Origin of the sequence: Marinobacter sp. LQ44 (assembly GCF_001447155.2) — a bacterium.
Classification (GTDB): domain Bacteria; phylum Pseudomonadota; class Gammaproteobacteria; order Pseudomonadales; family Oleiphilaceae; genus Marinobacter.
Map to the genome: position 1 here is coordinate 4,063,030 of NZ_CP014754.1, position 230,686 is coordinate 4,293,715.

Genomic DNA, 230,686 nt, shown 5'->3' on the forward strand with positions numbered 1-230,686 from the left:
GAGTACCCAGTTTTATAAGGATCACCTGCGCACCTATAAAAAGCGCCCCATCTACTGGCTATTCAGCTCCGGTAAACACAAGGCCTTTGAGTGCCTTGTCTACCTGCACCGTTATAACGAAGGCACGTTGGCACGGATGCGCACCGAATACGTCATCCCCCTCAGCGCCAAGCTCAACGCCTACGCTGAAAAGCTGGAACAAGATAAAGAAGCCAGCACCTCAGCCGCTGAAACCAAACGCCTGGAAAAAGAAATCGCTACCCTGCACAAACAACAGGCCGAACTCGCCGAATTCGACGAAAAACTCCGCCACTACGCCGACCAGCGCATCAGCCTGGATCTGGATGATGGGGTGAAGGTGAATTATGGGAAGTTCGGGGATTTGTTAGCTGAGGTGAAAGCTGTCACAGGGGGCAAGCCGTAGTGAGCACTGTCGCAGAAGCCACAAGTCCTCATGTCCTGAGGTTCAGGGAGCGAAGTGTCGGGGTCATGGTGAGAATTTGCAAAGAGATGGTTACTTTTCGGGACACATGGAGACCAGAAGTTGGGTAGCATTATTCCAAATTCAGTAATAGGCGCTGTTTCTTCGGTAATCGCAGCTCATTACTACAGTCATTCCAAGCTGGAAACACTCTTCATGGAAAGCGGTGCTCCCGGTGATGCTCCAGAAGGCAACTGTGAGAAAAAATGCAGTGATTGGTTGAAGCGATGCAATGAAGATCCTGGCATTGATGCTCTTGAGGTCTTGGGAAGAGTTATTCAAAGCTACATGGACCAAGCCCCACCGATTTCGTTTTTTGATGATTCGCCTTCAAGTATTGAGGAGGGCCAGGAGAGGATTAAAGCGGCTCTGGCCCAAAACCAGCTTTCGTACCGACAGAATGGCTATATTACTCAAGCAGGGTCGACGCCAATCTCCAAAACATTAGAGGAATATCTAAAGTCGGGCAATTTTTCATCTATTGAAAAAGAGTTTGAGAGAGCGGTAGAGCATATTCAAACTGACCCACACGCAGCAGTCACTGCTGCCTGCTCGATTATCGAATCGGCACTGAAGTTCTACATAGAGCATTTCAATCTAGTCGCACCAAATAAATTGAACGTCATGCCGCTGTGGGCAGCAGTGCAACCACACCTGCGTTTGAACGCTGATGCCACCTTGGCCGCAGATCAGCACAAAGTGCTAAAAGGTATATCATCAATCATTGATGGCGTTGGGTCATTCAGGTCACACATTGGATCTGCTCATGGTCGTGGTTCTAGCCCGCCGGGTATTGTTGTTGCCGAGGCCCGACTAGTTGTTAATGCGGCACATACCTTGGTGGTCTTTGTTATGGAGATTCTACATGCCAAAAAAGACTAAAAATCGAAGGCATACCGCCGTTCATTCCACTGCGCTTTCAGCTCCACTCCAAGGGCGTGCATGCTGCTGGTGCGAGTGCTAAAGATGATCGATAAACCAATTGCCTTCGAACTTGTTGTCCGCCGCTTCCTTGGCAGGTCGAAGGCTTCTCATATCGCGAACCAGGAGCAGAATGAAAAGATCCGTAAAACCTGGCTCAAAAGGGTTGCAGCAAAGATCACCCGTGAAATCGATGAGGTTGAGACGTTTGAGGAACATCGTGTCCAGTTACATCATTTTGTAGGTGAGTTTGACCAAGCACTTTCAGGTAAAAAGATGGATCCGTGGTATGCGGTCTACTCCTTATTGGGCCTTTCAGCAGCCTTGCTTGGCCGGGTCTCCGCAAGTGGTGCAAGATTATGCTTGCCGAGCTACACCTTGAGTATGGATGAATATTATACAAGGCTGATTCGGCAGGGTGGTGATCCGCTGCAGTCTCACACGGATAGGCACAACATCGTCGAGACCCGTAGGGAAGTAGTCGAGTTTCTAAAAGGAAAGGGCCTCAACGATAACCAGGTTGGCCTTGTATTGAATATCTCGGCCCACCAAATTCGCAAGCTTAAGCTTTGATCTGTAAAAATATTCGAGCGCACCAGACTCTAGAGAGGTATTCAACATGGCAAGATGCACAGCTCCAGTAAATGGCCACCGCACAGCGAGTGCAGAAGCTGCTTGCCCTGCGTGTAGTAGCCGCAGTGGGTACCGCTCGTATTCATCCTATTCGTCTTACCCATACTCGTCATTTGGGGGTAGCAGCGCTAACAGTAGCGGGGGCAGTCGAAGAAGTAGTGGCGGCGGTTCTGGCCGCACCACGAAACCCCGCTGGTCCCGAGCAAGCTCACCCGTCATGTACACACCTTCGGAAGTAAGGACACTTACACCCATACGTGAAAGCGTTGAAGAGCGGGCATCAGTTCCTGACCTACGGGACACTTTTCTTTGCCATGCTTGGGATGATCGCAAAGGAGCTGCAAAAGAGCTTCACGATCTGCTTGTATCGAGCGATGTCTCTGTTTGGTTCAGTGAAAAAGACGTGCTTCTCGGTTCGTCGCTACTGCGCGAAATCGATAAGGGTTTAGCACGGTCGCGGGTCGGGATTGTATTGGTAACCCCCGCGTTCCTGAGACGAGTAAATGCAGAAGGTATCGCTGATAAAGAGCTTTCAGCACTCTTGGCGCGTGATCTGCTCGTTCCCATCGTACACAACACTACATATGAGGCCCTTCGTGAAGTGAGCCCCTTGCTCGGGTCCCGCAGCGGCCTGAGCACTGCAGAGGAACCAATGACTGAAATCGTGGCCAAGTTAGCTGAACTGGTTACTTTGGAAGACTAGGAACGTGCTCGAAAATTGTCAGCAAAATAATGACCATTATGGGAAAATGAGAGGCGTAGATGAATATCCGGAAATTGCAAATTAAAGGTTTCAAAAGCCTCGCAAACTTATCTCTTGAGGATGTGTCCCCATTCCTAGTTTTTGCCGGTGCGAATGGTTCAGGTAAAAGCAATATTGTAGATGCTATGGCATTTCTGGGCACTGTCGTCAAGTTGGGCGCAGTGCAGGCCAGAACTCAGTTTGGGGGGTTCTCTCAGATACATTGTTATAAGTACCGTAAGGAGAAGCGCACAACTATCAGCTTTGCTATGGTTTTGGAGCTGGCTGGCAGCGTTCATTCCTACAGTATCACGATAGGCTCTATGGATAAGTCGCCGGTGATTTCTGAAACTCTTAGAGTAGATGATCGGCTTGTGATTGATCGCCGTGGCAGCGGTAATACCAAGGTTATGTTGAGCGATGAAGCAGGGCTTCAGGCATTGCCTGATTATCCTCCTGACATGACCGCATTGATGCTACTAGGGCAGAACCCACTTTATGAGTTCCTGACTAACATCAAGGTATTTCGGATCGATCCGCTTTCCGCAAAGGAGCCGGATAGCTCCACAACCGATACCAGCGAACTGGATGTTCATGGGAAAAATCTGGCGTCTATGTTGTCAACGCTAGAGAACCGCCCGGAGTTCAGGGATCAGGTTCTGGAGTGGATGGAGCTCATTGTGCCTGGCATGGAAAGCGTGACCACTGAGCGGCAACGGCTGGATGGGTCAACGGTGATCACTTTTAAAGAGGAGGGCACAAAAAACCGGTTTCCTGCAAAACTGATCTCCGACGGTACCATCTTTGTTCTTTGTATCCTCACTGCGGTGTTGAGTCGCGCCAATGAAAGTGGCATCACCATTATTGAAGAACCTGAGCGTGGCATTCATCCGAAAGCCATCGGTGAACTGGTTCAGTTGATGAGGGAGAGTGCGTCTGCCCGGCACCCTGTGTTCCTTACCACACATAGTGAATCTATAGTCCGAAATCTCGAAACCTCAGAGTTGTATTTGGTAGCCAAAGTAGAAGGCAAAACCCAGGTTAAGGCGGCATTACCGGCCGGCGTGGATAAAGCTCAGATTCCGTTGGACACCGCATGGCTGACCAATCTGTTCGACGGAGGTCTGCCATGGTGAAAGTAGGCTTTATTGTGGAGGGCGCTAGCGAGCGTATTGTTGTCGAATCGGAGATGTTTCGGCATTTGTGCCGGCTAGCTGGTTTTGAGCTCGTCACGCCCGTGGTAGATGCCCAAGGAGGCGGTAATTTATTGCCACAGAACATTGATGCGTTTATTTCGCGCCTAGAAAATGCCGATGCTCAGCATATCTTTGTGCTTACCGATCTAGAAGATGAGGCGAGCGTAACGGATGTTCGTGACCGGATTTCCGATGCGCGGATTAACACGACGTTTGTCGCAGTCAAGGCACTTGAAGCTTGGTATCTCGCCGATACTAAGGCTATGAATAACTGGCTGGGAATCAGTAATTTCTATGAAGAGAATCCAGAGGCAACGGCTGATAAGCCATGGAACAGACTGAAAGAAATTGCAGCAGATCTGGGTAAGCGGGGCCCAGGGAATAAAGTGGCTTTCACGAAAAAGCTTGTTAAGCATTGGGAATTTTCACTTGAACGTGCAGCAAGTCATCCAAATTGCCCTAGTGCAAAAGAACTCGTGGAATATTTCAGCCAGGTCGCAGAATCGTAAACAACATGATTACAGGTATGCGGATAAACAGCTTTAACTCCTTAGTTGGTTTCTGAGTGTGCTTGGCCGAATCAGTAGGCTCCCATTCCTCCTCGATTTGGAGAAGGATCGCAACATTGATGTCTCCCGATTGACCTGCGGTCTTTGCGTGAGTTTAGAAAAACCGTTTTCAGAAGCCGTTTTCAGGTATTAAGGCCAGCAGAATGTGTAATGTCTGCTTAGATTGTGATGGCGAAAAGTGCTAAAAGCGACGCTCTCTGTCGCTTTATCATGAGACTGTCAAGGTGAACTGAACCGAAGGAGTCATATTCATGATCACAGTAACCGTTGCAGGAATGGAGCAGCCTCTGGAAGGACTTTCTGAAAGTTGGCTTCATGAGCAAATAAGGCGGCGTCAGAAAGCGGGAGAGTCGGTGTGTGTGCAGGTAGGAGTGCGTACATCGGAAATTAATGTTGGTGTTTCATCAGGGGCATGCCCCATGGGGCCTGGCGGTTCCAGGAGGCCCAACTCAAAAGAGCAACAGGTTTTAGATCTCTGGTCGCATTTTGGTTTGGGGCATGGGGATCTCAACAGCGGTAAACTGGTTGCGTTTCTTCAGCGATTGCGATCGCTGGTTTAGGTTCTGAAAAGTTAAGGATGATGTATGGCGAAGCTGGTTTTCTCTTATTCCCATGTGGATGAGGCTCTGAGGGATGAGCTGGAAAAGCACCTGATGCCCCTTAAAAGGCGAGGGCTCATTTCCACGTGGCATGACAGGCGAATAACAGCTGGTACTGAACTGCATGGGGAGATAGGCCAGCACTTTGAAGATGCCGACATCATCCTTTTGCTGATCAGCCCCGACTTCATCAATTCAGATTATTGCTACGACGTTGAAGTGAAGCACGCCCTCAAGCGGCACAATAAAGGTGAGGCGCGTGTGGTTCCGGTGATTCTGAAAACCTGTGACTGGCATGATCTGCCATTCGGAAAGCTGATGGCCACCCCAGAGGATGGTTATCCGATCTCGAAATTCACTCACGTCGAAGATGGTTTCTACCAAGTCGCTCAGGCCATCAAATCTGTTTTGAAGGAATTGGGTGCCACGGCCCAGAACTCTCCTACTGGGAATACCCGCCCGGCTACATCGCCATCATTCGTACAGCCTGTCGATTCTGGTCCTCGCAGCAGCAATTTGGGCATTCGAAAGGAATTCAGTGACAGGGATAAAGACCTTGCTCGTCGGGAAGGAATTCAGTTCCTGTCTCGTTTCTTTGAAAATTCCTTAAAGGAGATCTGCGTTCGGAATCCCGAGTTGGAGCAAGATTTTCACCAGAAGGATGCTGACAGCTTCGAGGCTTCTCTTTACCAAAATGGGCAAAGAGTTTGTCACTGTGGCATATGGAAAACTGGCGGAGGTATGGCGCTGGGAGATATTTGTTACAGCCAATCCGGGGTCTCGACCAATAGCTGTAATGATGCCGTTACGTTAGAAGACGATGGAACTATGCTTGGGTTCCGCTCGATGATGGGCGGAATGTCCGGGTACGGTCGTGACAGTTTGCTCACGTGCGAGGGCGTCGCCGAGTACTTTTGGGACAGCTTTATTCGACCCCTCAAATGAGCATTGCCTGCGCTCCTCAGGCATTTACTGAAAACCAAAAACGATAATTAGGAAAACACATGGAAGAGCCAACCCCAGCAGTTGACGCTGTCATCGCCATCGTCACCCTTCTTATTTTCTTTACTCCGGTCGTGATCGCGTGGCTTTCCAGGCGAAGCCGAAATGCTATGAAGAAAAAGCTGGCCGAGGCGATGTTGGCTTTGAAGCAGGCTGAAGAGAAGAAAAGGGAAGCGGAAAAATACAGCGCCGACCTGGATGCCAGATACAAGCCCATTACCGATATGGAACAGCACGCCCGGCTGTTACTTGGTAAGGCGGAGATGCAGGCGCAGACGGTTAGGAATGATGCGGAACGTGTATATTCCGAAGCTCAGAAAAGACTGAGCGAGGCCACGGAAGAGGCAGGTCAAATCAGTACGGAAGCAAAGGCAGCGCTCAAAGAGGCGAGGCTGAAGGCCGATCAGATTGAGGCTGACGGTCGGGCAGAGGCCGAGAGGGTACTCGATTTTGCCAAACGACAGGCGGAAGAAGTAGCTGGTGACGCTATCGCGGCCAAGGGGAAGGCTGACCTGTACGAGGCCACTGTGGTTGCCATGCGCAACACCATCCAAGGCTACAAAGATGACTATATCATCCCTAATCATGCGGTTCTGGATGAGTTGGCGGAGGAATACAGCCATAAGGAAGCCGGCGAGCAATTGAAACGAGCAAGAAAGCGCGTTCGGGACATGGTCAAGAATGGCAACGCGGGGGCCTGCGATTATGCGGAGGCGAACCGGCGAGCTTTTGCAATACACTTCGCCGTGGATGCCTTCAACGGTAAAGTCGATTCGGCGTTGGCCAAGGTCAAGCACGACAACTACGGCAAGATTAAACAGGAAGTCCTGGATGCGTTCGCCCTGGTGAATCACAACGGTATGCCATTTCGTAATGCTCGTATTAATCAGGAATACCTGGAGGCTCGCTTGGAGGAGCTGAAGTGGGCGGTTGCCACTCACGAGCTGAGGCAGACCGAACGGGAGGAGCAGCGGGCCATTCGGGAGCAAATGCGTGAGGAAGAAAAAGCTCGCCGCGAAATAGAGAAGGCCATTAAAGAGGTCGAAAAAGAAGAACGCATGCTCCAAAAAGCCATGGAAACTGCTCGTAAGGAGCTGGCTTCTGCTCACGGTGAGCAGCGCGCAGAGTATGAAGCCCAGCTCGCTGAGCTGGAATCCAAGCTGATAGAGGCGGAGAGCCGGGGGCAGCGGGCCATTTCGATGGCGCAGCAGACCAGGCGAGGCCATGTTTATGTCATCAGTAACATTGGCAGCTTTGGTGAGAACGTATTCAAGATAGGTATGACGCGCCGGCTGGAGCCTGCGGACCGGGTGAAAGAGCTGGGTGATGCTTCCGTTCCCTTCGATTTTGATGTCCATGCCATGATCTACAGTGATGATGCGCCAGCGCTGGAAAAGGCTTTGCATCGCCGGTTTGATGAGGCATCAGTGAACAAGGTTAATCCCCGCAAGGAATTCTTTAATCTGAACGTTGCAGAGATTCGCCAGGCGGTAGAGCAGCAGGGCATGAACGAAATACACTGGACCATGAAAGCGGAAGCGGCGGAGTATCGGGAGTCTCTGAGTATTTCCAGAAAGCGGGCTATGGAAGCGCCGGTTACTGCATAAATCGCGGCACTTCGATCCAATATTTCAACGTTTTATGCTGCAGGTGAGATACTCTTCGTCTTGAGATTTGGTCTTTCGAAGGGTGTGGTAGAATTGCTCAAAGCTTGTACGACTAGAGGCAGCCATTATGGAAATACAATCACTCACCGTATCTGAGCGCATCATTCTTGCAGAGGCGCTTTGGGACAGCGTGGTTGCGGAGGGCTCGGAAATTGAGCTTACTGATGCCCAGAAACTGGAACTCGACCAGCGATTGCAGGCATTCGAGCTAGACCAGGATCGAGGCAGTACGTGGGCTGACGTTAAGGCTCGGATATTGTCAAAGTAATGGGATATACGCTCACACTTCGAAAGGACGCGGAGCTGGATGTCGGGGTGCATTTCGATTTCTATGAAGAGAAAAGGGAGGGCCTTGGCCATGATTTTCTCTTGTGTCTCGAAGAGGCTTTGGACAAGGTCCAGAGAAATCCTCTTATTTACCGTAAAATTCATAGGGAGTTGAGGCGAATCCCAATCCGCCGATTCCCTTACCGCATTTTTTATCTGGTGCAAGGCCAGGAAGTTATTGTTACCGCCATTTTCCATGCTCGGAAAGATCCCGCATCCTGGTCCGGTCGGGCATAAGCAACTCAACCTGTAATCCCTGTGGTACATTGCTAAACTATCGAATAAACAGATGGTTGGATAAGGCGCAGTACATGGATTCGAAACAGCTCAGCCAGGGCCTTCATCAGGCTTTTTTCTCCGAAAACCACCGCCTGGTGTTCTGGTACGACCCCGAGCAGAGTTTTGCTGATGAGCTGGCCAGTCTCGACTTGTCAGATGTCCAGGTCCTGGATATGTCGGGTGAGTCATCTCTGGCAGTTAAGGTCAAGCTGGAGCTGGAAGAGCAGAACGGCAAGTACCTGCTGTACTTTCCCCACGCCGAGCCAGAGCCTGAAGACGACTGGCTGCTGGATATGAAGCTGTATTCTCGTGCCTTCCATGCGGATCGTATTTCCATCATCTTCAACGAGCTGGGCTTGCAGCAGCAGAGCCTTCGGGCGCACCTTGCCCGGCGTGAGAAGTTTCTGAGTAAGGCCCGTTTAACCGCTCTCAAGCGCTTTATCCAGCCGGATTTTGATGAAGTTGCGTTGGACCTGGCCATGATTGCCGTGGTTACCCGGGCCGAATCGCCGGATATCGCCAACATTTTGTTCACTCTGGGCGATGAGCTGGTCAAGGCAGATGGCGGCCTGGAGCAGGTGCCGGAGTCCATCACGGAACTGGAAAAATACGGACTGGTTCCCTCATTGGTCAGGGCATTTCAAGAGGAGGTGGGCTACCCGGCCTCGGAGCAGGAGCTTCGCGGCGAGGCTCCGTTCAACTTCGGGCATTTCCTGATCCGGCTTTTGGCGACGGGGTTCTGCGAGAGTATTTCCGAAGTGCCCGGCTGGGCGCGTTCGGTGGCCATTTCCTCGGCTAATGCGCGGGCCACCTCCCGGGCGTTGCTGTCTCGGTGGCGGGACAGTTCTCGTTATTATCCGGCTTATGATGTGATTGCCGACTGGGTTTCTTCAGCCCTTAACATCAAGTCACGCATTGAGGACTATTCGATCGAATCCCTGGCCAATGTGGCTACGTTCCGGGAGGCTGAAAACCGGATGATCGTGGATCTGGTCAATGCCATTCCGGAAGCCCGGCCTGCGGATCTCAATCTATTCTCTCGCGTTATCTCGGATCGGCTCGACGGTTATTGGGCGTCTCGCCACAAAGATGATGATGTTCGCCGGAAATTCCGGACCATTTATTCAGCGCTGTCTGCTGCGATTGATTTGTTTGCGTTACGCCAGGCGCACCCGGACGGCTTTCATTTTACTAGTGCGGAGGCGCTTTATCAGGCCTATGAGACCGACCTTTACCGGTTTGACACCGAATACCGCCACTACTGTGCGGCTTCTCGCAAGGCCCATGTGGAGATTCTGAAGGCGCTGGATGAGGCCGTTGAGCAGTGTTATGCCTATTGGTATCTGGACCAGTTGGCCCGCAACTGGGGCGACCTGGTGGAAGGCGAGAAGCTGCTGGAACACTGGGCGATTCGCGGCGTGCCTAACCAGCACCACTTCTATGACACCCAGGTGAAGCCGAAACTGGACTCAGCCCGCAACAAGCGCCTGGTGGTGATCATCAGCGATGCCTTCCGATATGAGGCGGCGGTGGAGCTGCAAGACCGCATCAATGTAAAACGCTACAGCGAGGCAAAACTTTCCAGCCAGTTAGGGGTGTTGCCCAGTTATACCACGTTGGGTATGGCCTCTCTGTTGCCTCATCAAGCCCTGGAATACCGGAACGGCGTGAGTGATGACGTGTTTGTAGACGGAAAATCCACCAAGGGCAGCGAAAACCGCAATCGGGTTCTGGCCAGTTACAACGGGATGGCGGTGCAGGCAGAAACCGTAAAAGCCTGGAGCCGGGAAGAGGGGCGTGACGCCCTAAGAGATCAGAATCTGGTGTATGTCTACCACAACGTGGTGGATGCCAGGGGCGATAGCGCCTCCACAGAATCTGAAACCTTCAATGCGGTGGAACACGCCATCGAAGAGCTGACGGAACTGACCCGCAAGATCATGATGCACTTCAACACCAGCACGGTGTTGGTGACGGCAGACCATGGTTTCCTGTTCCAGCACAGCAAGCTGGAGGCCGCAGACAGAACCTCGCTTGCAGACAAGCCAAGCAATGCGCTCAAGAGTAAAAAGCGTTACGTTATAGGCCACGACTTGCCGGATGCCAAAGATGCCTGGTGTGGCTCTACCCGCCATACTGCTGGAACTGCGTCTGATACCCGGTTCTGGATTCCCAAAGGGGCCAACCGTTTCCACTTTGTGGGAGGCGCTCGGTTTGTCCACGGTGGCGCTATGCCGCAGGAAATCGTGGTGCCGGTGCTGACGGTGAAGCAGTTGCGCGGTGAGAAGGCTGAAAGCCGTTCCAAGCGTAAGGTGGAGGTCATCTCGCCCAAGCCGACTCTGAAGATGGTCAATAACATCCAGCGGTTTGACCTGATGCAGACGGAAGCCGTGAGCGATCAGGTGCTTCCCGTAACCATAGCGGTCGCGATCTACGAAGGGGCGGAGCAGGTGTCCAGCGAAGAGGTGGTGACCTTTGATAGCGCTTCAGATTCCATGACGGAGCGGGTTAAACAAGTGCGATTGTCGTTGTCCGGTAAGGACTTTGACCGCAAGCGGGATTACTTCCTGATACTCAAAGACAAAGACCTGAACACCGAGATTGAACGTTACCGGGTGGTGATTGACCTGGCGTTTACCGATGATTTTTTTTAAGGCAGGGGCCATGCAGTCAGATAAGGATCTGGATCAGTTACTTAATGAGCACTTTGCGGGCCGGGTGGTGCGTAAGGATCTGACCAAGCAGATCAAAGAGGGCGCGAACGTGCCTGTCTATGTGCTGGAGTACCTGCTGGGTATGTATTGCGCCTCCGATGACCCGGAAGTCATCGAGACGGGCCTGCGTAACGTTAAAACGGTGCTGTCTGAGAACTACGTGCGCCCGGATGAAGCCGAGAAGGTGAAATCGCTGGTTCGGGAGCGGGGCAGTTACAAGGTGATCGACCGGGTGACCGTTCGCCTGAACGAGAAGAAAGACTGCTATGAGGCGGCTTTTTCTAATCTGGGCATCAAGGATGCGGAGATTGGTGCGGGCATCGTTAAAGAAAACGAGAAGCTGCTGGTCGGCGGGATCTGGGTGATCGCGACTCTGAGTTATTACCATGAGGAAGGGCAGAAAGGCTCACCCTTTGGCGTAAGCACCCTTAAGCCGATTCAGATGCCCAACATGAATATGGCCGAGCTATTCGCCGGCCGGGCCGCGCTGACCGTTGACCAGTGGAGGGAAACACTGATTCGCTCGATCGGCATGGAGCCCGCTGCACTGGATGAGACGGTACAGTGGCACCTGCTGGCCCGGATGATTCCGTTTGTGGAGAACAACTACAACGTATGCGAGCTGGGCCCGAGGGGCACCGGTAAGAGCCATATTTACAAGGAGTGCTCACCCAACAGCATTCTGGTGTCCGGTGGCCAGACCACAGTGGCCAACCTGTTCTACAACATGAGCAGTCGCAAGATCGGTCTGGTGGGCATGTGGGACTTGGTGGCGTTTGACGAGGTTGCCGGCATCAACTTCAAGGAAAAGGATGGCGTCCAGATTATGAAGGACTACATGGCCTCCGGCTCCTTCGCCCGTGGCCGTGAGCAGATGGAAGCCAGTGCCTCCATGGTGTTTGTGGGCAATATCAACCAGTCGGTTGAGTCCTTGGTTAAAACCAGTCATCTTCTGGCTCCGTTCCCCCCGCAGATGATCGATTCGGCGTTCTTTGACCGGTTCCACGCCTACATTCCCGGCTGGGAAATTCCGAAGATGCGGCCGGAGTACTTCACCAATCGCTACGGCTTGATTGTGGATTATCTGGCCGAGTTCTATCGGGAAATGCGCAAACGCAGCTTTGCCGATGCATTGGATAAGTATTTCAAGCTGGGAAGTAACCTGAATCAGCGCGACGTGATTGCAGTGCGCAAGACGGTTTCCGGCCTGCTGAAGCTGCTGTACCCCCATGGTGAGTTCGACAAAGAGGCCGTGCGCCAGTGCCTGGAGTATGCCCTGGAAGTGCGCCGCAGGGTGAAGGAGCAGCTGAAGAAAATCGGGGGCATGGAATTCTTCGATGTGCATTTCAGCTACATCGACAACGAAGATCTGGAAGAACACTTTGTCACTGTGAAAGAGCAGGGTGGTGGCAAGTTGATTCCCGAGGGGCAAGGTAAGCCTGGGGTGGTTCACCTTGTTGATGCCGGCAAAAAGGGTGTGCCCAGCCTATACCGCATTGAACTGCAGGTTACTAAGGGCACAGGCAAGCTTGCGACCTCAGGCCTTTGGTCGCTGCCGCCTCTGAGGGAGCAGGTGAAAATGGCTTTCGACTATTTCAAGGCCAACATGAGCCGCATCTCCGGGGGCACCCGGGTGCTGGAGCATGACTTCCACCTGCACTTGGTAGATCTTCAAGGCGCAGGCCCGTTGCAGTCACTGGCCTTGCCCAGCGTGGTCGCCTTCGCCTCCGGCCTCATGGGCCGCCCGGTTCAGCCACAGCTGGTTGTGCTCGGCGAAATGAGCCTCGGCGGCAGTGTGAACCCGGTACAAAGTCTGGCCGACTGCTTACAGGTTGCCCTGGATGGCGGCGGCAAACGCGTCGCGCTGCCGATCACCAGTGCTGCGGATATCCCTACGGTGCCAGGGGAGCTGTTTACCCGGTTCCAGACGAGCTTTTATGCGGATCCGGTGGATGCGGTGTTTAAGGCGTTGGGGGTGGATTGATACTCTGGGTTTTCAGAATTTCACGCCGAGCGTATTCCCGCAGATGCTTAAAGATGTAGGGGTATACGGTCGCGCCTCGGTGCTTCACATGCCACACCTCCAGTGATGCCCAGAACCACTCCGGAACTTTAAGCCCGTTGTCTTCAACACAGTAAATGTGATTGAAGTTTTCCTGATTTCGCTGCGCGGAATCAGGATTCCCCACAGAGTACAGCGCACGAGGCTTATCAATCCAGATGCCAGCTGTGGCTGAAAGCGGGCCTGTATTTTTTGACTGCATTGAAGCTTTGAGCCGGTATCCGCGGTGGCACAGGTAGTCGAAGAAGTGTTTTGCATCATTGCTTTGATACTTCAGGTTGCGGAACGCTTTGGCGGGAAGGGTCTCTCCATGGTCAGCCTGGATAGCGTTCAGGTCATGCACGATCGAACTACTTGGGTATTGCTCACAATACTCTGAGATGAGCTGGCTGGGCACGCCCCAACCTGCAGTGTGGTCGAGCTGTTTGACTATGTTGTAGGTGGTGGGCTCATCCGGGAGGGTAAGAGCCTCTGTGTCTGTGATGGTAAGAGCATCCCCGGTTTCCGGCCAAAATATCAGGTCGGCGCGCTCAGCGCCGGTGAAAACGGCTTTATGCTGCGGTTGCGTAATGTTTTCTTTGATGGCCTCGTCCATGGATTTCGGCAATGGCCCAAGGCAAAGGCGCTCTCCCTCCACTTTGCAGTAGTACATTGGCCAGGGGGCTTTGTTGACGTTCTCTTCATCGATTGGCCTGACTGAGGTGATGAACACAGCATCAGAAGGGAGTGCGGGATAGTCGAGCAGAAGCTTGCGCTGTTGGATTTCGGACTTGATGAACAGTTCTTTGAGCAGCACCTGCACAACGTGAGTGCTGTTTAGCTTCAGGCGATCCGGGTAGCAGGACTGGATGATCGTATCTGGGTGGTGCCTTCTTGCTTCTTTGTAGGGGTCTGGTTGGCCATCCTTGTACTGTTCCTTGTCATTCACCAACAGAATGTTCAGACCGTCTGGTTGAATCGTTGAACTTAGCTCTGATTGGACTTCGTGGGGCAAAAGCAGCGCTTGTAGCCTGGCTGAAGCTTCCGGAATATCGCTATGATTCGTTATCCAGATGGGTTGTTGCTGCATGAGACCGAACAAACTGGCGTAACTTTTTGTGATCGATGCGCTGGACACAGGTATGTGCACGGTTGGTTCGACGTCCTTCAGCGTGATGCTGAAGGCTTCACCGTACGCCCGCTTAAGGTCATCCAGAAAAAGTGAGATCACGCCCAGCCGGGTTCTGTAGTAGGACTCAAGGGTCACCAGGCCATTAAGCCTGAAAGCTGGAACCCGGTTTTTGGTTTTCCGCCACAGAGTTTTTTTTACATAATCCCCCGAGCCGTCACGGATGATGCTTTGGCCAAGCAAGTCGAGACGGTAGCGTGGCTCCTTTGCAATTTTCTGGGGCAGTTCGCCATCGGGTTTTTCGTGGGCTCGCAGTGGCGTAAATGTGACGGTTCTGACGATGAGCCTGGGCGTGTTCGCGGGCTCGCACCAGATCGAGTCGATACTCACGGTGGTTAGTATATTGCCTGTTCCCTTGAGCGGCTTGCGATCAACTACGTAATACAGTCCGTCGGCTTCTAGCCTATCAGGGCATCCTTCTTGGTGGCCGAGTAATCTCGGTGTGGCCCGAACCAGAAGAGATGTGATGACCCATTTCGGAAGCGCATCCATCTCCAGGGGCTTGATGCTCACCGCCGGATCGTCTAGTTGTAGCGACTCACCTTGGGGTAGCAGGACGTAGTATGTCTGCTTGCTTCGCTGCCAGACCAAAGACAATACGGGCCCGGCGCGATAAATACGAGAGGCGAGCGTTGGTATCTGTTTCTCTGCTTCGCTTTTGGAATAGCCGTTGTAAATGACACGGGTGGCTGTGACGCGTTCATGGAGCGCCGCATGGTCGATGTTGGTATTTTCGATGAAGGAAGTTAATACGGTTTTCATTGCTGATTGCCCATCCATTCCAAAAGCGTAGTCAGGTGATCTTGAAGTATTTCACCGGTTTGGGGGTTTAACAGGCCTGGCACTTCGATAACAGGGCTATGCATTCGGTCGCTGGGTGTCAAATCTTGGCTGAGGTGCCTGCAGGCTTGATCTGGAGTTCCGAACAGGTTGATGTAAGCAAACTGTTTGATTCCGAGGGACTCGTCCAGTTTCTCGACTTTGTGCCTGTGATTGTCAACGGTGCCATCAGCGCGCCAGTGCTTCGCATCAACGGCAATTGGGGGGCGGTTGGCATAAGGGCGGACCACGAAATCGCACATTTCATAGGCATCGGAGGTCAATGGCTCGACTGCCAAACCAGCGTGCTCAAGAATGGCGGTGATGCCCTCCTCACCAAGTGCACCTTTATACAGGTTGAAGAAGGCTGCCGGATTCATCTGATAAGGCTGTGCCTGCCACTGGGTTGCGTAGCCATTCCGTTGGAAATAGCTGCGAACAACCGTGCTGTTCATGAGTTGTGGGAGCCCACTGTCGTGTTCGTTGATCCACCGGTTACCGACCGCTTGCTCAAAGAAGCTCAGGTCTTTATCCGACTCCAGTTGGCCGTCTACTTCCAGGCTTCCGGAGAAACGGTAACCGTCAGTACTTGGTGCCTGAAGGTATAAGCGTGGATAGTCTGATGACGGTGACGGTAGAGTGGGTTCTTTTAGTAGTTGGTTGCGTAGGTTTTCCCAACTTTTGATGGCGCTCTCGGGAGCCGCGCCCCGAAACCCGGACATCAGTTCTCGAATCAGGCTTAGGGTATCGGCAGTGCAAAGGGCTGCTTTGTTGTGTAAACGGAGTAACTCACGGTTTTCGTAAGTTGGCTGAATGGATTCCGATGCCGCTTTTCTGAGCGCGATGTATTCATGGGACAGAGTGTCTTCCTGCCGGTGGTCAGACGCCAGGATTGGCCTAAGATCGCTATCAGCGAAGAGCCTGATGACGGGGCGTTTGAAGGCGGTGCGCGCTGTGCGCCCCACCGCTTGTTCTATGACCTTGCGGATGAGCCATTCGTAGTCGGCGGTTTCGTAGTACCGCTTCAGGTGCTGGTTATGATGAGTGCCTTGGAGAGCCTGCTTTACCCAGCTTCTCGCTTCGCTAAGCGAAATCCAGCCAGCTTCTTGCAGCGCCATGATCTGATGGAAAAGAAGAAGCTGATTGACCTGGTAGTTGTCGGGATCGCTGAGGAGTTGATGGGTTGGTTTCTCCAGATACAGCGTGTCGATATCCGTTTTGATCTTTTCTGGTGGGTCGCCATCGCCTACCCAGATAAGTTGCTCAAGGTCTTGAGGGTGGTTTACCTCGTAATCAGGGTTTTTTCCTTCGCCCATTGAGGCATAGGCCGAGAGTACAATTACTTTGTCGTTGGTGGTGCTCAGGTGGTTAATGACGTCATTGAATTCTCCGTTACTCATGGCCTGGGCGTTTATTCCGCAGAATAGTTTGTAAGTCCTTCCGGAACCCGCACATTTTCGATTGAGGTAATCTTCCAGAAACTCGATGAATTTAGGGTATTTAGCCTGGCTGACGGTTCTGTTGAGCAACGCGAGCATATACCGGTTGTTTTCTGCGTCCAAGAACCGGTCGAGTGCATTAAAAAGCTTACCAGCCCAGTTGAGCGCAAACGTGTCGCTGTCCTCTGCATTGAGCAAGTGGCTTATGGCTAATCCCGGCTTCCGGACAGGGGCGTTCAAATAAGCCTCAAGTGCCGTGGGTAAGAGACTGGATTCCGGTGTTATGAATTCTGCTTCAATGTGAACACCGGCTTTGCTGTACTGTCTTCGTGTTCGGTACCAGTTGCCGATGTTAACCTTTTGCGTCTCTGTGAGTTCTATGAACTGGTTGCTCAGGCGTGTTTTCAGGTAGTCCAGATCAAAGTTCTTGATGACGGTTCGTGAGGTCGCGGTTGCACTGATACCGACGATCTTTACTCCGCTTTCCACAAGGCGGGCGATCAAACCAGAGGGCGTGACAGTAAACCCTGAGTAGTAACAGCTTACGGTATCTATTGTCCCCTCGTTGCGGCGAACATCCGTTAATTTGAGCCCATTGTCGTGATAGGTTCGCGATGCTGACCGGTTGTCTGAGGGTGCACGGTGCCCTCTGTGACCGGTAAAACTGGCTTGAGCATCGAACGCGGCAAAGACGGCGTCACTGAGGTCTTGAAGATTGAAGTGTCGCAAAATTGAGTGCACGGCATCTTGGACTGTGGCGGACCTCAGAGATTCATTCTCCCTCTGAGACTTTGCATGGTTATTCAGATAGATCCACACCGATGAATGCATGACCCAGATAAAGCGCCGAAATAACCAGTCTGCTTCGTTAATGAAACGGCTCAATCGGGCATCTGCCGTTTGGTGATGGGCTGCAATCTCCCTGGTTTCACTACGAATGATGTTTTTCCGCAAATCATCGTTGGTGATAAGGTTGAATAAATGGGAGGAGCTGTGGGCATGAGTGACGGTCCGATCCGAAAACAGACGAACCTTCTCGTTTTCGAGACTGGCACCATCGGTATTGAAGGCGAACTGCAGGCTCCATCGCTCGGCAAATTCTGCGAGAGCGGGCCGAAGGGTATCAAACTTCTCTTCAATGCCTTCATAGCGGCTAGACCGCTCGAGCTGGTGCTGCTGGAGGTTGGCATGGAGGGTGCGAGTAAGCTCGATGAGGTCTAGAGATTTCTGGTCTGCCATGTACTGCAGGATGATTTCATTCTGGCGATCAAACTCGTCGATTAGCAACAATGAGTTACCAAGGTCCCGGATGGGGTGAATCCGGGCCTTCAGGGTTTGGTAGCCCGCCAGAAACTTCCGTGTGGTCATGAAGCAAATATGCGCATCCTGACGGTGTAGGCGGTCACCGGGAATGAGTTTATCTGTCAGTTCACGGTCTGGAGGTAATAGCCGAACCGGATTCTCACTGCGCTGGCGGATTTGGATCAAACTGATGAGCAGCCGGTAAGTTTCGGTTGCGTGTTGATCCAGTGTGTCTTGCAGGGCAAGCTTTGAACTCAGGCTCTCGTTCGCAAGGCGTTGGAGCTTGCGAATTTTCTGCCAGCCTTGGATTAGTTTCTTGTCTGACTGGAGGTCAAAAAGCTGGATGATTTGTTCAACGCATGCAGGGGCCACCTCCAGTAACTGATTTCCCTGGTTTGGCAGATACACGATTTCGCGCTTTAGGATCTCCCTTTCGGTGCAGGAGAATCTTGGGCTTCCGTCAATTGTTTGCTCGTCAATGAGTTCAAGCAACTCTTTGTGGGTTTGGCACACGTTGTCGACAGAATTGGTAATGTAGTAAATCGTCTGGGCAGGTCGAGATCCGTTAACGCTGGCAACAAGCTCCTCAATAATGAGTTGTTTGATCGTGTGGGTTTTTCCAATACCCGTTTGTGCTGGGATCAAAGTGAGGCTGCCGAGATCCGCATCTGGTCCGATATGTGGCGAGAGATCCTCTTGCAGCAATCTGTCGAGTGGAGTCCTTGCGCTGGAATCGGCTGGTAGCGACTTCATCTGGTTTTCCTGTCCTGAATCGTTGGTAATAGATTTACCGGAGAGCCTCGCTTTTGGCGATACTGGACAGGTTTACAATATGTCCAGTTTTTGAACGGTTGGGGTGGTGATGGCAAATATGGAAGTTTCGTGGGAAAGGAAAAATCAGTTTCATCTTCTCGAGGTAGTTGCGAAATGGGAAGGTCGAGTTACGGCAGAACACCTTCAGAGAGCCTTCGGTATTGGCAGTCGAACCACCAGCGGTGGTATTTTCAAAGAGTATGGTGATGCGGCCCCGGGCAACCTTGTCTATTCAACGAGCGTTCGGAGTTATGGTGATTTCTGGTGTATGGAAGCAGGTTGAAGGGGTGGCGTATCCTGTTGGTTGATCACCGCCAAGATCACAACCAACAGAGGAATGATACGCCATGTCCGAGTCTAACCTGCATGCTCTTTCACAACCAGAGGTAGCCAGCAACGACCCGTTGCACGAGTTGATCCGGCAGGGTGCCCGGGACCTGATCGCACAGGCCGTTGAGACGGAGCTGGAGAGCCTGTTGAAGCAGTACGCGGACGTCAAGACGCCGGATGGCCGCCGTGCTGTGGTGCGTAATGGGCACCTTCCCAAACGCGCTGTTCAGACAGGCGTCGGCGACGTAGAAGTCCAGGTTCCCAAAGTCCGGGATCGCAGTGGCTCCGGTATTCGCTTCAACAGCCACCTGCTGCCACCGTACCTGAAGCGCGCCCGGAGTCTGGAGGAACTGATTCCCTGGCTCTACCTGCGTGGCGTTTCCTCCGGTGACTTCCAGGAGGCCCTGAGCGCGCTGGTCGGCGAGCAGGCCAATGGCCTGTCGGCGAACACGGTCTCCCGGCTCAAGTCGAAGTGGCTTGATGAGCACAAGGGCTGGCAGCGACGGGACCTGAGTCAGAAACGCTATGTGTACTGGTGGGCTGACGGCGTGTACAGCAACGTCCGTCTGGATGACCGGCTCTGCCTGCTGGTGATCATCGGCGTGACCGAGCATGGTCACAAGGAGCTGGTGGCTGTCGAGGACGGCCACCGGGAGTCCGAAGCCAGCTGGCGAGAGCTACTCACGGATTTGCGGGAACGTGGCTTGGAGCCCTCGCCCAAGCTGGCTGTTGGCGACGGCGCACTGGGCTTCTGGAAGGCTCTGAGCAAGGTGTTTCCGGACACCCGGCATCAGCGGTGCTGGGTGCATAAGACCGCCAACGTGTTGGACAAGCTGCCCAAGTCGGTACAACCGAAGGTGAAGTCAGCCTTGCATGAAATCTACCTGGCGGAGACCCGAGACAGCGCCCACAAGGCGTTCGACAGCACCTTGAGACGATTCCGAGACAAGTACCCGAAGGCCATGGAAAACCTGGAGAAGGACCGGGATGAGCTGCTGGCCTTCTACGATTTTCCGGCGACTCACTGGATTCACTTGCGGACCACCAATCCGATTGAATCCACGTTTGCCACGGTGAGGCTCAGAACCAAGCGGAGCCGCTCCTGTGGCAACCGGGACACCACGTTATCGATGGTGTTCAAACTGCTCCAATCCGCCCAGAAACGCTGGAAGCGGATCAAGGGGTTCGACCAACTGAAGCTGGTCGTGGATAACGTACAGTTTCAGGATGGAATACAGGTGGAAGATCAATCTGACAGGAACGCTGCCTGATGGTCATACACCAGATTTGACAATAACTCGAGCGTTCGCGGGTACGTTCAGAGTGAGACATTTGAGCCATGTTTCAGCCAGGGTAACCTGGATGAGTATCTTTCGTTGATGACGCGCCACGCCACGCTGAATCCATCGTTTGCAGGGTTGAAAGATGTGCCTGCACCTACGGAATCTGTGTCCATCCCGCACCGGGCTGTTCTGCCGGAAGTTTTACGGAAAGTCGTGCAAGCGACGCAAACCCGCAGCCGGTTGGAAGTAGTTTACCGCTCACTTTCAAGCCCTCAGGGCGAGGATCGCATTATCGCACCTCATACGCTGGTGTATTCTGGGCAGCGCTGGCATGTTCGCGCATGGTGTGAAAAACGTCGAACTTTTCGTGATTTTGTTCTAACGAGAATGGCGCCCGGTGCGGAGCTTCTTGGTGATGCTTTAGAGGATGCAGATCCGGCGCTGGACACTAATTGGCAGAATCAGATCCTCGTCCGCCTTGGACCAAATCCGGGGCTATCCCCTGAGCAACAGCGATTGGTGGCTCTTGATTACGGGATGGACGACGATCAGGAACTGAAGGTTCCGGTGCGCCGTGCGTTGACTCACTATCTTTTGCAATCGTTGAATGTTGTTTTGGGGAATAGCCAGCTTTCACCGATTGAGCAGCCTTTGGTTGTGGTGAATTTGGATGATTTGAAGCCTTATGTCTTTAGCGGGTAATTTTTTATCGCCGGAGGTAGTAGTCCTGGTCAAGTGGATTTTTCACAGAATAATCCACTTGGCTGAGGATGGAGGGTGGTGGTCACCATTCGGGGCAAACGCGATCAGAAGTATTCGATCCCGCAAAATAACCTGCACAATGGTAGTGATTGGCCGTTTGCAGTGATTTTTATAAATTTAGGTAGAAGATATAGTTCATTAGCTTAGGCTTGCCTGAAATTTTTGGTTTTACTGTCCCCAGCCATTGTTAATCCCGCCTCCAAACTGATTCTGCTTGCGATCCTGTTTGCGGCGGGGATCTGAGTTCATCTGATCCCGACGCTGAGCATCTCGGTCATATTGATACTGAATGCTGTCACCGGGGCGACTTAAATCGTATTGATAGGTTGCACCGGAGCCTGAGCGGTAATTGTGCTGAGTGCCTTGCTGATCACTGCTTGTACTTGGCGAACCTACATTGGTGCCAAGGCACTGCCCGTTAACGACTGGACCAACGCATCGAGCGTGGGCAGGACCTGCACCATACGAGGGCCAGGGTCGCTATTGTAAGAATTCCATTTTTCATCAAATGCTCCATTGTGTGTGTATCTTGCTAAAGATGCTGATACTAATGAATTAGTGTAGCAAAGTTATGCAGGTTAGTGAGTCCTAGGTCGGAAGGTTGTGTCGGTTTTTTTTACAGGTCTAATGTTGAGAGGCTTTACGGGACTGTTATTTATGGTTTTTGGGGTTGGCCCGGGTGTTGCTTCCGGGCTTGGGGTGTGACGATTGCACACTAAACCGTAACCCCTGGGACGGTCTTCACAGTGAGATCGTATTGATAGCCAAGATAATGGAACTTCTATGCAGACATCGGCCAGATCAACCAAAAATAACCAGCACTCCTCAGGAGTTTTTTCCATTCGCTCCCTTAACTTACTGATTATTTGTTGTCTAATATCGTTAATCTCGGCATGCGGTGGAGGTGGCGGATCAGGGGATTCTGAGGGATCGAATTCTTCGGCGGTAGAAGCGACGTATGAGGTAGTTGTATTTGCTAACCCTTTTGATGCCGGGACGTTGACTGGCGGGGGCACTTACAGGGAGGGAGATGTTGCTGCCATTACCGCGACACCTGCAGCGGGTTATGAGTTTGTAAGCTGGACAGATAGCAACGGCATTTTGGTTTCAGAACAGCCGGATTTCGAGATAATTGTCAGCCAAGGCAACAGGCTGACTGCGAACTACCAGCTCATCCCAACGATAACCGAGGTTGGTATGCCTTCTGATGGCATTGTGATTAGGTTTGAGGCCGTACGCATAGTTTCTGGAAGGATTTATGCCATTACAAAGGAGGCGACTGTTGGTGACGGCCACGCGGGCCTATGGTTGTCAAATGATGATGGTATGAACTGGACGCAGGTTCTGACTGGTGAAGTAGCTTTTGTGAGCATCGCCTCCGGGGATCCGTATCTTGTTATGGCCGGTGGGGAGGATGTTTATCATCTGTCTACCGATGGTGGTGTTAACTGGTCTACCGGTGTTATCAGGGATCCGGTATTCGGCAATCCTATGTCATTCAGTGATGGCGCTGCATTCAATGCCAGTGAGGGTATTTTTCTGGCTACCTCCGGTGTGATGGGGCCCGGGCTTTATAGGTCGATCGACCAAGGTGGCAACTGGGATCGTGTGCTCTCAGAGATCTAGGCTGGGAGCGCTACGGATGCGTTGCTTGGCCATGTTCGGGTTTCACCGGAAGACCCCGCAGTGATCTATGCCTCGGCCCCTTTTGAAAACAATCTCTGGAAGTCTCTGGATCAAGGTTCTTCTTTTTTCTCGGTCAAAACTGGACTGTCTAATTCTGACTTTTTGTTCTCAGCGGGGTTGGCCCTGGATCCGGAGTCAGCTGATCGGCTATTTGTCCGCGATAACATCACCGTTAACGGTGGAGCAAACTGGACCCAGGTAAGCAATCTTATGCCAACCAATAGTTTCTGGCTCGATGGTGATCTTATCCGCTTTAATGATGATGGTTTTGAGGGCTATGCGGAGATTTCAAGAGATTACGGCAGCACTTGGCGTAAGGTGATGATACTTGCCTGAATCAGTGACTCCGCTTGCCAACATACCCGTCAGGTGGCCCCAAGTGCCAACTTGAACGGGAATCTGGTGAAATGCTGGTTTTTGAGGGCCGGGAAGCTGAGGCCGGAAGCGGGCGACGGCCCTGGGTTGGTCAATAAACAACCAGAAGGCAGCATTCAGGCAATAGCGGGCTGCCCCGGCAGAGGATTCCGGGATGATTGTTTTTTTCCAGTGGTTGAGTTGGCCTATCCAGAGGAAGCAAGGCCCCGATAAAGGTCGCGGTAAACCGTAAAGCCTGGACAGTGTCGGCCAAATCTCAGTATCCATTGCCGGCCGCTGTGCACCAGGCGGCAGGCCATGGTCATGATTTCCTGCATCACGGTTCTCAGGCGGCGACGTTTGGCCGGATGGCGCACCGGCGCATCCGGGCCGGTCAGTCTCAGGCCCATCCAGCGCAGCACGTTGTACCCCATCGTTGCGAAGGCCATGATCAGGTTGTTGGTGTCGAATTTCCCGGACGGCAGTCGTTCCAGATTCAGGTCGGTCTTGAACTCGCTGTGGAACTGCTCACTGGTGGCGTGATCGCTGTACAGCGCCATGGTGTGTTGCTCGTCGGCTACTTCGGCCGGCAATGAAGTCACCCAGCCTTCGAGGCTGACTTCCGGTTCGAGATACAGCTGGCCCTCGGCATCGCTGGTACGAACGGTGATCTTCACGATGCGACGCAGACCGGGCTCGTCCAGAATCGTTTCTGACAGAACCGCTTCCATCTTGCCATCGCGTTCCAGTGACCAGGCTTTTCGGGCCTGGGCCTTGTCCGCCCAGACGAGCGGATCCTCTTTACGAGGGTTCCATTTGATCAGGAAGTCGACCTGGTCCTGCTCGCGCAGGAAATCGCGATTGGCACGGGCATCGTGTGCGCTGTCCAGACGCAACAAAATGGGCTTATCCGTCATTGATCGAGCCCGGGGTAACACCCGTTTTAGGGTGTCGAGAAATCCCTTGTTGGCGTGCTGGCTGCCAGGGCGCAGCTCGCAACCCAGGCACCAGCCTTCCTGCCCCAGGTAGGCGGCCAGCGGTGCATAACCGTCGTAGCCCTTGTAGGTGTAGCTGACACCCTCCTTATGGGTCTGGCTGTTGTCCATGGGAAAGACATCCATATCCAGCGCAACGTGGCCCATCGCCAGAGGTGACACCGGGGCCTCGACGGACTGAAGAAACTCGACGCTGGCATCATCCAGCAGGGGCGTCAGGCCTTGAGCATCTTCATCAAATCGCTGGCGCAACCGGGCCGAGGATGGCGATTGCTTGATGCCCAGCGCAGACTTGAAAAATGGGTCTGTTCGCACTGGCTCGGCCGCCTCGAAGTCACTCTTGCCCAGCGTGATCAGGCCCAGGTAGGTCCGGATCAGTTCGATGTTCGGAATGCCGTGCCGCTTGGCGACGGTGCGGGCAGTCTTGGTAAGCGATGTATGCCGGTTCAGACAATGACCGACCAAGGCCAGCCCGCCGTTGGGTGTATAGACTTCGGTTCGGGATTGTTGGAGAGTGAAAGTGCGCATGAGCCGAAAGCACTGACTGGGTGAATGGATGTCAGGTGCTATTATATCGCTCTAAGCCTTATTATTGCAGGCTTTGGGCAGCGCTTGGGCTGAATGAAGTCACGGATTCAGGACTTGTGCAGACCGGAGGGGCAAGGTTCAGTGGGGTGAGCGGTGTATACCCAACTGACGAAGCCGTGTATGTCGAGCAAGGAACCGGATCGTCAGTATCTGATCGCATATTCAAAATTGATTTGGAAACGCTGAAAAAGCGCAGTGCGGAATCGTAATGTGATTCCAGGGCCATCACTCCAAGCAGGCTATTCGAATAAAGCGACACTTTTTGTCGGAAGGCTGATGTAGCGTCTAACTTCACTACTACTGCGAAGCTGACGCTTCTGTACTGTTTGATGAGGATTAGCCATGCCCAATTACGATGGAGATTTTGAACAAACCCGCCTCTCGATGTTGGCGGAGCAGCATCGAGACATCTTTGGCTCAAAAGGTGAAGTAGTCTTTTGTGCAGATGATGAAAACCGGTTGAGCGGCACGTCATGGACCCTGGAGGATGAGACTTTCGATCAGATCTCAGGCTCTGGTTTCAAAATTCAGCTCATGGAGTTGCTCGATGGCTTCCTAGTTTACCGTGCCGAATGTGACCAATGCCCGCGTAATGAGGGCATCGTTCGGCTTGGCAACGGCGGAATGACTATTGAGTGGTTGCCAGATGGATCGACCCACCTCTCCAGCTAACGGGACGCTGAGCATTGAAAGAACTGATTAGTGACTATGAAAGAATACTCGCAGGAGTGAAGTCTGAGCATTTTGATCTGACACAAGACAAATACTCGGGTGTGTTTCTGCCGGTCCCTTTTGAGGAATATTGGGGAAGCCAGCCGAAGGTGATGCTGGTCGGGCGTGAAACGGCAGGCTGGAACACCAAAAACGGTAAAAACACCATTCGACGCGTAATCAAGGCTAATGAGCGTGGGGCTACGAAGGAGATCGTTACTGAGGCCGTGGAGCGATACTTTAATCATCTCGAACTCAGTGCCAGCAGTCGTGTTGTTACCAAGACGAGCAGCCGTTTCAAGCAATATTATTTCCGGTTGGCAAGAGAGCTGGATCTGGATCCCAAAGCTCTGGTGTACGCCAATCTCTTTGCCTGGGATTACGACGGTCGGTCACCGATAGACCGATCGGACGGTGAGCTTTCAGAGGTGGTCAGGCTCTCAAATCAGTTGCTTGCGGCGCAGATCAAACAGCTCAAACCGCACTTCATCATTTTTGCTGCCGGATATGATCAGATTGATCCGATCATTCGAAGCCTATTCAATGATCATTTCGACGGTTATGAAAACGTTGATCCGGTGATACCCAGGAAACTTTGGGAGTTCCACGGCGGCGGCAGTGTTTGTTTTCGCATTGCTCATCCGCGGGCCACGCATGGGCATGGTGAATACAGAGAGGAAGTTATAGCGAGAGTTAAACGCTACCTTGAGAATGCCTTACCAACGCAGGATGCCGCAAGATAATGGATCAATCGCAAAGGTCACCTCTTATCGACTCTGACGCCAGCCTGAGTGATCACTACACTGCCAGCCTCCTGGGCGGCGCCATAGGCGATGCCCTGGTTCTGCTGTGGAATTCATGTCTCACGCCCAAATTCTGGATCGCTTCGGCCCGGGTGGCATTACAGACTATGCCGAAGCCTACGGTGGTAAAGGCAAGATTACCGACGACACGCAAATGACTCTGTTTACCGCAGAGTGTTTGCTGCGAGGGCAAATGCGGGGCGTAAGTAAAGGCATTGCAGGGTTCGACCACACGGTTGCCAATGCTTATCTACGCTGGCTGGCGACGCAGGGTTATGAGTGCCGAACGGTAACTGTAGAGAAAGGTGGCTGGTTGTTTTAGCAGCCAGAGCTACACAGCCAGCGTGCCCCCGGCATGACGTGCCTGAGTGCACTGCGGGATTACCCAGGATTTCCGGAAATTGCCGGCAATGACAGCAAAGGTTGTGGCGGTGTGATGCGGGTGGCTCCGGTGGGGCTATTCTGGCGCTCTTTCAACGGCAGCTTTGGGTTAGAGAGGGTATTCGAAGATGGCTGCATGTGCGCGGGCCTGACCCACGGCCATCCGAGCGGTTATCTGACCGGTGGTGTGCTGGCAATTGTGATCTTTGAGCTATTGAACGAAAAAACTCTGCTGGATGCACTGGCTACCGCCAAGACATTCCTGGTGGCAGAGCGCGGTCATGAGGAGACATTGGCGGCCCTGGACAAGGCTGTCGAGCTCAGCCATTCCGACAAGCCACATCACACAGCTATCTGTGAACTGGGCGAAGGCTGGGTCGCAGAGGAAGCGCTGGCGATTTCTGTTTATTGCGCCCTGGTGGCGAAGAACTTCGAGCAGGGCATTGTGCTGGCGGTGAATCACGATGGGGGTTCAGACTCTACCGGCGCCATTACCGGAAACATTCTTGGGGCCGTGTACGGCACCGGTGTGATTCCTCAGCGGTGGCTGGAGCCGCTGGAGCTTCGGGAAGTTATAAAGGCTGTCGCTTCAGATGTGTGGACGCACCAGCAGTGGCATTCTTATATGGAGGACGATGGGCTTTCCTGGATGCTAAAGCGCTGAGTCCCCCGTCAGCCCCTGAAGCCTTTAAACCTCCGTGTTGCCCAAGCTTCCAGAGCATCAGCCTTCCAATACCCAACAACACCAATGGCCAGTAACGACAAGACAAAGCTTCCATAACCGATGAGCGCTGCTGTCATGTTCATGGTGCCTCCGTGTTATCTAGTGCTGGGTGTTCATCATACCTGCCCGGAGATATCTCTGGCGAGTATCTCAACTTCTGAAGGGTCATGGCCTGAGGCGAGCCAGTCCCTTGGGCTTAGGCAGCGGTTGCCGAGCAGCAGATCACCGTTTTCGGTCGTCATAAATCGGTTCAGGGTAAGCAGATTCACACCTGGGCCAAGGTTCTGCAAAATGATCTGAAGGTGGGGGAGAGTGGCTTCCTCTATAAACTGCCAACGAGGAAATAACAACACTCCGCTGGGAGACTTAAACGTGTAAAGCCCCGGGGGTGTCCTCGCAAGAAGGCCGCGAACCGCTTCTTTTGACTCGGAAAGACGTTGGGTTACCTCGTCCAGCGTAAGCGCTTGCTGAATGATGTCTCGCACCTCATTCTGGAGCAGCTGGATCTGGCGGCGGGTTATTTCTTGGCTGGTAAGGCCGTCAGTGTCTGTGAACCTCGCTCCTCCGGCTTTGAGAATGTCCCTTTCTTTTGGCGATAGGGGCTGGCTCTTCTGACGAGTTTCGTTATTGGGCTGTGAGTTCGAAATGCTGTTCTGGATGTTTCGAGACAGCATGTAGGCCAGATGGTCTTGACTCAACTCGGTAGCAAGCTGATCACGAATTTCGTTGTCTGATTGCACGTCCTAAGCCCTCCATTCGGATCAGCAGCACAAAGCTGGCGCTGCATTTGTGAACAGGGCTGGCACCGAGTGTTGTCCCATATTGCTGCAAGTTATCTTCTATAATTGTTTTTCGGCAATTGGTTATCCTGAATCTTACAACAGTTAACGCTTTTAAACCTTATTGCACTAGCGATGGCAGAGGGGGATGGACACGAAGGGATGGTGGCAGATTGGTTCAGGAAACCGATCCATTTATGGAGTCTCAACGGCGCCTCGTTTCTGGACCACTTGTTGAGCGATCCCCGAAACGAGTCATTTGCTGCCCTTTGCCGACAACATCGATCGGCGACGGCTTAATGCAGGCCCGTCGAATTCGTGGTCAAATTTGACTGCCCATTTGATTCTTCGCTGGCAGGCAACATGGAGCATTTCCCGAGATGAAAACAAAGCGACCAACGGAAAAGGAACTACTGGAAGGCCTCAATCCCCACACCGCCCATGCCGATGAGTTGGCAGAGCCGTTGCCTCAGGAGCTTACACCTCTGGAACGCCTCAAAGGTTCGGTTAAGCGCTATGATCGGCCGACCGACCCGGTTTGGGACGAGTATTTCGACTCTGAAGGCGTCAGTGAAGACTTTATGGAAGATCGAGAGCAGCCCAAGAACGGACGAACATAATGACCCTCGATGACGAAAAAGCCATAGGGCATGTGGCTCTCAAAGGATTCTTTGGTATCTGCCGTGAGTGGGGCGAGTTATTGTCAAATCTGGTGTATGACCATCAAGCGGCGTCTCTGCCGGATTGATCATCCACTCGCTCTCCATCCCGAAACTGAACGTTGTTCACGACCAGCTTCAGTTGGTTAAACCCCTTGATCCGCTTCCAGCGTTTCTGGGCGGATTGGAGCAATTTGAACACCATCGATAACGTGGTGTCGCGGTTGCCACAGGACCGGCTTCGCTTGGTCCTTAGCCTGACTGTGGCGAAGGTGGACTCAATGGGATTCGTGGTCCTCAAGTGAATCCAGTGCGCTGCCGGGAAGTCGTAAAAGGCCAGCAGTTCATCCCGGTCCTTCTCAAGGTTTTCCATGGCCTTCGGGTACTTGTCCCGAAATCGCCTTAACGTGCTGTCAAAGGCTTTGTGAGCGCTATCACGGGTCTCCGCCAGATAGATCTCATGCAGGTCTGACTTCACCTTCTGCTGTACGGACTTGGGCAGCTTGTCCAGCACGTTGGCAGTCTTGTGAACCCAGCACCGCTGGTGGCGGGTATCCGGAAACACCTTGCTCAGCGCTTTCCAGAAGCCCAAAGCCCCGTCGCCTACGGCCAGCTTGGGGGCATCGTCCAGGCCACGTTCCCGCAAGCCGGTGAGCAGCTCTCTCCAACTGGCTTCGGACTCGCGATGGCCGTCTTCCACCGCGACCAGCTCCTTGTGGCCATGCTCTGTGACTCCGATGATCACCAGCAGGCAAAGTCGATCATCCAGACGAACATTGCTGTAGACACCGTCCGCCCACCAGTAGACGTAGCGCTTCTGGCCCAGGTCACGGCGACGCCAATCCTCGTGTTCCTTCAGCCACTGCGCCTTGAGCCGTGACACCGTGTTGGCGGACAGGCCCTTAGCCTGCTTGCCGACCAGGGCACTCAGGGCCTCCTGGAAATCACCAGAGGAGACACCGCGCAGGTAGAGCCAGGGGATGAGTTCATCCAGACTCCGGGCCCGCTTCAAATACGGTGGCAAGAGCTGGCTGTTAAAGCGAATGCCGGAGCCGCTGCGGTCCCGGACCTTGGGCACTTGGACGTCAACATCCCCAACGCCTGTCTGGATCGTGCGCTTGGGCAGGTGTCCGTTGCGGACCACCGCCTTGCGACCATCGGGTGTCAATACATCGGCATACTGATCCAGTAGCCCCTGAAGTTCAGACTCGACAGCCCGCGCAATCAGGTCACGGGCACCCTGTCGGATCAGATCGTGCAAGGGATCGTTCGTGGTCGCCTCTGGTTGTGAAAGAGCATGCAGGTTAGACTTGGACGTGGCGTATCCATCCTTTGTTGGTTGTGATCTTGGCGGTGATCAACCAACAGGATACGCCATCCCTTCAGCCTGCTTCCATACACCAGAAATCACCATAACTCGATCATAACCGTTTTCGGTTGCGCCCCGGTTGAACTTCTCATGTTCTTTGGCGTGCATTGCCTCTTGACCGATAAAAGCGCTAATGTCTTTCTGCAGTTGCGGATCGTTGACGGCTTCGCGCACTGCCCGGACGCTAGCGACAAAAAAACGTTCACCGTCTGGAAACAGCGCAGACATTCCATTGAACACGTGAGTCATGAATGGTAAGCGCCCATAAATTAGCACCTACATTCGGTTATCAAGATTGCCCACACTGATTTCCTCGTCAACATCAGGAGGAATCAGCATGACACACGCCGAACGCAAGCGTCTCTGGCAGCAACATATCGAAGACTGGCAGGCGTCCGGTTTGTCCGGCATGGCCTACTGCCAGCAGCAGTCACTGACCTATTGTCGCTTTGTTTACTGGCGCAAAAAGCTGGCTGAGCCGGAGACCGTGATTGCGGAGCGCCCGGCTGGGCTCTCTGGCTTTGCCAAGGTGGCGGCGTTGCCTGGCCCGAAATCGTCGGAAGGCTTAACCGTGTCGTTGCCCGGTGGTGTCTCGATCACCGGGCTGCACGCCGGTAATGTGGAGTTACTCGGTGCCGTGCTGAGGCAACTGTAATGCGCCATCGGTACCTTCGCCCCTCCTGGGATCTGCCAGAGATTTACTTGTATCGTCAGCCGATTGATTTCCGCAAGCAGGCCAACGGATTGGCACTGATTGTCGAGCAGGAGTTAGGCCATAATCCGTTCTCCGGCGCGCTTTTCGCCTTCACCAACCGGCAGCGCAACAAGATCAAGTGCCTGATGTGGGAAGACAACGGCTTCGTGCTCTACTACAAGTCTTTGGCTGAAGAAAAATTCAAATGGCCGGGCCCAGAGGATGAGCTGATGTCGCTGAACGGCGAGCAGATCAATTGGTTGCTGGACGGCTACGACATCACCCTGCTTAAGGGCCATAAAACTCTGTATTATGAGAGTGTTGGATAGCACTTTTTAAGTGTGTCAGGGCGTTGTTTTTGCTATAATTTCAGCATGAAAACAACGCCTGATAACACCTCCAAAACACCCGATTTCAGCGGTCTCTCCACCGCTGAAATGCTGGCTGTTATCAGCGATATGCAAGAACAACTGGCCGCAAAAGAAGCCGAGCTTCAGCAGCGCGACCAAGCGGCCAAAGCACGTGAAAGCTACATCGCCATTCTCGAAGAGTTGCTGCGCTACAAAAAGATCCAGCAATTCGCAGCCAGCAGCGAAAAGCAGCCCAGCCAGATCACTCTATTCGACGAAGCCGAACTGGAAGTCGGGATTGACGAGCTACGCGATGAGTTGCCTGAGGATGTTGAAGAGGCCGAGGCACCGCCGCGTTCCCGCAAACGCCGTCAACGTGGCTTCTCCGACACGCTCTTGCGTGAGCGTATTGAGCTGACCCTTAGTGACGAAGAGAAAGCCGGAGCCAGCAAGACCTTCTTCACCAAGGTGAAAGAAGAGCTGGAGTACATTCCCGCACAGTTGAAGGTGCTGGAATACTGGCAGGAAAAAGCCGTCTTCGAGCAGGGTGGCCAGGAGCATATTGTGGCTGCACCGCGCTCAGCCCACCCACTGGGCAAATGCATTGCGACCCCGTCACTGCTGGCTTACCTGATTACCTCCAAATACGCCGACGGCCTGCCCTTGTACCGCCAGGAGCAAATGCTCAAGCGCCTGGGACACGAAGTCAGCCGAACCAGCATGGCGCACTGGATCATCCGCCTGAACGACGTGTTCAAACCGCTGATGACCCTGATGCGGGAAACCCAGAATGGCAGTGATTACCTGCAAGCTGATGAAACCCGGATTCAGGTGCTCAAAGAAGACGGCAAGAAAGCCCAATCGGATAAATGGATGTGGGTGACCCGGGGCGGCCCGCCCGGAAAGCCCTCGGTTCTGTTCGAGTACGATCCCTCTCGCGGTGGCCAGGTACCGGTGCGCCTGCTGGATGACTTCCAGGGCATCCTGCAAGCCGATGGCTACTCCGGCTATGGACAGGTATGCCGCGAGAACAAGCTGACCCGCATCGGTTGTTGGGATCATGCCCGGCGCAAGTTCGTGGACGCGTCCCGGGCAGCGCCAGCCATGGGCAAAAAAGGCCCGCCCTCAAAAGCCGACGTGGCCCTGAGCCACATCCGGAAACTGTACGCCGTCGAGAAAGCCGCGAACGAACTGAGTGACGCCGAGCGCTATCGGGTGCGTCAGGAAAAAAGCCTGCCGCTGCTGAACACCTTCAAGGCTTGGCTGGAGAAAAACGCCAGCAAGGTGCTGAAAGGCTCGCTCACCCGCAAGGCGATGGACTATACCCTGAGTCAGTGGGGTACCCTGACGGGGTATTGTGAACGCGGCGATTTACAGATCAGCAACGTGCTGGCCGAAAACGCCATCCGGCCCTTCGCCGTCGGTCGTAAGGCCTGGCTGTTCGCCGATACCACCCAAGGCGCGAATGCCAGTGCCACCTGTTACTCGCTGATCGAAACGGCCAAGGCGAACAACCTGGAGCCCTCCGCTTACATCCACCATGTGCTGAAGCACATTGCCGAAGCGGATACCCTCGAAAAACTGGAAACATTGTTGCCCTGGAATGCTGAGTTGCCAGCTTCAAAAAAAGTGGCTCAGTACGATTAGGGCAAGTGGGTCGGTTTATTGGCGCTTACTCATGAATGCGTCCCCATTCACCCAATATCTGGGTACTTGCTCGAACTCAAAATCTTGCCTACGAACTGGGAATGCGGAAGTGAGTTTCGTTGTGGCCACAGTCGGCTCCTCTATAAACCAATTGTTGAGTTTTTATATAGAGATTTGATGGTGATCGGGATTTGCCACTTTGGGACAAGTAGTTATCCGATTCATTGCTAAAGCCTAGTCAGCGCCTGGTTCTGCGCCAGTATCTGGGGCAAGAGTGAGGCCGGCTGACATTTATGTTACGAAAACTAGTATGCCGATTGGCATATAGTAAATTATGCCGATCGGCAGGCGACCCGTACTTTGGGTTTGCCTAAGATGTTTGGCGTATGAGGGCTTTTGACAAGCATTCTTGGATCAATAATTGAGGTAATTCCAGATGAACAAGTTAGCTACTCAACATAAGATTTCCAGTCTCGTTGCTCTTGCTGTGGCCGCGGCTTTCTCTGCAAACGCCCACGCAGAAATTTCTGAGGCAGATGTACTTGCTGCCCAAAAGACGTGGGGGGATGCGGTTGTCATGCTTTCAGAACACTATGCGGAAGGCGGCATTGAAAAAGCTCGAAATACGGCAAGAGCGGTTATCGATTCGGCCTATGGCTACACGATGGGGCCGGTTTTGTTTAAACCGACACTGGCCGCTATTCCTCAGAACATTCGTCTGACTGCTGAAGGCGCATTAGCGTATTTCGTTGGTCACGACAAAGCTTTTCCAAATGACGAAGGTTTTGGCATCAAGGGTTGGGCTGCGGTTGAGTTTGAAAACGCAGCCATCCATCTCTCGGGCCCCGTAGCTATGTCCATGGGCAACGTCCATTTCACCCATAATGATGGCTCTGTTACAACTGTAGACAAGTCATTTGGTTACCAGCTGGATGACGCGGGCAATCTGCGCATCGTTCTTCATCACTCGTCACTGCCTTACGGCAATTGAGCCAGGCGCTTGTTACGTCCCGGAAATGAATTCCGGGACGTAACAACGGATATGTTGCTCTGCTCTGGCGCCTCAGGACTGCCATGGCCCATGGGGCGACATATTCGGTGACTCGCCCAGGGACTTTAGTTGAAGGTAAAGGCGTCTCATTTCCAGCAGGTTCCACACGCGTAACACGACTTCCATATGGTCGAAGGGTTTGGTTAGGAAATCCGAGGCACCTAGCGACAACGCTTTGTAACGAGCTTCCTTGGTAATGTCCGCAGTGAGAACAACAACTGGAATCCAGTGCCCCTGCTCGCGCAAGTCATCTAGCAAACTTAATACTTCAAAACCATCAATATCAGGCATTCGCAAATCGAGTAAAATGATGTCAGGGCGAAATCCCTGGATAAGTGAAGAGACTCGGACAGCATCAACGGATGAAAGCACTTGTTCAAAGCCTTCTTTTGCAAACAGCTCTTCGAGCAACTCAAGATTTGCTGGTTCATCATCGATGATCAGCAGCTTGGATTGGCGAATATCGTTGAGAATCGCTGACATTAATGCATCTCCTTTAATAAAAGCCGAATTCGCATAGGCGTTGCGGGAGGAGCGAGCCATCGGATGTCGTTGTTTTGATCGCTCGGAGGAGGCTCTGGCGTGATGTGCAACTGTTTTCCTGACCGCAGGCTGGGTGGCAGGTCCAGTCGAGCTGCTGGTATGTCTGTGATGAGAACAACATGAGTGTCTGGGAGTAACTCCGGCCAACATGGATCGGACACATGAATAACCTTGGCGTGAAACCGAGCTGCTAGCGTCTCAAACAGTATAGGGAGGTCCGGGCTTTCAATGGCGAGTACCCACGTCGTTTCAGGATAACTTTCCTCTTTGAGCAGTTTAGACTCCCTATCAGGCGGGCCATAACTGTCTGAACCTCTGCCTCGTGAAGAACCATCAGCCGCCGGCAATCTGAGCACAAATTCACAGCCACCTTTGGTGGCCCGATGTTCTATGTGGCCGCTCATATTTGTTGCCAGAGAACGGCTGATGGCCAGCCCTAAACCGATGCCGTCAGTTTTGCTATCGAGGCGATTGAAGGGACAGAACAAGTCTTTCTCAAAGCCGGGCGTTATGCCTGGCCCGCAATCATGAACGACGATTTCATAATTCTCTCTACCAGAACTGCCTAACGGTCGCCAATTGACGGTGACCGTCGTCTTTTTCGGCGTGAATTTAATCGCGTTGTCCAAAAGATTGATGAGAATTTGTAGCAAGCATTTCGGATCAGCCAACACATAGCTTTTGTCGTCGTCCGAGATATTCAGTTTAACGGCTTTAGCTCTTGCTGCCTGGGAAACAAAATCTACTGCTGTGGTGACAATTTCTTTCAATGACACGGGTGTGATCTCTGTTGAGATGTTCCCGTTCTCCAATTGAGAAAGGGTCAGGAGGTCGTTAACCAACTCGAGGAGATGGCTGGCACTGCGCCGAATGACACCCACATGCTGTAATTGGTCGCGTGTCAGTTTGTTGTTGCCTAATAAATCACTGAATCCGATTATGGCATTGAGAGGAGTTCTCAGTTCATGACTGGTGCGGGACAGGAAGTCAGTTTTCGCCTGGTTTGCATTTTCCGCAAGTGACTTAGCATATCTGAGCTCTTCAAGTCTCTTATCCTGCATAAAACCTGTCTGTACCACTAGCTTGTCGAGTTCAGCCAGTTCGTCTTGATATTCACTCTGCCGCTCCTTCAAAGGGATGCCTCGACCAATGTTGGTTGCGTTATCTCGAATGCGGCGTATCCGTATTATCAGGTCTCGGGCGAAACCCTGAGAAAACAATACGGCAAGTGCTACAGCCACAACCAGAGTACTGAAAATGATCCACTGGCTGCTTCTTCGTGCCCGTTGCAGGTTTTGCTGCAAAGCAAGAATGATTTGATTTTCACGGATCTCCATCTCTTTGATATGTTGGCGTAAACGATCAAGTAGCGCTTTGTTTTCCAGCGAGTAGGAGCGAATTGAGCCACCGTTGACTGCTAGGTCCGGGTTTTTGAGTTGGGCGAGGTTAGCGAGCTTTACTGCAATGAGCGTTGATATATCGGCCAGATTCTGGCGCTGCACTGAATCTTTCACATCTACTTCCAGCTGTCGCAGCGATTGCTTCAAAAGCTCTTCAGCCCGCTGGTAGGGTGCCAGGAATGCTTCATCCTGCGTCAGCAAATACCCTCGTACACCGCTGGCAGCCTCGGCTAATGCGGCGTGTGCAGCGTGAATCTGCCCGAGAACTCTCAGACCGCGCTGAAGTTCATCCTCTGCGTGCCGGTTGAAAGCAAGGACTTTGGCCATAACAAGGAGAACGATGGTCGCAACCAACAGTGGGATAATCAGCGAAGCCAGGCTGCGACGTCTTAGGCTCCACCCATGCCAATGTTTTCTGATAGTAGCTATCATTTTTAACAACCAGAGTTGCCCAACTTGGATTCCACCGCAAAAGCAGCGGCTTGCGCTCGGTCTTCAAGCTGAAGCTTCTTGAGAATACGTTCTACATGAGTTTTTACCGTCCCCGGCGCGATATCCAGAGTGGCGGCGATACGAGCGTTGCTCATGCCTCGTGGTAACAAACTCATCACTTCTTTTTCGCGCGGTGATAGCAGCGATAATTCTGAGTGTTTATGTCGAATTTTCTGGTTCATTGGCGTGCTGGTGAAAATTAATTGGCCCGTCAATAGGCTTGCAAGAATCGACATGAGCTGTTGATCACGTTCTCCTGGAGCGGGTTGCGACTCAAAGCCGGCCAGCGCGAGTAAACCAATGACCGACCCTTGGAGTGCAATGGGAACGAGCCATTCGAATCCCGGGTTTGTGCAATAGAAGATCCAGGCATTTTCTGGCAGGTTTCTAAGGTAGGGCTTACACGGCCATTTCAGAAAGGGTGCGAGGTTGGCTTTTACGGCTTGTCTCGATGCGTTTATTGCTGCGCCACCGGTAGACGCCAGTGTACGCAACCTCCCGGATTGATAGGCAAACAGAGCAGCATGAGGAACGCCATAATGAGTGACGACGGTTTCTAATAGCTTTGTGCAACTTTGTTCGTCCGGCGATTGAAGCAGCCCGGCGCATATTTTCAAACATGAAAGTTGACGCTCAGATAGTCCAGCTGCCCTGTAGCCAGCCCTTAAGTCTGAGGCAGTCGAATTTGATTCAGACATTCGACGTCCTTCTGGAATCCATAGTCTGTCAGCCTATGTAACACGGTTTTATTTGAGACTGTAAAATTTTGCTGTGTAAATTTATGTTGAGCCTTCAGCACCCGAGCGTCATGGGAGGTTGGCTCGCCAATGCTTCACTCTCACCTGGTCCTTAATCGCCTCGAGTATTTCCAGAATCAGGTTGATCAACGCCTCTTGTTCCTGGTTTGCTCCTTTCTCTTCTCCCGGCTCCGGCAGCATCACGTTCACAATGTCTTCGATAAAAGCGTGATTGCTGGAAGACGCCAGATCTTCCAGGATCTGGTGGATCACGTTTGCAACAATATCGCCAACGGCATTTTCCAGCGTGTCCTGTATGGTTGGGCCAACCACCGGCAGGTATTTCAGTCTCGACAGTTCAAGATTCTGCTTCAGGGCATTGTCAACACGGTCTTCCAGATAGACTCGCAGGGCACCTCTATTTGGGATGTAGCCTTGCTGCGCAGCCAGGGCGACGCGTTCCGATAACCAATCCGACAACATGGACCGTCTCGGGAACAGGATGTCAGTCTGGATCCGTTCAAACAGGGGCGAACCACGCTTTACCTCATCCTGAACGCCGCTCAGAACCTTCAGAACAATCCGGTCTGATAACTCTTCCATGAAGGCTTCATAGTAAAACGACACAAACTGGTACAAGCGAGTGCTGGTGAAGTCGATGATCTTGTATTGGTGCAGGCGGTAGATGATCGAAATGATCCGCAACGCCCGCAGGAAGCGGAAGCCGCCAACGGGGATGCAGCCCACCAGATCGTACCAGTGTATGAACGGGTAGAAATACCAGCGGTCGTAGACCTTGGCTTTGACGGAGTAGCCCCAGCGGACAAAAAACTCGGTCAGGAAGATGGAGACGAAGATCAGATCATAGAAAATAAACCGTTCATGGATCGGCTGGTAGATCGCATTGACGGCGGGGAGGCTTTCTTCCAGCAGGTTCTGAACCGCAACGAAACTGTATATCGAATCCCAGATGATAAAGGCCAGGTTGATGATCAGCAGGCTCAGCATCAGGAAATCGATAAGGAACCAGATCAACTGATGGCTGGACCGAAGGTTGTCGCGGTTAATCCTGAGCATCCGGGCTACCTGTCATTGGTCAGGGGCATAATATAAGTCCCTGACAGGTTAGCTTATTTCAGCTCGGAGGACGACTTTCCGAGTAATCGTCGGGCGATGATCAGCAGCTGGACCTGCTGGGTGCCTTCGAAAATATCGAGTATTTTGGAGTCCGTGGCCCATTTTTCGAGCCTGGTACCCCAGTGAAGCACACAGCTCCACGCAGCGGAGCGTAATCTGGTTACCCACCCGGCCGGCCCGGGCCAGGCAGCATTCCCTGATGGCATTGTGGTCAATTGTGATTTTGGCGCGCCAGGCGTAGAAGCGCGCATCCGCTATCGGTAAACTCACCCCCTGACTCAGGGATTCGTCAATCATCCAGGTGGGAAACCCAAACACTGCATGCTGTTAGCCCGATACCACATACAAAGAATCCTGAAGCTGACCGGGCTTGCGGTGCTGTTGAGCGCGTCTGCCAGCCATGCCAGTCAGGTCAGGGTTGAGGTTGAGGGCGATCACAGTGACTTGAGAGACAATGCCCGGATTTTTGTGGGTGAGGTAGAAGGCCGCTCAGCCGATGGCCTGCGCCGTTACGCCTCCACGGCGATAGCCCAGGTTGAACAGGCCATTCGGGCCCTGGGGTACTACAATCCGGTGATCACATTCGAAGTCACCGAAAATGCGGATGGGCTGGCCGAGCTGGTGTTGACGGTGGTACCGGGGGAGCCCGTACGCATTCGTTCCCGGTCAGTGCTGATCGAGGGGCCAGGCAGCGAAGATCCGGTACTGGTTGATCAGATTCCGAAAGAGCCAGCGGAAGGAGATGTGCTTCATCATGGCCGTTACAACACGCTGCGGCAGGCCATACAGAATCGGGCGCGACGTCTGGGTTACTTTGACGGTGAGTTTGTGACCCGCCGACTGGAAGTAGACCCGTCCGAGAATTACGCAGATATTACCTTGCACTACCGTACCGGCGAGCGGTATCGCCTGGGAGCAGTTACCTTCCTGGAAGGCCATGGTTTTGATGACGGTTTACTGAACCAGTTTGTGACCTTTGAGCCTGGCATTCCTTTCCATGCCGATGAAGTGGCGAAGCTCAACAGCGATCTCTCAAGCAGTGGTTACTTTTCCGGTGTGGATATTGATGCTTCACCGAATCGGGCAGAGGATGGTGTGATACCGGTGGATATTGGTCTTACCCCCAGACCGCCCCGGTCGGTAGGCGCCGGTGTTGGCTTCTCAACAGACGTCGGCCCCCGGTTCCGAGGTAACTGGCGAGAGCATTACACCAACCCCACGGGTCATCGACGCGGGGCAGACACGGAGCTTTCGGAGCTGCGGCAGAACGTCAGTGGATGGTATGAGCTCCCGCTGGACCCACCGATGACGGATTCTATTCGGTTGGGCACCGGTTATCAGCGAGAAAATATTGAGGATGTGGAGTCAGAGCGACTGACTCTGGGGCAGCAATGGCGGCATCAGTTGGATACCGGTTGGATGCAGGTGCTTTCAATACGTTGGGAAGGCGAGCGCTTCAAAATTGGGGAAGATGAGCGAGGCAATTCCAGTCTGTTGCTGCCAGGGCTCAGTTACTCCAAGCTCCAGGCCAACTCGCCCCTGGACCCATCGAGAGGTTATCGGCTGCAATTTGACGTGACCGGCGCCCATCGCGCGATTATTTCCGATGCAGATATCCTGCATGTGAATGTGCTCGCAAGGGGGCTGTATACCCTGGCTGATAATCACCGGTTCCTGACCCGTTTCAACTTTGGTGGGGTGGCGACCAACAGTTTTTCCGATGTGCCTCCCTCATTGCGCTTCTTTGCCGGTGGTGATCAGAGTGTCCGGGGCTATGGTTATGAAACCTTGTCGCCCCGTGATGACAACGGTGTAGCCGTTGGTGGCCGTTTTCAGCTGGTCGGTGGTGTCGAATATCAGTACGAGTTTGTCCGGAACTGGCGGGTGGCGGCGTTCGTCGACAAGGGCAACGCGGTGAATGATGTGTTTGACCGGCTGGCGACAGGTGCCGGCCTGGGGATTCGCTGGGTGAGCCCGGTAGGGCCGTTGCGCCTCGACGTGGCCAAGGGGTTGGACGAGGAATTTGGCGGCGGCTGGCGTATTCACTTTTCCATGGGGCCAGAGCTGTGACCGATCATCCACCGGTGCCACCAGAGCAGGCTGAACGTCAGCCGAAGAAACACAAAAAGCCGCTGCGCCGGCGCTGGTGGTTCTGGCTGTTGCTGGTTGTCGCATTGTTGCTGTTTTTGCCTCTGGTGGTCGTTGGGCTGATTTTGCTGGCCCTGCATACCGAAAAAGGAACGGCCTGGACCATTGATCAGATTCCCGGGTTGCAAACCGAGGCAGATCGCGGCTCCCTGCTCGGCCAGTGGCAGGCTGAGCGCCTTGAATGGCACGGCTATGGCGTGGGCGTGGTGGTGGAGGCTCCGGAAGTTGATTGGTCCCCAACCTGCCTGTTCGAAAAAACTATCTGCCTGGACACGCTCAAGGCCGATCGGATTGCAGTGACCCTGCAGCCCTCTGAATCTGATGATGAACGTTCCGGTGATATCAGCCTTCCCAGGATTAACCTGCCGCTGGCGGTGGTGATCGGGGATGTTGCCCTGGGGCCGCTGACGGTCAATGACGGAGCCATCTGGGACCGGTTTGAGCTGCAATCCCGGGCCTCCGGTGCCAGCCTGGAGCTTGAACACGTGCTGTATCAGCTGGAAGAGATGCGGGTATCGGCGAGTGGTCGCGCTGACATGCGGCGGGATTGGCCCCTGGATATCGATGTTGACGTATCCTTGCCGCCGCCATCGGGAGATGACTGGCAGGTCACCGTTAACCTGGGTGGCAGCGTCAGGGACTTGCGGTTGCGAGGTGCCAGCAGTGGTTATCTCAATGCGAATATACAGGGGCAGGTTCAGCCGCTGGAAAGCCGTCTGCCAGCGTCCATCAGACTCGAATCCGAGCGTTTTCTTGCCCATCATGATCTTCCGGAAACACTGACGCTGAAGAACTGGCGATTAACCCTTGACGGTTCCCTGGCCAACGGCTTCAGGACCCGTACCCAGGCGCTACTGCCGGGTACCGAGGGTGATATCCAGACGTCTATCCAGGGATTGGTCACCACAGAGAAGGTGACAGATCTGGTACTGTCCATGGCCGGCCCGGAAAGAGGGGGTGGTGAGCCACCCGGAACCCTGGAGGTGCAGGGCGAGGCCTCCTGGGCTGATGGTCTGGCCGCTGATGTGGGGCTGGCCCTGAACCGCTTCCCCTGGTACACCCTGGTGCCGGGGCTGGGCGAGCCTCCGGTTTCGCTCAACCGTCTGGAAGGTCGGGCAAGTTACCAGGAAGACCGCTACCAGGCGGATCTTGACGCGCAGGTTGCCGGTCCCCTTGGGGATGCCGAGCTGAAGGCCCGCCTTGATGGCGATACTCAGGCTGTCCGTATCACCCAGCTCGACATGACGACCGGAGCGGGTTCCCTGTCTGGCGAAGCCGAGCTCGATTTTTCTTCCCAGCTGGCTTGGCAAGCTGCCCTGGTTCTGGATCAGTTCAATCCGGGCTATTGGGTGCCTGTGCTGGAGTCCCGGTTGGATGGCAACGTAACCAGCGAAGGCCAGCTTCAGGACGACGCATTGCCCCGAATGTCGGCGGACTGGAATCTGCAGGGACGATGGCAGGGGAACAATGCTCGCGCCCGGGGCCAGTTGGCCAGTGACGGTCGCGAATGGCAAGTGGATGATCTTGTACTTGTTGTGGGTGAGAACCGTATAGAAGGGCAGGGTCGTTACGGCAGCCAACTGGCAGGTGACTTGTCCATCCTGTTGCCTGAACCGGCGATGTTTGCCGAAGGTTTGGCTGGTGAACTGGAGGCCAGCCTGCAGTTTGCGGGCACCGTGGATGATCCCACCGCCGAGCTTGTCGTGGCTGGCCGCGGATTGAGCTGGCAGGATCTGTTGCAGATTGAGGCCGTGGATCTTGATGCCAGTCTGGCCAAAGGCGGTGTGCTGGATGCAGCGCTGGAGATCAATGAGATTCGTGCTGCCGACCAACAGCTGGAGAGCGTATCCCTTCGCCTTGAAGGTACCCGGGATGAGCATCAGCTAACAGTCAATGCCAGCCACAGTGAGGCGACCCTGCTTGCCGTATTTGCCGGCGCCCTGGGTGAAAGCCTTGATGCCTGGCAGGGTGCCCTGAACCGTGGTGAAATCGACATACCCGGCCCGGGCCAGACGTGGCAACTGGAATCTCCCGCTGACCTTGCCTACACCGAAGCAGGCAAACTGAGCCTAGGCGCTCACTGCTGGCGCTGGCAGGACAGTTCTGTGTGCGCTGACGATCAGCAGCTATTGCCGGATGCCCACATCGCCTTCCAGATTCGCCAGTTTCCGACCACGGCCCTTGAACCACTGTTGCCTGATACCTTCCGATGGAGTGCGCACCTGGATGCCGACGTGGATCTGTCACTGACCGACGCAGGGCCGGATGGCAGAATCACACTGGATGCCGGTGAGGGAACCTTCGAATTCCTGGTGCTGGATGACTGGGAAACCCTGAGTCATGAGGGTTTGACCGTTGATGCTCGTCTTCAGCCCAGCATAGCTGAGCTTTCAGTTGCCCTGCGAGGCCCGGAGCTGGGCGATTTTAATGCCGAGCTGGCGGTTGACCCGATGGCTGAAGAACGACCGGTACAGGGCCGTTTCAGCCTGAACTCACTGGATCTGGCTTTTGCATCCGCCTTCGCCGGGGTGGAAGAGATTGGAGGTCAGGTTAACGGCCAAGGCGAAATTACCGGCCCATTGTTACGTCCCATGATTCATGGCGAGCTGGCTCTTACGAATGGTCGTTTTTACGATCCGGGCCTGCCACTACCACTGAACGATGTGGTTCTGGTGCTCGAGTTTCTCGGGGATTCCGCTGATATCAGCGGGCGCTGGAACAGTAACGACCGCAGTAGCGGGCAACTTTCGGGGATGATCAATTGGCAGCAGGAGCCCGAGATTGAGCTGTCGATTGTTGGCGATAGGCTGCCAGTGAATGTCGAACCCTATGCCCGGGTTGAAGTCGGGCCAGACCTCACCATTGCTTTCCGCAGTGGTGAACTCTCTGTGTCTGGACGGGTGGAAGTACCCCGTGGTGAGATCGAGATCAAGGGGCTTCCGGAGTCAGCGGTTTCTATCTCCGAAGATGAGGTGATTGTCGGAGTTGAAACCGAGGAGCCGACCATCCGGCGTATGGTGATGGACGTGACTGTGGTGGTCGGCGAAGACCGGGTAGCGTTTGATGCTTTCGGTGTGACCGGGAATCTCGAGGGGACTCTGCGGATTGGCAACGACATGGATACCCGGGGTGCGCTTCAACTGGTGAATGGTCAATACCAGGCATTTGGGCAGGATCTGGAACTACGGCGAGCGAGAATCCTGTTTGTGGGTGCCCTGACGGAACCCTACCTGGACATAGAGGCAGTGCGCAGAGTAGACACTGTTGTTGCCGGTATCCGGCTTAGCGGCCCCGTGAACGCCCCTGAAACCGAGGTGTTCTCTGAACCTTCCATGCCCCAAAGCGATGCGTTGTCCTACATCATTCTGGGCCGTCCGCCCCAAGGCCGCGGTGATGACGGCCAGATGGCGCAGGCTGCGTTGTCGTTGGGGCTGACCCAGGCCAGCAGATTGACCCAGGGCATTGGAGACGAGCTGGGCATTCGCAATCTCACCCTGGAAACGGAAGGCTCCGGAGACGAGGCCGCGGTGGTGGCCAGCGGATACATTACCGATGAATTGAGCCTGAGGTATGGCGTCGGGATATTCGAACCGATCACCACGGTCGCACTGCGATATGATCTGGGCCGGTATTTCTATCTGGAGGCGGCCAGTGGCCTGGCCGCCTCGCTGGATATCTTCTACACCCGGGATTTCTGATCGATGGTTGTTAATCCAGGTTGAAGGTGGCGTTGACGCTGGCCTGGATTTCCCGGGGGGCGATACTGGAAACGGTGTCGCTGGCGGCTCTTGCTTCCGCCATCATCATGGGCATCGGGCGGTGGCCGCAATTGATGTTGATGGTTTTCACCTCACCACAGGTTTTGCCCAACTGTTCCGCCACAAAGGCACACCGGCTGCGGGCATCCTCGATGGCCCTGGCCAGTGCCTGACGTTGCAGGCGCTCTTCGTCGGAATGGAAGAACTGGTGTTCGCTCAGATGGTATTGCAGACCAGCCTTGTGGGCCTGTTCCAGCAGAGGGTTCAGCAGTTCAAGATTGTCGATGGAAAAGCTGACTGTCTGGCTTGCCACCGCCATTCGCTCCGGTTGTTGCCCACGCTCCTGAACCGGTAGTGACCGGGTATACAGGTTAACGTTGGCGTCTGAATAGTCCACCAGTTGGTCGCGCATGCCCTGTATCGCCTTGCGCCATTGCTCCATGGTCTCGGAAAGGCGATCAGAAGCCCGCTCTGGGAGGTTGTGCTCGGCACTGGCGGTAAATTGCAAACGGGCGCTGTCCGGAGTGTAGCGAACGCTGCCCTCCCCACTCAGGCTCACTTCGCCAGCGGAAACGGCCAGTGGTGCCAATGAAGCCACGAACACCGTTGCGGCCAGTGCTTTGGTGTATTTTTTCATCATCAGTCTCCTTGCTGGCCAAAGGCCATATCTTGGCTTTGCAGCCGCTCCAGTTTCCGAGCCCGGGCGGCATGCACAAAGTGGCTGAAAATCCGCCGGTGGCCGGTGTGATACAGCAGGTATTCCGGATGCCACTGAACCCCCATCAACCATTGTTGCCCGGTGTTTTCGATGGCCTGCACGAACAGGTCGTTGTCCAGTGCCGTTACCCTGAGATTCCGCCCCAGGTGTTTAATCGCCTGGCTGTGAATACGGTTCGCGCCAATCAGGGTGCTGTGCATCAGCCGGCCTATCCGGCTGTCCTGGACCAGCTGGACCGTTTGAAGGGGTAGCAGCAAAGGGCGGTGGCGGGTTTTCATTCGCAGCGGGGTCACGTTCTGGCACAACGACCCGCCATGAAAGACATTGATGAACTGGGCCCCACGGCATATACCCAGTACCGGAATGTCTATTTCCTCGGCTTGCTCAAGCAGCGTGAAGTCGGTTTCGTCCCGTTTCAGGTCGTATCTCGCGGTCACTTGTGGCTGTTGGCCATAGCGGTTGGGGTGTACGTGGGTGCCGCCAGAGAGCACCAGGCCATCGAGCAGGGAGACGTCCGTGCTGGATCCGGGACGAATGTAGTGCGTGTGGGCGCCATGCAGCCGCAGGCCCAGATTGATCAGTCTGTGGGCGGTGCTGCGCCGGGCGGGGCCGCTGATGCCAATGGTGATCCCCGGCGATTCTGGTGCTTCTGAGATCTCAGACATAACCGCGCTGTTTAAGCCATTGTTCCGTGGTGTCACGCCATGAGCGGGTGAGATTGCGAAAACTGAATGTCTGGGCTTCGCGGAACAGTTCCCTGAGTTCTTTCAGGTGCTCTGGATGGTTTGCGATCTGCTCCAGTACCACCCAGTCGTTCCAGACCGTGGAAAAATGCCATCGGGGGTTGTCGATATCGCAATCGGGTAACCGGTAGTGAAGCGTCGGCCGGCTCTTGATTCTCGGGTCGTCCACATAGTCGTGCAACAGCTCTGAATCCAGATGTGCAAACAGTGGCAGAAGGTCCAGGGCCTTGTTCCGCGTCGGGTTGAAGTTCAGGTAGTCTTTCATCAGCGAGGCCTGGTCGGGAGCATAATCTTCCGCCATCAGCATGTCCGTGTAACGGCTGCTCCAGGGCTCGATGTAAGTGGTAAATTTTCGGCTTATGTCAATCTGATGCCGGGATTTGAGCCAGTCATAAAGTGCCGCGAAGGCCTGCAGGTAGGTGACAATGGTTGCGGGTTCCAGGTCCGGCAGTTCGGGATTGAGTTGCAGGCCGAAAGCAAAATAAATCGCTTCCCGGCTGCCTTCCGCGCCAAGTTCGCGCAGCTCGTCTACCAGTTCTTCGATCAGGCCCAGTCTGGAAAAGGGCAGAGGTGGCCCGACAATCTCAAGAGGCACAATGCGTTCTGCGGCAAAATCGATGACATCCATGGCGTGGGTGCCCAGCTCGCGGATTGACTCGGGCAGGCGTTCGTCCGCCAGGTCAAGATCCTTCACAGGGTCAGAGTCCAGCTCAATGGTGAAGGTTCCGGCGTCAGTCTCCAGACGGCTGACATAACGCGACTCCAGCTCCGGGCTGCCCTTGAGCAGGCGGGCGACATGTTCAACCAATTCATCGTAGCCCAGTCCGGAGAGTTCGATCTCCACGCCAACTCTACGCTCTTCTCCTTGATGATTACGAAGCCGCTCCGGCATCGCACAACGCTCTGTCGAATTCATTGGCACCTTGCATCCATATAATTCACGGACTTAAACCATAACACACCGATATGCAGCGGCCCGATTACATGACAGAAAATTTCAATCGGGCTTTACACTGGATAAAACACTGTATATAGTCAAATCACTGTATATAAAACCAGGATGAAAACCCGGAGTACATGCATGAAGCTGACCGCGCGACAGTCCCAGGTGCTGGATATCATCCGGCGGTACGTAGACGAAACCGGTTACCCGCCAACGCGGGCAGAAATCGCTGCCGAACTGGGGTTTCGCTCCGCCAATGCGGCAGAGGAGCATTTGCGGGCCCTGGCCAGGAAAGGCGCCATCGAAATGGTGCCTGGTGCCAGCCGGGGGATTCGACTGCCGGAAGTGGAGCAGGACCCAGGGTTACCGGTTGTCGGCCAGGTTGCGGCGGGTAGCCCGATTCTCGCCCAGGAACACATTGAAGAGCACTGTACTTTGCAACCGGAATTTTTCTCGCCATCCGCCGATTACCTGCTCCGCGTGCGCGGCATGAGCATGAAAGACATTGGCATTCTCGACGGTGATTTGCTCGCAGTGCATCGCACTCAGGATGTTCATAACGGGCAGGTGGTTGTGGCCAGGGTTGGTGAAGAAGTGACGGTAAAACGGTTTCGCAGGGACGGCTCGAAGGTCTGGTTGATTGCGGAGAACGAAGAGTTCGCCCCGATTGAAATTGATCTGGCCGAACAGGAGTTGTTTATCGAAGGTCTGGGTGTGGGCGTGATCCGCCGATCAGATTTGCATTGATAACCAGCAATAAGAAACGATTAGCGCAGGTAGGTGAGCAATGGAACAGTTAAGCTTCACTCAGAACATGGCGTTCCAGCCGGCGGCCATCATGCCCGCCCGCACGGTGTCTACAGGAAAAGCACGGGCCACAGCCCTTCACTCATCGTCAGACGTCGGTCGGGGAACCAGGGATTTTGGCGGTAACGTGACGGAAATTATTCTTCCTGAAGGCCAGGTAGAGAATGTCCAGTTGCTGCTCCCTATGCTCACCCAGCTGAACCAGGAGAAGCGCTGGCTGGCCCTGATTGACCCGCCACAGTCCCTGGTTGGCAAGTGGCAGAAAATGCACGGTATTGTGGCCAGTGAGTTGCTGGTATTGCGCTCAACCAACGATTACTCCGCACAGCAGCTGGCTGAGCGGGCTTTGAGTGCTGGTACCTGTCATGCGGTGGTGCTCTGGACTAACAAGCTCGGGCGTTCAGCCTTTGAGTCCCTTCAAAAGGCTTCGGCGCAAGGTAGCAGCCACGGCGTGGTGCTGCGTCATCGGTAAAGGAGTTCAGTGGAGGGTGTATTGGGGCTGGGATTCGGCCAGATCATTGTCGTCATCGTCCCAGTCAATATCGTGTGCGATATTGCCAGCGGCCTCAATCCCTGCCGCAATCATCGCCTTGGCAACGCTCATGTCGCGGTCTTCCATCATTTCCCTGGCCTCCTGCGAGAAGGAAATGCGCACCAACGGCGCTGCGTCGTCATCAATGCGGCGCAAGGCGTAGTCGCCATTGGCAAGTTGTACGATTTCAAAAAACGATGGTGACATTCGTTCAACCTTTGTCTTGGTGTATTCGATTCGGTGCGGGAATTTAGCCAACAGGGTGGGGCTACCACTCGCTGTGTTGTTCCTCAAGCCGTTTGGCCAGTTCAGTCATGGCCGCCAGAGTCTTCCTGAGTGTTGCGGCGGAACGGTCCGGGCCCTGTTCGACGGAAACCGCAATGATATTCTCTTCCGTAACATTCTTGCGTGTGGTCGGAGGCTGGCTCAAAGCCGATTCAACCTGATCAAGATGGTTCCACCAGCTTCCCGATGTCTCTGCCAGTTCTCTTAAAAGCCGGGTCTCGTGTACCTCGTAAGGAAACAGCGCTTCCAGTTCTGCTAATGTCTGCGGTTTTTCGGCTTTGTGCTGATGGTATCGGGCAATCATGACCAGCAGCGTTTGCCTTGCCCGCAGCAGGAGCTCGGCGGAGCCCTGAGACAGCGCTTCCGTTTCCGCAGCGGAGCGCTTGGTGTCCGACTCAAGCCTGGCGAGTAAGGTGTTGGCCAGAAAAAGCTTTTGGGCTACCAGTGAGTACCATTGTGATGCCATCTACCACCCGCACTACGTGAGCGTTCAAGAGTCCAATCAGAACAACCGTCAGAGTCTATCATTTTTGCGCGCTAATTTCTCCTCCCCTGGGCTCCCCGGAATAGCTGCATCTCACAAGAAACTACAAACAATCACTTGAAACGGTCGTTTGAAACTGGCAAAAAGGCACACAGATTGAACAAGCTTTGATCGTCTTGTGGTCCATTATTGGAGGTAATAAGGATGCGAAACCGGATAATTGCTGCTATTGCGGCGGTGGTATTGGGGTGTTCAGGTCCTGTCTTGGCAAAGGTGTCGCCGGCCGAGGCCGAGCGTTTGAAGAATGATCTCACACCAGTGGGTGCAGAACGGGCGGGTAACGAGTCTGGCACTATTCCGGCGTGGACTGGCGGGTTGGCTTCACCCCCGGCCAATTGGCGCGAAGGTACCGTAGAGATTAATCCGTTCCCGGAAGACGAAGCGCTGTACGTTATTACCCGTGACAATCTGGACCAGTACCGGGACATACTGTCGGACGGCCACATTCAGATGCTGGAGCAGTACGGCCCGGAATTTTTCATGCCGGTGTACCAGACCCGCCGAACAGCAGCTTTCCCCGAGCATGTCTACGAGAAGTTTTACCAGAACGCTCTGACAGCTGAACTCCTGGATAACGGTAACGGTGTTCGAGACACCATCATGACCAGTCCGTTCCCCATTCCACAGAACGGTCTGGAAGCGATCTGGAACCATATTCTGCGATACCGGGGTGAGGAACTGTCGTTCCGCAGTGCATCGGCTACGCCGCAGCGGGACGGCTCATTCAACCCTGTCGTCAACCAGTACGATTATTTCTTTGCATACAGTCGCCCCGGCGCTGAGCTGGAAGACATCGATAACAAGATTTTCTACCTGAAAACCGAAACCGTCGCGCCGTCCAGCCTGGCTGGCACCATTACCCTGGTGCATGAAACCCTTGACCAGGTTCGCTCACCGCGGCTGGCATGGCGTTACGATTCCGGTTCCCGCCGTTTGCGCCGGTCCCCAAATCTGGCCTATGAGACGGACCTGCCGAACTCTTCGTCTCTGCGTTCAGTCGATCAGAAGGACATGTACAACGGTGCCCCCAACCAGTACGACTGGGAACTTAAGGGCAAGCGTGAACTGATCGTTCCCTACAACGCCTACAAACTGCACGATGAAAGTGTTCGGCCAAATGACGTGATCCGGCCGAACCACATCAATCAGGACCTGACCCGATACGAGCTTCACCGGGTGTGGGTGGTCGAGGCCAAGCGACGCACCGGCATCAGCCACATCTATGATCGCCGTGTTTACTACATTGATGAGGACAGCTGGCAGATTCTGGCCACGGAAGAATATAACGAGGCTGGTGAACTCTGGCGCGTATCCGAAGCACACAACATTGTCTATTACAGTGTGCCGGTCTTCTGGACCACCATGGAAATGACGTATGATCTGAAAGCACAGCGTTATTACATCGATGGCCTGGATAACGGCTACCCGGCCTACAATTTCGAGCCTGGGTATCGGGGCAACGAATTTACCGCTGCCGCCGCCCGCAGGGCCGCGCGCCGGTAAACCTCCCCGGGTGCTGCCTGCTTATGGGCGGCACCCGTCTCAACCAACTGCCAGGCTCCAACATCCCGTCAAAACGTGGAGTACATCGCATGGCAGACCCCCAGGCTCTTCTTGAAAGTCTTGATCAACTCCGGTCCGAGCTGGACCAGGCCCTCGCTGCCCAGGACTGGGAGCAACTTTCGGAACTGAATGCCCGTGTTAAACCCGCAATTGAACCGTTAATGGTGGCGCTGGAACAGGGGCGCATTGATGCGGCCCTGATCAGGGACCGCCTGGACGCTTTGAATCAGTTCGTGGAAGCGGCAAACCAGGCCGCAATCAAGGCCCGGGATGAAGCCCGGGAATCGCTCAAGGGCGTCAATGAAAACCGTACGGCGGCCCGTGCTTATCAGAACGTTTCAACAAACCGCCAAAGATAGCGTCATAAAATTGACTCCTGAGCTTATACAGTCTTAAATACCGCACAAATTCCCAAAGAGATTCTCGTGAATGTCCAAAAATAACAAAGTGCTGGTGCTGAGTGAGGATGACTCCAGGCGCAGGGACCTGATCACCATTCTGGAATTTGTCGGCGAAGAGCAGGTGCTGGCCGGTGACGAAGCATTGGCGCTTTTGGAGAGCGACGACGAGCAGACCAAAGGAAGTATCGGCGTAGCCGTCATCAACGGCGAAGACGCCGCCAGCACTGCGCATGTGCAGAGGGTGTGCAAACTGGCCCAGGGGCTGCCGATTCTTCTGGTGGGTGATCCGGACCTCAAGGGCGTGTCGGAAGACGATGCAAACCGTATTATCGCCAGGATGGAGTGGCCCCTGAACTACACCAAGTTTGTGGATTCACTCTACCGGGCCCAGATCTACCACGACCAGTTCAGTCGCAGCAAGGAGCGGGGGCAGCAGCGGGGTGTTCAGTTGTTCCGCAGTCTGGTGGGCACCAGTCGCAAGGTTCAGCAGGTGCGCCAGTTGATGGAGCAGGTGGCTGATAAAGACGTCAGCGTTCTGATCACCGGTGAATCCGGTACCGGCAAGGAAGTGGTCGCCCGTAACCTGCATTATCATTCCTCTCGCCGGGATAAACCGTTTGTGCCGGTCAACTGCGGCGCCATTCCCGCAGAGTTGCTGGAGAGCGAGCTGTTCGGGCATGAGAAAGGAGCCTTTACCGGCGCCATTACCGCCCGGGTAGGGCGTTTTGAGTTGGCCGAAGGGGGCACCCTGTTCCTGGACGAAATCGGGGATATGCCGCTGAACATGCAGGTTAAAATTCTGCGGGTGTTGCAGGAGCGTACCTTTGAGCGTGTGGGCAGTAACCGTACCCAGTCTGCGGATGTGCGGGTGATTGCCGCCACTCACAAGCATCTCGAAGACATGATTGAATCCGGCGATTTCCGGGAAGACCTCTATTACCGTCTCAATGTATTTCCCATTGAAATGCCGGCGCTGCGGGAACGGGTGGAAGACATCCCGTTGCTGATTAATGAGCTGATCTCCCGGATGGAGAAAGAGAAGCGCGGCTCACTGCGGATGAACTCCGCTGCCATTATGAGCCTGTGTCGCCATGACTGGCCGGGCAATGTGCGGGAGCTGGCCAACCTGGTTGAGCGCTTGGCCATCATGCATCCCTACGGGGTGATTGGTGTGCAGGAGCTGCCCAAGAAGTTTCGCTACGTGGATGACTATGACGAGAACCGCCCAGTGGAGGACACCGGCATGCCATCGGCCATTCCCGGGCTGGTGGGCCTGGATGCGCCGGCCCTGTTACCGGTGAATGGTATCGATCTCAAGGACTACCTCTCCAATCTGGAGAAGCAGCTTATTCAGCAGGCGCTTGATGAAGCTGCCGGCGTAGTGGCGCGGGCGGCCGAGAAACTCAGAATTCGCCGTACCACCCTGGTGGAGAAAGTCCGAAAATATGGCCTTCGGGAAGAGTCAGACGAAGGTTGATCGCTCCCCCTGAGCGGCGTCAAAGGTTTGTAACCTTCGGCGCCGCTTGCATTTTCGACCGACGGAAACTTGTCGTTTTCCAGTTTGTCGTTTTCTTAACCTTCTGAAAAATATAGTAAAAACCAAGTTGGCATAGTGTTGGCTTAATCAAACCTGAACGAAAGATCCGTTGGCCCGGTCGGGGCCCGTCAGGGGGAAGGTTATGAGTCACGCACGCGTTGCCATGGAGTCCGGTCACCAGAAGTCAGGTGCCAATGCCGCTGCTGATGTTAATGACAAGGTCACTGCTCTGTTTCCACAACAGGGTGATGAGGCCGTGGACTCTGCGCTTGAGTTGTTTAATCGCATGTCCCGGCAGATTACCGACTCCTACCGAACCCTGGAATCCCGCGTAAACCAGCTTTCCGGTGAACTCTCCCACGAGACGCTTCAGCGTCAGCAGGAGCTGGAGGAAAAGGAACAGTTGGCCGACCGGTTGTCGACTCTGCTCAAGGCCCTGCCGGCTGGCGTGGTGGTGCTGGATCAGCAGGGCGTGGTCAGCCAGTGCAATCCGGCGGCCATTGCGCTGTTGGGGGAGCCCCTGGATGGCGAGCGTTGGGTGGATGTGATCCGGTGCTGCTTTTCTCCCCGCAGTGATGACGGTCACGAAGTGTCCCTTAAAGATGGCCGGCGCGTCAGCATTGAAATCCGGACCATGGAAAACCAGCCCGGCCAGTTGATTCTGTTAACCGATCTGACCGAGACCCGGCAGCTGCAGTCACAATTGGCCCATGCCCAGCGCCTGTCTGCCATGGGCCGGATGGTGGCGTCTCTGGCCCACCAGATCCGCACTCCGTTGTCTGCCGCCATTTTGTACGGCGGTCACCTGAGCCAGCCGGATCTGGACGAAGAGCTGCGTCAGCGGTGTGCTTCACGACTGATGTCGAGGTTGACTCACCTGGAGCAGCAGGTGCGGGACATGCTGATTTTCGCCCGTGGCGAAACCCGCCTGGCGGAGGAGTTGTCGGCCGGCAAGCTGGTGGCCTCCCTGTCCGCGGCCGTTGAGGGTCTGAAACCCGCCAGTGGTATTGATGTGACACTGGACAGCCGGGTAGATGACCAGTGCCGATTGATGTGTAATCGCGATGCCCTGGTCGGCGCCTGCATGAACCTGGTGAACAACAGCCTGGAAGCCGGTGCCACCGACGTGCAAGTTCAACTGGCGTCGTCCGCTGAAGGTATGGAGATACGGGTGCTGGACAATGGCCCGGGCTTTTCGAAAGAGCAGTCCGGCAGGATCACCGAAGCATTTTACACCACCAAGTCTCACGGCACCGGTCTAGGCCTGGCCGTGGTGCAGGCGGTGGTCAAGGCCCATAACGGCCGGTTTTCTATTTTCTCGCCGGAGCAGGGCGGCGCAGTGGCGACACTGCAGCTGCCGACCCTGGCCGACAGAACATAACGAATAGGCGTTGGAGGCAGATACCATGGCGAAGGCCCAGATTCTGATTGTTGAGGATGACAGGGACCTGCGGGAGGCGCTGGTCACGACCCTGGAGCTGGCAAAGTTCCGGGTGCGGGAAGCTGCCAGCGGCCAGGAGGCGCTTGCCGCCCTGGCTCGCGACCCCGTCGATATGGTGGTCAGCGACGTCAACATGCCGGGCATGTCTGGTCACGAGCTGCTGGCGGAAGTACAGCGTCATTATCCCGGGCTGCCGATGATGCTGATCACTGCCTATGGCCAGATCAGCCACGCGGTGTCTGCCATGCAGTCCGGAGCCATTGATTATCTGGTCAAACCCTTCGAGCCTCAGGTTCTGGTGGAGGCGGTCACCAGGGTGGTTGGCGGAGCAAAACCCAAATCCGGTGACGAACCGGTGGCGGAAGATCCTATCAGCAAAAGAATGTTCCAGTTGGCGGCGAAAGTTGCCGGCAGTGATTCCACGGTCATGATCTCCGGTGAGAGTGGCACCGGTAAAGAAGTGCTGGCCCGCTATATTCACCAGCAGTCGCCCCGGGCAGATCAGCCCTTTGTGGCGATTAACTGTGCCGCCATTCCCGAGAACATGCTTGAGGCCATACTGTTTGGTCATGAAAAAGGGGCCTTCACCGGTGCGGTGGCGTCGTCCCCGGGCAAGTTTGAGCAGGCCAATGGCGGCACCATCCTGCTGGACGAAATTTCCGAAATGGATCTTGGCTTGCAGTCTAAACTCCTACGGGTGTTGCAGGAGCGTGAAGTGGAGAGGGTAGGCGGGCGAAAAACCATCCCGCTGGATGTTCGTGTCGTGGCAACCACCAACCGCGACCTGGCGGATTACGTCCGTGAGGGCAAGTTCCGTGAAGACCTGTATTACCGGCTAACGGTGTTCCCCATGCACTGGCAGCCGCTGCGGGAGCGACCGCTGGATATACTGCCGCTGGCCAAATTCCTGCTCAAGAAGCACTGCCGTAAAATGAAGCTTACCGGTATTGCTCTGGCGGAGGATGCGCGCAAGGCACTGATCAGCCACCGCTGGCCCGGTAATGTTCGCGAGCTTGATAATGCCATTCAGCGGGCGCTGGTATTGCAGCAGGGCAATGTGATTCACGAGGGTGATTTATGCCTGGAGCTGGGGATCACTGGCCGGGCCGATTTCGGCTCACCGGGTTTGCACAGTGTCGCACCACAGATTAATCACCAGCCGTCAGAGCCCGACCCCCTCCATTCCGTTCCTATGGAGTCGGCACCGGAAACGCTTAGTGAGGAGCTTCACGAGGCCGGTTCACTGGGGGATGATCTGCGACAGCAGGAGTTCCGTATCATTATCCAGACGCTCAGGAAAGAACGGGGCCGTCGCAACCGGGCCGCAGAGCAGCTGGGTATCAGCCCAAGAACGCTCCGCTACAAACTGGCCCAGATGCGCGATGCCGGAATCGACCTTGAGTCCGAACTTGCGTTGGCCTGAAAGCCGTTTTTGTTTGTTGTCTAGACCTATACTCCTTCGGGCACCCTACGGGGTGCCGGTTTTTATACGCCTGTCCTTGCTACCTGTCTTCGTCAAATGTCCGTCACTGATTAACCCTCTCTGACATTAATGCTACTCAATCTATTGAATTGAAACGATAAAGTGTTTCTGGCCTGTCATTTGCTTAGCCATATCCATGTAACGAACAAGTGAAGCCCGAGGGCTTAGCCTGGTTAGCGTGGAGAGAAATATGGTTCAGCGTGCCGACATCAACAGTGTTCTGTCAGATATCCGTTCCCTGCGTTCCCAGATGATGCAGAACCAGCGTATTGAGCAGGATCAATCGGTTCGTGGCCGTGTTGACGGCCCGCGCAACGTTCAGGAACCCCGGGAAATTCCCAGTTTCAGCGATATGCTGGGCAATGCGGTCAACAGTGTGAATGATGCCCAGAAGCAGGCCGGCGACCTGCGCACGGCCTACGACATGGGCGACCCCAATGTCGATATCACCCGAGTGATGATTGCCGCCCAGAAATCCAGTGTGTCTTTCGAGGCGCTCACCCAGGTGCGTAACCGGGTGGTACGAGCGTACGAAGACATCATGAATATGCCGATCTGATAACGGAGCACCAGCATGGCAAGCGTACCAGCACAAACCACTGCCACTGACGTGCCGGCAACCCAGGACGCGGATGCACCTGAAAGCCGCAGCAACCTTCTGCTGGGCTTCAACCGCCTGAATCTGTTACGACAGGTTGGCCTGATGGTCGGCCTGGCGGCCAGTGTTGCGCTAGGGGTTGCCGTGGTGCTTTGGGCCCAGGAGCCCAACTACCAGCCGGTTGTGGGGGATCTCTCTGCTTACAACCCACAGGATGTCACGACCATTCTGGACAGCAATGGCATCAAGTACCGGATGGATCCGCGCACTGGCGCGCTCCTGGTTCCTTCTAATGAAGTTCATAACGCCCGCCTGAAACTGGCCGCCGAAGGGGTGACCGATCGGCGTACCATCGGTTACGAGTTGCTGGATCAGGACCGGGGGCTGGGTACCTCCCAGTTCATGGAAACCATCAGCTATCGCCGTGGTCTCGAGGGTGAGCTGGCCCGCACCATCGCCACCATGCGTGGTGTACGCAATGCCCGGGTACACCTGGCCATTCCCGAGCGTTCGGTGTTTATCCGGGATGCCCGAGAGCCAACGGCGTCGGTGTTCCTGGAAGTGTTTGCCGGTCGCCGGCCTGAACAGGAACAGATCCGCGCCATTGTTAACCTGGTCGCCGGCAGCGTGCCGATGATGAGCCGGGAACAGGTCACGGTGGTGGATCAGAACGGCAATCTGCTGACCGGGGACGAAACCCGGGCTAATGCCGACCAGATGAAAGACCAGTACGAGTATACGGCGCGGGTTGAAGACCGTCTTTCGCGCCGGGTGGCGTCAATGATCGCCCCGATTGTCGGCATTGGACGCTTCCGTACGGAAGTCACCGCAGATCTCGATTTCTCCGCCGTGGAGCGGGCAGAAGAACTGTATAACCCGGAACAGCAGGCGGTGCGCAGCGAACGGGAGCTGAGTGAACAACGCGGTGCCGGTGCGAACGGTGGCATTCCGGGCGCCTTGAGCAACCAGCCCCCGGGCAATGCAACCGTGCCCGAACAGGCAGCGGGCCAGGAAGGTGATGGTGCTCCCGCGGCACCTCCGGTGAATGTGCGTCGTGAATCCACCCGAAACTATGAACTGGACCGCACCGTCAGCTATACACGTCAGCAGTTGGGCGGTATCAAGCGGGTAACCGTTGCCCTGGCAGTGGATGACATGAAGGTGGTGAACCCGGAAACAGGGCAGGTTACCTACGAGCCCTGGCCGGAATCCGAACTTCAGCGCCTGAGTATGCTGGTGCGGGATGCGGTCGGTTACTCGGCCGCCCGAGGCGACAGTGTGACGGTTATGAACACGGCGTTTTCGCCGGAAGAATCGGTGGAGTTTGAGACGCCTGGATTCTGGGAGCAGCCCTGGTTCTGGGACCTGATGAAGCAGGTTCTGGCCGGCCTGGTGATTCTGATTCTGGTGTTAGGCTTGCTACGGCCCGCGCTCAAGAGCCTTTCTGGCGCGGGAACCAAAGAGCGCAGTGATGAATCTGACGGTGGTGGTTACGGTGGCTTGGATGGAATCGAGGGCGGCGATGCGCTCAGAGACGCCATGTCAGCTCAGGATGATCTGCTTTTGCCGGGTGCCACAGACAGTTATGATAGGCAATTGAATGCTCTCAAAGGCCTGATTGCGGAAGACCCGGCCAGGGTTGCTCAGGTCATGCGCCAGTGGGTGAATGTCGATGACTGAAGAGAACGCTCAGTTCCAGGGGGATAACACCCCCAGAAAACAGCAGCGCAAGATTCCGCGTGTCGAGCAGGCGGCCATACTGTTGATGTCCCTGGGCGAGGCAGATGCCGCCGAGGTGCTCAAACACATGGGCCCGAAAGAAGTACAGCGTGTGGGCGTTGCCATGGCCCAGATGAGGGATATCAGTAAAGACGACGTCACCTTTGTGTTGAACCAGTTTGTCGAAGCCGTGGGCGGCCAGACCGGGCTCGGGGTTGGTAATGACGATTACATCCGGGCCATGCTGACCCAGGCCCTGGGCGATGACAAAGCCGCCAGTTTGATTGACCGGATTCTGGTGGGCGGCAACACCACGGGCCTGGATACCCTGAAATGGATGGAGCCGCGGGCCGTTGGCGATATTATCCGTTACGAACACCCCCAGATTCAGGCCATCGTCATTTCCTACCTTGATCCGGACCAGGCCGCCGAAATTCTGGCAACCCTGGATGAAAAAGTCCGGCTTGATGTCATGATGCGGGTAGCTTCTCTGGAAAGCATCCAGCCCCAGGCCCTGCAGGAGCTCAACGACATTCTCGAAAAACAGTTCTCTGGCGGTTCCGCAGCCCAGACCAGTCGGATTGGCGGTGTCAAACGGGCGGCGGATATCATGAACTTCATGGACCGTGGCATTGAAGGTAACCTGATGGACTCCATCAAGGACATGGACCCGGATCTGGCCTCAACCATTGAAGACCTGATGTTTGTCTTCGACAACCTCAAGGAAGTGGACGATCGCGGCATTCAGGCGCTGCTCCGGGAAGTATCTTCCGAAGTGCTGGTGGTTGCCCTTAAGGGCGCTGATGATGCGGTCAAGGACAAGATCTTCAAGAATATGTCGAAGCGTGCCGCTGAACTTCTGCAGGACGATCTGGAAGCGAAGGGTCCGGTGAAAGTCAGCGAGGTGGAAGCCGCCCAGAAAGACATCATTACCGTGGCACGCCGGATGGCGGAAGCCGGTGAGATTTCCCTTGGTGGTGCCGGTGAAGAAATGATGTGATGAAAGATTCAGACCAGGACACCAAGCGCATTCCGAAAGAACAGCTGACCGCCTGGGAACGGTGGGAACTTCCCCTGCTTGATGAACGGGGCAACCAGGTGGTTCAGGAGCAGGAAGTCAAACCGCCGACAGCGGCGGATCTTGAAGAGATTCGTCAGGCCGCCAGGGAAGACGGTTTTCAGGAAGGCCGGGAGGCAGGCTACCAGGAAGGCTTTGAGAAAGGCCGTGCCGAGGGGCACCAGCAGGGGCTTCAGGCCGGCGAAGCAGAGGGCCGGGAACAGGGCCAGCAGCAGGCCGAAGAAGCGACTCGAAAGGAAGTGGAATCCCGGGTTGGTCGCCTGGAGCATTTGCTGGGCGAACTGGTGTTGCCGATCCAGCGCCATGAGGAAGAACTGGAATCTGTATTGGTCAATTTGACCACCGCGCTGGCCAGGGCGGTGGTTTACCGGGAGCTGAGCCTGGACTCTTCCCAGATTCGCCAGGTGGTCCGTAAAGCCCTTGCGGCCTTGCCTTCCACCGCCGATAACCTCCGAATACATATTCACCCGGATGATCTTGAGCCGGTTCGCGAAGTGGCCGAACGGTTGGAAGTCAGTCCCTCAATCATCGAAGACGACACCCTGATGCCTGGCGGATGTAAAGTAGAGTCCCGCCACAGTCTGGTGGACTACACCGTTGAGAAACGCTTTCAGAAGGCGGTACAGGGCATGCTTGAGGGGCAGTTGAGTAATCGCGCCGGCGCCGAAGATGAAGAACAGGGCGAGGACGATGACCTACCGCCTGGCTGAACGCCTGCGCCAGCTTCAGGGCGCCATTGTTGCTGAACCCGAACCGGAATTGTCTGGTCGATTGACCCGCATGGTGGGACTGACCCTCGAGTGTGTTGGCTGCCCGATGGTCGTGGGTGATCGTTGCATCATTCAGGGCGAAAGCAGCGGCAGTGTGGAAGCAGAAGTGGTTGGCTTCGAGGAAGACAAGGTTTACCTGATGCCGCTGACGGCCATCGAGGGCTTGAAGCCCGGCGCCCGGGTGATTCCGCTGTCGTCGGCCAGCCTGGTGCCGGTGGGTCCGCAAATGCTTGGGCGGGTAGTGAACGGTGCTGGCGATCCGTTGGATAGCAAAGGGCCTTTGCAGGCTGACGCCAGGGTCCAGCTGACAGGAGACATCATTAACCCACTGAACCGGGCTCCGGTTCGGCAGTCCATGGACGTGGGTATCCGGGCGATCAACGCCTTGCTGACTGTGGGCCAGGGCCAGCGGCTGGGGCTGTTCGCCGGCAGCGGTGTGGGTAAAAGTATGCTGCTAGGCATGATGACCCGGTTTACCGACGCCGATATCACCGTGGTTGGCCTGATTGGTGAGCGGGGTCGGGAGGTAAAGGAGTTCATCGAAGACATTCTGGGCGAGGAAGGTCTGGCCCGCTCGGTTGTGGTGGCTGCCCCGGCGGATGATTCGCCGCTGATGCGGCTGCGGGCCGCCATGCTGACCACCCGTATTGCCGAGTACTATCGTGATCAGGGGAAGCGGGTGCTGCTGTTGATGGATTCGCTTACCCGTTATGCCCAGGCCCAGCGTGAGATCGCCCTGGCCGTGGGGGAACCGCCCGCCACAAAAGGCTATCCGCCCTCGGTCTTCGCAAAATTGCCACAGTTGGTTGAACGGACCGGCAACGGACGGCCAGGTGGTGGCTCCATCACCGCCTTTTATACCGTTCTGACAGAAGGCGATGACCAGCAGGATCCAATTGCCGATGCTGCCCGGGCGATTCTGGATGGCCATATTGTGTTGTCCCGCCGGTTGGCCGAAGAGGGCCATTACCCGGCCATCGATGTGGAAGCGTCTATCAGCCGGGTCATGCCTCAGGTTACCGAAGCCGAACATTTCTCCCGCGCCCAGCGGTTCAAGCAGGTGTATTCCCGTTACCAGCAGGCTCGGGATCTGATCAGTGTGGGTGCTTATGTCAAGGGCTCTGACCCTGAAACTGACTTTGCAATTCAGCACATCGGTAATATGCGGCAATTTCTGCAACAGGGGCTGAACGAGTCCGCCCCCTTGAGCGAGAGCATAGAACAGTTGCTGGAGGTGGTTCCGGAGCGCCGCTCGCCAGAACGGCGCAAGACGGCCGTTCATAACCCCGCCGCTGAGCGTGGTGAAGGTTAATGTTACGCTCGAAGCGGCTGGAACCGGTACTCGCCCTGGAAGAACGTAAGGAGCAGGAAGCTCTGGAGCGCATGGGTGAGGCCCGCAAGCTGGCTGAAGCGCATCGGGAACAGGTGGAAAACCTGGAACGCTATCAGCAGGAATACCGTGACCAGATCCGTGCCAACCAGCAGGGGGTGGTGCCCGTGGCTCGCTTGCAGGCCTGGCAAGCCTTTATTGCCCAGCTCGATCAGGTGATTGCCCAGCAGAACCGCCAGTTGCAGCAGGCCGAGCAGGTGTTCGAGGTTCGCCGCAAAGAGTGGCAGCAGGCCTGGGAGAGACGTCGGGGCATGGAAAAGTACATTGAATCCTGTCGCCAACAGGAACAGCGGGACCAGGACATGAAGGATCAGAAGTTGGCGGATGAAGCCGCCGGCCGTGCCTTCGCCCGCCGAAATCGATGACATGCCGGGTTGATCTCAATCAGTAATGTTAGATGCATTTTTCGCTAACTTGGCTATGCTTACCCAGATACGGTAGAAGCTGAACAGGGAGAACTGCCATGATCGTTGAACACAGGGGCCGGGGGGTGACGGAATGCCAATAGAAACGCGCCGGAGTGACGACGGTCAGACTCTGACAATCCGGGTAGAAGGCCGTTTTGATTTCAGCACTCATCAGGCCTTCCGAGACGCTTATGAGCACAGTGATGCCAGCGTCAACCGTTATGTGATCGATCTCTCCGACACCACTTACCTCGACAGCTCCGCCTTGGGTATGTTGCTCCTGTTGCGGGACCATGCCGGTGGAGACAGTGCCAGTATCTCTATCGAGAACTGCAACAGCGATGTCCGGCGCATCCTCTCTATCTCCAATTTTGAGCAACTCTTCAGCATCGGCTGAGGCCGACGCCCTGAAGGTACTGATCGCTGAAGACAGCGACAGTGACCGGCTGATCCTCTCTGCCCTGGTTCGGCGACTTGGCCATCACGTTGTTGAGGCCAGGGACGGCGTAGAGGCGGTTGCCATGTTCTGTGATCATCAGCCGGATATCGTCCTGCTGGATGCGCTGATGCCCAGGATGGATGGCATGGAGGCGGCCCGGCAGATCAAGGCCCTGGCCGGCGAACGCCTGGTCCCCCTGATCTTCCTGAGCTCCCTGTCCGATGCCGCTGAGCTGGCCCGTTGCCTGGAGGCTGGGGGGGACGATTTTCTGGCGAAACCCTATAACCGGGTGATCCTGGAAGCCAAGATCAATGCCTTCAATCGCATGCGCAAGATGCACCAGGTGTTATCAGACCAGCGGGACCAGATTCGCCGGCAGCACGAACAACTGGTCGAGGAACAGATGGTCGCCCGGCGGGTATTCGACAACGTTGCCCATACCGGATGCCTGAATGCCCCCCATATTCGCTACCACGCTTCCCCGCTGTCTGTCTTCAATGGTGACGTACTGTTTGCGGCGGAACGTCCCGGGGGCGGTACATTGATTTTTCTGGGAGATTTCACTGGCCATGGCTTGCCCGCGGCCATCGGTGCCATGCCCGTTGCCGAGATTTTCTACGGCATGGCAACCAAGGGGTTTGGCGCGGCGGACATTCTCTCTGAGATCAATCGAAAGCTGAAGAAGATCCTGCCGGTGGGGATGTTCTGTTGTGGGGCCATGCTCGATGCTGATTTCAAGCTGGGCCAGCTGCGCGCCTGGAATGGCGGATTGCCGGATGGCTGGTTGGTGCGTGCCAATGGCAAACACCTGACCATCCCCTCCCGGCATTTGCCGTTGGGGGTCCAGGCCCCCGATCAGTTCCAGGCCTCCATGACGGTGCTGCCTGTGCAACCTGGTGACCAGGTTGTCATCATGACCGATGGCTTCTCGGAGTCACGGAATATCCGGGGTGAGCAATTCGGGGAAGAGGGCGTGCACCGGGTTCTGGCGGATCTTGAGCCACCAAAGGAGCCCTTTGATGCGCTGATGGAGCACATCCGCATGTTCACCGGAAAACCGGATGCCGCGGATGATCTGACGCTGTGTGTGCTGGAAATCATTCATCATGAACAGCTCCAGGCACGGACTGACCGGGCGCCGGAATCGGCGCTGTCCGGGCCGGGCGACTGGCACTGTGTCTATGAGGTACGAGAGCGAACGCTAGCGGATTTCAACCCGCTACCCCTACTGCTCCACATTTGTATGGAGGTCCCTGGTCTTCGTCGCAAGAGCGGTGAGGTTTACACCCTGTTGTCCGAGCTCTACAACAACGCCCTGGAACACGGCGTGCTCGAACTGCCGTCGGATTGGAAAACATCCCCCGACGGATTTGGTCACTATTACAAGGAAAGAAGACGTCGACTGGCCCATACCAACGGCCACTATATCCGGTTTGCCCTGAGCCACCAGCCCACGGATACCGGCGGTCGGTTGCATGTGGTTTGTGAGGATAGCGGGCAGGGCTTTGATTTTGAGAGTTATTCTGAGAAGGTGTTGGAACAGAGGTTGCCTCCCGGTACACGTTACGCGGGCCGCGGCCTTGAATTATTGCGCCGGATGACCCGGCAGCTGAGGGTGCATGGGCGCGGCAATCATGTAGAAATCGTTTATGATTGGGAGTCAACCGCACTCGCCGACAATGCGCCTTCCGGCCACAACGATACGCAGAGGATTGCAGATGACTGACAAACCACATCTTGACGAAGAGGCGTTGGCTGAATTGCAGGATGTCATGGAAGATGAGTTTGAAGTATTGATTCAGACCTATCTGGCAGACTCGCGAACGCGTCTGGACAGCCTCAGACAGTCCCTGGAAGCAGGCGACGCCGATGCCTTTGCCAAAACCGCCCATAGTTTCAAGGGCAGCTGTATCAATATCGGTGCGCCGTGTCTCGGGGCATTGTGTATGGAAGCTGAGCAGGCGGGTAAGGCTGGCAACCTGGATGAAGCAGAACCCATTGTCAAAGCCATAGAAGTGGAATTCTCTGAGGTGACCACACGGCTGAATTCCTTTGGTGAATCAACGTGACACCTGTTCTGGCATCGCTTTTGCTATCTTCTGCTCAGAGCCCGATTGCGGGCAATACAGGTTGATAAAGCGGCAAGAGGTTGCCATGCAGCAGATGATTCTTCCCCAGGCGCCAGCGCCGGGGGCACAGAAGGACACAGCGACCAACAAACCGGCGGGCAATCGGGATTCCGGCTCTGAATCTCGGTTTGACGAGGTCTCCCGCGCAGAAAGGAAGCGCCTGGACCAAAAGCAGGCAGACCGTCAGGATCAGAGCCGAGCGGTTCAGGACAAGCGCGAAGCCCGGCGTGCCGACAAGCAAGACGCCAATGCGCCCAAAGAGTCCACTGCCTCGGAAAGTGCCGATAAGCCGGGCGCCCCGGTTACAGCGGGTAAAGAGCCTGGTTCACAGCGCACGGCGGCCGAACAGGACGATCCTGCCCAGATTGATGCAGTGACCATGACCTTCGCCAGTCTGCAGTCCTTGCTGACGCCCGCAGGCAATGCCTTGCCGGCTACGGATGCCGATCCCCTGATGAACCCCGCCCTGATGCCGATGGCTGGCATGCAAGGCGCCATCAATGGCCAGAACGGACAACAAGGCCCGGCTACCGCCACCATGAATCTGAGTACGCAATTAACTGACCTGTTGTCGGCCGGCGTGGCCGGTGAAAGTACAAGACCGGTTGATCCCGCCAACCTGTTGTCGGCCCCCAGATTCCAGGCAGCCCTCGAGGTTGCTTCACAACAGGCGGCCCAGCCCGCACGGCTGGCGGCAGAGGCCGCTGTGCCCCTGAAGGGATATGCCACATCGGTAGAAGTGCCCGTGGGGCAGGCGGAATGGGGCGACAAGGTGATGGGCAAGCTCAGCTGGCTGACCGCCCGAAACATGTCTGTGGCAGAAATTCACCTGACGCCGCCGGATATGGGGCCGATGGAGGTAAAGGTTCGGGTACAGAATGACCAGGCCAACATCACCGTGCAGGCCGCCAACCCGGTTGTACGGGAGCAGCTGGAACTCAACTCCCACAGGCTGCGGGATATGCTGGGGGAGCAGGGTTTGTCTCTGAGTCAGTTTGATGTTTCCGACCAGCCCGGCAGGCAGGGTGCTGAGCGGGGAGATGGTTCCGGAGAGCATGCGTCGGCTGGCGAAAGTGGCGGGCCGTTGACCGGAGATACTGATGAGTCCCTGCAAGAGATGGCTGGCCTCGACCTGGCCTGGAAGGGTGAGGTGGATGTGTTTGCCTGATTTTGTTCGTTTTCTGACCGCTTTGCGTTAACGCTCCAATCCTCTTTGCCCATCCCCTCCGGCAACGCTAAACTGCGGTTCTGAACCGGGGGGGGGGTGGGAGTTCTGGCCCGCCCCTTGCATTAATCATGGAAAGTCAGGTGCAGATTGCCTGACTGACAAAAATCTGACAAAGCGGACATTATGGCTGAGAACACTGCTGCACCGGCACCCGCCAAGAAAGGTAAACTGAAGCTCATCATCATGCTGGTGGTGATCATTGTTTTGGCGGTTGCGCTTTCGATCGTTGGAACGCTCTGGTTCCTCGGGGGTGGCCTTCCGGGTGGCGGTGAAGGTGAGCGGGCATCAACGTCAGAGCCGGCCTTTGTCGCCAGCAGCTATATTGACCTGGAGCGCCCGCTGGTAACGACAGTTCAGGCCCAGGGGCGCCAGCGTTACGCCCAGGTTCACCTGTCACTCGAAGCGTCGGACCCAGTCGCCCTGGCCGCGGCGGAAACGCACATGCCGTTGATTCGCAGCCAGTTGGTGATGGTGCTTGGGAACAGTGAATTCAATGAGCTGCAGACGCCGGAAGGGCGGTCAGCTCTTGCCGAGCAGCTGCTAACGACCGTTAACCAAGTGCTTGAGGAAGAAGGCGAGCCGTCGATCAAGCGGGTGCTATTCAGAAACTTTGTAGTGCAATAGGTACCCGATCGGGTAAACGAATCTCAGGGCAGGGTCAGGTATGCAGGATTTATTGTCACAGGACGAAATTGATGCGCTTCTCCACGGTGTGGATGACGGTGACATAGATACCTATGAAGAGACTGATGAAACCGGCGTAAAGACCTACGATCTGGCCAGTCAGGACCGTATCGTCCGTGGCCGTATGCCCACCCTTGAGATGATCAACGAGCGGTTTGCCCGCTACACCCGTATCAGCCTGTTCAACCTTTTACGCCGGAATGCTGACGTCTCCACCGGTGGCGTGCAGATCATGAAGTTCGGTGAATATATTCACACCCTGTATGTGCCCACCAGTCTCAACCTGTGCAAGGTGCGCCCACTGCGTGGCACCTCGCTGTTCGTTCTGGACGCCAAGCTGGTGTTCAAACTGGTGGATAACTTCTTCGGCGGGGAGGGCAGGCACGCCAAGATTGAGGGCCGTGAATTCACGCCCACCGAAACCCGCATTGTCCAGATGGTTCTGAACCAGGTTTTCCACGACATGAAAGAAGCCTGGCATGCGGTCCTGCAGGTGGAATTCGAATACCTGAGCTCGGAAGTGAATCCGGCGATGGCCAATATTGTCAGCCCGAGTGAAGTGGTGGTGGTCAGTACCTTCCATATCGAACTGGATGGCGGTGGTGGTGAGCTGCACTTTGCTTTGCCCTATTCCATGATTGAGCCCATTCGGGATGTGCTGGATGCCGGGGTGCAGAGCGATATCGACGATGTTGATGAGCGGTGGGTCAACGCCCTGCAGGAAGACATCAAGGAAGTGAATGTTCCGATCAATACAACGGTTTGCCGGCGCAGGATATCACTTAGGGATATTGCCAGGATGAAGGCCGGGGATGTGATCCCTGTAGAAGTGCCCGAGCATTTGACGGTTACCGCCAATGGAATTCCGATCTACAAGGCCACACTGGGAACCCGAGACGGAAAGCTGGCGCTGAGAATTCATGAGCGGGCGACATTGCCCAAAGTAAAGAAACAACTGAAGGTGGGACGCAATGGCTGAGGACGACAAGAAAGACGATAAGGAGCTCAGCGAGGACGAAAAGCTGGCTGCTGAGTGGGAAGCTGCCATGGAGGAAACCGGCGGTTCTGAAGAGAGCGATGCGGATGGCCGTGAGGACGAATGGGCAGCCGCGATGGCCGAAGCCGAGGGAGCCGATGAGCCCGGGCAGGATGTCCGTGCCGCCCCGATGGAAGAATTCCCTGACGACGCAGGTATGGGGGGTAGCGGGGAAGCTCCGGATATCGACGTTATCCTCGATATTCCAGTGACCATCTCCATGGAAGTGGGCAACACCCAGATTCCAATCCGCAACCTGCTGCAGCTTAACCAGGGCTCTGTGATTGAGCTGGACAGACTGGCGGGCGAGCCTCTGGATGTGCTGGTGAATGGCACCTTGATTGCCCACGGCGAGGTTGTGATGGTGAATGAAAAGTTCGGTATCCGCCTGACCGATGTGATCAGCCCGGGTGAGCGCATCAAACGGTTGCAGAAGTAACATGGTGCGGTTTCTGAACGGCCTGGTGCCCCTTATTTTTGCTGTTCCAGCATTCGCTGAGGAGGCCAGTGCACCGGCTCGGGACGCTGGCCGAAACGCGCCGGATACTCTGGGGACCATTGTCAGCCTGGGCCTTGGGTTGCTGGCGGTTGTCGCGGTGATCTACGGCTGTGCCTGGCTGATCCGGCGTATGAACGGCATGACCGGCATGAATAACAACGCGATCAAGGTGGTCTCTGTGCTGGCCATTGGGGCCCGGGAGCGGATTGCCCTGGTGGAGGTGGGTGGCCAACAGATATTGCTGGGTATTACCCCTTCCACCATTCGAACCCTGCAGGTGTTCGACCACCCGGTTGTGGATTCCGCCAACCCTCCCACCGGTGAGTTTGCCCGCCGGTTACAGGGCATGATCGGCAAGTCCTGGTCGGCACCGGAAAGGAAAGACTGACGCTATGACCGTGGCCCTGCTCAAACGCTGTCTGCCATTGCTTGTGCTGTTCCCTGGGTTGTTGCTGGCGCCTGTGGCTTTTGCCGACCTGCCAGGCATTCCGGCCTTTACGGTGCAGCCTGGAGAAAACGGAACCGAGGAATACTCGGTCACCCTGCAAATCCTTGCGTTGATGACAGCACTGACCTTCCTGCCCGCGATGTTGATGATGATGACATCGTTCACCCGCATCATCGTGGTCTTCGCCATTCTCCGGCAGGCCCTGGGGTTGCAGGCAACGCCATCCAACCAGATTCTGCTGGGTTTGGCACTGTTCCTGAGTATTTTTATTATGAAACCAGTGCTGGAAGAGGCCAACCGGGTGGGGTTGCAGCCCTATATGCAGGAGGAGGTCACCTCCCTGGAAGCCGTGGAGCTGGCCAGCCAGCCGTTCCGCCGGTTCATGCTGGAGCAGACGCGGGAGTCAGATCTCGCGTTGTTTATGCGCATCGCCGATGTGCAGTATGAAACCCCCGAAGACGTTTCCTTCTGGGTGCTGATGCCGGCATTTGTGACCAGTGAACTCAAGACGGCGTTTCAGATCGGGTTTATTCTGTTCATACCCTTTCTAATCATCGATATGGTGGTGGCCAGTGTTCTGATGGCCATGGGTATGATGATGCTGTCGCCCATCATCATCTCCTTGCCATTTAAAATCATGCTCTTTGTTCTGGTGGATGGCTGGGCGCTGATCATGGGCACCCTTGCCGCCAGTTACGGGATATAGGAGGCCAGCCATGACCCCTGAGACCGTGATCGACATTTTGCGCGAAGCGCTCTGGATGATTGTTCTGTTGACGGCTGTCATTATCGGGCCGGGCCTGGTGATTGGTTTGGTCGTGAGTACCTTTCAGGCGGCAACCCAGATCAACGAGCAGACTCTGAGCTTTTTGCCCCGTCTGCTGGTAACACTCATCGTGATCATTGTCTGGGGACCCTGGATGCTTACCTTGCTGCTCGATCATGCCAATCGCCTGATATCCGGCATCCCTTTCCTGATCGGTTGACGGGATGGTACCGGCAGAACTCAGTGCAGACCTGATCAGCCAATGGGTGGGTCAACACCTGTGGCCGTTGTTCCGGCTGGCCAGCTTTTTGATGGTCATTCCCATTTTCGGTACCCAGCTGGTGCCCGCACGAGTGCGGCTTGGGCTGGCCCTGCTGATGACCGTGCTTATTGCTCCGTTGATTCCCGAAGTTCCCCAGGTTGAGGCGTTCAGCGCCGATGCCGTGGTGATCACCCTGCAGCAAATCCTGATCGGCGTTGGGCTGGGGTTTGCGCTGACGGCCCTTTGGCAGCTTTTCGTGATTGCCGGCCAGATGATCGCCATGCAGATGGGTCTTGGTTTTGCCTCCATGATGGACCCGGCCAATGGCGTCAACGTGCCGGTACTGGCGCAAATCTACACCATCACCATCACTCTGTTGTTTCTCGCTATGAACGGACACCTGGTGGCGTTCGAAGTGTTCATTGAGAGCTTCTACATCATGCCCATTGGCATGGAGGGGCTTGGCCAGGCGGGGGTGTGGGATCTTGCCCACCGGATCAGCTGGATGTTTGTCTCGGCCACTCTACTGGCACTGCCCGCCGTCACTGCCGTGCTCATCGTCAATATCTCCTTTGGCGTGATGACCCGCGCCGCTCCGCAGATGAATATCTTTGCCCTCGGTTTCCCTATTGGCCTGATTTTTGGATTGTTTGCTATCTGGGTGCTGCACGCCAATTTTCTGCCGCACTTTGAGCAGTACACCCGGGAAACCTTTGATTTTATGCGGCAGCTGCAGGGGCAACCATAGCCATGGCTGAAGAGAACGATAACAGCCAGGAGAAAACCGAAGAGCCGACCCCCCGACGACTTGAGAAAGCTAAGGAGGACGGCCAGACTGCCCGTTCGAAAGAGCTGGCCACCATGGCGGTGTTGCTGGCCGGGGCCGGGGGATTGTTGATGTTTGGTGGCGGCCTGGGCAATACCCTTGAAGGCATCATGCGCGACTCGTTTGTGATTGAGCGTGCCGCGATATACGACACCCGCCATATGAGTGTTCAGCTTATTCTGTCGGCCAAGGAGGCTGCCTTTGCCCTGTCGCCGATCCTGATCATGCTGCTGGTGGCCGCTATTGCAGGCTCTATCGGTATTGGGGGGCTGCTGTTCAGTGGCAAGGCCATTGCTCCGAAATTAAACCGGATAGATCCGATTAAGGGCCTGGGTCGAATGTTTTCCCTGCGTTCCCTGATCGAGCTGGTCAAGGCGATCGCGAAGGTAGGCTTGGTGCTTGCGGTCACTATACTGATTCTCAACCTTCGTACTGATGACCTGCTCGCAATCGCAGAGGAGCCGATAGTCCCGGCCATGGCCCATGTGGTTTGGACGGTGGGCTGGAGTTTTTTAATCCTGTCCTGCGCCACCATCATCATTGCCATGATTGATGTACCTTTCGAGATCTACGACCACCAGAAGAAGCTGCGTATGACCAAGCAGGAGGTGAAGGACGAGTACAAGGACACCGAGGGCAAGCCAGAGGTCAAAGGCAAGATTCGCCAGTTGCAGCGTGAGATGGCCCAGCGCCGGATGATGCAGGATGTGCCGACAGCCGATGTGGTGATTACCAACCCGACCCATTATGCGGTGGCGTTAAAGTACAACCAGGATTCGATGGGCGCGCCGGTGGTGGTGGCCAAGGGGGCGGATGAGATTGCCTTCAAGATTATGGAGATTGCCCGTGAGCACAAGGTAGAGATCCTGCGGACGCCGCCGCTGACCCGGGCGGTGTATCACAATACCGATGTGGGGCAGGAAATTCCCGACGGTTTGTATATGGCCATTGCTCAGGTGCTGGCTTATGTGTTCCAGCTTCGGCAGTTCCGCAAGGGGCGCGGGGCAAAACCGGGCATGCCTGATTTTCCGATTCCGCCGGAGATGCGGCGCGATATTTAGATCTTGGAGCTTGGCTCTGATTGTAGCCTGATGGTTTGGTGCGGCGAGCCGTCGGCATGGCCTCCCAAAAAACGCTACGAGCTCATCCATGAGCGCTTCGCTCCGGCCATCCATGGCCTACGAGATTTTTGGGAGGCCATGCCGACGGCTCGCGACCGAATTGGCCAGTATAGGAATCAGAGCGTTCGTGAATTGAATCGGACAACGCCGGGATGGAAATCCGGCGGCTGTTAGGGGAGAGAGGTCAGGCCGAGTTCGTATCGACCTGACCGGTTTCATTGCTTAAGCCTTGGGCTCCTGAATCCGCTTACCCCAGGCTTCTTTCTCGCCTGGCAGAATCAGGTTCAAGGCGATCGCGACAACCGCGCACAGAGCAATGCCTTCCAGCGTACCAACCACCATGTTGCCGATGCCGAATACCAGGGTCACGCCAACGATCACCAGGTTACGGGACTGGGACAGGTCTACCTGGTGGCGGATCAGGGTGTTCAGGCCGACCACGGCGATGGAGCCAAACAGCAGGCACAGGATGCCGCCCATAACCGGAACCGGAATGGTCTGCAGGGCTGCACCGAACTTGCCGACAAAGGCCAGGACGATGGCAGTACCGGCGGCCCACCACATGACTTTCGGGTTGAAGTTGCGGGTCAGCATCACGGCGCCGGTGACTTCGGAGTAGGTGGTGTTGGGTGGTCCGCCGAGCATGGAGGCGGCGCTGGTGGCCAGACCGTCGCCCAGCAGGGTGCGGTGCAGACCGGGTTTTTGCAGGTAGTTTTTGCGGGTGACGTTGCCGATGGCCAGTACGTCGCCGATGTGTTCAATGGCCGGGGCGATGGCGACCGGGATCATGAACAGGATGGCGCCCCAGCTAAAGGCGGGTGCGACGAAGTTGGGAACGGCAAACCACGGGGCCTCCTGGACCGGGGTGGTGTCTACAATGCCGGCGAACCAGGACAGGATGTAGCCAACGATCACCCCGAACATGATCGGGATGAGCCGGAAGATGCCCTTGGCCCAGACCGACATGACGATGGTGACGGCCAGGGAGATCATGGCGATGACAATGGCGGTGTTGTAGGGCACCAGTTCGGCGGCGCCGTCTCCGGTGCGGCCAGAGGCCATATGCACCGCCACCGATGCCAGTCCCAGGCCGATGGTCATAATCACCGGGGCGATGACCACAGGCGGCAGCAGGCGGGTGACAAAGCCCGTGCCCCGTGCCCGCACGGCGCCGGCGAGGATGATGTACAGGATGCCGGCCGCCATCAGGCCCCCAAGAGTTTCTTCCAGCCCGAAGCGGCCTTTGGCGGCGATGATTGGTGCGATAAAGGCAAAGGATGAGGCCAGGAAGATGGGAATCTGGCCGCCGGTGACTATGTGGAAAATCAGGGTGCCGACGCCGGCAGTAAACAGCGCCACGTTGGGGTCCAGCCCGGTGATCAGGGGCATCAATACCAGGGCGCCGAAGGCGACCAGTAGCATCTGGGAGCCGGCTAGTGCCTGCTTCCATACGGATTCATTGGTGTGTTCCTGCATGCTCAGACGTCCTTCTGCTTGGTGCCGAAGATCTTGTCACCGGCATCGCCCAGGCCAGGCAGGATGTAGCCTTTTTCGTTCAGGCGCTCATCAACAGAAGCGGTGTAGATGGAAACGTCCGGGTGTTTCTCCAGTACTTTCTCGATACCTTCCGGGGCGGCCACCAGCACCAGGGCCCGAATTTCGGTGCTGCCGGCTTTCTTGAGCAGGTCGATGGTGGAGATCATGGAGCCACCGGTGGCCAGCATAGGGTCGATGATCAGGGCCATACGCTGGTCCAGCTCGCCCACCAGTTTTTCCAGATAGGTTTCAGCTTCCAGGGTGTCTTCGTTACGGATCTGGCCTACCACGCTCACTCGTGCCACCGGGATCAGGCTCAGCACGCCGTCGAGCATGCCCAGGCCAGCGCGCAGAATCGGCACAATGGTGACTTTCTTGCCGTGAATCTGTTCCACGGTCACCGGCCCGGCCCAGCCATCAATGGTCTTTTCCTGCAGGTTGAAGTCTTTGGTCGCCTCGTAGGTCAGAAGCGCGCCAACTTCCTGTGCCAGTTCACGAAAATTCTTGGTGCTGATGTCTGCGCGGCGCATCAGGCCGAGTTTGTGGCGGATCAGGGGGTGCTTCACTTCGTGGATCGGCATTGGGGTCACCTGTGTGTTCGAATGTTCGGGCTTGGATTCGGATGCAATAAATGGCGCAAGGATACCGTATCTGGGCGCCTGCGTCAGGCGCTGGTCGTGCCGTAAATATCAAAAATTGTAAGGCCTGGTACGGTTCTTGCGATAATTCTCCCAGATTGGCGCGCCGCGTCAGATTTTCGACCCTGACAGTTCCGGAAAGCACGGCAGAGCGGAGAAGTATCCAGCATGGACAGAGCGTTAGTTCTGAGTAACGTCAAAACCCTGACGCGGGGCAGTATCGGTATTCCGCTGATGCTGATGGGTTTGTTGGGTATGATGATCCTGCCCATGCCGGCCTTCCTGCTGGATGTGTTTTTTACCTTCAACATCACTTTGTCCATCGTCATCCTGCTGGTGTGTGTGTACGCGCTTCGGCCCATGGAGTTTGCGTCGTTCCCGACGGTACTGCTGGTTGCCACGCTCCTGCGTCTGGGGTTGAACGTGGCCTCTACCCGGATTGTCCTGCTCAACGGTCACGAAGGTGGCGATGCCGCCGGTAAGGTGATCGAATCGTTCGGTGAGGTTCTGATCGGCGGTAACTACGCCGTTGGTCTGGTGGTGTTTGCCATCCTGATGATAATCAACTTCCTGGTAGTGACCAAGGGCGCCGGCCGGGTGTCGGAAGTCAGTGCCCGCTTTACCCTGGACGCCATGCCCGGCAAGCAGATGGCCATTGATGCGGATTTGAACGCGGGCCTGATCAACCAGGACGAGGCCAAAAGCCGCCGTTCGGAGATTGCCCAGGAAGCGGATTTCTATGGGTCTATGGATGGTGCGTCCAAGTTTGTGAAGGGCGATGCCATTGCGGGGTTGCTGATTCTTGCGATCAATATCATCGGTGGTATCTCGATCGGCATGCTCCAGCATGGCCTGGACTTTGGCCTGGCGATGCAGCGGTACGCGCTGCTGACCATCGGTGACGGCCTGGTTGCCCAGATTCCATCACTGTTGCTGTCTACTTCCGCTGCCATCATGGTAACGCGGGTAACGGCCAGCCAGGACATGGGCGGGCAGATCATTCATCAGATGTTCAACGCGCCGAAGGCCATCGGTATTGCCGCCGTCATCCTGATTATCCTGGGCCTGATTCCGGGCATGCCCCATGTTGCCTTCCTTGGATTGGGCAGCCTTGCGGCCGGTGCGGCCTGGCTGATCTGGAAAAAGCAAAGCCAGACTGTGGAAGAAGAGGGCGTTTACGCCGGTCGTGGCGGCATGGCTGGTGGAGCGCCCCGTGCCGGTGGCGAGGTGGTTCAGGATCGGTCCGGCGCAGAAGGACAGGCGCTGCCGGCGCCCGGTGAAACCCGGGAGCTGGGCTGGGATGATGTGGCGACCGTTGACATCGTTGGTCTGGAAGTGGGCTACCGGCTGATTCCTCTGGTCGATAAATCCCAGGGCGGGCAGCTGCTCAGTCGCATCAAGGGGGTTCGCAAAAAACTGTCTCAGGATCTGGGTTTCCTGATGCCGTCAGTGCACATTCGGGACAATCTGGACCTTATGCCGAACGTCTATCGCATTACCCTGATGGGTGTGACCATTGCCGAGGCGGAGATTCACCCGGAACGTGAGCTGGCCATTGATCCGGGTCAGGTGTTCGGCAAGGTGGAAGGCATTGCCGGCAAAGACCCGGCCTTCGGCCTGGATGCCATCTGGATTGAGCCTGACAAGAAAGACCAGGCCCAGACTCTGGGCTACACCGTGGTGGATGCCAGCACGGTGGTGGCTACCCACCTTAACCAGATTCTGCAAAAGCACGCCCATGAACTTATCGGCCATGAAGAGGCCCAGAAGTGGCTGGACCAGTTGGAGAAAATGGCCCCGAAACTGGCTGAGGAGCTGGTGCCTACGACGATTTCCGTGAGCGTCCTGTTGCGGGTGCTTCAGAATCTGCTCCGGGAAGAAGTGCCGGTCAGGGATATGCGCTCCATTGCCGAAGCCATCGTTAACGTCCATCCCAGAAGCCAGGACCCGAAACTGTTGACCACCCTGGCTCGCCAGGCGCTGCGCCGAATGATCGTTCAGAGCATCTGTGGCAATGACACCGAGATACCGGTGATCACTCTGGATCCAGACCTGGAACAGTTGTTGCTTAAGTCAGTTCAGCAGAGTCAACAATCCGGCGGACAGGACGATATTGGCCTGGTGCTTGAGCCCAATATGGTGGAAAAGCTGCAGCGGTCCCTTCAGGACAGTGTTCAGCGCCAGGAAATGCTGGGCAAGCCGGCGATTCTTCTGGTTTCCGGGCCCTTGCGGCCAGTGCTGGCAAAGTTTGCCAGTTATGGGGTAGAGCGTTTGCATGTGCTCTCGTACCAGGAAATTCCGGATAACAAACAGATCACGATAGTCGCCTCTGTTGGTCAGTAAGGCCGGCAGGGCAAGGCGAGCACCCGATTCGGGCACGCCGGTGGAGGATGAAACGCTATGAAAGTACAACGGTTTTTTGCAAAGACCATGGCCGAAGCCCTGAAACAGGTCAGTCATGAGATGGGACCGGATGCCGTTATTTTGTCCAATCGCCGGGTGGACGGAGGCGTCGAAATTGTGACGGCCCTGGACTATGACGAAAATATGGCACGCCAGCGCCTTGGCGAGAGAGCGGCACAGGCCACCAACGGCTCCCGCCTGGCGGAGCTGCAGGCAGACCAGCATCGTCGGCTGGAAGAAGAGTTGAACCGATCACGCAATCGCATTCGCGAAGTGCGGGAGAAGCGGGCGGGTATCGGCGCGGAATATGATCGTGCACTGGCTGACGATCGGCCGGCTGCCGACTGGTCAGGTGAGCTGGCTGGCGGGTCGACCTCGGTGGGCAATGCAGGTGGCCGGCCAGCGGCGGGCTACTCGGATGAGTTGGCGAGCATGAGAGCGGAAATCAACTCCCTGAGAGAGATGGTCAGCGGCCGTACCTCGGTACCCGAGAAGCCTGCCGTCGCGGCATCCAATGCAGTTCAGCAGAGGCTTGCAGAGCGGCTGCAGGAATTTGGCCTGGGCGCGGAGCTGGCAACCTCTCTGTCTCGTCAGCATCGCGCCGGCAGGTTGGAAGACGGTTGGAAGCAATCCCTGAAGATGCTGGCCACCGGCGTACGTACCGCTCGGGAACACTGGCTTCAGGCCGGCGGCGTCTATGCGCTGGTGGGGCCAACCGGGTCTGGGAAGACCACCACCATTGGCAAGCTGGCAGCTCAATATGTACTGGAGCATGGGCCGGATTCCCTGGCGTTGGTCACCACCGATCGCTACCGGGTGGCAGCCCATGAACAGCTGTTCGTGTTTGGCCGTATTCTCAATGTGCCGGTTCGGGTTGTGGACGAGAGTCATTCCCTGGATGACATTCTGGAGGAATTGTCAGATCGGCACCTGGTTCTGATTGATACCGCCGGGCTGACCAGCTCGGATCGCGGTTATCAGGAACAGCTGGCGGAGTTGGCCCGGAGCGATCACAATGTCCGTACCCATCTGGTCGTGTCTGCCACCAGCCAGCCGCGCATCATGAAATCCGTGTGGCATTGCTATAAGATGGCAAACCTTGCAGGCTGCGTCATGACCAAGATTGACGAAGCGCTGACACTGGGTGAGTCTTTGGGCTTTGTCATGGAAACCGGCCTGCCAGTGGCGTGGTATACCGATGGCCAGAAGATTCCCGAAGACCTGCACCGGGCAGAGGCCATTCCTCTGGTGCGGTTGGGCGTAGAACGCCTGAAAACAATGCAGCACGGCCAGGCCGTTGCAGAAGGGGCCTGAGGCCCGGTGGTACAGCCGGTGCGCTGCCGTTTGTGCCCACACAAGAACGCAGTAAGAGACTGATAACAGTATGAGCAGACCACATCCGGTTCAGGTGATTGCGGTTACCGGCGGCAAGGGCGGTGTCGGCAAGAGTAATGTGTCCGTCAACCTCGGTATCGCGCTGGCCCAGAAAGGCCGACGGGTGGTGTTGCTGGATGCAGACCTTGGCCTTGCCAATATCGACGTGCTGTTGGGCATTACCGCCAATCGCAACCTGCAGGATGTGCTCAGTGGCGAGTGCGACCTCAAGGACGTGCTGGTCAACGGCCCGGGTGGTATCAAGATTGTCCCCGCATCGTCCGGCACCCAGCGTATGACCCAGTTGAGCCCGATGGAACATGCGGGGCTGATCAACGCCTTCAGCGAGCTGGGTGACCAGATTGATGTGCTGATTGTTGACACTGCAGCCGGTATTTCCGAGTCCGTCGTCAGTTTCCTGCGGGCCTCCCAGGAATTGCTGCTGGTGGTGTGCGATGAGCCTACCTCGATCACCGATGCCTATGCCCTGATCAAACTGATGAATCGCGACTACGGCACCAACCGTTTCCGTATTCTGGCGAATCAGGTGCGAAACGAGCAGGAAGGCCGGCATCTGTATGAAAAACTGACCCGTGTCACCGAGCGTTTCCTTGATGTAGCACTACAATATGTAGGTATCGTGCCTTACGACGAAGCCGTCAAAAAAGCCGTCCAGCGGCAGCGGGCCGTTCTGGATGCCTATCCACGGGCCAAGGCGTCGCTGGCGATCCGTGCCCTGGCAGAGAAAGTGGACAGCTGGCCGCTGCCATCATCGCCAAGAGGGCATCTGGAGTTTTTCGTGGAGAGGCTCGTCGAAGTCTGATCTGAATCCAGTCCTATAAGAAAACCGGATACATGACATTGGCGAAAAACCTGGGAATCTACCATCAGGCTGGCGCAAAAGGCCCCTCTCAGCTGATTGAGGAGCATGCGCCGCTGGTCAAGAAAATCGCCCTACACTTGATGGCCCGTTTGCCGGCTTCGGTCCAGCTTGAAGATCTCATGCAGGCGGGCATGATCGGCCTGCTGGAAGCTGCGCAACGCTATTCCACCGGCAAGGGTGCCACCTTTGAAACCTACGCAGGTATTCGTATCCGCGGTGCCATGGTGGATGAAATCCGCAAGGGCGACTGGGTTCCCCGCTCCGTTCACCGCAATGCCCGCCGTATCGCCGCAGCCATCAAGACGGTTGAAGACCGCACCGGGCGCGAGGCCCAGGATGTTGATGTTGCCGAAGAGTTGGGCATTGAGCTGTCGGAATATCATGCCTCCCTGGCAGACGCCAACAGTGGCCGACTTTTTAGCCTTGATGAGCTCAATGAATCCGGGGAGCTGCCGATAGAAGAAACAGAGGCCAGCGATAATCCCCTGGATGGCATTGCATCAAATGCATTCCAGAAAAGCCTGGCAGAGGCAATCGAAGAGCTTCCTGAGCGAGAAAAGCTGGTGTTGAGCCTCTACTACCAGGAAGAGCTCAACCTGAAGGAAATTGGCGCGGTGCTTGGCGTCAGCGAGAGCCGGGTCAGCCAGATTCATAGCCAGGCGGCCCTTCGTCTCAGGGGACGGTTGTCCGATTGGCGGGAAGACGAGCCAGAATAAACCGGGCCGGCGCTGACCGCGCGGCGCGTAACTGTGTAGATTTTGGTAACCGGCGCTTTACAACGCGGCCAAACAACACACAATAAGCGGTTAAAGCAGCGGCCTGCTAGACTTTCAAAAGGCTTAATGAAATCCGGGTGTTACTGACTGGAGGTCCCATTGGACAAAAACATGAAAATTCTCATTGTGGATGACTTTTCCACAATGCGGCGAATCATCAAGAATCTGCTGCGCGATCTTGGCTTCACCAATACGGATGAAGCGGACGATGGCAACACTGCCTTGCCCATGCTCAGGAGCGGCAAGTACGACTTCCTGGTGACCGACTGGAACATGCCAGGCATGTCGGGTTTTGATCTGCTCAAGGCGGTGCGGGCAGACGAGAACCTGAAGAACCTGCCGGTGCTGATGGTAACTGCGGAGGCCAAGCGTGACCAGATTGTGGCGGCGGCCCAGGCCGGCGTTAACGGGTACGTCGTCAAACCGTTTACTGCTGCCGTTCTCAAGGAAAAGATTGAGAAGATCTTCGAGCGAATCCAGTAACCAGAGGTCGGATGGCTGTCATGACTGACAAGAACGAGAACCATCAGGGCCTCGACCCGGAGGTAACCGAAAAGCTCCAGCAGCAGAGTTCGGAGTTGGCCGAATGCATCAGTTCCGGTAACTACGCCCGGGCAATGTCGGTGATCAACGAGCTAAGTGAAGTTCGCGACCAGAGCCTCTATCGGGAAGTGGGGCGGTTGACCCGGAGCCTGCACGAGGCTATCCGGAATTTTCAGATAGACGCCCGCAGTGCCGAGCAGAAAGAAGTCTTGTCCAAGATGTCCGATGCCTCGGATCGGCTGGCCTACGTTGTCCAGATGACCAGCCAGGCGGCCAATCGCACCATGGACCTGGTCGAAGAAAGCATGCCGGTGGCGCACACCATGCGCGACGAAGCGACCGCCCTGCGAGACGAATGGCAGCGGTTGCGCCGTCGGGAAATGGAGCCGGCAGAATTCCGGGAACTGTACGGACGCATTGATCGCTTCTTTGCGGGCCTGGCGACAGATTCCGATACCCTGTACAGCAATCTGTCTGAAGTCCTTCTGGCCCAGGACTTTCAGGATCTTACCGGGCAGGTTATCCAGAAAGTCACGGCCCTTGTGAAAGAAGTCGAAGAGAACCTGCTTGGCCTGGTGGTGATGGCCAGCCACGTGGACCAGCTCACCGGCACTGTGCACCAGATTGAAGAAAAAGAAGAATCGGCCGAAAAAGGGGTAGGGCCTCAGATCAAGGCTGAGGAGCGTGATGATGTAGTTTCGGGGCAGGACGACGTTGATGACCTGTTATCCAGTCTCGGTTTCTGAACGATTATAGAGGGTGACGCATGGCGTTTGATGCCGACGAAGAGATCCTGCAGGACTTCCTGGTTGAGGCCGGCGAGATTCTCGAAAAGCTGTCCGAGCAGCTGGTAGATCTTGAGCAGCATCCGGATGACAGCAACCTGCTCAACGCCATCTTCCGTGGTTTCCACACGGTCAAGGGCGGTGCCGGGTTCCTGCAGCTCGAAGCGCTGGTCAACTGCTGTCACTCTGCGGAAAATGTGTTCGATATCCTTCGCAACCACAAGCGCAAGGTTACCTCCGAATTGATGGACGTGGTGCTGGAAGCCCTGGACCACGTCAACGCCATGTTTGATCAGGTTCGTAACCGTGAAGAGCCGACGCCGGCTCCGGACGAATTGATCGCCGCGCTGGATGAACTTGCCAAGCCGGAAGGCGACACGGCAGCGCCGGTAACGCCAACCCCAGAACCCGAACCTGCCGTGGGTGCGGGCAATGATTCCGGTGATATTACCGACGAAGAGTTTGAGCAACTGCTGGATGCCCTGGCCGATGAAAAAGGTGCGGAGCAACAGCCGGCGGCCGCACCGGAAAACACCTCCGCCAATGACGCCGGATCAGACGGCGACGAGATCACCGACGACGAATTTGAAGCCCTGCTGGATCAGTTGCACGGCAAAGGCCAGTTTGCCGGCGCCCCGGTTGTTGATAACGACACCCCGCCGGAGCCGGAACCAGAAGAACCGGCAAAATCATCCACTGGTGATGATCTGATCACCGATGACGAGTTTGAAAATCTGCTGGATGAGCTGCACGGCAAAGGCAAGAGCCCTGGTGCAGCCCCCGCAGGGGAGACCAAACCTGAGCCTGCGGCCAGGCCTGAGCCAAAGAAGCCGGAGCCAAAACAACCGGAACCCGCCAAGCAGGAAGCCAAACCGGCAGCCCCCGCCGCTCCGGCAAGAGATGCGGCGCCCACAGCTGAGACCACCGTGCGGGTGGATACCAAGCGCCTTGACGACATCATGAATATGGTGGGTGAGCTGGTGCTGGTCCGTAATCGTCTGCAGCGTCTGGGCTCCGAGAGCGAAGATGAACATATGCACAAGGCGGTCGCCAACCTCGACGTGGTGACCACCGATTTGCAGGCGGCGGTCATGCAGACCCGCATGCAACCGATCAAAAAGGTATTCGGGCGCTTCCCACGGGTGGTACGAGACCTGGCCCGAGGGCTGAAGAAAGAAATCAACCTGGTGATGCACGGGGAAGAAACCGACCTGGACAAGAACCTGGTCGAAGCGCTGTCCGACCCGCTGGTTCACCTGGTAAGAAACTCCGTTGATCATGGCATTGAAATGCCAGAGGTGCGAGAGAAGGCCGGTAAGCCCCGTGCTGGCACCGTTACCCTGTCAGCGGAACAGGAGGGGGATCATATCCTGCTTTCCATCTCTGACGATGGCGCGGGTATGAACCCTGATGTTCTGCGCCGAAAAGCGGTGGAGAAGGGGCTGTACGACCAGGATGCAGCGGATCGACTGACCGATAACGAGTGTTTTAACCTGATTTTTGCCGCCGGTTTCTCGACCAAGGAACAGATATCCGATGTGTCTGGCCGGGGCGTGGGCATGGACGTGGTGAAAACCAAGATCGGCCAACTTAACGGCCAGATCAACATCGTGTCTGAACAGGGCAAGGGCACCAGCATTCTTATCAAGGTGCCGCTCACCCTGGCGATCATGCCTACGCTGATGATCATGCTGGGCGATCAGTCCTTCGCCTTGCCCCTGGTGAACGTGGTTGAAATTTTCCATCTCGATCTGTCGAAAACGAACATCGTCGATGGCCGGGAATGCATCGTGGTTCGTGACAAGGTATTCCCGCTGTTCCACATCAAGCGCTGGCTGGTACATGGCGCGGCTGGTCAGAAAGAGCCGGAAAACGCCCATGTGGTGATTGTGGCCATGGGTACAAAGCAGGTCGGGTTCGTGGTGGACCAGCTGATCGGCCAGGAAGAGGTGGTGATCAAGCCCCTGGGGCGGGCGTTACAGGGTACGCCCGGTATGGCCGGGGCCACCATCACCGGTGACGGCCGCATTGCCCTGATTATTGACGTACCCAGCCTTCTTCAACATTACGGTTAGCGGTGCCAGGGCAGACAACATGCAGGATTGTTTAGGAGAAATGGATGACAGTTTCTGTCCTGGTTGTTGATGATTCAGGGTTCTTTCGCAAACGGCTGACGGAAATCCTCACGGCCTCGGGGCAGATCGAGGTTGTCGGTGCGGCAACCAATGGTCGTGAAGGGGTGGAGCTGGCCGAAAAGCTGCGCCCTGATGTGATTACCATGGACTACGAAATGCCCGTGATGGATGGCATTTCGGCGGTTCGTTTAATCATGAAAAAGCACCCGACCCCGGTGTTGATGTTCTCCTCTCTGACGTATGAGGGCGCGCGGGTTACTCTGGATGCCCTGGAAGCCGGGGCAGTGGACTTCCTGCCCAAGAACTTCGAGGAAATTGCCCGGGATACCAGCCAACTTCAGAAAATCCTCATCGATCGGATTCTTGACGTGGCCGGCAGCAAGCCCGGCGGTCGTTCTGCGGCTCCGGTTGCGCGCCCGGCAGCGCCGCGTCACGGGGTTTCGCGCCCGGCAGCGCCGCAGCCTCCAGAGCGGCCCGCCAGACCGGTAACCCGCGACCGCTCAGCCCCGGTCCAGCCAGAGCCGACCCGCGAGCCGGAAACGCCAAGGCGGCCCTCCCGGAAAGCCGCACCAAGACATTACAGCGTGGTTGCAATTGGCACTTCCACAGGAGGACCGGTGGCGCTGCAGAAGGTCTTGGCCGCACTGCCGGCGTCGTTCCCGGCTCCCATTGTGCTGGTGCAGCACATGCCTGCCAGTTTTACCCCGGCTTTTGCCGAGCGCCTGAACAAACTTTGCCGTATTCAGGTCAAGCAGGCAGAGGATGGCGATATCCTGAAGCCTGGTCATGCCCTGTTGGCGCCCGGCGGCAAGCAAATGATGATCGAAAATCGTGGCGGTCAGGCGAGGGTCAGGATCCTGCCGGGTGACGAACGGCTGAACTACAAACCCTGTGTGGATGTCACTTTCGGTTCTCTTGCCCGCAGCTTCCCGGGAAAAACCCTGGGCGTCATCCTGACGGGAATGGGAGCAGACGGTAAGGAAGGCTGCCGGATGATGAAGCAGTCCGGTTCGGTGGTCTGGTCCCAGGACGAGAAATCCTCGGTGATCTACGGCATGCCCATGGCCGTCGCCAAGGCCGGATTGAGTGACGAAATCCTGCCGCTTGATGAAGTGGGCCCCCGGCTGGTTGAAGGCGTGAGCTGATGGATATTCTGAGCCTGCTGGGCATCATCCTTGCCTTTGTAGCCATCCTGGGTGGCAATCTGCTCGAAGGTGGTGCCGTCGGCTCCCTGTTCAATGGGCCTGCCGGGCTGATCGTGGTTGGGGGCACACTGGCGGCCACTATTCTGCAAACCTCCTGGCCCATGCTCAAACGGGCCATGACACAGATTCGCTGGGTATTCGTTCCGCCCTACATCAGCCTGGAAGATGGCATTGGCAAGGTCATTGACTGGAGCGTCAAAGCTCGTAAGCAGGGTTTGCTGGGCCTTGAAGGCCTGGCAGAGCGGGAGCCGGAGAAATTTGCCCGCAAGGGGCTGCAATTACTGGTTGATGGCGCTGAGCCGGAAGCCATCCGCAGCATTATGGAAGTGGATCTGGAATCCCGTGAACAGCGGGACCTTGAGGCGGCGCGAATCTATGAAGCCATGGGTGGTTATTCGCCGACGATCGGTATCATCGGGGCGGTCATGGGCCTGATTCAGGTGATGACCAACCTTGAAGACCCGCAGTCTCTGGGTAGCGGCATTGCTACCGCGTTTGTAGCCACCATCTACGGCGTGGCCCTGGCCAACCTGCTGTTTTTCCCTGTCGCCAACAAGTTGCGAAGTATCGTCAAGGAACGTACCCGCTACGAAGACATGATGATCGATGGCATCATCGCCATCGCTGAGGGTGAGAACCCGAAATCCATTGAACTGAGGCTGCGGGGCTTCCTGCAGTAATCAGGACGGAATAGCCTATGCGCCGGCGCAGACAACCCCAGGATGACCTGCACAACAAGGAGCGTTGGCTGATTTCCTACGCGGATTTCATCACGCTTCTGTTCGCTTTTTTTGTTGTCATGTACTCGGTGTCTTCCGTTAACGAGGGTAAATACAAAGTTCTGTCCGAAACCCTGACAGGCGTGTTTAACGCCCCCCAGCGCTCGGTGCAGCCTGTCCAGGTGGGCGACCAGCCACTGCGGGCCCCGACCAGTTCACCAGAAGACGTCATTCCCCCGCCAGTCACCGAAGCCCCTCGCAATCCTCAACTGGATGCCGAGAGCCGCACACAAGCCCTCAGAACCATGGCAGATCAACTGACTATGGAGTTTGATGAACTGATCAGTCAGGGCGTGGTCAGCCTGGAAACCAATGAACACTGGCTGGAGCTCAACCTGCCAAACAGCATGCTGTTCAGTAGTGGCGACGCCGAACCTCACTACGATGCATTCCAGGTCATCGAAAAAATCGCGACAGTGCTTCGCAACCGCGATAACGCGGTCAAGGTGGAAGGGTTTACCGATAACCAGCCAATAAGAACCAGCCGGTTTCCATCCAATTGGGAGCTTTCCAGCGCCAGGGCATCGGCCGTGGCTCGTATGTTGATGATGGAAGGTGTAGAGCCCGAACGTCTGGCGGCGGTGGGTTACGGCCAGTACCAGCCGGTAGCGAGAAACGACACCGAAGAAGGGCGGCGCCGTAATCGCCGGGTTGTGCTTCTGATTTCCCGAGACGCCAGTATTCGTGGTGCCGTTCGCTAATCTGCCGGTGGCAGATGCGTATGGCCGAACTGGCACGCTTACTGTATTACAGTCTTTTTATCATCCGGATCGGCAAAGGCTTGCCGCGTAAAACGGACAGCGGACAGTCAAGTTCCGGGCCAGCGTGCCGATATGGTCAGTAGCGGCCGGTATTTCTGTCGGGCATAGCCAAACTGGAGTAACAAGAGTGCGAATCTGGGCTGTAGCCAATCAAAAAGGTGGTGTAGGTAAGACAACCTCGGTGGTAGCCCTGGGCGGGTTGTTGGCCGAACGCGGCAAACGCGTGCTGGTGGTCGACCTTGACCCCCATGGCTCTCTGACCAGCTGGTTCGGGTATGACCCCGATTCGCTGGCGCACAGCGTATTCGATCTGTTCCAGCACCAGGGCAAGGTACCGGAAGGCCTGCCTGCCCAGCTGATTACCGAGACCAGTTGTCCGAATCTGTCGTTGCTGCCGGCCAGCACAGCCCTGGCCACCCTTGAGCGTCGGATGATTGGCGTGGAGGGGATGGGGTTGATTGTTTCCCGGGCCCTGGCGCAACTCTGGGATGACTTTGATTACGTGATTCTGGACAACACCCCGTCGTTGGGCGTGCTGATGGTCAATGCCCTGGCGGCGGCCCAGCATCTGATTATTCCGGTACAGACCGAGTTTCTGGCGATCAAGGGCCTGGAGCGCATGCTGCACACCCTGCAAATGATCATGCGTTCCCAGAAGAACGAATTGGCGTACACCATTGTGCCCACGCTCTATGATCGCCGTACCCAGGCCTCAGTGAAGAGCCTGAATCTGTTGCGTAAAACCTACGGCGACAAGCTCTGGCGTTTTGCCATTCCGGTGGACACCAAGTTCCGGGATGCCAGCCAGGCCGGTGTTATTCCATCGGCACTGGATGCAGACACCCATGGCGTTCGAGCCTACCGGCATCTGCTTGACGATGTTCTGGCGTTAACCGCTACCGCGAAGGAGCGGCAGCATGGCTGACAAAAAAATGACACAGCTGGCGGCGCCTGACGCGGCGATTGCCAGCTACCTCGACGAGCTTCTGCACACGGCAACCAGCAGCGCCCAGGTGCAAGAGCCGGAAAAGGTTCAGTCAGCGCCTGGGCCGAAGACTGAAACCAGAACCCGAGTCCGGGAAAAACCGGCCGAGATCATGAAGCCGGCGCCCGCACCGCCGATTACCGCAGACCCTGTGCCGCCCCGGCGGCAAGAGGTCCGGCAGCCAGAGGCCGACGTGGTACCCAGCCCGGAGCCACCGACCCGGCCAGAGTGGTCCCAGGGGCCGTTTGAGTGCCTGATCTTTACAGTAGCGGGCCTGCAGCTTGCGGTGCCCTTGGTACTGCTTGGTGCCATTCATCGAATTGAAGAGGAAATCCGGCCCATTCCCGGCAGCCCCCGGTGGTATATGGGTATTCGCCCGGATCGAGACCATAATTTGCGGGTGGTCGACACTGCGGAATGGATTATGGCCGGGCGGGTGCCTGCCGGTGCCAGGGATAACTATCGGTTTGTGATCCGTCTGGATGACAGCGATTGGGGCCTGGCCTGTGACGATGTTGCCCAGTCGTTTACGCTCAAGCCAGATGAGGTGCGCTGGCGCACCGCGCGGAGCAAGCGGCCCTGGTTAGCGGGTACGGTGATTGATCATATGTGTGCATTGATTGATGTCAGAACCATGGCCCACCTGTTGGTGAGGGCGGAGCGGGAGCACCATCTGGATCTGAGTTGAGGTGGCCGCGCACAGGCGGACACTGTACAGATTGGTTACTGAAAGAAACCGTGCAAGGCTGGCACGGTTTGTGCCCTTAACTATAGTATTGGGCACTGATGATGAATTTTTGACGATCAGGTTGCCCGCCGGGCAGCCGAGAAGGAGAGAGCGCTATGGCATCCCCGAGCGGACAAGTAAATCAGGCCCATGATGATCAGGTACTGCAGTACGTGACCTTCCGCCTGGATGATGAGACCTACGGCATCAACGTGATGCAGATCCAGGAAGTACTTCGGTACACCGAGATTGCTCCGGTACCGGGTGCTCCGGATTACGTGCTGGGCATCATCAACCTGCGGGGCAACGTGGTTACGGTGATTGACACCCGCCGGCGATTTGGCTTGGCGGACGCAGAAGTGACGGATGCCACGCGGATTGTGGTGATGGAATCTTCCAGCCAGGTTATGGGTATTCTGGTGGATTCAGTGGCGGAAGTCGTCTATCTGAAAGCCAGTGAAATTGAAACTGCACCAAACGTGGGTAACGAGGAAAGTGCCAAGTTTATCCAGGGCGTGTGCAACAAGAATGGCGAGCTGATTATTCTCGTCGAGTTCGACAAAATGCTGTCAGACCACGAGTGGGCTGAAATCGCATCGCTGTAAGGGCCTCTCCTTCCAGCGCTCCCGATGGACGTCTTCCGTGGTAAATCACTAGGGAGACGTCTGTCATGAGTTATACCATTCCTTCCTGGCTCCCCTGGGGCCTCACTGCAGTCGCGATCGGCCTGGTGCTGGTTCAGAGTGTTATCCATGGTCGTCAGATCCGCGCCTTGCGGGCCTCTGTTAAACAGCGTTGCGACACTCTCGGCCGCGAATTGCACGCCACAACCAGCGGCAGTATGGGCGTCGGCCAGCGTCTGGTGGCGTGCGAGCGGCAACTGCATGAATTGCGTAACGCCCTGGATGAGATGCGCCAGAATGACCCGCTGAGAATTTCCTATGACGAAGCGGCCCGTCTGGTTGATCTTGGTGCGGATATCGACGATCTTATGAATACGTGCGGAATATCCCGTCCCGAGGCCGAACTGGTGTCAGCGCTTAAGAAACGTCAGGCGGCCTGATCCAAAGCTGTCACAGGCGTTGCTGAATGAAGAAACCCTACCCGAGAGCCGTCGAGGCTCTCAATGCAGTAGACCGGCGGGCGTTCGTCTCCGGTGTTGACCTTGGTCCGTCGATTACCGGCCACTCCATTCCCAGGGAAGAAACCGTTGAGCATTTGCTGGCACTTTGCCCGGAAATAGAGCCGGATCAAGTGGTGATGCACATTGGCGGCGGCTCTGGCTATCTCACCGCCGTGCTCGCCGAACTTGCCTACCGTGTGCTTTATGTGGACCGCAACCCCGTGCTTGCCGAGAAGGCCAGAGAGCGTTTTACCCTCGGAGGTAAACACAACGTCGAGGTGCTGGTTGCTGATGCGGGTAATGGGATACCAACCGACGAGTTATGCGACCTGATCCTGTGCACCACCTTTATTTCCGATCCGGCGGCGCTGGTGACCGTTTTGCGGGATGGCGCCAAACTGGTGTGCCTGGAAGGCCGGGCGGGCCCGGTGCCAAGCCTGGCCATGTTTCAGCGCAGTGGCGCCCGAATTGAACGGGTCCGAACCCTGGGCTGGGTGGACTTCAATCGCAATGCCGAACAGATCCTGATTGATCTGGGAATTGTGGACGAAGCGGTTCTGGCCCAGGCCCGGGCGGAAGCAGCTGGAAAGAATGAACGTATTCTGGATGTGGTCCGGCGCAAGCTGAACCTGGAGGAGATTGACCTGTATCGGTCCCTGGCTCAGCAGCGGGGAATGACCTTTACCGATGCCGACGATGTGCTGGGCAGCCTGCAAACCGAGCTATTCAGACGGTTCTCCCGCACGTTTCTCGATCTTTCCCGGATGATCCCGGTGGCAGAGGAAGACGGTAGCCTGACGGTGGTCACCGATGACCCTGACGCACGCACCGATCAACTCGAACGCCTGACACCCAGGCACAGGATTACCTGCCTGCTGGTCACGCCAACCGATTTCCGCAGGATCTGGTCAGCACTGGATCTGACGGTCAAGGGCAGCCGGTTTGTCGCAGAGCACGGTAAGACCGTTCCGGACAGCGAGAGTGAACGGTCCCGGGACCTGCTGGGTGAGGATAAGGGTAACAACCGGAGTATCAGCCCCTACCTGGTATCGGTGTATGAGGCGATACTGCTGGACGCCGTCAGCGAGAAAGCCAGCGACATTCACATCGAGCAGTACGAAAACCGGGTTCGCATCCGGTTGCGGGTGGATGGAGAGTTACGCGACCTGCCGCAGTATCAGTTATCTGCCCGTGAAATCCGGGGGGTGATCAATGTGATCAAACTGCGGGCCGAACTCAATATTGCGGAACATCGTTTGCCCCAGGGCGGGCGCTCCCGGTTGCAACTGGGTGATACGTCGTACGATCTCAGAATCCAGACCCAGCCATCTTTGCATGGCGAAAATGCCGTTATTCGGTTATTGCCCCAGACCGGACGGGCCATGACCATCGCCGAGCTGGGCATGTCAGCAGCCATTGGCAGCCGCTACCAGCGCTTGCTGGATAACCCGGCGGGCCTGGTGCTGGTGGTCGGGCCGACCGGTTCGGGTAAATCGACCACCCTGTATGCGGGCTTGCAGAACCTTGCCGACGACGGGCGCCGTAAGGTGATCACGGTAGAAGATCCCATCGAGTATTCCATCGACAATATCCAGCAAACCCGCGTTCGGGCGGACATTGGTTTCAGCTTCGCTGATGCCATGCGAGCGTTCGTGCGTGAAGATCCAGATGTCATTCTGGTGGGCGAGATCCGGGACCAGGAGACGGCCCTGGAAGCCATTCGAGCCTCCCAGACCGGGCACGTGGTGCTGTCGACACTGCACTGTAACGACGCCGTGGATTCACTCCAGCGCCTGTACGATCTCGGGGTTCACCCCAACTCCATCGCCGGGGAGCTGCTTGCAGTGATTGCCCAGCGCCTGGCCAAGCGCATCTGCAAACATTGCCGTCGGCCCGCAAAACCTGACCCTGCCATTCTGGCCGAGGTGTTTCCGGATGGCGCCCCTGCAGACTTTCGGTGTTTCGAGGGTAAAGGCTGCGACAAATGCAACGGCCGTGGCACCCAGGGGCGGGTGGCCATTATTGAGTATATGGAGGTGGAAGCCGATATCCGGAACGCCATCTCCAGCCAGCCACCGATCGGTGAGCTGCGTTGGCGGGCACTGGATGCCGGCCTGGTAACCATGCGGGACAGCGCGCTCGATCACGTTATCGAGGGGATTATCCCGTTGTCTGAGCTGCCGCGCATCCTACCGAGGGAGCGTATGGCACCGGAAGTACGCGGTGGCCGCAGGAGTACCGGATGAAACAGAATAAGCAAGCAGTCCGTTCTGCCCAGAGGGAACCGGCAGAGGTGACCTATCGGGAAGAGCTCGAAAAACTGGTCGCCATGGACCAGGGGCCGGTTCCGCCGGGCTGGAAGATGTCACCCCGTGGGGTGGAAAAGTTCCTGCTGGGGGATGGGGAGCTGGGTATAGAGCGTAAGTTCGTCGCGGACCGTGGTGTGGTCATCCGAATCATTATTTCCCTGTGCACCAACCGCGGATGCCTGCTGGTCGGCGAACCGGGTACGGCCAAATCCTGGTTGTCGGAGTTGTTGGCCGCAGCCATCTCCGGTAACTCTACGCTGACGCTTCAGGGCGGCGCCATCAGCCAGGTCAGCCATCTGTTGTACAGTTGGAACGAAGCCATTCTGCGAAGCGAAGGGCCAACTGTGAACGCTCTGGTACCAACCCCCTTGCTGCGGGGCATGATGGAAGGGCGCCTGGTTCGCTTCGAAGAGATCGCCCGCTGCCCCCAGGCGCTGCAGGACGCCATACTGTCGGTTTTGTCTGACCGGGTGGTGGTGGTTCCGGAACTGTCCGGGGAGGAGGGGGTCATCCTGGCTCGGGAAGGTTTCAATCTGGTGGCGACCTCGAACAGCATCGATGAGGGTGTGCATAGCATGAGTGCCGCCCTCAAGCGCCGGATGGATTTCGAGGAAATCCGGCCGATCCGCCACCTGGCGGATGAAATGGACGTCGTCCTTCGTGAGGTAGCCAAGGCGAATCGGCGTGCCGGTGTCGAGGTGGCGCTGGATGAGCCAGTGGTTGAGGTGTTGGTGACGCTGTTTCACGAATTGCGCAACGGCCAGACGCTGGATGGACGAAGCACCGACCGCCTGGCTGGCGCCGCCCTCTCAACCGCGGAAGCTGTCTCGGTGGCCCACGCGGCCAGTCTGAACGCCTGGTATTACGGTGGCGGTGCCATGACCGTGGAGCACCTGATGCACCACATCATTGGTTCCGCGCTCAAGGACCAGCCGGAAGACCGGCGGCGCCTGAAGCACTATTTCGAGACCGCTGTGGCACCTCGCAAAGGGGATCACTGGCAGCAAGCCTGGGCGCTGCGTTCACTGATCAACTGAGGCGTCGCCCTCGGTTGGCCGGGCGTCTCCGGGTGTCCGGCCCCGAATGTGGAACGCAAACGCGAGAATTTCCGCAATCACCCGGTAAAGCTCTTCCGGGATTTCCTCGTTCAACGACAGTCTGGCAAGAATGCCGGCCAACTCGGCATTCTCGTACAGCGGCACGTCGTGCTCCCTGGCGATGCGGATAATCTCCTCCGCCAGTTCCCAGGTTCCGGTGGCTGATATAACCGGTGCCCGCTCGCCGTCGTACTTCAGGGCGACCGCTGCCGGCATGGCTGTGTCAGTCTGTTTGTTCGTCATGCCTTGGTGTCCACCAGCCGGTGCTCTAGCCGGGTTTGTGTGTGTTGGGGGCTGCCGCGCCGGCAATCCAGGTCTTTTACCTCGAGCCCCAGGTCGGTCAGACTTTGCCGAAGCAGCGGCAGCTCCTCGTGTACCTGGCGCAGGGTACTCTGTTTTTCTGCCCATACCTGTGCACTGACGGACGGATATCGGAACGAAACGTCGAAGTGAAGAGGCCCGGCTTCGTCCAGATCCATGGAAAGCGCCAGTCGCCATTCACTGACAGAGGCATGACCAGTGGCTTGGGCAGACTCCTCACCCCTTTCATATTGTTCCAGCCGAAGTTGGGCCATGCGTGGTTCCTGCTGTGGCGTGAGCCAGGGCAACTCGATCAGTAGCGTGTTGGTGGGTGTGCCGGGTTCGGCACCGGCCCTGGCAGTAAGCACCTGACTATGAAGCTGATTGACGGTAATCCGGTTCAGCATGCCGGCGAGCAAGCGCAGGGCCTGTCCTACCGATAGGGGCTCGGCAGCGCCGGTTGATGCAGAGCCAGTGAAATTGGGGAATTGCAGAGGTGATTGAACCAGGTCGTGACTGGCAAGGGGGGTTAGCCGATTAAAGTGTTCGGGCCCCTGGCCCTGTGCAGATAGCAGAGCACTCGCAACTTTTGCCAGCGCCAGTTTCAGGTCGGCTGGTGATCCCTGAGCCTGGCTGGATTGTAACAATCTGGATTCTGCGAAAACACCGCTTTCGGTTAGCCATTGCCGGACCTGTTGGGCAATACCATCGGTCTTGCCCACGCCGGGTGCCAGAGCATCCGATCGGGGAAGACTGGTAAGCAGGTTCTGCAATTGTTGCTGGGCAAGGGCGGGCAGGGGTAGGGTGGCATTCCCGGCCGGAGGTTGGCCAGGCTGTGTGGCAGGTTTCAGTCCACTGGTCAGGCTTTGCAGCAGTTGCCCGAGCCCGGCCTGCAAATTCTGTTGCCAGGGCAGCCTCTGGGCCAGTGCCCGCGCAATACTGGCATCTGGGCCTGGGGCCAGCTTGCCAAGCAGGCGCAGCTCGTTGCCGGCCCGCATCACCTTGATCAGATCGCCCGTGGACAGGCCCGCTGAGTCCGGGCCTGTCGACACCGCCAGGGCACGGCCTCGCAACTCAAGAATCAACTCATGGCCACCGCCTTTCTGTTGAATAATCTCGGCCACTCTGGCCAGGGCGGTTTCATTATTGCTGAGCCGGAGTTGCATTAGCTGCTGCTGTGCAGACTTGAGAGGGTCTGCCAGGGGCACAGACGTTGCACTTTCCCGACGTTCAGGAGTAGCCTGCCCGGGTGGGATCCGGGCCGCTGGCACGTCCGGAGTTTTGACTGGTGGTTGTCCGCCGTTCAGCTTCATTGTCATGGATTTGATGTCGGGCAAGAGTAATCCTGGAGCGCTTTCGTTATAATACGCCGCGCTGGCAACCAATGCCTTGAATTCATGTTGGCACCTGCGTGACCTTCGTCCATACACCTGATGCCTGTTGAGCATCCTTCGTCCTGAACGGGGCCCCGATGTCCGAGCCGTTACTGCAGGCGGTTGATCTCGAGTGTGAGCGGGACGAACGCCTGTTGTTCAAGAACCTGTCATTTTCCATAGTGCCCGGTACGGTGACCCGTGTCGAGGGGCCGAATGGCTCCGGCAAGACCACGCTGCTGCGCATTCTGGCAGGTCTCAACGATGCCTGGTCTGGCCATATTCTTTGGCGTGGGCAACCACGTGCCCGTGATCGGGAATCGTTTCTTCGCAATACCTTGTACCTTGGGCACCGGCCGGGTATCAAGCCTTTACTCACGCCCATGGAAAACCTTCAGGCACTGATGGCGGGCCGCAGGCCCGTCACCGAGGCGGTGCTGGGCCAGGCGCTGGCGGGCACCGGTTTGTCCGGGTACGAGAACGTGCCGTGCCGCAACCTCTCCGCTGGTCAGCAGCGCCGGGTGGCGCTGGCCAGGCTACTGATTGCCGACGAACCCCTGTGGTTGCTGGATGAAGTGTTTACCGCCATTGACGCGCAGGGTGTTAACGCCATTGAAGCACTATTACAGCAACGGGCAGCCGAGGGCGGCGCAATATTGGTGACCACCCACCACGATCTGTCGTTGGGCGGCATACAGCGTATTACTCTGGGCGGAGGGCCGGCCCATGAATAGTGCCGGAAAGCCCATGATCAAACCGGTGGCGGAAAGTGTCGGCCCAATGAGCGCCATGGCGGCGGTGTTTGCCCGGGACATGCGGGTTGCTTTTCGTCAGCGTCAGGATCTGTTGAACCCTCTGCTTTTCTTCATCATGGTCGTAACGCTGTTCCCGCTCGGCGTCAGCCCTGAAGCGAGCTTTCTCAAACAGTCAGGTGCTGGCATTCTGTGGGTGGCGGCGCTGCTGTCTGTGCTGCTGTCTCTGGATCATTTGTTCCGGCACGATTTCGACGATGGCACGCTGGAGCAGCTGGTGCTGCAACCCCAACCCCTGTTTTTGCTGGTTTTGGCGAAGACGGTGGCGCACTGGATGCTGACAGGCCTGCCGCTGGTGGTATTGACCCCGGTTTTAGGCGTAATGGTGCACCTGGACGGGAACTCTATTGCGATTTTATGTCTAACGCTGCTGATTGGTACCCCGGTGCTCAGTTTGATCGGCTCGATCGGCGCTGCCTTAACGCTTGGACTGCGCTCGGCCGGCGTGCTCTTGTCATTGCTGATCATTCCGCTGTACATTCCCGTGCTGATTTTTGGCACCGGCACAGTGGCAGCTGCCGCCGATGGTGCCCCGGCGGGTGGCTACCTGGCGTTGATGGGGGCGTTTCTGGTTCTGGCCACAACCCTGGCTCCGTTTGCGGCAGCGGCGGCGTTGCGGATCAGTATGTCCAACAGCTAAATGCCCCGGGATTGCCCGCCGGCAAAATGAACAGTGAACACTAAGACGGTGACCAACTGATGTGGCAATGGTTTCACAAATTGGGTTCCCCAAAATGGTTTTTCGGGATTGCAACCCGGTTTATGCCCTGGCTTCTTGCTGGCGGTCTGCTTCTTCTGGCGGCGGGATTGGTGTGGGGTTTGGCATTTGCGCCGAAGGACTACCTGCAAGGTAACAGCTACCGGATTATCTTCATTCACGTGCCCAGCTCCTTCCTGGCCCAGTCCATCTATGTCTCCATGGCATTCGCTGCGGTGGTGACTCTGGTGTGGCGGATGAAACTGGCGGATGTGTTTGTAAAAGCTATAGCTCCGGTCGGGCTTGTGTTCACCTTCCTGTCGCTGTTTACCGGCGCTGTCTGGGGCAAGCCGACCTGGGGCACCTGGTGGGTGTGGGATGCCCGCCTGACCTCCATGCTGATCCTGCTGTTCCTTTACGGTGGTGCCATTGCCCTGGACCGGGCCATTAACGATGAAAAGTCTGCCGCCCGTGCCGTTGCTGTTCTGGTTCTGGTCGGGGTAGTCAATATTCCGATCATTCAATACTCCGTGGAGTGGTGGAATACACTGCACCAGCCGTCCACGTTCAAGTTGACCGAAAAGCCCGCCATGCCCATGGAAATGTGGATGCCGTTGCTGCTCTCTGTATTGGGCCTTTACCTGCTGTTTGGCTGGTTCGCCTGCATCCGGATGAAAACCGAGATCCTGATCCGGGAACAGAGAGCGCGGTGGGTAAAAGATATGGTTCTGGCAGGAAGGAAATAACCTATGGCGTTTGATTCATTCTCGGCGTTTATGGTGATGGAAGGCCACGGCCCCTATGTCTGGGCCTGTTACGCTGTGTTCGTGGTCCTTCTGGCCGGCATGATGGTCTTGTCATTCAAACGCAATCAATCGGCGCTCCGGGCTTGCCAGCGCAGGCATGAGGCAGGCCCTGACGCTCCGGCCAAGGCATCGTCTGGCACGTCGGCGACCTTTACCCGTGTTGAAATTTCCCAAGACTGAAAAGCAGGTAATCCATGCACCCGATTCGTAAGAAGCGACTGACCATCGTGTTATTCCTGGTAGCCGGTCTGGCCATTGCGGTGGGCCTGACAACCTATGCCCTGCGCCAGAACATCAATCTGTTCTACGACCCCAGTGAGATTGCCGCAGGTAATGCTCCGGTGGATATCCGCATCCGCGCCGGCGGCATGGTGGAAGAGGGCAGTGTAATGCGTGATCCTGAAAGCCTGAAAGTGGAATTCCGGGTGACCGACTTCGCCGCATCGGTTCCCGTTGAATACGTAGGCATATTGCCGGACCTGTTTGCCGAGGGCCAGGGCGTGGTTGCCATGGGCCGGCTGAATGCCGATGGCCGCTTTGTGGCGGATCAGGTGCTTGCCAAACACGATGAGAACTATATGCCACCGGAAGTGGCCGAAGCCCTGGAGCGGGCCTCAAAAGGCAGGCATCCGGCCGCTGATGCAGAAAAAGCCGCGGAATCTGCCGCGTACTGATTACTAAATCCAACTCCCTGTCGCTGGAGGAACCCGATGTATCCGGAACTCGGACAGCTTGCACTGATTATTGGGCTGCTGCTGGCAGTACTCCTTTCTGTTGTCCCGTTAGCCGGGGCGCTGACCGGCCGCGACAGCTTGCAGGCGTTTGCCCGCCCGCTGTCCGCCGGCATGTTTGTGTTCACCGGGCTGTCGTTCGCCGTGCTTACCCATGCTTTCATGGTGGACGACTTTTCCGTTGCCTATGTGGCGAATAACAGCAACAGTATGCTGCCGTGGTATTACAAGTTCAGTGCTGTGTGGGGCGGGCATGAGGGCTCTTTGCTGCTGTGGATTCTGATGCTGGCCGGCTGGACACTGGCGGTGGCTGTATTCAGCCGCAAGTTGCCGTCTGTCATGGTGTCGCAGGTGCTGTCGGTAATGGGAATGATCTGCGTCGGGTTCTTCCTCTTTATCATCATTACTTCAAACCCCTTCGAGCGCATTCTGCCAAACATCCCTGCCGACGGCCGGGACCTGAACCCGCTGTTGCAGGATATCGGGTTGATCCTGCATCCGCCCATGCTTTACATGGGCTACGTTGGCTTCTCGGTTGCCTTTGCCTTCGCCATTGCCGCGCTGATCAATGGCAAACTGGATGCGGCCTGGGCGCGCTGGTCTCGGCCCTGGACTACCGTGGCCTGGTCATTCCTGACGCTTGGCATTGCCCTGGGTAGCTGGTGGGCCTATTACGAACTTGGCTGGGGCGGCTGGTGGTTCTGGGATCCGGTCGAAAACGCTTCCCTGCTGCCCTGGCTATCCGGCACTGCGCTCATGCATTCGCTGGCGGTGACCGAAAAACGGGGCGTTTTCAAGAGTTGGACCGTTCTGCTGGCGATTGTCACCTTCTCACTGAGTCTGCTGGGTGCCTTCCTGGTTCGCTCCGGTGTTCTCACGTCTGTGCATTCGTTCGCCAATGACCCAGAGCGGGGAACCTTCCTGTTGGCGCTACTGGGCATTACCGTCGTTTGCAGCCTCACACTGTATGCTTTCCGTGCGCCTGTGGTTCACGTGAGGTCCCGTTATGGTTCCCTGTCACGGGAGACCTTCCTGTTACTCAATAACGTGTTGCTGGTGGCCGCGACCCTGTTGGTGGCCCTTGGCACGCTTTACCCACTGGTGCTCGATTACCTGAACATGGGCAAGCTATCGATTGGCGAGCCGTTCTTCAACGCAACTTTCAGCCCGATGGCGGTGGCTGCTGGGTTGCTGCTGGGTGCCGGTATCTTCTCGCGCTGGAAAAAGACAGACGGCGGCTGGATGGGGCGCAAGCTGCTCTGGCCTCTGGCGGTCAGCATACTGGTCGCGACCGCGGTGATGTTGGTTTACGGTGGCTTTGCGCCCTGGGCGTTTGCTGGCGTGTTTGCGGCGGCCTGGGTAACCCTGGCTACGATCTGGGATTTGTGGGACAAGTCTGCCTCCCGGAAAGGCCGCTGGCATGGCTTGACGCGCCAGTCGCGCAGCTATTACGGCATGGTTCTCGGGCATCTGGGCATGGCCATGGTGATGGCCGGGGCCACGGTGGTCTCGAACTATGGCATCGAGCGGGATGTGCGCATGGTGCCTGGTGGTTCCGCCGAAGTGGGCGACTACACCGTGGTGTTTAACTACATCGGAGAGCGGCAGGGGCCAAACTTTACCGCCCAGTACGGTGAGTTCGATGTCTTTGTTGATGGCCGGCAGGTCGCCAACCTGCACCCCGAGAAGCGCAATTACCCCGTGGGCATGAGCGTGATGACCGAGGCAGCCATTGATGCAGGCTTCTTCAGGGATGTGTTTGTTGCCATCGGTGAGCGCATCACAGACGATGCCTGGGCCATTCGCCTGCAGTACAAGCCTCTGGTCCGCTGGCTGTGGTTGGGGTCGCTGATCATGGCGATTGGTGGTTTCCTGGCTATTTCAGACAAGCGTTATCGGATCCGGGTGAAAGCTGCGGCTGGGCTGGCCGAGCCGAAAAAGGATACGGATGCAGCGGGCGGCAAGCCGGCGGAGGCTGGTGCATGAAGCGTTTGATGCTGTTCCTGCCCCTGGTGCTGGCTGTGGCCGTTGGTGTCTTCCTGGCGGCGGGTATTGGTAAAGACCCCACAGAGCTTGAATCGGCACTGATCGGCAAGCCGGTTCCGGAGTTTAGCCTGGAGAGCCTGCACGAGCCGGGCGCGATGCTGGATCAGACCGTGTTCCAGGGTGAGGTGTCACTGCTCAATGTCTGGGGCGAGTGGTGCCCGGCCTGTTGGGATGAGCACGAGTACCTGATGTGGCTTGCCAACGATAAGGGGGTTCGCATTATCGGGCTTAACTACAAGGACCAGCGGGAAAACGCATTCCGCTTCCTTGGGCGCCTGGGTGACCCCTACCAGACCATTATCTTCGACCCGAGAGGTTCGCTCGGCTTTGACCTGGGTGTATACGGTGCACCGGAGACCTTCGTAATCGATGCCGGGGGTGTCGTGCGTTATCGCCATGTCGGTGTGGTCAACGAACGGGTATGGGAAGAGATACTGCTGCCCGTGATCAATCAGGCAAGGGGGGCTGGCTGATGCGTTTCGTGCCCATGTTACTGGCAGCGTTGCTGGTGTTTTCCGCGTCGGCCCAGGCCGAGGCGCCGGAGTTTTACGATTTCGATACCCAGGTCGAAGAACAGCGTTTTCGCAGTCTGATTGCGGAGCTTCGTTGCCCGAAATGCCAGAACCAGAACATTGCCGATTCCAACGCGCCCATCTCAAAGGATATGCGTGATCAGGTGTACGTGATGATGCAGGCTGGCGCAACGGACGACGAGATTGTCGGCGCCCTCGTGGACAGGTTCGGTGAGTTCGTCAAGTACAAGCCCCCCGTAGACCGCCGTACCATCGTGCTTTGGGCGTTTCCGGCCATCGCCGTGTTTGGCGGCGTGCTGATCGTTGCCGGCGTGGTGCTGCGGTCCCGGCGTCGAGACTCTGCAGAGCCAGCGTTGAGCCCGGACGAAAAAGCACGGGTCAATCGAATACTGGCCGACGAGGATCGGTGAACACGCCGCTGATCCCTGCAAACCCTTTTTAACTGTGATGATAGTTCCATGACCGAAACATTCTGGATTGCCGCGACGGTACTCATTCTCTTTGCCCTGGCGTTCGTACTCTACCCGGTGTTTTTTCACCGTCCGCAAGCGCGACAGGAAACCGACCTTCGAAACCAGAACCTGTTGGCGTATCGCAGCCGACTGAAAGAACTCGAGCACGAATACGAATCGGGTATTCTGGACGATGAGAACTACCAGCTGCTCAGAGAAGAGCTGGCTGGCGCCATGCTGGACGATGTTCCGGAAGATGCGGTGCCCGAGAAGCGCATCCCCGGCCGTCGCAGCGCCATGGTCGTTGCCCTTGCCGTTGTGTTGTTGCTACCTGCGGGCACCTTCCTGGCCTACGATCGCTGGGGCGCTATGGAGCAGGTTGAACAATACCTGGCGATGCAGGAGATGAACGCATCCGGCGGTGAGCAGGTAGCACGGGTTTCCGAGCTGGCTGAGCAACTGCGTAATCGGTTGGAGGCGAATCCTGATAACCCGGATGGTTGGGCCATGTTGGGCCAGACCTACATGCGCATTGAACGGTACGAAGAGGCTGCACAGGCGTTCCGCCGGCTGGCGGAGGTAGTCGAAGAAGATTCAGACTCCAGTGCGGTAGCTTACGGACTGTCTGCCCAGGCACTGTTTTTTACCACCGAAGGTCAGATGACCCCGGAGGTTGTGGAAGCCATCGAGGCGGCACAGGCGTTGAACCCTGACGAAGTGAACTCGCTGGGGCTATTGGGTATCAGCGCGTTTAGCCAGCAGGACTATCAGGCGGCGATCGGTTACTGGGAGCGGATTGTCGAGGTGGCGCCGGATCATCCACAGATAGCTTCAATCCGCGGTGGCATTGACGAGTCCTATCGCCGTATGGGGCAGCAGCCTCCAGCGTCAGAGCCATCCTCCGAGCCAGAAGCGGCCAGTGGCCCGGGTGTGTCTTTGCGAGTGTCCCTGGATGAAGATCTTCAGGATCAGGTGCCTGCTGACACTGCCTTGTTCATTTTTGCCCGATCAGCGGGCACCAGCCAGGGGGCTCCGGTGGCGGTTGCCCGCCTGACTGCCGGCGCCTTACCGGCAGATATCCGGCTGGATGACCGTTATGCGATGTCACCGGAATCCACCATTTCGGCCGAGCAGGACGTTGTGATTATTGCGCGTCTCAGCCGCAGCGGCAGTGTTAACCCTCAGCCAGGAGACTGGCAGGGCAGGGTAGAAGCACAGGTGCTGTCAGCGGACGCGCAGGGTGAGCCCGTGCAGCTGGTGATCAATCAGGAACTCACCAACTGATTCTCCGAATCCACTGCGGCCGACCCCGTCAGTGTGACAGGCCGGCCGGGTACAGTGGCGGCAAACCCGCTGTGTCGGCCGGGGCCGCTTGACGGTTTCGCAGGCCTTCCAGACATCGGGTCAGGTCTTTCGCTACCTGGTTACCATGAGGTAGTGAGTGATTGGAGAATAGCCTTTCCTGAAATCGCCCGACCGCTTTCGCCAGGCCCGGGTCCCCGCTAAAGTCGATGACATCCTCCACAGTGACGAAACCCTGACCGGGAAATCGCAGTCTTGCCCATTTCACCATGAGCCCGGTGGTCTGGGCTGAGAGACCATTAATGGCCGCCTTGAGCGTGGCGAAAGCCTGTTGCTCGCTTGCATCCTCCGGATGACTCTCGTGATGTGCTGGTGTATTCCGCTTGCGGGAGTACCACCACAACCCCGCCGTGGCCAGCCACAAGCCTGCCAGAACGAGGCTGGAGATGAACCAGGGTGACACCCCGTCAACGCCAGATGGCGTAGTCACGGTTGCTTCCGGCAGTGCGTCTGGTGTTGGCCCGGACTCTGATAAAGGCGCGGCGACCACGGCGCTTCCACCTGCGATGGCGTAACGGCGTGGTGGCAATTCCGCGTATTCAAGCTCGTCGGTCTGGGTGTTCCACCAGGGGATGCGGATGGCCGGCAGCACAGCCTCGCCCGATTGCACCGGCACCAGGGCAGAGACCAGTTGCAGGGTCGAGCGCAGACCGTCTGTGGTGGTTTCCGTGTTTCTCAGTGGCTGTTCCGGGTAGCTGCGGATGGCATCGGGTACCGTTTGGGGCAGTGCCGGCAGGGCCTCGGAAGGCAGGCCAACGGCTTCCAGTGTCAGTTTTCGGTTGAGATTGCTGCCCGCCTGAAGTTCTCCGGAGGGCGGCAATCCTTCATCGGTCAGGCTCAGTTGGCTGGCAGGCAGCCAGGCTTGATTGGCGGGATAGCCGTCGGGTACTGGCTTTACCCTTACGTCGAAGAGCTCCTGGCGGTCTCGCAGAAAGCGGAGCTGGCCGGAGGCGTCACGGGCTTGTCCTTCAAAGCGGATTGGGGGCAGGGTCAGCTCACCCGGTTGTTGCGGGAAAACGGCATAGCGTCGCTCTACCACCCGGTAGCGAATACCATCTCGGTAGCGAGCGTATTCCCGCTGTTTGCCCAGGGGCTCAATGATTGCGTCGGGATGTTCGGGTTCTGACAGCTCGCCCCGGATCAGGTTTCCGGAGAAAAACAGCTGGATGGTCAGCACCAGCTGTTCCTGAACATAGACCTCGGCTTTGTCCGCTGCCAGCTCAATGAAACTGTCCCTGGCCGCGGCGGGTTGATTGGGTGGGGTGCCGTCGGTCACTTCAACCGTGACAGGGGATGAACTGGCGTCCTTGAAAGTCAACGCCGGGATGGTCAGGGTGCCGGTGCGGGTGGGTGCCAACTGGTAGGTCCAGGTAATCTCGCCGACCATGTCATTATTGACCGTTTGCACGCTGTAGCGCTGGTTCCGGGCAAGAATTTCGAAATCCGGTTCAACCTTCTCGATATCCGGTGATGGCAACTGAGACAGATCGAAGTTGAATAGATTGTTCAGGTTGATGTCGATTTTCATTGAGCCTTTGACCGTCAATGTAAGGACTTCCCCCTGATACAGTTGGGTGCGGTCTGGCTCTACCGACAGTGTGTCCGCCAGGGCCGGGGAGGCTGTCAGCAACACGAGCAAGCCCAGACGGCTGATGGTTTTTAGAAAGCGTTTTACCATGGTGTGTCGCCCTCGTCCGCTGTGGTCTGACGTTGTTGATGTTGCTGCAGGAATTTGCGCTGCAGTAGTCCGCCGGGGTTGTCGGGTACGCGTCTTAGCCATTGTTCCTGGCCCTGGGTGAGGGGCTGTTCAGAGATGGCTGCCGGTGCTTCGGCGGTCTGCTCGCCGGTGTCATGCTCTGTGTTGTCAGACGGTTCCTGCGGCTCGCCCTCGGCTGTGTCCTGTTCGGGCTCTCCATCGCTCTGATCGGTGTCATCGGGCTGATCAGCATCTGGCTGCCGGGACTGGCCGGGGTCATTGCCCTGATCGTTCTGCTCCGATTCTGAACCTTCGCCCTGCTGTGAATCCTGGCTCTGGTCACCGGAACTGTCCTGCTGGTCCTGATTATCCTGGTTCTGATCGCCGTTCTGCGAACTTGAGTCCTGTTGTTCCAGCAACTGCTTGACCAGCTCATGGTTGGCCCGGGCATCTTCGAAGTCGGGATGATCATCCAGGGCCTGTTGGTAGGCATCAAGAGCCTGCTTCAATTGTCCGGCTCTGGCCAGGGCATTGCCTCTGTTGTAATGGCCAACAGCGCCCGGTTGGTCTGCGAAGGCCTGGGCGGCGTCATCGAATCTGCCATCCCGGTACAGGGCGGAGCCCTTCCAGCCTGGTTGTTGCAGCAGGTCGGCTGCCTGTGCCGGGTTCCGTTCGATCAACTCCGGGCCTCTCTGGTCCTCTCGCTGCCAGAGCCCGCTCCAGTCAAATGCCATCACCGGGCGGGGAGTCAGGGCCAGTGGCAGTATGGCCATCGCGCAGACGGCAAACGCCCCTTTTCGCCAGCCCAGCAGTAACAGGGGCAGTGAAAGCCATAACAACCAATAACCATCATCCTGCCAGCGGTTAACGGTCAGACCATCCTCACCCCGGGACCAGTCATCTCTGACCTCGGGTTGCAATCGCAGTTGCCGGATGTCGGTGTCACCCAGAGTCAGTTCGTGGCTTAAGCCTCGGTTTTCCCGGGCCAGTCTGGCAAGGCTGTCAGGATCGGCCCGGGTGATGACAATGTTTCCGTTATCCCTGATGAAGCCCCGCTTGGCCAGGGGAATGGGCCCACCCTCCCGGGAGCCCACTACCAGAGTGTTCAGGCTGTACGGGGTGCCTTGCAACCGGGCACGGATATCGTTGTGGTGCCGAGCCGGTACGTCATCAGCAATCAGCAGAATCCGGCCCCTGCCCGGTGCACCCTGTTCCAGCAGCTCGACAGCGCGCTTTATTCCGAGGTCAGCCCGATTGCCCTGGGCGGGCATGATGGTTGGCTCCAGCACGTTGAGCATGGCTTCGATGGTGCGGCGATCTTCGGTCAGGGGTGTCACTACATGGGCATCGCCGGAATACACCAACAGGCCGGTCAGGCCCCCTTCCCGAGCCGCCAGAATGTCCCGGATCTTGCGTTTGGCCAGGGTCAGACGGTCCGGCTCAACATCCGTTGCCAGCATGGATAACGACAGGTCCAGCACAATCACCAGGCTGTCTTCGGGCTGTTTCAACGGCGTTGGTGCCTGGCGCCAACTTGGGCCTGAAAGTGCTATCGACAGGGCGAGGATGCCGAAGCTGAGTGGTAGCAGGGGAGAGATGGTCCGGGCCCCTGGTTGCTGCCCCTGACGCCGGATCAACGGGTTCAGCAACGCTGGCGGGATGTAGTGCTCCCAGCCGGTGCCACCGTGCCGCAGCCGGTGGCGCATCAGGTAAAGCAGGGGTATGGTCAGTGCCAACAGCAGCCACAGTGGCCGGATCAGGTGAAAATCAGCCATGGTTTGCCTCCGGGTCGTCTGCCTTGCGCCGGATCCCACCGCCAAGCCGTGTCGCCAGCAGGATAAGCCAGAAGCCGACCGCTGCGCTGGCAGGCCAGACATAGAGTTCGGTGACCGGTCGGTAGAACTGTCCTTCCTGTTCAATGGGCTCCAGTTGATTGATGCTGTCGTAGATCATTTCGAGTTCCGGCAGGCTGCGGGCCCGGAAGTACCGCCCGCCAGTCTGCTCGGCCATTCGGGTCAGCAGGTCTTCGTCCAGATCACGGGACGGGTTGACCCGACGGGTTCCCAGCAGTCCTCGCTGAACCATGGAATCGGCTCCTATGCCGACGGTATAGATTCTGACGCTGGCCGCCTGGGCAATTTCAGTGGCCTTGTCTGGTGTGAGCTGGCCTGCGGTATTGGCACCGTCGGTGAGTAACACCACCACGCGTTGATCCTGGGGCCGGTCACGCAGTCGTTTAACTGACAGTCCGATGGCATCACCGATGGCGGTGGCCCTTCCGGCCATGCCGATGCCGGATTCGTGGAGCAAGGTGCGTACGGTTTCCCGGTCAAAGGTCAGGGGAGCCTGCACATAGGGCTCGGTACCGAACAGGATAAGCCCAAGCCGGTCACCCTCCCGGTGGTCAATAAATTCATCCAGTACTCGTTTTACCGCCTCCAGCCGGTCTATGCCACGACCGTGCAGAACCATGTCTTTCTCATCCATACTCGGGGAGATATCCACCACCAGCATCAGGTCGCGACCACTGACCGGCATCTGGATCTGTTCGCCGACATGCTGGGGCCTGGCAATGGCCACCACCAGGCATAGCCAGGCCAGCAACAACAGCAGTCGCCGCCAGCGGGGTGTCGCCTGGCCACTGCTGCTGACGCCGGGTAACCCGGAAAGCCAATGGCCGACAGGGATAACCGGGGCATCGGCGGCCTGTTTGCTGTGTCGGCGGACCAGAAACAGTAGAGGCAGAAGCGCCAATAACAGAAGCCAGGGGTAAGCAAGGCTCATGATATCTGTGCCTCCAGCCAGAGGACTGCGAAATCCAGCACCTGGTTTGGGTCGGCGGTTGGGCTGGGTTGCCAGGTGCTGGCGACCATGGCTTCCACCAGCGGGCGGGAAGCTATCCGGTTGTCAGGCGCGGTCGCCAGTAAAAAGGCGATCCATTGCTCACCGGACATGACTTGCGGATTCTGGTTGGGGTGCACCTGCCTGGCCACCCGTTTCAGGAACGTGTTGAGCTCACCAAACCACTCAGGGGTTTTGCTGGCGCGGGCCTTAAGGTCCGTCAACAGGCGGCGGGCCTCACGGCGCCACGCGGTTTTTCGGCGCTGCCGCCGCCACAGCGTTACCGCGACCGCAAGACCAACGGCGCACACGATTGCCAGAAACCACCAACCGGGCGCCGGCGGCCAGATTCCGCCCGTGTCCGGAAGGTGGATATCCCGCAGTTGGGCCAGTGGGTCCTGTCCGTTCATCCGATGCGACCTCCCGGGCCCAGCAAAATACGTAGTGCGGCGGCCGGTTCCTGTTGAGTCAGTACCTTGGCTGCCTGCACCCCGGAGGTGCGGAAGCAGTCAGCCAGTTGCTGTTCATGGGTGGCTACTTTTTCGCGCCATGCTCTCTGGAATGCCGTGTTGGAGGCATCGAACCAGATGGGACCGTCCGGGCCGGCAATGGAGAACCGGCCCCGAGGCGGTAACTCGTTCTCCAGGGGGTCAAGAATGCGTATGGCGCTGACGCTGTTGTGCCTGGCCAGGGCACCTAACAGGCTGGTTGTCGAGCCTGTTACGTCCATGAAATCGCTGATGACAAAAATCCTGCTACCGGTATGGGCAACCCTGCGTGCCTCTGCCAGTGCGGTATCCAGGCGGTGTTCCGTGGAGGCTGACGGTGCGGGTGGTGAGTCAGACCGGTGTTGCTGGCTGGCAAGCTGGTCCAGCAGGCGCAGTACCGATTTCTGACGCCGTGCCGGGCGCAGTACTTCCAGTTTCTCGCTGTTGAACACCAGTCCACCTACCTGGTCGCCGGCCCACAACGCCAGCCAGGCGAGCAATGCTGTGAGCTGGGCACAACGTACCTGCTTATAGGCGCCGGCACTGGCGAAAAACAGGGTTGGGCCCAGGTCAGCGATCAACAGAACCGGTCGCTCCCGTTCTTCTTCGTACAGTTTGGTATGGGGAGCCTGACGCCGGGCGGTTACCCGCCAGTCGATACTCCGGATGTCGTCCCCGGGCTGATACTGACGAACTTCGGAAAAGGTCATTCCACGGCCTCGCTGGCGAGATTGCCGGAGGCCTGACTGTCGGGACCGCACCGGCCGTGCCGAAGGCAGCTTCAGTGCCCGGGCGTCAGCCTGGAGTCGCACCAGCTCCTGCAAGGTGATGTGGGTGGCGGGAATTGCGTTAACCATGCTGTCGTTACTGCCTCCTGCTGCAGGTAACTTCAGGCTGTCACCGGAACCTGGTCAATCAGTCTCTGGAGCACGGTGTCTGCGGTCATGCCTTCAGCCTCGGCTTCAAAGGTCAGCAAAATCCGGTGCCGAAGCACGTCAAAGGCCATGGTCCGAACATCGTCCGGTGTGACGTAATCCCTGCCGTCCAGCCAGGCCAGGGCGCGGGCGCAGCGGTCCAGCGCAATGGTGCCCCGGGGGCTGGCGCCGAAAGCCGTCCAGCGGGCCAGTTCCGGATCCAGGCTGGCGGCATCCCGGGTGGCCAGGATCAGGGCCAGCAAATACTGCTCCACCGGCTCTGCCATGTAGATGTCGGACACCGCCTGCCGGGCCTCCATAACCTGTTGCTCTGTAAGACGAATGTCTACCTGTGGTATTCCCTGACGGTAGTCGCTACGGGCAAGGTGCAGAATCTGACGCTCAGCATCGGCATCCGGGTAACCGATCACTACATGCATCAGGAAACGGTCGAGTTGGGCTTCGGGCAGGGGGTAAGTGCCTTCCTGCTCGATCGGGTTCTGGGTAGCCATCACCATGAACAGTTTGGGTAATGCGAAGGTTTGCATGCCAACACTGATCTGGCGCTCACCCATGGCTTCCAGCAGGGCGGATTGCACCTTGGCTGGCGCGCGGTTGATTTCATCGGCCAGCACCAGGTTGTGAAAGATGGGCCCGCGCTGGAATTCGAACAGGCCCGTCTCAGCCCGATAGATCTCGCTGCCTGTGACGTCGGAGGGCAGTAGATCCGGGGTGAACTGGATACGGTGGAAATCACCCTCAAGGTGGTCGGAGAGTGCTTTTACGGCGGTGGTTTTGGCCAGGCCGGGGGCGCCTTCCACCAGTAAATGGCCATCAGCCAGCAAGGCAATCAGCAGCCGGTCTACCAGTTTCTCCTGGCCGATGATGCGTTTTGCCAGTTGCGCACGGAGGTCACCAAACGTTTGCTGTAACGACATGAAATTCTTTGCTCTTGGTTCTTGATAGTCCAGCGGGCGCGGGACGAAATTCTGTGTAAGTAGTTGCCGCAGTTTTGGTGTCTGGCCGGCAAAAATCAAGGGCTTGACTATGCTTATGTGACGATACCCTGATTACGTTTATTTCACACAAACCAGAGGTTGGATATGAATGCGCTGACAATCGCCAGCAAGGATCAGTTTTTTGAACAGTTGGCCGATGCGTTCTCAGAGAAGATTGCGAAGACCGAGGCAAAAAAGATTGCGGAATTTGCCCGACAGCATTATGCGCATGTTCCTCTCGAGGAATTGGTGAGTCGCCGGTTTTCGGACACCTATGGTGCGATGCTTGCGGCGTGGCAGTTCATTCAGAAACGTGATGCCGAGGCGACACCTGTTTCAGTATTCAATCCGGATTTGGAAAGCGACGGATGGCAGTCCACTCATACCGTTATTTTCATCCTGCACCCTGACATTCCTTTCCTGATCGATTCGCTACGAATTGCTATTAATCAGCGTGAGATCGGTACGCACTCGATTCAGTACTCCATCCTGAACGTGCAGCGTGACAAGGACGGCAAACTCAAGAAGCTGCTATCCACCAAAAAGGCGACAGCCAGTGCAGCCTTTGAATCGTTTATTGTCCTGGAGATAGACCGGCACAGCGCGCCGGAAGATCTGCGTAACCTTGAAGACGCCCTGCAGAATGTGCTCCATGAAGTGCGGATTGCGGTGGAGGACTTTCCGGTAGTCAAAAACAAGGTGAGTGAGATCCTTTCCGAACTTGAGGCCACCACGGCTGGCATCAGTGACGAAGGAAAGCAGGAGGCAAAGGCCTTTCTGCAGTGGCTGGTGGAGGATCACTTCACGTTCCTGGGCTATGACGAGTACGACTTTGCCAAAGACAAACAGGGCATGGTGGTGCGCCGGGTGGAAAATTCGGAGCTGGGCATCCTGCGGGTCAATAATGAGCGTCCTGACAGGGTTCGCCTGAATGAGTTGCCCCAGCGAACCCGGCACGAGATGACCCGAACGGATGATATTTTCATCTTTGCCAAGTCGGCACAGCGTTCCCGGGTGCATCGCCCGGCGTACCCTGATTACATCGCGGTCAAGAAGTTCAACAGTAAGGGTGAAGTGGTTGGTGAACGCCGTTTCCTGGGCCTCTACACGGCCCGGGTATACAACGAGCGGCCCGATGAAATCCCCCTGCTGCGCCGCAAATTCCAGAGTGTCATGAAGCGCTCCGGCTTCCTGACCGATGACTACGCAGGCAAGGAACTGGAGCAGATTCTCACTCTGTACCCCCGTGACGAACTGTTCCAGATCGAAACCGATGAACTGTTGCGGGTGGCCAAGAATATCCTGTACATCCAGGAGCGCCGCCGGATCGAACTGTTCATGCGTGAGGACGTCTACGGCCAGTTCGTGACCTGCCTGGCGTTCTTCCCGCGTGATATCTACAACACCGAGCTGCGCTTGAAGGTTGAGCAAGTGCTGCTGGACCGGCTGGAAGCGGAAGACATCGAGTTCGTTACCCACTTCTCTGAATCGGTGCTGGCCCGGGTGCAATTCACCATCCGGGTACCGCAGGTTGAGAACCGGCAGCTGCCGCTGGCGGAAATCCGGGATAAGGTCATAGAGCTGGCGCAATCCTGGCGTGATGGCCTGTATGAAGCGCTTAGCGAAGCCTACGGAGAGGAACACGGTAACGAGATGTACCGGGTCTGGGCCGGCGGCTTCCCGGCGAGCTACACCGATATGTTCTCTCCCCGGAGGGCGGCCATTGATCTGGAGCACATTGTCGCCTCGGCCCGTCACGATGATCTGGCCATGAGTTTCTACCGGGCGCTGGAGGAAGACGAGAGCACCTTGCACTTCAAGCTGTTCTATCCGGATGAGCCGCTGCCCCTCTCGGATGTGATGCCGATTTTCGACAATCTCGGCTTCCGTGTCATTGGCGAACATCCCTTCGAGGTCATCGACCGTTCCGGCAAAACAGTTTGGATTCACGATTTCACCCTGCAGGCCCATTCCGGCAGCGTGGTCGACATTCATCGTATTCGCCCGATCTTCGAGGAATTGTTCCGCAGGGTATGGCACGGTGAGGCAGAGAACGACGCGTTCAACCGGATGATGCTGTCGTCCTACATGAGCTGGCGGGAAATCGCGCTGTTGCGGACTTACGCCCGCTATATGCGCCAGATCCGCTTTTCCAATAGCCAGACCTTTATCTCCAACACGCTGGTGAACCACGTCAATCTGACCCGGACACTGCTGGAGTTGTTTGAGATCCGTTTCAATCCGGACCGGTTCCAGAGCCGTGGCAAGTGCGAAGCGGCCCAGCAAAAGCTGGAGATTGAGTTCAATGCCGGCCTCGATGAAGTAGAGAATCTGAGTGAAGACCGGGTGCTGCGGCTGTTCATGGAACTGATGCAGGCCACGTTGCGCACCAATTATTACCAGCCGGATGCCGACGGTCAGCCGAAGCCTTACATCAGCGTGAAGTTTGACCCGACCCGGATACCGGACATGCCGTTGCCCATGCCCATGTTTGAGATCTTCGTGTACTCGCCGAGGGTTGAGGGTGTGCACTTGCGTGGTGGCAAAGTGGCCCGTGGTGGCCTGCGCTGGTCTGACCGTTTCGAGGACTATCGAACTGAGATCCTGGGCCTGGTCAAGGCTCAGCAGGTGAAAAATGCCGTGATTGTGCCGGTTGGCGCGAAGGGTGGTTTTGTGGCCAAGCGCCTGCCAGACCCTTCCGACCGGGAGGCGTTCCAGGCGGAGGGTATTGCTGCCTACAAAACCTTCATTCGCGGGCTGCTGGATATCACTGATAATCTGGTGGATTCGGCCATTGAGCCGCCGCAGCGGGTTATCCGTCACGATGACGATGATCATTATCTGGTGGTTGCTGCGGACAAAGGCACGGCGACCTTTTCTGACATTGCCAACGGATTGGCGGCCGAATATGGCTTCTGGATGGGCGATGCGTTCGCGTCCGGCGGCAGCAATGGCTATGACCACAAGAAAATGGGCATCACCGCCCGGGGCGCCTGGGTGTCGGTTGAGCGGCACTTCCGCGAAATGGGCATCAACCCGGCGGTAGACGAATTTTCTGCCATTGGTATTGGCGACATGGCCGGCGACGTTTTCGGTAATGGTTTGCTGTGCTCCGAGAAAACACGGCTGGTAGCGGCCTTCAACCACATTCACATTTTCATCGATCCCAACCCGGATGCTGAAAAGAGCTTCAAGGAGCGTAAGCGGCTGTTTGAGTTACCCCGTTCAGCCTGGACCGATTACGACGCCAAGCTGATTTCCAAAGGGGGTGGCGTATTCAGCCGGAGCGCCAAGTCCATTCCGGTCAGCCCGGAGATGAAAAAGCTGCTGGGAATCAAGGCAGACCGTGTGCCGCCCAACATGCTGATTAGCCACATTCTCAAAGCGGAAGTGGACCTGCTTTGGGTGGGTGGTATCGGTACCTATGTGAAATCCGCCTCGGAAAGCCACTCCGATGTGGGCGACAAAGCCAACGATGGCCTTCGGGTCAACGGCGGTGAGCTGCGCTGCAAGGTGGTAGGCGAGGGCGGTAACCTGGGCTTTACCCAGCTTGGGCGCATCGAATACGCCTTGAAAGGCGGCCGCCTGAACACCGATTTTATCGATAACTCGGGCGGTGTGGATTGCTCGGATCACGAAGTGAACATGAAGATCCTGCTCAACCGTGCGGTTGCTATGGGCGATCTCACCGGCAAGCAGCGCAATATCATGCTCGAAGAAATGACCGATGATGTTTCCGCATTGGTGCTCAAGAACAACTATCGCCAGACCCAGGCCATCAGCATTGCCAGTATCGATACGGCGCCACGCCTGGAAGAGTATCGCAGGCTGATGAATACCTTCGAAGGTCAGGGCAAGCTGAACCGGGATCTGGAGTTTCTGCCGGACGACGAAGCGTTGTCGGAACGGAAACTGGCCAAGAAAGGGCTGACCCGGCCTGAACTGTCGGTGCTGATTTCCTATGTCAAAGGCGACCTCAAGCAGACGTTAATAGACAGCGACCTACCGGATGACCCGCTGTTGGCCGGGGAAATGTACAAGGTGTTCCCGAAGGAACTCACCAAGCGGTTTTCCTCCGAGCTTGGCGAACACCAGTTGCGGCGGGAGATCATCGCGACGCAGATTGCCAACGACATGGTTAACCACATGGGTATCACCTTTGTCGAGCGCCTGAACCAGTCGACGGGCGCGGATTCGGCATCCATTGCCCTGGCCTGGATTATTGCCCGCGACGTCTTTCGCATCGACAACTGGTGGGACCGCATTGAAGCACTGGATTACCACGTGTCGGCCAGTTTGCAGATAGAACTGATGCAGGACCTGATGCGCCTGATGCGCCGGGCTGTGCGCTGGCTGCTGCGCAATCGCCGGGCCGAGCTCAATATCCAGAGCCATATGGAACGCTTTGCCGACAGTGTCTGGGCGATCACGTCCAGCCTGCCAGAATACCTGGGTGAACAGGCGTGTGCCGTCTGGGAAAAACGCCATTCGGACCTGGCCAGTGCGGGGTTGCCAAAAGATCTTGCCCAGGTGCTGGCCGGTACCGGGTATCTGTACTCGTCTCTGGGCATTATTGAAGCTCAGGAAGCAACAGGAATGCCACTCAAGACCGTGGCCAACCTCTACTACGACCTGGGTGAGCGACTTGATCTGAACTGGTTCGCCAACTCTATTGCGGTGCTGACACCGAACTCCCATTGGCAGGCGCTGGCCCGTGAGAGCTTCCGGGAAGATCTGGACTGGCAGCAACGGGCCCTGACGACGGGCGTCCTTAAACTCGCCAGAAAACCCGAGGATGTCATGGCCAGCGTGGAAGCCTGGCAGGTGAGGCATCAGCCCATGATTGATCGCTGGAAAGCCATGCTGGCTGAGCTGAAGAGTGCCCGGGAGCCCGAATACGCAATGTTTTCAGTAGCCTTGCGTGAGCTTCTGGACCTGGCCCAGAGCACCATGCACCAGTCGCCCGAAGACGCCAAGACCAACTGACTATTGCGTTATGCCGTTGATTCCCGTTCAATCCCGGGCGGGAATCAATGCTGGGAGACGTGTGAATGCCACACCTGCAACATTTACTGGAGAAAAACCGTGCCTGGGCAGACGGCATCAAAGCGGGCGATCCGAAGTTTTTCGAGCGCCTGAAGAACCAGCAGGCACCGGAATATCTCTGGATTGGGTGTGCAGACAGCCGGGTGCCGGCCAACCAGATTGTCGATCTTATGCCGGGGGAGTTGTTCGTGCACCGCAATGTGGCGAATGTGGTGGTGCATACGGATTTTAATTGTCTGTCGGTACTTCAGTTTGCGATTGACGTGCTGAAGGTCAAACACATCATGGTTGTTGGCCATTATGGCTGCGGAGGGGTGCGGGCAGCGCTGCTGAACGAGGGCTTTGGTCTGATTTCTAACTGGCTGCGCCATGTCCAGGATATTCGCGACCGCCATCAGTCTGTTCTGGATGCCTTGCCAACGGTTGAGGACCGGGTGGACCGCCTGTGCGAACTGAACGTGTTGGAACAAGTAGCCCACGTGTGCCAGAACAATATTCTCCTGGAGGCGTGGCGCCGTGGCCAACCCCTGACGGTACACGGGTTTGTCTACGATGTGGCCGATGGCCTGCTGCGTGACATGGGGCTGGCGATTACCGGTGAAGAGGAGCGTGAGAAGGTTCGTCAGAAAAACCTTCAGGCGCTGGTGGAACGACCGGTTCGGTCAGGTCGTCAAAAAACATGACAAAATAAATGTCAAAAAGTGTCAAAGAATCGTGACGAGCGTCACTTGTTGACCCTTGGCGTCATCACAGATGGTCACCCCTGTGTTTGGTACAGTAGGTACCGTAGTAATGAGGGAGGTGACCATGAAAGAACTGATGCAAAAGGCCCTGAGTGCAATCGAAGCTCGCAGAAACGCGGGCACGGCTATGAATAGCAATCGGCAGGACAGCAAGCGAAGCGAACCTCGCCCCCAGGAAGACTGGGGAATGTCACCGGAAGATGCACTGCGTGTTGGCACGGTTGCTCGATACAAGTAAGGCCTTCACCAGGTGCCCACTGGTGTTCTGATTTACCGTTCCGTTTCCCTTTTTGATAAAGCCCTGATGTGCCGCGATGGCAGACTCAGGGCTTTTTTCCGGTTAGCATAGCGCCTTTTACGATCTCCAACGGGCTTGCTATCCATGTCTGCACTGACCAATACCCACGACGTTCTTCTTCGTAACCGCGATCTGTTACAGGGGCGGCTTGCCTTACTGGGTGTTACCGAGCCTCTTGTACTGTCTCAATGCGGTGACAGTGGCCTGGCCATGAGTGAGCATGCGGGCGTATACAGCGCACTGGCACAGCGGTCTGGCTGGCAGGCCTGTTTTGGCTACGAAACTGATGGTCTGGCCGCCGCAGGTTACGACACGGTTGTGGTTTTTCTGCCCAAGGCCCGGGCGGAGCTGGCTTTGCGCCTGACAATGGCTCGGTTTCTGGGTTGTGAAGGCGCCAGGTTGGTGTTGATTGGCGAGAAGAAAGAAGGCATCGGTGGGGCGGTCAAACAGTTCAACGAAGTGGCTTCCGATACGGGCAAGGTGGACAGTGCCCGGCATTGTCAGGTCTGGGTCGGCACTAATAGTCAGCCCCTGTCGGTGTTTGATATTCGTGATTGGATCAGCTGGAGCCAGCTCGAGTGTGCAGGCGTTGAAATCGCCGTGGCTGGGCTGCCGGGGGTATTCAGTGAAGGGGAGCTGGATGCGGGCACGCGGATGCTGCTTGAAGCCTTGGCGGAGTCGCCCTTGAAGGCGGAGCGCGTGCTCGACTTTGCCTGTGGTGCGGGCGTGATCGGTAGCTGGTTGCAGGGCTTTGCCAAACGGCAGGGGCGCTCGCCGGTGACGGTTGACGGCGTCGACGTTCAAGCCCAGGCTGTGCTTTGTGCCGAAGCCACCTATGCCAGGGCCGGCTTGCATGGTCAGATCTACGCTGCCGACGGACTTTCGACCCTGGACGGGCGCTGGCAGGCAGTGGTGACCAACCCTCCCTTCCACAGCGGGGTCAAAACCGACACGTCCATGACCGAGCAGTTTCTCCGGGATGTGGCCGGTCACCTGGTGCCCGGAGGAGAGTTGCGACTGGTGGCAAACAGTTTCCTGCCCTATGAGGGTGAGATCCAGCGGCATATCGGGCCGGTAGATCGGTTGGCGCAGGACCGTCGCTTTACGGTTTATCGAGCCTTTCGCCGGGCCAGTGCCGGCATGCGCCCATAAAAAAAGCCCCTGGGGTAAGGGGCAAAAGTTTAATTCCGGAAAAGTGCCGATCGTCCGGGTGTGAAGTGCCGGACAACGTAACCGGAAAGGGTGTTCGGCGTGAACAACTCTAACTTAGGGTTATTTTCTAGAGTAAACAGCCTAAAACCGGTCATTTTCATCAAACCTGATACAGAGTGCCCAAAATGACAACCGCAACGTTAGAGTTCTCTGCTGGTCAGCGAGTGCTCTGCCGCCCCGGCGTGAGTGACCAGAACTTACGTGCCTGGGATGCAGCGGATGAGCTGCTTCTGGATGAAGCCATACGCCGAGTGCACGCGGGCAATCGTGTATTGGTGGTGGATGACCAGTTTGGCGCACTTACGCTCGGGTTGTCTGATCACGCACCGGTATCGGTAGCAGACAGCGCGGTTCTGGCGAGCGCATTGAGCGCTAACGCCCCTTTGAATCCGGCTATACACGCTTCGGAACAGCCAGTCAGTTGGCTGAATCCGCCGCAGGGGCCCTTTGACCTGATCGTCATGCGTGTCCCTCGCCAAAGCGAATACCTGGCGTGGCTGCTGCGCTGGGTGAATTCCGTACTGGCAGACAATGGCTGCCTGCTGGCGGGGGGCATGATCAAGCACCTTCCCGATCGCAGTGTTGACGTATTTGCCGAGGCGATGCCCACCGAAGCGGTTCTGCCAGCGCGCAAAAAGGCGCGTGTTGTGGTCTGTCGCCGGGGAGAGGCAAGCCTGGCGGGCTGGTCAGGGCTGTGGAAAGGTTATTCCGTTCCGGAACTTCCAGTCGCCGTGGAGGCCATGCCCGCGGTGTTTGCCCGGGACCGTCTGGACATTGGTACCCGTGAATTGCTGCCACTTGTAGCTCCTGCCGTTGCCCGGCTCCCAAGTGGTGCCCGGGTACTGGATTTGGCTTGCGGCAACGGTATTCTGGGGTTGGTGGCAATGGCCTGCCGCGACGATACCCGTGTGGAATTTGCCGATGTGTCCGCCCAGGCTGTGGCGAGTGTACGGCATAATCTGATGCGTTGCGGGTTTGAAGCAAGGGCCAGCGTCTGCCATTCCGACGGCGTCGACAGAGGCGCGGGAAACTATCAGCTGATTCTGCTCAACCCGCCGTTTCATGAGGGTGGGGTAGTCGGCGATCATATTGCCTTGAGGCTGTTCCGGGATGCTGCCCGGCACCTGGAACCCGAAGGCACCTTATTGATGGTGGGGAATCGCCACCTGGGGTATCACCGCTCCCTGAAACGCTATTTCAGCAGTGTGGTGCAGCGGGCGGCAAGCCCGCGTTTCGTCGTTTTTGAGGCCAGCCTGTGAGCCATCAGCCCTGGACTGTCGATGGCCGGTCGTAGCCGAGTCGGGCCAGGGTGTCTACGATGGTTTGGGTCTGGCTGTCTACCTCAATGTTCACCCTTTGCCCTTGTTCCGCGCTCCCGAACGTGGTGGCACGCAGGGTTTCCGGGATCAGGTGCACGTTAAACCGGTTCTCCTGAACCTCGCCGATGGTCAGGCTGGCGCCGTTGATGGCGATATAGCCTTTCGGGAACACGTACTTTTGCCACTCTGAGGGAATCTCGAACCACAACGTTACGTTATTCTCTGGCCGAACGATGTCCACCAGGGTAGCCGTGGTATGAATGTGGCCGCTGAGCAGGTGGCCGCCGATCTCATCGCCAATGCGAGCTGCCCGTTCAAAGTTTACTGTGTCTCCGGGGGATAGCTCCCCGAGTGTGGTCAGGCGCAGGGTTTCCTGCATGGCGTCAAAATAAAGGTGGGTTCCGTCCTGTCGAGTGACCGTCAGGCAGGTTCCGTTAATGGCAACCGACGCCCCGATGGTCACACCTTCAACCCGCGCCCCCGGAAAATCGATAACCAGAGTATTCAGGCCCGGTGATGCAATAATCTCGGTGACTTTGGCGATACCCTGAACAATACCGGTAAACATAGTGGTGCTCCTGAACCCTGATGTGATGGAGCAAGGATACCGGTGGCCGGTTCGGTTGCCAAGAAAGCCTGCTGAACAAGCGTCGGCAAACAGGACATTCAAGAAACAGTCGTATTGGCCGATACTTGCAAAAGGAACGAACCGATAAGGTGGCCTCATGGCTGAGCAAACAGCAAAGAACCTGACAGACGATGCCAACGCCCCGGGCGCGGTCCTGAGGCCAGGCCGTGCGGCTGATCCTGTACCTGACGCTGCGGGGGCGGCCTTGAATGCTGCTCAGCGTACCGCAGCTCTGCAAGCATCAGAGGCGGCGCGGGCGGAGTCGGATCGACCCCCGGAGCCCGCCGAGCAGGAGGGGGGTGATGAGCAGGAAAGCGAGGCAGGGCGCGAGTCACAGGGTGACATAGAGAAAGCGCTGGCGGAATCGAAGCAGCGCAAGCTAAGACTGATGCTGCGACAGTGTGATCGGGTGCTGCTGATGGATTTCGACCTGTTGTCCATGTCTGACTGGCCAACCAATTATCAAATGGCTGCCGCCCGCCGGAGTCGCGACCTGTGGGTGTTCAGTGCCCTGGTGGCCGCCACCATTTTTCTCTCCGGGCTCACCGGTTTCATCCCGGCTTGGATTGCCGGTGGTGGCTTTGGCGCCTTCGTTATCATCCTGTTGCTGGGAGTGCCGATCATTCGGCGGATCTACACTGAGAAGCCGTCCTATCTGGACCTTGTGGTTAAGCGGCAGCGCCTGCTGCGTGATGCCCGGAAGCACGTGGAGCATCTGGAAGGCAAGGAGGGGCTGGTTTGGCAATGCGCCAGGATGGCGGAGTATAACCCTGCACTGAAGCATCCCAGGTTCAGCGATATTATCCGCTTGAGCGAGCAGCGGGCTCTCGCCAGGCATCTTGTCCGCAGGGAGTACGTGCGCCTGTATCTGATTTACATGCTGGAAGCGGAAAAGACTTACAGCAGGGTTCAGCAGGCGTTTTTTGATGGTAATCAGGAGGCGATTGATAAAGGTTGGGAATCTGTTGCTGCGGTGCCGGCCGAGCGAACTTGACATGGCACGTCTTCAAACGTATGTTTCAAACAGACGTTTGCTAGAGGCACTGAAAACAACATGGCGCAGTCTGATACCGTTGACCGCATACTCGACGCTGCCGAGGAGCTGTTCGCCGAGCGGGGGTTCTCCGAAACATCACTCCGGATGATTACCAGTAAGGCTAAAGTAAATCTGGCCGCTGTCAATTATCACTTTGGGTCTAAAAACGCGTTGATCCACGCGGTTTTCGCCCGATTTCTGACGCCGTTTTCGGCAACCCTGGAAACCGCCTTCGACGACCTGGAAGAGCGGTGTGACGGCAATCCCCCCACGCTAAACCAGACCCTCTGGGCGCTTACTGAGAGTGCCATACGGATGCCCCAGCGCAATGAGCGTGGCATTTCCATCTTCATGCGCCTGTTGGGGCTGGCTTACACCCAGTCCCAGGGCCATCTGCGAAAGTTTCTGGAGCAGGAATACAGCCAACCGTTTGGCCGCTTCATGCGGCTGCTCAAGGAAGCGACACCGGAGCTCACTGCGGTTGATCGGTATTGGCGCATTCAATTTATGTTGGGGGCCACTGCGTTCACCATGTCCAGCAGTGATGCCTTGCGGGATATTCTGCAGAATAAACTAGGCGTTGAAACCTCCGTCCAGGAGATTGCGGCCAGGCTGGTGCCATTCCTGGCAGCCGGCATGCAAGCACCTGATAAGTTGCTGGCGCCGCCGCCTGAGAGCAAAGTCTCTGTTGCCTGAGGTTCCCCGCCTCGGGTAGGCTTCCCTCTGGTTTTTAACCGGAGGGAGCCGTGCCCCCTGTAAGCATACCATCCAGCCCGATCTCGCACATTGAGATTTCCATCACTGACCAGGCCCTGGTGCTGGTGGATTCGAGTGGGCAGGCGTTAGCCCGTTACCGGATATCCACTGCCCTGAATGGCCCCGGAGAGCGCAACGCCAGCGGTTGCACACCTCGCGGTGAACACTACGTACGGGCCATGATCGGCCATGGCCTGCCGCTGAATACTGTGTTTGTCGCGCGCAGGCCCACCGGTGAATGCTATTCACCGGAGTTGGCTTCGGCGCACCCAGACAGGGACTGGATCCTGTCCCGCATTATCTGGTTGTGCGGCCGTGAATGGGGACGTAATCGTGGGCCAGGGGTCGATACGTTTCGTCGCTTCATTTACATCCATGGCACTCCGGATACCGAGCCTATGGGCGTTGCCCGCTCCCACGGATGCATTCGCATGCGCAATCAGGACGTTGCGGACCTGTTTGACCGCGTTGCGCCGGGCACCCGGGTCTTGATTCTTTAATTACTGACATTCAGAGGGATACGATGATCGGAGAAGCATTAAGCATTTTGAACAGCTGGATAAAAGATTTCGGAATGCTTTCGGAAGGGTGGCGTGCCGGTATTCTGATCTTCATGCTGGTGTTTGCAACAGCCACCGCCGCATTTATTGCATCCCGCGTGATCGTGGCCCTGGAGAACAAATTCAGTGCGACCCGCAATCTCTGGGACGACGCCGTGCTCCATGCCGCCCGCAAGCCGGTTGTGGCGTTTATCTGGCTGCAGGGGGTCTATTGGGCAGCTGAGGTGGCCCATCACTTCTCCGATGCTGAAATCTTCAAGGCGAACGGCACGCTGTTGCAGATCGGATTTGTCTGGGTGTTGGTCTGGGCCATGCTCAGGCTGGTCAAAGAGGCAGAAAAGATTCTGATCTCGCCCATGAAAATGCGCAAACCGATGGACTACACCACGGTGAACGCAATCAGCAAACTGCTGAGGGCAGTGATCATCATCACCGCGGCTCTGACCGCGTTGCAGACCCTGGGCTTCAGCATCTCCGGCGTTCTTGCCTTTGGTGGTGTGGGTGGTATTGCTGTGGGTTTTGCGGCGAAAGACCTGCTGGCCAACTTCTTTGGTGGCTTTATCATCCATCTGGACCGCCCCTTTAAAGTGGGCGACTGGGTGCGCTCCCCGGACAGGAATATTGAGGGTACGGTGGAGCACATCGGCTGGCGCCTGACGACTATTCGCACGTTCGACAAACGCCCGCTTTACGTTCCCAATGCGGCCTTCACTACCATTGCGGTGGAGAATCCGTCCCGGATGACCAACCGCCGTATCTCGGAAACGATCGGCATTCGCTACGCAGACGTTCGCGCCATGAAGAAGATCGTGGATGAAATCCGCGACATGCTCAAGAACCATGAGGACATTGCGGCCGATGAGACGCTGATTGTGAATTTCCTGGCGTTTAATGCGTCCTCGCTCGACATTATGGTTTATACCTTTACCAAAACCACCCAATGGGTCAGGTTCCATGAGGTCAAAGAGGATGTTCTGCTGAAGATCAGTGGCATTATTGAAAGCCATGGCGCCGAAGTGGCCTTCCCGACCCGCACACTGCACCTTCCCGATGGCGTCAGAGTTAGTGGCAATGACAGCGAGGAGGCGTCAGCATCCGAGTCGGGAAATGAGGACCGTCGGGAGCAAGGCTCAGACAAACAGGTGGAGAGCAAGAATGACAGCAGTCGCTGATAGCAAGTCGGCTGGTATCATTGGTGGGACCGGGCTGACCAGCCTCAGTGATCTCACCCTTGTGGGCGAGGAAACCGTCTCTACCCGCTGGGGGCAGCCGTCGTCCGCCCTGGTTCATGGCGTGCTGGGGCAACAGAAGGTGATTTTTCTGTCCCGACACGGTAACCCGCACCGGATTCCGCCCCATCAGGTGAACTACCGGGCCAATATCCAGGCGCTCTATGATGCCGGCGTTCGAACCCTGGTGGGTGTCAACGCCGTTGGCGGTATTCACCCTGACATGGGGCCGGCCCATGTGGTTATTCCCGATCAACTGATTGACTACACCTGGGGGCGGCCGAGTACCTTCTTTGAAGGCGAACTGGAGCACGTCACCCACATTGATTTCACCTGGCCTTATGACCGGGAAGCCCGGGAGTTACTGGTTGCCACGGCACGGGAGGCGGCCGTCCCGTTCTCGGACTTTGGTGTGTATGGCGCCACCCAGGGGCCGCGGCTTGAAACGGCAGCAGAGATACGCCGAATGGAGCGTGATGGCTGCGATATCGTGGGTATGACCGGCATGCCTGAGGCGGTGCTGGCGGCGGAACTGGGGATGCGTTACGTGAGTCTGGGCCTGGTGGTGAACTGGGCGGCGGGCAAATCCGACCACATCATTACCATGGCCGAGATTGAAGAGGCCATTGAGCAGGGGATGTCCGGGGTGCGGTTGATCCTTGAGCGCTCAATGGCCGGTCTTGGTCAGCTTGAGGCGCTCACTCCACCCGCTTGAAGAACACCAGTACGCCGATCGTGGGGGAATCAATGAAGTGGATTTCCTCACTGCGCATGCGCCGGGTTTCCCTGATCCAGGTGACCAGTTGAAGCGGTGAAGCCGACGTGGTTGCCTCGGACGCGCCGAAGCTCGCACCGACTTCTGTGCCTGGCCATGGGTCTGATGCTTCCGAGGCGCCAGGCGACATGGCATCATCTGCAGCATTCGGTGTTACCTGAATAACGCGTGGCGTGCTCTCATTAATCATCCAGTGATTCAGATGAATGCCCACGTGCAGGAACCGTTGCCGGTCAATCGTGATGTGTCCTTCCACCGCCCGTTGGCCGGCGTCAGGCAGCCAGTCGCCCAACGCGACCTGAAGCGGTTCGCCGTCGTAGTCGGGCGGGAACGTCTGATACCAGCCGGTGGCTGCCAACACCCTGTAGTTACCGCTGTTTTGAAGGCGCCGTGCGGCCTGATTCAGGTGCAGCTCGCTCTGCGGCACCAGTTTCAGATCGGACAGGCGGCTGCCGTCGGCCTGATCCACCCAGAGGGCTTTGTCTGGCCGAATGGCAGTTTCAACCTGTTTGCCAGCCATCTTCTCGTCAATACCGGACGGGTCAACCAGCCGTTCCAGAATGATGAATTCGGCCCGGTAATAATCGCGGGGTGCATTGCCTGACTGGCTTTGGGCCATCAGGGCGGTGGAAGCGAGCATGAGGGCCGCCGCCATAAGGGCGCCAATCACTGAGTGCCGTAAACAGAAATGCTGGGCTTGCAAGAGTCTTACTCCACCTGAGTCATTGTTTGCTCACGACGCCTTGGCTGGCTTGTGGCCCGGCGTCAATTCCGTGAGCATGGCTGCAATGGCGTCGAGTTTACCACTGGTTGAGTCATCATTCAGCCGGAAGCGGAAGCTGTTGGCGCCTTCCAGTCGATAGGTGTCCGGTGCGGATTGCACTTTTTTAACCAGTACCAGAGGGTCTACTGGTGTGGTCGCGCCAAACTCCAGTCGCACCCACTCCTTGCCAGCGTCCACTTTTCCTATGCCCAGGGCTTCGGCTTTCAAACGCAGCCGGGTCTGGTTGATCAGATTTCTGGCCGGTTCCGGTAATAATCCGAAGCGGTCGATCATCTCAACCTGAAGTTCTTTTAATTCATCTTCGCTCTGGACGCTGGCAATGCGCTTGTACAGCATCAGGCGGTTGTGCACATCGGGCAGGTAGTCGTCGGGAATCAGGGCAGGGATACGCAGGTTCATTTCGGTACCGTGGCTCAAAGGCAGTTCCGCATTCGGGGTGCGGCCCTCGCGAATGGCTTTTACCGCTTCATCGAGCAGCTGCATGTACAGGGTGAAGCCAATGCTTTCAATTTGCCCGCTCTGTTCCTCCCCCAGCAGCTCACCGGCGCCCCGGATTTCCAGGTCGTGGGTGGCCAGCATGAAGCCGGCGCCCAGGTCCTGAGCTTCGGCGATGGCGTCCAGGCGTTTCTTGGCATCGTTGGAGATGCTTTTCGGTGGCGGCGTCAGCAGGTAGGCATAGGCCTGGTGGTGCGACCGGCCAACCCGGCCGCGCAATTGGTGCAACTGGGCCAGGCCAAACTTGTCGGCTCTCTCGATGATGATGGTGTTGGCGCTGGGAATGTCGATGCCGGTTTCCACGATGGTGGTACACACCAGCACGTTGAAGCGCTTGTGGTAAAAGTCCGACATGATCTGTTCCAGCTGCCGTTCGCGCATCTGGCCGTGAGCGACGCCCACCCGGGCCTCCGGAATCAGTCTGCGCAGATCCTCGGCCGTTTTTTCTATGGTCGACACGTCGTTGTGCAGAAAATACACCTGACCGCCACGCAGGACTTCCCGCAGGATGGCTTCTTTCACCATGGCCTCTTCGCGCTGGCGCACAAAGGTTTTGACCGACAACCGGCGGGCCGGCGGGGTGGCGATGATCGACAGGTCCCTGAGGTGGCCCATGGCCATGTTCAGGGTTCTCGGAATCGGCGTGGCGGTCAGCGTGAGCATATCCACCTCTGCCCGCAGGGATTTCAGTCGTTCTTTCTGCTGAACACCGAACCGATGCTCCTCATCAATAATGACCAGGCCCAAGTTCTTGAACTTCACATCGCCCTGCAGCAATTTGTGGGTGCCGATCACGATGTCCGCCTTGCCTTCCTCAATGGCTGTCATGGCCTTGCTGGTCTGGCTGCCACTGCGAAAACGGCTAAGCAGTTCCACGGTGACCGGGGTGTCGGAAAAACGATCCCGGAAGGATTCGTAATGCTGCTGGGCGAGCAGGGTGGTGGGCACCAGCACGGCCACCTGCTTGCCGGACCAGGTGGCCAGGAAGGCCGCTCGCATGGCTACCTCGGTTTTACCGAAGCCCACATCGCCGCACACCAGGCGGTCCATGGGGCGTTCGCCGGTCATGTCCTCGAACACCGCCTGAATGGCTACTTGCTGGTCCGGCGTTTCCTCAAACGGGAAGCCAGCGGCGAACGCCCGGTAGGCCTCTTTCGGGTCTTCAAACTGGAAGCCCTTTCGGGCTTCTCGGCGGGCGTACACGTCTAGCAGCTCGGCGGCGGTGTCGCGAATCTTCTCCAGAGCTTTCTGCTTGGCGGTGCTCCAGCGGTCGGTGCCCAGTTTGTGCAAGGGTGCGTGTTCTTCATCGGTACCGGCGTAACGGGAAATCAGGTGCAGGCTAGACACGGGAACATAGAGTTTCGAGCCACCGGCGTATTCCAGCGTCAGGAACTCATCGGCCTGGCCGCCGGCGCTGATGGTTTCCAGGCCTTTGTAACGGCCAACTCCGTGGTCAATATGCACCACCGGCGAGCCGATACGCAGTTCGGACAGGTCCCGGTAACCGTGGTCGTCCACTTCCGTAGGCTTTTCGCGCCGGCGCCGCTGCAGAACCCGTTCGCCGAACAGGGCGGTTTCAGTAATCAGGGCGAGGTTCTGCTCCGGTAGCACCATTCCCTGTTCCATCGGCGCAATGGTGATGGCCAGGGTAGCACTATCGCTCTCGCTAAAATCCTGCCAGCCGCTGACGGTGACAGGCTTTAGCTTGTGATCCCGCAGGTTCTCGATCAGGGCTTCGCGCCGACCGGAAGATTCGGCGCAAATCAGCACGCGGCCCGGGAATTCCTTGATAAAGCGTTTGAGTCGCCCAGCCGGGTCCGCGGCCCGGCCGTCCATGGCCACGTCAGGTAACGGTGTGGCGCCGCAATTGGCAGTCCCTGCGCCGTCCATGGCATTGGGGGTGCAGGTGATGCGCGGGTATCGCTTGATCTGGCCAAACACTTCGTCCTGTAGCAGGAAAAGCTCGGCGGGCGGCAGAATCGGTCGCAGCCGGTCGTGCCGGCGGTCCTCGTGCCTGGCGCGGGTTTCCGCATCGAAAGCCGTGACAGCGTCGTTCAGGCCGTCTGCGGTAAACACCAGTGTGGTGGCCGGCAGGTAATCGAACAGCGTGGCGGTCTGGTCAAAGAACAATGGCAGGTAATACTCGATGCCTGGCGGGGTAATACCGTTGCTGACGTCCTGATAGACCGGAGCGTCTTTGTCGGCATGGGGGAAATGCTCAAACCAACGATTGCGGAAGCCGGAGCGGGCCTCCTTGTGCCAGGGGAATTCATGTGCAGGCAGCAGTTCGATCTGGTCTATGCGATCGATGGAGCGCTGGGTTTCCGGATCAAAGGTCCGCAGGGTTTCGATCTCGTCATCAAACAGGTCAATCCGGTAGGGCAGGTTGGAGCCCATGGGGTAGATGTCCAGAATCGCCCCGCGCACGGCATATTCACCGTGCTCATACACATTTTCAGCGTGGTGATATCCCGCAGCCTCCAGTTGCATGCGCCAGCTGTCGATATCCAGACTCTGGCCTACTTTTAATAGCAGGGTGTTGCCTTGCAGGTAACTTGGCGGCGCCAGCCGATGCATCAGGGTGCGAGCCGGCACCACCAGAACACCGTGGCGTGTGGATGGCAATCGGTGCAGGGTGCGGATGCGCCGGGAAGTAATGTCCTGATGGGGTGAAAACAGGTCGTAGGGCAGGGTTTCCCAGTCCGGCAGCGACAACAGCTCAAGGCCGTCTGCGGTCACCGTAGCGCCGTCTTCTTCCGGTGGCAGGTTCAGGAAAAACCGGATGGCCTGCTCCAGGCGGATGGCCTCATCGGTGTTTCGGGTAACCACCAGCGTCAGTCCTTTGTGCAGCTTGGCGCTCTCGCAGATGGCCAGGGCGTCACTGCAACCGTGAAGCTGGCCCCATTTGCGGTGGTCGGCGCTTTTATCCGGCAGCGTCGGGGCAATCAACGGGGCGGGTGAGGCCGCACGGGCGGAACCTTGGGGCATGAGCTGTCAAATCTCCTGAGTTGGCGCGTCTGGAACCGAGCGGCGCTATTCTAGCGTTCGGGGGTTTCAGTGTCATGGCTGGTACCGACAAATCGCTATTTGCCGTCGGGCGTCTTAAGTTGGATAATGTGCGCCTCAAAATTATTCCCAGTGCCATACGAGGTTCCAACCGTGAGTCACGAACAAATCAACCAGCACCTGTCCAACTGGACAGAAAGAGAGTCCACCGCCGAAGCGATGATCCCGCTGATTGGCCGCCTGTACCGCAAAAACAACGTTGTTACGTCGGTATACGGCCGGGCGATCATCAACCAGTCGGTGATCGACATCATCCGTGCCCATCGTTTTGTTCGTCAGGTTGAGAACAGCGAGCTGTCCGTACACGATACGCTGCCGATCCTGCAGGCCATGGACAAGCTGGACCTGGGCCGCGCCCACGTTGACATCGGCAAGCTGGCGGTCAAGTTCAAGGCTGAAGGCGGTGACCTCACTGAATTTCTGAAGCGTGAAATCGGCCCGGTGGTTGGTCAGTATGCCAGTCAGTCCGAGCAGGATGCCCAGAACGAAACCAAAGACGTGGTGCTTTATGGTTTTGGTCGTATCGGCCGTCTTCTGGCCCGCATCCTGATTGAAAAAGCCGGCGGTGGTAACAATCTTCGCCTGCGTGCCATTGTGGTTCGCCAGGGTGGTGCCGAGAACGATCTGGAGAAGCGTGCTAGCCTGCTGCGCCGTGACTCTGTACATGGTCCCTTCGATGGCACCATCACCGTAGATGAGGAAAATTCCGCCCTGATCGCCAACGGTAACTTTATCAAAGTGATTTATTCCGATGGCCCCGACAAGGTGGATTACACCAGCTACGACATCCACAACGCCATTGTCATCGACAACACCGGCAAGTGGCGTGACGAAGCTGGCCTTGGCCTGCACCTGAAGTCCAAGGGAGTCAGCCGCGTGATTCTGACGGCTCCGGGCAAGGGCGACATCAAGAACATCGTGTATGGCATCAACAACGACTGGATTACTGACGAAGACAAGATCCTGTCCGCGGCGTCCTGTACCACCAACGCCATTACCCCGGTGCTGAAGGCCATCAACGACGAATACGGCATTGAAGATGGCCATGTTGAGACCGTTCACTCCTACACCAACGACCAGAACCTGATCGACAACTACCACAAGGGTAGCCGTCGTGGTCGTAGCGCAGCACTGAACATGGTTATTACAGAGACAGGTGCGGCCAAGGCTGTTGCCAAGGCGCTGCCGGAGCTCAAGGGCAAGCTGAGCGGTAATGCTATCCGGGTGCCGACGCCGAACGTGTCCATGGCCATCCTCAACCTGAATCTGAAGTCCGACGTGGATGTAGAGAAGGTGAATGATTACCTCCGCGACATGGCTCTGCATTCCGAGCTGCAGAAGCAGATCGATTTCGTGAATTCCCCGGAAGTGGTATCCACAGACTTCGTAGGCTCCCGCCATGCCGGGATTGTCGATGCCCAGGCCACTATCGCAAACGGTAAGCGCCTGATTCTCTACGTATGGTACGACAACGAGTTCGGCTACAGCGCTCAGGTTATCCGTTGTGTCAACCAGATGGCCGGCGTCACCTACCCGATCTTTCCGAAGCGGGCACGTGACTAAAGTCTAAGCCCGTTTCAGTCAAGTCGGATCAAAAGGCCCCGGTAGCGTGAGTTGTCGGGGCCTTTTTACGACTTTCGAGGAGTAAAACCATTTCCCTTACCGGTGGAAATAGGATTCCTTAATCTCTATAATTGGCGCGATTTTGGGTATGTCTGGCACCCATATTCTCACCCCCGAGCGGCGGGGCCGGGCGTTAAAATCCACAGAAAAGTTTCTGATGATTGGATGAGGCTAATGATCAAGATCAAAAAAGGCCTGGATCTTCCCATCAGCGGCGCTCCCGAACAGACCATTACTGACGGCAAACCGATTCGCCACGTGGCATTGATCGGCTTTGACTACAACGGCATGAAGCCGACAATGGCTGTGAAAGAGGGAGACCGTGTCAAGCGCGGTACGCTGCTGTTCACGGACAAGAAGACCGAAGGCGTTCGTTATACTTCACCGGCAGCCGGTGTGGTTAAAGAAATCAACCGCGGTGAGCGTCGCGTGTTCCAGTCTGTTGTCATCGAAATCGATGGCGATGAGGCGGAAACCTATGCTCGCTACAACGATTCCGATCTTGCCGGCCTGGAACGCCAGCAGGTAGTTGATAACCTGGTTGAATCCGGTCTGTGGACAGCGTTCCGCACCCGGCCTTACAGCAAGGTTCCGGAAATCGACTCCGCACCGAACTCCATCTTTGTTTCTGTCATGGATACCAATCCGTTGGCAGCAGACCCTACCGTTATTATCGGCGAGAACAGCAAGGCGTTCGAAAAAGGCTTGACTATCATCTCCCGCCTGACCAACGGTAAGGTATTTGTGACCGGCAAACCCGGCGCCGACGTGTCTGTGCCAAAAGCAGACAACATCGAAGTACACCAGTTCGATGGTGTGCACCCTGCCGGTAATGTGGGCACCCATATCCACCACCTGGACCCGGTTTCAGCCAGTAAGACTGTCTGGAGCATCAATTATCAGGACGTGATCGATATCGCCAAACTGTTCGAGACCGGTGAAGTACCGGTTGAGCGCATTGTGGCCATCGGTGGCCCTAAAGCCCTGAAGCCCCGCCTGGTTCGTACCCGCCTGGGTGCCAGCCTGCCGGAACTGCTGGATGGCGAGATCGCCACTGACTGCGAAGTCCGCGCCATTTCAGGCTCGGTATTCGGCGGGCGTCGTGGTGATGGCCCCTGTGCCTACCTGGGCCGCTTTGCCAATCAGGTGTCGGTGCTGGAAGAAGGCACCAAGCGTGAGTTCATTGGCTGGCTGTCTCCGGGCATTAACAAGTTCTCGGTGCTGAACATCTACCTGTCCAAGCTGACCGGTGGCAAGCTGTTCAACTTCACCACCACCACCAACGGCAGTGAGCGTGCCATGGTGCCTGTCGGTGCCTATGAGCAGGTGATGCCGCTGGACATCCTGCCGACTCAGCTGCTGCGAGCACTGATTGTTGGCGATACCGAAGTGGCACAGAAGCTTGGCGCCCTGGAGCTGGATGAAGAAGATCTGGCGCTGTGCACCTTTGTGTGCCCCGGCAAATATGAATACGGTCCGATTCTCCGCGAGAACCTGACCCGAATCGAGATCGAGGGCTAATACGATGGCTATCCGACAGTTTCTCGATGGAATCGAGCATCATTTTGAAAAAGGTGGTAAGTACGAGCGCTGGTATGCCCTGTACGAAGCCGTTGATACCATTTTCTACACCCCTGGCAAAGTGACTTCCACCACGGCCCATGTGCGTGACGGCGTAGACCTCAAACGCATCATGATCACTGTATGGTTGTGTACTTTCCCTGCCATGTTCTTCGGTATGTGGAACATTGGTTTTCAGGCCAACAATTTTCTGGCAGCCAACCCGGATGCCATGATTGCAGACGGCGGCCTGCGTGAAGCCTTTATCACCGCCCTGGCCGTGACCGGCTCCGGTGCCGGCTGGTGGGACAACTTCGTTTACGGTATGGCCTACTTCATTCCCATCTATGCCGTCACCTTTGTGGTGGGTGGTTTCTGGGAAGTGCTGTTTGCCACCGTGCGTCGTCACGAAGTGAACGAAGGCTTCTTTGTAACCTCTGTACTGTTCGCACTGATCTGCCCGCCCACCATCCCTCTGTGGCAGGTGGCCCTGGGTATCACTTTCGGTGTGGTTATCGGTAAGGAAGTGTTCGGTGGTACCGGCAAGAACTTCCTGAACCCGGCCCTGACTGGTCGTGCCTTCCTGTATTTTGCCTATCCCGCGCAGATTTCCGGCGACACTGTCTGGACTGCAGTTGATGGCTTCAGTGGCGCAACGGCTCTGAGTTGGGCTGCCTCTGGCGGACTGGAAGCACTGGAAACCCAGATCGGCTGGATGAATGCCTTCGTGGGTAACATTCAGGGTTCCATGGGTGAGACGTCCACCATTGCCATATTGATTGGTGGTCTGATCCTCCTGGCCATGAAGATTGCCTCCTACCGTATTGTCGGTGGGGTGTTGATCGGCATGATCGGTATGTCGTTGCTGTTGAACATTGTCGGGTCCGAGACTAACCCGATGTTTGCCATTCCGGCTCACTGGCACCTGGTTATGGGTGGCTTCGCCTTCGGCATGATGTTCATGGCAACAGACCCGGTATCCGCTGCGATGACCAATACCGGTCGCTGGTTGTTTGGCATTCTGGTCGGTGTGATGACTATCCTCATCCGTGTGGTCAACCCGGCCTTCCCGGAAGGTATTATGCTGGCCATTCTGTTCGCCAACCTGTTCGCCCCGCTGATGGACCACTACGTGGTTCAGGCCAACATCAAACGGAGGCTCGCACGTGGCTAAGAAAAAAGAGACGGTCGGAAAGACCATTCAGGTCGCTTTCGCCCTATGCATCGTTTGCTCCGTGATTGTGTCTGCTGCAGCTGTATCCTTGCGCCCGCAGCAGGCCCTGAATCAGGAGCTGGACATCAAGTCCAATATCCTTCAGGCCGCCGGCATGGCGGAGCCTGGCGCCAATCGGGCCCGTATCGAAGAACTGTTTGGTCAGTTCGAGCCGCGCCTGGTTGACCTGCGTACTGGCCGGTTCACCACCCCGGAAGAGCTTGGCGTACCTGATGTACTGAGCTACAACCAGTACCGCGCTGCCGGTGATCCGAACATGTCTACCCGCCTGTCGGGTGAGCAAGACACCGCCAATCTGCGTCGTCGTGCCCACGCAGCCACCGTTTACATCCTTGAGGAGGATGGCGAGCTGGTTCGTGTGGTGCTGCCGGTTCACGGCCCCGGTCTTTGGTCCACCCTTTACGGATTTATTTCACTGGACGGTGATCTGAATACCATCGAAGGTCTGGGTTTCTATGACCACGCGGAAACGCCTGGTCTTGGCGGTGAGGTAGACAACCCCCGCTGGAAAAGCCAGTGGGTTGGCAAGAAGATCTACGGTGACGACAAGAGTGAGCCCCAGATCCGCCTGATCAAAGGCGGTGCCAATCCGGACAGCGAGCATCAGATTGATTCCCTGTCTGGTGCAACGCTGACGGCTCGCGGTGTCGAGAACCTGATCAACTTCTGGATGGGCGAGAACGGTTTCGCGCCGTTCCTGAAAAATCTGCGCGACGGGGAGGCCTGATCATGTCTGACGTATCAGCCAAGAAGGTTCTTTTTGAACCGATTTTCAGTAACAACCCCATCGCCCTGCAGATTCTTGGGATCTGTTCGGCGCTGGCGGTTACCACCAGCCTGAGCGTTACGCTGGTTATGTGTGCTTCGGTTATTGCGGTAACCGGGTTTTCAAACCTGGCGGTATCTCTGATTCGTACCCAGATTCCCAACAGCATTCGGATCATCGTACAGATGACCATCATTGCGTCGCTGGTAATCGTGGTCGACCAGGTGCTGAAAGCCTATGCCTATGAAATCAGCAAGCAGCTGTCGGTATTCGTTGGTCTTATCATCACCAACTGTATCGTTATGGGCCGGGCCGAGGGCTTTGCCATGCAGAACCCGCCGATGCTGAGCTTTCTGGATGGTATCGGTAACGGTCTGGGTTACTCCATTGCGATCCTGTTCGTGGCGTTCTTCCGTGAGCTGTTCGGCTCTGGTGAACTGCTTGGTTTCACCATCCTGGCCTCGGTTAACGATGGTGGGTGGTATGTGCCGAACGGCATGATGCTGCTGCCCCCGAGCGCATTCTTTATCATCGGTCTGGGCATCTGGGCACTGCGTACCTGGAAGCCGGATCAGGTTGAAGAGCCTGATTTCAAGATGTCAGCCCATAAAACCCGGGAGGCCTTCTAATGGATCATTATCTGAGTCTTCTGGTTACGGCCATTTTCGTTGAAAACCTGGCGTTGGCGTTCTTCCTGGGGATGTGTACCTTCCTGGCGATCTCCAAAAAGGTAGAAGCGGCGATTGGCCTGGGTATTGCGGTGGTTGTTGTACTGACTCTGTCCGTGCCAGTGAACAACCTGATCTTCAATACCGTTCTGCGTGAAGGTGCCCTGTCCTGGGCGGGGCTGCCAGATGTGGATCTGAGCTTCCTGGGACTGCTGACCTACATCGGTGTTATTGCGGCACTGGTGCAGATTCTTGAGATGGTTCTCGACAAGTACATCCCGTCGCTGTACGCAGCGCTGGGCGTGTTCCTGCCGCTGATCACCGTTAACTGCGCAATCCTGGGTGCGTCACTGTTCATGGTTGAGCGTGACTACAACTTTGGCGAGAGTGTGGTTTACGGCTTTGGCGCTGGCGTGGGCTGGGCCCTGGCCATTGGTGCCCTGGCAGGTATCCGCGAGAAGCTCAAGTACAGTGATGTGCCCGATGGCCTGCGTGGCCTTGGTATTACCTTCATCACTGTCGGCCTGATGTCGCTCGGCTTTATGTCGTTCTCCGGCATCTCGCTGTAATGCGCACCCGGATCATCGGATAACTACGAGAAGGCGAGACCATGAATACCGAAATTATTCTTGGCGTGGTCATGTTTACCGTCATCGTGCTTGCACTGGTGGCGGTGATCCTGGCAGCGCGCTCAAAACTGGTCAGCACCGGCGACGTCACCATTGAAATCAATGACGACCCGGAACACACCATGAAAACGGAAGCAGGTGGAAAACTGCTGAACACCCTGGCGGGCAACGGCATTTTCCTGTCGTCTGCCTGTGGTGGCGGTGGCACCTGCGCTCAGTGTAAATGTAAGGTTCTGGAAGGTGGCGGCGCCATGCTGCCCACTGAAAAGACCCACTTCACCAACCGTGAAGAAAAAGAAGGCTGGCGCCTGTCGTGCCAGGTTCCTGTAAAGCAGGACATGAAGATCGAAGTACCGGAAGAGTTCTTTGGCGTGAAGAAGTGGGAGTGCGAGGTGGTGTCTAACCACAACGTGGCCACCTTCATCAAGGAACTCGTACTGAAGCTGCCGGAAGGCGAGGAAGTGGACTTCCGCGCTGGCGGTTACGTGCAGCTGGAGTGCCCCCCGTACGAAATCAGCTTCAAGGATTTCGACATCGAGGAGGAGTTCCACGAAGACTGGGACAAGCACGATATCTGGCGTTATAAGGCGATCAACAAGGAAGACACCATCCGTGCCTACTCCATGGCGAACTACCCGGAAGAGAAGGGACTTCTGAAGTTCAACATCCGTATTGCGACACCGCCTCCGGGAACCAATCACCCGCCAGGCATCATGTCCAGCTACGTGTTCAACCTGAAGCCGGGTGACAAAGTCACTGTAATGGGGCCATTCGGTGAATTCTTCGCCAAGGAGACTGACGCGGAAATGGTCTTCATCGGTGGTGGTGCCGGTATGGCGCCCATGCGCTCTCATATCTTTGACCAGCTCAAGCGCCTGAATTCCAAGCGTAAGATCAGCTTCTGGTATGGTGCCCGCAGTGTGCGCGAGATGTTCTATGTGGAAGACTTTGACGCTCTGGCCGCAGAGTACGAGAACTTTGAGTGGCATTGTGCCTTGTCAGATCCGCTTCCGACTGACGACTGGGATGGCCCTACCGGCTTCATCCATAACGTGTTGTACGAAAACTATCTGAAGGACCACCCGGCTCCGGAAGACTGTGAGTTCTACATGTGCGGGCCCCCAATCATGAACGCGTCCGTTATCAAGATGCTGAAAGATCTTGGTGTTGAGGATGAAAACATCATGCTGGATGATTTCGGAGGTTAACAGGCTCAGATGACATCCCGCATGTTCGGACCCGTCAGGGTGGTTGTGATCAGCGTCTTTATGACGCTGATCATGGCTGCCCTGGCGGGTTGCTCGTTTCAGGAAGAGGAAAAAGTCTGGGAAATTTCCGGAGGTATCTTCGGAACGACCTATCACATAAACGTCGTATTGCCAGAAGACAGGGAACGCCTGCAGACTCTGGCTCAGGGAATTCAGAAAGAGTTGGAAGCGGTGGATGCGTCCATGTCTACCTGGAAGCAGGATTCCGAGTTGTCTCGTTTGAATCGCAAACAGGACCAGTCGGAGTGGACCGAACTTTCTCCAGCCTTGTTCGAAGTCATACTGCGTTCCCAGGAAATTGCCGAGCTGACTGGCGGGGCGTTTGATATCACCATCGGTCCCGTGGTCAATCTCTGGGGCTTCGGGCCGGATGCCCGGCCTGATACCGTCCCGTCCGACGCGGCCCTTGAGAAAGCGCTTTCAGATACTGGCTACCGCTATCTCGAGCTGAACGCAGAGGCCATGGCGTTGCGTAGCGAAAAGCCCCAGTACATCGATTTGTCCGGGATTGCCAAAGGCTATGGTGTCGATGTGGTGGCCCGTTACCTGGACCGTGAAGGTGTGCAGGCGTACCTTGTAGAGATCGGTGGTGAGGTGAGGGTCAATGGGCGGAAACCTGACGGCGGTGCCTGGCGCCTCGCCGTTGAAGAGCCATCGGAACAGGCACGGCAGGTCAGCAAGATAGTGGCCATGGACCAGCATGCGATGGCAACCTCCGGTGACTATCGTAACTATTACGAATCGGATGGCCAGCGTTACTCGCATACAATAGACCCATCGACCGGTAAGCCGATTACCAACCGATTGGCGTCTGTGACGGTGATTACCGAAGACAGCATGACCGCCGACGCGCTGGCCACCGCATTCACCGTGATGGGGTATGAGCGGGCACGGGCGCTGGCAACGCGGGAAAATATTCCCGCTTATTTCATTGTACGAGGCGAGAGCGGCTTTGAGGTGCATGAAACACCGGCTTTCTCTTCCTTCGTGGTTCAGTAAAGGAGGGCAGTATGGGTACCTTTCTTCTCGTTTTGTTCATTGTGGGCATTCTGATTGCCGGTATGTCGATCGGCGTGATCTTTGGCCGTAAGCCCATCAGCGGCACCTGCGGTGGGATTGGTGCTCTGGGCATCAGCCAGTCCTGTGATATTTGTGGCGGTAACACGCAGAAGTGTGAGGAAAGCCGCAGCGAGACCGGGGCCTCTGAGAAAGCGGAAGACCTGGCCTACGACGCCTCGCGCACAGAAAAGTAAGCGACACTCATCAATAAATAGAACTACGCATTTTATGGCGTAGATAAGGAGTCACTGCGCACATGGCAGAGCATCACTACGACGTCGTCGTTATTGGCGCCGGCCCTTCCGGTGAAGGGGCGGCAATGAACGCGGCCAAGCACAACAAGCGAGTCGCCATCATTGAAGACAAACCGACGGTGGGCGGTAACTGCACGCACTGGGGCACCATTCCATCCAAGGCGCTGCGTCACTCGGTGAAGCAGATCATCACCTTCAACACCAATCAGATGTTCCGGGATATCGGCGAACCGCGCTGGTTTTCCTTCCCGAGGGTGTTGCAGAACGCGCAGAAGGTGATCGGCAAGCAGGTAAAGCTGCGCACCCAGTTCTATTCCCGTAACCGGGTAGACCTGATCAATGGCCGTGCATCGTTTGTAGACACGCATCGGTTGGAAATCCGCGGTAACAAGTCGGTTGAGACTATCCACTTCAAGCAGGCCATTATTGCTACCGGCTCCCGTCCGTATCTGCCGCCCGATGTGGATTTCCGCCATCATCGGATTTACAACTCTGACTCCATCCTGAACCTGTCTCACACCCCGCGCACCCTCATTATCTATGGCGCCGGTGTTATCGGTTCCGAGTACGCCTCCATTTTTGCCGGGCTGGGTGTAAAGGTTGACCTGATCAACCCTGGCAGTCGCCTGTTGTCATTCCTGGACGACGAAATCTCCGATGCGCTCAGCTACCACCTTCGCAACAACGGTGTGCTGGTTCGCCATAACGAGCAATACGAATCGGTGAAAGGCGACGACCACGGTGTGGTACTTTCACTGCAGTCTGGTAAGAAAATTCGCGCCGATGCCTTTCTCTGGTGCAACGGGCGAAGTGGTAACACGGAAAACCTTGGGTTGGCGAATGTGGGCCTGGTGCCCAATGGTCGCGGCCAGTTGGCTGTGGATGACCACTACCGTACCGAGGTGGACCACATCTACGCGGCGGGCGATGTGATTGGCTGGCCGAGCCTGGCCAGTGCAGCCTATGACCAGGGCCGTGCGGCTTCGTCAGACATCACCCAGGACGAGTATTTCCGATACGTAGATGATGTGCCCACGGGTATCTATACCATTCCTGAAATCAGCTCCGTAGGTAAAACCGAGCGGGAGCTGACAGAAGCCAAAGTGCCATACGATGTTGGTCAGGCTTTCTTCAAGGACCTGGCGCGGGCACAGATAACGGGTGAAGCGGTGGGCATGCTGAAGATCCTGTTCCACCGTGAGACTCGGGAGATTCTGGGTATCCACTGTTTCGGTGACCAGGCGGCTGAGATTGTGCACATCGGCCAGGCGATCATGAACCAGAAAGGGGAGGCGAACTCCCTGAACTACTTCATCAATACCACTTTCAACTACCCGACCATGGCGGAAGCCTATCGGGTGGCGGCATTGAACGGCCTGAACCGGATCTTCTGATCCGGTCAGTTCCGTACCCGAGCCGGTATTACGCCGGCTCGGGCATTCCTTCCTTCGCTGGCAAGCTCAGAACGGCTCTGGCGCGGTTATCGAAGAACATCCGTGTGCTTGTGGGGTAGTCGGTAATAATGCTGTCTACGCCCATCTCTTCCAGCTTCAGCATGTCGTGAATGCGGTTCACCGTCCAGGTGGACACATGCATATTACGCTTGTGGGCCTGGGCAACCATGTCGGCATTGAGAATCTTCCAGTTCACGCAGAAATACTCACAGCCCAGGCGGGTAGCCAGGTTCAGCGGTTTTGGGAACTTCCGCTCGGCCACAAGGCCAATCCGGAGGTTCTTGTCACGGCGCCTCAGTTCCCTGAGGAACCAGGGATCGGATGAGGTAATGGCGGCGGTCTGGTAAAGGTTCCGGCGCTGGATAACTTCTGTCAGGCGGTTGCAAAGTATGTTCAGGCGGGCCCGGTTGTCCTTCTTCACTTCCAGTTGCAGGTGCTCCAGGTCGTCGAACTGGTCGAGCAGGTTTTCGAGACTGGGAATGCCCGCTTTGCGGGGCCAGGCGCTGGTGTTGCGCCGAGCGTCCATGTCGGCCAGCTCAGCGGCCGTGTAATGGCCGACATTGCCCTTCTGCCCGGTAGTCCGATCTACCGTCAGGTCGTGCACCAGCACTGGCAAGCCGTCTTTTGACAGCACCAGGTCCAGCTCGAAGTGCCGGATACCATGCCGATAGGCGTGGATAAAACCGGGCATGGTATTTTCTGGGGCCTCACCTTTGGCCCCACGGTGACCATAAACGATCATTCTGCAGCACTATCCTTGAGAGTCTGGTAAATGGTCTGGCGTTTCTTCCAGGTGTCATGGCACAGGCGAATATCTTCCAGGTACGCTGGCAACTCTTTCATCAGCAGGGCCTGGGGGCCGTCAACCAGGGCTTTCTCGGGCTTCGGGTGGAAGTCGACCAGCACCATGTTGGCGCCGGCGATCACGCCCTGGGCGGTAGCGTGCATCACGTCCAGAATGCCGTCCGGTGAGCGGTCCCGGCTGCCCACGGAGTGGGACGGGTCTACACACACGGGCATGCGGGTCAGGCGCTTTACCGCGGGTACATGGGCAAAGTCCACCATATTGCGATGTGGTTGGCCGGCCTCGGTTTTCATGCCTCTCAGGCAGAAAATCACGTTGGCGTTGCCCTCGCTGGCCAGATACTCTGCGGCGTTCAGCGACTCGTTCAGGGTAATACCAAAGCCGCGCTTGAGCAGTGCCGGGTAGGTTTTCTGCCGGCCTATGGCTTTGAGCAACTCGAAGTTCTGGGTATTCCGGGTGCCAATCTGCAGCATCACACCGGTGGGTCGGCCCAGTTTCTCCAGGCAGGTGTCGATTTCTTCGATATGGCTCTCGTGGGTGATCTCCATGGCAATCACCTTGATGCCATGCTTGCCGGCTTTCTCGAAGACCCAGGGCAGGCAGCCCTTGCCGTGCCCCTGGAACGAGTACGGATTGGTGCGGGGTTTGTAGGCGCCCATGCGGGTGCAGACCTCGCCATTGTCCTCCAGCGCCTGCATCATTTGCTCAACGTGTTCCGGCACGTCTACCGCACACAGGCCGGCAAAGATGTTCAGGTTGTTCTGGCTGAACTCGACGCCGTTGTAGGTGAAACCGCTCTGGCGATGATCGTCTTTGTGGCGGCCCAGAATGCGGTAGTCATCAGAAATTCGGATGGCCCGCTCCACGGCGGGTAGCGCTTCGATCTCTTCCTTGCTCAGGGTTTTGGTGTCGCCCAGCAGATAAATCTCCGTCAGCCGCTGGCTGGCGCCTTGAATCTCGTGTACGCGAACACTGACACCGGGCAGGTTTTCCAGGTAATGCATGGTCTGGCGGTAGGCTTCGCTGTCCAGTTCTGTGTTGGGGTGAAGAATGGCTAACATGAAATCTCCTTGGGGTTAACCGGCGGCGTCTTCCGCCCTGTACCTGGCCTGCATGAATTCCCGATGATTAAGATGCAGCAAGTCCGCAATCCGGCGAATAAGGTGTTCTTCGTATTTGTCGATACGGCCGTCTGCCAGGGCTACCCGCCAGATACTCTCCAGCAGGGCCTGTTTCTGGGGCTGGTCAAAGTGGTCGTTGATCTGTCCGGTGAACTCATACAACGACGTGGAATCCTCTGCGTGTGCCAGGGCGTCGGCAAGAATCTCTTGCGCTTCTTCCCGGGTAACCTGATGGGCCTGAACGGCGCAATCGGCAATAATCTTCAGCTCGCGCTCGTCCTCGTGATTGTCGACACGGGCAAGCTGTACCATCAGGGCTGTGGCAGCCACCGCCAGTTGGTGAGCGTCGGTTTGCACAGGCTCGGATTCCGGCACTGCAAACAGTTTTTTCAGGCGATCAATCATACAGCGCCCCTTGGCTAAAGGTTGGGGTGTTGATCAGGCAGCCTCGGTCGCTAACTGTCGCACCCGGTTTTCCAGTTCAATCTGGTCTGCGGCAAACCGGCGAATGCCATCGGCCAGTTTCTCGGTGGCCATGGCATCCTCGTTGGATTCCCAGCGGAAACGCTTCTCGTCCACGTGGTGTGGTTTGTCGGCGGTGCTTGCGCTGCCCGCGTTCAGTTGCTGGGGTAATTCGCCATGATCGTCTTTCAGCTCCTGCAACAGGGCAGGGCTGATGGTCAGGCGATCGCAGCCGGCCAGCATTTCAATCTCGCCAGTATTGCGGAAGCTCGCCCCCATCACCACGGTATTGAAGCCATTGGCCTTGTAGTAATTATAGATGCGGGTGACCGATTGCACGCCCGGGTCTTCCGCCGCCGGGTAGCTGTCGCGGCCAGTGCTGGCCAGGTGCCAATCCAGAATGCGCCCGACAAACGGCGATATCAGATAGGCACCGGCTTCGGCGCAGGCGGCAGCCTGTACAAAGGAGAACAGCAGGGTCAGGTTACAGTGGATGCCTTCTTTTTCCAGCTGCTCAGCGGCGCGGATGCCTTCCCAGGTAGCGGCAATCTTGATCAGCACCCGGCTGGTGTCTACGCCCTGGCGGCCATAGTAGTCGATCAACCGGCGTGCGCGTTCCAGGGTGGCGGCGGTGTCAAACGACAGGCGGGCGTCTACTTCTGTGGAGACGACGCCGGGAATCAGGTTCAGGATTTCTTTACCGGCCAGCACCGCCAGCATGTCAGTGGCGATGGTCAGTTGTTCGGCGCCAGAGCCCCCGCGCTGGCTGGCGAAGGCGACGGCCTTGTCCAGCATCGGGCGGTAGGCTTCCGATGCTGCGGCTTTCAGCAGCAGTGAGGGGTTGGTGGTGGCATCTTGTGGCCGCCATTGGGCAATGGCGTCAAGGTCGCCGGTGTCGGCCACCACGGTGGTCATGGTCTTCAGTTGGTCCAGCTTGCTGTTCATTCGTCGTGTCGTCCCGGTTGTGCGGTGTTATGGCGGTATCCAGCTCCAGAATACCTTTGTAACCCCTACAATAACGGCAGCTTACGACAGGAACAAGACAACAAAAGGTATGGGTATGATCAACTTTCCGTAATGAGTTCCGGTTCCCTGACTTTGGCCAGAGCCTGCTCCACCACTTCCAGGCCGGAACCCGGCTTGTTGGCGTTCTCGCTCAGGTGGCGGCGGAACTGTCGCCCTCCTGGCTGGCCCAGGAACAGGCCCATGATATGGCGGGTAATGTGGGTCAGGTACACCCCGCGGTCCAGTTCCTGCTGGATAAACGGAAACATGGCGCGCAGGGCATCATGACGGCTGGTGGCAGCTGCCGGCTCACCAAAGAATTCGGTATCCACGTCGGCCAGTAGCCAGGGGTTGTGGTAGGCCTCCCGGCCCAGCATCACACCATCGGTATGGGCCAGATGTTCGTGGCATTCATCAAAGGTTTTGATGCCGCCGTTGATGATGATTTCAAGGTGAGGGTAGGCCTGCTTCAGCTGGTACACCCAGTCGTATTTCAGCGGCGGGATGTCGCGATTTTCCTTCGGGCTCAGGCCCTCCAGGATGGCAATGCGGGCGTGCACGATGAATGTCTTGCAGCCGGCGGCGGCAACGGTTTCGATAAACTCACACAGCTCATCCCAGGATTCGCGGCCGTTGATGCCAATGCGGTGTTTGACGGTGACCGGCAGATCCGTGGCTTCTATCATCGCCGCCACACCTTCTGCCACCTTGTCTGGATGGCCCATCAGGCAAGCGCCGATCATGTTGTTCTGCACCCGATCACTGGGGCAGCCGACATTCAGGTTCACTTCATCAAAGCCAAACTGCTGAGCCAGCTTTGCGCAATGAGCCAACTCACCGGCATGGCTGCCACCAAGCTGCAGCGCCAGCGGGTATTCGGAAGGATCATGGCGCAGAAACCGCTCGGTATCCCCATGAATCAACGCCCCGGTGGTCACCATCTCGGTATACAGCAACGCCCGGCGGCTCAGAATCCGCGCCAGGTAGCGGAAATGCGGCGTGGTCCAATCCATCATCGGAGCCACACAGAAGCGGCGGGAAGGGCCGGAATCGGCCGCAAATGGAATCGGCGATGGAACAAAAGACATAGAGCTACCTGTAAACGGCAATGGCGCAGATCATACGAAAATCCAAGCGTCCTAGTTTATCAGGAATACCCCTGATAAGCAGGCTGCAAGGGGGGCTCCCAGTGCCATCGCCAAATGTAACAAAATGTACCGGGGTCTGACCCCAGTACATTTGACCGGGCGAAATGTCTTGGGGTCTGACCCCAGCATGTATAATCCGCGGTGGATGAACCGGATAACAGGATACTGAATGACCATCACAGCCTTTGACGCCTTAGCCTGCCCCCTGGATGGTGCTGCCTTGCAGCGAGAGTCGGGTTCTTGGCGGTGTGCCAGTGGCCATAATTTTGATGTGGCGCGGCAGGGCTATGTGCATCTGTTGCCGGTGCAGAAGAAGCGTTCGCTGGACCCGGGTGACAGTAAGGTGATGGTGGCGGCACGCCAGCGGTTTCTTGAGGCGGGGTATTACCAGCCTATTGCCGAGGCGGTGTCGCGGGCAACGTTGGACGGTGCGCAGGCAAGCATAACACTGAATTGCCTGGACGCTGGTTGTGGTGAAGGCTATTACCTGCGGCAACTGGCCCGGGCGGCGGGCGAGGAGCGCTCCCTGGCGCTATTGGGCCTGGATATCTCGAAATGGGCGGTACTGGCGGCGGCCCGTGAAGACAAACGGCCGAGCTGGGTGGTGGGCAGTAATGCGAATCTGCCGGTGCTACCTGGCTCACTGGACCGTATTCTCTGCCTGTTTGGCTTTCCCGTGTACCCGGAATTTGCCCGTGTTCTCAAGCCGGGCGGTAAGCTGATTCAGGTGGACGCAGGGCAGGACCACCTGCGGGAACTGCGGGAAATCATCTATCCTGAAATCCGGAGCGAATCGAAGAAAGTAACGCCGGCCCCGGAAGGATTCCGCCGGGTGGCTTCGGAAGATGTTCGGTTTTCACTGCATCTGGCGGGGGCGGAGCCCCTCGCAGACCTGCTGGCGATGACGCCCCATTTCTACCGCGCAAACGCGGAAGGCCGGGAGCGGGCGGCTGCCCTGAACTCCCTGTCACTCACGGTAGACGTTTGCCTGCACACCTTTGAGCGGGTTGCTGAGGGCGATTAATCTGCGTTTTCCATGCCCAGCCGGGTACCACGGGCCTTGAGCCGGTAAAACTCCTCAACAATACCAGCCATGGCCTCCGGGCAGTATTCCCGGAGCCCGCCCAGCATCAGGCGTTTGGACACTTCACCAACCGAGCTGCCACCAGACATCAGGTGGTACGAGAGTGTTACGTTGCCGCGCTTGCCTGCCACTTCCAGGTCCGCTTTGTTCAGCTCGAGCTCGGGCTGAAGGTTGTCACTCTTTTTGAGCGCCACGCTCATGCTTTCGTACATCACCATGGGGCGGTCCGGGTTAAACATCACCCCGTGGGATTCCATCAGCGGTTTGAGCGTGTGGGGGAAATTCTTGCCAGAGGCCGCCACGTAGGCGCGGGTGAAATCGTCTATAACCTGTTCGTCCCGAATGACGGCGCCGCTGCGGCTGACTTCCAGGTAGACCTTGCCGGCTTCGTCGCAGACTTCGATAGTGTCTTCACCGGTTTCCCGGAATTCCAAGGGAATTTCTGCCCCCAGCAGATTGCGAAAACGGAACGTCATATTCTCTGATAGCCCAAAGCGCCCGACCACAATGGCAAACAGCAGATCGCCAGGCACGCAGAAGCGGCGGGCGTCCGGATCGTGGATAGGGTTGAAGTCTCCGGCAATCTCTTTGGCAAAATGACTGGCCTGGGGCGCAGTAATAACAATGCGTCCGTCCTGGACGGTATAAAAACGTTCTGAAAGCATGGTGTACCTTTTACGGATCGCAGAGATGAGGGAACGAAATGTTTGTCGGTCCGCAGATTGATCCTGCCATTCTAAACGATTAAACGCCGCAGGGCCCTCCGGCTTTCGTACAATGCCCGGTGGCAACGTCAGTCTTCGTCTTCGGCATCCCGCAGGCGTTCCTGGCGCTCCCATTCTTCTTCCTTGGCGGCTTCAATCACATCGAGCAGCTCATCCACGTTCGCGCTTTCGGTGTCATGCTCAAAGCAGCCCGTCAGCTGGCTGTCGGGGTGCAGGTCGCCGGCTTCATAAAGGGCCCAGATCTCCTTGCCATAATCGGTATTCAGCAGCTCCGGGGCAAAGCGGCCGAAATAGCGGCGCATGTTATCTACATCCCTCTCGAGCATGCGCTCCGCGCTGTTATTGCCGGCTGCATTAACCGCCTGGGGCAGATCGATAATGACCGGGCCGGTGGCATCAACCAGAACATTGAATTCGGACAGGTCGCCGTGAATCAGGCCGGCACTGAGCATGCGCACGACGTCGGCAATCACCTTGCTGTGGTAAATGCGGGCCTGTTCGGGGGTGAGGGTAACGTCGTCCAGCCGGGGCGCGGCCTTGCCTTCACTGTCGGCAATCATTTCCATCAGCAGCACGCCGTCAACAAAACCGAAAGGTTCTGGCACGCGAACGCCGGCGTCCGCCAGGCGGTAGAGGGCGTCTACTTCGGCGTTCAGCCAAGCGTCTTCCTGCTCTTTCTGGCCATAGCGGGTTTTCTTGCTCATGGCCCGGGCGCGGCGACTGTTCCGCACCTTGCGGCCTTCCTGGTACTGAACGGCTTGCTTGAAACTGCGCTTCTGGGCCTCTTTATACACCTTGGCACACCGCACCTGGTCGCCGCAGCGCACCACAAACACCTGGGCTTCCTTGCCGCTCATCAACTGGTACAGCACCTCATCGACCATGCCTTCATCGACGAGGGGTTGTAATCGTTTTGGTATCTTCATAAGAGGTTCTGTGCCCGGTTTATCTGGCCGGTTTTCGTTTTAACCGGCGTTTACGGGCACATACTACCCTATATTGGCATCGGGCCGTTCACCTGTTCTGCCAGATCAACTGGAGTCATCATCAGTAGGCGCGTTTTAATGCCGCTCGCAGATCCGGATACAAATCGGTTGAAACGCGAACGGCCTCGCTGTAAGTGGCTGAATCACCATGTTTGGCTATCAGATAGCGCGCCATGGCATCGGCAGAATCAAAGCTTTGATCCGAGCTGGCCCGGATATTATCCCAGCCACCGGAGGCCGCAATGGCAGCCTCACGCCCAACCCTTTTGCCTACCTCAGCCGTCATGGCCGCCATAAGCAGGCTGCCGAGTCCGTATGGCACGAAGTCTGCCGCAGCTGCGATTGCGCCGCCGGCAGCAGCTCCCGCAAGGGTGCCCATGGTTGAACCAATATTGACGATTACCACGGTGTTAACCCACTCAGCCAGTACGTCGTCACTGGTGTAGGGGCTTATGTATTTTCCTTGGTTGTCCTGTCTGATCAGCTGGTTCAGTTCTTCTTCAGCCAGGCTGCCAACCAGTCCCGTTGGTGGAAGCTGCAGATCGCATTTGTCGGCGGTAGCAATTTCGCCCAGTTCATAACAGACTCGCTGACCTGCGGGTGAGTCGCTATACACAGTGTTCCAGCCATGGGGAATGCCATTCAGGGAGCGACCCTCTACATTCAGCCTGGAACCAGTGTACATCCGGGATTGCATGTGTGATCCGTAGGAAGCATGGCGGTGCTCATGCACCCAGGTTGTCATAGAGGAAGGTTGCTTCATCTGGACAAAGTGTTTGCCCGTTTCACGGCCCTCGATAAATTGTCCCTGGGACTGAAACAAACTGGTCATCATCTGCCCTGGAGCGATCGGGAAATTCATCTCAAAAGCGAAATAGATGGGGCCATTCAAAGTGCCATTTTGGGCTTGCCCCTCCATGCGTGTTCGGGTGGTAAACGACGATTCGATCACACCTTGCCCGGGAACCGTCGTGTGAGTGGTCATCTCATAGGAACCAACGGCGACAAAGCGACCATCGGGCAATCCTTCAGCGCATCGGCCTTCAATCAACTTGGTCTCTCCTAGGAGTCTGCGCGGCAGAAGTGTTTTGAGCAAGTGCCTCCGCCGCGCCGAATCACGGTTGTGCCCGAGAGTATAGGCGCAGTATCCAACCGGATAGAGTCACGATTTTCTATTCAGGCAATCAAGACGGTTATAGGCAAGCTCACAACCGTAGCCCGACCACTCAGCACGGCCCAGCACGCCGCCTCAGATCGCCTATGTCAGCCTCATCAGCGAACTCATCCGCCTGAGGTTAAGCGACAGGCAGACCAGATCCCATTCGCCTTGCACGGCATTAAGCCCCCTCAGGCTGAACTGCCGGAAGCCCAGAATATGCTTGATCCAGCCATTAACCGCCTCAACCAGATGCTTGCGCCGGGCGTAAACCGAACGCCCCGTCGCGGTGGCCAGCTTCTCGGCCATCCGTGACGTGGCTGGATAACCGCTCGCGTCTATCTCTGCGCTCTTTTTCCCTTCCCGACGCAGCGAAACATAACCGTCGATCCTTTTGTCCTCCAGGGACTGTAAGTCGTCTTCTTTACGGTAACCGGCATCGGCCAGGCATTGTTTCGGATAGGTTTTCAGGATGTCTTTCACGTCATCCAGTAGCGGTATCAGGCGCCCCTGATCACTGGCATTGCTGCCCAGATGATTAGCGACAATCAGTTGGAATTCACCGTCCACGGCCAACTGGCCGTTGTAGCATTGCTGGAACCCATCCGCCGTTTTCATAATCCGGCTTTGCGGGTCGGTAAAGTTGCTTTGATCTTTGTCGTCCGGCACCCCGTAATCTCGCTTGAAGTTCCGGCCACCGCGGGGTGGGCGGCGGTCATCGTCCGGGTGCCGGCCTTTGGCGGCATCCCGCGCTTTCTGATCCGCTTCCAACTTCTCCTTGGCAGCGCGGATCTTGTCCAGTCGCGCCTGTCGGTACTGCAACTCCTCAGGTAGCTCATCACCCCGCTGGTCCGGGCCGAACTGCCGATCTTCCGACTCATCCGTTCGACGGGCCTGACGACATAGCCCATCGATCTCTTTCGATAAACGATCTTCTTCCTCGCCCATGCGGCCATAGCTCATGGCCTTGTGCTTACTGGCATTAGCCCGAATCTTTGTGCCATCAATCGCCAGTGTTCCCAGCGTGATCAGCTCCGCCTCCCGGGCAATCCGTACGACTTGAATGAAGATGGCCTTGAAGGCGACCAGATGGTGTTTGCGGAAATCACAGATCGTGCGGTGCTTGGGAAAATTACCCGCAGCCAGAACCCGAAAGGCGACGTCTTCCTCCAACTTCCGGGCAATCTTGCGTGAGGAGAATACGCCGGTGGCGTAGGCGTAAATAAGAACCTTCAGCATCATCCGCGGATCGAACGGCGAGTTACGCCGACCGTTGCCTTCGTAGCGGGCGTAAAACGCACTCAAATCCAGCTCCTCGACAACATCACTGACAAAATAGGCCAGGTGGCCATCAGGCAGCCACTCGTTCAGGCTTGGGGGAAGGAGCAATTCCTGGTCGGGCGAGTACGGGCGGAAAGTGGTTCCCATCAGACGTCCTGTTGCCGAAAAATTTTCGGTTTATTATGCCAGAAACGGGCTTCTGCCGCGCAGACTCCTAGTTGAACTTCGGTCTTTGTGCCGGTGGAACGTTCCCTGAACGTGTGCAAGGCATCCATATCGGCTTCGCTGCGGCTGAAGTTGACCAGCCATTGGCCATCAGAGCTGAGTTCGCATACTGCATCGCCAGTGAACCAGGCATCCGGGTTGGCTTGGATTTGCGTATGTCGCAACCCCAATTCGTTTTGAAGTGCCATCAACACAGGGTCTTGGAGATCCGGCGCTTTATTCATGGTATCGGGATGGTACCCGAAGTTGATATTGGCTGACGGTGTGGCAAGGCAGCCGGATAACATTGCTGAGGCAAACAAGGTGGATACAAAACACGGGGTGGCACGGTAAGGCATTGGTTATCTCCAAGCATAGGCCCTGTGGTTCTGGGCGACATGTTGAAATATAAGTCGTATCAACAGAATGACAAGTTGTTAAAAAGGCCATGCTTCTATCCAAATGGGTGTTGCAGTATGTTGGTATGGTAAGTACCCCGAGCCAACAGGAGTGTTGTGTTGACCCTGCAAGGACCTATGCCACGGAACCGATGGCGACCGCTGACGGTCCTGTTGGCCTGTTTGCTGTTTGTTCCATCAGCCTTCTCCATGGACTGGTCGCTGTTGCTGCAGCAGGGGCGAATCGGTGTTGCCTTGCCAGATATCGAGACCGAGGATTGGCGCGTGACCGGCATCCGGGCTGAGGTGGTTAACTCAGTTGAGGCAGACAACCAGGCGGTTATCGTCCGCTTTAAACCCGGTTCAAGGCTGACGGCCGCCACCCTTGCACAGAACGTCGGAGATTCTTCGGTTTTCTTAAATAACGTGCAGCTGGATCTGACCGATGTAACCGTCACCATCAACCTCGGTGGTGCCGAAGACCTTGTGGACCGCACTGCGGTGGCCGGCCATGTCACCATCGAGGTTGAAGACTTGCAGCACCCCAGCCTGAGACCCCAGGGTTGGCGGTTCGATGGGCGGGTGAGTGGTGTTGTGTCTGATCTCAGCCTGGAGGGCCAGCTGCGATCAGATTCCGGCCTGTTGGCCGAGGTGGTGCTGAGAAACCGGAATGAAGAATTCATGGCTGGCCGGGTAGCTTTGGCCATGGCCGCTGAACAAGCCGGCACGGCAATCGCTGATACACTCGCCCAGTGGCCCCCGTTGCTCACGTTAAACCATGGTCAGCTTGAGGCGGCCGCTAGCTTTCGGCAGGAACCGGATGCCCCCCTCGTACTGGATGCCCGGCTGAATCTGGCGGGCGTGAGTGGGGTCTTCGATCGAACCGCGTTTTCCGATATGAGTGGCCGTTTGTTATTCAGCCTTGAAGACGAATCACTGGCTGCCCGCCTGCGCGACATCACCATTGCCCAGTTCAACTCCGGCATTGGCATAGGTCCGGTGCGGTTGCTGGCGGATTATCGAGCGCCGGCCGCCGAGCCGCTCACTGGCCAGTTAGAGATTCAGCAGGCCACAGCCGAATTTCTCAATGGCCGCCTGAGAGTCGCACCGCAATCCTTCGATCTGGCCAATCATCCCGTTAACGTCCCGTTGGACGTCTACGAGTTATCGCTTGAACGGCTGCTGGAAGTTTACCCGGCCGAAGGCTTTGAGGGCACCGGCAGGCTAAACGGCCGGATACCGCTAATGATCTCCGGCACATCGGTAGAGGTTGAGCAAGGCACCATGGCGGCTATTGTTCCGGGCGGCCGCTTGCGGTTACCGGGCGAGCGATTGCAGGCCATGCTGGGCAGTAGCCAGGCCGTGGATCTGGTGGTGCAAGCTTTGCAAAACTTTCACTATTCGGTGCTGGATAGCACGATAGACTACGATAAGAATGGAAATCTGATGTTAGGCCTGCGGCTGGAGGGAGAGAGCCCGAGCGTTCGTGGCGGCCAGCCGGTGGTGCTGAACATCAACCTTGAAGAAGACATTCCTGCCCTGTTAACCAGCCTACAGCTGAGCGGCAGGGTGAACGAAGCCGTTACCGAACGTGTTCGGGAGCGGCTGCAACAGTCCGGGCAGGAGGCACAACCATGATCAATGTGTGGCGGTCACGCAGGCCGCTGGCGATGAGAGTTTTGATGATATCGGTCCTGCCGTTGGCGTTCATCGCTTGCACGCCAACCGTACAGATGGCGGCGCCGAAAGAACCGATTACCGTGAATCTGAACGTTAAAATCCAGCACGAGATCTACGTAAAAGTGGACAGGGAAGTGGATGAACTGTTCAGCGATAAAGGCCTGTTCTGAACAACAACGGCCTGACCAAGGGCAGATCGAGGGGTTGAAGATGAAACGACTGATGCAACTGGGCGCTTTCCTCCTGGCCATCGGCATGGCACTGCCGGCGCTCGCCATGGGCCTGGAAGAGGCCAAGCAGAAACTGGAAACCGTCAAACAGCAGGGCCTGGTGGGCGAAACGCCGACCGGTTACCTGGAAGTGGTGCGCGCAGAAGGCGATGCGCCAGCGGTGGTGCAGGCCATCAACAACGCACGCCGGGATGAGTACGCCCGCATTGCCGAGCGGCACGACATACCAGTTACCCAGGTGGAAACCGTGGCTGGCAAGAAGGCTATTGAGAAAACGCCGGCCGGGCAATTCGTTCAGGTTAATGGCCAGTGGGTGAAAAAGGGGAACTAGTCTGGTTTAAGGCTTACATCTTTATGTAAACGTCAGCCTGGTAAGGGTTGCGTGGCAACTTTGAACCAGTACTCTTCCATAATTTTGATGATTTCAACCATGCCACTAAAGCTCAGTGGCATACGAATGACTGACGCAGCGCCAAGTTGATAAAGGTGGCGGGTCGCGACGTTGGCATTTCTCGGGCAGAAGACAATGACAGGAATCGTCTTTACCACGGGCATGCGCTTGAGTTGGCATAGCATCTTTAAAGAGCGATGATCGTCAACGGACTGAATAATCAGTATCAGGTTCGGTGCCTCGATAGGCTTGATTTGCTCAGCATGAATGGGGCTTTCTATCGATTCGAGAAAGCTATCTGAATCGCTGAAAATACTAAGCTCATGATCCATTGCATTGGTTTGTAACGCATCAACAAGCTCCTCCCTGTTAGAGCCGTCCTGAGATATGAGTGCGATTTTGTATTTGGATTTTGCACGCAATGCGTCCATTCCTCTAACCCTTGCTCGAGGTGCCAGTAATCGGCTGGATATGTTCGATCTATGAAGCGTGATCATCAGCGATAATGGTGGCGTTGTTGTGATTTAAGGCAAACGCCAAGGCTGATTCGGAGGGCATCGGTTTGGCTATCATATAGCCTTGGCCATGACTGCAGCTCATTTCGGCAAGAGACTCTAATTGCTCACCAGTCTCAATGCCTTCGGCGATTACTTGCATGCCCAATGACTGGGCCATCGTAATGACTGCGTGGCAAATCGCCGGTTCCACCAGTGAGTCCTGGCCATTGATTGACACAAAGCTCTTGTCGATTTTCAGATACCTGAATCAGTGACTCCGCTTGCCAACATACCCGTCAGGTGGCCCCAAGTGCCAACTTGAACGGGAATCTGGTGAAATGCTGGTTTTTGAGGGCCGGGAAGCTGAGGCCGGAAGCGGGCGACGGCCCTGGGTTGGTCAATAAACAACCAGAAGGCAGCATTCAGGCAATAGCGGGCTGCCCCGGCAGAGGATTCCGGGATGATTGTTTTTTTCCAGTGGTTGAGTTGGCCTATCCAGAGGAAGCAAGGCCCCGATAAAGGTCGCGGTAAACCGTAAAGCCTGGACAGTGTCGGCCAAATCTCAGTATCCATTGCCGGCCGCTGTGCACCAGGCGGCAGGCCATGGTCATGATTTCCTGCATCACGGTTCTCAGGCGGCGACGTTTGGCCGGATGGCGCACCGGCGCATCCGGGCCGGTCAGTCTCAGGCCCATCCAGCGCAGCACGTTGTACCCCATCGTTGCGAAGGCCATGATCAGGTTGTTGGTGTCGAATTTCCCGGACGGCAGTCGTTCCAGATTCAGGTCGGTCTTGAACTCGCTGTGGAACTGCTCACTGGTGGCGTGATCGCTGTACAGCGCCATGGTGTGTTGCTCGTCGGCTACTTCGGCCGGCAATGAAGTCACCCAGCCTTCGAGGCTGACTTCCGGTTCGAGATACAGCTGGCCCTCGGCATCGCTGGTACGAACGGTGATCTTCACGATGCGACGCAGACCGGGCTCGTCCAGAATCGTTTCTGACAGAACCGCTTCCATCTTGCCATCGCGTTCCAGTGACCAGGCTTTTCGGGCCTGGGCCTTGTCCGCCCAGACGAGCGGATCCTCTTTACGAGGGTTCCATTTGATCAGGAAGTCGACCTGGTCCTGCTCGCGCAGGAAATCGCGATTGGCACGGGCATCGTGTGCGCTGTCCAGACGCAACAAAATGGGCTTATCCGTCATTGATCGAGCCCGGGGTAACACCCGTTTTAGGGTGTCGAGAAATCCCTTGTTGGCGTGCTGGCTGCCAGGGCGCAGCTCGCAACCCAGGCACCAGCCTTCCTGCCCCAGGTAGGCGGCCAGCGGTGCATAACCGTCGTAGCCCTTGTAGGTGTAGCTGACACCCTCCTTATGGGTCTGGCTGTTGTCCATGGGAAAGACATCCATATCCAGCGCAACGTGGCCCATCGCCAGAGGTGACACCGGGGCCTCGACGGACTGAAGAAACTCGACGCTGGCATCATCCAGCAGGGGCGTCAGGCCTTGAGCATCTTCATCAAATCGCTGGCGCAACCGGGCCGAGGATGGCGATTGCTTGATGCCCAGCGCAGACTTGAAAAATGGGTCTGTTCGCACTGGCTCGGCCGCCTCGAAGTCACTCTTGCCCAGCGTGATCAGGCCCAGGTAGGTCCGGATCAGTTCGATGTTCGGAATGCCGTGCCGCTTGGCGACGGTGCGGGCAGTCTTGGTAAGCGATGTATGCCGGTTCAGACAATGACCGACCAAGGCCAGCCCGCCGTTGGGTGTATAGACTTCGGTTCGGGATTGTTGGAGAGTGAAAGTGCGCATGAGCCGAAAGCACTGACTGGGTGAATGGATGTCAGGTGCTATTATATCGCTCTAAGCCTTATTATTGCAGGCTTTGGGCAGCGCTTGGGCTGAATGAAGTCACGGATTCAGGAGATAGTTTGCAGGGAAGTGTCGTAAATACTTAAGTGAGGAATACCCGGTGCCGAAATCATCAATTGAGATTTTTACGCCCAGAGCGCTTATTTGTTCAAGCTGATCGATTGCTGCGTTGTCGTCTGGGTTAATGTCCATCACTACCTCTTCTGTGACCTCTATTTCCAATAGGCTCGGATCGATACCATTCTCGCGTAAGGTGTCTTGAAGAAATTTGACGAAGCTGCCGCCAACAACCTGGAGTGGCGATACATTTATCGCAATCGAAAAACCAGTAATACCTTGGTTACGCCATTCGCTTAGTATTTTACAGGCCTCCCTAGCGACCCATTGGCCTATGGGGATAATGAGCCCGGTTCTCTCTGCGACTGGGATAAATTCTCCTGGCGATACGACACGCTGAGCATCCTTATTTTCCTGGACCCATCGAAGCAATCCCTCAAAACCTATGATTTTACGATCATGAAGATTCCATTTGGGCTGAAGGTATAGCTCAAACATATTATTATCGAGGGCGCTACGCAGCCCTTTCTCGATCCTTATATTATCTTCGAGCTGCTTTTGGAGTTTGGAAGTAAAACATTGTAACTGGTTTACGCCATGCCGTTTTGCCTCATAAAGTGCAATATCCGCTTTTTGCATTAGTTTGATTGGGGTTTTTCCATTCTCAGGGTACATTGATATGCCAATGCTTGCGGATATGCTTAGTTCATGGCCCCGGATGGCAGTTGGCGGAGCTATGGCTTCTAATATCTTTTTGGCGACGCAGACAGCATCCTCATAGCTGTTTATATCATCAACGAGTATTGTGAATTCATCGCCACCAATTCTGGCGGCGAAATCCGAGTCGCGTATAACTTTCTTTATACGGTCTGCAATCAGATTCAGAAGCAAATCACCGGTTGGATGCCCCAATAGATCGTTGATTTCTTTGAATCGATCAAGGTCCAAGAAAAGTACCGCAAGTTTCGTATTCTTGCGTTCAGCCCGGGCCAGCGCCGCTTCCAACATTTCCTCAAATAACAATCGGTTACCGAGGCCGGTGAGATGGTCACGTTTCGCCAGTCGCTCGAGTTTTATTTCGGCATTTTTGTGCTTGAGCGCGTGGTCAATGGTGCGATCAAGCAACGTCGTAGAAAGCTCATTTTTAGGAATGAAATCTGCAGCACCCAAATTCATGACCTCGTTATCAATCAGGTCAGAATCTGCCCCTGTTAATACGACGATTGGCTGGCAGATGTGAAGTAGAGAAGCCTCTTTAATCAATTCTATAGCGGTATTGGCACCTAGGAAGTAGTCGAGTAAAAATATATCGGTTTTGTTATCGGTAATTAGTGATCTCGCATGCTGAAAACTTTTTACGTGATCAATTTCAAAAAGGAACCGTTTTGAATCACGTAAAAGTGTTTCCAGAATTAAAAAATCACCATCATCATCATCAACGATGACAACCCTTATATTGTTACTTTGCATTTGGCAACTCCACAATGGAACACCAATAGTTGTTGATAACCTTTACCTCACTAATCAGCTTTTCAAAATCGACTGGCTTTGTAATGAAGGAGCTTGCCCCTAGGTCATAGCTTCGAAAAACTTCCTCTTCCCTGTTTGATGTCGTAAGAACTAAGATAGGGATATGCCTAAGTTCGGGATCTTTTTTTATGCGCTTCAAGCATTCCTGTCCATCCAGCTTTGGCATGTTCAAATCAAGTAGGATCAGATCCGGAAAAGGATGGTCTTTGTCATTATACGGGTGCGTCCTGTAAAGATAATTCATTAACTCCTCGCCGTTCTCAACAAAATATAGAGGATTAACAGATTTGCTCTCCCGGAATGCTTCTTTTGTGAGTTCCCGGTCTTCCGGGTCATCATCTGCCATCAAAATCGTTATGGGTCTCATAAATTCCCTCGCTTGCTCTTAGATAGTGGAAGGTCAATCTGGAATGTCGAGCCTTTGCCCACCTCACTGTCGGCCGTGATTATGCCTCCATGACGTTCGACAACCTTTTTGCAGATCGCCAGCCCCATGCCAGTACCTTCGTATTCACTCCGTCCATGCAGGCGCTTAAAGACCTCAAAAATTTGGTCTTTGTACTGGGGATCGAAACCTATGCCGTTGTCTGAGACTGTCAGACGATAGGTATCGTCAGATATGGCGCCTCCTTTGATGGTGATCACCGGGGACGCGTCTGGCGACCGATACTTTAAAGCGTTACTGACGAGGTTCTGGGCGAGTTGCCGTAGCTGGGCTTTGTTGCCCTTGATTTCCCCCGTTATTTCTTTGTGAATAGTTGCGTGGCTCTCTTCGATGCGTAGCTGCAGGTCACGCTCGGTCTCTTCGAATAGTTCATTCACTAAAACATACTCGTGCTCACTATTTTGTGTTGTTACACGACTATATGCGAGCAGGCTGTTGATAAGAGTCTCCATCCGTGTCGCCGCGTCTCGGATGTAGGACACGAACTGCTCGCCTCTCTGATCAAAGTTCCCGTACTTTCCGGACATCAGTAACTGGGTGAAAGACAACAGCTTTCTGAGAGGCTCCCTCAGGTCGTGAGAAGCCACAAATGCAAACTGCTCTAGCTCTTCGTTTGACGCCCTAAGTGCAATTGCTTTGGCTTTTTCTCTTTCTTCGGCCATTTTCCGGTGAGCGATTTCAGTTTCGAGTCGTTTCTTGACTTCAAGAAGCTCAGCTAAATGCCTCTGAAGCTCATTTTTAGTGCTGAGAAGGTTCGCTTCAGAGCTTCTTCTCAAGGCGATTTCCGACTTCAAATCGATGTTAGCTTGCTGAAGTTCCATAGGGCGGGGTAGTGCCAGTACCTTTGGAATTAAAGGCCAAACCAGAATGGCTGTGGCCACGGATACGACGGCTGTTAAGGCTTTTACAGCGCCGGAGAGGTAATAGTGTCCGTTCCATATGTTCCAGATGGCAAACACATGGGTGGCGCCACAAGCAAAAATGAAGATGGCAAAAAGTACAAACATCCATTTGTACTCCAGGTCTTTTCTCTTTTTCATCAGCACATACAGTGCGAAAGGGATTGTGAAGTAGGCCGCCGCTATGAGGGCGTCAGACACCGAGTGGAGAAGCACCAGATCAGCACGCCAAAGGTAGCAGTGCCCGTGTCCAATAAAGGTCAGATCGAACCAGTCATTTAAGCCCTGAGCATGGTTTTTCATTCAGCTTCTATCCGCAATTTTGTGGGCCAACCAAGTTGGTAGGTGCAGGTTGCATCAGATAGTTTAGCTCAATAATTAGCGTTTAGCCGAAAGTAACTTTTTTGGTTTTATTCGTTTTGTCTAGAAATATCAGATGTTTATGTTTTTATTCCTTAATGGTTGACTGGCTGAGGGTGTCATTTGGGGCCCAAGTTCTATTATTTTTGGTGCTGTTACCTGTCGTTGAATGATTCGTATAAAATGTAACCTGCGACAAAAAGTTGGCGACCTGATGTTTGATACGACTCCTGACAACCTGCATCCTTTCATTAATGCGTTGCAAGATCCCGTTCTGATTGTAGATTCCAAGCTTAAAATAGTATTGGCCAACACCGGTGCTTGTGAAATGTTTGGCTACCCTCGTGGGCAGTTGGTTGGCTCAGATTTGACCCTTCTCATTCCTGAGCGTCATCGAGAGGCTCACGAAACCTATGTGCAGGATTATCTACATGACCCCCTCGTTCGTCCCATGGGGGCCGGAGGCTACTATACCGGTTTGTTGTCTGATGGTAGCGAGTTGCCAGTCGATATCATGATTAGTCCCATCAGACTGGATGGGCGACGTGCAGCCTTGGCTATAGTGAGGGATATTTCTTACCAGCGGAAACTTGAAGAGCGCCTTCTCCGTGACTCGCTGACGGATGAAATGACCGAGTTCTACAACCGCAAGCACTTTCAGTCTCAGCTCAAATCACAGTTTTCGAACTTCAAGAGATCAGGAATGCCGGCTTCTTTACTGCTGTTCGATTTTGATCATTTTAAGACAGTCAATGACTTATTTGGCCACGCGGCGGGTGACAGAGTTTTGATCGAGTGCTCTGCGGCGATTCGTGACAGTCTTCGCCCGTCTGATATCGGTTTCCGTATTGGCGGCGAGGAATTCGCGATTATCCTCCCGAATACCCTTCTCACGGAAGCGGTATCGATAGGCAAGCGGCTCTGTGGGCTCATCTCAGCTTCAAAGATCGCTTGTGAAGATGACGAGTTAAGAGTTTCCGTTACGGTAGGTGTTGCCACACTAGATGCATCAGACCACTCTGTTGAAACGCTGTTCAGGCGCGCAGATCAAGCGCTTTACGCTGGTAAACAGACAGGTCGAAACCGTGTAGTGTCGCAGGATATGATCTAGGCAGTTGGAACGAATACAGAGCGATGTCTCAGAACTCTGTAAGTACCGGCTCCATCAGCCTGTACACCCAGGCTGATCGGCCATCCTGCAGTGTTAACTCCACCCTTTCGTAGCGCACGCCCAGTCGTTCGTACCTGTCCAGTGCCCTGAGCTCGCCGGCGCTCACTTCAATCACTTCACCCTGTGTCACGGCTTCTGGGTCTGGCTTCAAGTCGAGTTTTTCCTTTCGGAATCCAGGTAATCCGGCGGGCTCACTGCTGCCAGCGCGCCCCATTACCAGCCAACGCACCCAGGGCCGGGTGAGGGTGCCGTACACAAACACCGAATAGGTTTTGTCTTCGTCGATCGCAGGCAGCTCCGCCGTTGGGTTGTAGCCAAAACTGCTGACAAAGGTCAGCCAAAGGTAGGCCACACCCACCATCAGCAGTGCCATAAATAGCGCCAGGGAGCGTTTGATCGATTTTCTCATAGATCGCTACGCAGTCTCTCCGGCATGGCTTATAAGCACACCGGGCGCACCGGTTTGCAGCTTGTCTCGCAGGCTGTCTGGAATGACGACCTTGGCCATCTTCGACGGCTGAATAACCACGTAGGTGATGTCTGCATCGGCGATAGACTGCCCGTCACCGTGCCGGAAGAATTCAAGGTGCAGGGTGAACGACGTATTCCCCAGCCGCCCGGCCTTGATGCGGGCTTCCAGCACATCGTCAAACTTCGCTGGCGCTTTCCAGTTCACCGTCAGGCTGACCACCTGAATGTCCAGATCCTGATCAAGCAGGTGCTGGTAATCACCAAACAGCGTGCGGACATACTCATTCACGGCAATATCCACGAAATCCGCATAGCGGGCATTGAACACCACGCCCTGGGCATCGCATTCGCCGTAGCGCACCCGGAAGCGGAAACGGAAAGGCTGTTCAGGCATGAAGACTCCTTTTCAAGTATTTATTGGTCAGTTCAGCTTTCCATACTTGACGATGTGGCCCATTATTGTAAAGCGGTCTCCGAACTGTGCTTGAATGTAGAGGCAAGTAGCGGGCTAAGGCATTAACCCGACGAGACACAAAGTGTTGGTGTGATTGTACAAAAGGGAATAATCATGATTGCTTTAAGGAAAGGTGTGCGTGGCTTGGCAGTGTTATCCAGCGTTACCTTATTGGCGGCCTGTGGCGGAGGCGGCGGAGGCGGCGGTTCTGGCGGACCAGACCTGACTCTGGATAACGATAATCTGGCGGAGCAAACGGTTGAGGTTGGTCAGGAGTCGGATGTTAGCGGCATTCTGGGCTTACAAGATGATATTGATACGGGGCAGGAACTGATCCTTGAGGTGATGGAAAGCATTGAAGCTCAACACACAGGCTCATCAAGCACGATCAACTGTGAGCAAGGTGGCACTGCCACTGTGACTGATGAGAGTGCTGATGGCAGGATTGATGAGAAATGGTTATTGCAGGATTGTGTCATCAACACTCAAGTGCTCGGCAGCGTTAGCCTCAGTGGTGACTATCGATTTGTTGCCAGTTTTAGCGGTGACGAGGATGCAGATTTCGTTCTTGATGGTTTTGAAACCTATGGGATCGAAGGCATGCGACTATCGACTTCCGATCAGATCAACCTGAGGGGGCGGGCTGACTTCGATTATTCCAAAACAGGAAACTCCATCAGGTTTATCGATACCGCCAGTGTGTTTGAGTTTAAAGTTGGTGATCTGTACGTTGCCATCACCGACGCCGAGACCCGACTGGAGGGTAATGACGTCACCTTGGATTTCACAACCAAAGGTAAGCTGATAGGCTCTGCCATTGGTGGCTATATCCAGCTATCGACTCCCCAGGTTGTAAAAATTAACAATGGCGAAGCTTGCCCGGCCTCAGGCATTCTCCGGGTAGCCAGCAATGGTGTGGCGGAGATTCTTTTTGGCACGAGCACTGAAGGAACTGGCGACGCAGTGCAAATCAGAGTTGACGGTCAGATCGTAGACAGCTCTGACGACTGCAGCGCCATCGGCTTTATTCCCTAAATCCGATCTCCTCGGGGTGAAGGCTATGTCTTCACCCCCTTGATTCTCAAAAATCCCCGGCCAAACGCCTAACCAGCGCCGCCGCCGAAACCTCGGTACAACCAGCGGCATTCTGCCCACACCATAAAGGCGAGAAATCCCCGGAGCCTTTTGCCTCGGCGGCCGCTCGCAATGGTGCTATGGCGTTGGTGGCCAATGGGAAAGCGGGAGCGAGGGCTGATATCGGCCCCAGCTCTCGCATCACCCGGTTCATAATGCCTCTTGCCGGCCCCCCGGAGAACAGATTAGTGATGGCCGTGTGCCGGGCCGCGTCGCTCTTTAACGCCTCGCGATGCACAGCCCGGGTGGTCGCCTCCGGGCACAGCATGAAAGCCGTGCCCACCTGGGCCGCGATTGCCCCTAGCGCCAGTGCGGCTTTTACGCCCTCGGCATTCGCAATGCCGCCGGCCGCAATAACCGGCACGCTCACCGCAGCAACCACCTGGGGTAAAAGGGCAAACGTTCCCATCTGCGTGCTCATGTCCTTTGTCAGGAAAATGCCCCGGTGGCCACCGGCCTCAAGCCCCTGGGCAATAATGCCGTCGGCGCCGTTACGTTCCAGCCAAAGGGCTTCTTCTACCGTGGTAGCCGATGACAGCACCGTGGCGCCAGCAGCTTTGACCCGTTGCAGCAACTCGGGCGCCGGCAGGCCAAAATGGAAGCTCACAACGGCTGGCTGGAATTCCTCCACAATGGCAGCCATCTCGGCGTTGAAGGGTTGCCGCCCGGGGCCATTGTTAATAACGCCTTCGTCCAACCCGTATTCCCGATAGTAGGGCGCTAGCGCCGCCCGCCACGACTTTTCCGCTGAGGTATCAGGTTCTGGTGGAGTGTGGGCAAAGAAATTCAGGTTGAATGGCCGGTTTGTGCTCCCTTTCAAGGCTTCAAGCTCTGCCCTGAGTGCAGCCGCGGTCAACATCGCGCAAGGCAGCGACCCCAGCCCGCCGGCATTGGAAACCGCTGCCGCCAGCCGGCTGTCTTGAACGCCTGCCATGGGCGCCTGAATGATGGGTAAATCTGTTCCCAGAAAGTTCAGCATGACGTTTTCCTATCCTGCATGACGGGACCTGCTGTTGCTGTGGACCACAGCGGGTAGGGGATGCCGGCCAAGCGATTCATGACAAAAGCATGCGCCAGCAGCAAGCCGACACCGGCCATCAGTATAGGTAATTGGGCCGGGTCTGGCATCAGCCCCAGGGAAACGATCAGCGCCGTAGCGCCCGCTGGTGGGTGCGCTACCCTGAACACCACCATCAGGCAGCTGGCCAGCCCCAGAGACAGGGCCGCTGCGCCCACCCGAGGCAAGTCGACACCCGTCATAAAAGCAGACGGCTGATCCTGCAAACCGAACAGGTACAGGCTGAACAGCCCAGTGAGAGCGCCAATGAGGTGTCCGCACAGGGTGTTTCTTGGTGAAGCGGGTTGGGCCATGGGCACATAGAACAGAATAAAGGCGGTGGCGCCCAGCGAGGGAAAGATAAACGCTTCCTGGGTGACAAGTGCAACAAAAGAGACCAGCGCAATACTGAAACCACCATTGATCAGATTGAACACAGCCATAACCGTGGTTCGACTGTACCGCGTGGCCAGTCGTTCCAGATGAAGTGCATTCAGCAATCCTTTGGCCAGCTGCCAGCGCAGCTGCTCGTTCCTGCGTCCCATGATCTTGGTTTGCCCTGATTTGGTGCATTAATTGAAAGGGGCGCGATGGTAAACACTGATGAATATCAAGGCAAACAGGGATTTTCGATATGGGTTAAGGGTATTGTAGATAAACTATTGAGTATTTGGCTGCACTGCCCGTTTCAAACGCGTAACTGGCAAATGCCTGCATATAGGCATGAAATGCCACTACACAGTCGTTGCCTGTTGCTACTGTTATTAAACTGTCGTGTTCAGGCGGAGGTGTGACGCGAGGGTGCTCTGGGGCTCTGGTTTGATAGTCTGCGGGACAGTGAACATGGGCTGGGGAATTTAGTCTGTGAGTACGCGGCTGGACAAATTATCGCCCCCTGGTAACCTGGCGAATAAAAATAAGGCGCGAATTAGTAGTAAGGAAACCACCTATGTCAGACACGCTGGGCTATTACGATACCAATGCCGAAGCGTTTGTGGATTCAACTCTGGATGTTTCGATGGATCACATTTATCGCGTCTTCCTTCCTCATGTGGCCGAGGGTGGTCACATACTTGATGCGGGCTGTGGCTCTGGCCGAGACGCTTTGCATTTTCAGCTTCAGGGATATCGGGTTACGGCCTTTGATGCATCGCAGGCGATCACTGCGCTTGCTCGGCAGAAAACTGGGCTTTCGGTTGAACACAGGTCATTTTTTGATGTTGAAGAGCGTCATGCTTACGACGGCATATGGGCCTGCGCCAGTTTGCTGCACCTTCCCGAGAAGGAAGTACCAAACGCTCTAAATCATCTCTGGTCTGCACTCAAACCCGGCGGCACTCTGTATGCCAGCTTCAAGTTTGGTGAAGGCGAACGTCAAAGTGGCGGGCGGCATTTTACGGATGCAAACGAAGAGATAGCCGCGCGATGGTTTGAAACCATCGAGAAGGATGTGCAGATAACGTTCTGGCGGACCCAGGATCAGCGGCCCGAGCGTGCTGCGCAGTGGCTAAACATACTTGCCCATAAAGCCCCTTCGGCGCATGAGCGGCTGACTATAGGCGGTAAACAACACCATTTCTTGCCCAAGCTATGCCATGCGATACGCTCTGCAGATCAGGTGGATATGGCTGTCGCATTTGTGAAAGCCACGGGCCTAAATCTGTTGCTTCCGGACCTTTTGGATGTAATTCAGAAAGGCCGGGAGTCTGCGCCAGCGCGGGTGAGAATTCTTACCAGTGATTATCTCGACATAACTGACCCGGAAGCATTGCGCAAACTATCCTTGCTGCAAGATCATGGTGCACAAGTTGCCGTTTACGAGAGTAAAGGCAGCAGTTTTCATATGAAGGCCTACCTGTTTTCCGGGCGCAGCGTTACCCGTGAGCACTGGGGACGGGCTTTTATTGGTTCCAGCAATATCAGTCGGCAAGCTCTTCAGGATGGGCTGGAGTGGAACTATCAGATCGATTACCCGCCAGAAACGGGCTATCTGGAGGCTGTCAGCCGTTTCGAGGAACTTTTCCGCCACCCCAATGTGGTACCGCTTACAGATCATTGGATTGATGAGTATGCGAAACGGCGAGTCCCTCCACCACAGCCTGTTGCGCCGGGCAGTAATGAGCAGGAAGCCCCTCCCACCCCGAATGAAGTCCAAAAGGCGGCGTTGAAAGCTCTAGACGAGACCAGGGGTGAGGGCTATAAACGAGGCCTTGTTGTTCTGGCCACCGGCCTTGGTAAGACTTGGTTGTCAGCGTTTGATGCCAGGCAGGTAGGTGCGCGCAGGATTCTGTTTGTGGCGCATCGAGAGGAGATTCTGTACCAGGCAGCCGAGACATTTGTCCGAATTAAGCCAGATAGTCGTGTTGGTTTTTATATGGGCAAACAGCGGGACCATGCCGTCGATATCCTCTGCGCCTCCATTCAAACGCTAGGGAAAGAGTCTCACCTCGAACGGTTTGCTCCTCAGCATTTCGATTACATTGTGGTCGATGAATTTCATCACGCAGCCGCACCGACCTACCATCGGCTCCTAAAGTATTTTGCGCCGCAGTTTTTGTTGGGGCTGACAGCGACACCTGACCGAACTGATCGGTCCGATATTCTGTCGCTTTGTGACGACAACCTGGTATACGAGTACCCGCTATTTAATGGCGTAAGGGGTAATTTCCTCGTCCCATTCCATTACTACGGCATCTACGATGAAACCGTTGAGTATCAGGAAATTCCATGGCGTAACGGGAAGTTCGATCCTGACTTGCTCGCCCACAAACTTGCCACCATGGGGCGCGCGCGCCATGCATTGAAAGTTTGGAATCAGAATAAGCAAAGCCGCACACTGGCCTTCTGTGTGTCCCGCGCACATGCGGATTTTATGGCTCGCTATTTCCAAAAGAACAATGTCAGAGCCGTTGCCGTTCACGGCGATTCAGAAATGTCCCGAGGTGAAGCGTTGGAACTACTGGAGTCCGGTGGCCTCGATGTGATCTTCTCTGTGGACCTATTTAACGAAGGTGTGGACCTTCCAGCGATTGATACGGTTTTGTTGCTTAGGCCAACTGAGTCGAAGGTTCTGTTTCTTCAACAGATCGGCCGGGGCCTGCGCAAGAGCCATGGTAAAGATCGGCTGGTGATTCTGGACTTTGTGGGTAATCACCAGAGCTTCCTTCACAAGCCCCAAGCCCTTATGGGGCAGTCGATGAATCAGCGCCAGCTTGCCGATTTTGCTCGAAAAGCAGAGGAGAATCGGCTGGACCTGCCCGATGGTTGCTTTGTTAATTATGACTTGGAAGTGATTGAGTTCCTGAAAGGGTTAGATCAGAAGGGGGCAGAGAAGGACTATCAGGCGCTGAAAGATACGCTTGGGCGGAGGCCGACTCTCACTGAGTATTATCATTTCGGTGCCAACATAGCCCAGACGCGAAAACAGCATGGAAGTTGGTTTGGTCTGTTAAGGGATATGGACGACCTTTCTGATGAGGAAGTTGCGCTGTTGCTTGCTCATGAAGAATTTCTTGTGGAGGTTGAGAAAACCTCCATGGCGAAATCCTTCAAAATGGTTTTGCTCGAAGGGTTTCAGGCTTTAAGTGGCTGGGAAAAGGGAGTGGGCCTACCCGCGCTCGCAGCCGAGTCCTGGAGAATATTGAAGCGTCGTCCGCGATTATTTTCTGAACTGGCTGAGTCTGTGCGCCACCTTGATGGTGATGCTAGCGAGTGGCAGCGATATTGGAAAAAGAACCCGGTGGATCACTGGACGAATAAAACACCTGCCGTGTTCCATGTTGCGGATGGACAGTTCGAGCCAGCGTTCCAGATTAAAGCATCGTTGGTAACGATCTTCGAGTCGATGGTCCAAGAATTGGTCGATTATCGACTTGCATCTTATGAAGCCAGGCAAGGCTCCAAAGTGGAAGTCGATCAACAGAGCAATGTTGTGCCAATGCCGCGCGAAGGCACGGAGCTTCCATTTTTCCCAACCCTTAAGATTGCTTGTGGCCACTTCAGAAACAGCAGGGTTGATGTGATTGAGGATGTGGAATATCGGTCTCTGGGTAATGGCTACGGTCGATTAAACCCGGAGAAGCATTTCATCGCGAAAGCCTATGGTAATTCCATGAATGGTGGCAAGAACCCCATTCACGATGGTGACTATCTACTTCTCGAGCAGATCGGCTCTGGAGCCGCAGGCAAGATCACCGATAACACGTTAGCGATCGAAAGAGTGGACGAGGCTGGCGATACCCAATACCTGCTTCGGACTGTTCGGAAGTCCGCTCAGGGTGAGTATATGCTGGAAGCTGCGAATCCAGACTATGACGACATCGTTGTTACCCCAGAGCTATTAGAGCAGTTCAGGACCTTCGCAAGGCTGAAAGAGGTGATCTCGCCGCTTGAGATGGCTCGTGGACAGGAATTGCTGAGAGAGGATATACCAGCGCTTTTTGGAGCGGAATTTAACCCGGGGAACTGGCAGAGTGGTCATGTTTTTTTGAAGGAGGCTGGAGCTCACATTCTTTTGGTAACCCTGAATAAGCAGGGTAAGGCCAGCCAGCACCGCTATGTCGATCATTGGGTCGACGAAAGCACGTTCCACTGGCAAAGCCAGAATTCAACGACCCCGGAAAACAAGCGTGGCAGGGAACTCATCAATCACGAGAAGCTAGGGCTGACTGTGCACCTATTCGTTCGTGAGAATAAGCTTCGTAACGGCAAATCGGCACCGTTCACCTACTACGGTCCAGTTGAGTACAAAAGCCACACCGGTAGCGCGCCGATGAGCGTGCTGTTTCAACTTCCGAGTTGATTGAATGTAAGACTGGCTACTCCCAATTTGCTTTCTCCAAAAACGTATATACAATGTAAATATCTTTCAACCATAAGCTTCATCCTCACCAGGAGTATCCGCAGTGACTGATAGTCCCAAAAAGGTGAAACCGAAAAAGGTGAAGCCCAACAAGAAAGATAGCCAGCTGCTAATTCGGATCAGCAGCACCGAGCGCGAGCAGTTCATTGAGTTGTGTGAAGAGCTGGATACCAGCGCCGCTCGCGAAATCAGGCAGTTTATTCGTGGCTTTATCAAGCAGCATAAGCCCGAAAACTAGCCGCGATCATGCCCAGGAGGCATTTATGTCGAAGAAAGCTGAGAAAAACCTGAAGAAAAAGATCAACGCCCGCAAAGCCAAGATCGAAAAGCACGAAGCCAAGATCAAGTCACTGAAGAAGAAGCTGAAGAAAGCTTCTTGATGGCGTATAGGGCCGCCTCAGCGGGGTGGCCCGTTCACCAATCTCCCTCAGCCTGTTCCTTCAGCGTGCGTTCCCGGATGTCGTCCTTCACGCCTTCGAACTCCAGCTCCTCCAATACCTGCGCCAGTTGCCGGGCAAGGTTTCCATGTCGGCGGTTCACTTAGTGGTATAGCTTGAAGTGAATAACTGGTTCCGGCAACACAGCGAACCGGTTCCAGCGGTCGGATGCCAGCGGCGACAGCCCTTCAATGTCAGACACCAGGGCAAGCTCCACGCGCCCGCGTTCAAGCAGTTGGTGCATCTGCTCGTAGCTTTCGGTGTGCAAAGGCTCCATGCCAAGTGCTTCGGCGGTTTGCTCGGCGATGATGATACCGCGTCGCACGGCCACTTGACGCGGTTTCTCGCCAGGCTCTGGCATGGTTTGCGCGGTGGGGTCGCGCACGACGGCGAATAATCCACCTTCCAGCAGCGGGTAATCAACCCGCGTGAGGTTTGGATACTCAGCCGCCACGCTTTCAATGCGGAACAAGTCTCCATCCAGCTTGCCGTTGTCTGCCATCATCAGGGCGCGCCGGGAGGGTGCGACCAGAGTTTTCATCTCCAGCCCCAGGCGTTGATAGGCAAGCTCCAGCAACCGCACCGCCATGGTGGTGCTGGGTATGTCGTCGATCACAGCAATGTACATGCTGTTCTCGTGACCATCGGCATAGGCGGTGGCCGGTGCCATGCTGGGGATGGCTAGCGCCGTGGCTATCAAAAGGATTCTGGAATACATCAAGTGTTCCCTCTACTCCCGTAAAGGTTTATCTGAATACTAGTTCCAAATCCCGCAAATGCCTGTGACTTTCTGTTAACGAACTTTGCGGCCGGTGTAATCGGAAAAATCCGGCTTTTGTGACCGGTGATTGTCGTCGGTCATATAGGCGGAGGTCAGCACGAACTCTGCGGTGGCGCGGTTGCAAGCAACCGGGATGTTCCAGAGGGCGGCGATGCGCAGCAGGGCTTTGATGTCCGGGTCGTGGGGTTGGGGCTCCAGTGGGTCCCAGAAGAATACCAGTAAGTCGATTTCACCCTCGGCTATTTTGGCGCCAATTTGCTGGTCGCCACCCAGGGGGCCGCTCAGCAGGCTGTGCAGGTCGTCACGCTGCAGGCTTTCCTTGAGCAGGCGGCCGGTGGTGCCGGTGGCGTATAGACGCAGCGGCGCAAGGCGGGTGCGGTTTTCGTTCGCCCATTCAACCAGTTCTTTCTTTTTGTTGTCGTGCGCCACCAGGGCGACGGATGTTACGGCCATTGTGATGGTTTGCTCCTTTGTTGTGCCATGAAAGTGGTCAAGTGTTTCACAATCGGCAGGTTCGGGAAATAGGACAAATGTTGCGGGCAGCACAGGCTGGTGGGTGGGTCAATAGCCCCACTGCCGGTCATTGAAAAGGCGCGTGGGGCATGGGGTGTCACTGCCTTCGCCGATATGCTGGAGGTATAACAAGACAATTCGGAGTGTGATTGTGGAACAACAGGTGTACATAACCGGCGGTGCGAGTGGTATCGGCCTTCAACTGGCGCGCACATACCTGGCTTCAGGCGCGGCGGTTACTCTGTTTGATATTCAGCCAACTGAACAGGCATTGAAGGCACTGGCCACCATTGCCGGACCAGACAGGATACGGGTGTTCGCCATGGACATAACCAGGCCGGACGAGGTGAGGGCAGCCTTCGCCCAGGCCGCTGAAGGCGGGCGGCCGGATGTGGTGATTCATTGCGCGGGCATTGCCATTGCTGCGGATTTTGAGGCTATAGATGACGACGCCTATGCCCGGGTAATCAACATCAACCTGATCGGTTCCCGAAATGTGGTGGCTGGCGTGTTGCCCCATATGGCCGCCGGTTCGCACCTGGTTCTCGTGGCTTCAATGGCGGGGTTGGTGGGCTGTTACGGCTACGCGGCTTACTGTGCGTCCAAATATGGTGTGGTTGGCTTGGCCGAGGTGTTGCGGATCGAACTGGCAACCAAGGGTGTTGATGTATCGGTGGTGTGCCCACCAGAGGTGGAAACCCCGATGGTAGAGGCCGAGCGCCTCAATCGCCCAAAGCAGACGGAAGCTCTGAAGCTGATGGCCGGCACTTTGCAACTCGACGATGCCGTGGCGCAAATCCGCAAAGGCATCGACCGCCGCCGCTTTATGATCATCCCCGGCTGGCGCGCCCGCAGCCTCTGGTTCACCAACAAACTCCTGCCCGGTTTCCTCACCCGAAAATTCGCCGACTTCCTGGTCAGCCGCTGAAATTGGGGTCAGACCCCAAGACATTTCGTTGGGTGAAATGTCCGGGGGTCTGACCCCAGATTACCCAATTCGGAAATCTGTATGTAAGCTTTGCCAGTGCTGGGCCAGTTCCTGCTGCTGTTGGGGGATCATGGGGAGTTCTTTAAGAGCTTTGGGCCACTGGGCTCGGGCTCTGTCCAGCGTGTCCTGAAGGTGGGGCTTTATGGTGCGCCAGGGAATGCCTGATTTTTCTGCCCAGCTCTGGAATTGAGCTATATCAGCGTTATACCAGTCTTTGGCCCTAGCCAGGTTTAGCGCAAATTCGTGCTCGTTTTCGATGTATACACGGGTGGTCAGGATGTCATAGGCCGGAGATAGTCGGGGGTTGAATTGGTCCGCGTAGAGCACGCTCCAGTTCTTCAGGTGGGCGTCTCCGTTAGCCAGCAGAATGTTAACCAGAAGCCTTCGGGCCAGTTGTTGCACATCAGCCAGGCCATCCGTGGAATACTCATAAAGAATTCGGGCAATTTGTTGGTAATTCCCGCCGTGATACTTATCGTGAGGGTATTTGGTCAGGATTTGCGCGAAATCTTCCATGTGGATGCGCTTGCCACTGGCCCGGTCGAATCGTTTGATGGCAAAGGCATGTTGTTCGTTCGGTAAGTTGATCTGAGGCAGTTGGTCCACGTGGGCCAACGGCACCAGTCGGATTTCGGGAATGTCGATGCCTGCCATCTCGGCGAGACGCATGGCGGTGTATTCATTCAGCGGGACGTGTTTGTGGGTCGTGGAGGGTGTCTTGATAATCCATTCGCCGAGTTTACCGGTTTCTGCAATCTGATAACGGCCATCGTGCTCGCGCATTGAGAACTTCATTTGCACGCCTGCCAGAGAAAAACGTTTGCTTGCATCCTGCGCTGGCGGCTTTACGATGCTGGGCTGTGGTCCTTGCTCTAACACATAGGTTGGCACCGCATCTGGCTCCATCGGGGTTGCAATCAGAGCGCCGGGCAAATCCTGCCCTAGCCAAGACAAAAGCTCGAACTCGTTATCTGGGTGTGCCTTCAGTGCCTGAGCCAGAAACTGTCGTAGCGAGCCTTCAGGGAGTAGGTTGGACAATACCGGATGGAGTCTTTGCCGTCGCACCCAGGGCGAGGCCATGATCTGCTCGGATGCGGGAAACGCAGGATGGGTGATCAGGCTGAAGGTAGGGCGCGTGGCAGTTGCCCTATATTCCGGGCTAAACGTAAGAATGCTACGGCCATCCCGGAAGCCTGTGAGGAAGCCAACCGTCGTTTCGTGCAGGGTAAGTTCCAGCACACTGGCGCTTGCGGGCTTAGTCATCATCGTCTCCAAGCAGTCCTTGCCATGGATTATCTGCTATGTGGCCGGTGCCGGGCACCGTCGTGGTAGGTAATTCCGTTTTACCGGCAAGAAACTCTTCAACGGCGCGTACCTTGTCTTCCGGGATCAGCATAACCCTGAGATTCAATCCTTTCGCCACCAGTTCCAATGTGTCTAGTCGCGTATTGCCGCCGGATTCAAGCCGCTGGTACTGTTGGCGAGGCATACCAATCCGCATCTCCATATCCTGTTGGCGCAGGCCGAGTGCTTTGCGCCGTTGTTTCAATTGCTTGTGCAAATTGCTCATTGTCTACTCTTGCATCATAGGTGTTTCATTTTCTCAATAATGAATCATATTAGTGGCATTATGTTGTGTTGCAACCGAAATTGGAAATTGGGGTCAGACCCCAAGACATTTCGTTAGGTGAAATGTCCGGGGGTCTGACCCCGAAGGTTATGGGATCAGTTCCAGTTCTTTGCGCATTTCCTCGGCGGTGGGGCGCAGTTGGGCGAGGCCTTTTCGGGATCGACGTTCGCTCAGGTAGTAGAGGATCGGCGAGGCGATGAACACGGAGGAGCTGGTGCCGATGACGATGCCGAGCAGCATGGGCAAGGCGAAGCTGGATACCGCAGCACCGCCGGCGATGCCCATGGGCAACAGTGCCAGGAAGGTGGTCACCGAGGTGAACACGGTTCGGGTAAGGGTAGAGGAGATGCTCTGGTTGAGCAGGTCCAGCATCGGCATATCGGGTGTTTGCCGCAGGTTTTCCCGTATTCGGTCGAACACCACCACTTTGTCGTTCACGGAATACCCAATCAGTGCCAGCAAGGCGGCCACGGCGGTGAGATTGAATTCCACACCGGCCAGGGCGAAGAAGCCGATGGTTTTGGTGAGGTCCAGGGCGATGGTGATGGTGGCGGCCAGGGCGAAGTGGGATTCAAAGCGAATCCACAGGTAGGCCAGCATGCCGGCGCCTGCCAGCAGGATGGCCAGAATGGTGGCGTCACTGAAGCCGCCGCTGACTTTCGGGCCGACCACATCCACTTTCGGGAAGCTGGCATCCGGTTGCAGGCTGGTGACAGCGGATTTCAGGGCGTCTACCGGGTGGGCGGAGCCTGCGTTGGAGCTGGCATCCGCCGGCAGCCGGATCAGGAAATCACCGTCCTGGCCGAACTCCTGAATGGAGGCAGCGCCCAGTTGCTGGCTTTGCAGCGTTGTTCGCAACTCATCCACGGAGACGGAAGGTGCGCGCACTTCCACCAGAGTGCCGCCGGTGAAATCCACGCCGTAATCCAAGCCCGGTTGGATAAACAGGGCGATGGAGGCAATCGACAGAACTCCAGACAGCACCAGGCCAAGCACCCGGCCTTTCATGAAGTTGACGCCCCTCTCGCTCAGCCGGTCCAGCCAGGCAAACCCTGCAATGGTGAGCGGCTCTCGCTCCCGGCCCTTGATCCACCATTCCATGACCAGGCGGTTGAAGGCCACGGCAGTGAACAGGGAGGTGAGCAAACCGATGCCGATGGTTACCGCGAAGCCTTTTACCGGGCCGCTGCCGAACATAAACAGCAGGCTGACGGCAATCAGGGTGGTCACGTTAGAGTCCAGAATGGTGCTGTAGGCACGGCCGAAACCCTCCCGCAGAGCCATCCAGGCGACCTTGCCTTTGCGGGATTCCTCCCGGATGCGTTCGTTGATCAGGATGTTGGCATCGACCGCCATGCCAATGGTGAGGATGATGCCAGCAATGCCGGGCAGGGTCAGGGTGGCCCCGAGTATGCTGAGCAATCCCAGAACCAGGCCGATGTTCACGGCTAATCCGGCACAGGCGATCAACCCCCAGCGGCCATAGATACCAAGCATGAAAGCGATCACCAGGGCTGCGCCGAGCAGGCCGGTGCTCACGCCCATGGCGATGGCGTCGCTGCCGAGGTCCGGGCCTACGGTGCGTTCTTCGATGACGTGCAAGGGTGCGGGCAGGGCGCCGGCTCTCAGTAACAGCGCGAGGTTGCTTGCCTCGGCCGTGGTGAAGGAGCCGCTGATTTCGCCGCTGCCGCCGGCAATCACGCTGCGAATGACCGGCGCGGTGATCACGTGATTGTCCAGCACAATGGCCAGTGGCCGGCCGATGTTCTGGCGGGTCATGTCGCCGAACAGGCGGGTGCCCTCGGAGTCGAGTTTGAAGTTGACCACCGGTTCGGTGGTGTCCTGGTTAAAGGCCATCTGGGCATCGCTGATGTGCTCGCCCTGCATGGCTACCCGCTTCTCCAGCACGTATTCCTGTTCGCCGGTGGCGTCAGTTAGCCGGAGAACAGCGGAGCGCCGGCTTTCATCCGGCCTGGCAACCCAGTGGAAGGTCATCTGGGCGGTGGTGCCCAGCAGCTCCCGGATATGGGCCGGGTCGGCCACGCCGGGCATCTGCACCAGGATATGGTTCTTGCCCTGGCGGGTAATGCTGGGCTCCACCAGGCCGGTTTCGTCCAGGCGCCTGCGTACTACTTCCAGGCTGCGTTCTACGGCGTCTTTGAGGAGCAGGTCTTCCGGTTGGCCCGGGTTGTTGGCGAGCAGTTCGGCGGCGTCAACTTCCAGCAGCAGATGTGAGCCGCCCTGCAAGTCGAGGCCCAGGGCAAGGGTGTTCTCCAGGTACCAGTTCGGGAACTTGTCGGCCACGCTGGCCGGCAACAGGTTTGGCATTGCGCTCAGCAGCCCGAGCACAATCACCAGGCCATACACGATGGCTCGTGAACGTAATGATTTCATCGGTAATCCTTGATAGACAGGGTCGCGGTCAGACGGGCGTTACGGCCGGTCTGCGTGATGTTCTGTGCAGGGGATTACGCGATGGGCGGTGCCCGCAGGGGCGGCGTGGTGAAATCAGTGAGGGACGCTGCCCGCTCGGTGCGGTAGTCGGCTGCCGGCACCGGAGAGCGGGATTGAGACCAGAGCACAGCGCCAAGAAGCCGGGCCAGGTGCTCCGGGGTATCAATGAGGGGCTCGTCTTCCGCTGAGCCGGTTTCCGCCACCGCCAACGCCGGGTTGTGGCTGGCAACCACCAGATGGTCCAGGTGATTGACAACAACCTTGCCCGCAGGGCTCGGCTGGGCGTGCGCTTGGGTGATCGAACACAGAAGAACCAGAGTAAACACAGCCACGGCGAAGCCGGACACCATCTGGCGCCAGGGCGGTAACTGCGTTGCAAGGTTTCTGTTCATGGAAATATTCCCGGGAGGTTTCTTCATTATTGGGGCGATGCCCCCGGGATTCAAGTTGGGGTCAGACCCCAAGACATTTCGCCCCTCCAAATGTCCTGGGGTCTGACCCCAAATTATTACTGCGGGCGGCGGTTGAAGATCCCGATGATGGGGGTGCCGTGGGCCCGCAGGACCGGTTCGATTTCGCGATGCAGGGCGTGGTAGCGGTAGAAGGGCACTCTGGGAAACAGGTGGTGGATTGAGTGCAGATTCTGCCCGAGCCAGAACCATTCCAGCGGTTTCATAGCGGTGGGCATGATCAGGCTGTTGGTGTTGCGGTAGCGCTTGGGCTCTTTGTACGGCAGGTGCGGCCGGTAGGCGAACCAGTAGGCGGTGAAGGCGCCGCCAATCAAATACCCCAAAAGCACAACTACTGCTGCTCCGCTTTGGCTGACCAGCGCCAGGAACACCGCGCGCCAGCCGATGGATACCATCAGTTCTATACTGTAGATGGCCCGTTCTCTACGCGATGCGTTGCCCCAATGTTGGCGCGCGAAGAAGGTATTCTGCACCCACAGGAACCTGAGTACCGTCAGCAGGGCACTGAAAGGCCCCCTGCCCATGCCGCTGATAAGGAAGTCCGGGTCTTTATCCGGCTGGTTGGTGTAGCGGTGATGGGTGAAGTGCTCCAACCGGTGAGATTGGTAGGGCACGGCAATCAGCGGCGCAACCAGATACCCGCACAGATGGTTGAGCCAGGTCAGCTGGTCGTGTTCACCGTGGATGTTGTTGTGAACGGCCTCGTGCAGCGGGGTGTATGAGAAATACGTCAACGCGCCGATCAGCAGGGTGGCGGCCCAAGCGGGTAGCAGCCCGGCGGCGAAAAGTGCCAGCGTAAGCGCAAAAGCCCCCACCGTGGCAAAGGTCAGCGCCACTGTGGGCCAGGCCACTTCCCCCATGTGTTTTTTTGCGGCGGCGATGGCCTGCTTGTTCAGGGTGGTCAGGTCTTCTGTCATCGGGCTCTCCGGTTGGTTCGGACAATGCCCACAGTAAACGCGCCGCGCCAGCTCAGACAGGGCAGCTTCGGCCAATCAACAGGCATAAATGGCCTTGGCACTCTGTGCGCTTGTCGGGTTTGCGACGGCGGGTCATACTCCCGGGCTATGTCTTACTCCGATACGCTTCTGCATCCCGTCACCATCAGCCAGGTCATGATCAATTTTGCCGCCCGGCAAGGTGTGGATCGTCAGACCTGCTTGCTGGGTACCGGTATTGCTGAAGAAGACCTGCAGGTTGCGGATGGCCTGATTACCCGCGCCCAGGAAATGCGGCTGATCGAGAACCTGATTCTGGCGCTGCCAGACATGCCCGCTCTGGGGTTCCGGATTGGCCTGCAGTATAACGTGGCGACCTTCGGTATCTGGGGCTTCGCCTTGCGCACCAGCCGTACCTTGCGGGATGCCACTGCATTAGCCTTACGGTACCTGCCGCTCAGCACCGCCTACTGCCAGATGTACACCTTCGTGGAGGGTGATGACTTCGGCGTTGCGTTTGATGCTGACGATGTTCCCCGGCATTTACGCCAATTTCTGCTGGAGCGGGATCTGGCCACGGGGCTGAATCTGTTCAAAGAGCTGAGCCTGGCAGGGTTTGATGTGCAGGCGATCGAACTGAAAGGCGAGCCTTTGGACTATGCCTCCTGCCTTGAGGATTTGAGCGGCGTGAGGTTGACGTTTCTCAAGCCGCGCAATGCCCTGGTTATCCGGCGGGCCGATGCCGTTCGGCCACTGCCCACCTTCGACCCGCACCTGGTGCAAGTGCTTGATCATCAATGTCGTCAGCAACTTGAGCGGCGGCAATCTGGAGGCTTTGCCGGACAGGTGCGGCAGCAGTTACTCGGTCCACTGGGGCTGGTGGCATCGCTGGATGAGGTGGCAAGATCCCTGGCCATGTCTCCCCGCAGTCTCCGGCGCAAGCTGGACCAGGAGGGCACCAGTTTTCGCAAGCTGTTGGAAGAAGAACGCCGCCAACTGGCGTTGCAGCTGCTCGAGAACAGCGCCATGAAACTGGACGAACTCGCCATCCACCTCGGCTACACCGACACCGCCAGCTTTACCCGAGCCTTCCGCCGCTGGATGAACTGCTCCCCCGGCGAATACCGCAAAGCCACCCCAAGAACGCCGGACTAAAACCATTTTTGGGGTCAGACCCCAAGACATTTCACCCCTTCAAATGTTCTGGGGTCTGACCCCAAAGGTTATTTCAGGGCCTGGTTAAGGTCTGCGATCAGGTCCTGGGCGTCTTCCAGGCCTACGGACAGGCGCAGCATGCCGTTGCCGATGCCGCGTTTCAGGCGTTCTTCCCGGCTCAGGCTGTGGTGGCTGGTGGCGCTGGGTTGGCTGACCAGGCTTTCTACGCCGCCAAGACTAGTGGCCAGGAGGAAGATTTTCAGGGAATCCGCCACACGTTCGGCTGCTTGCTGGCCGCCTTCCACTTCAATGCTGAGCATGCCGCCGAAGCCGGTCATTTGTTGTTTGGCCAGTTCGTGGCCTTCGAAGGAGGGCAGGCCGGGGTAGTGGACTTTGGTGATTTTCGGGTGCTGTTCCATGGCCCGGGCCACCGCCATGGCATTTTCGTTGTGCTGGCGGATGCGTACCGGCAAGGTTCGCAAGCTGCGGGAGAGCAGGGCGGCGGTTTCCGGGGCGATCAGCTGGCCGAGGTTCTTGCGCCAGGCGGCGACCGGTTTAGCCAGTTCGGCTGAGGTCATCAGAGCCCCGGCGGTGATGTCGCTGTGGCCGCCCAGATATTTGCTGGCGCTGTGCAGTACCAGATCCGCCCCCAGTGTTAGCGGTTGCTGATTAATGGGGCTGGCGAAGGTGTTGTCCACCGCCACCAGGGCGCCGCAGCGGTGGGCGATGTCGGCAATCGCACGAATATCCAGAATTGCCAGGTTCGGGTTGGCGGGGGTCTCGAAGTACACCAGCTTCCCCGGCATATCCAACCGCCTTTCCAGTTGAGCCAGCTCTTCCCTGAACAGGAATTGCACATCAATACCCAATGCCATGCAGTGGTTTTTCAGCAACTCCTGGGTGCCACCATACAAATCGCCCACGCACACAATGCCCTTGCGGCCATGGGTCAGAACCGTCGCAGAAATGGCTGCCATGCCAGAAGCAAACGCCAGTGCCGCTTCCGCATTCTCCAGCCCGGCCAGGCCCTGTTCCAACTCATTGATGCTTGGGTTGGTGCCCCAGCGGGTGTACAGGTTGCCTTCCGTGCGCTTCTCAATCACATCCAGCAAGGCTGCCGTGTTCTCGAACCGGTAAGTGGTGGTGTTGTATACCGGTGAATAAGGGCTGCCGAACGCATCCTCGTGGCGGCGGTTGTGAATGATGCGGGTGGCGGGGCCTGGGTTATCTGGCTTGGTCATGGGCGTTCCTGTCTAATTTGGGGTCAGACCCCGGTACTCAGATACCGCCACACATTACATTTAGCCGGTCAAAATGTCTTGGGGTCTGACCCCAAAAATTGGAGGGGGAGGTGGTTGAAGCCGCCGGTGGGGAACATGGCCCGCTCAGGGGTGTCGCTATCGACCACTTCTATGCCAGTAATTTGCTTTAGCAGTTCTTCCATGAAAATTTTCAGTTCCATCCTCGCCAACGGCGCACCTGGGCATACGTGGATGCCGGCGCCGTAGAGTAGATTCTTTGGGGCGTTCTGGTGCGGGCAGAAGTTGTCCGGGTCGCCGAAGATGTCCTCATCCCGGTTGGCCGAGGCCCACAGCAGGGTGATCTTTTCGCCGGCGGGAATGTGGCGACCGCCGATATCCACGTCGCGGGTGGTGATGCGCCGGTTGGAGATCAGCGGCGCGTCCATCCTGAGGATTTCATCAATGGCTTCGGGAAGCTGCTCGGGTGCAGCCTTGAGATCGTTGAACAAGTCCGGGTGCTGCGCCAGGTAGTTGGTCAGGATGGAAATGCTGGCGGAGATGGTGGCCAGCTCACCCACCGTCCAGTTACGGAGCAGGCTGACCAGCTGTTCATCGGTCATCGGCTGGCCGTTGACCTGTTCGCGCAGCAACCGGGTGGTAACGTCATCCGCTGCCTGCTCGCCAGCCTGGCGTCGGCTATCCAGCAATTCACGGATGTAGCCGTCGAATTCTTCTGCCACCTCCGCCATGGCAGCGTGGTTCCGGGCCAGCGTTGCCCGGTGGTTCTTCATTACCCACTCCGCCAATGGCTGGTGAAGGCTGTCGGGCCAGCCCATGAAGGCGCACTGGATTCGCAGGGCAAATGGGCGGCTCAGGGCGTCGACCACATCCACCGGCTGATTCTTTTGCAGCTCAGTGACGAGCGCCCGGGCGATGTCCCGGCATTGAGGCTCAAAACGGGCCATGGTCTCCGGTGCGAAGTACGGCTCAATGGCCTTGCGGTAGGGCGTATGCTCGGGCGGGTCCATGCCGTTGGGCACGGAAAGATGCGCAGAGACGGCATTGCTGAAGGTGTCGTGGTCTTCCAGAACACGCATCACATCGGCGTGGCGGAACAGCGTCCACTGCTGGTAGTCACTCCAGGCCACCGGGCTGGTCTGGCGCATGTCATCGTAGGCCCGGATCTGATTCTGCTGGACGTCTTTGGCTCTGGGGTCCCAGTCCTGGTGACGCTGTTCTGCCATACGGCCTCCTTGGATTATTCGGTTAGCTTGGTGGAAGCCTAACACCGGAGGCCGTCGAGCCTTTGGAGAAATATCAAGTGCTGATAGTTGTAAAGGAAATTGCTTATGCTTTTCGGGTAACGCTGACAACTTTCAGGTGAATCGGCTTGCGGCCTTTCATTGGCCATTCAATGCTGTCGCCAATGCTCAGGCCCAGCATGGCGGCACCGGCCGGGGCCAGGATGGACACCTTGTGGTCTGCGTCACCCACTTCGTGGGGGTATACCAGCATCATCTCGTGTTCTTTGCCGGCGTCTTCGTCTACAAATCGCACCATTGAGTTCATGGTAACCACGCCCTCGGGCATCTCTGCCAGCGGCTTGAGGTCTGCACGGCTCAGTTCTTCCTCCAGGCCATCAGCCACTTCGGATTTTCCGGCCATGCGCTCGAGCAGGGTGCTGAGGCGGTTGTAATCTTCTTCGGCAACAGTAATCGCAGGTAAGTCAGACATAGTAATCTCCGGAAAAAAGGTTCAGGTATGTTTGGTTAAGTGCTGAATCCGGGGAGGTATTTGCGGGGGATTCAGCGAAATCAGAGACGGACAGAAGCCCTGCCGGTGTTCGCAAAGGAAGACCGCAGTGCCGGAGGGAATGTGTGAATGCTGGTGCTTGGTTTGTTCACGATGAACTCATCACACGGGAATAGACAATAACCTGAAATCTACCCGCTGTGTCTGAAAAGAGCAACGTGCAATTGAGGCCCGGCCGGTTTATACGGATGGCCGGGCCCTGAGTCAGGTGGGGTTATTTTGGCAGGCAGTTGGTAACGGCGTCAGCGATGCTGTACTGGAAGTTGATGTAGCCTTCCGCATTACTTTCAATATCGGTGGCCAGCGGGTCCCAGGTGCTGAAGGTGACATCCAGGCCATCGGTGATGGAGCGCCACCACTGCCTGTTGAACTGGGGTTCCGTGAGCAGGCAGGGCTGGTTGGCTTGCTGCAGCTTGCGCTGAACTTCGGCGATATGCCTGGCACCGGGGGACAATTCCGGGTTCAGGGTCAGTACGCCGTCCAGAGTCAGGCCGTAATGCTCAGCAAAACGGGTGAAGGCGTCGTGGTAGGCGAACAGGCTGATATTCTTTGCGCCGCTGAGTCGCGCGCGAATGTCCTGCTCAGCCTTGGCAAGGCTCTCTTCAAACCGCGCCAGGTTGGCATCAAGTTGGTCGGCATTCATGCCGTCCAGAGTGGCCAGCCTGGTACGAACGTCTTTTGCCATCTCCAGTGCCAGCGCAGGGTCAATCCATATGTGGGGGTCTTCGCCGTCGCCATGGTCATGGTGGTGATGATGGGCATGCGCGTCTTCCCGGTGGCCATGATCGTCATGATGATTGTGGTGGCCGTGATGATCATCGTCATGATCTTCTTCCTTATCGGTTCCAGTTCCTTCCATAAACGCCTTGGCTCGATCCTGGAATTCCCGACCGCTCAGCAGCCGGTTCAGGAAAGTTTCCATCTCCGGCCCTACCCAGAAGATCACGTCTGCCTGCTCCAGGGCCCGGCGCTGGGAAGGTTTCATGGTGTAGTTGTGGGGGCTTGAGCCCGCTGGCACCAGGGTAGTTACCTTGGCGTCGTCGCCGGCCACCGCCTTGACGATCAGTTCCAATGGTTTGATGGAGGTGACAATGTTAGCTGCTGCGACCGGAGCCGAGGCAACCAGGGCGCTCAGCCCGAGGGCGAGGTAAGATGCTTTGATTTGCATAGTGGAAGGCTATCCTGAAGTTTTTTGCGATACGTTATAATATTACATCTCGAGTGCGCTGTGCAAAACCGGATCATGCGAAAACTGGCCATGGCCGCTATAATGCCGGCTTTATTCACTGGCCAGTTATTTTCAGGATGGTTTCATGACTGTACGCACCCGAATTGCCCCGTCGCCCACTGGTGACCCACACGTTGGTACCGCCTACGTGGCTCTGTTTAATCTGTGCTTTGCTCGCCAGCACGGTGGTCAATTCATTCTGCGCATTGAAGATACCGACCAGGCCCGCAGCACGGCAGAATCCGAGCAGGATATTCTCAAGGCGCTGCGCTGGCTGGGGCTGAACTGGGATGAAGGCCCCGATGTGGGTGGCCCCCACGGCCCCTATCGCCAGTCTGAGCGTAAGCACATGTACGGCCAGTACGCGGAAGACCTGGTGACGGCCGGCCACGCTTTCTATTGCTTCCGCACCCCGGAAGAGCTGGATGCCATTCGCGAAGAGCGCAAGGCCCAGGGGCTTAACCCGGGCATCAAAGGTGACCTGGAGCTGCCCCAGGAAGAAGTAAAGCGCCGCCTGGATGCTGGTGATCCGTACGTTATCCGCATGAAAGTGCCGGATGAAGGCGTGTGCGAGATCCAGGATATGCTCCGGGGTACCATCGAGATCGACTGGGCCCAGGTGGATTGCCAGATTCTGCTGAAATCCGACGGCATGCCTACGTACCATCTGGCCAATGTGGTGGACGACCACCTGATGGGTATTACCCACGTGCTGCGCGGCGAAGAGTGGATTAACTCTGCGCCCAAGCACAAGCTGCTGTACCAGTACTTTGGCTGGGATATGCCGGAGCTGTGCCACCTGCCGCTGCTGCGTAATCCGGACAAGAGCAAGCTGTCCAAGCGCAAGAACCCCACCAGCATCAACTTCTATGAGCGCATGGGCTTTCTGCCTGAGGCGGTCACCAACTATCTGGGCCGGATGGGCTGGTCCATGCCGGATGAGCGTGAGAAGTTCACCCTGGATGAGATGATCGAGAACTTCGACATTCAGCGGGTATCCTTGGGTGGCCCGGTGTTCGATGTGGAGAAGCTGCGCTGGTTGAACGGCCAGTGGATTCGTGACGAGCTGACCGACGAGCAGTTCATGGAGCGCATGCACCAGTGGTGGTTCAACCGCGACGACCTGCAAGCGCTGGTGCCGCATATCAAGGGCAGGGCAGAGGTGTTCTCTGATGTGGCGCCCATGGCCCAGTTCATGTTCAGCGGCATGTTGAACCTGAAGCCGGAAGACTTTGCCCATAACAAGCTGGATGAAGGCCAGGTCAAGCGGGTGCTGCAATTCGCCCTGTGGAAGCTGGAGGCCCAACGCCACTGGAGTAAGGACACCATCTTTGCCGACATCAAGGCTCTGGCTAAAGCTATGGATCTGAAGTTGGGGGATTTCATGTTCTCCATATTCGTGGCCATTGCCGGAACGCCCAATTCCTGGTCGGTGATGGACTCTATGGCGTTGCTCGGCCCGGACATGACCCGCTCCCGTTTGCGCCATGCCCTGGATGTGATGGGCGGCTTTTCCAAGAAAGAAACCAAGAAAGTAGAGAAGGAATACGCCGCCCTGGGTATTTGATGAGCGGTTTGTTGGTTAATTGAACGACGCGAACAGGGATGTTCAAAAAACTTTAAAAAAAGCGGAATCGGGTGTTGACGCCCCAAGGGCGGATCCTTAATATACGCATCCGTTGAGGGGCCATAGCTCAGCTGGGAGAGCGCAACACTGGCAGTGTTGAGGTCAGCGGTTCGATCCCGCTTGGCTCCACCAATTTCTAGTCCCCTTCGTCTAGTGGCCTAGGACTCCGCCCTTTCACGGCGGCAACAGGGGTTCGAACCCCCTAGGGGACGCCAATTCGGCTTGACGGTTTAGTCCACCGGAAAGCCATAAAAAAAACCGCCTTCGGGCGGTTTTTTTTATGGGGTTTTAAAGGGTCTGCCCCAGGGGTCTGTCCCCGCATGGGGACTGACCCACTTTTGCCCGTCTTGAGCACCCAATCAGAACCCATGGGAAAACCAGACCTCCGCCATCAGAAGGGTGGGGTCTTCAGGTTTGGTGCCATAAAAAGGGTCAGTCCCCATGCGGGGACAGACCCCGGAGTCAGACCCTTTTGGCAATCGCTCCCTTACCAACCCCCTCATAAGCCTTCACCCGAATTTCGTCTTCCGGAAACTCGGCTTTGAGTTGGTCGGCGATGTGGGCGGCGATGAGCTCTACAGTGGTGTCGGTGCCGAGCATGTACACGCGGCTTTCCGGCAGGGTTAGGGCGAATTCGCCCTGGTTGGCTTCGTATTCGAAGGTGATGTAGCCAACGCCGTCTTCGCCAACAAAGCGCCGGGTCACGTCTTCTTCAGTGCCTACGTAGATGTCTTTCCATAACTTGGCCCAGCGGTTTTCCAGCTCGTAGTCCCGGTGGCCATTGCGGTCTATGCGAATCGGGGATCGATGGCCGTGGGCGATGCGCTGGCAGTTGCCCAGGTGCTTCTTCAGGCCATGCACGTAGTGGTAGTAAGCGCCTTCGATCACATCTTCCCGCAGGTTGATCTCAACCGACGTGACGTTGCCGGGCAGAACGGCTTTCAGTTCTTTTTCCAACAGGGCCGCCACGGCAGACGGCACTACCCGGTTGGAAGACAGCCACACCACGGCTTCGTCGGGGGAGCGGTGTTCAATGTGGCTGCCATCGGTCAGGTTCCAAATGAAAGCATCTGGTGTCTCTTCGTCCCAATTCAGGCCTTCATAGCCACGCGGAATCACCAATCGGTGATCGACCCGTTCATCGATTACCCGTTTGATGGTGCGTTTTACCAGGCTGAAATCGAACACCATGCCCTGGTCGTCCAGTTCGCCGCCCAGGACTACGTCTGTAATCCAGCTTTCACCCACAAGGCCCCGGGCCGGGTCCAGGTAGGCAAAGTCAATCACGGTGATATTGTCGACAAAGAGGTGGTTCATGGGTGGTCCGGCTGATTTGGTTGCATGGTGGCGGAATTCTAGCAAAAATCGGGTGATTCAGCAGTTTACTGCGGCTTGCCTGGATTCCCGCATACCAAGGAGAAGGATATTTTAACCAGCAACGGTGTTACTCACGATCAGCAGTTTCCGGCATTGGTGCTGGCCGCTGGGCGAGCCTCACGGATGGGACGCACAAAGCAACTCCTGATGCTGCCGGGTGGTGAATCGTTGTTGTCAAGAGCCGTTGGTCAGGCTCGGTTGCTATCCCGGCAGGTCAGGGTAGTGGCCGGTTGTGGTTACCCCCTGGTTCGATACCGCTGCGCGCTACAGCCGGGCGCCTGGATCTATCATCCCGACTGGTCGCAAGGACTGGCCGGATCACTGGCGGCGGGTATCCATCAACTGGGGCGGCAGGCTCTGGGTGTGTTTGTGGTCTTGGCAGATCAGCCACTGCTGGCGCCTGAAGGGTTGAAACAGCTGGCAGCGCAGGCTCGCGCTGAGCCAGAGCGGCCATGGGGAGCTAGTTATGGGGAACGTGTGGGGGTGCCTGCCTGGATACCCCGGTCACTGTGGCCGCAAGTGGTGGCTCTGACGGGGGACGCCGGAGCGGGGCGGGTTCTGAATCGTTCAGGCGCTGGAGCCATTGATATTGCCGGGGTGCAACCCGATGTTGACACCCCGGAAAGTTGGCAGGACGTCAGGCGGTTATTAGCCGAACAAACCTGACAGCCAGGCAATACCCACAGTGAATATGCCGAGGCTGACCGCCAGTCCCAGAGTGTAGATCCGGGAGTTGGCAGAGCGCTGTTGCGATACATACAGATCAATGGTGCGCTGGGCAATGTCTTCGGCGGTTTCACGGGAGATCTCGTGGGCCTGCTGAATGGCCTCAGACTGCAGGGTCTGCCAGAACTCGGTGTCGATGGTCTGAACGCTGGTGATGTGGTCTTTCAGCTCTGCCATGTGCTCAGCGGTGAAGCCGGCGTTTTTCGACAGTTCCTTCTTCAGCCGCGCCAGTTCCTGGCTAAGGCTCAGGTTGACCTCTGCGGCAACGTCATCCCGAAGGTTGCGGGTGCGGTCATCCAGCAGCTTGGTGAGCTCGTTCAGCCGTTCTTCTATGGCTGCGTCCTGTTTGCTGCGGTTTTCGTCCAGGGCCCGTTTCAGGTGATCAAACTGTTCGTCGAACAAGTCACTGAGCAGTTCGTGCAGGCGGTTGTTGATGTGGGTTTTTACCGCAGAACGGGCAATCTGCTCGATCAGGTCGCTGGTCAGCGGCACCACGTTCGGGCTGGTATGTCCGTTAGCGCCGATATCGCCTTTCGGTGACATCTCCACTGACGCATCTGTGGGTATGTGCAGCAGTTCGTCTTCAGTATCCGGCAATTCGGCATCGTTTGCGGTGGTAACGTTGGGAGGCAGTGTTCCCTGTTCCACATCACTGGTCAATTGGTCCAGAACCAGGCTGAGGCCATCAGTCTGCGGGGGCTTGGTCAAGATGTTGTACACCCCGAAATTGCGGGCCTCTTCCATAAACGAGGAGGACTTCTTCGAGGTGCACATGATGATGGGGATGCCGGCGGTGTCCGGGTTCCCCTTGATGGCTTTGGTAGCCTCAACGCCATTCATGCCGGGCATCAGGTGGTCCATAAAGATCACGTCCGGGCGATCATGGCTTTTCAGGAAGTCCAGTGCTTCCTCGGCAGAGCCCGCCATGTTTACTTCCATGTCCCGACCCTCAAGTAGTTTGCTGAGCGCAAATCTTGCTACTTTTGAGTCGTCCACCAGCAGAGCGTTTTTGATTGCCATGTCACTACCTCAACCTGTTACTGCAAACACGTGGTTACTGCGGCCGGGTGGTTACCAGCCTTCCAGTTTCGGGCATTGCGTTGCCCGGTAACTCTTGTCCCGATAACACACACCGGGTTCTGTGGTGCGGGCGGTAAAGACTTCGCCGGCCGCAGTGGTCAGTCGCACCTGTCCATAGGGTTCACCGTGGCGGAAGGTGGCTTCGATGGAGCTGCCGTTCGGGTTGCGCAGAAGACCCTTTCCATGGAAGCTGCCTTCCATGTATTGGCCGTCGTACTTCTTGCCGTCGGCAAACACTTCCGAGCCCTTGCCGTGGAATTCGCCGTTGGAGAATTCGCCCTCATAGGAGCGGCCGTCCGGGTAGGTCAGGGCGCCCTGGCCGTGGAATTCGTCGTTGCGGAAGCCACCAACGTAAAGCATGCCATCGGCAGTGGTGAGCGAGCCATGGCCATTCATGCGGCCGCGGCTCCAGTTACCGGTGAGTATGTCGCCGTTGTCCAGGGTAAGGGTGCCCTTGCCGTGGAACTGGTCCCGTTCGAACTGACCGGTATAGGCTGAGCCATCAGCGCTGCGCCATTGGCCCTCACCGTGGCGCTCGCCATTGTCCCAGTCGCCTTCGTAACGGCTGCCGTCGGGGTACCAGGCCTTGCCGGTGCCATGGAACTTGCCGTCAACAAAGTGTCCTTCGTAGCGAAGGCCGGCCTCGTCCTGCCAGGTGCCGTCGCCGGTTCGTACGTCACCAACCCACTCACCATTGCGATAATTGACCGTGGTGTAGGCTTCCAGGCGGCCCACCAGCGTCAGCTCCTGGCCAGCGGTCAGTGCTACGCTGTTGGTCCAGGGTTGGTAACCGGGTTTTTCGATGGTTACGTCATAGCGGCCAGGCTTCAGTTCCAGATCAAGCCGGGTGGCGCCGTAAGTTTTGCCGTTGATCGTAACCTGGTCGCCCACCACGTTGGAGCGCAAGACCAGTTTGCCAGTGCTCGGTGGCGGCGGCTCTTTTGCCTGTTCCGGGGCAGGTTGCTGAACAGGGCGTTCAGCCTGAGGAGTGTCCAGCCGGGTGTTGATGGCTGAAACCGGTTCTGCCACGGCAACCATTTCCGGCTGTTCCGGCATGGGAGGCAGGGTGAAGGGAGTAGCGCTGGCGGTTTCAGAGACCGGTTGCGCGGGCTGTTCGGGTTCCGGTAAGGCAGGTTCCGGTGCTGGCTGTGGCTCTGGTGCCAAGACCGGCTCCGCCGCCGCGGCTATGGTTTCAGCCATGCCGGGAACGGTTACCTCGGGCACGTCTTTTCTAACCGAGGCAAAGCCGGCGGTAACCAGGAGCATTAACGCAAGGGCGTTTACGAACAGTAGTGGTCTGAAATCGACCATGACGAAACCTCGTGATCCAAACTTACCGGATACTTTCTTATGGTTTCATCTTACCCACTGTCTGCAACGTTATGTAACAGAAAGTGTCTGAAGTTGGCCAGAATGCTGGCCAAATCACATTTTGTCCGGAAGCTGGTCATGATTGAGCTGCTCCCAGGACTTCATGTACACATCGGCTTCGTATTGATACGGTGACCGGAATGGCGTCAGCACGAAATCGAATACCAGAAAGAAAGACCCGATCGACAACCAGGCAATGGTCAAGGTGCTGATGGTGGTGGCCTGTTGTTCGGGGTTGGAATTCACAAACCCTTGAAGCAGGGGGATCATATCCGACGCCATCACCACCGGGTTAAAACTGGACAGAACGAACGGTAGCCAGAAAGCGATGAAAATCGGGAAGAACCCGAACGACCACAGCAGGCGGCGCAGCAGGTAAATGGCAACTTCTCGCCAGAAGCGCTGTCTTATTTCCGGTACTTTGCGGATTCGCTCCAGATACCGGCGTCTTTCCGCCCACCAGGCGGCTACTTCCGGGGCGTCGATATGCTTTGGGGTGCGGTCTGTCATAGTTCGGCAGGCTACCTTGTTAAGTCCGTTCCGTGCATCATATCTGATACTACGTGTTACCCTGTAATTCTCCAATTGTTCAATACACAGGATTGTCTTAATGGCTGCAGCGACCGATAACGCAATTCACCCGGCCTTCGAGAAACTTCGCAGTCACCGGATCAACACGCTGAACCTTGAGGTTGAGGAATATCGCCATAAGAAAACCGGCGCCCGCCACCTTCATCTGGCGGCGGACAACGACGAGAACGTCTTCTTCGTGGCGCTGCGCACCTTCCCGATGGATTCCACCGGGGTGGCTCATATTCTTGAGCACACGGCGCTGTGTGGTAGCGAACGTTATCCGGTCCGAGATCCTTTTTTCATGATGATCCGGCGTTCGCTGAACACCTTTATGAACGCCTTCACCAGCAGCGACTGGACCGCCTATCCGTTTGCCAGCATGAACCGCAAGGACTTTGACAACCTGCTGTCGGTGTACCTGGATTCGGTGTTTTTCTCCAAGCTGGACCCGCTGGATTTTGCCCAGGAAGGCCACCGCCTGGAATTCGACAAACCGGATGACCCTGGCAGCGACCTGGTATACCGAGGCGTGGTCTACAACGAGATGAAAGGGGCCATGAGTGCGCCTACCTCCCAGTTGTGGCAGAACCTGACCAGCCACCTGTTCCCGACCACCACCTACCACTACAACAGTGGCGGTGAGCCGGATCATATTGTTGATCTGACCTACGATGACCTGGTGAAGTTTTACAAACACCATTACCACCCGAGCAACGCCATTTTTGCCACCTACGGCAACATTCCAGCCCGGGAGCACCATGAGAAGTTCGAGGAACTGGCGCTCAAGCGGTTTGATCGCCTGGATATCGAACTGCCGGTCCGTGACGAGAAGCGTATGTTTGCACCCCTGCGGGTGGAGCAGGGCTACGCGGTTAATGACGGTGAAGGCACAGAGAACAAAACCCATATTGTGATGGGCTGGTTGCTGGGCCACAGCTTTGACCTGCAGGAGAACCTGGAAGGCCAGTTATTGTCTGCCGTATTGCTGGAAAACAGTGCCTCGCCACTGATGCGGGCCCTGGAAACCACGGATATTGGCCACGCGCCATCGCCCATGTGCGGCCTTGAAGATTCCAATCGGGAAATGACCTTTGTGTGCGGCATTGAAGGCAGCGAGCCAGATAGCCGGGCAGAGCTGGAAGCGCTGGTTGAATCCACTCTGCAGAAAGTGGTGGCTGAGGGAGTCAGTCAGGAGCGGCTTGAGGCCATCCTGCATCAGCTTGAACTGCATCAGCGCGAGATTGCCGGTGACAGTTTTCCCTACGGCTTGCAGTTGATCATGAGCGCTATTGCGCCCATGGTGCACGGTGGTGATCCTGTGGAGCTGCTGGATCTGGAGCCGGTGCTGGCCAGCCTGCGTGAGAAAATCAAAGATCCGGAATATGTGCCCGGCCTGATTCGCCGCAAGCTGCTGGACAACCCACACCGTGTGACCCTCACCTTGCGCCCGGATGAGAAGCTGGAGAGCCATCACCAGCAGGCCATTCGTGAGGCCCTGGCTCGCCGTAAAGCGAGCCTGACCGAGGAAGAAGTGACGGCGATAGTGGAGCGTGCCCAGGCTCTGGAACAACGTCAGTTGCGTAAAGATGACGATTCCATTCTGCCAAAGGTCGGCCTTGACGATGTGCCTTTGCAGATGCCCGAGCCAGAGGGCAGCTACGATGCCGAAATTGGTGCAACGGTCTATTCCCGGGGCACCAATGGCCTGGTGTACCAGCAGGTTGTATTGCCGGTGCCGGCGTTGTCAGAGCAGGAATTGTTACTGTTGCCTTACTACACCACCCTGGTTTCCGAAGTGGGTTGTGGTGAACTGGATTACCTGCAGATGCAAGACAGGATTTCCGCGGAATCCGGCGGTATTGGTGCCTCATTCAGCGCAAAGGGGCGTATTGATGATGTGCAGGACGTGTCTGGCTACCTGATTTTCAGCGGCAAGGCCCTGGCCCGCAACGGCAAGGCCCTTACCCAGTTACTGAAGGATGTATACACCGGCGTCCGGTTTGATGAGAAAGAGCGTATCCGAGAGATTATTGCGCAGGTGCGGGCGCGCCGTGAGCAAGCCGTGACTGGCAGTGGCCACGCCCTGGCCATGGGCGCTGCGGCTCAAGGGTTGAGTGCCGGCTCCTGGCTGACCTTCCGTTTGGGTGGCCTGGCGGGCATCCGTGGCACCAAAGAGCTGGATAAATCCCTGAAGGATGACAAAGCCCTGGCTGAATTCTGTGACAGCCTGGCGGCGCTGCACGACAAAATCCGCAACCAGCAACGGCAGTTCCTGCTGATTGGCGAAGATGGCCAGTTGGCGCCCATGCTGGATGATCTCAAATCCTGCTGGCAGGGTGATTCCGGCCGGGCGGGCGATGCCTGGGCCATGGCACCGGTCAATTACAGCACCCGTGAGGCCTGGTTGACGTCAACCCAGGTGAATTTCTGTGCCAAGGCTTACAGCACCGTTGCGGTGGATCATCCGGATGCTGCCGCGCTGACGGTTCTGGGCGGTTTCCTGCGCAATGGCTTCCTGCATCGTGCTATCCGGGAAAAGGGCGGTGCCTATGGTGGCGGTGCCGGCCAGGACAGTGTCAATGGCGTATTCCGTTTCTTCTCGTACCGGGACCCGAGGCTGGCGGAAACCCTCGACGACTTCGATGGTGCCCTGGACTGGCTGCGCACGGAAAACCACGATGCCCAGTCCCTGGAAGAGGCCATCCTTGGTGTTATCGGCCAGTTGGACCGGCCGCGGTCACCCGCCGGTGCCGCTCGCCACGCGTTCCATAACAAGCTGTTTGGCCGCACGCCGGAGCAGCGGGCCAGGTTCCGGGAGCGAGTGCTCGCGGTGACGCTGGACGAGCTGCAACGGGTGGCCGATACCTGGCTGGTGCCGGAAAAGGCCAGTGTGGCAGTGGTCACCAACCCGGATAACCGCGCTGTGGCTGAAGGCCTCGGTATGGCTATTCAGGAACTCTGAGGCAAGTGCTGAGCCACCGGTGTTACCGGTGGCGCTTCAGCCCCGTTGTGACCATGATACGGGTGGATATTTCCTCAACCGAATAGGCCGTCGTGTTCAGGTAGGGAATGCGTTCCCGCTTGTACATCAGTTCAATTTCCTCGATTTCGTGCATGCACTGCTGAATCGAGGAGTAGCGGGAGTTCGGTCGCCGTTCATTCCGGATGGTTGCCAGTCGTTCCGGTTCAATCGTCAGCCCGAAGATCTTCTCTTTGTGGGGGCGCAGAGCCGCAGGCAGTTTCTGATCCTCCAGATCTTCTTCAGTAATGGGGTAATTTGCCGCCTTGATGCCGTATTGAAGCGCAAGGTAGAGGCACGTCGGTGTCTTGCCACTTCGGGAGGCGCCCACCAGAATCAGGTCCGCTTCGCTGTAGTGTCGCGTGCGAGCGCCATCGTCGTTATCCAGTGCAAAATTCACCGCGTTGATCCGGCGCTCGTAACTGCCTTCGTTATTGATGGCGTGGGACTTACCCACGGTGTAAGACGACGATGAGTTAAGTTCCTGCTCCAGTGGGCTCAGGAAGGTGCCAAAAATGTCGATCATGAAGCCGTCGGCGGTACTGATGATCTCCCGGATACTGCTGTTAACGATGGTATCGAGAACCAGGGGCGCGGCACCGTCTACCTCCGCAGCCTTGTTGATGCGTTTGACCAGGTCATGAGCCTTTTCTTCATCATCAATATAGGGCACGGTTATACGTTCAAAATCGATCTTCTCGAACTGGGCAAGCAAGGCATGGCCGAGTGCTTCCGCCGTCAGGCCTGTGCCGTCCGAAATAAAAAAAGCGGTTCTTTTCATGGCTGTATCCGGTTTGGTTTTGGCTGATTGCCGGGAGTTGTTCCGAAGCTCCCTAGGTAATTTCCGCAGGTTACAGTATCATACACGCCAGATTCGAGACTCCGCGCTACACAGACTCAAGGGAGACGTGCTTTGGAAGATTACATCATCTGGTTTGACCACCTGGGAATGTCCGATGTTGACCGGGTTGGAGGCAAAAACGCTTCCCTCGGTGAAATGATCAGTAATCTCGCCAATGCAGGCGTTACCGTTCCCGGTGGTTTTGCCACCACTGCCTATGCCTACCGCGAGTTTCTGGCCACCGATGGCCTGAAAGACAAAATCGACCAGGCGCTCGATGCCCTTGATGTAAACGACGTTAACGAGCTTGCTCGTGTTGGCGCCCAGATTCGCCAATGGGTTGTTGATACTCCGTTCCCCGATAGCTTGGATAATGCCCTGAAAGAGGCGTTTGCGAAACTCCAGAATGGTAACGAAGACATGGCTGTGGCGGTTCGCTCGTCTGCCACTGCAGAAGACTTGCCGGATGCCTCCTTTGCCGGTCAGCAGGAAACCTTCCTCAATGTGTCTGGCCTTCAGCAGGTTCGCACCTCGGTCAAAGAGGTGTTTGCTTCCCTGTTCAATGACCGGGCGATTTCCTACCGTGTTCATCACGGCTTTGATCACAAGCTGGTGGCGCTGTCGGCGGGTATCCAGAAGATGGTTCGCAGTGAAACCGCCTCCAGCGGTGTGATGTTTACCCTGGATACCGAATCCGGGTTCCGCGATGTAGTGTTCATTACCTCGTCTTACGGTCTGGGTGAAACGGTCGTTCAGGGCGCGGTTAACCCGGATGAGTTTTACGTGCACAAGCCTACGCTTGAGGCTGGCCGCCCGGCGGTGCTGCGCCGGAACCTGGGCAGCAAGGCCATCAAGATGGTTTACCATTCTGAGCCGGGCGAAGGCCAGTTCGTGGAAACCGTCAAAGTGGAGCAGGAAGACCGTAACCGCTTCTCCATTACCGATGCGGAAGTGGAAGAGCTGGCCAAGCAGGCCATGATCATTGAAAAGCACTACCAGCGTCCGATGGACATCGAGTGGGCCAAAGACGGTGACGACGGCAAGATCTACATTGTTCAGGCCCGCCCTGAAACCGTGAAAAGCCGCGCCTCTGCCAACGTGATGGAACGCTACCTGCTGAAAGAGACCGGTAAGGTGCTGGTGGAAGGCCGCAGCATCGGCCACAAGATCGGCAGTGGTCCGGTCAAGATTATCACCAGCATTAACGAGATGGACCGCGTTCAACCCGGCGATGTGCTGGTCACCGATATGACCGACCCGGATTGGGAACCGGTCATGAAGCGCGCTTCCGCCATCGTCACCGACCGAGGTGGCCGTACCTGTCACGCTGCGATCATCGCCCGTGAGCTGGGTATTCCTGCGGTTGTGGGTTGCGGCGATGCGACCGAATTGCTGAAAGATGGCCAGGACGTCACCGTATCCTGTGCCGAAGGCGACACTGGCATGATCTATGAAGGTGCCCTGGACTTCGAGCTACGGGAAAACACCGTGGATTCCATGCCCAACATTCCGTTCAAGATCATGATGAATGTGGGCAACCCGGACCGGGCCTTTGACTTCCAGGCGCTGCCCAACGAAGGTGTTGGCCTGGCTCGCCTTGAGTTCATTATCAACCGCATGATCGGTGTTCATCCAAAGGCGTTGCTGAACTACGACGGCCTGCCCCGTGATATCAAGCAAACGGTCGACAAACGTATTGCCGGCTACGCATCCCCGGTGGATTTCTACGTCGACAAGCTGGTTGAAGGTATTTCGACTCTGGCCGCAGCATTTGCGCCGAAGAAAGTGATTGTGCGGTTGTCTGACTTCAAATCCAACGAGTACGCCAACCTGATTGGTGGCACCCTGTATGAGCCGGACGAAGAAAACCCGATGCTGGGCTTCCGCGGCGCATCCCGTTATATCTCCGAAACCTTCCGCGACTGTTTCGAACTGGAGTGTCGGGCGCTCAAGAAAGTCCGTAACGACATGGGCCTGACCAACGTTGAGGTGATGGTACCGTTCGTACGCACCGTGGGCGAGGCCGAACAGGTGGTTAACCTGCTTGCGGAGAACGGGCTCAAGCGGGGTGACAACGGTTTGCGGGTGATTATGATGTGTGAGCTGCCAGCCAACGCGATCCTGGCTGAACAGTTCCTGGAGCACTTTGACGGTTTCTCAATTGGCTCCAACGATCTGACGCAGCTGACTCTGGGCCTCGATCGGGATTCCGGCATCATTGCGCATCTGTTTGACGAGCGGAACGATGCCGTCAAAGCCCTTTTGTCCAACGCTATCCAGGCCTGCAAAAAGGCTGGAAAGTACATCGGCATCTGCGGTCAGGGACCGTCTGATCATCCGGACCTGGCCAAGTGGCTGATGGACGAGGGTATTGATACGGTATCCCTGAACCCGGATTCCGTGCTGGATACCTGGTTCTTCCTGGCAGACGAGAAGATTGACTGAGCGCGAACATTTCGGAAAAGGAGAGAAGCAAGGTGAGCAAGATCATTACGCCGGATCTGTGCGACGAGTTTCCGGAAGTGCAGGTGGTTGAGCCTGGCTTCAATAATTACGGTGGTGTGCGCCAGTTTGGCGGCGAAATCGTTACCGTGAAGTGCTTTGAAGACAACTCCGTGGTCAAGGAGCAGGTAGGCCTGCCGGGCAACGGTCGAGTAATGGTGGTAGATGGTGGTGCGTCCAAGCGCAATGCGTTGCTGGGCGACATGCTGGCTGAGAAAGCCGCTGAGAATGGTTGGGCCGGGCTGATTATTTATGGCTGCATCCGGGACGTGGACGAGATTGGCCAGACCCATCTGGGGGTTCAGGCGCTGGGCACGGTTCCCCGGAAGACTGAAAAGCGTGGTATCGGTGACCTGAACATTCCGGTTACCTTCCACGGCGTGACCTTCCACCCGGGCCACTACGTGTACGCCGATAACAATGGCATCATCGTATCCGAGAAGCCCCTGGTTTGACCCGGGGTTACCCTGGAGAAATTAAAAAAACGGCGGCCGTCTGGCCGCCGCTTTCTATTGGGTGACTTCTGTGATGTTGACGCCGATCAGATAACCGTCGCCCTCCGGTTCGCAACGGATGACCTCACACACGGTCTCCAGGGGCGGAAGCTGGTTATCTGCGCCTTCCAGGCGGGTTCTGAGTTCACTGCCTACGGGGATCGCATCGTCCACGAACAGCTGCATGCCAGCGGCGCTCAGGTCCCGGCAGATACCGGTGAATGTATCGCCCCTGGCATTGGTGATTTCAATGCGGCTGTTTACCTGCATCCGGTGAAAGTCCCGCTTTTCTGAGTAATCTTTCATGGCGTTTAGGCCCAGTTGTCGGTTTTTCTTGTTGGTTTGAGCATCGGAATGAGCAGCGCCAGCAGAACACCGCCAAGCACCAGGCCGGCGCCCAGCAGCATGAAATCGGAATCCTTGCTGGCCTCAAGCCGCTCATTCTCTGCCGTCAGTACTTCCAGATCATTACGCAGTTTCTGATTTTCCTCGCGCAGCTCCCGATTGCGGCGTTCAAGATTGATGGAATCCGCCGCGATATTCTTGATGCGGGTGAGTTCTTCCTGAAGTTCACCTGCCCGGTTGGAAAGGCTGTTTTCCGCATTCTGCAGGTTGTCACGCTCTTCGGTAACGGCCGACAACTGCTCGCGGACACTCGTAAGCTCTGATCGCGTCTGTTCCAGTTGCTGGGTGGCGCGCCTTAACCGGTCAGCAGCGATGGGCTGGTTGCTCAGATACTGGCTTGAAACCCAGCCTTCGGTTCCTTTTGGGGTTCTTACCTTGGTATAACCATCGCCTACCTCGAGTACTTCCAGCGGTGTGCCGCTGGGAACCGCGTTTTCGATAATTCGGAACTGGGTGCCAGCTCCGGAACGAACAGGCAGATACAGTTTATCGTCAACCCATACGGTGCGGGCTTGGGCGACAGAAACCGACGCGAGGATCAGTATAAGGCTGAGAAGAAGACGGAGCGATGTCACGGATTACGTTCCCTGGTATGGTCTGTTGACGGTCTTTAAAACACGCAATTTTGTCACACAGTGACGGGTATTCAAGCAATCGCGGGTTACAATCCGCTCATGCAGTGCTGTTGCCAGGCTGGGCTGTCGGCAGCTCAGGGCAGCACAACCTTATAGGGCTTGACGGTAACGGATTGATACACCCCCGCTTCAATGTAGGGGTCGGCATCCGCCCACGCCTGAGCCTGTTCCAACGACTCGAACTCGGCAATGACCAGGCTGCCGCTGAACCCGGCTTCGCCCGGGTCCGGGGAGTCGATGGCCGGGTGGGGGCCGGCTACCAGCAAACGCCCCTCTGCTTTCAATGCTTCCAGCCTGGCAACATGAGCCGGGCGGGCGGTCATCCGCAGGGCCAGGCTGTTGGGGACATCTTCGCTGATAATGGCGTAATACATGGGTGCTCCGGTGCAAATCTCGGTTTGGTTAGGGCCGGATAGCCAACACTGGTACACTGGCGGCTACCGCCCAGTTCAGGACTGTTTGTGACTATACCTCAAGACCCGAAACCGTGCATTGATCTGCATTGCCATAGCACCGCATCCGATGGCGCGTTAACGCCGGAGGATTTGGTTGCTCGGGCGGCAGAGCAGGGCGTCAGCCATCTTGCACTGACCGACCACGATACCATTGCTGGTCTCGCTAAGGCCCGCGCCCGAGGGCAGGACCTGGGGTTGTCACTGATCAGCGGCGTCGAGTTGTCTTGTGTCTGGCGCAGCCACACCATTCATGTGGTTGGCCTGGACTTCGACGAAGCGGACCCCGCCTTTCTGGAGGCTTTGGCGCAGCAGAACGAGAACCGTTGGCAACGAGCGCGGTTGATTGCCGATAAGCTGGCTCGCCTGAAGGTTGACGGGTTGCTGGAGAAAGCGACAGCTCTGGCCGGAGGCGATGTACCCGGACGGCCGCATTTTGCCCAGGTTCTGGTGAACGCCGAGGTGGTGCCAAAGACCGCCCACGCGTTCAAACGCTATCTCGGTGCCGGTAAGCCCGGTGATGTGAAGGCCTGCTGGCCCGAGCTATCGGAAGTGGTGCAATGGATCACTGGCGCTGGTGGCATCGCTGTACTCGCGCATCCCCGCAAATACCGGCTGACGGCAACCCGCCTGCGTGAATTGACGGCGGATTTTCGCCGGGCTGGTGGTCGGGCGATTGAGGTATCGGTATCCGGGCAGTCCAGTGGTGATCTGGGGTTTGTGGCAGAGTTGGCAAGGCGGGAGCAGTTGCTGGCGTCTCAGGGCAGCGACTTTCATTTTCCCGGCGCGCCCTGGTGCGAGCTGGGCCGGATAATGAAAATGCCAGAGGGGCTGGAGCCCGTCTGGCATCATTTCAGGCAGCCGGTGAGCGTTTAGGACTCAGTCCGGTGCGTGGAACAGCAGGTACAGATCGGTCAGTGAATCCGGAATGGCCTCCGCCATGCGGGCAGACAACTTCTCATCGTTGCGCACGTTCTGGAAGTCTTCGTCCTCGAACAGCCCGGACAGGGTAAGCATCGGCACCATCAGGTCTGCGACGTCTTCCTCGCTGGCGGCATCCAGCCAGGCCTCTTCATTTTCCAGAAAGGTATCCACAAACCCGGCGCACCAGTTTTCCAGTGCGTTCATCGGGTCACCGTCTTCCGGTTCCGGCAGTTCCAGTGGCTGGCCCATGTCCAGGGCATGGGCCATATCAGAAGCCAAGACCTTCACGCAGTGAGCGAAGACCTCCGGTACCTTGCCGTCTGGCAGGGTGTCAGAGCCGGTGGCAAGGCGGAAGAGATCTTCCGCCCCCAGGCTGACCGGGCCGATAACGCTTGCACACACAACGCCGTGGAACCCGAAGAAATCCAGGGCTTCATCCCCCCAGGGCTCCGCGAACAGTATGTCTTCCAGCGCCTCGATGTCCGAATTGGTCAGCATAATCAGTTACTCCCGGCCTTTTTGGCTTCGGCGGCCGCACGCTGGCGTTTGCGGACCTCGCGTGGGTCGTTGTAAGCGCGGCCCGGAGTGACCGGAACGTCTGGCATTTCGTCCTGTGCCGGAGCAGTCCGCGCATCATCGACTTCTACTTCTGCCTTGGGCTCTGAGTTAGTCTTTGCCTCGGCTTCCGGTTTTGCCTTGTCAGCCTCGGCCTTAGGCTCAGGGGCCTCTGGCTGGGCTTTTGGCTCTTCACTCGCAGGCTTCTCGGCAATTTCAGTCTGTTTTGCCTTTACCGGCTTTGGGGTATCCGCCGTTTCACTGTCTGTTACTTTGCTTTCGGCCTTTGGAGCTTCTGACGCTTCGGCAGGCTTATCCTCGGACTTCGGCATTGCATCCGGCTTGTCAGTCGGCTCTGCTGCTTTTTCTTCGCTGTCGGCCCTGGTGGCCGGCGCTTCAGCCTTGCCGCTATCGGCAGCCTTGTCTGCGGCTTTCGGTTTGCGCTGACGGTTTGCCGGGCGAGCCTTACGAGGTTCCCTGGGCTCTTTATCCTTCTCGGCGTTACCCGATTCAGGAGCGTCAGCCGGCTGAGCGTTGTCAGCCTTGGCGTCGGTAGTGTCGCTCGCTTTCTGGCTGTCAGTCGGGCTGCCTTGCTTAGCAGGCTGTGCCGGTTTCTCAGCCTTTTCTTCTGGCGCCGTGTCGGCTTTTGGCTGTTCAGGCTTTTCAGCCTTGGGTGTCTCCACCGTGGCCTTGTCTTCTGCGGCAGCGTTCTTCGGCGCTTCAACCTTCTTGGGCTGTTCAACCGGTTGCTGGCCTGGCTGTTGCTTCGCCTCTTCGTGACCGGTCTCTACGCCTTTCTCGGGCTGAGTATCCTTCTGGTGCCTTTCGCTGCGCTCTGCCTTGCGTGCGGCCGGTGTGCTGGCCGGAGACTCGGCAGGTGAGCCGTCGCGATTACGCTGGCGGCGCGGCTTACGACGCTTGTCGTCGCCTTGCTTGGTCTCGGCCGGCGTCTTCTGGGCATCCTGCGGCTCGCGGTTGTCTTTCTGGTCTTTCGCATCGCGCTGCGGACGGTTGCGGTTCTGGTTGCGACCCTGCGAATCCTTGCGGTTATCCCGACGGTTCTCGCCGCCTTTGTTGTCAGCACCACGGTTCTCGCCAACCTTGTCCTGCTGCCCTGAGCGATTCTGGGCATTGCGGGACTGGTCATCGTTGCGGTTGCCGCGATTACGGTTGCGGTTGTCATCAGCGCGGTTTGGTTGGCCACCCTGACGGCGGTCGTTTCCGGTGCGATTGCCACCCTGGCGCTGGTCGTCGCGGGCTACCCGTGATTTACGACGGTCCTGGCGGCCCTGGTTACGACGCTCTCCGGCGCGGTCACGGTTGCCGGCGGCTTGTTTGGCGTCGGCTTGCTCCTGCTCGCCGCGGAAGAAACAGGCAATCTTCTTGCCGAGCTTGCGGAACAGACCTTCCTCCGGCTCTGCTGGTTCAGCGGCGGCCTGAGGTGCTGTCGGGGCCGGGGCTGTGGGGCGGATGGCCTTTACGGCAGCCTGTTCACGAACCGGCTTTTCAGTGGTCTGTACTTCGGCGCTTTCTTCTTCCCGCTCGTTGTATTCCTGAGCAACCTGGTGGCTGGCAATGTGCTCAGGGGTTGCTTCGTCCTGACGCAGGCGGATGATCTCGAAGTGCGGTGTTTCCATGTTGGGCACCGGAGCAACCACCACGGAAACGCCCTGGCGTGCCTCGATGTCGGCCAGCTGCTTGCGTTTTTCGTTCAGCAGGAAGGTAGCTACGGACACCGGTACGATGGCTCGGACTTCGGCGGTCTTTTCCTTGGACGATTCTTCGTAGATCAGTCGCATGATGCTCAGGGCCAGGGATTCAATGCCCCGGATGGTACCCTGGCCTTCACAGCGCGGGCACACCTCACTGCGGGTTTCACCCAGGGAGGGGCGCAGGCGCTGACGTGACATCTCCAGCAGGCCGAAGCGGGAAATCTTGCCTACCTGAACGCGGGCCCGGTCGATTTCCAGGGCTTCACGCATTTTCTGCTCGACTTCGCGCTGGTGCTTAGCGGGTGTCATGTCGATGAAATCGATAACGATCAACCCGCCCATGTCCCGCAGGCGCAGCTGGCGGGCGATTTCTTCTGCCGCTTCCAGGTTGGTCTGCAGGGCAGTTTCCTCGATATCGTGACCTTTGGTGGCCCGGGAGGAGTTGATGTCAATGGAGACCAGTGCTTCGGTGGGGTCGATCACAATGGAGCCGCCGGAAGGCAGCTTCACTTCCCGCTGGAACGCGGTTTCGATCTGGCCTTCGATCTGGTACCGGCTGAACAGGGGGATCTCATCTTTGTACAGCTTGATCTTGTTCTCAAAGGTGGGCATCACGGCGCGCACAAAGCTGAGAACGTCTTCATAAACGCCGTCAGCGTCGATCAGGACTTCGCCGATGTCCTGGCGGAGGTAGTCACGAACGGCCCGGATAATAACGTTGCTTTCCTGGTGAATCAGGAAGGGCGCCTTGCGCTCGCCAGCGGCCTGGGTAATGGCTTCCCAGAACTGCACCAGGTAATCAAGGTCCCACTGGAGTTCTTCGGTGGTACGGCCAATACCGGCGGTGCGTACGATGATGCCCATGGACTTCGGCACTTGTACGCCGTTCATGGCGTCTTTCAGCTGTGCCCGGTCATCGCCCTCGATGCGGCGGGAAATGCCACCGGCGCGGGGATTGTTGGGCATCAGTACCAAGTAGCGACCGGCGAGGGAGATAAAGGTGGTCAGGGCTGCGCCCTTGTTGCCACGCTCTTCTTTATCAACCTGCACGATGACTTCCTGCCCTTCAGACAGAACATCCTTGATGTTGATCTTGCCTTCGATCTGGCCGGGAGACTTCTTGAAGTACTCTTTCGAGATTTCTTTCAGCGGGAGGAAGCCGTGGCGCTCTGCGCCAAAGTCGACGAACGCCGCTTCAAGGCTGGGTTCTACGCGAGTGATACGGCCTTTGTAGATGTTGGCTTTTTTCTGTTCACGGGTGCTGGATTCGATATCCAGGTCAAAAAGCCGTTGGCCGTCTACCAGAGCTACGCGCAACTCTTCAGGGTGAGTTGCATTGATCAGCATTCTTTTCATGGAAAGAAAGGGTTCCTGTCGTTTGTTGGTGACAGAAAACCTGGGGCGTTCGCATCAGCGAAGCGGGATGTGCGTGCCGCGGGCCCTGTTACAGCAGGGCGGGCCGGCGGCCAGACGGATCAAACCCGTATGGGGTTTGATCCTGTATGTCTGAGACCACCGCCGACAATCCGCCTGCCTGACAGCAGGGAGAGGTCGAATAGGGTGAGTGTCTGTTGACGCATAATATCCGTTTTCAGGTTCACACAAACTCCTGGGTCTCACGTCGTATTGGTTTGCTGGACGGCCCGGGTTTGCATGGTAGTGATTCTTCGCGATGTCGCCCGACGGTTTTCCGGTCGGTTTTTCCTCTCCCGGGCAGGTCGCAGCCTCTCTGGGTCTGCCCTGTGGTCCGGGAGTTTGTTTCACGCCGGGCCCGGTAATGATTGGGCTTCGGCGTTCAATCTCTTAATCAGTGTCGGTATACTGCTGCCGCTCCGGCTTCTGACCAGAGTTCGTCAGGCCGTAGACAAACGGCAGAGCACGCCGGAATATAACAGTAAAGCGGTGTTCGTTCAATCCCGCGTTTATCACCCAGTAAAAGGTATCCCATGTCGCGCAAGCCAGCAGCCCGCCGTCAGCCGCCAAAACGCGGTAATCCGTCCCATGGTGGATCGGGCCAGACAGCGCCAGTGCCCCCTGGTGGGCGTCGCGGGGAGTTGCCAGCAGGCCAGGTTCAGAAGGGTGTCCAGTGGGTGACGGTGGACGAGGATATGGCCGGGCAGAGGGTCGATAATTTCCTTCTTGCCCGCTTGCGTGGTGTGCCGAAAAGCATTGTTTACCGAATCGTTCGCAAGGGTGAGGTGCGAGTCAACAAAGGCCGGGTGAGGCCGGATTCCCGCCTTCAGGCTGGCGACGTGGTGCGCATTCCGCCGATCGTCCAGAAGAGCAAGCAGGACTCGCCGACGCCCGGCGATCGGGTGCAGTCGGTTATGGAAGCGGCAGTGGTGTTTGAGAACGACGATATGCTGGTGGTGAACAAGCCGTCTGGCATTGCCGTTCATGGTGGCAGTGGCCTGAGTTTCGGGTTGATCGAGGTGCTCAGGTCGGCCCGGCCGCAGGCAAAATTCCTGGAGCTGGTGCACCGGTTGGACCGGGACACGTCCGGTTTGGTGATGGTGGCTAAAAAACGGTCAGCGTTGCGTTTTCTTCAGGATGAACTGCGGCACAAGCGCATTCGTAAACACTACCACGCCCTGGTAGCGGGCGCCTGGCCAGCAGGTGTCGGCCGGGTAGGTGAACCGCTCCTGCGCTATGAGATGCCGAACGGAGAACGGCGGGTAAAAGTAAGTGCCGAAGGCAAAGAATCGCTGACTCTGTTTCGCTGCCTGCAGCAATACCAGGGGTACAGTCTGGTGCAGGCGTCGCCGGTAACCGGTCGTACCCACCAGATTCGCGTGCACAGCGCGTATGCAGGCCACCCGATAGCCGGTGATGACAAATATATGGACGATGCCAGTCTCAAGGCATTTCGAGCCATCGGCGGGCAGCGGCTGATGCTTCATGCCAGGGCTCTTGAGTTCACATTGCCGGGAACTGATGAGGCAATGAGCCTCGAAGCACCGTATGATGAGCCGTTCGCCAAGGTGCTCAAAGAGCTTGAGCAACGCAGCAAGGGTAGTTATTGATGGACGTAAAGGTTGTTATTTTTGACTGGGACGGAACATTGATTGATTCCGTGGACCACATTGCAGACAGCTTGCACCAGGCTGCAACGGAGCTTGGGTATCCAGAGCTGGAGCGAGAGGCCTATCGGGACATCATTGGTCTCGGCATGATTGAGGCTTTGGAGCGCCTATACCCGGGGTTGAGTCGCGAGGAGATGATGCGGATTCGCGAGGGTTATGCAGGGTACTTTTTCCAGAAAGTGACCACGCCTCAGAATGTGTTCGAGGGAATGGCCGACATGCTGGCCGACTTGCGCGGCTCTGGCCGGAATTGTTCGGTGGCCACCGGCAAGAGCCGTCGGGGTCTGGAAGTGGCGCTCACCTCCAGCGGATTGGGTAGCCATTTCGACATTACCCGCTGCGCTGACGAAACCAAATCCAAGCCTGACCCGCTGATGCTCGAGGAAATACTGGATTTCTACGGTTATCGGCCCGAGCAGGCGGTGATGATCGGCGACACCCGTTACGATCTGGATATGGCTCGCCGTATTGGTATGCCAGCGATCGGGGTGGAGTGGGGGGTGCACAAGCGTGACGTGCTGGAACAGTATGATCCCCACGCCGTCGTCAGTTCGGTTGATGAGCTCCGGCGGGCGCTGGGGCTTTGATGTTTTCTGTGGTTAAGGAATAGCGGATGAGTGACTGGGAACCGGATAAAGAGCCGGGCTGGGGCGACAAACCTGCGGGGCCCGAGCAAAGTGCGCCGGCGCGAAAGCGAGGCTTGTTTGGCGGTAAAGAGCCGGCGTTGCCGCCGGAGTCGGGGCGCGACTGGCGACTGATCGAGAAGCTGGTGATGTCGCTTCAGGCCGAGCAGCGCCGAAGCCGTCGCTGGGGGATCTTTTTCAAGATTCTGACATTCGGCTATCTGTTCGCGTTGTTGTTCTTTATTCGATCGCCGCTGGGCGACAGCGTTGAATCCGCTGCAGGCCACCACACCGCGTTGGTGGAGGTCGCGGGGACGATTGCTGCAGACGAGCTGGCGAGCGCCGATAACCTGGTGACCTCGCTGCGCAATGCGTTTGAGGCTGAGCGCTCAAAGGCGGTGGTTTTGAGGATCAACAGTCCCGGCGGTAGCCCGGTGCAGGCGGGCTATGTCTACGATGAAATCAAGCGCCTTCGGGAAGAGTACCCAGACAAGAAGGTCTATGCGGTTATCTCTGACATCGGCGCCTCTGGAGCCTATTACATCGCGGCGGCGGCTGATGAAATCTATGCCAACCGAGCCAGTCTGGTGGGATCGATTGGTGTTATTGCCGGTGGGTTCGGGTTCAGTGAAATGCTCGACAAGATCGGGGTGGATCGTCGTCTTTATACCGCTGGAGAGAGCAAGGCTTTCCTTGACCCATTCTCGCCTGAGCGCGATGAAGATGTTGCTTTCTGGCAGAGCGTGCTGGAAAACACTCACCAGCAGTTCATCAACGCCGTGAAAGAGGGTAGGGGTGATCGCCTGGCAGACGACGAGCGGTTGTTCAGTGGTCTGGTGTGGAGTGGCGAGCAAGCCCTTGAGTTGGGTTTGGTGGATGGGTTGGGCAGTACCTCCTGGGTGGCCCGTCAGTTGGTGGGTGAGGAGAACTTGGTGGACTACAGTCGCCGTCGCTCGCCCTTCCGTGAGCTTGTGGACCAGTTGGGCGTCTCGGTCGGCGAGGGTGTCGCTACCCGGATGTTGGAATCGCGCCTCGAATTGCGTTAACTGTCTGCTATACCCCGGATTATGGTTCGGGGAGTAGCAGTGGGTTGTTGCCGAGCCGAATCAGAATCTCGTTCAGGGCAATCAGAGGCAATCCAATCAGGCTGTTGGGGTCTCGCCCTTCCAGTCTCTTGAACAGGGTTATGCCTAACCCCTCCATCTTGAAGCTGCCAGCGCAGTCATAGGGTTGCTCTCTGCGCAGGTAATTGCTGATTTCCTCCCTGGTAAGGTTGCGGAAATGTGCAATAAAGGTTTCGCAGCAATGTTCCAGAGTGCCTGTGCGGGTGTCGAGCACCGCCAGGCCGGTGAGGAAATGCACGCTTTTCCCGCTGCTCTGGCTAAGTTGTTCAAGCGCCCGCTCATAGCTGCCTGGTTTGCTTAACAGTGTGCCGTCCGGCAGGGCGGCGACCTGGTCCGAGCCGATGATGAGTTTTCCAGGGTGCTCCGGTGCAAGCGCCTGGGCTTTTTGGGTGGCCAGTCGAACCGCCAGAGCATCCGGTCGTTCGCCTTGTAGCGGCGATTCGTCGATATCTGGGCTGGCTGTCTCAAAGGGCAAGCCGAGCTGCTCGAGCAGGCGTTTGCGGTAAGGGGATGATGACGCAAGCAAAAGGCCGGGTGAGGTCATGGCTGCCTTGTAGAGATGGTGGATGGATCTGGTCAGGTTTACCGGCCCATATCGTAAAATACCCCTACACGGAGCGGAACCCCCGACAGAAAGTGGATTAAGTCTTTGACAGAGGCGGGTCGCGCCCCTAAAATTGCGCGCCTATGTCTAAAGCGCCGATCGCCGAACTGCCGAAATCCGTTGACCCTATCCGGTTGGCTGAGCAGAACAGAACACTTGAGGGGGTAATTCCGCTCAAGGGTCTCGCTCGTTTTCGGGAAGCAGTTCCTGGCTTGCAGGATGGCGGTGAATGCCATGTTAAGCTGTCCTTTTATCAGGATAGCGAGCGCCGAAGGGTTGTGTCGGGCGAACTGTCTGCGCCGGTCACACTGGAATGCCAGCGTTGCATGACAGATATGCATACGACACTGGAGTCCCGTTTTGATCTGGGGTTGGTCATCAATGATGAACAGGCCCAACGGTTGCCAAAAGCGCTGGAGCCCTTCCTGTTTGAGGATTTCAGCGCAGACTTGTGGGCCATGGTGGAAGACGAGCTATTGCTGGTATTACCACCCTTTCCTCTTCATGAGAGGGACGAATGCCCGGCAAAGGAAGACCTGGAGGCACTGGAGCCCTCAAAAGCAGCCAGTGAGCCAGAGGTAAAGAAAAGAGAAGATAACCCGTTCAGTGTGCTGGCGGGTCTCAAGACGACAAAGCATTAACGTTTTCGTAAATAGGTCAGGAGCATAACCATGGCTGTACAGCAAAATCGCAAGACCCGTTCCAAGCGTGGCATGCGCCGTTCACACGACGCACTGAGCGCCGCCGCTCTGTCTACAGATGCAACCACTGGCGAAGTTCATCGTCGTCACCACGTCTCTCCGGACGGTTTTTACCGCGGAAAGCAGGTTGTTGAGGCTCGCGACGAGTAAGATCGTCGGGACCCCCTTCTGACCCGTGACGCATGGACGAGCGGTGAGTAAACCGGTCACCATTGCTATCGACGCCATGAGCGGTGATCGTGGCGCCGAGGTGGTGGTTCATGCGTCGCTGGAAGCAGTGCGTGAAAATGAGGCCTTGAGTCTTGTTCTGGTGGGAATCCGGAGCGAGCTCGAGGCCTTGTTGATTGATGGGCACGAACGCATTCGCATTGTTGAGGCAGCGGATGTGGTGCGCATGAACGAGCGTCCTTCCCACGCCATTCGGCACAAGAAAAACTCGTCCATGGCCATTGCGCTTGGGCTGGTCCGGGACGGCGAGGCTCAGGGGTGTGTCAGTGCCGGCAATACCGGCGCCCTGATGGCATTTGGCCGGTCCATCATTCGCATGTATCCCGGTATAGAGCGGCCGGCCATTGCCAAGCTTATTCCCTCCCTCCGTGGCCGTTGCCATGTTCTGGATCTCGGGGCGAATGTCGATTCCACGGCGGAGAATCTGTATCAGTATGCGCTGATGGGTTCGCTCATGGCCTCGGCCATTTGTGCCCAGCCTGAGCCTCGTGTTGCTTTGCTTAATGTTGGCGAGGAAGAGATCAAGGGCAACGAGCAGGTTCGCCTTGCCTCCCATATGCTGGCTCAATGCGACACCATCAACTATATCGGTTATGTCGAGGGCAGTGACCTGTTTCGGGACGTGGCTGATGTAGTAGTCTGTGACGGCTTTGTCGGCAACATTGCGTTGAAAACCGGCGAAGGCGTCGCCGGATTGCTGATCGAGCTTCTTGAGCAGGCGTTTACCCGTTCGCTTTATGGTCGCTTTGTGGGCTGGTTGGCAAAACCGATTATCGGCCGCCTTCTGCAGTTAATGGATCCGTCCCGTCATAACGGTGCAAGCCTGCTAGGGCTCCAGGGTGTAGTCATTAAAAGCCATGGCAATGCCAACGAGCGCGCCATGCTGGCCGCTATTCGCCAGGCCGTTCGGGAAGTAGAGCTCGAAGTGCCACGAAGGATCAACGAAAGACTCGATGATCTGATGTTATGATGCCTTTCCCGGTCGGGTCCCGACTAAAGTAGACCCGCATTTTCAGGGTTAATCGCGGATAATTGGCCTGAATTGTACTATTGGCTAATCTCCAGTAACCCCTCAATGACGATAAGATTCCGCTTATGAAATCAGCGTTTATTTTCCCCGGACAAGGTTCTCAATCGGTCGGCATGCTTAAGGATGCTGCCGAGGCGTGGCCAATGATCAGCGAAACCTTCGATGAGGCGTCTAACGTTCTTGGCTACGATCTCTGGCATCTGTGCCAGCATGGTCCTGCTGAAGAGTTGAATCAGACCATGATTACCCAGCCGGCCCTGTTGACCGCCAGCGTTGCCCTGTGGCGCCAGTGGTGTGTATCGGATGGGCCGCGTCCTGATTTCGTCGCGGGTCATAGTCTGGGTGAGTACAGCGCACTGGTGGCAGCGGAGAGCCTCGATTTCATTGAGGCAGTCAAACTGGTTCAGCTCCGTGGCGAGCTGATGCAGGACGCTGTACCTGCCGGTGAAGGTCGCATGGCGGCGATTCTGGGGCTGGAAGACGCGGACGTTGTCGCAGCCTGTGAAGAGGCGGCCCAGGGCGAAGTGGTGGCTGCGGTGAACTTCAATGCCCCGGGGCAGGTGGTTATTGCCGGCTCCGCCGCTGCCGTTGATCGGGCTATCGAAGCCTGCAAGGGGCGGGGGGCGCGCAAGGCGATGCCGCTGCCGGTGAGCGTACCGTCCCATTGTGCCCTGATGAAAGGTGCCGCCGAACAGTTGGCCGAAGCACTGGAAGATGTCCGGTTTAACGATGCTGTCATCCCGGTGGTCCAGAATGTAAAAGCTGCTGTTGTGAAAGATGCAGACACGCTCAAGAGCAATCTTCTGAAGCAGCTATACTCTCCTGTGTTGTGGACAGACTCGATCCGCACGCTCAGTGATGAAGGAGTGACGCTTGCGGTTGAATGCGGTGCTGGTAAAGTGCTTGCCGGGTTGATTAAACGGATTGAGCGTGGTTTGCCCGTGCACGGTATTGAAGATCCCGATTCTCTGGCCGGCGCCCTGGCGGCATTCGGCCGGTCCTGATAAATGGAGTAGTTTATGTCTTTGGAAGGCAAGGTTGCGCTGGTTACCGGCGCAAGCCGTGGTATTGGGAAAGCCATTGCCCATGAGCTGGCTCGCCAGGGTGCGGAAGTCATTGGTACCGCGACCAGCGAAACCGGCGCAGAAGCCATCACCAGTGGCCTGAAAGAAGCCGGCTACCAGGGTTATGGCATCGTGATGAACGTAGCCGAACCGGAAAGCATTGAAGCGGGCCTGAAGCAGTTGACTGAGCAATCCGGTGCGCCTGCGATCCTGGTCAACAATGCCGGCATCACCCGTGATAACCTGCTGATGCGTCTGAAAGACGATGACTGGGCTGCCGTGCTGGAAACCAACCTTTCCAGTGTGTATCGCACCAGTAAGGCGGTGCTTCGCGGCATGGCCAAGGCCCGTTGGGGCCGGATTATCAACATCAGCTCGGTGGTGGCCGGTATGGGCAACCCCGGGCAGGGTAATTATTGTGCAGCCAAGGCCGGGGTGGAGGGTTTCACTCGTAGCCTGGCGAAAGAGATGTCCAACCGTGGCATTACCGCCAATTGCGTGGCGCCCGGTTTTATTGACACGGATATGACCAAAAAACTGGACGATAAGCAGCGTGAGGCTATGCTGGAAATCATACCGGCTGGCCGCCTCGGGTCACCGGAGGAGGTTGCCTCGGTGGTGGCGTTCCTGGCATCGGAAGGCGCTGCTTACGTTACCGGAGAAACCATTCATGTGAATGGCGGCATGTACATGGGTTAAGCCCGTTGCGGGCTGATGTGCAACCCCTTGTCGCACAACATGTTTGACAGAATCCCTGCTTGTTTGCAGGTAGGGTTTAAACTAAACTGGCAGCCATAGAGTTGCTTGGTTGACACATAAAGTGAGGACATTATGAGTACAGTTGAAGAGCGCGTTAAGAAGATTGTTTGTGAACAGTTGGGCGTGAAAGAGTCCGAGGTTCAGAACACATCTTCTTTTGTAGAGGATCTTGGCGCTGACTCACTGGACACTGTTGAGCTGGTTATGGCCCTGGAAGAGGAATTCGAGACTGAAATTCCTGATGAAGAGGCCGAAAAGCTGGGCACGGTTCAGGACGCGATCGACTACATCGTCGCGCACACCTGATACTCTGCTGATCAGATAGCCAGGCTAAAGCCGTCCTTTGGGGTTGATGAAGGACGGCTTTTTTATTGGTGGAACGAAAGTCTCAGTGTTTGGATGTTACACGGAATAATCAGGTGAACAGGGTTATGAGTAAACGACGGGTTGTTGTCACAGGCATGGGAATGCTGTCTCCGGTGGGGAATGACGTACAGTCGTCATGGGCGGCTATCCGGGCAGGGCGCAGCGGTATCGGACTGATTGATCGGTTTGATGCAACTGACTATGGCACCCGGATTGGAGGTGCGATCAAGGATCTTGACATTGAACCCTACCTGTCCAGCAAGGAAGCGCGCAAACTGGATGCCTTTATCCACTATGGTTTGATTGCTGCCCAGCAGGCGGTGGACGACAGTGGCCTGGAACAGTTTGGAGATCTGGACAAGGAGCGGGTTGGTATTGCCATTGGGTCCGGCATCGGTGGCCTGGAATGCATCGAGAAGAACGTGATCCAGATGGAGAAATCTGGCCCCCGTAAGGTGTCTCCGTTTTTTGTGCCCGCCTCGGTTATCAACATGATCTCCGGCAACGCTGCCATTCGCTTTGGTTACAAGGGGCCGAATATTGCCATTGTCACGGCCTGCACCACCGGCACCCATAATATTGGCTACGCTGCCCGAACCATTGCCTATGGCGATGCGGACGTGATGCTGGCCGGCGGCTCGGAAATGGCGACAACCCGCTCTGGCGTGGCGGCTTTTTCGTCTGCCCGTGCGTTGTCTACCCGCAACGATGAGCCGGAAAAAGCCAGTCGTCCCTGGGATAAGGCCCGTGACGGTTTCGTACTGAGTGACGGTGCCGGGGTGGTCGTGCTGGAGGAGCTGGAGCATGCTCGGGCTCGCGGAGCCACCATCTATGGCGAGGTGATCGGTTTTGGTATGAGCGATGATGCTCATCACATCACGGCGCCGCCCGCCACTGGCGAAGGTGCCGGCCGGTCTATGGTCAACGCCATCCGTGACGCAGGTCTGCGACCGGAGCAGGTTGACTACATCAATGCCCACGGCACCTCCACCCAGGTCGGGGATGTAGCGGAAGTGGCAGCGGTCAAGACGGTGTTTGGTGCGCACGCACACAAGCTTGCCATGAGCAGCACCAAGTCCATGACCGGCCACTTGCTGGGAGCTGCTGGCGCTGTCGAAGCCATTTTCTCGATACTGGCCGTGCGCGACGGGGTTTTGCCGCCGACCATCAATCTGGATGAGCCAGACGAGGGCTGTGATCTGGACCTGGTGCCGCATAAGAGCCGAGAGGCGGACGTCCGGATTGCTCTGTCGAATTCGTTCGGTTTTGGCGGCACCAACGGCACGCTGATTGTAAGTCGTTACGAAGACTGACCCTACCGTGTTTGATCTGTTGTGGGCTGAAGACGGTGGGGTTCCACCGGGAGACCGGGGCCTTGCCTACGGCGATGGTCTGTTCGAGACCATTGCCATCATGGGCGGTAAGGCCAGCCTGTTGGGTTATCACCTTGACCGGATGGTCCGTGATGCCGGCCGGCTTGCCATCCCGGTGGCGCGCCCGGCACTTGAGGCGGCCTGCAGCAGTGCTCTAGAGCGGTATGCCGGCCTGTACCCGTCCTCAAACTGGGTGCTCAAACTGACCCTCACCCGTGGTTCGGGTGGGCGGGGCTACCGCCCGGAGCCCCGCATGAAGCCGTCTCTCATTGTGTCCCATTCCGCCTTCCCCAGTGTTCCCGGGCCGGAAGGTGTGGTGGCCGATTTCTCCCGTGTTCCGCTGACAGTGAACCCGCTTCTGGCCGGGATCAAGTCGTTGAACCGACTTGAGCAGGTGATGGCGGCCCGTGAGCTTCAAGGGGATGTCTTTGAAGTGCTGATGAGCAATCGTGATGGCCATGTGGTGGAAGGCACCCGGACCAATCTGTTCGTGCTGTTTGACGGCGTATGGCTGACACCGCCTGCTTCAACCCTGGCGGTTGCGGGTGTGATGCGTCGTTACGTGCTTGACCGGCTGAGAATTGCCGGCCACGAATTCCGGGAAATGCCACTGACGCTCGATATGCTATTGGGTGGCTGCTGTCAGGGGCTGTGGCTCAGCAACAGTGTTGTCGGGGTGGTGCCGGTTCGCAATCTGGCCGGGCACGATTTGCCTGTTGACCAGCGACTTGCGACAATCGTCGGTTCACCGGCAAGACTGGATTGATTCGCGTGTTCAAGAAGTTACTGATCGTTGTTGTTGCTGTATTCGTGCTCGCTGCTGCCGGCGGTGGCCTGTGGGCCTGGCAGGGTTTGCAAACCCTGAAGCAACCCGTTGCGCTGGAAGAACCGGTGCTGTTTAACGTGCCAGCAGGCACAGCATTCAGCCGGGTGGCCCGCCAGTTGGAGAATGCGGGCTATGTGTCGGATGCCCTCTGGCTCAGGCTCTATGGCCGCCTCTACCCGGACAAGACCAGGATCAAGGCTGGTGACTACGAATTCTTGCCCGGAATGACACCAGTCGCCATGGTAGACGCCATGGTTGAAGGCAAGGTAAAGCTGTGGTCGGTCCAGTTTATCGAAGGCTGGACGTTCCGGGACATGCGCGCTGCGCTGGCGCGCACTGAACGGCTCAAAAAGGTCACCACTGACTGGTCTGATGAAGACGTCATGGCGGCGGTAGGTGCTGAAGACCAGCACCCGGAGGGCTGGTTTTTTCCGGACACTTACATGTTCAGCTCCAACGAGTCTGACCTGGATATTCTCAAGCGTGCCCACAATCGTATGGTGAGTGTGCTTGAGGAAGAATGGCAGAACCGGGCCGAAGGGTTGCCTTACGATACCCCTTATGAAGCTCTGATCATGGCTTCTATCGTTGAGCGGGAAACCGGTGTGCCCTGGGAGCGTGGGGAAGTGGCGGGCGTGTTTGTGCGGCGCTTGCACAAAGGTATGCGGCTGCAGACGGATCCCACAGTAATCTATGGCATGGGGGACCAGTACCAGGGCCGTATTCGCCGCAGCGATCTACAAACCTACACGCCCTATAACACCTATCGAATCAACGGTCTTCCGCCCACGCCGATTGCGCTGCCCGGGCGGGACTCTGTGCACGCCGCTTTGCATCCGGAAGAAGGCGACACCCTGTACTTTGTTGCTCGGGGCGATGGTAGCCACAAGTTCTCCCGAACCCTTGCGGAGCACCAGAAAGCGGTCAGGGAGTATCAGTTGAATCGTCGTGAAGACTATCGCTCGTTTCCGGCACCGGGAACCCTGAACAACAGCCGGGAAGAATGATGCACACCAGAGGTCGTTTCATTACCTTCGAGGGCACCGAAGGCGTTGGCAAATCCACGCAGCTGGAAAACGCTGCGAACACCCTCAAGCAGCTCGGCATCGATTTTATTGTCACCCGGGAGCCCGGTGGCACGCCTATGGCGGAAAACATTCGGGAGTTGTTGTTGTCGCCCCGGGAAGAGCCGGTTCATGAAACCACAGAATTGCTGTTGATGTTCGCGGCGAGGGCCCAGCACCTGCATAACCGGATCCTTCCGGCACTCGACAAGGGGCAGTGGGTGCTGTGCGACCGCTTCACCGATGCCACCTTTGCCTATCAGGGCGGCGGCCGGGGGGTGCCCGCCGAGCGCATCGCGTTGCTGGAAACCCTGGTGCAGGGTGACGTACGGCCGGACCACGTGATCCTGCTGGATGCACCTGTGGAAACTGGCATGGCCCGGGCCCAAAAGCGCGGAGAGCTTGATCGGTTTGAGCAGGAAGCCCAGGCTTTTTTCCAGCGCATACGGGATACCTACCTGGAGAGGGCAACGGCGATGCCGGCTACGTACCATGTGGTTAACGCGGCTTTGCCGCTGGAACAGGTATCGGCCAGTGTGTCGGCGTTGTTGACCGCCCTGGTTAGAATGACGAAGTCCGCATGATTAGCCGGAATACGGCCATAGTTGCGTCGATTTCGTGCACTTTTTGTAATGTTCTGCTTTAATTGATGTACATTCTCAGTTAACGGCCGGCAGCAGTAATGCTCAATGCAAAACTTCTCAAGCTTCCTATCGCCGCTCACCAGCATCGGCACGAACACCACCAGATTGTCATCGGGGTGAGGGGAGAGGCTGAGTTGAGTGTCGGTGGCACCGGGGCTCACCTGGATACCTGGAAAGCCTGTGTTGTGCCCACTGAGGCAAGCCACGATTACTGTGGCGATGATCAGAACCACGTTCTGGTGATCAATCTTGACCCGCTCACCCCAGCTATCAATACGCCGGCCCATGCGGATTACGAACGGATGATGCGGTTTTTCGAGAAGCCGCGCACCCTGCAGATGGACAGCCGGCTACAGGGACTGGTTCAGTTTACCGCCGGGGAATTTGACCGCGCGCCAGACAACCTCACCCTGCAGCAGCATCTGGCTTCGAGTATTCTTTACTGCATGGCGGACCGCATTGTGGACCGTCAGGTCCAGTCTTCCAGCCGGGCAAGCATCAGCCCTGAGGCGATCCGACGTTATATCCTGGCCAACCTGCATCGAAAAATCACTGTTGAGGAAATGGCCAGTGAGGCGTGCCTCAGTGTCAGTCGATTCCATGAGGTTTTTCGGGAGGTGGCGGGCATAACCCCTCATCAGTTTCTGCTGCAGACCCGCCTTGAGCAGGCCGCTAACCTGCTCGCTTCATCGTCTCTCTCGGTGTCGGAAATAAGCTACCGAACCGGGTTCTCCTCCCAGAGTGCCTTGACCAATGCGTTGCGCAAATACAAGGGCACAACACCCTCCAGATTGCAGATTAATGAAAGTGTTGCCTGAACTGGGCGGTAAATTCGGTAGTCCCGTAGGATTATGCAAAAGAATCGTAGGATTTTGTAAGCTGTAGGTCCGTAGTAATACTAACTTAATGCATCTGTAGAATCGCACTTTTTGCTCGGCAATCCTGGTCGTAAAGGTGTGAATAATAACTATAGTGAAGGAGTGGCTGTGCGGGGGCTTGCCTCGCTCCAATTCGGATGGATTTTGGGTAAACAAGAACAACGGCCAGTCAACCTACAGTGATGTGGTACCTGTGCCTTAAGAGCGGACTCAGTCCGACTCAATAAACCGGAGGAGCCTTATGGCTATTGGCGTTTGGATCAGTCTATTTGCGTATTTTGCGATTATGATCGGCATTGGCGTTTACGCCATGCGGAAAGCCTCGGCGACAGCTGAAGATTATATGTTGGGTGGACGTGGGCTCAGCCCAAAAGTAGCGGCGTTGTCGGCCGGTGCTTCCGACATGAGTGGCTGGCTGCTTCTGGGCCTGCCCGGGGCCCTGTACGTAACCGGCCTTGCCAGTGCCTGGATTGGTATCGGCCTGTTTGTCGGTGCGTTTATCAACTGGGTGATCGTTGCCCCGAGGTTGCGTGAACAAACTGTTCACTACGGTAATGCCCTCACCATACCAGCCTTCCTGGCCAACCGATTTCCAACCAAAGCATTGCCGCTACGCACGGTGTCGGCGATTGTTATCGTTGTATTTTTTGCGGTCTACACGGCGTCTGGTCTGGTTGCAGGCGGCAAGTTGTTTGAAAGTGCCTTTTCCGGCATCTTCAACTTCGGCGGTTTGAGCGACTATGGCGTAGGTATCGTGATCACTCTCGGTGTCGTTCTGGCGTACACCGTGGTTGGTGGTTTCCTCGCGGTGAGCATGACCGACTTTGTACAGGGCTGCATTATGATGCTGGCTCTGGTGTTGATGCCGGCAGTGGTACTGTTCGGTGAAGGCGGCGGCGGTTTCGCTCAGGCGTCTGAAACTCTGAATAGTGTAGACCCAACGTTGCTGTCCTGGACTGAGGGTTTGACCTTGGTCGGCTGGTTGTCAGCAGTAGCCTGGGGCCTGGGTTACTTCGGCCAGCCGCATATCATCGTGCGTTTCATGGCGATCCGCACCGTGCACGAAGTGTCTGTGGCCCGTAACATCGGTATGTCCTGGATGGCCATCTCCCTGATTGGCGCCATCTCCCTGGGTGTGTTTGGCCGTGCCTATGCGATCCGTAACGGTATGGACGTGGCTGACCCGGAAACCATCTTCATTATCCTGGCAGACCTGTTGTTCCATCCGTTGATCACCGGTTTCCTGTATGCGGCTCTGCTGGCTGCGGTTATGAGTACCATCTCCAGTCAGCTGTTGGTGGCTTCCTCATCCCTGACCGAGGATTTCTATCGCCTGTTCCTGCGTAAAGAGGCTTCCGACAAGGAGTGTGTGAACATTGGCCGTGCCTGTGTTGTAGCGGTGGGTCTGGTTGCAGCGCTCATTGCTTCTGATCCCAACTCTCAGGTGCTGGCGTTGGTCAGTAACGCCTGGGCAGGCTTTGGTGCCGCCTTCGGCCCGCTGATCATTCTCGGCCTGACCTGGTCACGCACCAACGGTGCCGGTGCACTGGCTGGCCTGATCGTAGGTGCTGTCACGGTAATGGCGTGGATTGCTCTGGGCTGGAACGGCAGCTTCATGGGTGGCCCGGGCGTCTATGAAATCATCCCAGGCTTCATTGCTGCGTTCATCGCCATCGTGGTGGTCACCCTGGCGACCAGCGATGCCGGCGAATACCAGCATATCGAGCGGTAACAGTATTCACTGGTAACAATCAGTGTTCTGATCAGGGCTCCCTCCGGGGAGCCCTTTTTTTGTACCGGGGTTCGGGTTCTGGGGGCGGGTTGCGAGGTGGGTATGTCTTTTCTTCCGGGAAAAACAACTCGCTGCGCTCAGACATCTTTTTCCCTGCAGAAAAGACATACCCACCCCGCACCGGCGTAATACAGGCGCGGATTTTCCCGGGCGGCAATTGTTTTGGTTTACCGGGACACAAAAAAAACGCCAGCCCGAAGGCTGGCGTTTTCAGATCAGAGGAAAGTTACCTCGGAGGGGCTCAGGCTACGGAAGCCTCAGACGCTTTCTGGGTGTACTCTTCCATCTGGTCGAAGTTGAGATACTTGTAGATCTCTTTGGACATGCTGTTCAGGTCCTTGGCGTACTCCATGTACTCCGCCGGAGTCGGGAGTTTGCCCAGTACCGCGCCTACAGCTGCCAGTTCCGCAGAGGTCAGGTACACGTTGGCGCCATCACCCAGACGGTTCGGGAAGTTACGGGTAGAAGTAGACAGAACAGTCGACTTCGGCGCTACACGTGCCTGGTTACCCATGCACAAGGAGCAGCCCGGCATCTCGGTGCGAACACCGGCGGTGCCGTAGGTGTTGAAGTAGCCTTCTTCCATCAGCTGGGCCTGGTCCATCTTGGTGGGCGGAGACATCCACAGACGGGTGCTCAGGGGGCCTTTGTGCTGCTCAAGCAGTTTGCCTGCGGCGCGGAAGTGGCCGATGTTGGTCATGCAGGAGCCGATAAACACTTCGTCTACCTTGTCGCCAGCAACTTCGGACAGGAACTTGGCGTCGTCCGGGTCGTTCGGGCAGCAAACGATAGGCTCTTTGATGTCGGCCAGGTCGATTTCGATCACGTGGGCGTATTCGGCGTCTTTGTCAGCACGCATCAGCTTCGGATCAGCCAGCCACTCTTCCATTTGCTTCGCACGACGCTCCAGGGTACGCGGATCGCCATAGCCTTCAGCAATCATCCAGCGCAGCATGGTGATGTTGGAGCGCAGGTACTCAGCGACGGATTCTTCAGACAGGTTGATGGTACAACCGGCTGCAGAGCGCTCAGCGGAAGCGTCAGACAGTTCGAACGCCTGCTCAACGGTCAGGTGCTCAAGACCTTCGATTTCCAGGATGCGGCCTGAGAATTCGTTGATCTTGCCCTTCTTCTCAACGGTCAGCATGCCTTGCTTGATGCCGTACAGCGGAATGGCGTGTACCAGGTCACGCAGGGTGATACCCGGCTGCATTTCGCCCTTGAAACGAACCAGAACCGATTCCGGCATATCCAGCGGCATAACGCCGGTGGCAGCGGCAAACGCGACCAGGCCAGAACCGGCCGGGAAGGAGATGCCCATCGGGAACCGGGTGTGGGAGTCACCACCAGTACCCACGGTGTCTGGCAGCAGCATGCGGTTCAACCAGGAGTGGATGATGCCGTCGCCCGGGCGCAGGGAAACACCGCCACGGGTGCGGATGAAGTCCGGCAGGGTGTGCTGCATTTCAACGTCAACCGGCTTTGGATACGCAGCGGTGTGACAGAAGGACTGCATGACCAGGTCAGCCTGGAAGCCCAGACATGCCAGGTCTTTCAGTTCGTCACGGGTCATCGGACCGGTGGTGTCCTGGGAGCCCACGGTGGTCATGTGCGGCTCACAGTAGGTGCCAGGACGAACGCCTTTGCCTTCTTCCAGGCCACAGGCCTTACCAACCATCTTCTGGGCCAGGGTGAAGCCCTTGTCGCCGGCTTCCGGATCGTTCGGCAAGCGGAACAGGTCGGTGGCGCCCATGCCCAGGGCAGCGCGGGCCTTGGCGGTCAGGCCGCGGCCGATGATCAGAGGGATACGGCCGCCAGCCTGAACTTCGTCCAGGATCACGTCAGACTTGAACTTGAACTCGGAGATGGTTTCGCCGGCTTCGTTCAGGATCTTGCCTTCGTACGGGCGGATTTCGATCACGTCGCCCATGTTCATGTCGTCTACCGGTGCTTCGAATACCAGGGCGCCAGCGTCTTCCATGGTGTTGAAGAAGATCGGGGCAACCTTGTTACCGATACAGACACCGCCGGCACGCTTGTTCGGCACACCCGGGATGTCTTCGCCGAAGAACCACAGAACGGAGTTGGTGGCAGACTTACGGGAAGAGCCGGTACCTACAACGTCGCCTACGAAGGCAACTGGCAGGCCTTTGGCCTTGATTTCGTCGATCTGACTCATGGGGCCAGTGACACCGGGCTCTTCCGGCTTCAGGCCGTCGCGCTCCATCTTGTAGGCGGCGCGGGCGTGCAGTGGGATGTCCGGGCGGGACCAGGCATCCGGTGCCGGGGACAGGTCGTCGGTGTTGGTTTCACCAGTCACCTTGAATACCACCATCTTGGTGCTTTCCGGTACCTTCTTCTTGCTGGTGAACCATTCGGCGTTGGCCCAGGACTCAACAACAGCTTTGGCGACGGCGTTGCCGGCATCCATCTTTTCCTTCACATCGTTGAAGGCATCGAACATCAGCAGGGTTTTCTTCAGCTGTTCGCCAGCCAGCTCGGCCAGTTCACTGTTGTCCAGCAGCTCAACCAGGGTCTCGATGTTGTAACCGCCCTGCATCATACCCAACAGCTTTACAGCATATTCTTTGCTGACCAGCGGGGAAGTGGCCTCGCCCTTGGCGATGGCAGACAGGAACGCGGCCTTAACGTAGGCGGCTTCGTCTACGCCCGGCGGAATACGGTTTTCCAGCAGGTAAACCAGAGTTTCCTCTTCACCGGCCGGCGGGTTCTTCAGCAGGTCTACCAGAGCGGCAGTCTGCTCAGCGTTCAGGGGCTTGGGTGGGATACCCAGGGCTTCACGTTCGGCAACGTGTTCACGGTAGGCTTCTAACACGATATGGACCCTCATCAGTTGGAATGTCCCGCGCCGGAGGCAAGCTTGCCTGGCGGGAGGTTTTTGGCGAAAAGGCCGCAGGAGCCTCTGAATAAGGCCTCAAATCACCGATGGGGTTTCAGGATTTATTCAGAGACTCCTTGATCTGGCGCTGCATTCTATAGGAAACCCCTTATAAAGTTAAGTTGGACAGAGGTCGGAGAGTTCTGTTACGTGCGTTATACTGCCGCGGCCCATGAACCAGACTGTTGCTGAAGCCATGAACGACGCCCTGCAAGAGATACATGAATTTTTGCCCTGCCGCACGCCTGAGCAGTGGATTGAAAACGCCCTGGCCAACCAGGATTTGATGCTGATTGACCACGCCCATTGTGAAAAGAAGGCGGCGTCTACGGCTTTGAGCTTGATGTACCGCTATGTGGACAATTCCGATCTGCTCAACAAGATGTCCCGCCTGGCCCGGGAGGAGTTGCGGCATTTTGAGCAGGTGTTGGCGATCATGAAACAGCGGGGCGTAACTTATACTCACTTGTCACCAGCCCGGTATGCCGCTGGCCTGCGTGAAGCGGTGCGTGCGGATGATCCAGGCCGGTTGGTGGATGTGCTGATTGTGGGGGCGATTATTGAAGCCCGCTCCTGCGAGCGTTTTGCCGCACTGGCGCCGCACCTGGATGAGAAACTGGCGGATTTCTACAACAGCCTGCTGAAGTCCGAGGCGAGGCATTACCAGGATTATTTAAAGCTTGCGAAGCAGGCCAACGGCGGCCCGGTGGAAGAGCGGGTGGCGGAGTTTGTGGCCATCGAGCAGAAGTTGATTGAGGAACCGGATTCGGAGTTCCGGTTTCACAGTGGGCCTCTCGCTTACTGACTCTTTGCCACGGACATTCACAGACGCTCACGGCCAAAAAAATCTCTAAAGCTCTTCGCACAGAGTCATCCACCGGGCAATCCCCGCACTTCGGTATTTCTGCTTGTGCAGGATGAAGTAGAAATGCCGGTCGAACGGCCGGTGGGGCACGTTCAGGGGCACCAGGCTGCCGCGTTTGAAGGCGTCGGCCAGGACCACTTCGGACAGGCAGCCGATGCCTAGGTTGGCTTCTACTGCCCGCTTGATGGCTTCAGTGTGTTCCAGTTCCAGCAGCACGTTCAGGTCTGGCAGCAGCCCGTGCATGCCCCGTTCGAAGCTCTGGCGGGTGCCGGAGCCCTGTTCCCGGAGAATCCAGGTGGCGGCGCGCAAATCGTCGTCGGTCAGTTTGCCCTTTCCGGCCAGCGGGTGGGCGGGGTAGCAAAAGGCCACCAGCCGGTCTTCCCGCCAGGGAATCACCTCCAGCTCCGACGCCTGCAGTTCGCCCTCAATCAACCCGATATCCAGTTCAAAGTCCCGAACCCGTCTTGCAATGGTGCTGGTGTTGGCAACTTCCAGAGAGACTTTCGGGTGGTTGGGCGAGCTCATGTACTCGGCCATCACCCCTACCGCCAGGTAATTGCCGATAGTGAGTGTGGCACCCACTTTCAAAGCGCCGACCTCGGAGTGCTTGCTGAAGGCCTGTTCCAGTTCCCTTGCCTGTGCCAGCAGGGCTTCTGCTTTCGGCCGATACAGCCGGCCAAGCTCGTTCAGTTGCAGCCGTTTGCCCACCCGGTCAAACAGCTGGATATCGAACTGGGATTCCAGTTCCTTGAGGGCGCTGCTGGCTGCGGATTGTGACATGGCAAGGGACTCCGCCGCCCGGGTGATGTTCTGGAAATGGGCGGCGGCGAGGAAGACCTCGAGCTGGCGGAAGCTGTACTTCATGATCGATCAGGCCGGATAGATGAGAGAAAATGTCCTGTCTGATCGATACGTTAGCTGGTCACTGCCGCCAAGACAACCAAATTGGCGGGTTCAGGGGATCATCAGTACCGGGTAGGGGCTGCCGGCCGCCACATGTTCCGTGGTACTGCCGATCATGATCTCCTGAATGGGTGTTGAGCCCCGTTTACCCATAATGGTCAGCAGGGGGCGGGTTTCGTTGATGGTTTGCAGGATCTGATCCACCGGCCGGCCGGTCAGGATATTTCGGTGTACGTTGGGATGGCGCTCTGCCAGTTCATTGATCCGCTGTTCGGTGGCCTCATCAGATTGTTCGGGCTCTTCGGAATGCGCCCACACTACGCGCCCCGTGTGCCGGTTGGCCATTAGCTCTTCAAAGGCAGCCTGGGCATTGAACGACGCCTTTGATCCATCAGTGGCCAGCAAAATCTCCTCTTCGGCCGCCGATGGCTGGTCCTGGACCGGAATGATCAACAGCGGAACTTTGGTCGTTCGGGCGAGGTTCAGGGCGGTGTTTCCGAAGAACAGCTCTTTGGCTGCGCGATGGCTTCGGTTGCACGCCACGACGCCGTCAGCGTTGAGTTTCTTGGCCAGCGCCTGGACTTCCTGGGCAACAAAGCCCCTGGCAACGTGGGTGGCAGTGGCAATCCCAAGGCTGCTTTCGAGGTGTTCGCCAATGCGGCGTAACCGCTCTGTAGCTGAACCTTCGGTGTCGTCCGGGCGAAGTCGTTTGTGGGTTTGCAGTACATAGGTGAGCGTAATCTTCCGAGTGCCCAGGAGTTTGAGTAAGGCTGGCAGTTGTTCCATAGCCTGCTCCCACTCCTTGGTGTAGTCCACGGTCAGAATCAGGTGATCAAGCATCGTGTTCTCCTTGCGGGCTGTTTGTCCTGGGGCCAATGTCTTCAGGCTAGTTCAGGAGTAGGCTGAAGACCATGACCCGGATCAGTTTGTTATCGATTTATATTTATAAAATCGAACACATATATGGGTATTACCTGTTTTGTCGATTTAACTTGTCGGGTTAAACTTTTCCCATTGAATTCCCATATAAATTGTATGAAGTCGCAACAACGAGGCTGCCATGAGTAATCTGATGAAAGAAACGGTCACCAGCGTTCACCACTGGAACGATACTCTGTTCAGTTTCAAGACCAGTCGGGACCCCGGGTTCCGTTTCAAGAACGGGCACTTTGTGATGATTGGCCTGGAAACAGACGGCAAGCCGCTGATGCGGGCCTACAGTATTGCCAGCGCCAATTACGAAGAAGAGCTGGAATTCTTCTCAATCAAAGTGCCGGATGGCCCGCTGACGTCTCGACTGCAGAAGATCAAGGTAGGGGATGAAATCCTGGTCAGTCGCAAACCCACCGGCACCCTGGTGCTGGATAACCTGTTGCCCGGGCGTAACCTCTGGTTGATCAGTACCGGCACCGGGCTAGCGCCGTTTATGAGTATTATCAAAGACCCTGAGGTGTATGAAGCCTACGACAAGGTCATCCTGACTCACGGTGTAAGGTATGTATCTGAGCTTGCCTACCAGCAGGATATCCAGGACCTGCCGGAAAACGAGTTTTTCGGTGAGATGGTGCACGGTAAGCTGCTGTACTACCCGACCGTCACCCGGGAGCCGTTCCGCAATCAGGGCCGGCTGACCGATGCCATGGAGAGCGGCAAGATCACCCGTGATCTCGGGTTGCCTGATTTTGATGTGGAGCAGGATCGCTTTATGATTTGCGGCAGCCCGAGCATGCTCAAGGATACCTGCAGCATTCTCAATAATATGGGCTTTCGTGAGGCTCGCGGCGGCGACATGGGCCATTACGTCATTGAACGGGCGTTCGTGGAGCAGTAAACCTCTCCTGAACCTGCTGGCTGCCTGGCGTCCCGTCTGGCTGGGAGATATTGGCCAAACGCGGGCCTAGCGCAGCCAGTTGCGAATCTGCATTGCCAGGCGTTCGCCGTCGTTGAGCCCTGCGCGCTCTGCCATCAGCTCAGCCAGCACATCCGGGCGGTCGGTGATGATGTTATCGACGCCCATATCCAGAAAGCGTGCCATGTCGGACGGTTGATTGACTGTCCACACATGCAGTTCATTGCCCGCCTTGTGGGCCCTGGCAACCGCCGCCGGGGTGGCCCGGTTCAGGCGTAGCGCCAGAATGTCGTAACGATCCTGCCACAAAGGACCTACCACGAACTGAGCCAGTAATGCGGTTTTCAGCCCCGGTTCCAATTGTTTTGCCAGCTCCAGGCTAGGCCAGTCAGCTGCCGCAAGGATGGTGCCTTGCACAGCGTTATTGTCTTGCAGGGTCTGGACAACGGCGGTCACCAGTGCCCGTTCGTTGCGGTTCGGTTTCAGGTCAACAAACAGTCGCACCCGGCCACGGGTGGCCTTGACTGCGTGTTCAAGCGTTGCAATGCGCTCATGGGCAAAGTGATCATCAAACCATGAGCCGGCATCCAGATGACGGATGTCGTCATACCGGACGTCGCCAATCCGCTCCGGCTTACCGAATATCCGCTCCATATCCTGGTCATGCCAGAGTACCGGTACGCCGTCTGCAGTCAGTTGGACATCAATTTCAACGTAGTCGGCACCATCCTCTATGGCCTGGTGTATGGCGCTGAGCGTATTTTCCGGAGCTTTAAAGGCACTGCCACGGTGGGCTGTGATGGTCACTTGATCTTGCTGGTTCAAAGAGCTGACCACTTGCACGCTCTGGGTAAGCACCAGTGCGATAACCAGGACCTCAAGCAGCCAGAGCCGACGACCGGTTTTTGCATCCTGTCTGGTCGAGGGCGGCTGCTGCCATTGCAGCCGCCGCCCGGGTATGGTCCTGTAGCGGGCGACGATGAGCGCGCCCAGTGCCGAGCTTGCCAGGAAGGTAAGGGCAAGGCTGACCAGAAGGTAGCTCCCCACCAGCAGGATAACCACGGGCAATAGCAAACTGGTATTTGCGGGCAGTAGCCGGAACACACTGCCGGCCAGCAAATCAAACGCCAGCGTTACCATGGCCGGCATGGCCAGCACCGCGATAATTCCGAGCGACAGAAGGCCGGCGGTTTCGCGATGAGTGCCGCGGGTGTCGCGGGCACTCTGCTGGAGGGCCGTCATGGGTGTTTTTTGGTCCAGCATCAGGGCCGGGATGGAGAGAATCCAGCGGAGAAACAGGGAGCCGTTGGCCACCACAATGGCTCCGAGCATAAGCAGGCAAAAGCCAAGGAACCACCAGAGAATCGGCGGGCGCTCAAGGTTCAGCAGGTAAGGATCAAAATTGTTCAGTAAAAGATGTGTAGCGAAGCCCATGGCCGCCAGGAATGGCAGGGCAGTCAATAAATGTGCAAGGGTCTGAATGGTTGCCATAAGGACCAGTTGCGGCAAGCGCCGGCCAATCCCCGCCAAGGCACGGATGGCGGCCCGGGTGGAGTGCTTGCCGGGCTGGGCAGCAATCAAGGTGACCCCGGCCAGTTGAAGGACGATCAGCACCGCTGCGAGTAGCAGGGTCACCAACAGCCAGAGTACGCCGCCCGGCGATGCGAGAAAGTCAAGCAGCCCCCCGGTGGTTATGGCCGCGTCACCCGTGATTGGCCTGAGCAGAGACACCGCGGCAGTGATCAACGGCGTGAAAACAGCGATGGATAAACCGGTGAAGGTCAGATAAAGCGCAAGCAATGACCGGTGATGCTGGCGGAACAGGATCAGGCCTTGTTTGAGCAGAGGTAGCACGTTATTCGCCTTTCGGGGTCAACAGTGTGGCTTTCTCCAGCAGTGCCAGGCGCTCATCGAGGGACAGGTAGGGTTCGTCTTCGGTTTGTTGCAGGCTTCCGAACAGCCTGTCTGGATCAAACGCCCAGCTGCTGCAGCGGGTGGTCAATTCGGTACAGGCGAGCAGGGTGCCGGATTCCCGGAGAAAGTACTTCATGCCGGTGTAGGTGTCGGCCAGCATCAGGTCGCGGGCAGGCTCTGTCGGTTCAGACAGCAGGCTTCGGCCAAGCATGTTCCCGGCCAGGTGACCGTTACCCGTGGCATCCAGAATGGTCATTGGGATGTCGAACTGGGCAACAATCCGGTTTTCCGGTGCGAAGTCGCTGAGGTCTGGCCGGCCCGGCGAACGTATGGCCAGTACCCCGAGGTTGCTGTTCAACGGCAGGGTTTCGTGGTCGTCGCGAACAAAGCCGCCGGATTCATCGGATGTGACAATCACCAGTGTGTTGTCCAGCAGTCCTTCCTGCTCAAGCTGAGTCAGAAAGCGTTCAAGGGAGTTGGCCATGACCACCATGGCATTTTGGCGAGCCACCTGGGCGGCAGGGAGCCCTGTTGTTTCCTCATCAGCAGATTGTTTGGTCTGCTCGGCCGCAAGTTCCTGTTCGGCTTCTGGTCCGATGTTGAACGGATGGTGGGTGCCGACATTCAGGGTCGTCACAAACCATGGGCCGGGTTGGTTGCTCAGCTCTGCCAGGCGCCCGGCAATGTCAGGGAAGAACTTCGGGTCAGGCGGGCCCCAGCCATCCTGTTCCTGCGCGTGGCCAAATGCCTCGGCGCCGGTCACGTTCTCATAGCCCGCCCGAGGCATGAACTGATCCTTTTTCATGTATTCGATTGGTGCAGCTTGCCAGTAAGCGGTGGTGTAGCCCTGGTCCTTCAGCTTTTTCGGGAGGCAGTCGGGGTTGGCTTTATCTTCCGCGACGGCCAACATCTTTTCCGATGGTCGGCGCAAGTCGGGATAACGCCCGCACACCAGGGCGAAGGTGCCGCGATCCGTCTGTCGCTCCATACTTAGCACGTTGTTGTAGACCCTGAAACCGAAGCTGTCGAACGTCGCCTCCAGAGTGTCGAGAGAGACGACAGGCTGAAGATTGTGATAGTGGCTGACTTTCGGCAGATAACCACCGGACAGCCCTTCCATCATGATCAACAGAACATTGGGTGGCTCAGGGTTGTGGAAGTTGCTGGTTTGTTGGTGGAAAAAGTTGGTTCGTCTGTGCAGTTGCTCACTTAGCTCAGTGGTTTCATCACCGATCGCCGTGCCAATAGGATTGAGCAGTGCACCTGGAACCTGGGCGACGGTGCTGGCCACCACGTTATTGGCGGGTGTTGTCAGGCTAGGAAACGACAGAACGTAAAGACCCGTGACCAGGACCGAAGAGGTGGCCAGCAGGATGGGCGCCCGCTCTGTTGCTGGCACCCATTTCCTGTGCAGCCAGTGCAACAGCCAGGCCAGCGTGAGGTAGCCCGGGAGGGTGATCAGATAGATGTTGAGCAGGCTGCCGGTAATAAACGTGCTGTCCATACCCTTGCCGGCAGAGGCCAGTTGGAAGAGCGTTCCGTGGGCGGTCAGGTGCATGCCTGCCACATAGAGTGCGACACCCAGGGCGGTGATCAGCAGGGCGCGGACAATGCCAGCCGATAGATGCAGGAATACGGCCAGCAAAAAGGCCCCGGCAATGTCGCCACCAAGGGTGCCGGGCAGGCTGGGGATCACTCCACTCTGGATGATCAGCAGGCCGCGTATCACGGCCAGCCAGATCCAGGCCAGGAACAAGGTGCGTATGAAACAGGCAGCAAGTGAAGCCTGGTTCCCTTTCATAGGGTTTACTCGTGTTGGATGCGTTATCTGAACAGTATGAGGCAAGAGGCTTGTGCTTCAACAGCCGGAGCTTGCTAAGGTAACGGATCAGATGGCCGGGAAGTTTCTGAAAATTCCTTCGTTATCAGAGCCTTTGTCAGAAAATCATCATTTCGGGAAGCGCAGGGGAATGAAAAAAAGTGTCCAAATCGTAATTGCGGGAGTCATCGCGGTGGTGTGCGGCGCGTTTCTCGGCAGCCTCGTACAAACCCAGTTCAACCTGGCGGCGTTGTCGGCCCTTGGGGCCTCGTTCAGCCTGGTGGATCGCCTCGTGGTCATGGGGCAGGACCTGGTTGGGTTCGCACCCGTCTATGGGGTTCTGCTGGCCGCGGCATTGGTTCCGGGTTTTCTGGTCACTGCGGGATTGCTGCGGTTGTTGGGCTGGCCCTACCGGGATTTCTGGTATGCCCTTGGTGGTGCTCTGGCATTGTGGGCAACGCTGGCCCTGGTGGATGTGTTGGCACCCATGCCGACCCTGATCGCGGCAACCCGAACCCTGCCCGGGCTGTTGGCGATGCTGGGGGCCGCAGCATTAGCGGGATGGGTGTTTGCGCAACTGACAGGCAATATGACCATGACCGTGGCTCGTCATGGTCTGATAGCACCTCTTCTGGTGTTGGCCGGTATGGCCGCCCCGGAGCCGACATTGGCTGAGGAGGAGGCCGATTATCGGATAGACGTGGTTGCTGAGGGGCTTGCGCATCCCTGGTCGCTGGCTTTCCTGCCAGGGGGGGATTTTCTGGTGACCGAGCGTGGTGGAGAGCTGAAACAGATATCGTCGGATGGGCATCAGGTGCAGGTGTCGGGTGTCCCGGACGTATTCGCCTCCGGCCAGGCCGGGTTGTTTGATGTGCTACTCGAGCCCGGGTTTGATTGCTCGGCGGGGGATGATGGACGTCCTGGGGTGTTTCTGGCCTATGCCTGTGGCACGGTTCGGGAGAATCATCTGTGCGTCGCCCGTGGCCAGCTTACCGGGGGCGAATTGACGCAAGTGCGGGAAATCTTCCGGGCCCGGCCGGGTAAGTATGGTGATGCTCATTACGGTGGGCGCATGGCCTGGCTGGCTGACGGTACCTTGCTGGTAACCCTGGGGGATGGCTTTGATTTCCGGGAAGAGGCGCAGAAGCTGTCAAGCCACCTGGGTACCATCGTTCGTCTGAACCCGGATGGTTCCATTCCGGCGGACAATCCTTTTGCACAGGTGGACGGCGCCCTGCCGGAAATCTTCAGTCTGGGGCATCGCAATGTTCAGGGGCTGGTCTACGATGCCGTTAACGACCGGGTCATCGCCCACGAACACGGCCCCCGTGGCGGTGACGAGATCAATCTGATCCAGGCCGGACTGAATTACGGCTGGCCGTTGGCCACCGATGGCCGGGACTACACCGGTGCCATGGTGACGCCCTTTAAGCGTTATGAGGGTACCGAGCCGCCCCTGTGGTCGTGGACGCCGTCTATCGCGCCCTCGGGCCTGGCCTTGTACGACGGTCATCAATTCCCCAGCTGGCAGGGCAATCTGTTCGTCGGTGCCTTGGCCAATAAGAGTGTGCACCGGATTGTTCTCAGCGAGGGCGGGGTTGTGGAAACCGAGCGCCTGTTTTCTGAGCTTGGTGAGCGCATCCGCGATGTGCGGCAAGGGCCCGATGGTGCTCTGTATCTTTTGACCGATTCAGCCGATGGGCGATTGCTGCGGGTGTCCGGCAGGGTGCAGGAGCAGGCTCAGGTGATGACGTTGACGGACGAAGAGCTTGCCTGGGTTGGAGAGCGGATTTTTCGAAACGAATGTGCCGGGCGGCATGAATGCCTGGTGCACTGGAATGAGGGCGAAGCATTTCCTTCGTTGGGGATTGGCCATTTTATCTGGTATCCCGAGGGCGAAAGCGGACGTTTTACCGAGAGTTTCCCGGCGCTTCTGGACTTTATGGCTGATCGTGGTGTTCAGCTTCCCGGCTGGCTGGAGGAGGCCCATGCACAAGGAGCACCCTGGCCGGACCGCGCATCGTTTCTCGGCAATGCAACTGCAGCCAAGGAAGTAGAGGCGCTGCGGGTGCTGCTGTATGAAACCCGAGGGCATCAGGTGCGGTTTATTCAGGAGCGCGCCGCCCGCTCCCTGGAAGCCGTGGTTGATGCCGCGCCCGAAGCGCAGCGGCCGGTTATCCGGGAGCGCCTGTGGCAGCTTGGGCAAACGCCCGGTGGTGTCTACGCGTTGATGGACTATGTCAACTTCAAGGGCGAAGGGCTTTCAGAAACGGAGCGCTATGAGGGCGAAGGTTGGGGGTTGTTGCAGGTCTTGCAGGCTATGGATACGAGCCCGGGGCTCCGCCCGCTGGATCGCTTTCGGGAGGCTGCGGGCCGGGTGCTTACCCGGCGCGCCGAGCTGGCAGAGCAGGCCATAGAGCGGGAACGCTGGTTGCCGGGTTGGCTGCGCCGTCTGGAAACCTATCGGGAGCCCACCGCCCGGTAAGGTCGGAGGAAGGGGCGCCTCTGCGGCGTCAAGTCTGCAGGGGCTGCTTTTTCAGCTCAGCTTCCTTGCCGGGCTGTACTTCCAGCCACCAGAGGTGGCTGTGCCAGTCACCGAGCACAATCCGGCGCGCGGGTTTGTTATTGGCTTCGAGATGGTGCACGGCCGGGCGATGGGTGTGGCCATGAATCATCAACTGAACGCCATGGGCTTCGAGCTCCTTGACCACTTCCTCTGGCGTCACATCCATGATGTCTTCCGCTTTGCCCTGGTTCTTGGCCATCGACAGCGCCCGTAATTGCTTTGCCATTTGCTGGCGGTCCTCCAGGGGGCGGGCCAGCATCATCTTCTGCATCTGCGGGTTGCGCATGTTGGCGCGGAACTTCTGGTATTCCACATCGGCAGTGCACAGGCTGTCGCCGTGCAGCAGCAGAGTAGGCGTTCCGTACAGATCGATCACCGTCGGGTCGTCCAGCAGGGTGGCGCCGGCCCGGTGGCAGAAATCTTCTCCGATCAGGAAGTCCCGGTTGCCATGCATCAGGAAGATGCGGGTGCCACTGTCGCTGAGTTGCTTCAGGGCGGCGGCAATCTGCTCCTGGAGCGGTGTGCGCTCGTCGTCACCAATCCAGGCCTCAAAGAAGTCGCCCAGAATGTAGAGCTGCTCAACCCCTGCTGCCCTCTCTCGCAGGAACGTCAGGAACGCGTCCGTAATATCCGGGCGCGACTCTTCAAGGTGCAGATCCGAGATAAACAGCGTGGTCACGCGTCCTCCAGAACCTCAGCCTTTTCAATAATGACGTCCTCAAATGGCACGTCCTGATGGCCAGCGCGCATGGTGGTGCGAACAGCGCGGATGTTGTTCACGGTCTCCATGCCCTCAACCACTTTGCCGAACACGCAGTAGCCCCAGCCCTCGGCATTCTTGGCGGTGTGGTCGAGGAAGCCGTTGTTTTCCACGTTGATGAAGAACTGGGCCGTGGCTGAGTGCGGGTCCATGGTGCGGGCCATGGCAATGGTGCCGACCATGTTGCTAAGGCCGTTGTCGGCTTCGTTCTTGATGGGCTCGCGGGTTTTGCGCGGGGTCATGCCCGGCTCAAAGCCGCCGCCCTGAACCATGAAGTTGCTGATAACGCGGTGAAAGATCAGGCCATCGTAAAAGCCGTCGCGAACATACTGCTCAAAGTTCTTTGCGGTTTCCGGGGCTTTTTCGTAGTCCAGTTCCAGTTTGATATCACCGTGGTTGGTCTGCAGCAGAATCATCAGGTCGTCCTGTTAAATAGGGGTTGTGGGTCTGAAGGTTGCATTGTACTCAAGAGTTTCGTCCTGTGCATGAGTCCGGCAACGATTTGTGAGTATAATAGGCGGTTTAAGGGAGCCTGCACCGTGCTCCCCGGATCCATTCCCTGTTGACAGAGATTGTATGAGCGCCGAGTCGAAGAAAGCCCACAATTTTATTCAGAGCCTGATCGAAGACGCCATCGCCAAGGGTGAGCACACTGGCAAGGTCGTTACCCGTTTTCCGCCGGAGCCCAACGGCTACCTGCACGTTGGTCACGCCAAGTCGATCTGCTTGAACTTTGGTATTGCGCAAACCTTCGGTGGCGAGTGCAACCTTCGCTTTGACGACACCAACCCGGAAAAGGAAAGTCAGGAATACATCGATGCCATCAAGCAGGACGTCGAGTGGCTGGGCTACGAGTGGGCGGACGAAATACGTTACGCTTCAGACTACTTTGACCAGTTGTACGCCTTTGCCGAGGAGTTGATCGAAAAAGGCAAGGCCTATGTGTGTGCACTGAATGCTGAGCAGATGGCTGAATACCGTGGTTCCCTGAAAGAGCCGGGTAAGAACAGCCCATACCGGGACCGCCCGGTGGAGGAAAGCCTGCAGTTGTTCCGTGACATGCGCGACGGTAAGTTCCAGAACGGCGAGTTGGTGCTGCGGGCCAAGATCGATATGGCCTCCCCGAACATCAACCTGCGGGACCCGATTCTTTACCGCATTCGCTACGCCGACCACCACCAGACTGGCAGCAAGTGGTGCATCTACCCGATGTACGACTTCACCCACCCGATTTCTGATGCCTTGGAGGGGATTACTCACTCCCTCTGTACGCTCGAATTCGAAGACCACCGGCCCCTGTATGACTGGGTGCTGGATAACATCACCGTTCCTTGCCATCCGCGCCAGATTGAGTTTGCCCGGCTGAACCTGAATTACACCATCACCAGCAAACGCAAGCTGAAGCGCCTGGTGGACGAGCATGTGGTAGACGGCTGGAACGATCCGCGCATGCCGACCATTTCCGGCATGCGCCGCCGTGGTTACACACCGGAATCCATACGCAGCTTCTGCGACATGATCGGTGTTAACAAAGCTGGTGGTACCGTGGATGTGGGCATGCTGGAGTACGCCATCCGGGAAGACCTGAACGACCGTGCACCCCGCGCCATGTGCGTCATGCGCCCGCTAAAAGTGACTCTCACCAACTACCCGGCTGATCAGACCGAAACCCTGACCTTGCCAGTGCACCCGCAGAAGCCGGAGATGGGCGAGCGGGACGTCACCTGGAGCCAGACCCTGTACATCGACCGCGAAGACTTCGAGGTGGAGCCGCCGCGTAAGTGGAAACGGCTGGCGCCGGAGCAGGCGGTGCGTCTGCGCGGCGGTTACGTGATGACCTGTAAAGAGGTGGTGCGCGATGACAGCGGTGAGATCGTTGAACTCAAATGCGAGTACGACCCGAACACGTTGGGTGTGAACCCGGAAGGTTACAAGCCTAACGGCGTGATTCACTGGGTATCGGCCAATGACAGCGTCGACACCGACATCAACCTGTATGACCGTCTGTTTAACCACGAGAGCCCGGACAGCGACAAGGAAGGTGACTTCCTGGACCACCTGAACCCGGAATCCCTGGTGGTGCTGAAGGGCGCCCGTGTCGAGAAAAGTCTGGCCGAGCCAAGGACCGATTTACCGTATCAGTTCGAGCGCGAGGGCTATTTCTTCTGTGATCAGGAGCTGACCGCCAAGGCCGGCAAGCCGGTGTTCAACCGGACCGTTACACTTCGGGATTCCTGGGGCAAGGGAGGCAAGTAATGCGTATCTACAATACGCTGACGCAGCAGAAGGAAGCGTTCAAGACCATTGAGCCGGGCAAGGTACGCATGTACGTGTGTGGCATGACGGTCTATGACTACTGTCACCTGGGCCATGCCCGGGTACTGGTGGCCTTCGATGTGGTTACCCGTTACCTGCGCCACCGTGGTTACGATGTGACCTACGTGCGCAACATCACTGATATCGATGACAAAATTCTGCGCCGGGCCGATGAAAATGGTGAGGTCTACACCGACCTGACCGACCGCATGATTCACGCCATGCATGAAGACGAAGCTCGCCTGGGTGTGCTGGCTCCGAGCGATGAGCCGCGGGCTACCGCCTACATCGACGATATCATCGCTATGATCCAGACGCTGATTGCGGGCAACCATGCCTACGCGGCTGATAACGGTGACGTGTATTTCGCGGTGGATTCCTTCCCGGATTACGGCAAACTGAGCAAGAAAAAACTCGAAGACCTGGTGGCCGGTGCCCGGGTGGATGTGCAGGAAGCCAAGCGTAGTCCTGCGGATTTTGCCTTGTGGAAGGCCGCCAAGCCTGGCGAAGTGAGCTGGCAGTCTCCCTGGGGCGATGGCCGGCCGGGCTGGCATATCGAGTGCTCGGCCATGTCCACCAAGTGCCTGGGCGACACCTTCGACATTCACGGTGGCGGGCCGGATCTGCTGTTCCCACACCACGAGAACGAAATTGCCCAGTCGGAATGTGCCACCGGCCACAAGTTTGTCCATACCTGGATGCACGCCGGCGCCATTCGGGTGAACAAAGAGAAGATGTCCAAGTCTTTGGGCAACTTCTTTACCATCCGTGAGATCCTGGAAAAGTATCCGGCCGAAGTGGTGCGCTACTTCCTGGTCTCCAGCCATTATCGCAGCCAGGTGGACTATTCCGAGGAAAGCCTTGCTGAGGCCGGGCGCACACTGACAAAGCTCTACCACGCCCTGCGGGGTATTACCCCGGCCAAGGATAGTGACGTGCCGGAAACCGACCACGATCGCCGGTTCGCCGAAGTGATGGACGACGATTTCAATACCGCCGGTGCTATCGCAGTGCTGCATGCCGTGGCCAACGACATCAATCATCACCGCCGTGAAGGCGATGACGAGCAGGCCAAACGCAGCGCAGCCATACTGGTTCGTCTGGGTGGCGTGCTGGGGCTGCTTCAGCAAGACCCGGAAGCTTTCTTCCAGGCCGATACCGGTAGTGAGCTGACGGCTGAAGATATTGAGGCCATGATTCAGGCCCGCGCCGATGCCCGCAAAGCGAAAGATTTTGCTGGGGCCGATCGTATCCGGGATGAGCTTCTGGAAAAGGGTATTATTCTGGACGACAGTCGCGAAGGCACCACCTGGCGCCGGGCCTGACTCGCACCATTACACCTAAAGCCGCATTGTGCTGTATGGGAATGACCTTGTAGGGAATTTCACGTACAATGCGGCGCTCAAATCAGAATGCCCCGCGCCCTTGGCGCTAGAAGGGGAGTCGGGAACTACAAACCCATTGAGGCAAGCAACGATGACAGAACGCGTTCAAGTTGGCGGCATCCAGATCGCCAAGAATCTGTACGATTTCGTAAATAACGAAGCGATCCCGGGCACCGGTGTTGACGCTGACAAATTCTGGGCCGAGTTTGACAAGATTGTGAACGAACTGGCTCCGCGCAACCGCGAATTGCTGGCCAAGCGTGATGCCCTTCAGGAAAAGATGGATGCCTGGAACCGTGACCACAAGGGCCAGAAGCTGGACATGGCCGAGTACAAGGCGTTCCTGAAAGAGATCGGTTACCTGGTCGATGAGCCCGCCGATTTCAAAATCTCTACTGCCAACGTAGATCCGGAAATCGCCACCATGGCCGGCCCACAGCTGGTTGTGCCGGTTATGAACGCCCGTTTCGCCCTGAACGCTGCCAATGCACGCTGGGGCAGCCTGTACGATGCCCTCTACGGCACCGATGCCATCTCTGAAGAAAACGGTGCCGACAAAGGCCGCGGTTACAACCCGGTTCGCGGTGCCAAGGTTATCGAGTGGGCCCGCAACCTGCTGGACGGCTCTGCGCCTCTGGCTTCCGGTAGCCATAAAGACGCTGCCAAGTACTACATCGATGGCGGCAAGCTGGCGGTGAAACTGCAGAATGGCGAAGTCACCGGCCTGAAAGACGAAGCCGGCTTTGTTGGCTACACCGGTGCCGCCGATGCCCCCACTGGTGTGCTGCTGGTGAAGAACGGCATGCACTTTGAAATCCAGATCGATGCCAGCCATCCGATCGGCAAAGACGACGGTGCCAACGTCAAAGACGTGCTGATGGAATCTGCCCTGACTACCATCATGGACTGCGAAGACTCCGTTGCGGCGGTAGACGCAGACGACAAGGTGGTAGCCTACAAGAACTGGCTCGGCCTGATGAAAGGTGACCTGGAAGAGTCCTTCGAGAAGGGCGGCCAGATGATGACTCGCCGCATGAATGGCGACCGCACCTATACTGGCGCCGATGGCAGCGAACTGACCCTGAAGGGCCGGAGTCTGCTGTTCGTTCGCAACGTTGGCCACCTGATGACCAACCCGGCCATCCTGCTGAAAGACGGTAACGAGATTCCGGAAGGCCTGATGGACGGCCTGGTCACTTCCCTGATCGCCATTCACGATCTGAAGGCTGATGGCAAGTTCCAGAACAGCACCAAAGGTTCTGTGTACATTGTTAAGCCCAAGCAGCATGGTCCGGAAGAGGTGGCGTTCACCAACGAATTCTTCGGTCGTGTTGAAGATGCGCTTGGCCTGCCGCGCTTTACCCTGAAAGTGGGCATTATGGATGAAGAGCGCCGTACCACGGTGAACCTGAAAGCCTGTATCCACGCTGCCAAAGATCGCACCGTGTTCATCAACACCGGCTTCCTGGACCGCACCGGCGACGAGATTCACACCTCCATGGAGCTGGGTCCGTTCATCCGTAAGGGCCCGATGAAGCTGGCTACCTGGATCAACGCCTACGAGCAGTGGAACGTAGACATCGGCCTGGAAGCGGGTTTGTCTGGCGTTGCCCAGATTGGTAAGGGTATGTGGGCCATGCCTGACCTGATGGCCGGCATGCTGGAGGCCAAAATCGGCCATCCGAAATCCGGCGCCAACACCGCCTGGGTTCCGTCGCCGACGGCCGCTACCTTGCACGCCACCCACTACCACCAGGTGAACGTGTTTGATGTGCAAAAGGAACTGGCCAACCGTCAGCGTGCGTCTCTGGACGACATCCTGACCGTTCCGGTGATGGACGATCCGTCGTCACTGAGCGCCGAAGATATCCAGCAGGAACTGGACAACAACGCCCAGGGTATCCTTGGCTACGTTGTACGCTGGATTGATCAGGGTGTGGGCTGCTCCAAAGTGCCGGATATCAACGATGTCGGCCTGATGGAAGACCGTGCGACCCTGCGCATCTCCTCTCAGCTGCTGTGCAACTGGCTGTACCACGGCATCTGCTCCGAAGAGCAGATCATGGAGACCATGAAGCGTATGGCCGCCGTAGTAGACAAGCAGAACGCCGGTGATCCTGCTTATCGCAACATGGCCCCGAACTTTGACGACAGCATCGCCTTCCAGGCGGCTGTGGATCTGGTTCTGAAAGGCCGTGAGCAGCCGGCTGGTTACACTGAGCCGCTTCTGCACGCCTACCGCCAGAAGGCCAAGGCCAAGTACGGGCAGTAATCTGCTCCGTGTTAAAAAAAACCCGCTTCGGCGGGTTTTTTTGGGTCTGACCCCCTGGGGTCTGTCCCCGCATGGGGACTGACCCATTTTGGAACCATGGGTTCTAGCTTTGGCATTGGGGTCTGTCCCCGAACGGGGACTGACCCATTTTGGACCATGGGCTCTAGCTTGAGGGCAAGGACGGGCAAAGGTGGGTCAGTCCCCTTTGGGGACAGACCCTTGGGGGACTGACCCATTTTGGGCCCATGGGCTCTAGCTGCGGGGCAAGGACGGGCAAAAGTGGGTCAGTCCCCGTTCGGGGACAGACCCCTGTGAAGCACATCCGCCGCGTAGAGGGTGTTCTCCAGCAGGGTGGCGATGGTCATGGGGCCTACGCCGCCGGGTACCGGGGTGATGTAGGCGGCGCGGTCGGCGGCTGCGGCGAAGTCTACGTCGCCGCAGAGTTTGCCGTCGTCCATGCGGTTGATGCCTACATCAATCA

Annotated in this window: 212 protein-coding genes, 2 tRNA genes and 3 pseudogenes (2 of these 217 running past the window's edge); 136 read left to right on the plus strand and 81 right to left on the minus strand. The window is 56.8% G+C overall.

All coding sequences use genetic code 11. The features are described from left to right. From pglX to brxL, 13 genes are all read left to right on the plus strand, one after another. A protein-coding gene (gene pglX, locus ASQ50_RS18585) for a BREX-1 system adenine-specific DNA-methyltransferase PglX (protein WP_058091397.1) crosses the window boundary here: on the plus strand, positions 1–424 show its 3' end. It extends 3,248 nt beyond the left edge of the window; the window shows 424 of its 3,672 coding nt (coding positions 3,249–3,672); its start codon lies off the left edge, out of view; the stop codon is at positions 422–424. Between the two features lie 120 nt (positions 425–544). Beyond that, a complete protein-coding gene (locus ASQ50_RS18590) occupies positions 545–1,363 on the plus strand; it encodes an abortive infection family protein (protein ID WP_058091398.1) in 819 nt (272 codons plus the stop codon). A gap of 84 nt (positions 1,364–1,447) precedes the next feature. After that, complete coding sequence (locus ASQ50_RS18595; RefSeq protein ID WP_197492703.1) at positions 1,448–1,975, plus strand: hypothetical protein; 528 nt, start codon at positions 1,448–1,450, stop codon at positions 1,973–1,975. Between the two features lie 277 nt (positions 1,976–2,252). Next, on the plus strand, positions 2,253–2,738 hold the full coding sequence (locus ASQ50_RS18600) for a toll/interleukin-1 receptor domain-containing protein (RefSeq protein ID WP_227513212.1): 486 nt from the start codon (positions 2,253–2,255) through the stop codon (positions 2,736–2,738). 59 nt (positions 2,739–2,797) lie between these two features. Beyond that, a complete protein-coding gene (locus ASQ50_RS18605; protein WP_058091401.1) occupies positions 2,798–3,913 on the plus strand; it encodes an AAA family ATPase in 1,116 nt (371 codons plus the stop codon). Then, complete coding sequence (locus ASQ50_RS18610) at positions 3,907–4,482, plus strand: DUF4276 family protein (protein WP_058091402.1); 576 nt, start codon at positions 3,907–3,909, stop codon at positions 4,480–4,482. Before ASQ50_RS18605 ends, ASQ50_RS18610 begins: the two co-directional genes overlap by 7 nt. Before the next feature lie 311 nt (positions 4,483–4,793). Then, positions 4,794–5,102 carry a hypothetical protein gene (locus ASQ50_RS21125; protein WP_156510038.1) on the plus strand — a complete coding sequence of 103 codons (309 nt, stop codon included), beginning with the start codon at positions 4,794–4,796 and terminating at the stop codon, positions 5,100–5,102. A gap of 24 nt (positions 5,103–5,126) precedes the next feature. Then, positions 5,127–6,086, plus strand: coding sequence for a toll/interleukin-1 receptor domain-containing protein (locus tag ASQ50_RS18615; RefSeq protein WP_058091403.1), 960 nt, complete (start codon positions 5,127–5,129; stop codon positions 6,084–6,086). A gap of 59 nt (positions 6,087–6,145) precedes the next feature. Next, positions 6,146–7,750, plus strand: a complete 1,605-nt coding sequence (locus ASQ50_RS18620; protein ID WP_058091404.1) for a DUF4041 domain-containing protein — start codon at positions 6,146–6,148, stop codon at positions 7,748–7,750. Positions 7,751–7,877: 127 nt separating this feature from the next. Beyond that, positions 7,878–8,078, plus strand: a complete 201-nt coding sequence (locus ASQ50_RS18625; protein WP_058091405.1) for an addiction module protein — start codon at positions 7,878–7,880, stop codon at positions 8,076–8,078. Then, a complete protein-coding gene (locus ASQ50_RS21855) occupies positions 8,078–8,374 on the plus strand; it encodes a type II toxin-antitoxin system RelE/ParE family toxin (protein ID WP_058091406.1) in 297 nt (98 codons plus the stop codon). The genes ASQ50_RS18625 and ASQ50_RS21855 overlap by 1 nt, the downstream gene beginning before the upstream one ends. A 74-nt stretch (positions 8,375–8,448) precedes the next feature. Then, positions 8,449–11,070 (plus strand): BREX-1 system phosphatase PglZ type A, encoded by a 2,622-nt coding sequence (pglZ, locus tag ASQ50_RS18635; protein WP_058091407.1) that lies wholly within the window; start codon positions 8,449–8,451, stop codon positions 11,068–11,070. After that, the gene (gene brxL / locus ASQ50_RS18640) at positions 11,057–13,114 is read left to right on the plus strand and encodes a protease Lon-related BREX system protein BrxL (protein WP_412535715.1); all 2,058 of its coding nucleotides are present in this window, start codon (positions 11,057–11,059) and stop codon (positions 13,112–13,114) included. The genes pglZ and brxL overlap by 14 nt, the downstream gene beginning before the upstream one ends. Here the strand turns inward: brxL and ASQ50_RS18645 are convergent. Further along, positions 13,092–15,122 carry a hypothetical protein gene (locus ASQ50_RS18645; RefSeq protein ID WP_058091409.1) on the minus strand — a complete coding sequence of 677 codons (2,031 nt, stop codon included), beginning with the start codon at positions 15,120–15,122 and terminating at the stop codon, positions 13,092–13,094. The genes brxL and ASQ50_RS18645 overlap by 23 nt on opposite strands. Next, a complete protein-coding gene (locus tag ASQ50_RS18650; RefSeq protein ID WP_058091410.1) occupies positions 15,119–18,673 on the minus strand; it encodes a hypothetical protein in 3,555 nt (1,184 codons plus the stop codon). Before ASQ50_RS18650 ends, ASQ50_RS18645 begins: the two co-directional genes overlap by 4 nt. A gap of 407 nt (positions 18,674–19,080) precedes the next feature. Between ASQ50_RS18650 and ASQ50_RS18660 the strand changes: the two genes are divergently transcribed. The 4 genes from ASQ50_RS18660 to ASQ50_RS18675 all read left to right on the plus strand — a co-directional run bounded on the left by ASQ50_RS18660 (position 19,081) and on the right by ASQ50_RS18675 (position 23,130). Beyond that, a complete protein-coding gene (locus ASQ50_RS18660; RefSeq protein WP_058092935.1) occupies positions 19,081–20,334 on the plus strand; it encodes an IS256 family transposase in 1,254 nt (417 codons plus the stop codon). A 108-nt stretch (positions 20,335–20,442) separates the two neighbouring features. Then, positions 20,443–21,048, plus strand: coding sequence for a WYL domain-containing protein (locus ASQ50_RS20705; protein ID WP_058092791.1), 606 nt, complete (start codon positions 20,443–20,445; stop codon positions 21,046–21,048). 843 nt (positions 21,049–21,891) lie between these two features. Next, a complete protein-coding gene (locus ASQ50_RS18670; RefSeq protein WP_058092790.1) occupies positions 21,892–22,734 on the plus strand; it encodes an InlB B-repeat-containing protein in 843 nt (280 codons plus the stop codon). 60 nt (positions 22,735–22,794) lie between these two features. Then, the gene (locus ASQ50_RS18675) at positions 22,795–23,130 is read left to right on the plus strand and encodes a hypothetical protein (RefSeq protein WP_058092789.1); all 336 of its coding nucleotides are present in this window, start codon (positions 22,795–22,797) and stop codon (positions 23,128–23,130) included. 224 nt (positions 23,131–23,354) lie between these two features. Here ASQ50_RS18675 and ASQ50_RS18680 read toward each other — a convergent pair whose 3' ends face one another. After that, positions 23,355–24,671: an IS1380 family transposase gene (locus tag ASQ50_RS18680; protein WP_068351601.1), complete on the minus strand. Its 1,317-nt coding sequence runs from the start codon at positions 24,669–24,671 to the stop codon at positions 23,355–23,357. 402 nt (positions 24,672–25,073) lie between these two features. Here ASQ50_RS18680 and ASQ50_RS18685 point away from each other — a divergent pair, with 402 nt between their 5' ends. The 3 genes and pseudogenes from ASQ50_RS18685 to ASQ50_RS21270 all read left to right on the plus strand — a co-directional run bounded on the left by ASQ50_RS18685 (position 25,074) and on the right by ASQ50_RS21270 (position 27,290). Then, on the plus strand, positions 25,074–25,403 hold the full coding sequence (locus ASQ50_RS18685) for a hypothetical protein (protein ID WP_058092630.1): 330 nt from the start codon (positions 25,074–25,076) through the stop codon (positions 25,401–25,403). 14 nt (positions 25,404–25,417) lie between these two features. Further along, the gene (locus ASQ50_RS18690; protein ID WP_058092629.1) at positions 25,418–26,185 is read left to right on the plus strand and encodes a hypothetical protein; all 768 of its coding nucleotides are present in this window, start codon (positions 25,418–25,420) and stop codon (positions 26,183–26,185) included. A 106-nt stretch (positions 26,186–26,291) separates the two neighbouring features. Further along, a pseudogene (locus ASQ50_RS21270) lies at positions 26,292–27,290 on the plus strand (ADP-ribosylglycohydrolase family protein). Positions 27,291–27,298: 8 nt separating this feature from the next. On the opposite strand, the gene ASQ50_RS21690 reads toward ASQ50_RS21270, so the two are convergent. After that, positions 27,299–27,433 (minus strand): hypothetical protein, encoded by a 135-nt coding sequence (locus tag ASQ50_RS21690; RefSeq protein ID WP_022992860.1) that lies wholly within the window; start codon positions 27,431–27,433, stop codon positions 27,299–27,301. A gap of 33 nt (positions 27,434–27,466) precedes the next feature. Next, complete coding sequence (locus tag ASQ50_RS18700; protein WP_058092628.1) at positions 27,467–28,090, minus strand: hypothetical protein; 624 nt, start codon at positions 28,088–28,090, stop codon at positions 27,467–27,469. Between the two features lie 419 nt (positions 28,091–28,509). Between ASQ50_RS18700 and ASQ50_RS18705 the strand changes: the two genes are divergently transcribed. Further along, entirely contained in the window at positions 28,510–28,749 is a 240-nt protein-coding gene (locus ASQ50_RS18705) for a hypothetical protein (RefSeq protein ID WP_058092627.1), read from the plus strand. Positions 28,750–28,852: 103 nt separating this feature from the next. Here ASQ50_RS18705 and ASQ50_RS18710 read toward each other — a convergent pair whose 3' ends face one another. Further along, complete coding sequence (locus ASQ50_RS18710; protein ID WP_058092626.1) at positions 28,853–30,091, minus strand: IS256 family transposase; 1,239 nt, start codon at positions 30,089–30,091, stop codon at positions 28,853–28,855. A gap of 117 nt (positions 30,092–30,208) precedes the next feature. Then, positions 30,209–30,412: pseudogene (locus tag ASQ50_RS18715) on the minus strand (metal-dependent hydrolase); the annotation flags it as partial. Between the two features lie 82 nt (positions 30,413–30,494). On the opposite strand from ASQ50_RS18715, the gene tnpA reads away from it, so the two are divergent. From tnpA to ASQ50_RS18735, 4 genes are all read left to right on the plus strand, one after another. Beyond that, a complete protein-coding gene (gene tnpA / locus ASQ50_RS18720) occupies positions 30,495–30,812 on the plus strand; it encodes an IS66 family insertion sequence element accessory protein TnpA (RefSeq protein WP_058092800.1) in 318 nt (105 codons plus the stop codon). Continuing rightward, a complete protein-coding gene (gene tnpB, locus ASQ50_RS18725; RefSeq protein ID WP_058092799.1) occupies positions 30,812–31,180 on the plus strand; it encodes an IS66 family insertion sequence element accessory protein TnpB in 369 nt (122 codons plus the stop codon). The genes tnpA and tnpB overlap by 1 nt, the downstream gene beginning before the upstream one ends. Before the next feature lie 45 nt (positions 31,181–31,225). Then, positions 31,226–32,848 (plus strand): IS66 family transposase, encoded by a 1,623-nt coding sequence (gene tnpC, locus ASQ50_RS18730; protein WP_058092798.1) that lies wholly within the window; start codon positions 31,226–31,228, stop codon positions 32,846–32,848. A 436-nt stretch (positions 32,849–33,284) separates the two neighbouring features. Next, the gene (locus ASQ50_RS18735; RefSeq protein ID WP_058090194.1) at positions 33,285–33,839 is read left to right on the plus strand and encodes a hypothetical protein; all 555 of its coding nucleotides are present in this window, start codon (positions 33,285–33,287) and stop codon (positions 33,837–33,839) included. A gap of 72 nt (positions 33,840–33,911) precedes the next feature. Here ASQ50_RS18735 and ASQ50_RS18740 read toward each other — a convergent pair whose 3' ends face one another. From ASQ50_RS18740 to ASQ50_RS20710, 5 genes and pseudogenes are all read right to left on the minus strand, one after another. Beyond that, positions 33,912–34,382 carry a response regulator gene (locus tag ASQ50_RS18740; RefSeq protein WP_058090193.1) on the minus strand — a complete coding sequence of 157 codons (471 nt, stop codon included), beginning with the start codon at positions 34,380–34,382 and terminating at the stop codon, positions 33,912–33,914. Beyond that, on the minus strand, positions 34,382–36,274 hold the full coding sequence (locus ASQ50_RS18745; RefSeq protein ID WP_058090192.1) for a sensor histidine kinase: 1,893 nt from the start codon (positions 36,272–36,274) through the stop codon (positions 34,382–34,384). Before ASQ50_RS18745 ends, ASQ50_RS18740 begins: the two co-directional genes overlap by 1 nt. A gap of 2 nt (positions 36,275–36,276) precedes the next feature. Continuing rightward, positions 36,277–37,032 carry a response regulator transcription factor gene (locus ASQ50_RS20890; RefSeq protein WP_058090191.1) on the minus strand — a complete coding sequence of 252 codons (756 nt, stop codon included), beginning with the start codon at positions 37,030–37,032 and terminating at the stop codon, positions 36,277–36,279. Between the two features lie 108 nt (positions 37,033–37,140). Further along, positions 37,141–38,148: a hypothetical protein gene (locus tag ASQ50_RS18755; protein ID WP_058090190.1), complete on the minus strand. Its 1,008-nt coding sequence runs from the start codon at positions 38,146–38,148 to the stop codon at positions 37,141–37,143. Between the two features lie 53 nt (positions 38,149–38,201). Next, positions 38,202–38,391 (minus strand): annotated as a pseudogene (locus tag ASQ50_RS20710) (acyl-CoA dehydrogenase family protein); the annotation flags it as partial. 138 nt (positions 38,392–38,529) lie between these two features. Here ASQ50_RS20710 and ASQ50_RS18760 point away from each other — a divergent pair. Together ASQ50_RS18760 and ASQ50_RS18765 are read left to right on the plus strand one after the other, a co-directional pair. Then, complete coding sequence (locus ASQ50_RS18760) at positions 38,530–40,278, plus strand: autotransporter assembly complex protein TamA (RefSeq protein ID WP_082888522.1); 1,749 nt, start codon at positions 38,530–38,532, stop codon at positions 40,276–40,278. Continuing rightward, on the plus strand, positions 40,275–44,054 hold the full coding sequence (locus ASQ50_RS18765) for a translocation/assembly module TamB domain-containing protein (protein WP_227513213.1): 3,780 nt from the start codon (positions 40,275–40,277) through the stop codon (positions 44,052–44,054). The genes ASQ50_RS18760 and ASQ50_RS18765 overlap by 4 nt, the downstream gene beginning before the upstream one ends. Before the next feature lie 10 nt (positions 44,055–44,064). Here ASQ50_RS18765 and ASQ50_RS18770 read toward each other — a convergent pair whose 3' ends face one another. Genes ASQ50_RS18770 through ASQ50_RS18780 form a run of 3 tightly spaced genes read right to left on the minus strand, consistent with a single transcriptional unit; the run spans position 44,065 to position 46,491 of the window. After that, positions 44,065–44,754, minus strand: coding sequence for an SIMPL domain-containing protein (locus tag ASQ50_RS18770; protein WP_058090189.1), 690 nt, complete (start codon positions 44,752–44,754; stop codon positions 44,065–44,067). Next, positions 44,754–45,497, minus strand: coding sequence for a gamma-glutamyl-gamma-aminobutyrate hydrolase family protein (locus ASQ50_RS18775; RefSeq protein ID WP_058090188.1), 744 nt, complete (start codon positions 45,495–45,497; stop codon positions 44,754–44,756). The genes ASQ50_RS18770 and ASQ50_RS18775 overlap by 1 nt, the downstream gene beginning before the upstream one ends. Beyond that, the gene (locus ASQ50_RS18780) at positions 45,490–46,491 is read right to left on the minus strand and encodes an amidoligase family protein (RefSeq protein ID WP_058090187.1); all 1,002 of its coding nucleotides are present in this window, start codon (positions 46,489–46,491) and stop codon (positions 45,490–45,492) included. Before ASQ50_RS18780 ends, ASQ50_RS18775 begins: the two co-directional genes overlap by 8 nt. A 165-nt stretch (positions 46,492–46,656) precedes the next feature. Here ASQ50_RS18780 and lexA point away from each other — a divergent pair, with 165 nt between their 5' ends. After that, on the plus strand, positions 46,657–47,265 hold the full coding sequence (lexA, locus tag ASQ50_RS18785) for a transcriptional repressor LexA (protein ID WP_058090186.1): 609 nt from the start codon (positions 46,657–46,659) through the stop codon (positions 47,263–47,265). 40 nt (positions 47,266–47,305) lie between these two features. Next, positions 47,306–47,797: a cell division inhibitor SulA gene (locus ASQ50_RS18790; RefSeq protein WP_058090185.1), complete on the plus strand. Its 492-nt coding sequence runs from the start codon at positions 47,306–47,308 to the stop codon at positions 47,795–47,797. 6 nt (positions 47,798–47,803) lie between these two features. Here ASQ50_RS18790 and ASQ50_RS18795 read toward each other — a convergent pair whose 3' ends face one another. Together ASQ50_RS18795 and ASQ50_RS18800 are read right to left on the minus strand one after the other, a co-directional pair. Beyond that, positions 47,804–48,064, minus strand: a complete 261-nt coding sequence (locus ASQ50_RS18795) for a hypothetical protein (protein WP_058090184.1) — start codon at positions 48,062–48,064, stop codon at positions 47,804–47,806. Positions 48,065–48,125: 61 nt separating this feature from the next. Then, positions 48,126–48,608 carry a DUF6586 family protein gene (locus ASQ50_RS18800; protein WP_058090183.1) on the minus strand — a complete coding sequence of 161 codons (483 nt, stop codon included), beginning with the start codon at positions 48,606–48,608 and terminating at the stop codon, positions 48,126–48,128. 222 nt (positions 48,609–48,830) lie between these two features. Between ASQ50_RS18800 and ASQ50_RS18805 the strand changes: the two genes are divergently transcribed. The 23 genes from ASQ50_RS18805 (at position 48,831) to flhB (ending at position 70,451) form a co-directional block, all read left to right on the plus strand. Then, the gene (locus ASQ50_RS18805) at positions 48,831–50,189 is read left to right on the plus strand and encodes a DUF1329 domain-containing protein (protein ID WP_058090182.1); all 1,359 of its coding nucleotides are present in this window, start codon (positions 48,831–48,833) and stop codon (positions 50,187–50,189) included. An 89-nt stretch (positions 50,190–50,278) separates the two neighbouring features. Beyond that, complete coding sequence (locus tag ASQ50_RS18810; protein WP_058090181.1) at positions 50,279–50,608, plus strand: hypothetical protein; 330 nt, start codon at positions 50,279–50,281, stop codon at positions 50,606–50,608. Between the two features lie 70 nt (positions 50,609–50,678). Further along, entirely contained in the window at positions 50,679–52,127 is a 1,449-nt protein-coding gene (locus ASQ50_RS18815; protein ID WP_058090180.1) for a sigma-54 dependent transcriptional regulator, read from the plus strand. A gap of 202 nt (positions 52,128–52,329) precedes the next feature. Beyond that, the gene (locus ASQ50_RS18820) at positions 52,330–53,568 is read left to right on the plus strand and encodes a sensor histidine kinase (RefSeq protein WP_058090179.1); all 1,239 of its coding nucleotides are present in this window, start codon (positions 52,330–52,332) and stop codon (positions 53,566–53,568) included. 25 nt (positions 53,569–53,593) lie between these two features. Next, entirely contained in the window at positions 53,594–55,051 is a 1,458-nt protein-coding gene (locus ASQ50_RS18825) for a sigma-54-dependent transcriptional regulator (protein ID WP_058090178.1), read from the plus strand. A gap of 250 nt (positions 55,052–55,301) precedes the next feature. Beyond that, positions 55,302–55,670 (plus strand): flagellar hook-basal body complex protein FliE, encoded by a 369-nt coding sequence (gene fliE / locus ASQ50_RS18830; RefSeq protein WP_058090177.1) that lies wholly within the window; start codon positions 55,302–55,304, stop codon positions 55,668–55,670. Positions 55,671–55,685: 15 nt separating this feature from the next. Next, positions 55,686–57,389 (plus strand): flagellar basal-body MS-ring/collar protein FliF, encoded by a 1,704-nt coding sequence (gene fliF, locus ASQ50_RS18835; protein ID WP_058090176.1) that lies wholly within the window; start codon positions 55,686–55,688, stop codon positions 57,387–57,389. Continuing rightward, the gene (fliG, locus tag ASQ50_RS18840; RefSeq protein ID WP_058090175.1) at positions 57,382–58,428 is read left to right on the plus strand and encodes a flagellar motor switch protein FliG; all 1,047 of its coding nucleotides are present in this window, start codon (positions 57,382–57,384) and stop codon (positions 58,426–58,428) included. The genes fliF and fliG overlap by 8 nt, the downstream gene beginning before the upstream one ends. Next, on the plus strand, positions 58,428–59,216 hold the full coding sequence (locus ASQ50_RS18845; protein WP_058090174.1) for a flagellar assembly protein FliH: 789 nt from the start codon (positions 58,428–58,430) through the stop codon (positions 59,214–59,216). Before fliG ends, ASQ50_RS18845 begins: the two co-directional genes overlap by 1 nt. After that, positions 59,197–60,588, plus strand: a complete 1,392-nt coding sequence (gene fliI, locus ASQ50_RS18850; RefSeq protein WP_058090173.1) for a flagellar protein export ATPase FliI — start codon at positions 59,197–59,199, stop codon at positions 60,586–60,588. The genes ASQ50_RS18845 and fliI overlap by 20 nt, the downstream gene beginning before the upstream one ends. Further along, positions 60,588–61,031: a flagellar export protein FliJ gene (fliJ, locus tag ASQ50_RS18855; RefSeq protein WP_058090172.1), complete on the plus strand. Its 444-nt coding sequence runs from the start codon at positions 60,588–60,590 to the stop codon at positions 61,029–61,031. The genes fliI and fliJ overlap by 1 nt, the downstream gene beginning before the upstream one ends. A 133-nt stretch (positions 61,032–61,164) precedes the next feature. Beyond that, positions 61,165–61,470, plus strand: a complete 306-nt coding sequence (locus ASQ50_RS18860; protein ID WP_058090171.1) for an STAS domain-containing protein — start codon at positions 61,165–61,167, stop codon at positions 61,468–61,470. Continuing rightward, positions 61,445–63,238, plus strand: coding sequence for a SpoIIE family protein phosphatase (locus tag ASQ50_RS18865; protein ID WP_227513215.1), 1,794 nt, complete (start codon positions 61,445–61,447; stop codon positions 63,236–63,238). The genes ASQ50_RS18860 and ASQ50_RS18865 overlap by 26 nt, the downstream gene beginning before the upstream one ends. Continuing rightward, a complete protein-coding gene (locus tag ASQ50_RS18870) occupies positions 63,231–63,581 on the plus strand; it encodes an Hpt domain-containing protein (protein ID WP_058090169.1) in 351 nt (116 codons plus the stop codon). The genes ASQ50_RS18865 and ASQ50_RS18870 overlap by 8 nt, the downstream gene beginning before the upstream one ends. 85 nt (positions 63,582–63,666) lie before the next feature. Beyond that, a complete protein-coding gene (locus ASQ50_RS18875; RefSeq protein ID WP_058090168.1) occupies positions 63,667–64,809 on the plus strand; it encodes a flagellar hook-length control protein FliK in 1,143 nt (380 codons plus the stop codon). A 183-nt stretch (positions 64,810–64,992) separates the two neighbouring features. After that, on the plus strand, positions 64,993–65,493 hold the full coding sequence (fliL, locus tag ASQ50_RS18880) for a flagellar basal body-associated protein FliL (RefSeq protein ID WP_058090167.1): 501 nt from the start codon (positions 64,993–64,995) through the stop codon (positions 65,491–65,493). Positions 65,494–65,533: 40 nt separating this feature from the next. Then, positions 65,534–66,532 (plus strand): flagellar motor switch protein FliM, encoded by a 999-nt coding sequence (gene fliM, locus ASQ50_RS18885; protein WP_058090166.1) that lies wholly within the window; start codon positions 65,534–65,536, stop codon positions 66,530–66,532. Then, positions 66,525–67,028 (plus strand): flagellar motor switch protein FliN, encoded by a 504-nt coding sequence (gene fliN / locus ASQ50_RS18890; protein ID WP_058090165.1) that lies wholly within the window; start codon positions 66,525–66,527, stop codon positions 67,026–67,028. The genes fliM and fliN overlap by 8 nt, the downstream gene beginning before the upstream one ends. Position 67,029: 1 nt before the next feature. Beyond that, the gene (gene fliO, locus ASQ50_RS18895) at positions 67,030–67,476 is read left to right on the plus strand and encodes a flagellar biosynthetic protein FliO (RefSeq protein ID WP_058090164.1); all 447 of its coding nucleotides are present in this window, start codon (positions 67,030–67,032) and stop codon (positions 67,474–67,476) included. 4 nt (positions 67,477–67,480) lie between these two features. Continuing rightward, positions 67,481–68,242 (plus strand): flagellar type III secretion system pore protein FliP, encoded by a 762-nt coding sequence (gene fliP / locus ASQ50_RS18900; protein ID WP_058090163.1) that lies wholly within the window; start codon positions 67,481–67,483, stop codon positions 68,240–68,242. Between the two features lie 10 nt (positions 68,243–68,252). Further along, complete coding sequence (fliQ, locus tag ASQ50_RS18905; protein WP_058090162.1) at positions 68,253–68,522, plus strand: flagellar biosynthesis protein FliQ; 270 nt, start codon at positions 68,253–68,255, stop codon at positions 68,520–68,522. Between the two features lie 4 nt (positions 68,523–68,526). Then, entirely contained in the window at positions 68,527–69,312 is a 786-nt protein-coding gene (fliR, locus tag ASQ50_RS18910; RefSeq protein WP_058090161.1) for a flagellar biosynthetic protein FliR, read from the plus strand. A 2-nt stretch (positions 69,313–69,314) separates the two neighbouring features. After that, entirely contained in the window at positions 69,315–70,451 is a 1,137-nt protein-coding gene (gene flhB, locus ASQ50_RS18915) for a flagellar biosynthesis protein FlhB (protein WP_058090160.1), read from the plus strand. Positions 70,452–70,733: 282 nt separating this feature from the next. Here the strand turns inward: flhB and ASQ50_RS18920 are convergent, their stop codons facing one another. Together ASQ50_RS18920 and upp are read right to left on the minus strand one after the other, a co-directional pair. After that, positions 70,734–71,987 (minus strand): uracil-xanthine permease family protein, encoded by a 1,254-nt coding sequence (locus ASQ50_RS18920; protein ID WP_058090159.1) that lies wholly within the window; start codon positions 71,985–71,987, stop codon positions 70,734–70,736. Positions 71,988–71,989: 2 nt separating this feature from the next. Then, positions 71,990–72,628 carry a uracil phosphoribosyltransferase gene (gene upp, locus ASQ50_RS18925; protein WP_058090158.1) on the minus strand — a complete coding sequence of 213 codons (639 nt, stop codon included), beginning with the start codon at positions 72,626–72,628 and terminating at the stop codon, positions 71,990–71,992. A gap of 225 nt (positions 72,629–72,853) precedes the next feature. Here upp and flhA point away from each other — a divergent pair, with 225 nt between their 5' ends. The 16 genes from flhA (at position 72,854) to ASQ50_RS19005 (ending at position 90,510) form a co-directional block, all read left to right on the plus strand. Next, complete coding sequence (flhA, locus tag ASQ50_RS18930; RefSeq protein ID WP_058090157.1) at positions 72,854–75,028, plus strand: flagellar biosynthesis protein FlhA; 2,175 nt, start codon at positions 72,854–72,856, stop codon at positions 75,026–75,028. Positions 75,029–75,085: 57 nt separating this feature from the next. Beyond that, complete coding sequence (gene flhF, locus ASQ50_RS18935; protein ID WP_058090156.1) at positions 75,086–76,402, plus strand: flagellar biosynthesis protein FlhF; 1,317 nt, start codon at positions 75,086–75,088, stop codon at positions 76,400–76,402. A gap of 70 nt (positions 76,403–76,472) precedes the next feature. After that, positions 76,473–77,285: a MinD/ParA family protein gene (locus ASQ50_RS18940; RefSeq protein WP_058090155.1), complete on the plus strand. Its 813-nt coding sequence runs from the start codon at positions 76,473–76,475 to the stop codon at positions 77,283–77,285. A gap of 32 nt (positions 77,286–77,317) precedes the next feature. Next, a complete protein-coding gene (locus tag ASQ50_RS18945) occupies positions 77,318–78,061 on the plus strand; it encodes an RNA polymerase sigma factor FliA (RefSeq protein WP_058090154.1) in 744 nt (247 codons plus the stop codon). Positions 78,062–78,220: 159 nt separating this feature from the next. Then, on the plus strand, positions 78,221–78,604 hold the full coding sequence (cheY, locus tag ASQ50_RS18950; RefSeq protein WP_011785448.1) for a chemotaxis response regulator CheY: 384 nt from the start codon (positions 78,221–78,223) through the stop codon (positions 78,602–78,604). Positions 78,605–78,624: 20 nt separating this feature from the next. Next, positions 78,625–79,410, plus strand: a complete 786-nt coding sequence (locus ASQ50_RS18955) for a protein phosphatase CheZ (RefSeq protein ID WP_058090197.1) — start codon at positions 78,625–78,627, stop codon at positions 79,408–79,410. Between the two features lie 20 nt (positions 79,411–79,430). Further along, positions 79,431–81,524, plus strand: coding sequence for a chemotaxis protein CheA (locus ASQ50_RS18960; RefSeq protein ID WP_058090153.1), 2,094 nt, complete (start codon positions 79,431–79,433; stop codon positions 81,522–81,524). Positions 81,525–81,568: 44 nt separating this feature from the next. Further along, a complete protein-coding gene (locus ASQ50_RS18965) occupies positions 81,569–82,729 on the plus strand; it encodes a protein-glutamate methylesterase/protein-glutamine glutaminase (protein ID WP_058090152.1) in 1,161 nt (386 codons plus the stop codon). Next, a complete protein-coding gene (locus ASQ50_RS18970) occupies positions 82,729–83,469 on the plus strand; it encodes a flagellar motor protein (protein ID WP_058090151.1) in 741 nt (246 codons plus the stop codon). Before ASQ50_RS18965 ends, ASQ50_RS18970 begins: the two co-directional genes overlap by 1 nt. A gap of 17 nt (positions 83,470–83,486) precedes the next feature. Beyond that, the gene (motD, locus tag ASQ50_RS18975; RefSeq protein ID WP_058090150.1) at positions 83,487–84,269 is read left to right on the plus strand and encodes a flagellar motor protein MotD; all 783 of its coding nucleotides are present in this window, start codon (positions 83,487–83,489) and stop codon (positions 84,267–84,269) included. 187 nt (positions 84,270–84,456) lie between these two features. Further along, positions 84,457–85,254, plus strand: coding sequence for a ParA family protein (locus ASQ50_RS18980; RefSeq protein ID WP_058090149.1), 798 nt, complete (start codon positions 84,457–84,459; stop codon positions 85,252–85,254). Continuing rightward, positions 85,247–86,002 (plus strand): chemotaxis protein CheW, encoded by a 756-nt coding sequence (locus ASQ50_RS18985; protein WP_058090148.1) that lies wholly within the window; start codon positions 85,247–85,249, stop codon positions 86,000–86,002. Before ASQ50_RS18980 ends, ASQ50_RS18985 begins: the two co-directional genes overlap by 8 nt. Before the next feature lie 155 nt (positions 86,003–86,157). Next, positions 86,158–86,646, plus strand: a complete 489-nt coding sequence (locus ASQ50_RS18990) for a chemotaxis protein CheW (protein ID WP_058090147.1) — start codon at positions 86,158–86,160, stop codon at positions 86,644–86,646. A gap of 65 nt (positions 86,647–86,711) precedes the next feature. Then, on the plus strand, positions 86,712–87,104 hold the full coding sequence (locus ASQ50_RS18995) for a DUF2802 domain-containing protein (protein ID WP_058090146.1): 393 nt from the start codon (positions 86,712–86,714) through the stop codon (positions 87,102–87,104). A gap of 26 nt (positions 87,105–87,130) precedes the next feature. Beyond that, positions 87,131–89,410 carry an ATPase, T2SS/T4P/T4SS family gene (locus ASQ50_RS19000; protein ID WP_058090145.1) on the plus strand — a complete coding sequence of 760 codons (2,280 nt, stop codon included), beginning with the start codon at positions 87,131–87,133 and terminating at the stop codon, positions 89,408–89,410. Then, positions 89,407–90,510: an ATP-binding protein gene (locus ASQ50_RS19005; protein WP_058090144.1), complete on the plus strand. Its 1,104-nt coding sequence runs from the start codon at positions 89,407–89,409 to the stop codon at positions 90,508–90,510. Before ASQ50_RS19000 ends, ASQ50_RS19005 begins: the two co-directional genes overlap by 4 nt. On the opposite strand, the gene ASQ50_RS19010 is transcribed toward ASQ50_RS19005, so the two are convergent. Then, positions 90,496–90,813, minus strand: a complete 318-nt coding sequence (locus tag ASQ50_RS19010) for an EscU/YscU/HrcU family type III secretion system export apparatus switch protein (RefSeq protein WP_058090143.1) — start codon at positions 90,811–90,813, stop codon at positions 90,496–90,498. The two genes, ASQ50_RS19005 and ASQ50_RS19010, sit on opposite strands and share 15 nt — an antisense overlap. Continuing rightward, positions 90,810–92,207 (minus strand): flagellar hook-length control protein FliK, encoded by a 1,398-nt coding sequence (locus ASQ50_RS19015; RefSeq protein WP_227513216.1) that lies wholly within the window; start codon positions 92,205–92,207, stop codon positions 90,810–90,812. The genes ASQ50_RS19010 and ASQ50_RS19015 overlap by 4 nt, the downstream gene beginning before the upstream one ends. Positions 92,208–92,341: 134 nt before the next feature. On the opposite strand from ASQ50_RS19015, the gene ccmA reads away from it, so the two are divergent. Genes ccmA through ccmI form a run of 9 tightly spaced genes read left to right on the plus strand, consistent with a single transcriptional unit; the run spans position 92,342 to position 99,604 of the window. Continuing rightward, positions 92,342–92,977 (plus strand): cytochrome c biogenesis heme-transporting ATPase CcmA, encoded by a 636-nt coding sequence (gene ccmA, locus ASQ50_RS19020; RefSeq protein ID WP_058090142.1) that lies wholly within the window; start codon positions 92,342–92,344, stop codon positions 92,975–92,977. Next, positions 92,970–93,695, plus strand: a complete 726-nt coding sequence (gene ccmB / locus ASQ50_RS19025) for a heme exporter protein CcmB (protein ID WP_058090141.1) — start codon at positions 92,970–92,972, stop codon at positions 93,693–93,695. Before ccmA ends, ccmB begins: the two co-directional genes overlap by 8 nt. Before the next feature lie 59 nt (positions 93,696–93,754). Then, positions 93,755–94,498: a heme ABC transporter permease CcmC gene (ccmC, locus tag ASQ50_RS19030; protein ID WP_058090140.1), complete on the plus strand. Its 744-nt coding sequence runs from the start codon at positions 93,755–93,757 to the stop codon at positions 94,496–94,498. 3 nt (positions 94,499–94,501) lie between these two features. Continuing rightward, positions 94,502–94,738 (plus strand): heme exporter protein CcmD, encoded by a 237-nt coding sequence (gene ccmD, locus ASQ50_RS19035; RefSeq protein ID WP_058090139.1) that lies wholly within the window; start codon positions 94,502–94,504, stop codon positions 94,736–94,738. Between the two features lie 14 nt (positions 94,739–94,752). Then, the gene (gene ccmE / locus ASQ50_RS19040; RefSeq protein WP_058090138.1) at positions 94,753–95,232 is read left to right on the plus strand and encodes a cytochrome c maturation protein CcmE; all 480 of its coding nucleotides are present in this window, start codon (positions 94,753–94,755) and stop codon (positions 95,230–95,232) included. Between the two features lie 36 nt (positions 95,233–95,268). After that, positions 95,269–97,275: a heme lyase CcmF/NrfE family subunit gene (locus ASQ50_RS19045; RefSeq protein ID WP_058090137.1), complete on the plus strand. Its 2,007-nt coding sequence runs from the start codon at positions 95,269–95,271 to the stop codon at positions 97,273–97,275. Continuing rightward, positions 97,272–97,808 carry a DsbE family thiol:disulfide interchange protein gene (locus tag ASQ50_RS19050; protein ID WP_058090136.1) on the plus strand — a complete coding sequence of 179 codons (537 nt, stop codon included), beginning with the start codon at positions 97,272–97,274 and terminating at the stop codon, positions 97,806–97,808. Before ASQ50_RS19045 ends, ASQ50_RS19050 begins: the two co-directional genes overlap by 4 nt. Beyond that, positions 97,808–98,278, plus strand: a complete 471-nt coding sequence (locus ASQ50_RS19055) for a cytochrome c-type biogenesis protein (protein ID WP_058090135.1) — start codon at positions 97,808–97,810, stop codon at positions 98,276–98,278. The genes ASQ50_RS19050 and ASQ50_RS19055 overlap by 1 nt, the downstream gene beginning before the upstream one ends. 48 nt (positions 98,279–98,326) lie before the next feature. Beyond that, on the plus strand, positions 98,327–99,604 hold the full coding sequence (ccmI, locus tag ASQ50_RS19060) for a c-type cytochrome biogenesis protein CcmI (RefSeq protein WP_058090134.1): 1,278 nt from the start codon (positions 98,327–98,329) through the stop codon (positions 99,602–99,604). Between the two features lie 28 nt (positions 99,605–99,632). On the opposite strand, the gene ASQ50_RS19065 is transcribed toward ccmI, so the two are convergent. Genes ASQ50_RS19065 through ASQ50_RS19090 form a run of 6 tightly spaced genes read right to left on the minus strand, consistent with a single transcriptional unit; the run spans position 99,633 to position 106,559 of the window. Further along, positions 99,633–101,360 carry a BatD family protein gene (locus tag ASQ50_RS19065; protein ID WP_058090133.1) on the minus strand — a complete coding sequence of 576 codons (1,728 nt, stop codon included), beginning with the start codon at positions 101,358–101,360 and terminating at the stop codon, positions 99,633–99,635. Beyond that, entirely contained in the window at positions 101,354–103,153 is a 1,800-nt protein-coding gene (locus ASQ50_RS19070; RefSeq protein ID WP_058090132.1) for a vWA domain-containing protein, read from the minus strand. Before ASQ50_RS19070 ends, ASQ50_RS19065 begins: the two co-directional genes overlap by 7 nt. Then, complete coding sequence (locus tag ASQ50_RS19075) at positions 103,146–104,165, minus strand: vWA domain-containing protein (RefSeq protein ID WP_082888523.1); 1,020 nt, start codon at positions 104,163–104,165, stop codon at positions 103,146–103,148. Before ASQ50_RS19075 ends, ASQ50_RS19070 begins: the two co-directional genes overlap by 8 nt. Further along, on the minus strand, positions 104,159–104,629 hold the full coding sequence (locus tag ASQ50_RS19080; RefSeq protein WP_058090130.1) for a DUF4381 domain-containing protein: 471 nt from the start codon (positions 104,627–104,629) through the stop codon (positions 104,159–104,161). Before ASQ50_RS19080 ends, ASQ50_RS19075 begins: the two co-directional genes overlap by 7 nt. Beyond that, on the minus strand, positions 104,626–105,564 hold the full coding sequence (locus tag ASQ50_RS19085) for a DUF58 domain-containing protein (protein ID WP_058090129.1): 939 nt from the start codon (positions 105,562–105,564) through the stop codon (positions 104,626–104,628). Before ASQ50_RS19085 ends, ASQ50_RS19080 begins: the two co-directional genes overlap by 4 nt. A 32-nt stretch (positions 105,565–105,596) precedes the next feature. Further along, a complete protein-coding gene (locus ASQ50_RS19090) occupies positions 105,597–106,559 on the minus strand; it encodes an AAA family ATPase (RefSeq protein WP_058090128.1) in 963 nt (320 codons plus the stop codon). 165 nt (positions 106,560–106,724) lie between these two features. Here ASQ50_RS19090 and ASQ50_RS19095 point away from each other — a divergent pair, with 165 nt between their 5' ends. The 5 genes from ASQ50_RS19095 (at position 106,725) to ASQ50_RS19110 (ending at position 115,177) form a co-directional block, all read left to right on the plus strand. Next, entirely contained in the window at positions 106,725–111,605 is a 4,881-nt protein-coding gene (locus ASQ50_RS19095; protein WP_058090127.1) for an NAD-glutamate dehydrogenase, read from the plus strand. Between the two features lie 65 nt (positions 111,606–111,670). Then, the gene (gene can, locus ASQ50_RS19100) at positions 111,671–112,348 is read left to right on the plus strand and encodes a carbonate dehydratase (RefSeq protein ID WP_058090126.1); all 678 of its coding nucleotides are present in this window, start codon (positions 111,671–111,673) and stop codon (positions 112,346–112,348) included. A gap of 124 nt (positions 112,349–112,472) precedes the next feature. Then, complete coding sequence (locus ASQ50_RS21275) at positions 112,473–112,646, plus strand: hypothetical protein (protein WP_197492706.1); 174 nt, start codon at positions 112,473–112,475, stop codon at positions 112,644–112,646. 144 nt (positions 112,647–112,790) lie between these two features. Next, a complete protein-coding gene (locus tag ASQ50_RS19105; RefSeq protein ID WP_058090125.1) occupies positions 112,791–113,858 on the plus strand; it encodes a class I SAM-dependent methyltransferase in 1,068 nt (355 codons plus the stop codon). Positions 113,859–114,043: 185 nt separating this feature from the next. Then, entirely contained in the window at positions 114,044–115,177 is a 1,134-nt protein-coding gene (locus ASQ50_RS19110) for a class I SAM-dependent methyltransferase (RefSeq protein ID WP_058090124.1), read from the plus strand. 4 nt (positions 115,178–115,181) lie between these two features. Here ASQ50_RS19110 and ASQ50_RS19115 read toward each other — a convergent pair whose 3' ends face one another. Further along, entirely contained in the window at positions 115,182–115,805 is a 624-nt protein-coding gene (locus ASQ50_RS19115) for a riboflavin synthase (protein ID WP_058090123.1), read from the minus strand. 157 nt (positions 115,806–115,962) lie between these two features. Here ASQ50_RS19115 and ASQ50_RS19120 point away from each other — a divergent pair, with 157 nt between their 5' ends. From ASQ50_RS19120 to ASQ50_RS19140, 5 genes are all read left to right on the plus strand, one after another. Beyond that, entirely contained in the window at positions 115,963–116,859 is an 897-nt protein-coding gene (locus ASQ50_RS19120) for a hypothetical protein (RefSeq protein ID WP_058090122.1), read from the plus strand. A gap of 60 nt (positions 116,860–116,919) precedes the next feature. After that, on the plus strand, positions 116,920–117,597 hold the full coding sequence (locus tag ASQ50_RS19125; RefSeq protein ID WP_058090121.1) for a TetR/AcrR family transcriptional regulator: 678 nt from the start codon (positions 116,920–116,922) through the stop codon (positions 117,595–117,597). A gap of 65 nt (positions 117,598–117,662) precedes the next feature. Next, a complete protein-coding gene (locus ASQ50_RS19130) occupies positions 117,663–118,157 on the plus strand; it encodes a L,D-transpeptidase (RefSeq protein ID WP_058090195.1) in 495 nt (164 codons plus the stop codon). 23 nt (positions 118,158–118,180) lie between these two features. After that, positions 118,181–119,389, plus strand: a complete 1,209-nt coding sequence (locus ASQ50_RS19135; protein WP_058090120.1) for a mechanosensitive ion channel family protein — start codon at positions 118,181–118,183, stop codon at positions 119,387–119,389. Continuing rightward, a complete protein-coding gene (locus tag ASQ50_RS19140; RefSeq protein WP_058090119.1) occupies positions 119,373–120,161 on the plus strand; it encodes an S-methyl-5'-thioinosine phosphorylase in 789 nt (262 codons plus the stop codon). Before ASQ50_RS19135 ends, ASQ50_RS19140 begins: the two co-directional genes overlap by 17 nt. On the opposite strand, the gene ASQ50_RS19145 is transcribed toward ASQ50_RS19140, so the two are convergent. Together ASQ50_RS19145 and mfd are read right to left on the minus strand one after the other, a co-directional pair. Further along, positions 120,145–120,861, minus strand: a complete 717-nt coding sequence (locus ASQ50_RS19145; protein ID WP_156510039.1) for a CsiV family protein — start codon at positions 120,859–120,861, stop codon at positions 120,145–120,147. The two genes, ASQ50_RS19140 and ASQ50_RS19145, sit on opposite strands and share 17 nt — an antisense overlap. Before the next feature lie 93 nt (positions 120,862–120,954). Continuing rightward, entirely contained in the window at positions 120,955–124,488 is a 3,534-nt protein-coding gene (gene mfd / locus ASQ50_RS19150) for a transcription-repair coupling factor (RefSeq protein WP_058090117.1), read from the minus strand. A gap of 171 nt (positions 124,489–124,659) precedes the next feature. On the opposite strand from mfd, the gene ASQ50_RS19155 reads away from it, so the two are divergent. The 10 genes from ASQ50_RS19155 (at position 124,660) to sthA (ending at position 135,021) form a co-directional block, all read left to right on the plus strand. Continuing rightward, a complete protein-coding gene (locus tag ASQ50_RS19155) occupies positions 124,660–126,129 on the plus strand; it encodes a glyceraldehyde-3-phosphate dehydrogenase (protein ID WP_058090116.1) in 1,470 nt (489 codons plus the stop codon). 234 nt (positions 126,130–126,363) lie between these two features. Further along, positions 126,364–127,710: a Na(+)-translocating NADH-quinone reductase subunit A gene (locus tag ASQ50_RS19160; RefSeq protein ID WP_058090115.1), complete on the plus strand. Its 1,347-nt coding sequence runs from the start codon at positions 126,364–126,366 to the stop codon at positions 127,708–127,710. A gap of 4 nt (positions 127,711–127,714) precedes the next feature. Further along, complete coding sequence (locus tag ASQ50_RS19165) at positions 127,715–128,923, plus strand: NADH:ubiquinone reductase (Na(+)-transporting) subunit B (protein ID WP_058090114.1); 1,209 nt, start codon at positions 127,715–127,717, stop codon at positions 128,921–128,923. Then, on the plus strand, positions 128,916–129,710 hold the full coding sequence (locus ASQ50_RS19170; RefSeq protein ID WP_058090113.1) for a Na(+)-translocating NADH-quinone reductase subunit C: 795 nt from the start codon (positions 128,916–128,918) through the stop codon (positions 129,708–129,710). The genes ASQ50_RS19165 and ASQ50_RS19170 overlap by 8 nt, the downstream gene beginning before the upstream one ends. 2 nt (positions 129,711–129,712) lie before the next feature. Next, the gene (locus ASQ50_RS19175) at positions 129,713–130,378 is read left to right on the plus strand and encodes an NADH:ubiquinone reductase (Na(+)-transporting) subunit D (RefSeq protein WP_058090112.1); all 666 of its coding nucleotides are present in this window, start codon (positions 129,713–129,715) and stop codon (positions 130,376–130,378) included. Then, positions 130,378–130,986: an NADH:ubiquinone reductase (Na(+)-transporting) subunit E gene (gene nqrE / locus ASQ50_RS19180; RefSeq protein ID WP_058090111.1), complete on the plus strand. Its 609-nt coding sequence runs from the start codon at positions 130,378–130,380 to the stop codon at positions 130,984–130,986. The genes ASQ50_RS19175 and nqrE overlap by 1 nt, the downstream gene beginning before the upstream one ends. Positions 130,987–131,027: 41 nt before the next feature. Next, entirely contained in the window at positions 131,028–132,254 is a 1,227-nt protein-coding gene (gene nqrF / locus ASQ50_RS19185) for an NADH:ubiquinone reductase (Na(+)-transporting) subunit F (protein WP_058090110.1), read from the plus strand. A 9-nt stretch (positions 132,255–132,263) separates the two neighbouring features. Continuing rightward, positions 132,264–133,313 (plus strand): FAD:protein FMN transferase, encoded by a 1,050-nt coding sequence (locus tag ASQ50_RS19190; protein ID WP_058090109.1) that lies wholly within the window; start codon positions 132,264–132,266, stop codon positions 133,311–133,313. Between the two features lie 11 nt (positions 133,314–133,324). Continuing rightward, positions 133,325–133,567: a (Na+)-NQR maturation NqrM gene (nqrM, locus tag ASQ50_RS19195; protein WP_058090108.1), complete on the plus strand. Its 243-nt coding sequence runs from the start codon at positions 133,325–133,327 to the stop codon at positions 133,565–133,567. A 62-nt stretch (positions 133,568–133,629) separates the two neighbouring features. Beyond that, positions 133,630–135,021: a Si-specific NAD(P)(+) transhydrogenase gene (gene sthA / locus ASQ50_RS19200; protein WP_058090107.1), complete on the plus strand. Its 1,392-nt coding sequence runs from the start codon at positions 133,630–133,632 to the stop codon at positions 135,019–135,021. Between the two features lie 28 nt (positions 135,022–135,049). Here sthA and ASQ50_RS19205 read toward each other — a convergent pair whose 3' ends face one another. From ASQ50_RS19205 to dusA, 5 genes are all read right to left on the minus strand, one after another. Continuing rightward, entirely contained in the window at positions 135,050–135,823 is a 774-nt protein-coding gene (locus tag ASQ50_RS19205) for a glycerophosphodiester phosphodiesterase (RefSeq protein WP_058090106.1), read from the minus strand. Continuing rightward, positions 135,820–136,947, minus strand: a complete 1,128-nt coding sequence (locus ASQ50_RS19210; RefSeq protein ID WP_058090105.1) for a 3-deoxy-7-phosphoheptulonate synthase — start codon at positions 136,945–136,947, stop codon at positions 135,820–135,822. The genes ASQ50_RS19205 and ASQ50_RS19210 overlap by 4 nt, the downstream gene beginning before the upstream one ends. Before the next feature lie 15 nt (positions 136,948–136,962). Beyond that, positions 136,963–137,412 (minus strand): TerB family tellurite resistance protein, encoded by a 450-nt coding sequence (locus ASQ50_RS19215; protein WP_058090104.1) that lies wholly within the window; start codon positions 137,410–137,412, stop codon positions 136,963–136,965. A 33-nt stretch (positions 137,413–137,445) separates the two neighbouring features. Next, entirely contained in the window at positions 137,446–138,414 is a 969-nt protein-coding gene (gene tal, locus ASQ50_RS19220) for a transaldolase (RefSeq protein WP_058090103.1), read from the minus strand. Positions 138,415–138,533: 119 nt separating this feature from the next. Next, positions 138,534–139,562, minus strand: a complete 1,029-nt coding sequence (gene dusA, locus ASQ50_RS19225; RefSeq protein ID WP_058090102.1) for a tRNA dihydrouridine(20/20a) synthase DusA — start codon at positions 139,560–139,562, stop codon at positions 138,534–138,536. Positions 139,563–139,791: 229 nt separating this feature from the next. On the opposite strand from dusA, the gene ASQ50_RS19230 reads away from it, so the two are divergent. Beyond that, entirely contained in the window at positions 139,792–140,646 is an 855-nt protein-coding gene (locus ASQ50_RS19230) for a putative RNA methyltransferase (RefSeq protein WP_058090101.1), read from the plus strand. Here the strand turns inward: ASQ50_RS19230 and ASQ50_RS19235 are convergent. From ASQ50_RS19235 to ASQ50_RS19255, 5 genes are all read right to left on the minus strand, one after another. Continuing rightward, positions 140,643–141,371, minus strand: a complete 729-nt coding sequence (locus ASQ50_RS19235; RefSeq protein ID WP_058090100.1) for a DUF3581 family protein — start codon at positions 141,369–141,371, stop codon at positions 140,643–140,645. The genes ASQ50_RS19230 and ASQ50_RS19235 overlap by 4 nt on opposite strands. Before the next feature lie 128 nt (positions 141,372–141,499). Beyond that, positions 141,500–142,357: a PA4780 family RIO1-like protein kinase gene (locus tag ASQ50_RS19240; protein WP_058090099.1), complete on the minus strand. Its 858-nt coding sequence runs from the start codon at positions 142,355–142,357 to the stop codon at positions 141,500–141,502. Between the two features lie 121 nt (positions 142,358–142,478). Then, the gene (locus tag ASQ50_RS19245; protein ID WP_058090098.1) at positions 142,479–143,468 is read right to left on the minus strand and encodes a hypothetical protein; all 990 of its coding nucleotides are present in this window, start codon (positions 143,466–143,468) and stop codon (positions 142,479–142,481) included. Between the two features lie 207 nt (positions 143,469–143,675). Further along, the gene (locus ASQ50_RS19250) at positions 143,676–145,001 is read right to left on the minus strand and encodes an IS1182 family transposase (RefSeq protein WP_068351393.1); all 1,326 of its coding nucleotides are present in this window, start codon (positions 144,999–145,001) and stop codon (positions 143,676–143,678) included. Continuing rightward, positions 145,001–145,303 carry a hypothetical protein gene (locus ASQ50_RS19255; RefSeq protein WP_156510040.1) on the minus strand — a complete coding sequence of 101 codons (303 nt, stop codon included), beginning with the start codon at positions 145,301–145,303 and terminating at the stop codon, positions 145,001–145,003. The genes ASQ50_RS19250 and ASQ50_RS19255 overlap by 1 nt, the downstream gene beginning before the upstream one ends. Positions 145,304–145,594: 291 nt before the next feature. Here ASQ50_RS19255 and ASQ50_RS19260 point away from each other — a divergent pair, with 291 nt between their 5' ends. The 3 genes from ASQ50_RS19260 to ASQ50_RS19270 are packed head-to-tail and all read left to right on the plus strand — an operon-like array spanning position 145,595 to position 147,697. Beyond that, complete coding sequence (locus ASQ50_RS19260; protein WP_058092782.1) at positions 145,595–147,094, plus strand: YdbH domain-containing protein; 1,500 nt, start codon at positions 145,595–145,597, stop codon at positions 147,092–147,094. Between the two features lie 32 nt (positions 147,095–147,126). Then, positions 147,127–147,306: a YnbE family lipoprotein gene (locus ASQ50_RS19265; RefSeq protein ID WP_058092783.1), complete on the plus strand. Its 180-nt coding sequence runs from the start codon at positions 147,127–147,129 to the stop codon at positions 147,304–147,306. A gap of 40 nt (positions 147,307–147,346) precedes the next feature. Then, entirely contained in the window at positions 147,347–147,697 is a 351-nt protein-coding gene (locus ASQ50_RS19270; protein WP_058092781.1) for a YdbL family protein, read from the plus strand. 32 nt (positions 147,698–147,729) lie between these two features. On the opposite strand, the gene ASQ50_RS19275 is transcribed toward ASQ50_RS19270, so the two are convergent. From ASQ50_RS19275 to ASQ50_RS19300, 6 genes are all read right to left on the minus strand, one after another. Continuing rightward, entirely contained in the window at positions 147,730–148,188 is a 459-nt protein-coding gene (locus ASQ50_RS19275; protein ID WP_058092780.1) for a hypothetical protein, read from the minus strand. Positions 148,189–148,237: 49 nt separating this feature from the next. Continuing rightward, a complete protein-coding gene (locus ASQ50_RS19280) occupies positions 148,238–148,513 on the minus strand; it encodes an EAL domain-containing protein (RefSeq protein ID WP_082888524.1) in 276 nt (91 codons plus the stop codon). Positions 148,514–148,745: 232 nt separating this feature from the next. Beyond that, positions 148,746–150,062: an IS1380 family transposase gene (locus tag ASQ50_RS19285; protein WP_068351601.1), complete on the minus strand. Its 1,317-nt coding sequence runs from the start codon at positions 150,060–150,062 to the stop codon at positions 148,746–148,748. Between the two features lie 99 nt (positions 150,063–150,161). Then, positions 150,162–151,649, minus strand: coding sequence for a GGDEF domain-containing response regulator (locus tag ASQ50_RS19290; RefSeq protein ID WP_058090372.1), 1,488 nt, complete (start codon positions 151,647–151,649; stop codon positions 150,162–150,164). Further along, on the minus strand, positions 151,639–152,055 hold the full coding sequence (locus ASQ50_RS19295; protein ID WP_264754025.1) for a response regulator: 417 nt from the start codon (positions 152,053–152,055) through the stop codon (positions 151,639–151,641). The genes ASQ50_RS19290 and ASQ50_RS19295 overlap by 11 nt, the downstream gene beginning before the upstream one ends. Before the next feature lie 17 nt (positions 152,056–152,072). Then, complete coding sequence (locus tag ASQ50_RS19300) at positions 152,073–153,356, minus strand: sensor histidine kinase (RefSeq protein WP_058090374.1); 1,284 nt, start codon at positions 153,354–153,356, stop codon at positions 152,073–152,075. A 271-nt stretch (positions 153,357–153,627) separates the two neighbouring features. Here ASQ50_RS19300 and ASQ50_RS19305 point away from each other — a divergent pair, with 271 nt between their 5' ends. After that, the gene (locus ASQ50_RS19305; protein WP_058090375.1) at positions 153,628–154,524 is read left to right on the plus strand and encodes a sensor domain-containing diguanylate cyclase; all 897 of its coding nucleotides are present in this window, start codon (positions 153,628–153,630) and stop codon (positions 154,522–154,524) included. A gap of 28 nt (positions 154,525–154,552) precedes the next feature. On the opposite strand, the gene ASQ50_RS19310 is transcribed toward ASQ50_RS19305, so the two are convergent. Together ASQ50_RS19310 and ASQ50_RS19315 are read right to left on the minus strand one after the other, a co-directional pair. Further along, on the minus strand, positions 154,553–154,993 hold the full coding sequence (locus ASQ50_RS19310; RefSeq protein WP_058090376.1) for a gamma-glutamylcyclotransferase family protein: 441 nt from the start codon (positions 154,991–154,993) through the stop codon (positions 154,553–154,555). A gap of 6 nt (positions 154,994–154,999) precedes the next feature. After that, positions 155,000–155,449 carry an acyl-CoA thioesterase gene (locus ASQ50_RS19315; protein WP_058090377.1) on the minus strand — a complete coding sequence of 150 codons (450 nt, stop codon included), beginning with the start codon at positions 155,447–155,449 and terminating at the stop codon, positions 155,000–155,002. Positions 155,450–155,623: 174 nt separating this feature from the next. On the opposite strand from ASQ50_RS19315, the gene ASQ50_RS19320 reads away from it, so the two are divergent. Further along, positions 155,624–156,544, plus strand: coding sequence for a hypothetical protein (locus ASQ50_RS19320; protein WP_156510041.1), 921 nt, complete (start codon positions 155,624–155,626; stop codon positions 156,542–156,544). Positions 156,545–156,590: 46 nt separating this feature from the next. On the opposite strand, the gene ASQ50_RS19325 is transcribed toward ASQ50_RS19320, so the two are convergent. After that, positions 156,591–157,622 (minus strand): NAD(P)H-dependent flavin oxidoreductase, encoded by a 1,032-nt coding sequence (locus tag ASQ50_RS19325; RefSeq protein ID WP_058090379.1) that lies wholly within the window; start codon positions 157,620–157,622, stop codon positions 156,591–156,593. After that, entirely contained in the window at positions 157,616–158,245 is a 630-nt protein-coding gene (locus tag ASQ50_RS19330) for an HPP family protein (RefSeq protein WP_058090380.1), read from the minus strand. The genes ASQ50_RS19325 and ASQ50_RS19330 overlap by 7 nt, the downstream gene beginning before the upstream one ends. 404 nt (positions 158,246–158,649) lie before the next feature. On the opposite strand from ASQ50_RS19330, the gene ASQ50_RS19335 reads away from it, so the two are divergent. Then, a complete protein-coding gene (locus ASQ50_RS19335) occupies positions 158,650–162,501 on the plus strand; it encodes a DUF3427 domain-containing protein (RefSeq protein WP_058090381.1) in 3,852 nt (1,283 codons plus the stop codon). A gap of 103 nt (positions 162,502–162,604) precedes the next feature. Beyond that, the gene (locus tag ASQ50_RS19340) at positions 162,605–162,799 is read left to right on the plus strand and encodes a hypothetical protein (protein ID WP_058090382.1); all 195 of its coding nucleotides are present in this window, start codon (positions 162,605–162,607) and stop codon (positions 162,797–162,799) included. Positions 162,800–162,975: 176 nt separating this feature from the next. On the opposite strand, the gene ASQ50_RS21695 is transcribed toward ASQ50_RS19340, so the two are convergent. The 3 genes from ASQ50_RS21695 to ASQ50_RS19350 all read right to left on the minus strand — a co-directional run bounded on the left by ASQ50_RS21695 (position 162,976) and on the right by ASQ50_RS19350 (position 164,232). Further along, positions 162,976–163,101: a hypothetical protein gene (locus tag ASQ50_RS21695; RefSeq protein WP_264754026.1), complete on the minus strand. Its 126-nt coding sequence runs from the start codon at positions 163,099–163,101 to the stop codon at positions 162,976–162,978. Next, on the minus strand, positions 163,102–163,716 hold the full coding sequence (locus ASQ50_RS19345; RefSeq protein WP_058090383.1) for a hypothetical protein: 615 nt from the start codon (positions 163,714–163,716) through the stop codon (positions 163,102–163,104). It lies immediately after the preceding gene. A 75-nt stretch (positions 163,717–163,791) separates the two neighbouring features. Further along, positions 163,792–164,232: a methylglyoxal synthase gene (locus tag ASQ50_RS19350; protein ID WP_058090384.1), complete on the minus strand. Its 441-nt coding sequence runs from the start codon at positions 164,230–164,232 to the stop codon at positions 163,792–163,794. Positions 164,233–164,443: 211 nt separating this feature from the next. Here ASQ50_RS19350 and ASQ50_RS19355 point away from each other — a divergent pair, with 211 nt between their 5' ends. Further along, positions 164,444–165,220, plus strand: coding sequence for an SDR family oxidoreductase (locus ASQ50_RS19355; RefSeq protein ID WP_227513219.1), 777 nt, complete (start codon positions 164,444–164,446; stop codon positions 165,218–165,220). A 60-nt stretch (positions 165,221–165,280) separates the two neighbouring features. On the opposite strand, the gene ASQ50_RS19360 is transcribed toward ASQ50_RS19355, so the two are convergent. From ASQ50_RS19360 to ASQ50_RS19380, 5 genes are all read right to left on the minus strand, one after another. Beyond that, positions 165,281–166,543 (minus strand): type II toxin-antitoxin system HipA family toxin, encoded by a 1,263-nt coding sequence (locus tag ASQ50_RS19360; RefSeq protein WP_058090385.1) that lies wholly within the window; start codon positions 166,541–166,543, stop codon positions 165,281–165,283. Further along, complete coding sequence (locus ASQ50_RS19365) at positions 166,536–166,850, minus strand: helix-turn-helix domain-containing protein (protein ID WP_058090386.1); 315 nt, start codon at positions 166,848–166,850, stop codon at positions 166,536–166,538. The genes ASQ50_RS19360 and ASQ50_RS19365 overlap by 8 nt, the downstream gene beginning before the upstream one ends. Before the next feature lie 147 nt (positions 166,851–166,997). Then, positions 166,998–169,304 (minus strand): protein translocase subunit SecD, encoded by a 2,307-nt coding sequence (secD, locus tag ASQ50_RS19370; protein ID WP_058090387.1) that lies wholly within the window; start codon positions 169,302–169,304, stop codon positions 166,998–167,000. 74 nt (positions 169,305–169,378) lie between these two features. Continuing rightward, positions 169,379–169,756, minus strand: coding sequence for a hypothetical protein (locus ASQ50_RS19375; RefSeq protein WP_058090388.1), 378 nt, complete (start codon positions 169,754–169,756; stop codon positions 169,379–169,381). Positions 169,757–169,872: 116 nt separating this feature from the next. Then, a complete protein-coding gene (locus ASQ50_RS19380) occupies positions 169,873–170,751 on the minus strand; it encodes a fatty acid desaturase family protein (RefSeq protein ID WP_058090389.1) in 879 nt (292 codons plus the stop codon). A gap of 147 nt (positions 170,752–170,898) precedes the next feature. On the opposite strand from ASQ50_RS19380, the gene ASQ50_RS19385 reads away from it, so the two are divergent. Beyond that, entirely contained in the window at positions 170,899–171,924 is a 1,026-nt protein-coding gene (locus ASQ50_RS19385; RefSeq protein WP_058090390.1) for an AraC family transcriptional regulator, read from the plus strand. Between the two features lie 68 nt (positions 171,925–171,992). Here ASQ50_RS19385 and ASQ50_RS19390 read toward each other — a convergent pair whose 3' ends face one another. The 4 genes from ASQ50_RS19390 to ASQ50_RS19405 form a co-directional block, all read right to left on the minus strand. Beyond that, complete coding sequence (locus ASQ50_RS19390; protein WP_058090391.1) at positions 171,993–173,165, minus strand: trans-sulfuration enzyme family protein; 1,173 nt, start codon at positions 173,163–173,165, stop codon at positions 171,993–171,995. Between the two features lie 68 nt (positions 173,166–173,233). Next, positions 173,234–174,409, minus strand: coding sequence for a cytochrome P450 (locus tag ASQ50_RS19395; protein ID WP_058090392.1), 1,176 nt, complete (start codon positions 174,407–174,409; stop codon positions 173,234–173,236). 103 nt (positions 174,410–174,512) lie between these two features. Next, positions 174,513–174,899 (minus strand): nucleoside diphosphate kinase regulator, encoded by a 387-nt coding sequence (gene rnk / locus ASQ50_RS19400; protein WP_058090393.1) that lies wholly within the window; start codon positions 174,897–174,899, stop codon positions 174,513–174,515. A 292-nt stretch (positions 174,900–175,191) separates the two neighbouring features. Beyond that, positions 175,192–176,145: a zinc ABC transporter substrate-binding protein gene (locus ASQ50_RS19405; protein ID WP_058090394.1), complete on the minus strand. Its 954-nt coding sequence runs from the start codon at positions 176,143–176,145 to the stop codon at positions 175,192–175,194. A 145-nt stretch (positions 176,146–176,290) separates the two neighbouring features. Between ASQ50_RS19405 and gltX the strand changes: the two genes are divergently transcribed. The 3 genes from gltX (at position 176,291) to ASQ50_RS19420 (ending at position 178,047) form a co-directional block, all read left to right on the plus strand. Continuing rightward, positions 176,291–177,772, plus strand: a complete 1,482-nt coding sequence (gene gltX, locus ASQ50_RS19410) for a glutamate--tRNA ligase (protein WP_058090395.1) — start codon at positions 176,291–176,293, stop codon at positions 177,770–177,772. 116 nt (positions 177,773–177,888) lie between these two features. After that, positions 177,889–177,964, plus strand: a tRNA-Ala gene (locus ASQ50_RS19415). A gap of 7 nt (positions 177,965–177,971) precedes the next feature. Then, positions 177,972–178,047: transfer RNA gene (locus tag ASQ50_RS19420), tRNA-Glu, on the plus strand. A 247-nt stretch (positions 178,048–178,294) separates the two neighbouring features. Here ASQ50_RS19420 and ASQ50_RS19425 read toward each other — a convergent pair. Then, the gene (locus ASQ50_RS19425) at positions 178,295–179,149 is read right to left on the minus strand and encodes a 6-pyruvoyl trahydropterin synthase family protein (RefSeq protein ID WP_058090396.1); all 855 of its coding nucleotides are present in this window, start codon (positions 179,147–179,149) and stop codon (positions 178,295–178,297) included. Positions 179,150–179,305: 156 nt separating this feature from the next. On the opposite strand from ASQ50_RS19425, the gene ASQ50_RS19430 reads away from it, so the two are divergent. Beyond that, entirely contained in the window at positions 179,306–179,875 is a 570-nt protein-coding gene (locus tag ASQ50_RS19430; protein ID WP_227513381.1) for a nucleotidyltransferase family protein, read from the plus strand. Here ASQ50_RS19430 and ASQ50_RS19435 read toward each other — a convergent pair. The 3 genes from ASQ50_RS19435 to ASQ50_RS19445 form a co-directional block, all read right to left on the minus strand. Beyond that, on the minus strand, positions 179,858–180,955 hold the full coding sequence (locus tag ASQ50_RS19435) for a response regulator (protein WP_058090398.1): 1,098 nt from the start codon (positions 180,953–180,955) through the stop codon (positions 179,858–179,860). The two genes, ASQ50_RS19430 and ASQ50_RS19435, sit on opposite strands and share 18 nt — an antisense overlap. Before the next feature lie 51 nt (positions 180,956–181,006). Continuing rightward, on the minus strand, positions 181,007–182,326 hold the full coding sequence (locus ASQ50_RS19440; protein WP_058090399.1) for a PEGA domain-containing protein: 1,320 nt from the start codon (positions 182,324–182,326) through the stop codon (positions 181,007–181,009). Positions 182,327–182,440: 114 nt separating this feature from the next. After that, positions 182,441–182,896: a hypothetical protein gene (locus ASQ50_RS19445; RefSeq protein WP_058090400.1), complete on the minus strand. Its 456-nt coding sequence runs from the start codon at positions 182,894–182,896 to the stop codon at positions 182,441–182,443. A 100-nt stretch (positions 182,897–182,996) separates the two neighbouring features. Between ASQ50_RS19445 and ASQ50_RS19450 the strand changes: the two genes are divergently transcribed. After that, positions 182,997–185,921, plus strand: coding sequence for an insulinase family protein (locus ASQ50_RS19450; RefSeq protein ID WP_058090401.1), 2,925 nt, complete (start codon positions 182,997–182,999; stop codon positions 185,919–185,921). Positions 185,922–185,943: 22 nt separating this feature from the next. Here the strand turns inward: ASQ50_RS19450 and ASQ50_RS19455 are convergent, their stop codons facing one another. Next, on the minus strand, positions 185,944–186,759 hold the full coding sequence (locus ASQ50_RS19455) for a pyruvate, water dikinase regulatory protein (RefSeq protein ID WP_058090402.1): 816 nt from the start codon (positions 186,757–186,759) through the stop codon (positions 185,944–185,946). 132 nt (positions 186,760–186,891) lie between these two features. On the opposite strand from ASQ50_RS19455, the gene ppsA reads away from it, so the two are divergent. Together ppsA and rraA are read left to right on the plus strand one after the other, a co-directional pair. Next, positions 186,892–189,264 carry a phosphoenolpyruvate synthase gene (gene ppsA, locus ASQ50_RS19460; RefSeq protein WP_058090403.1) on the plus strand — a complete coding sequence of 791 codons (2,373 nt, stop codon included), beginning with the start codon at positions 186,892–186,894 and terminating at the stop codon, positions 189,262–189,264. A 32-nt stretch (positions 189,265–189,296) separates the two neighbouring features. Then, on the plus strand, positions 189,297–189,776 hold the full coding sequence (rraA, locus tag ASQ50_RS19465) for a ribonuclease E activity regulator RraA (RefSeq protein ID WP_058090404.1): 480 nt from the start codon (positions 189,297–189,299) through the stop codon (positions 189,774–189,776). A 54-nt stretch (positions 189,777–189,830) separates the two neighbouring features. Here the strand turns inward: rraA and ASQ50_RS19470 are convergent, their stop codons facing one another. The 3 genes from ASQ50_RS19470 to ASQ50_RS19480 form a co-directional block, all read right to left on the minus strand. Further along, complete coding sequence (locus ASQ50_RS19470; RefSeq protein ID WP_058090405.1) at positions 189,831–190,121, minus strand: PilZ domain-containing protein; 291 nt, start codon at positions 190,119–190,121, stop codon at positions 189,831–189,833. 5 nt (positions 190,122–190,126) lie between these two features. Then, the gene (locus tag ASQ50_RS19475; protein WP_058090406.1) at positions 190,127–190,795 is read right to left on the minus strand and encodes a TIGR04211 family SH3 domain-containing protein; all 669 of its coding nucleotides are present in this window, start codon (positions 190,793–190,795) and stop codon (positions 190,127–190,129) included. A 134-nt stretch (positions 190,796–190,929) separates the two neighbouring features. Beyond that, positions 190,930–191,229 carry a YciI family protein gene (locus tag ASQ50_RS19480; protein WP_058090407.1) on the minus strand — a complete coding sequence of 100 codons (300 nt, stop codon included), beginning with the start codon at positions 191,227–191,229 and terminating at the stop codon, positions 190,930–190,932. Between the two features lie 87 nt (positions 191,230–191,316). Here ASQ50_RS19480 and ASQ50_RS19485 point away from each other — a divergent pair, with 87 nt between their 5' ends. Then, positions 191,317–192,183, plus strand: a complete 867-nt coding sequence (locus ASQ50_RS19485; protein WP_058090408.1) for a PHP domain-containing protein — start codon at positions 191,317–191,319, stop codon at positions 192,181–192,183. 3 nt (positions 192,184–192,186) lie between these two features. On the opposite strand, the gene ASQ50_RS19490 is transcribed toward ASQ50_RS19485, so the two are convergent. Then, a complete protein-coding gene (locus tag ASQ50_RS19490; protein WP_058090409.1) occupies positions 192,187–192,729 on the minus strand; it encodes a YecA family protein in 543 nt (180 codons plus the stop codon). A gap of 2 nt (positions 192,730–192,731) precedes the next feature. Continuing rightward, positions 192,732–195,854 carry a ribonuclease E gene (rne, locus tag ASQ50_RS19495; protein ID WP_058090410.1) on the minus strand — a complete coding sequence of 1,041 codons (3,123 nt, stop codon included), beginning with the start codon at positions 195,852–195,854 and terminating at the stop codon, positions 192,732–192,734. A gap of 590 nt (positions 195,855–196,444) precedes the next feature. Between rne and rluC the strand changes: the two genes are divergently transcribed. From rluC to ASQ50_RS19510, 3 genes are read left to right on the plus strand one after another with little or no spacing between them, the layout of a single operon-like run. Beyond that, positions 196,445–197,521, plus strand: a complete 1,077-nt coding sequence (gene rluC, locus ASQ50_RS19500) for a 23S rRNA pseudouridine(955/2504/2580) synthase RluC (RefSeq protein ID WP_058090411.1) — start codon at positions 196,445–196,447, stop codon at positions 197,519–197,521. Continuing rightward, complete coding sequence (locus ASQ50_RS19505) at positions 197,521–198,168, plus strand: HAD family hydrolase (RefSeq protein WP_058090412.1); 648 nt, start codon at positions 197,521–197,523, stop codon at positions 198,166–198,168. Before rluC ends, ASQ50_RS19505 begins: the two co-directional genes overlap by 1 nt. A 26-nt stretch (positions 198,169–198,194) precedes the next feature. Further along, entirely contained in the window at positions 198,195–199,250 is a 1,056-nt protein-coding gene (locus tag ASQ50_RS19510; protein WP_058090413.1) for a S49 family peptidase, read from the plus strand. Between the two features lie 19 nt (positions 199,251–199,269). Here ASQ50_RS19510 and ASQ50_RS19515 read toward each other — a convergent pair whose 3' ends face one another. Beyond that, positions 199,270–199,872 (minus strand): Maf family protein, encoded by a 603-nt coding sequence (locus ASQ50_RS19515; protein ID WP_058090414.1) that lies wholly within the window; start codon positions 199,870–199,872, stop codon positions 199,270–199,272. Positions 199,873–200,015: 143 nt separating this feature from the next. Between ASQ50_RS19515 and ASQ50_RS19520 the strand changes: the two genes are divergently transcribed. The 12 genes from ASQ50_RS19520 (at position 200,016) to putP (ending at position 210,597) form a co-directional block, all read left to right on the plus strand. Then, positions 200,016–200,573, plus strand: a complete 558-nt coding sequence (locus tag ASQ50_RS19520; protein ID WP_058090415.1) for a YceD family protein — start codon at positions 200,016–200,018, stop codon at positions 200,571–200,573. A 30-nt stretch (positions 200,574–200,603) separates the two neighbouring features. Then, positions 200,604–200,783, plus strand: coding sequence for a 50S ribosomal protein L32 (gene rpmF, locus ASQ50_RS19525; protein WP_011785345.1), 180 nt, complete (start codon positions 200,604–200,606; stop codon positions 200,781–200,783). A 43-nt stretch (positions 200,784–200,826) separates the two neighbouring features. Beyond that, complete coding sequence (gene plsX / locus ASQ50_RS19530; protein ID WP_216646179.1) at positions 200,827–201,831, plus strand: phosphate acyltransferase PlsX; 1,005 nt, start codon at positions 200,827–200,829, stop codon at positions 201,829–201,831. Between the two features lie 125 nt (positions 201,832–201,956). Continuing rightward, positions 201,957–202,895 (plus strand): ACP S-malonyltransferase, encoded by a 939-nt coding sequence (fabD, locus tag ASQ50_RS19535; RefSeq protein ID WP_058090416.1) that lies wholly within the window; start codon positions 201,957–201,959, stop codon positions 202,893–202,895. Between the two features lie 15 nt (positions 202,896–202,910). Next, complete coding sequence (gene fabG / locus ASQ50_RS19540) at positions 202,911–203,654, plus strand: 3-oxoacyl-ACP reductase FabG (protein WP_058090417.1); 744 nt, start codon at positions 202,911–202,913, stop codon at positions 203,652–203,654. A gap of 132 nt (positions 203,655–203,786) precedes the next feature. Next, complete coding sequence (gene acpP / locus ASQ50_RS19545; RefSeq protein WP_008938713.1) at positions 203,787–204,020, plus strand: acyl carrier protein; 234 nt, start codon at positions 203,787–203,789, stop codon at positions 204,018–204,020. A gap of 125 nt (positions 204,021–204,145) precedes the next feature. Further along, the gene (gene fabF / locus ASQ50_RS19550; RefSeq protein ID WP_058090418.1) at positions 204,146–205,393 is read left to right on the plus strand and encodes a beta-ketoacyl-ACP synthase II; all 1,248 of its coding nucleotides are present in this window, start codon (positions 204,146–204,148) and stop codon (positions 205,391–205,393) included. A gap of 7 nt (positions 205,394–205,400) precedes the next feature. Continuing rightward, positions 205,401–206,219: an aminodeoxychorismate lyase gene (gene pabC / locus ASQ50_RS19555; protein ID WP_058090419.1), complete on the plus strand. Its 819-nt coding sequence runs from the start codon at positions 205,401–205,403 to the stop codon at positions 206,217–206,219. A 5-nt stretch (positions 206,220–206,224) separates the two neighbouring features. Beyond that, positions 206,225–207,286, plus strand: a complete 1,062-nt coding sequence (gene mltG / locus ASQ50_RS19560) for an endolytic transglycosylase MltG (protein ID WP_058090439.1) — start codon at positions 206,225–206,227, stop codon at positions 207,284–207,286. Continuing rightward, positions 207,286–207,927 carry a dTMP kinase gene (gene tmk / locus ASQ50_RS19565; RefSeq protein ID WP_058090420.1) on the plus strand — a complete coding sequence of 214 codons (642 nt, stop codon included), beginning with the start codon at positions 207,286–207,288 and terminating at the stop codon, positions 207,925–207,927. Before mltG ends, tmk begins: the two co-directional genes overlap by 1 nt. Before the next feature lie 98 nt (positions 207,928–208,025). Next, a complete protein-coding gene (locus tag ASQ50_RS19570) occupies positions 208,026–208,805 on the plus strand; it encodes an AraC family transcriptional regulator (RefSeq protein ID WP_058090421.1) in 780 nt (259 codons plus the stop codon). Positions 208,806–209,106: 301 nt separating this feature from the next. Then, positions 209,107–210,597 (plus strand): sodium/proline symporter PutP, encoded by a 1,491-nt coding sequence (putP, locus tag ASQ50_RS19575; protein WP_058090422.1) that lies wholly within the window; start codon positions 209,107–209,109, stop codon positions 210,595–210,597. 301 nt (positions 210,598–210,898) lie between these two features. Here putP and ASQ50_RS19580 read toward each other — a convergent pair whose 3' ends face one another. Further along, positions 210,899–213,493: a bifunctional aconitate hydratase 2/2-methylisocitrate dehydratase gene (locus ASQ50_RS19580; RefSeq protein WP_058090440.1), complete on the minus strand. Its 2,595-nt coding sequence runs from the start codon at positions 213,491–213,493 to the stop codon at positions 210,899–210,901. 259 nt (positions 213,494–213,752) lie between these two features. On the opposite strand from ASQ50_RS19580, the gene ASQ50_RS19585 reads away from it, so the two are divergent. Continuing rightward, positions 213,753–214,361 carry a tRNA-(ms[2]io[6]A)-hydroxylase gene (locus ASQ50_RS19585; RefSeq protein WP_058090441.1) on the plus strand — a complete coding sequence of 203 codons (609 nt, stop codon included), beginning with the start codon at positions 213,753–213,755 and terminating at the stop codon, positions 214,359–214,361. Between the two features lie 45 nt (positions 214,362–214,406). Here ASQ50_RS19585 and ASQ50_RS19590 read toward each other — a convergent pair whose 3' ends face one another. After that, positions 214,407–215,285: a LysR family transcriptional regulator gene (locus ASQ50_RS19590; RefSeq protein WP_058090423.1), complete on the minus strand. Its 879-nt coding sequence runs from the start codon at positions 215,283–215,285 to the stop codon at positions 214,407–214,409. A gap of 90 nt (positions 215,286–215,375) precedes the next feature. Further along, positions 215,376–216,164 (minus strand): universal stress protein, encoded by a 789-nt coding sequence (locus ASQ50_RS19595; protein WP_058090424.1) that lies wholly within the window; start codon positions 216,162–216,164, stop codon positions 215,376–215,378. Between the two features lie 220 nt (positions 216,165–216,384). Between ASQ50_RS19595 and ASQ50_RS19600 the strand changes: the two genes are divergently transcribed. Beyond that, positions 216,385–217,155 carry a ferredoxin--NADP reductase gene (locus ASQ50_RS19600; RefSeq protein WP_058090425.1) on the plus strand — a complete coding sequence of 257 codons (771 nt, stop codon included), beginning with the start codon at positions 216,385–216,387 and terminating at the stop codon, positions 217,153–217,155. A gap of 66 nt (positions 217,156–217,221) precedes the next feature. Here ASQ50_RS19600 and ASQ50_RS19605 read toward each other — a convergent pair whose 3' ends face one another. Further along, positions 217,222–219,027: a glycerophosphodiester phosphodiesterase gene (locus ASQ50_RS19605; RefSeq protein ID WP_058090426.1), complete on the minus strand. Its 1,806-nt coding sequence runs from the start codon at positions 219,025–219,027 to the stop codon at positions 217,222–217,224. A gap of 1 nt (position 219,028) precedes the next feature. After that, complete coding sequence (locus ASQ50_RS19610) at positions 219,029–220,888, minus strand: LTA synthase family protein (RefSeq protein WP_058090427.1); 1,860 nt, start codon at positions 220,886–220,888, stop codon at positions 219,029–219,031. Between the two features lie 169 nt (positions 220,889–221,057). On the opposite strand from ASQ50_RS19610, the gene ASQ50_RS19615 reads away from it, so the two are divergent. Continuing rightward, on the plus strand, positions 221,058–223,391 hold the full coding sequence (locus ASQ50_RS19615) for a PQQ-dependent sugar dehydrogenase (RefSeq protein WP_068351611.1): 2,334 nt from the start codon (positions 221,058–221,060) through the stop codon (positions 223,389–223,391). A 28-nt stretch (positions 223,392–223,419) separates the two neighbouring features. Here the strand turns inward: ASQ50_RS19615 and lpxH are convergent, their stop codons facing one another. Beyond that, positions 223,420–224,151, minus strand: coding sequence for a UDP-2,3-diacylglucosamine diphosphatase (gene lpxH, locus ASQ50_RS19620; protein WP_058090428.1), 732 nt, complete (start codon positions 224,149–224,151; stop codon positions 223,420–223,422). Continuing rightward, positions 224,148–224,648 carry a peptidylprolyl isomerase gene (locus ASQ50_RS19625; protein ID WP_058090429.1) on the minus strand — a complete coding sequence of 167 codons (501 nt, stop codon included), beginning with the start codon at positions 224,646–224,648 and terminating at the stop codon, positions 224,148–224,150. The genes lpxH and ASQ50_RS19625 overlap by 4 nt, the downstream gene beginning before the upstream one ends. Positions 224,649–224,808: 160 nt before the next feature. Between ASQ50_RS19625 and ASQ50_RS19630 the strand changes: the two genes are divergently transcribed. From ASQ50_RS19630 to ASQ50_RS19640, 3 genes are all read left to right on the plus strand, one after another. Then, positions 224,809–226,488: a glutamine--tRNA ligase/YqeY domain fusion protein gene (locus tag ASQ50_RS19630; protein WP_058090430.1), complete on the plus strand. Its 1,680-nt coding sequence runs from the start codon at positions 224,809–224,811 to the stop codon at positions 226,486–226,488. Beyond that, entirely contained in the window at positions 226,488–227,873 is a 1,386-nt protein-coding gene (gene cysS, locus ASQ50_RS19635; protein ID WP_058090431.1) for a cysteine--tRNA ligase, read from the plus strand. The genes ASQ50_RS19630 and cysS overlap by 1 nt, the downstream gene beginning before the upstream one ends. A 151-nt stretch (positions 227,874–228,024) precedes the next feature. Continuing rightward, positions 228,025–230,205, plus strand: coding sequence for a malate synthase G (locus ASQ50_RS19640; RefSeq protein WP_058090432.1), 2,181 nt, complete (start codon positions 228,025–228,027; stop codon positions 230,203–230,205). 284 nt (positions 230,206–230,489) lie between these two features. Here ASQ50_RS19640 and folD read toward each other — a convergent pair whose 3' ends face one another. Then, a protein-coding gene (gene folD, locus ASQ50_RS19645; RefSeq protein ID WP_058090433.1) for a bifunctional methylenetetrahydrofolate dehydrogenase/methenyltetrahydrofolate cyclohydrolase FolD crosses the window boundary here: on the minus strand, positions 230,490–230,686 show its end. Its footprint extends 679 nt past the window's final position; 197 of the gene's 876 nt are visible here — the last part of the coding sequence; the start codon falls outside the window, past its right edge; the stop codon is at positions 230,490–230,492.

Coding starts and splice junctions, on each gene's coding strand:
- ASQ50_RS18645 (WP_058091409.1), bottom strand. CDS start 15,122: ATGAAAACCGTATTAACTTCCTTCATCGAAAATACCAACATCGACCAT.
- ASQ50_RS19360 (WP_058090385.1), bottom strand. CDS start 166,543: ATGACTAAGCCCGCAAGCGCCAGTGTGCTGGAACTTACCCTGCACGAA.
- ASQ50_RS18870 (WP_058090169.1), top strand. CDS start 63,231: ATGACTGACAAACCACATCTTGACGAAGAGGCGTTGGCTGAATTGCAG.
- ASQ50_RS19300 (WP_058090374.1), bottom strand. CDS start 153,356: ATGAAAAACCATGCTCAGGGCTTAAATGACTGGTTCGATCTGACCTTT.
- tnpB (WP_058092799.1), top strand. CDS start 30,812: ATGCGCCATCGGTACCTTCGCCCCTCCTGGGATCTGCCAGAGATTTAC.
- nqrF (WP_058090110.1), top strand. CDS start 131,028: ATGAATACCGAAATTATTCTTGGCGTGGTCATGTTTACCGTCATCGTG.
- ASQ50_RS18860 (WP_058090171.1), top strand. CDS start 61,165: ATGCCAATAGAAACGCGCCGGAGTGACGACGGTCAGACTCTGACAATC.
- ASQ50_RS18775 (WP_058090188.1), bottom strand. CDS start 45,497: ATGTCTGAGATCTCAGAAGCACCAGAATCGCCGGGGATCACCATTGGC.
- flhA (WP_058090157.1), top strand. CDS start 72,854: ATGGACAGAGCGTTAGTTCTGAGTAACGTCAAAACCCTGACGCGGGGC.
- ASQ50_RS19055 (WP_058090135.1), top strand. CDS start 97,808: ATGCGTTTCGTGCCCATGTTACTGGCAGCGTTGCTGGTGTTTTCCGCG.
- ASQ50_RS18755 (WP_058090190.1), bottom strand. CDS start 38,148: ATGCTCAGGATTAACCGCGACAACCTTCGGTCCAGCCATCAGTTGATC.
- ASQ50_RS19520 (WP_058090415.1), top strand. CDS start 200,016: ATGTCTAAAGCGCCGATCGCCGAACTGCCGAAATCCGTTGACCCTATC.
- ASQ50_RS18945 (WP_058090154.1), top strand. CDS start 77,318: ATGACATTGGCGAAAAACCTGGGAATCTACCATCAGGCTGGCGCAAAA.
- fliE (WP_058090177.1), top strand. CDS start 55,302: ATGGTTCAGCGTGCCGACATCAACAGTGTTCTGTCAGATATCCGTTCC.
- ASQ50_RS18625 (WP_058091405.1), top strand. CDS start 7,878: ATGGAAATACAATCACTCACCGTATCTGAGCGCATCATTCTTGCAGAG.
- ASQ50_RS18940 (WP_058090155.1), top strand. CDS start 76,473: ATGAGCAGACCACATCCGGTTCAGGTGATTGCGGTTACCGGCGGCAAG.
- secD (WP_058090387.1), bottom strand. CDS start 169,304: ATGAAATCATTACGTTCACGAGCCATCGTGTATGGCCTGGTGATTGTG.
- ASQ50_RS19425 (WP_058090396.1), bottom strand. CDS start 179,149: ATGAACCACCTCTTTGTCGACAATATCACCGTGATTGACTTTGCCTAC.
- ASQ50_RS18605 (WP_058091401.1), top strand. CDS start 2,798: ATGAATATCCGGAAATTGCAAATTAAAGGTTTCAAAAGCCTCGCAAAC.
- ASQ50_RS19470 (WP_058090405.1), bottom strand. CDS start 190,121: ATGAAAGATTACTCAGAAAAGCGGGACTTTCACCGGATGCAGGTAAAC.
- ASQ50_RS19255 (WP_156510040.1), bottom strand. CDS start 145,303: ATGAATAAAGCGCCGGATCTCCAAGACCCTGTGTTGATGGCACTTCAA.
- ASQ50_RS18960 (WP_058090153.1), top strand. CDS start 79,431: ATGGCGTTTGATGCCGACGAAGAGATCCTGCAGGACTTCCTGGTTGAG.
- ASQ50_RS19615 (WP_068351611.1), top strand. CDS start 221,058: ATGAAAAAAAGTGTCCAAATCGTAATTGCGGGAGTCATCGCGGTGGTG.
- fliF (WP_058090176.1), top strand. CDS start 55,686: ATGGCAAGCGTACCAGCACAAACCACTGCCACTGACGTGCCGGCAACC.
- upp (WP_058090158.1), bottom strand. CDS start 72,628: ATGCCGATCCACGAAGTGAAGCACCCCCTGATCCGCCACAAACTCGGC.
- ASQ50_RS19160 (WP_058090115.1), top strand. CDS start 126,364: ATGATCAAGATCAAAAAAGGCCTGGATCTTCCCATCAGCGGCGCTCCC.
- ASQ50_RS19510 (WP_058090413.1), top strand. CDS start 198,195: ATGAGTGACTGGGAACCGGATAAAGAGCCGGGCTGGGGCGACAAACCT.
- ASQ50_RS19285 (WP_068351601.1), bottom strand. CDS start 150,062: ATGCGCACTTTCACTCTCCAACAATCCCGAACCGAAGTCTATACACCC.
- ASQ50_RS18805 (WP_058090182.1), top strand. CDS start 48,831: ATGCGAAACCGGATAATTGCTGCTATTGCGGCGGTGGTATTGGGGTGT.
- ASQ50_RS19390 (WP_058090391.1), bottom strand. CDS start 173,165: ATGACCAAGCCAGATAACCCAGGCCCCGCCACCCGCATCATTCACAAC.
- ASQ50_RS19265 (WP_058092783.1), top strand. CDS start 147,127: ATGAGAGTTTTGATGATATCGGTCCTGCCGTTGGCGTTCATCGCTTGC.
- ASQ50_RS21125 (WP_156510038.1), top strand. CDS start 4,794: ATGATCACAGTAACCGTTGCAGGAATGGAGCAGCCTCTGGAAGGACTT.
- ASQ50_RS19045 (WP_058090137.1), top strand. CDS start 95,269: ATGTATCCGGAACTCGGACAGCTTGCACTGATTATTGGGCTGCTGCTG.
- ASQ50_RS19385 (WP_058090390.1), top strand. CDS start 170,899: ATGTCTTACTCCGATACGCTTCTGCATCCCGTCACCATCAGCCAGGTC.
- ASQ50_RS18705 (WP_058092627.1), top strand. CDS start 28,510: ATGAAAACAAAGCGACCAACGGAAAAGGAACTACTGGAAGGCCTCAAT.
- ASQ50_RS19010 (WP_058090143.1), bottom strand. CDS start 90,813: ATGACGAACAAACAGACTGACACAGCCATGCCGGCAGCGGTCGCCCTG.
- ccmD (WP_058090139.1), top strand. CDS start 94,502: ATGGCGTTTGATTCATTCTCGGCGTTTATGGTGATGGAAGGCCACGGC.
- ASQ50_RS18610 (WP_058091402.1), top strand. CDS start 3,907: ATGGTGAAAGTAGGCTTTATTGTGGAGGGCGCTAGCGAGCGTATTGTT.
- ASQ50_RS19070 (WP_058090132.1), bottom strand. CDS start 103,153: ATGGCTGATTTTCACCTGATCCGGCCACTGTGGCTGCTGTTGGCACTG.
- rpmF (WP_011785345.1), top strand. CDS start 200,604: ATGGCTGTACAGCAAAATCGCAAGACCCGTTCCAAGCGTGGCATGCGC.
- ASQ50_RS18820 (WP_058090179.1), top strand. CDS start 52,330: ATGAGTCACGCACGCGTTGCCATGGAGTCCGGTCACCAGAAGTCAGGT.
- ASQ50_RS18600 (WP_227513212.1), top strand. CDS start 2,253: ATGTACACACCTTCGGAAGTAAGGACACTTACACCCATACGTGAAAGC.
- ASQ50_RS19335 (WP_058090381.1), top strand. CDS start 158,650: ATGTCAGACACGCTGGGCTATTACGATACCAATGCCGAAGCGTTTGTG.
- fliM (WP_058090166.1), top strand. CDS start 65,534: ATGCAGGATTTATTGTCACAGGACGAAATTGATGCGCTTCTCCACGGT.
- dusA (WP_058090102.1), bottom strand. CDS start 139,562: ATGTCTTTTGTTCCATCGCCGATTCCATTTGCGGCCGATTCCGGCCCT.
- ccmB (WP_058090141.1), top strand. CDS start 92,970: ATGAATAGTGCCGGAAAGCCCATGATCAAACCGGTGGCGGAAAGTGTC.
- ASQ50_RS18770 (WP_058090189.1), bottom strand. CDS start 44,754: ATGATGAAAAAATACACCAAAGCACTGGCCGCAACGGTGTTCGTGGCT.
- cysS (WP_058090431.1), top strand. CDS start 226,488: ATGCGTATCTACAATACGCTGACGCAGCAGAAGGAAGCGTTCAAGACC.
- ASQ50_RS19345 (WP_058090383.1), bottom strand. CDS start 163,716: ATGTATTCCAGAATCCTTTTGATAGCCACGGCGCTAGCCATCCCCAGC.
- ASQ50_RS19515 (WP_058090414.1), bottom strand. CDS start 199,872: ATGACCTCACCCGGCCTTTTGCTTGCGTCATCATCCCCTTACCGCAAA.
- ASQ50_RS18920 (WP_058090159.1), bottom strand. CDS start 71,987: ATGCAGGAACACACCAATGAATCCGTATGGAAGCAGGCACTAGCCGGC.
- ASQ50_RS19625 (WP_058090429.1), bottom strand. CDS start 224,648: ATGATTCTGCTGCAGACCAACCACGGTGATATCAAACTGGAACTGGAC.
- ASQ50_RS19505 (WP_058090412.1), top strand. CDS start 197,521: ATGGACGTAAAGGTTGTTATTTTTGACTGGGACGGAACATTGATTGAT.
- ASQ50_RS19270 (WP_058092781.1), top strand. CDS start 147,347: ATGAAACGACTGATGCAACTGGGCGCTTTCCTCCTGGCCATCGGCATG.
- ASQ50_RS21275 (WP_197492706.1), top strand. CDS start 112,473: ATGAAAGAACTGATGCAAAAGGCCCTGAGTGCAATCGAAGCTCGCAGA.
- ASQ50_RS19235 (WP_058090100.1), bottom strand. CDS start 141,371: ATGCTTTCAGAACGTTTTTATACCGTCCAGGACGGACGCATTGTTATT.
- ASQ50_RS18790 (WP_058090185.1), top strand. CDS start 47,306: ATGGAACAGTTAAGCTTCACTCAGAACATGGCGTTCCAGCCGGCGGCC.
- ASQ50_RS18985 (WP_058090148.1), top strand. CDS start 85,247: ATGGCTGACAAAAAAATGACACAGCTGGCGGCGCCTGACGCGGCGATT.
- ASQ50_RS19290 (WP_058090372.1), bottom strand. CDS start 151,649: ATGCAAAGTAACAATATAAGGGTTGTCATCGTTGATGATGATGATGGT.
- ASQ50_RS18815 (WP_058090180.1), top strand. CDS start 50,679: ATGTCCAAAAATAACAAAGTGCTGGTGCTGAGTGAGGATGACTCCAGG.
- ASQ50_RS18680 (WP_068351601.1), bottom strand. CDS start 24,671: ATGCGCACTTTCACTCTCCAACAATCCCGAACCGAAGTCTATACACCC.
- ASQ50_RS18875 (WP_058090168.1), top strand. CDS start 63,667: ATGCAGCAGATGATTCTTCCCCAGGCGCCAGCGCCGGGGGCACAGAAG.
- ASQ50_RS19050 (WP_058090136.1), top strand. CDS start 97,272: ATGAAGCGTTTGATGCTGTTCCTGCCCCTGGTGCTGGCTGTGGCCGTT.
- fliJ (WP_058090172.1), top strand. CDS start 60,588: ATGTTACGCTCGAAGCGGCTGGAACCGGTACTCGCCCTGGAAGAACGT.
- ASQ50_RS21855 (WP_058091406.1), top strand. CDS start 8,078: ATGGGATATACGCTCACACTTCGAAAGGACGCGGAGCTGGATGTCGGG.
- tmk (WP_058090420.1), top strand. CDS start 207,286: ATGCACACCAGAGGTCGTTTCATTACCTTCGAGGGCACCGAAGGCGTT.
- ASQ50_RS18780 (WP_058090187.1), bottom strand. CDS start 46,491: ATGAATTCGACAGAGCGTTGTGCGATGCCGGAGCGGCTTCGTAATCAT.
- motD (WP_058090150.1), top strand. CDS start 83,487: ATGCGCCGGCGCAGACAACCCCAGGATGACCTGCACAACAAGGAGCGT.
- rne (WP_058090410.1), bottom strand. CDS start 195,854: ATGAAAAGAATGCTGATCAATGCAACTCACCCTGAAGAGTTGCGCGTA.
- ASQ50_RS19135 (WP_058090120.1), top strand. CDS start 118,181: ATGATCGGAGAAGCATTAAGCATTTTGAACAGCTGGATAAAAGATTTC.
- ASQ50_RS19085 (WP_058090129.1), bottom strand. CDS start 105,564: ATGGTTAACGCAATTCCCGCCACCCACATCACCTTGCAGGAGCTGGTG.
- ASQ50_RS19095 (WP_058090127.1), top strand. CDS start 106,725: ATGAATGCGCTGACAATCGCCAGCAAGGATCAGTTTTTTGAACAGTTG.
- ASQ50_RS19450 (WP_058090401.1), top strand. CDS start 182,997: ATGGCTGCAGCGACCGATAACGCAATTCACCCGGCCTTCGAGAAACTT.
- ASQ50_RS18800 (WP_058090183.1), bottom strand. CDS start 48,608: ATGGCATCACAATGGTACTCACTGGTAGCCCAAAAGCTTTTTCTGGCC.
- ASQ50_RS19435 (WP_058090398.1), bottom strand. CDS start 180,955: ATGGCAATCAAAAACGCTCTGCTGGTGGACGACTCAAAAGTAGCAAGA.
- ASQ50_RS19445 (WP_058090400.1), bottom strand. CDS start 182,896: ATGACAGACCGCACCCCAAAGCATATCGACGCCCCGGAAGTAGCCGCC.
- ASQ50_RS19000 (WP_058090145.1), top strand. CDS start 87,131: ATGAAGAAACCCTACCCGAGAGCCGTCGAGGCTCTCAATGCAGTAGAC.
- ASQ50_RS19275 (WP_058092780.1), bottom strand. CDS start 148,188: ATGGACGCATTGCGTGCAAAATCCAAATACAAAATCGCACTCATATCT.
- ASQ50_RS19315 (WP_058090377.1), bottom strand. CDS start 155,449: ATGCCTGAACAGCCTTTCCGTTTCCGCTTCCGGGTGCGCTACGGCGAA.
- ASQ50_RS19215 (WP_058090104.1), bottom strand. CDS start 137,412: ATGATTGATCGCCTGAAAAAACTGTTTGCAGTGCCGGAATCCGAGCCT.
- brxL (WP_412535715.1), top strand. CDS start 11,057: ATGATTTTTTTTAAGGCAGGGGCCATGCAGTCAGATAAGGATCTGGAT.
- ASQ50_RS18995 (WP_058090146.1), top strand. CDS start 86,712: ATGAGTTATACCATTCCTTCCTGGCTCCCCTGGGGCCTCACTGCAGTC.
- ASQ50_RS19395 (WP_058090392.1), bottom strand. CDS start 174,409: ATGGCAGAACAGCGTCACCAGGACTGGGACCCCAGAGCCAAAGACGTC.
- nqrE (WP_058090111.1), top strand. CDS start 130,378: ATGGATCATTATCTGAGTCTTCTGGTTACGGCCATTTTCGTTGAAAAC.
- tnpC (WP_058092798.1), top strand. CDS start 31,226: ATGAAAACAACGCCTGATAACACCTCCAAAACACCCGATTTCAGCGGT.
- ASQ50_RS19165 (WP_058090114.1), top strand. CDS start 127,715: ATGGCTATCCGACAGTTTCTCGATGGAATCGAGCATCATTTTGAAAAA.
- ASQ50_RS19205 (WP_058090106.1), bottom strand. CDS start 135,823: ATGATCGTTTATGGTCACCGTGGGGCCAAAGGTGAGGCCCCAGAAAAT.
- fliG (WP_058090175.1), top strand. CDS start 57,382: ATGACTGAAGAGAACGCTCAGTTCCAGGGGGATAACACCCCCAGAAAA.
- ASQ50_RS19260 (WP_058092782.1), top strand. CDS start 145,595: ATGCCACGGAACCGATGGCGACCGCTGACGGTCCTGTTGGCCTGTTTG.
- ASQ50_RS19140 (WP_058090119.1), top strand. CDS start 119,373: ATGACAGCAGTCGCTGATAGCAAGTCGGCTGGTATCATTGGTGGGACC.
- ASQ50_RS19610 (WP_058090427.1), bottom strand. CDS start 220,888: ATGAAAGGGAACCAGGCTTCACTTGCTGCCTGTTTCATACGCACCTTG.
- ASQ50_RS19600 (WP_058090425.1), top strand. CDS start 216,385: ATGAGTAATCTGATGAAAGAAACGGTCACCAGCGTTCACCACTGGAAC.
- can (WP_058090126.1), top strand. CDS start 111,671: ATGCCACACCTGCAACATTTACTGGAGAAAAACCGTGCCTGGGCAGAC.
- acpP (WP_008938713.1), top strand. CDS start 203,787: ATGAGTACAGTTGAAGAGCGCGTTAAGAAGATTGTTTGTGAACAGTTG.
- ASQ50_RS18745 (WP_058090192.1), bottom strand. CDS start 36,274: ATGATAGCTACTATCAGAAAACATTGGCATGGGTGGAGCCTAAGACGT.
- ASQ50_RS19455 (WP_058090402.1), bottom strand. CDS start 186,759: ATGAAAAGAACCGCTTTTTTTATTTCGGACGGCACAGGCCTGACGGCG.
- gltX (WP_058090395.1), top strand. CDS start 176,291: ATGACTGTACGCACCCGAATTGCCCCGTCGCCCACTGGTGACCCACAC.
- ASQ50_RS19105 (WP_058090125.1), top strand. CDS start 112,791: ATGTCTGCACTGACCAATACCCACGACGTTCTTCTTCGTAACCGCGAT.
- ASQ50_RS19120 (WP_058090122.1), top strand. CDS start 115,963: ATGGCTGAGCAAACAGCAAAGAACCTGACAGACGATGCCAACGCCCCG.
- mfd (WP_058090117.1), bottom strand. CDS start 124,488: ATGCCCCAAGGTTCCGCCCGTGCGGCCTCACCCGCCCCGTTGATTGCC.
- ASQ50_RS18620 (WP_058091404.1), top strand. CDS start 6,146: ATGGAAGAGCCAACCCCAGCAGTTGACGCTGTCATCGCCATCGTCACC.
- ASQ50_RS19595 (WP_058090424.1), bottom strand. CDS start 216,164: ATGCTTGATCACCTGATTCTGACCGTGGACTACACCAAGGAGTGGGAG.
- ASQ50_RS18650 (WP_058091410.1), bottom strand. CDS start 18,673: ATGAAGTCGCTACCAGCCGATTCCAGCGCAAGGACTCCACTCGACAGA.
- fabF (WP_058090418.1), top strand. CDS start 204,146: ATGAGTAAACGACGGGTTGTTGTCACAGGCATGGGAATGCTGTCTCCG.
- ASQ50_RS19640 (WP_058090432.1), top strand. CDS start 228,025: ATGACAGAACGCGTTCAAGTTGGCGGCATCCAGATCGCCAAGAATCTG.
- ASQ50_RS19490 (WP_058090409.1), bottom strand. CDS start 192,729: ATGCTGACCAATTCGGACATCGAGGCGCTGGAAGACATACTGTTCGCG.
- ASQ50_RS19240 (WP_058090099.1), bottom strand. CDS start 142,357: ATGAAGATACCAAAACGATTACAACCCCTCGTCGATGAAGGCATGGTC.
- ASQ50_RS19480 (WP_058090407.1), bottom strand. CDS start 191,229: ATGTATTACGCCATTATCAGCGAAGATGTCCCCAACAGCCTGGCCCTG.
- ccmE (WP_058090138.1), top strand. CDS start 94,753: ATGCACCCGATTCGTAAGAAGCGACTGACCATCGTGTTATTCCTGGTA.
- ASQ50_RS18740 (WP_058090193.1), bottom strand. CDS start 34,382: ATGTCAGCGATTCTCAACGATATTCGCCAATCCAAGCTGCTGATCATC.
- ASQ50_RS19350 (WP_058090384.1), bottom strand. CDS start 164,232: ATGGCCGTAACATCCGTCGCCCTGGTGGCGCACGACAACAAAAAGAAA.
- ASQ50_RS19310 (WP_058090376.1), bottom strand. CDS start 154,993: ATGAGAAAATCGATCAAACGCTCCCTGGCGCTATTTATGGCACTGCTG.
- ASQ50_RS18845 (WP_058090174.1), top strand. CDS start 58,428: ATGAAAGATTCAGACCAGGACACCAAGCGCATTCCGAAAGAACAGCTG.
- ASQ50_RS19005 (WP_058090144.1), top strand. CDS start 89,407: ATGAAACAGAATAAGCAAGCAGTCCGTTCTGCCCAGAGGGAACCGGCA.
- fliR (WP_058090161.1), top strand. CDS start 68,527: ATGGTACCGGCAGAACTCAGTGCAGACCTGATCAGCCAATGGGTGGGT.
- ASQ50_RS19115 (WP_058090123.1), bottom strand. CDS start 115,805: ATGTTTACCGGTATTGTTCAGGGTATCGCCAAAGTCACCGAGATTATT.
- ASQ50_RS18810 (WP_058090181.1), top strand. CDS start 50,279: ATGGCAGACCCCCAGGCTCTTCTTGAAAGTCTTGATCAACTCCGGTCC.
- tnpA (WP_058092800.1), top strand. CDS start 30,495: ATGACACACGCCGAACGCAAGCGTCTCTGGCAGCAACATATCGAAGAC.
- ASQ50_RS19320 (WP_156510041.1), top strand. CDS start 155,624: ATGATTGCTTTAAGGAAAGGTGTGCGTGGCTTGGCAGTGTTATCCAGC.
- ASQ50_RS19585 (WP_058090441.1), top strand. CDS start 213,753: ATGAACGACGCCCTGCAAGAGATACATGAATTTTTGCCCTGCCGCACG.
- sthA (WP_058090107.1), top strand. CDS start 133,630: ATGGCAGAGCATCACTACGACGTCGTCGTTATTGGCGCCGGCCCTTCC.
- ccmI (WP_058090134.1), top strand. CDS start 98,327: ATGACCGAAACATTCTGGATTGCCGCGACGGTACTCATTCTCTTTGCC.
- ASQ50_RS18825 (WP_058090178.1), top strand. CDS start 53,594: ATGGCGAAGGCCCAGATTCTGATTGTTGAGGATGACAGGGACCTGCGG.
- rnk (WP_058090393.1), bottom strand. CDS start 174,899: ATGTCTGACTTACCTGCGATTACTGTTGCCGAAGAAGATTACAACCGC.
- ASQ50_RS18685 (WP_058092630.1), top strand. CDS start 25,074: ATGCCCAATTACGATGGAGATTTTGAACAAACCCGCCTCTCGATGTTG.
- ASQ50_RS19090 (WP_058090128.1), bottom strand. CDS start 106,559: ATGTCGTTACAGCAAACGTTTGGTGACCTCCGTGCGCAACTGGCAAAA.
- fliQ (WP_058090162.1), top strand. CDS start 68,253: ATGACCCCTGAGACCGTGATCGACATTTTGCGCGAAGCGCTCTGGATG.
- ASQ50_RS19375 (WP_058090388.1), bottom strand. CDS start 169,756: ATGAACAGAAACCTTGCAACGCAGTTACCGCCCTGGCGCCAGATGGTG.
- ASQ50_RS18990 (WP_058090147.1), top strand. CDS start 86,158: ATGGCATCCCCGAGCGGACAAGTAAATCAGGCCCATGATGATCAGGTA.
- ASQ50_RS19175 (WP_058090112.1), top strand. CDS start 129,713: ATGTCTGACGTATCAGCCAAGAAGGTTCTTTTTGAACCGATTTTCAGT.
- putP (WP_058090422.1), top strand. CDS start 209,107: ATGGCTATTGGCGTTTGGATCAGTCTATTTGCGTATTTTGCGATTATG.
- fliI (WP_058090173.1), top strand. CDS start 59,197: ATGACCTACCGCCTGGCTGAACGCCTGCGCCAGCTTCAGGGCGCCATT.
- ASQ50_RS19590 (WP_058090423.1), bottom strand. CDS start 215,285: ATGAAGTACAGCTTCCGCCAGCTCGAGGTCTTCCTCGCCGCCGCCCAT.
- ASQ50_RS19065 (WP_058090133.1), bottom strand. CDS start 101,360: ATGGTAAAACGCTTTCTAAAAACCATCAGCCGTCTGGGCTTGCTCGTG.
- ASQ50_RS19080 (WP_058090130.1), bottom strand. CDS start 104,629: ATGAACGGACAGGACCCACTGGCCCAACTGCGGGATATCCACCTTCCG.
- ASQ50_RS19405 (WP_058090394.1), bottom strand. CDS start 176,145: ATGCAAATCAAAGCATCTTACCTCGCCCTCGGGCTGAGCGCCCTGGTT.
- ASQ50_RS18965 (WP_058090152.1), top strand. CDS start 81,569: ATGACAGTTTCTGTCCTGGTTGTTGATGATTCAGGGTTCTTTCGCAAA.
- ASQ50_RS18735 (WP_058090194.1), top strand. CDS start 33,285: ATGAACAAGTTAGCTACTCAACATAAGATTTCCAGTCTCGTTGCTCTT.
- ASQ50_RS18660 (WP_058092935.1), top strand. CDS start 19,081: ATGTCCGAGTCTAACCTGCATGCTCTTTCACAACCAGAGGTAGCCAGC.
- fliO (WP_058090164.1), top strand. CDS start 67,030: ATGGTGCGGTTTCTGAACGGCCTGGTGCCCCTTATTTTTGCTGTTCCA.
- rluC (WP_058090411.1), top strand. CDS start 196,445: ATGTCGCGCAAGCCAGCAGCCCGCCGTCAGCCGCCAAAACGCGGTAAT.
- tal (WP_058090103.1), bottom strand. CDS start 138,414: ATGAACAGCAAGCTGGACCAACTGAAGACCATGACCACCGTGGTGGCC.
- ASQ50_RS18795 (WP_058090184.1), bottom strand. CDS start 48,064: ATGTCACCATCGTTTTTTGAAATCGTACAACTTGCCAATGGCGACTAC.
- flhB (WP_058090160.1), top strand. CDS start 69,315: ATGGCTGAAGAGAACGATAACAGCCAGGAGAAAACCGAAGAGCCGACC.
- ASQ50_RS19230 (WP_058090101.1), top strand. CDS start 139,792: ATGACCATCACAGCCTTTGACGCCTTAGCCTGCCCCCTGGATGGTGCT.
- ASQ50_RS19190 (WP_058090109.1), top strand. CDS start 132,264: ATGACATCCCGCATGTTCGGACCCGTCAGGGTGGTTGTGATCAGCGTC.
- ASQ50_RS19145 (WP_156510039.1), bottom strand. CDS start 120,861: ATGCTCGCTTCCACCGCCCTGATGGCCCAAAGCCAGTCAGGCAATGCA.
- ASQ50_RS21690 (WP_022992860.1), bottom strand. CDS start 27,433: ATGAACATGACAGCAGCGCTCATCGGTTATGGAAGCTTTGTCTTGTCG.
- ASQ50_RS19305 (WP_058090375.1), top strand. CDS start 153,628: ATGTTTGATACGACTCCTGACAACCTGCATCCTTTCATTAATGCGTTG.
- ASQ50_RS19570 (WP_058090421.1), top strand. CDS start 208,026: ATGCTCAATGCAAAACTTCTCAAGCTTCCTATCGCCGCTCACCAGCAT.
- ASQ50_RS19380 (WP_058090389.1), bottom strand. CDS start 170,751: ATGACAGAAGACCTGACCACCCTGAACAAGCAGGCCATCGCCGCCGCA.
- fabD (WP_058090416.1), top strand. CDS start 201,957: ATGAAATCAGCGTTTATTTTCCCCGGACAAGGTTCTCAATCGGTCGGC.
- ASQ50_RS18760 (WP_082888522.1), top strand. CDS start 38,530: ATGCTGTTAGCCCGATACCACATACAAAGAATCCTGAAGCTGACCGGG.
- ASQ50_RS20705 (WP_058092791.1), top strand. CDS start 20,443: ATGACGCGCCACGCCACGCTGAATCCATCGTTTGCAGGGTTGAAAGAT.
- ASQ50_RS18955 (WP_058090197.1), top strand. CDS start 78,625: ATGACTGACAAGAACGAGAACCATCAGGGCCTCGACCCGGAGGTAACC.
- ASQ50_RS20890 (WP_058090191.1), bottom strand. CDS start 37,032: ATGTCTGAATCAAATTCGACTGCCTCAGACTTAAGGGCTGGCTACAGG.
- ASQ50_RS19295 (WP_264754025.1), bottom strand. CDS start 152,055: ATGGCAGATGATGACCCGGAAGACCGGGAACTCACAAAAGAAGCATTC.
- fliP (WP_058090163.1), top strand. CDS start 67,481: ATGACCGTGGCCCTGCTCAAACGCTGTCTGCCATTGCTTGTGCTGTTC.
- ccmA (WP_058090142.1), top strand. CDS start 92,342: ATGTCCGAGCCGTTACTGCAGGCGGTTGATCTCGAGTGTGAGCGGGAC.
- ASQ50_RS19110 (WP_058090124.1), top strand. CDS start 114,044: ATGACAACCGCAACGTTAGAGTTCTCTGCTGGTCAGCGAGTGCTCTGC.
- ASQ50_RS19210 (WP_058090105.1), bottom strand. CDS start 136,947: ATGTTAGCCATTCTTCACCCCAACACAGAACTGGACAGCGAAGCCTAC.
- ASQ50_RS18670 (WP_058092790.1), top strand. CDS start 21,892: ATGCAGACATCGGCCAGATCAACCAAAAATAACCAGCACTCCTCAGGA.
- lexA (WP_058090186.1), top strand. CDS start 46,657: ATGAAGCTGACCGCGCGACAGTCCCAGGTGCTGGATATCATCCGGCGG.
- fabG (WP_058090417.1), top strand. CDS start 202,911: ATGTCTTTGGAAGGCAAGGTTGCGCTGGTTACCGGCGCAAGCCGTGGT.
- ccmC (WP_058090140.1), top strand. CDS start 93,755: ATGTGGCAATGGTTTCACAAATTGGGTTCCCCAAAATGGTTTTTCGGG.
- ASQ50_RS18595 (WP_197492703.1), top strand. CDS start 1,448: ATGATCGATAAACCAATTGCCTTCGAACTTGTTGTCCGCCGCTTCCTT.
- ASQ50_RS19440 (WP_058090399.1), bottom strand. CDS start 182,326: ATGGTCGATTTCAGACCACTACTGTTCGTAAACGCCCTTGCGTTAATG.
- pglZ (WP_058091407.1), top strand. CDS start 8,449: ATGGATTCGAAACAGCTCAGCCAGGGCCTTCATCAGGCTTTTTTCTCC.
- ASQ50_RS19365 (WP_058090386.1), bottom strand. CDS start 166,850: ATGAGCAATTTGCACAAGCAATTGAAACAACGGCGCAAAGCACTCGGC.
- nqrM (WP_058090108.1), top strand. CDS start 133,325: ATGGGTACCTTTCTTCTCGTTTTGTTCATTGTGGGCATTCTGATTGCC.
- ASQ50_RS19325 (WP_058090379.1), bottom strand. CDS start 157,622: ATGCTGAACTTTCTGGGAACAGATTTACCCATCATTCAGGCGCCCATG.
- ASQ50_RS19250 (WP_068351393.1), bottom strand. CDS start 145,001: ATGGGAACCACTTTCCGCCCGTACTCGCCCGACCAGGAATTGCTCCTT.
- flhF (WP_058090156.1), top strand. CDS start 75,086: ATGAAAGTACAACGGTTTTTTGCAAAGACCATGGCCGAAGCCCTGAAA.
- ASQ50_RS19330 (WP_058090380.1), bottom strand. CDS start 158,245: ATGGGACGCAGGAACGAGCAGCTGCGCTGGCAGCTGGCCAAAGGATTG.
- ASQ50_RS18615 (WP_058091403.1), top strand. CDS start 5,127: ATGGCGAAGCTGGTTTTCTCTTATTCCCATGTGGATGAGGCTCTGAGG.
- fliL (WP_058090167.1), top strand. CDS start 64,993: ATGGCTGAGAACACTGCTGCACCGGCACCCGCCAAGAAAGGTAAACTG.
- fliN (WP_058090165.1), top strand. CDS start 66,525: ATGGCTGAGGACGACAAGAAAGACGATAAGGAGCTCAGCGAGGACGAA.
- ASQ50_RS18970 (WP_058090151.1), top strand. CDS start 82,729: ATGGATATTCTGAGCCTGCTGGGCATCATCCTTGCCTTTGTAGCCATC.
- ASQ50_RS19125 (WP_058090121.1), top strand. CDS start 116,920: ATGGCGCAGTCTGATACCGTTGACCGCATACTCGACGCTGCCGAGGAG.
- ASQ50_RS19630 (WP_058090430.1), top strand. CDS start 224,809: ATGAGCGCCGAGTCGAAGAAAGCCCACAATTTTATTCAGAGCCTGATC.